This window comes from Micromonospora sp. WMMD1274, from assembly GCF_049179035.1.
In the GTDB taxonomy this organism is placed as follows: Bacteria; Actinomycetota; Actinomycetes; order Mycobacteriales; family Micromonosporaceae; genus Micromonospora; species Micromonospora tulbaghiae.
Genome location: NZ_JBMHMG010000001.1, coordinates 6259118 through 6481105 on the forward strand (window position 1 = coordinate 6259118; position 221988 = coordinate 6481105).

At 74.0% G+C, this 221988-nt stretch carries 218 protein-coding genes and 3 pseudogenes (2 of these 221 only partly in view); 126 read left to right on the forward strand and 95 right to left on the reverse strand.

Annotated elements, in window-relative coordinates; all coding sequences use genetic code 11:
* A protein-coding gene (locus tag ACN27D_RS29490) for a PucR family transcriptional regulator (protein ID WP_357895911.1) crosses the window boundary here: on the reverse strand, positions 1 to 945 show its 5' portion. It extends 279 nt beyond the left edge of the window; the window shows 945 of its 1224 coding nt (coding positions 1-945); the start codon lies at positions 943 to 945; its stop codon lies beyond the left edge, outside the window.
* A gap of 84 nt (positions 946 to 1029) precedes the next feature.
* Here ACN27D_RS29490 and ACN27D_RS29495 point away from each other — a divergent pair, with 84 nt between their 5' ends.
* From ACN27D_RS29495 to ACN27D_RS29520, 6 genes are all read left to right on the forward strand, one after another.
* The gene (locus ACN27D_RS29495) at positions 1030 to 2121 is read left to right on the forward strand and encodes a ferredoxin reductase (protein ID WP_184976718.1); all 1092 of its coding nucleotides are present in this window, start codon (positions 1030 to 1032) and stop codon (positions 2119 to 2121) included.
* Positions 2122 to 2135: 14 nt separating this feature from the next.
* Positions 2136 to 3275, forward strand: coding sequence for a fatty acid desaturase family protein (locus ACN27D_RS29500; protein WP_421500557.1), 1140 nt, complete (start codon positions 2136 to 2138; stop codon positions 3273 to 3275).
* A 192-nt stretch (positions 3276 to 3467) separates the two neighbouring features.
* Positions 3468 to 4817 (forward strand): glycosyltransferase family 4 protein, encoded by a 1350-nt coding sequence (locus ACN27D_RS29505; protein WP_421501213.1) that lies wholly within the window; start codon positions 3468 to 3470, stop codon positions 4815 to 4817.
* A 284-nt stretch (positions 4818 to 5101) separates the two neighbouring features.
* Positions 5102 to 6301: an alanine--tRNA ligase-related protein gene (locus tag ACN27D_RS29510; protein WP_421500558.1), complete on the forward strand. Its 1200-nt coding sequence runs from the start codon at positions 5102 to 5104 to the stop codon at positions 6299 to 6301.
* Between the two features lie 183 nt (positions 6302 to 6484).
* Positions 6485 to 7945, forward strand: coding sequence for an ATP-binding protein (locus ACN27D_RS29515; RefSeq protein WP_358173386.1), 1461 nt, complete (start codon positions 6485 to 6487; stop codon positions 7943 to 7945).
* Between the two features lie 16 nt (positions 7946 to 7961).
* Entirely contained in the window at positions 7962 to 9782 is a 1821-nt protein-coding gene (locus ACN27D_RS29520) for an acyl-CoA dehydrogenase (RefSeq protein ID WP_421500559.1), read from the forward strand.
* Between the two features lie 80 nt (positions 9783 to 9862).
* Here ACN27D_RS29520 and ACN27D_RS29525 read toward each other — a convergent pair whose 3' ends face one another.
* Both ACN27D_RS29525 and ACN27D_RS29530 read right to left on the reverse strand, forming a co-directional pair.
* Positions 9863 to 10066, reverse strand: coding sequence for a hypothetical protein (locus ACN27D_RS29525; protein WP_421500560.1), 204 nt, complete (start codon positions 10064 to 10066; stop codon positions 9863 to 9865).
* A gap of 73 nt (positions 10067 to 10139) precedes the next feature.
* Complete coding sequence (locus ACN27D_RS29530) at positions 10140 to 11198, reverse strand: aldo/keto reductase (protein WP_421500561.1); 1059 nt, start codon at positions 11196 to 11198, stop codon at positions 10140 to 10142.
* A gap of 88 nt (positions 11199 to 11286) precedes the next feature.
* On the opposite strand from ACN27D_RS29530, the gene ACN27D_RS29535 reads away from it, so the two are divergent.
* From ACN27D_RS29535 to ACN27D_RS29555, 5 genes are all read left to right on the forward strand, one after another.
* Entirely contained in the window at positions 11287 to 11892 is a 606-nt protein-coding gene (locus ACN27D_RS29535; protein WP_421500562.1) for a TetR/AcrR family transcriptional regulator, read from the forward strand.
* A gap of 76 nt (positions 11893 to 11968) precedes the next feature.
* Positions 11969 to 12595: a VOC family protein gene (locus tag ACN27D_RS29540; protein ID WP_421500563.1), complete on the forward strand. Its 627-nt coding sequence runs from the start codon at positions 11969 to 11971 to the stop codon at positions 12593 to 12595.
* 291 nt (positions 12596 to 12886) lie between these two features.
* Positions 12887 to 13471, forward strand: a complete 585-nt coding sequence (locus ACN27D_RS29545) for an RNA polymerase sigma factor (protein ID WP_421500564.1) — start codon at positions 12887 to 12889, stop codon at positions 13469 to 13471.
* A complete protein-coding gene (locus tag ACN27D_RS29550; protein ID WP_358173365.1) occupies positions 13468 to 14400 on the forward strand; it encodes a CU044_5270 family protein in 933 nt (310 codons plus the stop codon). The genes ACN27D_RS29545 and ACN27D_RS29550 overlap by 4 nt, the downstream gene beginning before the upstream one ends.
* Positions 14401 to 14568: 168 nt before the next feature.
* Positions 14569 to 15051: a GNAT family N-acetyltransferase gene (locus ACN27D_RS29555; protein ID WP_421500565.1), complete on the forward strand. Its 483-nt coding sequence runs from the start codon at positions 14569 to 14571 to the stop codon at positions 15049 to 15051.
* Between the two features lie 154 nt (positions 15052 to 15205).
* Here the strand turns inward: ACN27D_RS29555 and ACN27D_RS29560 are convergent.
* Positions 15206 to 15418 (reverse strand): annotated as a pseudogene (locus ACN27D_RS29560) (hypothetical protein); the annotation flags it as partial.
* 114 nt (positions 15419 to 15532) lie between these two features.
* On the opposite strand from ACN27D_RS29560, the gene ACN27D_RS29565 reads away from it, so the two are divergent.
* Positions 15533 to 16777, forward strand: coding sequence for an IS256 family transposase (locus tag ACN27D_RS29565; protein WP_421498797.1), 1245 nt, complete (start codon positions 15533 to 15535; stop codon positions 16775 to 16777).
* A gap of 56 nt (positions 16778 to 16833) precedes the next feature.
* Here the strand turns inward: ACN27D_RS29565 and ACN27D_RS29570 are convergent.
* Positions 16834 to 17055 (reverse strand): annotated as a pseudogene (locus tag ACN27D_RS29570) (HD domain-containing protein); the annotation flags it as partial.
* A gap of 54 nt (positions 17056 to 17109) precedes the next feature.
* Positions 17110 to 17856, reverse strand: coding sequence for a GntR family transcriptional regulator (locus tag ACN27D_RS29575; protein ID WP_421500566.1), 747 nt, complete (start codon positions 17854 to 17856; stop codon positions 17110 to 17112).
* Between the two features lie 177 nt (positions 17857 to 18033).
* Between ACN27D_RS29575 and ACN27D_RS29580 the strand changes: the two genes are divergently transcribed.
* The 6 genes from ACN27D_RS29580 to ACN27D_RS29605 all read left to right on the forward strand — a co-directional run bounded on the left by ACN27D_RS29580 (position 18034) and on the right by ACN27D_RS29605 (position 21594).
* The gene (locus ACN27D_RS29580; protein WP_421500567.1) at positions 18034 to 19224 is read left to right on the forward strand and encodes a helix-turn-helix domain-containing protein; all 1191 of its coding nucleotides are present in this window, start codon (positions 18034 to 18036) and stop codon (positions 19222 to 19224) included.
* A 248-nt stretch (positions 19225 to 19472) separates the two neighbouring features.
* Positions 19473 to 19892: a hypothetical protein gene (locus ACN27D_RS29585; protein WP_421501214.1), complete on the forward strand. Its 420-nt coding sequence runs from the start codon at positions 19473 to 19475 to the stop codon at positions 19890 to 19892.
* Positions 19889 to 20107: a hypothetical protein gene (locus ACN27D_RS29590; RefSeq protein ID WP_262014442.1), complete on the forward strand. Its 219-nt coding sequence runs from the start codon at positions 19889 to 19891 to the stop codon at positions 20105 to 20107. Before ACN27D_RS29585 ends, ACN27D_RS29590 begins: the two co-directional genes overlap by 4 nt.
* On the forward strand, positions 20104 to 20277 hold the full coding sequence (locus tag ACN27D_RS29595; RefSeq protein ID WP_421500568.1) for a hypothetical protein: 174 nt from the start codon (positions 20104 to 20106) through the stop codon (positions 20275 to 20277). Before ACN27D_RS29590 ends, ACN27D_RS29595 begins: the two co-directional genes overlap by 4 nt.
* Positions 20278 to 20303: 26 nt before the next feature.
* Positions 20304 to 20828 carry an orotate phosphoribosyltransferase gene (pyrE, locus tag ACN27D_RS29600; protein ID WP_421500569.1) on the forward strand — a complete coding sequence of 175 codons (525 nt, stop codon included), beginning with the start codon at positions 20304 to 20306 and terminating at the stop codon, positions 20826 to 20828.
* A 46-nt stretch (positions 20829 to 20874) separates the two neighbouring features.
* Positions 20875 to 21594 carry a hypothetical protein gene (locus ACN27D_RS29605; RefSeq protein WP_421500570.1) on the forward strand — a complete coding sequence of 240 codons (720 nt, stop codon included), beginning with the start codon at positions 20875 to 20877 and terminating at the stop codon, positions 21592 to 21594.
* Positions 21595 to 21653: 59 nt separating this feature from the next.
* Here ACN27D_RS29605 and ACN27D_RS29610 read toward each other — a convergent pair whose 3' ends face one another.
* Both ACN27D_RS29610 and ACN27D_RS29615 read right to left on the reverse strand, forming a co-directional pair.
* A complete protein-coding gene (locus ACN27D_RS29610; RefSeq protein ID WP_421500571.1) occupies positions 21654 to 22166 on the reverse strand; it encodes a hypothetical protein in 513 nt (170 codons plus the stop codon).
* A gap of 112 nt (positions 22167 to 22278) precedes the next feature.
* Positions 22279 to 22863, reverse strand: a complete 585-nt coding sequence (locus tag ACN27D_RS29615; protein ID WP_421501215.1) for a GIY-YIG nuclease family protein — start codon at positions 22861 to 22863, stop codon at positions 22279 to 22281.
* 92 nt (positions 22864 to 22955) lie between these two features.
* Between ACN27D_RS29615 and ACN27D_RS29620 the strand changes: the two genes are divergently transcribed.
* A complete protein-coding gene (locus tag ACN27D_RS29620) occupies positions 22956 to 23300 on the forward strand; it encodes a helix-turn-helix domain-containing protein (protein WP_205776056.1) in 345 nt (114 codons plus the stop codon).
* A gap of 160 nt (positions 23301 to 23460) precedes the next feature.
* The gene (locus tag ACN27D_RS29625; protein ID WP_421500572.1) at positions 23461 to 24390 is read left to right on the forward strand and encodes an AEC family transporter; all 930 of its coding nucleotides are present in this window, start codon (positions 23461 to 23463) and stop codon (positions 24388 to 24390) included.
* A 15-nt stretch (positions 24391 to 24405) separates the two neighbouring features.
* Here ACN27D_RS29625 and ACN27D_RS29630 read toward each other — a convergent pair whose 3' ends face one another.
* From ACN27D_RS29630 to ACN27D_RS29640, 3 genes are all read right to left on the reverse strand, one after another.
* Entirely contained in the window at positions 24406 to 25059 is a 654-nt protein-coding gene (locus tag ACN27D_RS29630; protein WP_357795589.1) for a Type 1 glutamine amidotransferase-like domain-containing protein, read from the reverse strand.
* A gap of 133 nt (positions 25060 to 25192) precedes the next feature.
* The gene (locus ACN27D_RS29635) at positions 25193 to 25555 is read right to left on the reverse strand and encodes a nuclear transport factor 2 family protein (RefSeq protein WP_358173342.1); all 363 of its coding nucleotides are present in this window, start codon (positions 25553 to 25555) and stop codon (positions 25193 to 25195) included.
* Between the two features lie 112 nt (positions 25556 to 25667).
* Positions 25668 to 26285, reverse strand: a complete 618-nt coding sequence (locus ACN27D_RS29640) for a CGNR zinc finger domain-containing protein (protein ID WP_358173339.1) — start codon at positions 26283 to 26285, stop codon at positions 25668 to 25670.
* 79 nt (positions 26286 to 26364) lie between these two features.
* On the opposite strand from ACN27D_RS29640, the gene ACN27D_RS29645 reads away from it, so the two are divergent.
* Positions 26365 to 27594, forward strand: a complete 1230-nt coding sequence (locus tag ACN27D_RS29645) for an MFS transporter (RefSeq protein ID WP_421500573.1) — start codon at positions 26365 to 26367, stop codon at positions 27592 to 27594.
* 88 nt (positions 27595 to 27682) lie between these two features.
* Positions 27683 to 28264 carry a dihydrofolate reductase family protein gene (locus tag ACN27D_RS29650; protein ID WP_120570261.1) on the forward strand — a complete coding sequence of 194 codons (582 nt, stop codon included), beginning with the start codon at positions 27683 to 27685 and terminating at the stop codon, positions 28262 to 28264.
* Positions 28265 to 28324: 60 nt separating this feature from the next.
* Here the strand turns inward: ACN27D_RS29650 and ACN27D_RS29655 are convergent, their stop codons facing one another.
* Entirely contained in the window at positions 28325 to 29305 is a 981-nt protein-coding gene (locus ACN27D_RS29655; protein WP_421500574.1) for a hypothetical protein, read from the reverse strand.
* A 73-nt stretch (positions 29306 to 29378) separates the two neighbouring features.
* Positions 29379 to 29867, reverse strand: coding sequence for a DinB family protein (locus tag ACN27D_RS29660; protein WP_421501216.1), 489 nt, complete (start codon positions 29865 to 29867; stop codon positions 29379 to 29381).
* A 352-nt stretch (positions 29868 to 30219) separates the two neighbouring features.
* On the opposite strand from ACN27D_RS29660, the gene ACN27D_RS29665 reads away from it, so the two are divergent.
* A complete protein-coding gene (locus ACN27D_RS29665) occupies positions 30220 to 30972 on the forward strand; it encodes a GNAT family N-acetyltransferase (RefSeq protein ID WP_421500575.1) in 753 nt (250 codons plus the stop codon).
* 139 nt (positions 30973 to 31111) lie between these two features.
* Here the strand turns inward: ACN27D_RS29665 and ACN27D_RS29670 are convergent, their stop codons facing one another.
* Complete coding sequence (locus tag ACN27D_RS29670) at positions 31112 to 31939, reverse strand: hypothetical protein (RefSeq protein WP_421500576.1); 828 nt, start codon at positions 31937 to 31939, stop codon at positions 31112 to 31114.
* A 219-nt stretch (positions 31940 to 32158) separates the two neighbouring features.
* Between ACN27D_RS29670 and ACN27D_RS29675 the strand changes: the two genes are divergently transcribed.
* From ACN27D_RS29675 to ACN27D_RS29685, 3 genes are all read left to right on the forward strand, one after another.
* The gene (locus tag ACN27D_RS29675) at positions 32159 to 32668 is read left to right on the forward strand and encodes a hypothetical protein (RefSeq protein ID WP_358173322.1); all 510 of its coding nucleotides are present in this window, start codon (positions 32159 to 32161) and stop codon (positions 32666 to 32668) included.
* A gap of 431 nt (positions 32669 to 33099) precedes the next feature.
* Positions 33100 to 33843, forward strand: a complete 744-nt coding sequence (locus tag ACN27D_RS29680; RefSeq protein WP_357895852.1) for an SDR family NAD(P)-dependent oxidoreductase — start codon at positions 33100 to 33102, stop codon at positions 33841 to 33843.
* A 126-nt stretch (positions 33844 to 33969) separates the two neighbouring features.
* Entirely contained in the window at positions 33970 to 34359 is a 390-nt protein-coding gene (locus tag ACN27D_RS29685; protein WP_421500577.1) for an MmcQ/YjbR family DNA-binding protein, read from the forward strand.
* A 39-nt stretch (positions 34360 to 34398) separates the two neighbouring features.
* Here the strand turns inward: ACN27D_RS29685 and ACN27D_RS29690 are convergent, their stop codons facing one another.
* Positions 34399 to 34896 (reverse strand): DinB family protein, encoded by a 498-nt coding sequence (locus tag ACN27D_RS29690; RefSeq protein WP_358173316.1) that lies wholly within the window; start codon positions 34894 to 34896, stop codon positions 34399 to 34401.
* Between the two features lie 96 nt (positions 34897 to 34992).
* Positions 34993 to 35397 (reverse strand): winged helix-turn-helix transcriptional regulator, encoded by a 405-nt coding sequence (locus ACN27D_RS29695; protein ID WP_252448876.1) that lies wholly within the window; start codon positions 35395 to 35397, stop codon positions 34993 to 34995.
* Between the two features lie 78 nt (positions 35398 to 35475).
* Here ACN27D_RS29695 and ACN27D_RS29700 point away from each other — a divergent pair, with 78 nt between their 5' ends.
* Positions 35476 to 36273 (forward strand): SDR family NAD(P)-dependent oxidoreductase, encoded by a 798-nt coding sequence (locus ACN27D_RS29700; protein WP_358173314.1) that lies wholly within the window; start codon positions 35476 to 35478, stop codon positions 36271 to 36273.
* 26 nt (positions 36274 to 36299) lie between these two features.
* Here the strand turns inward: ACN27D_RS29700 and ACN27D_RS29705 are convergent, their stop codons facing one another.
* Both ACN27D_RS29705 and ACN27D_RS29710 read right to left on the reverse strand, forming a co-directional pair.
* A complete protein-coding gene (locus ACN27D_RS29705; RefSeq protein ID WP_357895843.1) occupies positions 36300 to 36767 on the reverse strand; it encodes an SAM-dependent methyltransferase in 468 nt (155 codons plus the stop codon).
* A gap of 28 nt (positions 36768 to 36795) precedes the next feature.
* A complete protein-coding gene (locus ACN27D_RS29710; RefSeq protein ID WP_421500578.1) occupies positions 36796 to 37173 on the reverse strand; it encodes a DUF4267 domain-containing protein in 378 nt (125 codons plus the stop codon).
* 106 nt (positions 37174 to 37279) lie between these two features.
* On the opposite strand from ACN27D_RS29710, the gene ACN27D_RS29715 reads away from it, so the two are divergent.
* The 4 genes from ACN27D_RS29715 to ACN27D_RS29730 all read left to right on the forward strand — a co-directional run bounded on the left by ACN27D_RS29715 (position 37280) and on the right by ACN27D_RS29730 (position 39816).
* On the forward strand, positions 37280 to 37879 hold the full coding sequence (locus ACN27D_RS29715) for a TetR/AcrR family transcriptional regulator (protein WP_357895840.1): 600 nt from the start codon (positions 37280 to 37282) through the stop codon (positions 37877 to 37879).
* 2 nt (positions 37880 to 37881) lie between these two features.
* A complete protein-coding gene (locus tag ACN27D_RS29720) occupies positions 37882 to 38739 on the forward strand; it encodes a PhzF family phenazine biosynthesis protein (RefSeq protein WP_358173311.1) in 858 nt (285 codons plus the stop codon).
* A 158-nt stretch (positions 38740 to 38897) separates the two neighbouring features.
* On the forward strand, positions 38898 to 39266 hold the full coding sequence (locus ACN27D_RS29725; protein WP_091427285.1) for a YciI family protein: 369 nt from the start codon (positions 38898 to 38900) through the stop codon (positions 39264 to 39266).
* A gap of 82 nt (positions 39267 to 39348) precedes the next feature.
* The gene (locus ACN27D_RS29730; RefSeq protein ID WP_421500579.1) at positions 39349 to 39816 is read left to right on the forward strand and encodes a hypothetical protein; all 468 of its coding nucleotides are present in this window, start codon (positions 39349 to 39351) and stop codon (positions 39814 to 39816) included.
* A gap of 36 nt (positions 39817 to 39852) precedes the next feature.
* Here the strand turns inward: ACN27D_RS29730 and ACN27D_RS29735 are convergent, their stop codons facing one another.
* The gene (locus tag ACN27D_RS29735) at positions 39853 to 40257 is read right to left on the reverse strand and encodes a nuclear transport factor 2 family protein (RefSeq protein ID WP_121683985.1); all 405 of its coding nucleotides are present in this window, start codon (positions 40255 to 40257) and stop codon (positions 39853 to 39855) included.
* 65 nt (positions 40258 to 40322) lie between these two features.
* Between ACN27D_RS29735 and ACN27D_RS29740 the strand changes: the two genes are divergently transcribed.
* The 3 genes from ACN27D_RS29740 to ACN27D_RS29750 all read left to right on the forward strand — a co-directional run bounded on the left by ACN27D_RS29740 (position 40323) and on the right by ACN27D_RS29750 (position 42244).
* Complete coding sequence (locus ACN27D_RS29740) at positions 40323 to 40859, forward strand: TetR/AcrR family transcriptional regulator (RefSeq protein WP_233585596.1); 537 nt, start codon at positions 40323 to 40325, stop codon at positions 40857 to 40859.
* Positions 40860 to 41063: 204 nt separating this feature from the next.
* Entirely contained in the window at positions 41064 to 41795 is a 732-nt protein-coding gene (locus ACN27D_RS29745; protein ID WP_358173301.1) for an alpha/beta hydrolase, read from the forward strand.
* Between the two features lie 50 nt (positions 41796 to 41845).
* Entirely contained in the window at positions 41846 to 42244 is a 399-nt protein-coding gene (locus tag ACN27D_RS29750; RefSeq protein ID WP_120570246.1) for a VOC family protein, read from the forward strand.
* 22 nt (positions 42245 to 42266) lie between these two features.
* Here the strand turns inward: ACN27D_RS29750 and ACN27D_RS29755 are convergent, their stop codons facing one another.
* Together ACN27D_RS29755 and ACN27D_RS29760 are read right to left on the reverse strand one after the other, a co-directional pair.
* Complete coding sequence (locus tag ACN27D_RS29755; protein ID WP_421500580.1) at positions 42267 to 42647, reverse strand: VOC family protein; 381 nt, start codon at positions 42645 to 42647, stop codon at positions 42267 to 42269.
* A gap of 13 nt (positions 42648 to 42660) precedes the next feature.
* Positions 42661 to 42855 carry a DNA-binding protein gene (locus ACN27D_RS29760; protein WP_091427275.1) on the reverse strand — a complete coding sequence of 65 codons (195 nt, stop codon included), beginning with the start codon at positions 42853 to 42855 and terminating at the stop codon, positions 42661 to 42663.
* 202 nt (positions 42856 to 43057) lie between these two features.
* On the opposite strand from ACN27D_RS29760, the gene ACN27D_RS29765 reads away from it, so the two are divergent.
* Entirely contained in the window at positions 43058 to 44464 is a 1407-nt protein-coding gene (locus ACN27D_RS29765; protein WP_421500581.1) for an alpha/beta hydrolase, read from the forward strand.
* Between the two features lie 119 nt (positions 44465 to 44583).
* The gene (locus tag ACN27D_RS29770) at positions 44584 to 45555 is read left to right on the forward strand and encodes an IS481 family transposase (RefSeq protein WP_421500101.1); all 972 of its coding nucleotides are present in this window, start codon (positions 44584 to 44586) and stop codon (positions 45553 to 45555) included.
* Here ACN27D_RS29770 and ACN27D_RS29775 read toward each other — a convergent pair.
* Genes ACN27D_RS29775 through ACN27D_RS29785 form a run of 3 tightly spaced genes read right to left on the reverse strand, consistent with a single transcriptional unit; the run spans position 45552 to position 47513 of the window.
* Positions 45552 to 46619, reverse strand: coding sequence for a hypothetical protein (locus tag ACN27D_RS29775; RefSeq protein WP_421500582.1), 1068 nt, complete (start codon positions 46617 to 46619; stop codon positions 45552 to 45554). The two genes, ACN27D_RS29770 and ACN27D_RS29775, sit on opposite strands and share 4 nt — an antisense overlap.
* Before the next feature lie 34 nt (positions 46620 to 46653).
* Positions 46654 to 46974, reverse strand: a complete 321-nt coding sequence (locus ACN27D_RS29780; protein WP_120573821.1) for a PadR family transcriptional regulator — start codon at positions 46972 to 46974, stop codon at positions 46654 to 46656.
* A gap of 41 nt (positions 46975 to 47015) precedes the next feature.
* A complete protein-coding gene (locus ACN27D_RS29785) occupies positions 47016 to 47513 on the reverse strand; it encodes a YcxB family protein (protein ID WP_421501217.1) in 498 nt (165 codons plus the stop codon).
* A 191-nt stretch (positions 47514 to 47704) separates the two neighbouring features.
* Between ACN27D_RS29785 and ACN27D_RS29790 the strand changes: the two genes are divergently transcribed.
* From ACN27D_RS29790 to ACN27D_RS29800, 3 genes are all read left to right on the forward strand, one after another.
* Complete coding sequence (locus ACN27D_RS29790; protein ID WP_421500583.1) at positions 47705 to 48436, forward strand: DedA family protein; 732 nt, start codon at positions 47705 to 47707, stop codon at positions 48434 to 48436.
* A gap of 87 nt (positions 48437 to 48523) precedes the next feature.
* On the forward strand, positions 48524 to 49699 hold the full coding sequence (locus tag ACN27D_RS29795; protein WP_421500584.1) for a sensor histidine kinase: 1176 nt from the start codon (positions 48524 to 48526) through the stop codon (positions 49697 to 49699).
* A complete protein-coding gene (locus ACN27D_RS29800) occupies positions 49690 to 50334 on the forward strand; it encodes a response regulator (RefSeq protein WP_421500585.1) in 645 nt (214 codons plus the stop codon). The genes ACN27D_RS29795 and ACN27D_RS29800 overlap by 10 nt, the downstream gene beginning before the upstream one ends.
* Positions 50335 to 50365: 31 nt before the next feature.
* On the opposite strand, the gene ACN27D_RS29805 is transcribed toward ACN27D_RS29800, so the two are convergent.
* Complete coding sequence (locus tag ACN27D_RS29805; RefSeq protein WP_421500586.1) at positions 50366 to 51109, reverse strand: SAM-dependent methyltransferase; 744 nt, start codon at positions 51107 to 51109, stop codon at positions 50366 to 50368.
* 40 nt (positions 51110 to 51149) lie between these two features.
* A complete protein-coding gene (locus ACN27D_RS29810; RefSeq protein WP_421500587.1) occupies positions 51150 to 51926 on the reverse strand; it encodes a hypothetical protein in 777 nt (258 codons plus the stop codon).
* 112 nt (positions 51927 to 52038) lie between these two features.
* Here ACN27D_RS29810 and ACN27D_RS29815 point away from each other — a divergent pair, with 112 nt between their 5' ends.
* On the forward strand, positions 52039 to 52503 hold the full coding sequence (locus ACN27D_RS29815; protein WP_421500588.1) for a MarR family winged helix-turn-helix transcriptional regulator: 465 nt from the start codon (positions 52039 to 52041) through the stop codon (positions 52501 to 52503).
* 14 nt (positions 52504 to 52517) lie between these two features.
* Here the strand turns inward: ACN27D_RS29815 and ACN27D_RS29820 are convergent, their stop codons facing one another.
* A complete protein-coding gene (locus ACN27D_RS29820; RefSeq protein ID WP_421500589.1) occupies positions 52518 to 52742 on the reverse strand; it encodes a hypothetical protein in 225 nt (74 codons plus the stop codon).
* Positions 52743 to 52858: 116 nt separating this feature from the next.
* Here ACN27D_RS29820 and ACN27D_RS29825 point away from each other — a divergent pair, with 116 nt between their 5' ends.
* On the forward strand, positions 52859 to 53734 hold the full coding sequence (locus ACN27D_RS29825; protein ID WP_121683971.1) for an alpha/beta fold hydrolase: 876 nt from the start codon (positions 52859 to 52861) through the stop codon (positions 53732 to 53734).
* 41 nt (positions 53735 to 53775) lie between these two features.
* Here the strand turns inward: ACN27D_RS29825 and ACN27D_RS29830 are convergent, their stop codons facing one another.
* Positions 53776 to 54381, reverse strand: coding sequence for a YdeI/OmpD-associated family protein (locus tag ACN27D_RS29830; RefSeq protein WP_421500590.1), 606 nt, complete (start codon positions 54379 to 54381; stop codon positions 53776 to 53778).
* A 10-nt stretch (positions 54382 to 54391) separates the two neighbouring features.
* On the reverse strand, positions 54392 to 54781 hold the full coding sequence (locus ACN27D_RS29835) for a winged helix-turn-helix transcriptional regulator (RefSeq protein WP_421500591.1): 390 nt from the start codon (positions 54779 to 54781) through the stop codon (positions 54392 to 54394).
* A gap of 61 nt (positions 54782 to 54842) precedes the next feature.
* On the opposite strand from ACN27D_RS29835, the gene ACN27D_RS29840 reads away from it, so the two are divergent.
* On the forward strand, positions 54843 to 55496 hold the full coding sequence (locus tag ACN27D_RS29840; RefSeq protein WP_421500592.1) for an NAD(P)-dependent oxidoreductase: 654 nt from the start codon (positions 54843 to 54845) through the stop codon (positions 55494 to 55496).
* On the opposite strand, the gene ACN27D_RS29845 is transcribed toward ACN27D_RS29840, so the two are convergent.
* Positions 55497 to 56153, reverse strand: coding sequence for an HAD family hydrolase (locus ACN27D_RS29845; protein ID WP_421500593.1), 657 nt, complete (start codon positions 56151 to 56153; stop codon positions 55497 to 55499).
* Positions 56154 to 56215: 62 nt separating this feature from the next.
* Here ACN27D_RS29845 and ACN27D_RS29850 point away from each other — a divergent pair, with 62 nt between their 5' ends.
* From ACN27D_RS29850 to ACN27D_RS29860, 3 genes are all read left to right on the forward strand, one after another.
* On the forward strand, positions 56216 to 56797 hold the full coding sequence (locus ACN27D_RS29850; RefSeq protein WP_233585584.1) for a carboxymuconolactone decarboxylase family protein: 582 nt from the start codon (positions 56216 to 56218) through the stop codon (positions 56795 to 56797).
* Positions 56798 to 56880: 83 nt separating this feature from the next.
* Positions 56881 to 57855 (forward strand): DUF1152 domain-containing protein, encoded by a 975-nt coding sequence (locus tag ACN27D_RS29855; protein WP_421500594.1) that lies wholly within the window; start codon positions 56881 to 56883, stop codon positions 57853 to 57855.
* A 39-nt stretch (positions 57856 to 57894) separates the two neighbouring features.
* Positions 57895 to 58539, forward strand: a complete 645-nt coding sequence (locus ACN27D_RS29860) for an alpha/beta fold hydrolase (RefSeq protein WP_421500595.1) — start codon at positions 57895 to 57897, stop codon at positions 58537 to 58539.
* Positions 58540 to 58556: 17 nt separating this feature from the next.
* Here ACN27D_RS29860 and ACN27D_RS29865 read toward each other — a convergent pair whose 3' ends face one another.
* Positions 58557 to 59798 (reverse strand): MFS transporter, encoded by a 1242-nt coding sequence (locus ACN27D_RS29865; RefSeq protein WP_421500596.1) that lies wholly within the window; start codon positions 59796 to 59798, stop codon positions 58557 to 58559.
* Positions 59799 to 59912: 114 nt separating this feature from the next.
* Between ACN27D_RS29865 and ACN27D_RS29870 the strand changes: the two genes are divergently transcribed.
* Positions 59913 to 60839: a LysR family transcriptional regulator gene (locus ACN27D_RS29870; RefSeq protein ID WP_421500597.1), complete on the forward strand. Its 927-nt coding sequence runs from the start codon at positions 59913 to 59915 to the stop codon at positions 60837 to 60839.
* Here the strand turns inward: ACN27D_RS29870 and ACN27D_RS29875 are convergent, their stop codons facing one another.
* The 14 genes from ACN27D_RS29875 to trxA form a co-directional block, all read right to left on the reverse strand.
* Complete coding sequence (locus ACN27D_RS29875) at positions 60840 to 61607, reverse strand: class I SAM-dependent methyltransferase (RefSeq protein WP_421500598.1); 768 nt, start codon at positions 61605 to 61607, stop codon at positions 60840 to 60842.
* A 33-nt stretch (positions 61608 to 61640) separates the two neighbouring features.
* Entirely contained in the window at positions 61641 to 62411 is a 771-nt protein-coding gene (locus ACN27D_RS29880; protein WP_421500599.1) for a maleylpyruvate isomerase N-terminal domain-containing protein, read from the reverse strand.
* Positions 62408 to 62962 carry an AAA family ATPase gene (locus ACN27D_RS29885; protein WP_421500600.1) on the reverse strand — a complete coding sequence of 185 codons (555 nt, stop codon included), beginning with the start codon at positions 62960 to 62962 and terminating at the stop codon, positions 62408 to 62410. Before ACN27D_RS29885 ends, ACN27D_RS29880 begins: the two co-directional genes overlap by 4 nt.
* 40 nt (positions 62963 to 63002) lie before the next feature.
* Positions 63003 to 64094, reverse strand: a complete 1092-nt coding sequence (locus tag ACN27D_RS29890; protein WP_421500601.1) for a winged helix DNA-binding domain-containing protein — start codon at positions 64092 to 64094, stop codon at positions 63003 to 63005.
* A gap of 86 nt (positions 64095 to 64180) precedes the next feature.
* Positions 64181 to 64399 (reverse strand): hypothetical protein, encoded by a 219-nt coding sequence (locus ACN27D_RS29895; protein ID WP_013477083.1) that lies wholly within the window; start codon positions 64397 to 64399, stop codon positions 64181 to 64183.
* A 46-nt stretch (positions 64400 to 64445) separates the two neighbouring features.
* Positions 64446 to 66125, reverse strand: coding sequence for a long-chain-fatty-acid--CoA ligase (locus ACN27D_RS29900; protein WP_421500602.1), 1680 nt, complete (start codon positions 66123 to 66125; stop codon positions 64446 to 64448).
* Between the two features lie 101 nt (positions 66126 to 66226).
* Positions 66227 to 66406, reverse strand: coding sequence for a hypothetical protein (locus tag ACN27D_RS29905; RefSeq protein ID WP_252448914.1), 180 nt, complete (start codon positions 66404 to 66406; stop codon positions 66227 to 66229).
* A gap of 72 nt (positions 66407 to 66478) precedes the next feature.
* Positions 66479 to 67189: a spermidine synthase gene (locus ACN27D_RS29910; protein WP_091427232.1), complete on the reverse strand. Its 711-nt coding sequence runs from the start codon at positions 67187 to 67189 to the stop codon at positions 66479 to 66481.
* A gap of 81 nt (positions 67190 to 67270) precedes the next feature.
* A complete protein-coding gene (locus tag ACN27D_RS29915) occupies positions 67271 to 67879 on the reverse strand; it encodes a class I SAM-dependent methyltransferase (protein WP_358193223.1) in 609 nt (202 codons plus the stop codon).
* Positions 67818 to 68714, reverse strand: a complete 897-nt coding sequence (locus ACN27D_RS29920) for a sulfite exporter TauE/SafE family protein (protein WP_252448916.1) — start codon at positions 68712 to 68714, stop codon at positions 67818 to 67820. The genes ACN27D_RS29915 and ACN27D_RS29920 overlap by 62 nt, the downstream gene beginning before the upstream one ends.
* Entirely contained in the window at positions 68711 to 69295 is a 585-nt protein-coding gene (locus tag ACN27D_RS29925; protein WP_421500603.1) for a rhodanese-like domain-containing protein, read from the reverse strand. Before ACN27D_RS29925 ends, ACN27D_RS29920 begins: the two co-directional genes overlap by 4 nt.
* Positions 69296 to 69381: 86 nt before the next feature.
* Positions 69382 to 70782 carry a rhodanese-like domain-containing protein gene (locus ACN27D_RS29930; RefSeq protein ID WP_421500604.1) on the reverse strand — a complete coding sequence of 467 codons (1401 nt, stop codon included), beginning with the start codon at positions 70780 to 70782 and terminating at the stop codon, positions 69382 to 69384.
* A gap of 139 nt (positions 70783 to 70921) precedes the next feature.
* Positions 70922 to 71191, reverse strand: a complete 270-nt coding sequence (locus tag ACN27D_RS29935) for a metal-sensitive transcriptional regulator (protein WP_120570221.1) — start codon at positions 71189 to 71191, stop codon at positions 70922 to 70924.
* A 53-nt stretch (positions 71192 to 71244) separates the two neighbouring features.
* Positions 71245 to 71595 (reverse strand): thioredoxin, encoded by a 351-nt coding sequence (gene trxA, locus ACN27D_RS29940; RefSeq protein ID WP_421500605.1) that lies wholly within the window; start codon positions 71593 to 71595, stop codon positions 71245 to 71247.
* A 612-nt stretch (positions 71596 to 72207) separates the two neighbouring features.
* Between trxA and eccB the strand changes: the two genes are divergently transcribed.
* Positions 72208 to 73617 (forward strand): type VII secretion protein EccB, encoded by a 1410-nt coding sequence (gene eccB / locus ACN27D_RS29945; protein ID WP_421500606.1) that lies wholly within the window; start codon positions 72208 to 72210, stop codon positions 73615 to 73617.
* Positions 73618 to 73801: 184 nt separating this feature from the next.
* Here the strand turns inward: eccB and ACN27D_RS29950 are convergent, their stop codons facing one another.
* Genes ACN27D_RS29950 through ACN27D_RS29970 form a run of 5 tightly spaced genes read right to left on the reverse strand, consistent with a single transcriptional unit; the run spans position 73802 to position 78278 of the window.
* Positions 73802 to 74407 (reverse strand): class I SAM-dependent methyltransferase, encoded by a 606-nt coding sequence (locus ACN27D_RS29950; RefSeq protein WP_121683956.1) that lies wholly within the window; start codon positions 74405 to 74407, stop codon positions 73802 to 73804.
* Between the two features lie 32 nt (positions 74408 to 74439).
* Positions 74440 to 75042, reverse strand: a complete 603-nt coding sequence (locus ACN27D_RS29955; RefSeq protein WP_121683955.1) for a phosphatase PAP2 family protein — start codon at positions 75040 to 75042, stop codon at positions 74440 to 74442.
* Between the two features lie 22 nt (positions 75043 to 75064).
* A complete protein-coding gene (locus ACN27D_RS29960) occupies positions 75065 to 75931 on the reverse strand; it encodes a carbohydrate ABC transporter permease (RefSeq protein WP_013285935.1) in 867 nt (288 codons plus the stop codon).
* On the reverse strand, positions 75931 to 76890 hold the full coding sequence (locus ACN27D_RS29965) for a carbohydrate ABC transporter permease (protein WP_047891261.1): 960 nt from the start codon (positions 76888 to 76890) through the stop codon (positions 75931 to 75933). Before ACN27D_RS29965 ends, ACN27D_RS29960 begins: the two co-directional genes overlap by 1 nt.
* Positions 76887 to 78278, reverse strand: a complete 1392-nt coding sequence (locus ACN27D_RS29970) for an ABC transporter substrate-binding protein (RefSeq protein WP_421500607.1) — start codon at positions 78276 to 78278, stop codon at positions 76887 to 76889. The genes ACN27D_RS29965 and ACN27D_RS29970 overlap by 4 nt, the downstream gene beginning before the upstream one ends.
* 121 nt (positions 78279 to 78399) lie before the next feature.
* Here ACN27D_RS29970 and ACN27D_RS29975 point away from each other — a divergent pair, with 121 nt between their 5' ends.
* The 3 genes from ACN27D_RS29975 to ACN27D_RS29985 are packed head-to-tail and all read left to right on the forward strand — an operon-like array spanning position 78400 to position 81589.
* On the forward strand, positions 78400 to 79437 hold the full coding sequence (locus ACN27D_RS29975; protein ID WP_358173229.1) for a zinc-binding dehydrogenase: 1038 nt from the start codon (positions 78400 to 78402) through the stop codon (positions 79435 to 79437).
* Complete coding sequence (locus ACN27D_RS29980; RefSeq protein ID WP_421500608.1) at positions 79437 to 80255, forward strand: sugar phosphate isomerase/epimerase family protein; 819 nt, start codon at positions 79437 to 79439, stop codon at positions 80253 to 80255. Before ACN27D_RS29975 ends, ACN27D_RS29980 begins: the two co-directional genes overlap by 1 nt.
* Complete coding sequence (locus ACN27D_RS29985) at positions 80252 to 81589, forward strand: MGH1-like glycoside hydrolase domain-containing protein (protein ID WP_421500609.1); 1338 nt, start codon at positions 80252 to 80254, stop codon at positions 81587 to 81589. The genes ACN27D_RS29980 and ACN27D_RS29985 overlap by 4 nt, the downstream gene beginning before the upstream one ends.
* Positions 81590 to 81634: 45 nt before the next feature.
* Here ACN27D_RS29985 and ACN27D_RS29990 read toward each other — a convergent pair whose 3' ends face one another.
* Both ACN27D_RS29990 and ACN27D_RS29995 read right to left on the reverse strand, forming a co-directional pair.
* The gene (locus ACN27D_RS29990; RefSeq protein WP_421500610.1) at positions 81635 to 82339 is read right to left on the reverse strand and encodes a CBS domain-containing protein; all 705 of its coding nucleotides are present in this window, start codon (positions 82337 to 82339) and stop codon (positions 81635 to 81637) included.
* 95 nt (positions 82340 to 82434) lie between these two features.
* Positions 82435 to 84549 (reverse strand): molybdopterin-containing oxidoreductase family protein, encoded by a 2115-nt coding sequence (locus ACN27D_RS29995; protein WP_421500611.1) that lies wholly within the window; start codon positions 84547 to 84549, stop codon positions 82435 to 82437.
* 146 nt (positions 84550 to 84695) lie between these two features.
* Here ACN27D_RS29995 and ACN27D_RS30000 point away from each other — a divergent pair, with 146 nt between their 5' ends.
* From ACN27D_RS30000 to ACN27D_RS30050, 11 genes are all read left to right on the forward strand, one after another.
* Positions 84696 to 85088, forward strand: a complete 393-nt coding sequence (locus ACN27D_RS30000) for a DUF2267 domain-containing protein (protein WP_120570209.1) — start codon at positions 84696 to 84698, stop codon at positions 85086 to 85088.
* A gap of 328 nt (positions 85089 to 85416) precedes the next feature.
* Complete coding sequence (locus ACN27D_RS30005) at positions 85417 to 88878, forward strand: AMP-binding protein (protein WP_421500612.1); 3462 nt, start codon at positions 85417 to 85419, stop codon at positions 88876 to 88878.
* A complete protein-coding gene (locus ACN27D_RS30010) occupies positions 88875 to 91985 on the forward strand; it encodes a thioesterase domain-containing protein (protein WP_421500613.1) in 3111 nt (1036 codons plus the stop codon). The genes ACN27D_RS30005 and ACN27D_RS30010 overlap by 4 nt, the downstream gene beginning before the upstream one ends.
* Positions 91982 to 94288 (forward strand): lantibiotic dehydratase, encoded by a 2307-nt coding sequence (locus tag ACN27D_RS30015; protein WP_421500614.1) that lies wholly within the window; start codon positions 91982 to 91984, stop codon positions 94286 to 94288. Before ACN27D_RS30010 ends, ACN27D_RS30015 begins: the two co-directional genes overlap by 4 nt.
* Complete coding sequence (locus tag ACN27D_RS30020) at positions 94285 to 97788, forward strand: amino acid adenylation domain-containing protein (protein ID WP_421500615.1); 3504 nt, start codon at positions 94285 to 94287, stop codon at positions 97786 to 97788. Before ACN27D_RS30015 ends, ACN27D_RS30020 begins: the two co-directional genes overlap by 4 nt.
* 29 nt (positions 97789 to 97817) lie before the next feature.
* A complete protein-coding gene (locus ACN27D_RS30025; RefSeq protein ID WP_421500616.1) occupies positions 97818 to 103268 on the forward strand; it encodes an SDR family NAD(P)-dependent oxidoreductase in 5451 nt (1816 codons plus the stop codon).
* A 31-nt stretch (positions 103269 to 103299) separates the two neighbouring features.
* A complete protein-coding gene (locus ACN27D_RS30030) occupies positions 103300 to 104253 on the forward strand; it encodes a TauD/TfdA family dioxygenase (RefSeq protein WP_120570203.1) in 954 nt (317 codons plus the stop codon).
* A 1-nt stretch (position 104254) separates the two neighbouring features.
* Positions 104255 to 104443 carry an MbtH family protein gene (locus ACN27D_RS30035; protein WP_120570202.1) on the forward strand — a complete coding sequence of 63 codons (189 nt, stop codon included), beginning with the start codon at positions 104255 to 104257 and terminating at the stop codon, positions 104441 to 104443.
* A complete protein-coding gene (locus ACN27D_RS30040) occupies positions 104440 to 107565 on the forward strand; it encodes a non-ribosomal peptide synthetase (RefSeq protein WP_421500617.1) in 3126 nt (1041 codons plus the stop codon). Before ACN27D_RS30035 ends, ACN27D_RS30040 begins: the two co-directional genes overlap by 4 nt.
* A complete protein-coding gene (locus tag ACN27D_RS30045) occupies positions 107565 to 113051 on the forward strand; it encodes an amino acid adenylation domain-containing protein (RefSeq protein ID WP_421500618.1) in 5487 nt (1828 codons plus the stop codon). Before ACN27D_RS30040 ends, ACN27D_RS30045 begins: the two co-directional genes overlap by 1 nt.
* Positions 113052 to 113134: 83 nt before the next feature.
* A complete protein-coding gene (locus tag ACN27D_RS30050; protein WP_421500619.1) occupies positions 113135 to 114784 on the forward strand; it encodes a DUF885 domain-containing protein in 1650 nt (549 codons plus the stop codon).
* Here ACN27D_RS30050 and ACN27D_RS30055 read toward each other — a convergent pair.
* The 3 genes from ACN27D_RS30055 to ACN27D_RS30065 form a co-directional block, all read right to left on the reverse strand.
* Complete coding sequence (locus ACN27D_RS30055) at positions 114730 to 115938, reverse strand: hypothetical protein (RefSeq protein ID WP_421500620.1); 1209 nt, start codon at positions 115936 to 115938, stop codon at positions 114730 to 114732. The two genes, ACN27D_RS30050 and ACN27D_RS30055, sit on opposite strands and share 55 nt — an antisense overlap.
* Before the next feature lie 43 nt (positions 115939 to 115981).
* A complete protein-coding gene (locus tag ACN27D_RS30060; RefSeq protein WP_121683561.1) occupies positions 115982 to 116494 on the reverse strand; it encodes an NUDIX hydrolase in 513 nt (170 codons plus the stop codon).
* A 117-nt stretch (positions 116495 to 116611) separates the two neighbouring features.
* On the reverse strand, positions 116612 to 117208 hold the full coding sequence (locus tag ACN27D_RS30065; protein ID WP_120570196.1) for a DUF4291 domain-containing protein: 597 nt from the start codon (positions 117206 to 117208) through the stop codon (positions 116612 to 116614).
* Between the two features lie 79 nt (positions 117209 to 117287).
* On the opposite strand from ACN27D_RS30065, the gene ACN27D_RS30070 reads away from it, so the two are divergent.
* Positions 117288 to 117782, forward strand: a complete 495-nt coding sequence (locus ACN27D_RS30070; RefSeq protein WP_421500621.1) for a type II toxin-antitoxin system PemK/MazF family toxin — start codon at positions 117288 to 117290, stop codon at positions 117780 to 117782.
* A 130-nt stretch (positions 117783 to 117912) separates the two neighbouring features.
* On the opposite strand, the gene ACN27D_RS30075 is transcribed toward ACN27D_RS30070, so the two are convergent.
* On the reverse strand, positions 117913 to 118548 hold the full coding sequence (locus ACN27D_RS30075; protein WP_120570194.1) for a GGDEF domain-containing protein: 636 nt from the start codon (positions 118546 to 118548) through the stop codon (positions 117913 to 117915).
* Positions 118549 to 118773: 225 nt separating this feature from the next.
* On the opposite strand from ACN27D_RS30075, the gene ACN27D_RS30080 reads away from it, so the two are divergent.
* The 3 genes from ACN27D_RS30080 (at position 118774) to ACN27D_RS30090 (ending at position 121560) form a co-directional block, all read left to right on the forward strand.
* The gene (locus ACN27D_RS30080) at positions 118774 to 119031 is read left to right on the forward strand and encodes a DUF397 domain-containing protein (protein WP_120570193.1); all 258 of its coding nucleotides are present in this window, start codon (positions 118774 to 118776) and stop codon (positions 119029 to 119031) included.
* Between the two features lie 105 nt (positions 119032 to 119136).
* Positions 119137 to 120024 (forward strand): helix-turn-helix domain-containing protein, encoded by an 888-nt coding sequence (locus ACN27D_RS30085; protein ID WP_350815669.1) that lies wholly within the window; start codon positions 119137 to 119139, stop codon positions 120022 to 120024.
* Positions 120025 to 120117: 93 nt separating this feature from the next.
* Positions 120118 to 121560, forward strand: coding sequence for a protein kinase domain-containing protein (locus ACN27D_RS30090; RefSeq protein WP_421500622.1), 1443 nt, complete (start codon positions 120118 to 120120; stop codon positions 121558 to 121560).
* Between the two features lie 3 nt (positions 121561 to 121563).
* Here ACN27D_RS30090 and ACN27D_RS30095 read toward each other — a convergent pair whose 3' ends face one another.
* Complete coding sequence (locus tag ACN27D_RS30095; RefSeq protein WP_121685648.1) at positions 121564 to 122256, reverse strand: carbon-nitrogen hydrolase family protein; 693 nt, start codon at positions 122254 to 122256, stop codon at positions 121564 to 121566.
* A gap of 66 nt (positions 122257 to 122322) precedes the next feature.
* On the opposite strand from ACN27D_RS30095, the gene ACN27D_RS30100 reads away from it, so the two are divergent.
* Positions 122323 to 123102, forward strand: coding sequence for a DedA family protein (locus ACN27D_RS30100; protein ID WP_120570190.1), 780 nt, complete (start codon positions 122323 to 122325; stop codon positions 123100 to 123102).
* Between the two features lie 7 nt (positions 123103 to 123109).
* On the opposite strand, the gene ACN27D_RS30105 is transcribed toward ACN27D_RS30100, so the two are convergent.
* Entirely contained in the window at positions 123110 to 124468 is a 1359-nt protein-coding gene (locus ACN27D_RS30105) for an alpha/beta hydrolase family protein (protein ID WP_364808522.1), read from the reverse strand.
* A 151-nt stretch (positions 124469 to 124619) separates the two neighbouring features.
* Positions 124620 to 125951, reverse strand: a complete 1332-nt coding sequence (gdhA, locus tag ACN27D_RS30110) for an NADP-specific glutamate dehydrogenase (protein WP_121685649.1) — start codon at positions 125949 to 125951, stop codon at positions 124620 to 124622.
* A gap of 92 nt (positions 125952 to 126043) precedes the next feature.
* Between gdhA and ACN27D_RS30115 the strand changes: the two genes are divergently transcribed.
* The 4 genes from ACN27D_RS30115 to ACN27D_RS30130 are packed head-to-tail and all read left to right on the forward strand — an operon-like array spanning position 126044 to position 128952.
* A complete protein-coding gene (locus tag ACN27D_RS30115) occupies positions 126044 to 126385 on the forward strand; it encodes a MazG-like family protein (protein WP_120570187.1) in 342 nt (113 codons plus the stop codon).
* A gap of 30 nt (positions 126386 to 126415) precedes the next feature.
* Complete coding sequence (locus ACN27D_RS30120) at positions 126416 to 127252, forward strand: hypothetical protein (protein WP_121685645.1); 837 nt, start codon at positions 126416 to 126418, stop codon at positions 127250 to 127252.
* A 15-nt stretch (positions 127253 to 127267) separates the two neighbouring features.
* Positions 127268 to 128239 (forward strand): pirin family protein, encoded by a 972-nt coding sequence (locus ACN27D_RS30125; RefSeq protein ID WP_358173197.1) that lies wholly within the window; start codon positions 127268 to 127270, stop codon positions 128237 to 128239.
* A 44-nt stretch (positions 128240 to 128283) separates the two neighbouring features.
* A complete protein-coding gene (locus tag ACN27D_RS30130; RefSeq protein WP_421500623.1) occupies positions 128284 to 128952 on the forward strand; it encodes a hypothetical protein in 669 nt (222 codons plus the stop codon).
* A gap of 331 nt (positions 128953 to 129283) precedes the next feature.
* Here the strand turns inward: ACN27D_RS30130 and ACN27D_RS30135 are convergent, their stop codons facing one another.
* Positions 129284 to 129553, reverse strand: a complete 270-nt coding sequence (locus ACN27D_RS30135) for a DUF2795 domain-containing protein (protein WP_091427162.1) — start codon at positions 129551 to 129553, stop codon at positions 129284 to 129286.
* A gap of 178 nt (positions 129554 to 129731) precedes the next feature.
* Between ACN27D_RS30135 and ACN27D_RS30140 the strand changes: the two genes are divergently transcribed.
* On the forward strand, positions 129732 to 130139 hold the full coding sequence (locus tag ACN27D_RS30140) for a DUF2267 domain-containing protein (RefSeq protein ID WP_120570183.1): 408 nt from the start codon (positions 129732 to 129734) through the stop codon (positions 130137 to 130139).
* 16 nt (positions 130140 to 130155) lie between these two features.
* On the opposite strand, the gene ACN27D_RS30145 is transcribed toward ACN27D_RS30140, so the two are convergent.
* Positions 130156 to 131346, reverse strand: a complete 1191-nt coding sequence (locus ACN27D_RS30145) for a CaiB/BaiF CoA transferase family protein (RefSeq protein ID WP_421500624.1) — start codon at positions 131344 to 131346, stop codon at positions 130156 to 130158.
* Positions 131347 to 131588: 242 nt separating this feature from the next.
* Between ACN27D_RS30145 and ACN27D_RS30150 the strand changes: the two genes are divergently transcribed.
* From ACN27D_RS30150 to ACN27D_RS30165, 4 genes and pseudogenes are all read left to right on the forward strand, one after another.
* Positions 131589 to 132623, forward strand: coding sequence for a TerC/Alx family metal homeostasis membrane protein (locus ACN27D_RS30150; protein ID WP_355509301.1), 1035 nt, complete (start codon positions 131589 to 131591; stop codon positions 132621 to 132623).
* Positions 132624 to 132673: 50 nt separating this feature from the next.
* Complete coding sequence (locus ACN27D_RS30155; RefSeq protein ID WP_302907005.1) at positions 132674 to 133273, forward strand: sulfite oxidase-like oxidoreductase; 600 nt, start codon at positions 132674 to 132676, stop codon at positions 133271 to 133273.
* Position 133274: 1 nt separating this feature from the next.
* Complete coding sequence (locus tag ACN27D_RS30160) at positions 133275 to 134033, forward strand: ferredoxin reductase (RefSeq protein WP_121685640.1); 759 nt, start codon at positions 133275 to 133277, stop codon at positions 134031 to 134033.
* A gap of 47 nt (positions 134034 to 134080) precedes the next feature.
* Positions 134081 to 134251: pseudogene (locus ACN27D_RS30165) on the forward strand (DUF6510 family protein); the annotation flags it as partial.
* Here the strand turns inward: ACN27D_RS30165 and ACN27D_RS30170 are convergent.
* Together ACN27D_RS30170 and ACN27D_RS30175 are read right to left on the reverse strand one after the other, a co-directional pair.
* Positions 134177 to 136009 (reverse strand): glycosyltransferase, encoded by a 1833-nt coding sequence (locus ACN27D_RS30170; protein WP_421500625.1) that lies wholly within the window; start codon positions 136007 to 136009, stop codon positions 134177 to 134179. The pseudogene ACN27D_RS30165 and the gene ACN27D_RS30170 overlap by 75 nt on opposite strands.
* Positions 136010 to 136268: 259 nt before the next feature.
* Positions 136269 to 136925 (reverse strand): C39 family peptidase, encoded by a 657-nt coding sequence (locus ACN27D_RS30175; protein ID WP_421500626.1) that lies wholly within the window; start codon positions 136923 to 136925, stop codon positions 136269 to 136271.
* Between the two features lie 629 nt (positions 136926 to 137554).
* On the opposite strand from ACN27D_RS30175, the gene ACN27D_RS30180 reads away from it, so the two are divergent.
* On the forward strand, positions 137555 to 138100 hold the full coding sequence (locus ACN27D_RS30180) for a GNAT family N-acetyltransferase (RefSeq protein WP_358176210.1): 546 nt from the start codon (positions 137555 to 137557) through the stop codon (positions 138098 to 138100).
* 10 nt (positions 138101 to 138110) lie between these two features.
* Here the strand turns inward: ACN27D_RS30180 and ACN27D_RS30185 are convergent, their stop codons facing one another.
* Positions 138111 to 139556, reverse strand: coding sequence for a M20/M25/M40 family metallo-hydrolase (locus ACN27D_RS30185; RefSeq protein WP_252448973.1), 1446 nt, complete (start codon positions 139554 to 139556; stop codon positions 138111 to 138113).
* Positions 139557 to 139656: 100 nt separating this feature from the next.
* Here ACN27D_RS30185 and ACN27D_RS30190 point away from each other — a divergent pair, with 100 nt between their 5' ends.
* Positions 139657 to 140955: an NAD(P)/FAD-dependent oxidoreductase gene (locus tag ACN27D_RS30190; protein ID WP_121685533.1), complete on the forward strand. Its 1299-nt coding sequence runs from the start codon at positions 139657 to 139659 to the stop codon at positions 140953 to 140955.
* Positions 140956 to 140982: 27 nt separating this feature from the next.
* On the opposite strand, the gene ACN27D_RS30195 is transcribed toward ACN27D_RS30190, so the two are convergent.
* From ACN27D_RS30195 to ACN27D_RS30205, 3 genes are all read right to left on the reverse strand, one after another.
* Positions 140983 to 142074, reverse strand: a complete 1092-nt coding sequence (locus tag ACN27D_RS30195; protein WP_421500627.1) for an AI-2E family transporter — start codon at positions 142072 to 142074, stop codon at positions 140983 to 140985.
* Between the two features lie 36 nt (positions 142075 to 142110).
* Positions 142111 to 142899 (reverse strand): spermidine synthase, encoded by a 789-nt coding sequence (locus ACN27D_RS30200; protein WP_421500628.1) that lies wholly within the window; start codon positions 142897 to 142899, stop codon positions 142111 to 142113.
* A gap of 71 nt (positions 142900 to 142970) precedes the next feature.
* The gene (locus ACN27D_RS30205; RefSeq protein WP_121685530.1) at positions 142971 to 143942 is read right to left on the reverse strand and encodes a DUF2267 domain-containing protein; all 972 of its coding nucleotides are present in this window, start codon (positions 143940 to 143942) and stop codon (positions 142971 to 142973) included.
* A 182-nt stretch (positions 143943 to 144124) separates the two neighbouring features.
* Here ACN27D_RS30205 and ACN27D_RS30210 point away from each other — a divergent pair, with 182 nt between their 5' ends.
* Positions 144125 to 144439, forward strand: coding sequence for a hypothetical protein (locus ACN27D_RS30210; RefSeq protein WP_120570171.1), 315 nt, complete (start codon positions 144125 to 144127; stop codon positions 144437 to 144439).
* A 95-nt stretch (positions 144440 to 144534) separates the two neighbouring features.
* Here ACN27D_RS30210 and ACN27D_RS30215 read toward each other — a convergent pair whose 3' ends face one another.
* Both ACN27D_RS30215 and ACN27D_RS30220 read right to left on the reverse strand, forming a co-directional pair.
* Positions 144535 to 144882 (reverse strand): STAS domain-containing protein, encoded by a 348-nt coding sequence (locus ACN27D_RS30215; RefSeq protein WP_233586119.1) that lies wholly within the window; start codon positions 144880 to 144882, stop codon positions 144535 to 144537.
* A 43-nt stretch (positions 144883 to 144925) separates the two neighbouring features.
* Positions 144926 to 145270, reverse strand: a complete 345-nt coding sequence (locus ACN27D_RS30220) for an STAS domain-containing protein (RefSeq protein ID WP_358176195.1) — start codon at positions 145268 to 145270, stop codon at positions 144926 to 144928.
* Positions 145271 to 145524: 254 nt separating this feature from the next.
* Between ACN27D_RS30220 and ACN27D_RS30225 the strand changes: the two genes are divergently transcribed.
* The 5 genes from ACN27D_RS30225 (at position 145525) to ACN27D_RS30245 (ending at position 149873) form a co-directional block, all read left to right on the forward strand.
* Complete coding sequence (locus tag ACN27D_RS30225; protein ID WP_421500629.1) at positions 145525 to 147285, forward strand: PP2C family protein-serine/threonine phosphatase; 1761 nt, start codon at positions 145525 to 145527, stop codon at positions 147283 to 147285.
* A complete protein-coding gene (locus tag ACN27D_RS30230) occupies positions 147282 to 148328 on the forward strand; it encodes a cobalamin B12-binding domain-containing protein (RefSeq protein ID WP_121685526.1) in 1047 nt (348 codons plus the stop codon). The genes ACN27D_RS30225 and ACN27D_RS30230 overlap by 4 nt, the downstream gene beginning before the upstream one ends.
* 75 nt (positions 148329 to 148403) lie before the next feature.
* The gene (locus tag ACN27D_RS30235; protein ID WP_357895709.1) at positions 148404 to 148751 is read left to right on the forward strand and encodes an STAS domain-containing protein; all 348 of its coding nucleotides are present in this window, start codon (positions 148404 to 148406) and stop codon (positions 148749 to 148751) included.
* Positions 148752 to 148822: 71 nt separating this feature from the next.
* Positions 148823 to 149269: a response regulator gene (locus ACN27D_RS30240; RefSeq protein WP_120570165.1), complete on the forward strand. Its 447-nt coding sequence runs from the start codon at positions 148823 to 148825 to the stop codon at positions 149267 to 149269.
* A 118-nt stretch (positions 149270 to 149387) separates the two neighbouring features.
* Entirely contained in the window at positions 149388 to 149873 is a 486-nt protein-coding gene (locus ACN27D_RS30245) for an ATPase (RefSeq protein WP_252448995.1), read from the forward strand.
* Positions 149874 to 149883: 10 nt separating this feature from the next.
* On the opposite strand, the gene ACN27D_RS30250 is transcribed toward ACN27D_RS30245, so the two are convergent.
* Complete coding sequence (locus ACN27D_RS30250; protein ID WP_421500630.1) at positions 149884 to 150717, reverse strand: hypothetical protein; 834 nt, start codon at positions 150715 to 150717, stop codon at positions 149884 to 149886.
* Between the two features lie 363 nt (positions 150718 to 151080).
* Here ACN27D_RS30250 and ACN27D_RS30255 point away from each other — a divergent pair, with 363 nt between their 5' ends.
* Entirely contained in the window at positions 151081 to 152019 is a 939-nt protein-coding gene (locus ACN27D_RS30255) for an endonuclease/exonuclease/phosphatase family protein (RefSeq protein ID WP_421500631.1), read from the forward strand.
* A 4-nt stretch (positions 152020 to 152023) separates the two neighbouring features.
* Here ACN27D_RS30255 and ACN27D_RS30260 read toward each other — a convergent pair whose 3' ends face one another.
* Together ACN27D_RS30260 and ACN27D_RS30265 are read right to left on the reverse strand one after the other, a co-directional pair.
* A complete protein-coding gene (locus ACN27D_RS30260) occupies positions 152024 to 152452 on the reverse strand; it encodes an OsmC family protein (RefSeq protein WP_013285994.1) in 429 nt (142 codons plus the stop codon).
* An 80-nt stretch (positions 152453 to 152532) separates the two neighbouring features.
* On the reverse strand, positions 152533 to 153480 hold the full coding sequence (locus tag ACN27D_RS30265) for a serine/threonine-protein kinase (RefSeq protein WP_252448998.1): 948 nt from the start codon (positions 153478 to 153480) through the stop codon (positions 152533 to 152535).
* Positions 153481 to 153610: 130 nt separating this feature from the next.
* Here ACN27D_RS30265 and ACN27D_RS30270 point away from each other — a divergent pair, with 130 nt between their 5' ends.
* A complete protein-coding gene (locus tag ACN27D_RS30270; RefSeq protein WP_120570161.1) occupies positions 153611 to 153835 on the forward strand; it encodes a hypothetical protein in 225 nt (74 codons plus the stop codon).
* A gap of 27 nt (positions 153836 to 153862) precedes the next feature.
* Here the strand turns inward: ACN27D_RS30270 and ACN27D_RS30275 are convergent, their stop codons facing one another.
* On the reverse strand, positions 153863 to 154660 hold the full coding sequence (locus ACN27D_RS30275; RefSeq protein WP_120570160.1) for an alpha/beta fold hydrolase: 798 nt from the start codon (positions 154658 to 154660) through the stop codon (positions 153863 to 153865).
* Entirely contained in the window at positions 154657 to 155550 is an 894-nt protein-coding gene (locus ACN27D_RS30280) for an SDR family oxidoreductase (protein WP_358176171.1), read from the reverse strand. Before ACN27D_RS30280 ends, ACN27D_RS30275 begins: the two co-directional genes overlap by 4 nt.
* Positions 155551 to 155686: 136 nt before the next feature.
* On the opposite strand from ACN27D_RS30280, the gene ACN27D_RS30285 reads away from it, so the two are divergent.
* The 5 genes from ACN27D_RS30285 to ACN27D_RS30305 all read left to right on the forward strand — a co-directional run bounded on the left by ACN27D_RS30285 (position 155687) and on the right by ACN27D_RS30305 (position 162582).
* Complete coding sequence (locus tag ACN27D_RS30285) at positions 155687 to 156433, forward strand: response regulator transcription factor (RefSeq protein WP_420900729.1); 747 nt, start codon at positions 155687 to 155689, stop codon at positions 156431 to 156433.
* Complete coding sequence (locus tag ACN27D_RS30290; protein WP_421500632.1) at positions 156411 to 157943, forward strand: HAMP domain-containing sensor histidine kinase; 1533 nt, start codon at positions 156411 to 156413, stop codon at positions 157941 to 157943. Before ACN27D_RS30285 ends, ACN27D_RS30290 begins: the two co-directional genes overlap by 23 nt.
* A gap of 45 nt (positions 157944 to 157988) precedes the next feature.
* A complete protein-coding gene (locus ACN27D_RS30295) occupies positions 157989 to 160514 on the forward strand; it encodes an ArnT family glycosyltransferase (RefSeq protein ID WP_421500633.1) in 2526 nt (841 codons plus the stop codon).
* Between the two features lie 3 nt (positions 160515 to 160517).
* Positions 160518 to 161741, forward strand: coding sequence for a dolichyl-phosphate beta-glucosyltransferase (locus tag ACN27D_RS30300; RefSeq protein WP_120570156.1), 1224 nt, complete (start codon positions 160518 to 160520; stop codon positions 161739 to 161741).
* Positions 161742 to 161856: 115 nt separating this feature from the next.
* Positions 161857 to 162582, forward strand: a complete 726-nt coding sequence (locus ACN27D_RS30305) for a helix-turn-helix domain-containing protein (RefSeq protein ID WP_421500634.1) — start codon at positions 161857 to 161859, stop codon at positions 162580 to 162582.
* A gap of 34 nt (positions 162583 to 162616) precedes the next feature.
* On the opposite strand, the gene ACN27D_RS30310 is transcribed toward ACN27D_RS30305, so the two are convergent.
* Positions 162617 to 163018 (reverse strand): VOC family protein, encoded by a 402-nt coding sequence (locus tag ACN27D_RS30310; RefSeq protein WP_120573811.1) that lies wholly within the window; start codon positions 163016 to 163018, stop codon positions 162617 to 162619.
* Between the two features lie 182 nt (positions 163019 to 163200).
* Here ACN27D_RS30310 and ACN27D_RS30315 point away from each other — a divergent pair, with 182 nt between their 5' ends.
* The 4 genes from ACN27D_RS30315 (at position 163201) to ACN27D_RS30330 (ending at position 168269) form a co-directional block, all read left to right on the forward strand.
* Complete coding sequence (locus ACN27D_RS30315; RefSeq protein WP_018787270.1) at positions 163201 to 163359, forward strand: hypothetical protein; 159 nt, start codon at positions 163201 to 163203, stop codon at positions 163357 to 163359.
* Positions 163356 to 164771, forward strand: a complete 1416-nt coding sequence (locus tag ACN27D_RS30320; protein WP_421500635.1) for a methyltransferase domain-containing protein — start codon at positions 163356 to 163358, stop codon at positions 164769 to 164771. The genes ACN27D_RS30315 and ACN27D_RS30320 overlap by 4 nt, the downstream gene beginning before the upstream one ends.
* On the forward strand, positions 164764 to 166809 hold the full coding sequence (locus ACN27D_RS30325; protein ID WP_421500636.1) for a sulfatase-like hydrolase/transferase: 2046 nt from the start codon (positions 164764 to 164766) through the stop codon (positions 166807 to 166809). Before ACN27D_RS30320 ends, ACN27D_RS30325 begins: the two co-directional genes overlap by 8 nt.
* Before the next feature lie 176 nt (positions 166810 to 166985).
* Positions 166986 to 168269: a citrate synthase gene (locus ACN27D_RS30330; protein ID WP_120570152.1), complete on the forward strand. Its 1284-nt coding sequence runs from the start codon at positions 166986 to 166988 to the stop codon at positions 168267 to 168269.
* 190 nt (positions 168270 to 168459) lie between these two features.
* On the opposite strand, the gene ACN27D_RS30335 is transcribed toward ACN27D_RS30330, so the two are convergent.
* Positions 168460 to 169857, reverse strand: a complete 1398-nt coding sequence (locus ACN27D_RS30335; RefSeq protein ID WP_421500637.1) for a glycosyltransferase family 4 protein — start codon at positions 169855 to 169857, stop codon at positions 168460 to 168462.
* Between the two features lie 320 nt (positions 169858 to 170177).
* Between ACN27D_RS30335 and glgX the strand changes: the two genes are divergently transcribed.
* From glgX to ACN27D_RS30355, 4 genes are all read left to right on the forward strand, one after another.
* The gene (gene glgX / locus ACN27D_RS30340; RefSeq protein WP_421500638.1) at positions 170178 to 172298 is read left to right on the forward strand and encodes a glycogen debranching protein GlgX; all 2121 of its coding nucleotides are present in this window, start codon (positions 170178 to 170180) and stop codon (positions 172296 to 172298) included.
* Positions 172299 to 172301: 3 nt separating this feature from the next.
* Complete coding sequence (gene treY, locus ACN27D_RS30345; RefSeq protein ID WP_421500639.1) at positions 172302 to 174602, forward strand: malto-oligosyltrehalose synthase; 2301 nt, start codon at positions 172302 to 172304, stop codon at positions 174600 to 174602.
* Positions 174599 to 176332 (forward strand): malto-oligosyltrehalose trehalohydrolase, encoded by a 1734-nt coding sequence (gene treZ, locus ACN27D_RS30350; RefSeq protein ID WP_421500640.1) that lies wholly within the window; start codon positions 174599 to 174601, stop codon positions 176330 to 176332. The genes treY and treZ overlap by 4 nt, the downstream gene beginning before the upstream one ends.
* A 155-nt stretch (positions 176333 to 176487) precedes the next feature.
* Positions 176488 to 177135, forward strand: coding sequence for a maleylpyruvate isomerase family mycothiol-dependent enzyme (locus ACN27D_RS30355; protein WP_421500641.1), 648 nt, complete (start codon positions 176488 to 176490; stop codon positions 177133 to 177135).
* Positions 177136 to 177232: 97 nt separating this feature from the next.
* Here the strand turns inward: ACN27D_RS30355 and map are convergent, their stop codons facing one another.
* Positions 177233 to 178006, reverse strand: coding sequence for a type I methionyl aminopeptidase (map, locus tag ACN27D_RS30360; protein WP_358176137.1), 774 nt, complete (start codon positions 178004 to 178006; stop codon positions 177233 to 177235).
* A gap of 66 nt (positions 178007 to 178072) precedes the next feature.
* On the opposite strand from map, the gene ACN27D_RS30365 reads away from it, so the two are divergent.
* From ACN27D_RS30365 to bla, 3 genes are all read left to right on the forward strand, one after another.
* Positions 178073 to 178363, forward strand: coding sequence for a helix-turn-helix domain-containing protein (locus tag ACN27D_RS30365; protein WP_120570145.1), 291 nt, complete (start codon positions 178073 to 178075; stop codon positions 178361 to 178363).
* Between the two features lie 45 nt (positions 178364 to 178408).
* Entirely contained in the window at positions 178409 to 179017 is a 609-nt protein-coding gene (locus ACN27D_RS30370; RefSeq protein WP_393378711.1) for a DUF6518 family protein, read from the forward strand.
* 240 nt (positions 179018 to 179257) lie between these two features.
* On the forward strand, positions 179258 to 180166 hold the full coding sequence (gene bla, locus ACN27D_RS30375) for a class A beta-lactamase (RefSeq protein WP_393378836.1): 909 nt from the start codon (positions 179258 to 179260) through the stop codon (positions 180164 to 180166).
* 13 nt (positions 180167 to 180179) lie between these two features.
* Here the strand turns inward: bla and ACN27D_RS30380 are convergent, their stop codons facing one another.
* Positions 180180 to 181658, reverse strand: a complete 1479-nt coding sequence (locus tag ACN27D_RS30380; RefSeq protein WP_421500642.1) for a glutamate--cysteine ligase — start codon at positions 181656 to 181658, stop codon at positions 180180 to 180182.
* Positions 181659 to 181814: 156 nt separating this feature from the next.
* On the opposite strand from ACN27D_RS30380, the gene ACN27D_RS30385 reads away from it, so the two are divergent.
* The gene (locus ACN27D_RS30385; protein WP_121685700.1) at positions 181815 to 182186 is read left to right on the forward strand and encodes a DUF3817 domain-containing protein; all 372 of its coding nucleotides are present in this window, start codon (positions 181815 to 181817) and stop codon (positions 182184 to 182186) included.
* On the opposite strand, the gene ACN27D_RS30390 is transcribed toward ACN27D_RS30385, so the two are convergent.
* Positions 182167 to 183057, reverse strand: a complete 891-nt coding sequence (locus ACN27D_RS30390; RefSeq protein ID WP_120573808.1) for an alpha/beta fold hydrolase — start codon at positions 183055 to 183057, stop codon at positions 182167 to 182169. The genes ACN27D_RS30385 and ACN27D_RS30390 overlap by 20 nt on opposite strands.
* A 41-nt stretch (positions 183058 to 183098) precedes the next feature.
* Positions 183099 to 183647: a hypothetical protein gene (locus ACN27D_RS30395; protein ID WP_421500643.1), complete on the reverse strand. Its 549-nt coding sequence runs from the start codon at positions 183645 to 183647 to the stop codon at positions 183099 to 183101.
* A gap of 142 nt (positions 183648 to 183789) precedes the next feature.
* Here ACN27D_RS30395 and ACN27D_RS30400 point away from each other — a divergent pair, with 142 nt between their 5' ends.
* From ACN27D_RS30400 to ACN27D_RS30410, 3 genes are read left to right on the forward strand one after another with little or no spacing between them, the layout of a single operon-like run.
* Positions 183790 to 184914, forward strand: a complete 1125-nt coding sequence (locus tag ACN27D_RS30400) for a Vms1/Ankzf1 family peptidyl-tRNA hydrolase (protein ID WP_421500644.1) — start codon at positions 183790 to 183792, stop codon at positions 184912 to 184914.
* On the forward strand, positions 184907 to 186655 hold the full coding sequence (locus ACN27D_RS30405; RefSeq protein ID WP_421500645.1) for a thiamine pyrophosphate-binding protein: 1749 nt from the start codon (positions 184907 to 184909) through the stop codon (positions 186653 to 186655). Before ACN27D_RS30400 ends, ACN27D_RS30405 begins: the two co-directional genes overlap by 8 nt.
* Before the next feature lie 51 nt (positions 186656 to 186706).
* Positions 186707 to 187753 carry an iron-containing redox enzyme family protein gene (locus ACN27D_RS30410; protein ID WP_421500646.1) on the forward strand — a complete coding sequence of 349 codons (1047 nt, stop codon included), beginning with the start codon at positions 186707 to 186709 and terminating at the stop codon, positions 187751 to 187753.
* A gap of 108 nt (positions 187754 to 187861) precedes the next feature.
* On the opposite strand, the gene ACN27D_RS30415 is transcribed toward ACN27D_RS30410, so the two are convergent.
* Positions 187862 to 188086, reverse strand: coding sequence for a CDGSH iron-sulfur domain-containing protein (locus ACN27D_RS30415; protein ID WP_364809514.1), 225 nt, complete (start codon positions 188084 to 188086; stop codon positions 187862 to 187864).
* Positions 188087 to 188274: 188 nt separating this feature from the next.
* On the opposite strand from ACN27D_RS30415, the gene ACN27D_RS30420 reads away from it, so the two are divergent.
* Positions 188275 to 189690 (forward strand): hypothetical protein, encoded by a 1416-nt coding sequence (locus ACN27D_RS30420; RefSeq protein ID WP_421500647.1) that lies wholly within the window; start codon positions 188275 to 188277, stop codon positions 189688 to 189690.
* Between the two features lie 244 nt (positions 189691 to 189934).
* Complete coding sequence (locus ACN27D_RS30425) at positions 189935 to 191068, forward strand: SigB/SigF/SigG family RNA polymerase sigma factor (protein WP_013477003.1); 1134 nt, start codon at positions 189935 to 189937, stop codon at positions 191066 to 191068.
* A 100-nt stretch (positions 191069 to 191168) separates the two neighbouring features.
* On the opposite strand, the gene ctaD is transcribed toward ACN27D_RS30425, so the two are convergent.
* The 5 genes from ctaD to ACN27D_RS30450 all read right to left on the reverse strand — a co-directional run bounded on the left by ctaD (position 191169) and on the right by ACN27D_RS30450 (position 196851).
* Positions 191169 to 193172: a cytochrome c oxidase subunit I gene (ctaD, locus tag ACN27D_RS30430; RefSeq protein WP_013477002.1), complete on the reverse strand. Its 2004-nt coding sequence runs from the start codon at positions 193170 to 193172 to the stop codon at positions 191169 to 191171.
* Between the two features lie 87 nt (positions 193173 to 193259).
* On the reverse strand, positions 193260 to 193991 hold the full coding sequence (locus ACN27D_RS30435) for an ATP-binding protein (RefSeq protein WP_421500648.1): 732 nt from the start codon (positions 193989 to 193991) through the stop codon (positions 193260 to 193262).
* Positions 193992 to 194124: 133 nt separating this feature from the next.
* Positions 194125 to 194577: a DUF4383 domain-containing protein gene (locus ACN27D_RS30440; protein WP_151012745.1), complete on the reverse strand. Its 453-nt coding sequence runs from the start codon at positions 194575 to 194577 to the stop codon at positions 194125 to 194127.
* A gap of 107 nt (positions 194578 to 194684) precedes the next feature.
* Positions 194685 to 195839 (reverse strand): glycosyltransferase, encoded by a 1155-nt coding sequence (locus tag ACN27D_RS30445; protein ID WP_151012722.1) that lies wholly within the window; start codon positions 195837 to 195839, stop codon positions 194685 to 194687.
* A gap of 28 nt (positions 195840 to 195867) precedes the next feature.
* Complete coding sequence (locus tag ACN27D_RS30450) at positions 195868 to 196851, reverse strand: glucosyl-3-phosphoglycerate synthase (RefSeq protein ID WP_225319619.1); 984 nt, start codon at positions 196849 to 196851, stop codon at positions 195868 to 195870.
* A 248-nt stretch (positions 196852 to 197099) separates the two neighbouring features.
* Between ACN27D_RS30450 and ACN27D_RS30455 the strand changes: the two genes are divergently transcribed.
* The 6 genes from ACN27D_RS30455 to ACN27D_RS30480 all read left to right on the forward strand — a co-directional run bounded on the left by ACN27D_RS30455 (position 197100) and on the right by ACN27D_RS30480 (position 203966).
* Positions 197100 to 198122, forward strand: coding sequence for a Gfo/Idh/MocA family protein (locus ACN27D_RS30455; RefSeq protein WP_421500649.1), 1023 nt, complete (start codon positions 197100 to 197102; stop codon positions 198120 to 198122).
* The gene (locus ACN27D_RS30460) at positions 198115 to 199203 is read left to right on the forward strand and encodes a zinc-binding dehydrogenase (RefSeq protein WP_350816994.1); all 1089 of its coding nucleotides are present in this window, start codon (positions 198115 to 198117) and stop codon (positions 199201 to 199203) included. Before ACN27D_RS30455 ends, ACN27D_RS30460 begins: the two co-directional genes overlap by 8 nt.
* A 158-nt stretch (positions 199204 to 199361) precedes the next feature.
* Positions 199362 to 201656, forward strand: a complete 2295-nt coding sequence (gene secA2 / locus ACN27D_RS30465) for an accessory Sec system translocase SecA2 (protein WP_358176110.1) — start codon at positions 199362 to 199364, stop codon at positions 201654 to 201656.
* A 203-nt stretch (positions 201657 to 201859) separates the two neighbouring features.
* Positions 201860 to 202576: a GAF and ANTAR domain-containing protein gene (locus ACN27D_RS30470; RefSeq protein WP_350817200.1), complete on the forward strand. Its 717-nt coding sequence runs from the start codon at positions 201860 to 201862 to the stop codon at positions 202574 to 202576.
* Positions 202577 to 202652: 76 nt separating this feature from the next.
* The gene (locus ACN27D_RS30475) at positions 202653 to 203162 is read left to right on the forward strand and encodes a DUF2231 domain-containing protein (protein ID WP_421500650.1); all 510 of its coding nucleotides are present in this window, start codon (positions 202653 to 202655) and stop codon (positions 203160 to 203162) included.
* A gap of 51 nt (positions 203163 to 203213) precedes the next feature.
* Positions 203214 to 203966 carry a class I SAM-dependent methyltransferase gene (locus tag ACN27D_RS30480; protein WP_421500651.1) on the forward strand — a complete coding sequence of 251 codons (753 nt, stop codon included), beginning with the start codon at positions 203214 to 203216 and terminating at the stop codon, positions 203964 to 203966.
* Here ACN27D_RS30480 and ACN27D_RS30485 read toward each other — a convergent pair.
* Together ACN27D_RS30485 and ACN27D_RS30490 are read right to left on the reverse strand one after the other, a co-directional pair.
* Positions 203944 to 204951, reverse strand: coding sequence for a DUF3500 domain-containing protein (locus ACN27D_RS30485; RefSeq protein WP_421500652.1), 1008 nt, complete (start codon positions 204949 to 204951; stop codon positions 203944 to 203946). The two genes, ACN27D_RS30480 and ACN27D_RS30485, sit on opposite strands and share 23 nt — an antisense overlap.
* Entirely contained in the window at positions 204948 to 205340 is a 393-nt protein-coding gene (locus ACN27D_RS30490) for an ankyrin repeat domain-containing protein (protein WP_013476997.1), read from the reverse strand. Before ACN27D_RS30490 ends, ACN27D_RS30485 begins: the two co-directional genes overlap by 4 nt.
* A 70-nt stretch (positions 205341 to 205410) precedes the next feature.
* Between ACN27D_RS30490 and ACN27D_RS30495 the strand changes: the two genes are divergently transcribed.
* The 10 genes from ACN27D_RS30495 to ACN27D_RS30540 all read left to right on the forward strand — a co-directional run bounded on the left by ACN27D_RS30495 (position 205411) and on the right by ACN27D_RS30540 (position 211368).
* Positions 205411 to 205788, forward strand: coding sequence for a signal peptidase I (locus ACN27D_RS30495; RefSeq protein ID WP_120570125.1), 378 nt, complete (start codon positions 205411 to 205413; stop codon positions 205786 to 205788).
* A gap of 104 nt (positions 205789 to 205892) precedes the next feature.
* Positions 205893 to 206345 carry a cysteine dioxygenase gene (locus ACN27D_RS30500; RefSeq protein ID WP_091427994.1) on the forward strand — a complete coding sequence of 151 codons (453 nt, stop codon included), beginning with the start codon at positions 205893 to 205895 and terminating at the stop codon, positions 206343 to 206345.
* Positions 206346 to 206383: 38 nt separating this feature from the next.
* On the forward strand, positions 206384 to 206881 hold the full coding sequence (locus tag ACN27D_RS30505; protein ID WP_358176098.1) for a rhodanese-like domain-containing protein: 498 nt from the start codon (positions 206384 to 206386) through the stop codon (positions 206879 to 206881).
* Positions 206882 to 206933: 52 nt separating this feature from the next.
* Complete coding sequence (locus ACN27D_RS30510) at positions 206934 to 207527, forward strand: winged helix-turn-helix domain-containing protein (RefSeq protein WP_421500653.1); 594 nt, start codon at positions 206934 to 206936, stop codon at positions 207525 to 207527.
* A 291-nt stretch (positions 207528 to 207818) separates the two neighbouring features.
* Positions 207819 to 208430: a winged helix-turn-helix domain-containing protein gene (locus ACN27D_RS30515; protein WP_120570122.1), complete on the forward strand. Its 612-nt coding sequence runs from the start codon at positions 207819 to 207821 to the stop codon at positions 208428 to 208430.
* A gap of 98 nt (positions 208431 to 208528) precedes the next feature.
* On the forward strand, positions 208529 to 209158 hold the full coding sequence (locus ACN27D_RS30520; protein WP_421500654.1) for a uridine kinase: 630 nt from the start codon (positions 208529 to 208531) through the stop codon (positions 209156 to 209158).
* Between the two features lie 182 nt (positions 209159 to 209340).
* On the forward strand, positions 209341 to 209739 hold the full coding sequence (locus ACN27D_RS30525) for a TraR/DksA family transcriptional regulator (protein ID WP_013286049.1): 399 nt from the start codon (positions 209341 to 209343) through the stop codon (positions 209737 to 209739).
* A gap of 47 nt (positions 209740 to 209786) precedes the next feature.
* Complete coding sequence (locus ACN27D_RS30530) at positions 209787 to 210656, forward strand: DUF72 domain-containing protein (protein WP_120570120.1); 870 nt, start codon at positions 209787 to 209789, stop codon at positions 210654 to 210656.
* Positions 210657 to 210751: 95 nt separating this feature from the next.
* Entirely contained in the window at positions 210752 to 210934 is a 183-nt protein-coding gene (locus tag ACN27D_RS30535; RefSeq protein WP_013476990.1) for a hypothetical protein, read from the forward strand.
* Between the two features lie 5 nt (positions 210935 to 210939).
* Complete coding sequence (locus tag ACN27D_RS30540) at positions 210940 to 211368, forward strand: DUF2267 domain-containing protein (protein ID WP_120573804.1); 429 nt, start codon at positions 210940 to 210942, stop codon at positions 211366 to 211368.
* Here the strand turns inward: ACN27D_RS30540 and ACN27D_RS30545 are convergent.
* Both ACN27D_RS30545 and ACN27D_RS30550 read right to left on the reverse strand, forming a co-directional pair.
* Positions 211353 to 212162 (reverse strand): DUF72 domain-containing protein, encoded by an 810-nt coding sequence (locus ACN27D_RS30545; RefSeq protein WP_364809532.1) that lies wholly within the window; start codon positions 212160 to 212162, stop codon positions 211353 to 211355. The genes ACN27D_RS30540 and ACN27D_RS30545 overlap by 16 nt on opposite strands.
* A gap of 10 nt (positions 212163 to 212172) precedes the next feature.
* Positions 212173 to 212916, reverse strand: a complete 744-nt coding sequence (locus ACN27D_RS30550) for a PIG-L deacetylase family protein (protein ID WP_358176088.1) — start codon at positions 212914 to 212916, stop codon at positions 212173 to 212175.
* Positions 212917 to 213101: 185 nt separating this feature from the next.
* Between ACN27D_RS30550 and ACN27D_RS30555 the strand changes: the two genes are divergently transcribed.
* Together ACN27D_RS30555 and ACN27D_RS30560 are read left to right on the forward strand one after the other, a co-directional pair.
* Positions 213102 to 213404 carry a hypothetical protein gene (locus tag ACN27D_RS30555; RefSeq protein ID WP_120570117.1) on the forward strand — a complete coding sequence of 101 codons (303 nt, stop codon included), beginning with the start codon at positions 213102 to 213104 and terminating at the stop codon, positions 213402 to 213404.
* A 3-nt stretch (positions 213405 to 213407) separates the two neighbouring features.
* Complete coding sequence (locus tag ACN27D_RS30560; protein WP_421500655.1) at positions 213408 to 214685, forward strand: cupin domain-containing protein; 1278 nt, start codon at positions 213408 to 213410, stop codon at positions 214683 to 214685.
* A gap of 96 nt (positions 214686 to 214781) precedes the next feature.
* Here ACN27D_RS30560 and ACN27D_RS30565 read toward each other — a convergent pair whose 3' ends face one another.
* From ACN27D_RS30565 to ACN27D_RS30585, 5 genes are all read right to left on the reverse strand, one after another.
* Complete coding sequence (locus ACN27D_RS30565) at positions 214782 to 215453, reverse strand: hypothetical protein (protein ID WP_120570115.1); 672 nt, start codon at positions 215451 to 215453, stop codon at positions 214782 to 214784.
* Positions 215450 to 218122 (reverse strand): FtsK/SpoIIIE domain-containing protein, encoded by a 2673-nt coding sequence (locus tag ACN27D_RS30570; protein ID WP_421500656.1) that lies wholly within the window; start codon positions 218120 to 218122, stop codon positions 215450 to 215452. Before ACN27D_RS30570 ends, ACN27D_RS30565 begins: the two co-directional genes overlap by 4 nt.
* Positions 218115 to 218993, reverse strand: a complete 879-nt coding sequence (locus tag ACN27D_RS30575; protein ID WP_120570113.1) for a hypothetical protein — start codon at positions 218991 to 218993, stop codon at positions 218115 to 218117. The genes ACN27D_RS30570 and ACN27D_RS30575 overlap by 8 nt, the downstream gene beginning before the upstream one ends.
* Before the next feature lie 9 nt (positions 218994 to 219002).
* Positions 219003 to 219263, reverse strand: a complete 261-nt coding sequence (locus ACN27D_RS30580; protein ID WP_091428014.1) for a hypothetical protein — start codon at positions 219261 to 219263, stop codon at positions 219003 to 219005.
* A 187-nt stretch (positions 219264 to 219450) separates the two neighbouring features.
* Positions 219451 to 219828 (reverse strand): hypothetical protein, encoded by a 378-nt coding sequence (locus ACN27D_RS30585; RefSeq protein ID WP_120570112.1) that lies wholly within the window; start codon positions 219826 to 219828, stop codon positions 219451 to 219453.
* 111 nt (positions 219829 to 219939) lie between these two features.
* Between ACN27D_RS30585 and ACN27D_RS30590 the strand changes: the two genes are divergently transcribed.
* A protein-coding gene (locus ACN27D_RS30590; protein WP_121685068.1) for an ATP-dependent Clp protease ATP-binding subunit crosses the window boundary here: on the forward strand, positions 219940 to 221988 show its 5' portion. It continues 501 nt past the right edge of the window; the window shows 2049 of its 2550 coding nt (coding positions 1-2049); the start codon lies at positions 219940 to 219942; its stop codon lies beyond the right edge, outside the window.

A 221988-nucleotide genomic window follows, 5' to 3' on the forward strand; every position in this document is an offset into this window, starting at 1 on the left:
CATGCTGAGCAGCAGCGTGGCCAGGTGACGTTCGGTGTCGACCGGTCCGGCGTCCGGCTCGCCGAGGCCGAGCGCGAGCGCCCGGGTGGCCCGCTGGTACGACGCGGCGACCCGGTGCCAGGGCCGGGCCGGGCCGAGCACCGCCCGGTGCCCGTGCAGCAGCCGGGTGAGCTGGCGACGCCGGCCGCCGTGCATGTCCGGCACCAGCAGTACGGCCAGCTCCTCGACCGGGCTCATGCCGGGCAGGTCCTCGCCGCTCTCCAGCGTGTACGGGCTGAGCAGCGCCAGCACCGCGCGCAGGTGCCGGCGGGGCAGCAGCACCACTGTGAGCGTCTGCGGCGGCGGCCAGTCGGCGCGTTCGGCGCTGCGCCGCAGCGACTCCTCCGGCTCGCCGGCCAGCAACTGCTGGGTGAGCCGTTCCAGGCTGCGGCGGCGCATCCGGCCGGCGCTGGCCAGCTCGTCGGCGTGCCCGGCCACGCTCGCCGCGGACAGCTCGTCGATGTAGGCGAACATCAGCTCGGCGAACTCGGCCACCGTCTCCGCGGCCAGCCCGCTGCGGACCGTCGTGGTGGACACCTCGCGCCAGGCGACCCGGGCACCCACCCGGTACGCGGCCAGCAGCGCGTCCATGCTGCGCCCCGAGCGGGCCTCGCCGCTGCCCAGCGCGTACGCGGCCTCGAGCGCCGGGGCCAGGGGAGTGCTCGGGTCGAACGCCTGGGTACCCTCGATGAGCTGGAGGAACGTTCCCAGCGCGATGCGTACCGCGTTTTCGATCTTCGCCCGCATGGCGCCGGTGAGCGCGCCGGAGTAGTCCGGTACCTCGGCGGTGATCGCGGAGACCGTCCGCTCGGCCACCATCGGCAGCCGGGCGCGCAGCGTCTCCGCCACCCCGGCGTCGAGGTTGAGGTGCGCGGCGCGCTGCCCCGTGCCGGCCTCCGACGTCATGTTTGTTCCCTCCGAACAAAAACCCGCGACTGTTTCACCTTTGCCGGTCAAGATGTTATGCGATCGGGCGGTCACGCTGGTCATATGACCACAACTGCCTCCCGCCGCCCTCAGAAGGTCACCTTCCGGGACAGGCTGCTGCGGCTGGCCGGAGCGGTCACCACACCGGTGCTGCCCGACGACTACCTCGACCTGATCGCGCCGCTTCGCGCCGGCGCCCCGCTGCGCGGCCGGATCGTCGCCGTGCGGCCGCAGACCCGGGACGCCGCCACGCTGGTGATCCAGCCCGGTCGCGCCTGGCAGGGCCACACGCCCGGGCAGTACATCCGCCTCGGCGTGGACGTCGACGGGGTGCGCCAGTGGCGCGCGTACTCGCTCACCTCGCCGCCGGACGCCGCCGACGGCCTGATCTCCGTCACGGTGAAGGCGATCCCCGACGGCAAGGTCAGCAACCATCTCGTACGCCGGATCCGGCCCGGCACGATCGTGCACCTCGACCAGGCCCAGGGCGAGTTCGTGCTGCCCGCCGCGACGCCCGAGCGCGTCCTGTTCCTCACCGCGGGCAGCGGCATCACCCCGGTCATGGGGATGCTGCGCTCCGGGCTGGCCGACCGGGCCGACGTGGTGCTCGTGCACTCCGCGCCCACCCGCGACGACGTCATCTTCGGTACGGAGTTGCGTGCACTCGCCGAACGCGGCGCGCTGCGGCTGATCGAGCGGCACACCGACACCGACGGCCTGCTCGACGTCGCCGAACTGGCCGGGCTGGTGCCCGACCACCTCGACCGCGAGGCGTGGGCCTGCGGACCGATCGGCATGCTCGACGCGGTTGAGGGGTACTGGTCCACCAACGGCCTTCTCGACCGGTTGCACACCGAGCGGTTCCGCCCGACGGTGATCACGCCGGGTGAGGGAGGCACGGTGACCTTCACCGGGGCGGGGGTGACCGTCGAAGCCGACGGCGCCACCACCCTGCTCGACGCGGGGGAGAACGCCGGAGTGCTGATGCCTTCCGGGTGCCGGATGGGCATCTGCTTCGGCTGCGTCGTACCGCTGCGTCAGGGCGCCGTGCGCGACCTGCGCAACGGCGACGTCACCACGGCCGTACCGGGGGACGGCGTGCTGGTCCAGACGTGCGTGTCGGCCGCCGCCGGTACCTGCGACATCGATCTCTGACAGGAGCCACCCACGTGACCGTCATCCAGAAGAAGGCCGTCAACCCGATCGCCCACCTGAGCGCCGAGGACATCGAGATCATCGGCAAGGAACTGGACGCGATCCGGGACCGGGTCCTCGCCGACCGGGGGGAGCGGGACGCCCGCTACATCCGCAAGGTGGTCAAGACCCAGCGGACACTGGAGATGAGCAGCCGTGCGGTGCTGCTGTTCTCGCTGTTCCCGCCGGCCTGGGTCGTCGGCACGGCCGGCCTCACGGTCGCCAAGATCCTGGAGAACATGGAGATCGGGCACAACGTCCTGCACGGCCAGTGGGACTGGATGCGCGACCCGAAGATCCACTCCACCACCTGGGAGTGGGACCACGTCTCCCCGGCCGACCAGTGGAAGCAGTCCCACAACGAGCTGCACCACCGCTACACCAACGTCGTCGGCAAGGACAACGACCTCGGGTACGGCATCATGCGCGTCGACGAGGACCAGCCGTGGCACCCGATGCACCTCGGGCAGCCGCTGTGGAACCTGCTCAACGCGATGTTCTTCGAGTACGGCATCGCCGCGTACGACATGGAGCTGGGCGACCACCTCAAGCAGCGCAGGCTCAAGGACCCGAAGTTCCGGGCCAAGGCCAGGGCCGTCGGGCGCAAGATCCGCCGCCAGGTGCTCAAGGACTACGTGGTGCACCCGCTGCTGTCCGGCCCGTCGTTCCTGTCCACGCTCGCCGCCACGTTCACCGCCAACCTGCTGCGCAACGTGTGGAGCCACTCGGTGATCATGTGCGGGCACTTCCCGAACGGCGTCGAGACGTTCGAGAAGACCTCCATCGAGGGCGAGACCCGCGGCGAGTGGTACCTGCGCCAGATGCTCGGCTCGGCCAACATCAGCGGCAGCCGGCTGCTGCACATCATGACCGGCAACCTGTCGTACCAGATCGAGCACCACCTCTTCCCCGACCTGCCCAGCAACCGCTACCAGGAGATCGCCCCGCAGGTGCGGGCGCTGTTCGACAGGTACGGACTGCACTACACCACCGGCCCGCTGCCCAAGCAGGTCGCCTCCGCCTGGTGGAAGGTCATCCGCCTGTCGCTGCCCAACCGCAACGACAGCCGGCAGCCGGTCGCCCCGGCCGCGCTGGCCTCCTCCGGCACGGCCTGAACCGCCCGTTCGGTGCACGGCCGGTGAACGTCCACCGGCCGGCACCTGACCAACTGCTGCACGGTTAGCGTCTTCGCAGCTCAGCCCGTATTTCGTGGCCGCCGCGCCAGTCCCGTGCCCCCGTACACTCGCACCCGTCGGGGCGTACAGGTGAAGGGGTGTTCGACGATGCGGCTCGCCCGGCGGGTGGTCATGCTTGTCGACAACGCGGTCGACGGTGACTCGCGGGTGCAGAAGGCGGCCCGCTCGGCCGCCGACGCCGGCTGGGACGTCACGCTGATCGGCTGCGCCCACGTCGACGCCGAACGCCACTGGCGGCTCGGCGACGCCGAGGTACGCGTCCTGCCGCTCACGGATTCACCGGCCGTCGTCTCCAACCCGCCCGGCGTGCCCGGGCTGCGGGCGCGACTGGTGGCCCGGGGCGGACTGCCGTTGCGCGCGGCCCGGCTGGCCCGCCGGCCCGTGGAACACGCCCAGGTCCGCTACTGGCGGGCCCGGCTGCGCGACGGGGCCTGGCGGCGGCTGGAACCGGGGCTCTGGGACTACGAACGGGTCGCCGGCCCCGTCGTCGACGCGCTGCGCCCCGACCTGATCCACGCGCACGACTTCCGGATGCTCGGCGTCGCCGCCCGCGCCGTGGACCGTGCCCGCGCCGCCGGGCGTGACGTGAAGCTGGTCTGGGACGCGCACGAGTGGCTGCCCGGCGCGCGTCCGCGTCGCGACAACGCCCGCTGGTTGCCCGCGCACCTCGGCTACGTCCGCGAGTACGTCGGCCACGCCGACGCGGTGGTCACCGTCTCCGACACGCTCGCCGACCTGCTGGTACGCGACCACGCCCTGCCCGAGCGCCCGACCGTGGTGCTGAACGCCCCGGTCACCGCCACCCCCGACACGGAAGCCCCCGGCCTGCGGGAGCGCTGCGGTCTGCGTCCGGACACCCCGCTGCTCGTCTACAGCGGGGCGATGGCCGTCCAGCGCGGCCTGGACACGGTGGTCGAGGCGTTGCCGCTGCTGCCCGGCGTACACCTGGCGCTCGTCGTCGCCGACCCGGCCGCCGCCTACGTCCGCCGGGTCGTCGCCCGCGCAGCCCGGCACGGGGTGGGCGACCGGGTGCACGTGCTGCCGTACGTGCCGCACCGGCAGCTCGTCGCGTTCCTCGCCACCGCCGACATCGGGCTGATCCCGCTGCACCACTGGCCCAACCACGAGATCGCGCTGATCACCAAGTTCTTCGAGTACGCGCACGCGCGGCTGCCGATCGTGGTCAGCGACGTCCGCACCATGGCCGAGACGGTCCGCGCCACCGGCCAGGGCGAGGTGTTCCGCGCCCGCGATGCCGCCGACCTGGCCCGTGCCGTACGGGCGGTCCTCGCCGACCCGGCCCGTTACCGCGCCGCCTACGAGGGCGAGGACTCCCCGCTGCCCGGGTGGACGTGGGAGGCGCAGGCCGAACGTCTGGACGCCCTCTACCGCCGCCTGCTCACCTCCAGGGGCCATGGTCAACTCCATCTCGGCGAGGTGGCGGCATCCGAGTGCCCGTGACCCCGCCATTTCGGGGGAGTGGTGTTGATCTTGCTCGGGCACGGGCGGGCGGGAGGGCGGGGAAAAGGGCTGGGCGGGAGGGTGCGGACCGGGCTACCGTCGAGGCATGCAGAGCAGGCGCACCCTTACCGCCGCGGCCGCGCGAGCTTCCCGCTCGCCGGTTGCCGCCGCCTGACCTGCCCCACACCCACGCCGGCGACCGGAAACGGTCCGCCGGCGTCGTCGTGTCGACGCCAACGCGCGCGGCGGGCCGTCCGGTCACCCGTACCCGGAAGGCACCCGCCATGACGCCCGACGAGATCATCAGGACGTTCCTCGACCACTACCACCGGCACGGCCATCAGGACGCGCCGGAGAGTTCACTGGTGCCGCCACCCGGCGACCCGGTGCTGTTCACCACGTCCGGCATGCACCCGCTCACGCCGTACCTGCTGGGGCGCCCGCACCCGGGCGGACGGCGACTGGCGAACGTCCAGCGGTGCCTGCGCACGACGGACCTGGACGAGGTGGGCGACGACACCCACCTGACCGTGTTCCAGATGCTCGGCTCGTGGTCGCTCGGCGACTACGACATCGCGACCAGCCTGCGCTGGGGCTTCGACCTGCTCACCGGCGGGTTCGGCATCCCGGTGGAGAGGCTGCACGCCACCGTCTTCGGTGGCGGCAACGGTGAAGGGCCGGACGACACCGCGCGGGACACCTGGACCGGGCTCGGCGTGCCGGTGGAGGCGCTGGGCGAGGACAACTGGTGGTCCAACGGCCCGACCGGCCCCTGCGGACCGGACTCGGAGATCTTCGTGTGGACCGGCGACGGCCCGCCCACCAGCACACCCAGCATGGATGCGCGGTGGGTGGAGGTGTGGAACCACGTGCAGATGCGCTACCACCGGCACCCGGACGGCCGGCTCACGCCGCTGCCGGTGTCCAGCATCGACACGGGCATGGGCCTGGAGCGGCTGGAGATGGTGCTGCGCGGCGACCGGTCCGTGTTCACCGGCGACGGGCTGCGCCGGTGGGTGGACGAGGTGGGCACCTGGGACCTGCGCGGCACGGACCTGCGCGTGGTCTCCGACCACCTGCGGTCCGCGGTGGTCGTGCTCGGTGACGGGGTACGCCCCGGCAACACCGGGCGCGGGTACGTGCTGCGGCGGGTGCTGCGCCGCGCGCTCACAGTGCTGTGGCGCGACGACCCGGCGCGCACCGTGGACGACCTGCCGCCGGAGCTGTACGCGGACACGCTGCGCCGGTTCCGCCGGCCGGTCGATCCGGGAACACCGGGCGCGCAGCCGGTCGACGTCGGCTCGCTGCACGCGACGCTCGTGGACGAGGAACGTCGCTTCCGGGGGCTGCTGCGACGCGGACGGCCGCTCGTCGACCGGGTACGGTCGCGCGGGCCGCTGACCGAGCGCGACTACCACTGGCTGCACGACACCCACGGGCTGCCCCGCGACCTGGTCGACGGCCTGCTCGCCGAGGCGAGCTGAGCGGCGGCCGGGTGAGCGGCGGCCAGGACGGCCGGGTGAGCGGCGGCCAGGACGGCGGCCGGGCGAGCACGGGCCAGGTCAGCGGCGGCGGCTGAGCGGTGGCCGCCCGGCCGGGCCGGTGCCAGACTCGGAGGCGGACGCCACGCGAGGGAAGCGGACGCCGCCGCGAGGAGAGGGCTGCCGATGACCGAGGTTCGGCCGGACGAGGAGACGGTGCCGCTGCTCGGCGCCGAGGTGCGCATCGCCGACGCGGCCGGGCTGCTCGCCGCCGCCACCGACGGGCCGGTGGAGTTGCTGGTCGACGGCGACTTCCCGGCCCCGGTGCGGGAAGTGCGCTGCACCGTGCGCACCGACGTCGCAGGCGGGCAGCCGGTGCACCGCTTCGAGGCGTACCTGCGGGTGGAGAACTCACCGGCGGGCCTGCTCGCCCTCGGTCTGGCCGGGCCGGTCGGCGTGCTGCTCGCCGAACGGCTGGCCGCGCGCGGCGGCGACGGCCCGGCCGCCGCGGTGGGCCGGATGGCCGCGGAGGCCGGGCGGCGGATCTGGCCGCGACCGGTCGCCACACTCGCCGCGCCGCCCGGCGACGAGGCCGGCCGGGAGGTGCTGCGCACGGCCCGGGAAGCCGGGCTGCGGCCCCGCGTCGACCAGGACACCGGCACGGTACGCATCCGCGCCGACGTGCCCAGCGCCGAGGCGGGTCCGGCGCACCTGCGGGCGATGCTGGGCCTGCTGCTGCAGGCCGTACGCGAGTTGTCCGGCGACAGCGAGGAGCCGGCCGTGCTGCGCGGACGGACGTACCTCGTGGGTCGGCGACCGGTCGCGGCGGCCGGGCCGCGCAGCGCGGCGGTGACCCTCGACCAGGTCGGCGGCCTGTCCGACGTGGTCGCGCGGTTCCGCGAGGTGGCGGTGTCGTTCCGGCACCCGGCGGCGATGGCCCGCTGGGGCGCGCGCCGGCCGCAGGGCATCCTGATGTACGGCCCGCCGGGCACCGGCAAGACCATGCTGGCCCGGGCGCTGGCGAACGAGGTCGGCGCGGACTTCGTGGAGATCCGTACCCCGGAGATCCTGGACAAGTACCTCGGCGGCTCGGAACGCAACATCAAGCGCATCTTCCGGGAGGCACGCCGCTACCGGCGGCCCACGGTGATGCTGTTCGACGAGTTCGACTCGATCATCAGCTACGCCGGGGCGGGCGGCGACGCGGCCAGCCAGGCCGTCAACGCGGTCGCGGGCATCTTCAAGCAGGAGATGAACACGCTGTTCGAGGAGAACCCCGACGTCATCGTGGTCGCCACGACCAACTTCCCGCAGCGCGTGGACGCGTCGCTGATCCGCTCCGGCCGCTTCGACCTGAAGATCGCCATTCCGGCGCCGGACGAGACCGGACGCGCCGAGATCCTCACCAAGATGGTCCGCGAGCTGATCGAACGGCACGAGCGGCCGGGCTTCAAGATGTTCGCCGACGACGTCGACCCGGCCGCCCTGGCCGCCGACACGGCCGGGCTGACCGGCGCGGACCTCCGGGAGGCGCTGCGCCGGGTGCAACTCGCCAAGGCGCTCCGGGAGGCGGCGGAGGGTGCGCCACCGGCTCCGATCGGTCAGGATGACCTGCGGGAGGCCGTCGCCGGGTTGCGCCGCGGCTGACCGGAAGGAGTCCACGTTGTCCTCGTCCGATCTGCTGCTGTCCCGCCGTGACCTCGCGTTCCTGCTGCACGACTGGCTGGACGTGGCGCGGCTGACCGAGCGGCCCCGCTACGCCGAGCACACCCGCGAGACCGTCGACGAGGTGCTGGACCTCGCCGCCCGGGTCGCCGCCGAACGCTTCGCCCCGCACAACCGGGCCGCCGACACCGGCGAACCCACGTTCGACGGGCAGCGCGTGCGGACCATCCCGCAGGTCAAGGCCGCACTGGAGGCGTTCGCCGAGACCGGGCTGCTCGCCGCCACCATGGACGAGTCGGTGGGCGGGCTGCAACTGCCGCACACCGTGGCCGCCGCCGCGTTCGCCTGGTTCCAGGCCGCGAACGTGGGCACGTCGGCGTACCCGATGCTCACCCTCGGCAACGCCAACCTGCTGCTCGCCCACGGCAGCGCCGAGCAGATCGACACCTGGGTACGCCCCATGGTCGAGGGGCGGTTCTTCGGCACCATGTGCCTGTCCGAACCGCAGGCCGGCAGCTCATTGACCGACCTCACCACGCGCGCCGAGCCGCAGGACGACGGCACGTACCGGATCGTCGGCACCAAGATGTGGATCTCCGGCGGCGACCACGAGCTGGCCGAGAACATCGTCCACCTGGTGCTGGCCCGCATCCCCGGCGCGCCGGCCGGCGTGAAGGGCCTGTCGCTGTTCATCGTGCCGAAGGTGCTGCTCGACGACGACGGCAACCTCGGGCCGCGCAACGACGTGGTGCTGGTCGGGCTCAACCACAAGCTCGGTTACCGGGGCACCACCAACACGCTGCTGAACTTCGGCGAGGGCGTGCACCGGCCGTACGGGCGGGCCGGGGCGGTCGGCTACCTGGTGGGCCGACCGCACCAGGGGCTCGCGGTGATGTTCCACATGATGAACGAGGCGCGCATCGGCATCGGGGCGGGTGCCACAGCGCTCGGCTACACCGCGTACCTGAAGTCCGTCGCGTACGCCCGGCAGCGCCCGCAGGGACGGCCGGTCGCCGACAAGGACCCGACCACGCCGCAGGTGCCGATCGTGGCCCACCCCGACGTACGCCGGATGCTGCTGGCCCAGAAGAGCTACGTGGAGGGCGCGCTCGCGCTGGTGCTCTACTGCGGACGGCTGCTCGACGAGCAGAAGACCGCGCCCGCCGAGGCCGACCGCGAGCGGGCGCAGCTGCTGCTGGACCTGCTCACCCCGATCACCAAGAGCTGGCCGGCGCAGTGGTGCCTGGCCGCCAACGACCTGGCCATCCAGGTGCACGGCGGGTACGGCTACACCCGCGACTACGACGTCGAGCAGCACTGGCGCGACAACCGGCTCAACGCCATCCACGAGGGCACCCACGGCATCCAGGCGCTGGACCTGCTCGGCCGCAAGGTCACCATGCGCGACGGTGCCGCGCTGGAACTGCTGCTGGAGACCATCCGCGGCACCGTCACCCGGGCGTGGAAGGCGGAGGGGTTCGCCTCGGAGCTGGCCGGTCAGCTCGGCGCGGCGGTGGACCGGGTCGCCGTGGTGACGCGGCGGTTGTGGGCGCCCGGCGACCCGGAGCTGGCGCTGGCGAACGCCTCGGTGTACCTGGAGGCGGTCGGGCACGTGGTGATCGCGTGGATGTGGCTGGAACAGGTGCTGGTGGTGGAGGCGCTGGGGTCGCCGGACGGGGCCGAGGGGGAGTTCCTGGCGGGGAAGAGGCAGGCGGCGAGGTACTTCTACCGGTGGGAGTTGCCGAAGGTGGCGGCGCAGTTCGACCTGCTGGAAGGACTGGACCGGACCACGCTGGACATGCGCGAGAGCTGGTTCTGAACTGCTAGGGGTTGCGTGAGGCGGACGGGTGCCGTCACCACAGAGCCACTGCCACATACCTCAGCGAGCCGTGGATCTTGTTAACGACTCATCCAGTCTGCGTGCCGGGTCACGCGGGGGTGCCGGGTCACGCGATCGTCACCGCGGTCGACGCACAGTTCGCTGGTCCCGTGGTCGATCCAGTAGGTCTGTCCGGCGCCGATGAAGGTGGGCTGTCGCAGGTAGAACCAGTGCTGCACCACGTTGACGAGGATCAACCGGTCCGCAGTCACACGCTCGGCCATCGCCCATCTCCTCAAACGCCATCGCGCCGCATTCGTACGCCTGATGTCGTCCTACCGTAGTTGTTCCTGACGATCAGGCGGCGCCACGCTCGCTGACCGGCCGGCGGCGCAGGTTCGGGTTCAGCAGGGCCGGGGGCAGGTAGGCCTGGTCGAGCCGGGTGACATCGGTGCCGGGCGCGACGATCTCGTCGATCCGGTCGAGGATCTCGTCGGTGAGCGTGACGTCGACGCCGGCGAGCAGGTCGTCGAGGTGCTCCATCGTGCGCGGGCCCAGGATTGCGCTGGTCACGCCGGGGTGTGCGATGGCGAACGCCATGGCGAGGTGGGTCAACGGCATGCCTGCCTCGTCGGCGAGCGGGACGAGCTGTTCGACGACGTCGATCCGGCGCTCGTCGGTGAGGTGCTTGGAGAAGCGGGCGCGGCGCAGGTCGTTCTGCTCGCCCTTGCGGACCCGGCCGGTGAGCATTCCCTGCCCGAGCGGGCCCCACACCAGCGTGCCCATCCCGTAGCGCTGCGCGGCCGGCAGCACCTCGCTCTCGATGCTGCGGTTGAGGATCGAGTAGGGCGGCTGCTCGGTATGGAAGCGTTCCAGCCCGCGTCGTTCGGCGACCCACTGTGCCTCGATCATGTCGGATGCGGGCATCGTGGACGACCCGACCGCCCGGACCTTGCCACTGCGGATCAGGTCGGAGAGAGCGGAGAGCGTCTCCTCGATGTCGGTGTCGGGGTCCGGGCGCTGGATCTGGTAGAGGTCGATGTGGTCGGTCTGCAGGCGGCGCAGGGAGCTCTCGACCGCGGTCATGATCCAGCGGCGGGATGCGCCTCGCTGGTTGGGGTCGGTGGCCGCGGTTGCGCCCGGCGTCCGGGGCAGCGTGTTCAGCCTCGGAAGGCCCACCTTGGTCGCGAGGACGACGTTGTCCCGGCGCCCCTTGAGGGCCCGGCCCACGATCTCCTCCGAGTCGCCGTACGCATCGGCGGTGTCGACGACGTTGATGCCCGCGTCCAGCGCCTTGTGAATGACCTTGATCGAGTCGTCAGGATCGGGGTTCCCGATCACCGTGGCGAACATCAGCGTGCCGAGCGCGTACGGGCTGACCTTGATGCCCGTCCGCCCCAGGGTGCGGTACTGCATGAGCGTCTCCCTGCGGTATCGTCGTATGCGGAATGTCTTTCCGGAACTATACGGAAAGCCTTTCCGGAAAAGCAAGGGAGGCGTAGCTGTGCCCGACGACACACCAGACTTCGTTGTTCGCGAACGCGCCCCGCGTCGGAAGCGCACTGACGCACGCCGCAACATCGAGTCCCTGCTCGAAGCGGCGAAGACGGTCTTCAGCACCGTCGGCGTCGACGCCCCTGCCAAAGAGATCACCGATCTGGCCGGCGTCGGCGTCGGCACGCTCTACCGGCACTTCCCGCAGCGCTCCGACCTGATCAAGGCCGTCATCGAACGCGAGATCGACGCCTGCGCCGACGCGGCCCCGGCGCTGGCCGCCGCGCACGAGCCGGGGGTCGCCCTCGCGAAGTGGCTCGATCGGTTCACCGCGTTCGTCGCGACCAAACGCGGCTTCGCCGCGGCCCTGCACTCCGGCGATCCGGCGTTCGACGGCCTGCCCGGATATCTCATGCAGAAGCTGGGACCGGCCCTCGAGGCCTTGCTCGAAGCCGCGACAGCCAGCGGCGAGGTCCGAGCCAAGATCAGTGCCCAGGATCTGCTGTACGCGGTGGCGAAACTCTGTGCGCCCATGCCCAACGAGGATCCCGACTACGGCCGGCGCATGGTCGCGCTCCTCGCCGACGGACTACGGTCCGGCGAATCCCCGCACTGACGTATTCACCGTCGGCCGGCCATGCGTGAAGCGCCACGGTGCGCTCCGTCCCGCAGCCGATGCTAGGTTCGCCCGCATGGCGGTGCAGATCACGGCCGGGCAGTTCCACGCGGCCGACGGTGTCGAGGACTGGCGCTGTCTCTACCACGTGGTCTCGGCGTATTTCCGCACCGGCTCACTGGCCAAGGGCATAGCGTTCGTCAACGAGGTCGGCCGGCTCGCCGGTGGCGCGGAGCAGCAGTACGTCAACATCGACCTGCGTCACGCCGGCGTCACCGTGTCCCTGTTGTCGCGCGACGTTGCGCTGGCCCGGCGCATCTCGGCTGCCGCCAGGGACTTGGACATCCCCGCCGACCCGACCGCCGTAAAGCTCGTCAACGTCACCCTCGACGCCCTGGTCGGCGCGGACGTGCTGCCGTTCTGGCGGGCGCTGCTGGGTTACCGCCAGATCGATGACGACTATCTGGCCGACCCGGCGCGCCGGGGTCCGGGCTTCGGGGTGCAGACAATGGATGCTCGGCGTCCACAGCGCAACCGCATGCACCTCGATGTCGCCGTCCCACATGATCAGGCCGAGGCCCGCATCGCCGCCGCACTGGCTGCGGGTGGCCAGCTGGTCTCGGATGCGCACGCGCCGAAGTGGTGGATCTTGGCCGACGCCGAGGGCAACGAGGCGTGCGTCGCCACTTGGGTTGGCCGGTAATAGCGGCCCACGCGAAGGTTCACGGCCGCAGTCGACCGTATCGGCGTACGCTCGCCGACGTGGTCCGGCACTGGAAGACACACTGAGCCTTTCCCCGCCGGTCGTGCAGCTTTCGCTGACAAGGGCTACCAGGGCGCCCGGGGCGGGGTGCGCGCACCGTTCAAGCGCGCCATCGCCACGATCAAGCGTGCAGGCTGTCCTCGTCCTGCACCACGTCGAAGCGAACCGCTACGCATGATGAGAAACGTCCCCGATGGTGGAACTCGGGGGCGGCTGCGGACAGGTACAAGTGTGACAGCTGAGATGCGGGTCCGGATCCGGGCCGGAGACACCGATGCGTTCGGTGAGCTCTTCGATGAGCATGCCGACGCGGTTCACCGGCATGCGGTGTGGAGTGGGGTCGATTCGGTTCAGGCCGAGGATGTGGTGTCGCTGACCTTCCTTGAGGCGTGGCGGATTCGCGAATCCTTGCATCCGGATGGAGACAGCCTGCGGCCGTGGCTGCTCGGGATCGCCACCAACGTTCTGCGCAACCGGCGGCGGGCGGCGCACCGACACCGGGAGGCATTGCGGCGATTGCCCGTACGCGAGACCGTTCCGGATTTCGCTGACGAGGTGGTCGCCCGCATGCACGATGCCGACCAGGTGACTGCCGTCATGGCGGGACTGCGGGCGCTGCGCCGGGCGGACCGGGAGGTGTTCCTGCTCTGCGTGTGGTCGCAACTGGGCTACGCGGCGGCAGCCGAGGCCCTGGGCGTACCCGTCGGGACCGTGCGTTCGCGGCTGTCGCGGGCCCGCACCCGGCTGCGTGCGCTGGCACAGCAGGAGATGGCGCGTATCCGAATGACCCCCGTCGAGCAGGGAGAGTACCGATGAGCGAGCCCACCGCCCCCCAGGTACCGGCCATGCCGGCGCTGCGCCGGCAGGCACTGCGGCATCATTTGCTGAACGAGATCGAGCGGCCGGCTCGTCGGCCACGGCGCATGCTGGTGCTCGCGCCTGCGGCGGGCGTGCTGGCGGTCGTGGTTTCGGCCGGGGTGATCGCCCAACCGTGGACACCGGACAGCGCGCCGCTGATCGTGACGGTCGAACAGGGGGATCACAGTGGCGCGCCGTTGTTGCTGAACCGGATGGCCGCAGTGGCTGCCGACACGCCGGACCCATCATCCGGGCAGGGGGATTACGTCTACATCAGAAGCCGGGTTGCGTTCGCCGAAGTGGGTGACGGTCCAGCGCGGCTGCAGCCGGTGCACGAACGGGAGATCTGGATCCCGCGGAACGAGCGAGGTGACGGCTTGCTCCGCCAGCCGTTTCTGAACGTTCCGATCATCGGTGTGATCCCGGATCGGGAGACGCTCACGGATGTGACGCCGAACGCTGCGCTCGTCGATCTGCCCAGCAATCCGGACGCCCTGTTGGAGAAGCTTTACCGGGAGCGCGGCGGGCGTGGCGAAGGCAACAGCCGCGACGGCGCGGCGTTTACCGCGATCGGCGACATCCTGCGCGAGTCGCTGGTACCGCCACGGACGACTGCCGCGCTCTACCAGGCTGCGGCGAAGATTCCAGGGGTCGAGGTGGTCCGCGGGGTCACCGACGCCGCCGGGCGGCGAGGGGTAGCTGTCGCGTACACCGAGGGGAGCCGGCGCAAAGAGTGGATCTTCGATGAACAGACGTACGAGTACCTCGGTGAGCGCAGTTACCTCGTGGCGGACACCGCCGAAGGGCCGGCCGGGACCGTGCTGGGCACGACCGCGGTGCTGCAGCGAGCCCTGGTGTCGAACCTCGGACAGCGCCCAGAGAGCTAGCTGCCAACCGCCCGGCGGCCTCGATTCTGGTTGCGGTGCTGGCGGACGAGGAGAGGCGAGGTGGCTCAGGGCGCGGCTGGATGACCTCCCGGGCTCTCCACACCCGCTCTGAGTTGCAGATCAACTTGAAAGGAACTCGCTGGCTTGACCGTCGGCCACACTGACGGCATGACGACGATCGTGCCGATAGCCCTCGCCCATCCGGCGTTCGATCAGGTAGCTGCTCTGTTCGACGACTACCGGGTGCACTACGGCCAACCGTCAACCCCACAGATCACCCGCTCCTGGCTGCACGACCAGATCGCACAACAACGGATATCCGTCGCTGCCGCCGTCCGAGCTGACCGCGTCCGCGGCTTCATCACGGTCACGGTCACGCCGGCATCGCTCATGCTGGGCACCTCGTGGTCGATCCGCGACCTCTACGTGGCCCCGCACCATCGCCGTAGCGGTGTCGCGAACGCCCTGCTCCAGCACGTCATCCGCAACGCCCGTGCCGCCGGCGCGCATCGCGTCTCACTCCAGACCGAGGCCGACAACATCCCCGCCCTGACGCTCTACACCGAGATCGGCTTCCAGCCCGTCACCGGCCTGGAACTACTCAACCTCACCTTCGATCCCGCTCGCCAGGATCCAGGAGACGCGGCCTGACTGTTCCACCACCCGGCCTCGATCGAGGACTTACAGGGATGGGGTCGCAGACGCCTACCTCGGAGCCCTCCCATCGCGGTTTGCGACCCGACAGCATGCAACGCACGCTCATCGGCAGGTGTGAAAGCTGGCGAGGGCTGGCGGCGTCCGGCGTCTATGCCGGGGCGGGCGGGTTCAGCCACGCCATCGGTGCGCCGGTGAGGGCGGCGTCGGCGAGGCGGTGAGCGGACGCTGTCTTGAGCGCCGCCCGGGAGCTGTCGATCCAGCGCTGAACGTCCGCGACTCCCTGGTGCCGGTACTCGACCGCTTGGACAAGGCACTCCACCGCGATGTGCGGGATGTCGGTGATCCGGGTTTCCTGGGGGTCGCGTCCACGGGAGTGGTGTACGACTTGCCCGTGATGGGCGTGTTGCGTAGATGAGAGACGGCCATCGCGTCGATCCTTCAAGACGACCAAGTCAGAGAAGGAAGAGAGAACGCGATGGCCGCATCAGAAAGTGTGAACCCTGTTGACCTGCTGCGCGAGCAGATCGCGGGCGCGTCGCCGGACGTGTTGCAGGCGATGATCAAGACGTTCGCGCAGGCGGTGATGTCCGCCGAGGCGGACGCGATCTGCGGCGCCGGTTACGGGCAGCGCAGCGACGAGCGGGTCAACTCCCGCAACGGCTACCGGCAGCGAGAGTGGGACACCCGTGCCGGGACGATCGACCTGGCGATCCCGAAGTTGCGCCAGGGCAGCTACTTCCCGGACTGGCTGCTGACGCACCGCCGGCGGGCCGAGCAGGCACTCGTGTCGGTCGTGGCGACGTCGTACCTGCTCGGGGTGTCGACGCGGCGAGTGGAGAAGCTGGTCGAGCAGCTCGGGATCCGCCAGCTGTCGAAGTCGCAGGTCTCGGAGATGGCCGCGCACCTGGACGCCCAGGTCGAGGCGTTCCGCAACCGGCCGCTCGACTCAGCGCACTACACGTTCGTGTGGATGGACGCGTTGACGATGAAGGTCCGTGAGCACGGGCGGACGGTCAATGTCCACGCGCTGATCGCTGTCGGGGTCAACGCCGATGGTCAACGCGAAGTGTTGGGCGTGGACGTCGCCTCCGACGAGGACGGCGCTGGCTGGCTGGCGTTCCTGCGGTCGCTGACCGCCCGCGGCCTGTCCGGTGTTCGCCTGGTCATCTCCGACGCCCATCCGGGCCTGGTGCAGGCCATCGGTGCGGCGCTGCCAGGGGCGTCCTGGCAGCGGTGCCGGACCCATTACCTGCGCAATCTGCTGACGAAGGTCCCGAAGTCAGCGCAGCCGTGGATCGCCACCCTGGTCCGCACGATCTTCGACCAGCCCGACGCCGACGCCGTCCGCGCCCAGTTCCAGCGGGTCGTCACGACGATCGAGGCGAAGTTCCCGACCGCGGCCGAGCACCTCGACGCCGCCCGCGACGACCTGCTCGCCTTCACTGCCTTCCCCCGCGAGATCTGGCGTCAGATCTGGTCGAACAACCCGCAGGAACGCCTGAACAAGGAGATCCGCCGTCGCACCGACGTCGTCGGGATCTTCCCCAACCGCCCGGCAATCATCCGCCTCGTCGGCGCGGTCCTGGCCGAGCAGACCGACGAGTGGACCGAAGGCCGCCGCTACATGGGCCTCGAACTACTCGCCAAAGCCCGCCTCGTCACCGTTGACGCCGACCAACGTGACACCGACCAGACCGGCCCCGCCCCGATCGCCGCATAACATCAGACCGGATCCCGCGATGGCCGTCTCCTACACCACCAACGCGGACGTGACCTTTCCTGGGTGTCGTGCAGGACGCACAACATCGAGACCCGAGCCGGGTCTGCACCCTCCATGGCCGCGAGCATCATGCCGATGAGCGCCGTGCGGAACGAGTGTTCGGCGATCGACTCCGGGTGCTTCACGCCGGCGAACCACCACCCGGTGCGGGCTGCACGCTTGAGTACACCAGCCTCGAAGATGAAGCTCATGGCTCCCGCGTCAGGATTGTCGCTCATCGGAAGCGCCCTCTCATCAGGCGAGCTTGTCGACATCGCATCCCCTCGCACTTCTCACTCGATGGGGAGACGATAGACAAGGTCGTATCGGCCGCCTGGCAGCACGATGTCGGCCGTCTCCACCGGCGTGCCGCTCGCCGTATAGGTGCGCTCGATGGTGTGCACGAAAGTGCGGGCCGGCAGGTTGAGTGCCTCGACCTCGTCGGCGGTCGCCGAGCGAAGGCTGACACGCTCCACAACCTCGTCGACCCGTACGCCGATGGTGTCCATGCGTGCGACGACGCCCTTGATGTCGCTGTCCTCAGGCCACTCGACCGGCGTGCCCTGGGTGACCGCAAGCGGTTCGTACGACACGGAGAGCTGTATCGGTTCGCCGTCGGCGAGGAAGCGGTACGACGTCCGCATCACGGGCGCTCCCGGTTCGACGCCAAGCCGGGCGGCAATCCGTTCATCGGCCTGCTCGTGTCGGCTGTCGTGTTCCCACGTGCCCTGCTGCCCAGCGCCGGCCGCGTCACGGGCGAACGGGGACGTCGGGCGGTCGCCCGAGCGGACGTCGCGCCCTCGGGCGTGACGGACCAGCCAGGTGGTGTCTCGGACGTATACGCCGGATCCGGCGCGACCCTCCACGATGCCCTCGCCCTTGAGGACGGCGATCGCCCATTTGGCGACGGTCCGGCTCACGTCGTACTGGCGCATCAGGCCGGACTCGGACGGCAACTTGGCTCCAGCGGGGAGTTCTCCGGACAGGATCGCGGCGCGAAGGTCCGCAGCGATCGTCAGATAGGCAGGCAGCGTTGACATGTCGACAGCACCTCCGGTCGGCACAACCAGTCGACCACAGAGCATCGAGGAGCGGCAGGTAGGACCCGCCTCGACGTCAATGCCAGAGCAGCGATCCACGTACACTGGCGGGTGGGCATGGCGGGTTCAACAGCCGGTGCCGGAGTCCCAGCCCTCGTCCTGGGAGGCAGGCGAGACATGGCGAGCAAGGCCGACACTATCGGTGCCCGGATTCGCTACTGGCGGATGCGCCGTGGCGGGATGAGCCAGGCAGTCCTCGCTGGGCTCGCCGGGGTCAGCCAGTCCTACATCTCCCAGGTCGAGTCCGGCCGTAAGACGATCGACAGACGGTCCACCCTGGTCGCTGTCGCTGCCGCGTTGCAGATCACGGTCGCGGATCTGCTCGGTCAGGGCACCGAGACGGGCGACCCGGCACGCGAGCGCGCGGCGGAGTGCGTGCCGGCGATCTGGTCGGCGCTCATCGAGATCGAGGACGGCGAGCGGCGCCCGTCGACGCGTACGCCGGAAGAGTTGGCGGCGGGCATCGCGCGCAGTGAGCAGCTTCGCCATCGCTCGAACTTCCCGGCCATGGCCCAGATGCTGCCCGGCCTGCTGTTGGAGGCGGCTGCGGCGGGCGGACCGGCGCTCGCGCAGGTGGCGTACCAGGCGTCAGCCTGCCTGCGGCACCTCGGATACCGCCACCTGGCGTTGAACGCGGCGCGGGTGGCGGTGACGGCTGCGGAGGACGTGGAGGAGGCCGCGTGGCTGGGAGCGACCCGCTTCGCGTACGCGCAGAGCCTGCCGATCGAGTCGGCCCCACTGGCCGCGCGGGCGGCTGACCGGTCGCTCGCGGAGCTTCAGTCCGCCGCCTCCGATGAGCGGGTCCGGCAGATGCTCGGCCAGTTGCACCTGTCGGCGGCTCTGGCCTCGACAGTCAGTGGCCGCCTCGACGCCGCGCGTGACCATCTGACCGAGGCCGCGCGGGAAGCGGCGACTTTGGGCGACCCCGCGGACGGCAAGGGGTTCAACGGCTGCGGGTTCGGGCCGACGAACGTGACGCTGTGGGAGATGTCCATAGCGGCCGAGTCCGGTGAGCCGGGCCGGGTGATCGAGCTGTCCCGCACGGTACGGCCGCAGGTGCTGGCGGCGTCGATCCGGCAGATGTCGTACTGGCTCGACCTCGGGCGGGCGCTGGCCGATTCCGGTCGCCGGGACAACGAGGCGATCGCAGCGTTCGTGCGCGCGGAGCAGGCAGCGCCGGTGCCGTTCTCGCTCAACCCGCTCGCGCAGGACGCCGTCGTCGCGATGGCGCAGCGGGCCAAGCGGCGGGCCGTGCCGAACGAGCTGCGTCTGCTGGCGGGGCGTCTGGGCATCAGCCTGGCGGCATAACCAGCGGTAATTTCTCCATCACCGTGCGGCCATAGTGTCCGTTTTCGGGTGAGGAAACACCTCATCCTGCCGAGCGCGACGCCGCACTCCCTGGTGAAGTGATCCGTCGCGCCGGAGCGGACGGAGGTGGTGATGGGCGGTCGGAACCGTTGGCGCCCCACGGGCCTGGAGACGCAGAAAGCGGAATGGGAGGCGGCGAAGCGGAGGATTCTCGGGCTGGCCGAATCCGATCACACGCAGACGACACCATTCGACTCGACAGCGACGCGCGCGCACCGGGACGCGGACGTCGCCGCACCCTCCAGGTCGCGCAGGCGTCTGCCGTACGAGGGCTACCTCCTCGCCGTCGCGTCGACGCTCGTACGCCGGCATCGCCCGGCCTGGTCGTGGCGGAAGTGGCGGTGGGTGTGCCGGTGTGGTGCGGAGCTGCCGTGCCGCAACCGCCACCGCGTACCGATCAATCGCGGTCACTGGCCGTCGCAGGAGGACCAGTGAGAACTGCGGAACAGGCGATCCTGGCGGTGCACGTACGGGGTTTGGACGGGATGTGCGCGGGTTGCCGGCTGTGGTGGGCGCGGCTGACTCCGTACCCCTGCTGGCAGGTCGCGTGGGCGACCAGCCGGCAGGCGCGCGCGAGCGTCGCCCGCCTCCTGGGGGTGCGCGGGTGAGCACCCACGGGCCGGTGCTGCCGGTCTGGTCGTGCGGTGGGTGCGGTGCGCCGTGGCCGTGCGCGACGCGGCGGCGGGAGCTTCTTGCCGAGTACGAGGGTGCGCCGGTGTCGCTGGCGGTGTACCTGGGGGCCCAGTTGGTGCGGGCCACGGCGGACCTGAGCTGGGCGCCGGCCGGGACGTTGCACCGGCGGTTCCTGGGGTGGGTGCGGTGAGCGTGCTGCGGCCCGGCGACGAGAAGTTCCACTACAGCGACCGGTCGCACCGGTGGACGGCGCCGGATCCGGAGTACGACCAGGACGTGTGGGAGGAGCAGCTTCGCCAGCACAAGCTGGGTCACCTGCGTAACGAGCGCCCAAGGGTACGCATCCGGCGGATCGTTTGATTCCAGCCAGGTGCGAGACTGAGCGGGTGACTCACCCGCTCGCGCGCCGCGTCTACGACACCTGCCACCTCACCGGCCGGTTCGCTCTCCGCTCGGGGCAGGTCAGCGACGAGTACTTCGACAAGTACCTGTTCGAGGGCAAGCCGGAGTTGTTGCGCGAGGTCGCCGAGGTGATGGTGGCCCTGCTTCCGGAGTGCGACGTGTTGGCGGGGATGGAGATGGGCGGCATTCCGCTCGCCACGGTGATGTCGCAGCTGACGGGGCTGCCCACGGTCTTCGTGCGCAAGCAGGCCAAGGAGTACGGCATCGCGAAGGTGGCCGAGGGTGGGCCGGTGGACGGTCTGCGGGTCGTGGTGATCGAGGACGTCGTGACCACCGGAGGCGCGCTCCTGGCCTCGTGCGGACACCTGCGATCCGTCGGTGCACAGGTGGAGACCGTGGTCTGCGCCATCGACCGCGAGCAGGGCGGCCGGGAGAACCTGGCGGCCGAAGGGCTGCGACTCCGCGCCGCCCTCACCCGCCGGGACCTGGAAGCCGCACTGACGACGTGAGGCTCGAACACAGTCCATCGGGCCGCAGCGCTGCCAGGATGGCAAGGTGATCATCCCCGGATACCTGGACGGCTACGAACCGCCGATCCAGCGGTCGCCGCTGGTCGACGGATCCGACCTGATGTCGCACGCGATGTTCTGGCCCGCCTTCCTCGCCACCGTCGGCGGAGCCGCGTCGGCACCGGACGCCTTCGGTGTCGATCCAGCCGACCTGGAGCCGATCGTCGACGCCTTCCTCGCCCCGGACAGGTGGTCGGTGTTCTCGCTGCCACTCTCCGGGCACTGCCGCCTGCACGTCGTCATGCGTAACCACGAGGACGACGGTGGCGTCGACTACGTGCTCGATCCCGGCACCGGCGACGTGTCGATTCCTCTCGCCGCTATGGAGGGACATTTCCGAGGGCCGGCGTTCGCATGGCCGGAAGTCGTCGTCGCGGCGCGGCAGCCGGATCCGGACCACACATCGGCCGAGCGGTTGCTCCTGCTCGTTCCGGCCTGTGCCGACAGCAGCCGCCCGAACACAGCCGTCGACCTGATATCGGAAGCCCTGACCACTCTCGGCGCCCGGTCCGGTGTGCGTCAGCTCAGTAAAGAACTGCTCGCCAGCCCGAGGTACTGGGGGCCGTGCCGGTGGACACACGTTGACGACGTCCTCGTCGGCCTTGGACCGGCCACCTACCGTCGTCACGGAGGTGATCTGTCGCCGGAACAACTCCGCCTCGTCGCCGCCGCGCTCCAGGCTGGCGATATCGGCATTGATCGGTAGTCAGGGGAACCTGCTCGTCACCGACAGGGCCTCGTCCGCCGGCTTCGTGGCGGACGCCGTCAGTCGGACGTCAGGTTCCATCGTGCGGGCAGGGTGTTACCGCACAGGGCGCACGTGAAGTCGTCATCCCGCACGATGTTGCGCTCACCGCAGCTGGAGCAACGACGAAAGATCACCCGGTCGGTAAAGCGGCCAGGGTGGGGTACGCCGATTCGGTCCAGTGCCTCCGCTACGGCGGGCCAGCAGTCCGGATCGGGGCAGTAGCCGGTTGACTGATTCGTGACCTCGCTGGCGCGCCAGCCGCCGCCGGCCAGAGCAAACGCCATCTCACCTGCTGCCAGCACGTCGCGCCCACCGGCAAGGGCGATGTGTTCGCTTCGACGCGGCGCCAGCCTGAGCACGCCATCGAGATCAACGACGAAGGTGACCGGTTCGACGAGGTCTCCACGGTCGCGCCCCGCCAACCATTCGTCGAGCGAGGCGAGAGAGTCCACGGCAACAGCGTCCACCGCGACCACCCGGCCACGGAACTCGGCCGGTCCGACATAGGCGTACCGCCTCGTCTGTGCCACGGCGCGACGATATCCGACCTGGGACCGGATGCGGCTACCCCAATTCAGACCAGCGGATGCGCCGAGCAGCACGGGGCCGGCGGTAGATGTTCAGGTCGGGCCACGGCTTTCGCTAGGGCCGGGCCGGGCTGCTGCTGGCGTTGTACGAGTTCTTGGCGGCGACCACTGCGGCCTGGATGTGCTCGGGGTCGACGCCGTGGACGTTGAGCGGCGGGTGCAGACGCCGGACCAGTTCGGCCTCGATGTCCGACGGCTCGGGGTCCTCCGCCCAGGTCAGGCGTAGGTGCTCGTGCATCCACGCGGTCAGCCGTGCCTCGTCCTCGGGCACTAGGACGACCCGGTCGGTCCAGGTCGTCCGGTAGTCCTCGGACACGAGAAGCCCGGCCAACGTGCGGCGCAGGGTCGAGCTGCCCGAACGCCTCAGGTGGTTGCGTAGGATCCGGCCGCGCAGGCTGGTTGCTCGCCCGAGGTAGAGCATCCGCCGCGACGGATCGCTGTCGTTCGGCGGCCCGGGGAGGTCGGGGAGGACCGAGGGGTCAGCCCACCAGGCGTAGACGCCGCTGCCGCGGGCGAGCCGCTTGACGGCGACATCGAGTGCGACCGGCACGCCGGAGAGCAGCCGCAGGGCCTCGTCCAGCCGGGCTTCGTCGGTCGGGAGGTCGGCGGATCGCCGTTCGGGGAAGGTCACCGGGACCATCCTAGGCGCTTGGGGCATCGCGATCAGGTGGCAGGGCGACCAGGACGCGCAGCGCCGACGAACGACAGTGTCCATGTCGGTAGTCTGACCGGGTGAACCATGACGCCGCGTCGATCCTGCGTGGCCTCGTGGCGAACCGCCGTCTCACCCCACGAGCGATCAGCCGTGCCTCTGGCCGAGCTGAATCGACGATCCGGCAGCTTCTCAGCGGTGCCGTCCCGCCAGAAGCCGACGTCCTCCACGACATCGCGCCCGCATTGCAGATGCCGGTGGCGGACCTCTTGGTGATCGCTGGTTTGCCTGTCGCGGATGTCCCCGCGAGGGAAGGGGCCTACGCGGCGAGCCAGGAGATCGGCAGCCTGGTGGCTGTCGCCAGCCGGCTCTCACCGCAGCAGGTGCGGAAGCTGATCACGCACGCGGAGGACCAGGTTGAGTGATCTCTCGCGACGTCCTCGACAGGCGGAGCCGAGGTGACCGAGGCGCCCGCGCGATCCGCGGCGGATCAGCGCACCTGATCTCGGCCGGCGCGTTCCTCGACTTCTACGCTCCGGATGCACGCCGGTCCCTGACCTGGCGCCACGCTTCGGTGACGCCCGAATGAATCTGGTGTCGGCGTTCGTACCGATCTGGATCCTCACCGCGGTCGGCTACGCGGCCTGTCGCTGGGGCCTGCTGGGCGAGGCGGCGTCGGTGCTCGGCCGGTTCGTGTTCCACCTCGCGATGCCGGCCGCACTGTTCCTGGCCCTGGCGCGGATGCCGCTGTCCGGGTTCGCCGGCCGCTCGCTGCTCGCCTTCGGAGTGAGCACTCTCGCGGTGGTCGGGCTCGGGTGGGCCGGCGCGAGCCGGCTGTTCGGTCGCGAGCCCGGCGAACGGCCGATCTGGGGCATGGCCGCCGGGTACGTGAACTCGGCGAACCTCGGCATCCCGATCGCCACGCAGGTTCTCGGCGACGTGTCGTTCCTGGCGGCGGTGGTGCTGCTCCAGGTCCTGGTGGTGACGCCCGTGATCCTGGTCGCCCTGGACCGGCACAGCGACCCGGCCGGGCGGGTGCGGGTCCGCCGGATCGCCTCCCTGCCCGTACGCAATCCGGTGATCCTGGCGTCGCTGCTCGGTGTCGCGTGCTCGGCTGCCGGCCTGCGGCTGCCGTCGGCGGCCGCCGCGCCGCTCACCCTGCTGGCGGGTGCCGCGGTTCCGGCGGCCCTGGTCGCGCTCGGCGCGTCGCTGCACCGCACGGCGCCGTCGCGGCCAGAACCGGCCCAGATGGCCGGGCCGGTCGAGCTGGCCGCGATCAGCGCGCTGAAGCTCGTCGCGCAGCCGGTCATCGCGTACGCGGCCGGACTGGCCCTGGACCTGTCCGCGCCACAGTTGCTCGCCGTGGTGGTGTGCGCGGGCCTGCCGACGGCCCAGAACACGTTCATCTTCGCTCAGGAGTACGGCGTCGGTGAGGCGGTGGCCAACCGGGCGGTGGTGGTGACCACGACGCTGTCGCTGGCCACCCTGGCCGCGACGGCGACGCTGCTCGGGTAGGTCGGCCGATCACCGCTACGAGGGGAACCGCCTCCAGTGCCCCTCGGAGACGACCTCGACGGTGCCGTCGGTCACCGTGATGGCCGTCTGGTCGTCGATCGCGTACGCCGGACCCGCGATCTCGGCCGCCCATCTCTCGGCAGCGGCCATGGTGTTGTCCGGTTCGAGGCCCAGGTGCGGGAAGATCGAGAAGTCGACCAGCCCCAGCGTGCGGTCGTCGGGTGCGGACTGCCACTCGACGAATTCCGTGCCGATCCGGGGGGTGAGCACCATGCTGCCGGCACTCAGCCCCACCCAGACGGTGTCGGGCAGCGACGGCAGGAGGTCCGCCAGCCCGGACTGCCGCATCCAGTGGCACAGGTACGTCGCGTCGCCGCCGTGTACGAGCAGGACGTCGGCCTCGCGGACCCAGGGGACCCACCGCTCCTCGCCGATGCTCGGCAGCGCTGTCAGTTCGAGGACGCCCAGCGACTTCCAGCCCAGCCCGCTCATGGGTAGCGGCGTCTGACCGGTGATGAAGCGCCAGGCGGAGGCCGGTCCGCCCATCGGGTAGGCCGCCGTGGGGATGCAGAGGGCGCTGGATTCGGCGATCGGCTTGCCCAGCAGGCCGACCAGCGCATCGTTGATGCTCGGATTCTGGACGCCCGCGGATGTGAGAAGTAGCTTCACGCTTGCCTCCGGTACGTAGCGGTCATGACGCTCTCCCCGGGAGTCGGGAGATCGGGTGCGCGGGTATGCAGACCGGGAGCCGCAGCGAAACTCATCGCTGTCGCGACCCCTCATGCCCTCCGAGGACGTGGTGTCACTCGCGGATCTCCATCTCCGTCACCAAGCCGTCGTCGAGGCGGTGGACGTGCGTGACGGTGTGGTCGGCGAGCTTCGCTCCGGCCTTGTCGTGGACGACCTGATGAACGGTGACGGCGACGCGGCCGTCGGCCTCCGTGCTGAACGCGGCCGGCGTGACGACGGGCTCGAGCTGTTCCCACTGCCGGCGCCAGTAGGCGGCCACCTCGTCCCGGCCGTGGACGAAACCTCCCTCCCAGCCGTTGGGCCACGAGACGTCCGGCGTCAGGGCGGCCAGCAGCGTGGGGACGTCACGCCTGTTGAAGGCCGCGTAGAGGTTCGTGAGCAGGGCCTGGGAGGTGGGGCGCCTCGGCACATCCATCGAGCCAGCATGGCCGGTGGACGAGAGCGCATGAAGACCTCTTCGCGGTCAGCAGAACGCGGGCAGCGCCGGACGGTAGGGGGAGCGGTGTCGTCGACGTGGCCACGTGTGCTCACCGTTTTGTGCGGATGCGTCGTACCTCGACGTAGCGGCGGATCTTCGCTGCGGTTCCGCAGTCCTCCATGCTGCACCAACGACGGCTGCGGTTCTTGCTCTCGTCGATGAACAGGAAGCGGCAGCCTGCGCATCGCTTGATCCGGTCGAGCGCACCCGTGGTGAGAAGCTGGACCGCCGCGTGGACCACCGGCCGTAGGGGCCGGGCAGGCGTGTGGTCGTCCCGCCAGGACCAGGCGAATGTCTTCCCGCGCACGAGCTGTGCGTGGGTGAGCGCGTCGGCTTCGTCGTCGCGCAGCCGGGTCAGCGCCGCCACGCCCGGGTCCTCGCCGGCGGCCAGTGGCCGGAACACCTCGTCCAGGTAGTCACGGGTGCGCAGTGCCTGTGCGAAGGCGGTGCGGGTGCTGTCCGGACTGTCGCGGGACAGCCGGCGCAACGCCGCTGCTTGCGTCTCGGTGAGGGTGCCCGCGTACACGCTCCAGGAGATCAGCTCGGCGTAGCCGGTGAGCACGTCATCGTCCGGAGGCCCGTCGGGTGGGCCGGCGCGGGTGTTGAGGAAGTCCAGCGCGAGGTCGCCGCCCACCAGGCGCATCCGCGTCACCCCTGCTGTTTCCATCAAAGTCGACTTTACCAGTTGCCCCGGCGACGGGAACATCCTTAGAGTGTTTCCGTCATAGTCGGCTTAGGGGGTAACGATGGGCCAGGCGCTTGCACACCGGCGGGCAGTGGGAGCGCTGATCGGCCTCGCCGGCGGAACGTTCCTCTACACCGCAGCCGAGGCGCTGCCGATCGGGCTGCTGTTGCCGATGGGCGTGGACCTGGCCGTGCCACCGTCCCAAGTGGGCATGCTCGTCACCGTGTACGGCGCAGTGGTGATGGTCGCCTCGGTCCCGTTGACGGCGCTGGTGCGCAGAGTCCCTCGCCGACGGTTGCTGTCGGCGCTCCTGGCCGGCTTCGTCGTCAGCAACGCCATCACGGTGTTCACGAGTACGTTCACCATGCTGATGGCAGCCAGGATCGCCACTGCGGCCACTCATGCGTTGTTCTGGGCTGTCGTTGTGCCGACCGCGGCGGAGCTGTTCCGGCCCGGACTCCAGGGACGGGTCGTCGCGGTCGTGTTCGCCGGCGGCAACGTCGCTCTGGTCCTGGGCGTGCCCGCCGGCACCTGGCTGGGTGAACGTGCCGGCTGGCGGGCGTCGTTCCTGGCGGTGGCCGGGCTCGGTGTGCTCGTCTTCGCCGTGGTGGCCTGGTTGCTGCCGTCGACGGGGCCGGCGCAGGGGCACGCCGGCCGGGGCAGAACGCCCGACTCCCGCCGATTCTGGCTCCTGGTCGTCGTGGCCGTCCTGTCGACCGGCGGTGCCATCGCCGCCTACACCTACATCGCCCTGTTCGTCACCGAGGTCAGCGGACTGCCCGCCGCGTCGATCGCGACCATCCTGCTGGCGCGCGGCGTCGCCAGCGTCCTCGGCATCCTCGCTGCCGGACCGATCGTCGACCGCAGCCCGTGGTCCGCCCTGGTCGCGACCGTCGCACTGCAGGGCGTGGCGCTGCTCGGCCTGTACGCGTTCGGCCACCACCCGGCGGTTGCCGTCGTCCTGATCGCAATCGCCGGACTGGGGTTCGCCGCGTTCACCGCGGCGCTCGGCGGACTCGTCCTTCAGGTGGCGCCCGGCCGCTCCGATCTCGCCGCCGCGACGCTGTCCGCCGCCGTCAACGTCGGCATCACCGGCGGCGCCTTCGTCGGCGGCCTCATGCTGGAGAGCCACGGTGTCGCCAGCACGATGATGATCGGCGCCCTGCTCGGCGCTGTCGCCCTCGCGCTCGCCCTCGGCGAACGACTCATCCCGCCGCCGCGCGGCGAGGGCAGCGCGGCGACGCCCGCGCCCGTGGGCCGCCGCGCCTCCCGGCCCGCGTCCCTTCCATAGGTGCGGACGTCCACCGATCGCGGGCGTGAGTGTGTCGGCAGCTCACGGCACGCTAGCTTGGGGGTACCCGAGGCAGAGGAGAGCCGGTGTGGGCACTGTGGTCCTGTACAGCTCGGTGTCGGTGGACGGCTTTGTCGCGGACGAGAACGACCAGCCCGGACCGCTGTTCGACTGGTTGACGAGCGGTGACGTCCCGTTGGACGACAGCGGCGCGCTGACGGTGTCGCAGACGTCCTACGACTACGTCCGGCCGTACTGGGACCGGATCGCGGTGACGGTCGTCGGCCGGCACGTCTTCGACCTGACCGGCGGCTGGGACGGGACGCCGCCGAGCGGGATCGACCACGTGGTCGTCGTGACGCACCGGCCGGCACCCGAGGACTGGAACGCCGAGGCGCCGTTCCACTTCGTCGACGGCGTCGAGGCAGCCGTGGCCAAGGCGCAGGAACTGGCGGGGGACCGCATCGTCGAGGTCGCCGCAGGCGACGTCGGAGGCCAGGCGCTCGCCGCGGGCCTGGTCGACGAGGTGCGCATGGACGTCGTACCCGTGGTGTTCGGGTCCGGGAAGCGCTTCTTCGGGTCGGTCGACGCGCAGCACCTCCTGGAGGATCCGGACGTGGTGCTCCAAGGCGATCGGGTGCTGCACCTGCGCTACCGGGTGCGCCGCTGACCGGCCGGACGGTGCGCATCCGGTCCACCGCGATCGGTGATCCACCGATCGCACCGAGGGTCAGAGCAGTGCGAGTTGGCCCGGCATCGGCTCGTCCTCGAGGCGAGCACCGAGCTGCCACAGCCGTAGCCGATCGTCCTCATGATGGCGGGTGAGCCAACGGCCTGGCTGGTACGAGGGGTGGACGGCACCGGATCCCTGATGGTGCGGGTAGCGCACCTGGGACCGGCAACGGAGGCTGAGCGCCGACAGCAGCAGATGACCCTCGGCATCGTTCGGCGGGCCTTCCGTGTTCGGAGCGGCGAGGATCAGCTCCTCGCTCAGGAACACCGCACGGTCCACGTGCCGGCAGCTTGCGAGGGCCGGTGGCGCGCCCGGCAGATCTTCGAGGTGCCGTGCTGTGACCACGGCGTCGGAGGCGACGTCGCGGACGGACAGGAAGCCGTCGAGCGTCTGGGTCAGGTAGCGGCCGCCGGCCGGGCTGAAACCGGCGAGACCGCCACCGGCCAGCGGCCGTGACACGATGCGCTCGGCGTCCAGCCTGATCAGCACGGCGCGTGACCGGTCGGGATCGAGCAACGTCAAGCCGGTCCAGACGCCCCCGGGTGCGTGCAGGAACCACGCGGCCCCGGGACCGGGCAGCGGCGTGCGATGGATCTCCGCGCCGCTCACGCCGTTGACGGCGACAAGTTCCTCGGTGTCGCCGAGGCGGATCCAGAGGACGTGGTCGCCGTCGAGGTGGAAGTCGGCGTCGGCGCTGCCACCGAGCCGATCCCAGCTGCTGCGCCACCGCACCAAGCCGTCGTGGCCGAGCACGACGATCTGGTGCGCGTCACCCGCCGCGACGAGTCGACGGGTGGCGCTGACCTTCATCCGCGGGTCGTCGAGAGGCGCCGCGAGTCGCGCCACGCGACCCAGCTCGTGGTCGAACAGATGCACAGTGAAACGGTCCTGTTCGGTGACCACCCAGCCGAGGCCGGTTGCCTGCGCGACATGTCGGATGCCGGGAAGCCGCACCTGGTTGATCAAGCGGGGTTGCATCGCGGCAGCATAGAGCCACTTCGGCGAACCCGTCGGGCCGTCTGCGCTGCACACCGCACCCGTCGGACTCGCTTCAGCGTGGTCCGAGGCCGGTGCGCCCGTCGATCAGCTCGCGCACGGCGTCCAGGTGACCGGCGTGCCGAGCGGTCTCCTCGATGACGTGCAGAACGATCCGTCGCAGGTCGGTGGTCTGCGACGCCAGCGTCTCGTCGGGATGCCGGCCCGCGGGTGTCGCCGACAACGGGGCCGCGGCGATGATCGCGTCGGAGATGTCGCACTGGTCGCGGTAGAAGCCGAAGACCTGCCGCGGCGATCGAGTCGTGCGCAGTGGTGTGTTCTCGTCCGGCCAGGGCAACGGCTCCACGGAACCGCGGAAGACCTCCTGGAACCAGTGGCGTTCGGCATGACCGAGGTGCTCCACCAGCCCGAGCGGCGACCATCCGGAGGGCAGGACCGGCGTGCGCAGCGAGGGCTCGTCCAGATCCGCCAGGATGGCCCGGATGCTGACACGCTGATATTCGAGGAACTCACACAGCGCGGCCTTCTCCATCTCGACCTTCATCACGCCGGCAGGCTAGCGGCCGGCACCGACAGTTTCGCCGGGGTCGTTCAGTCGATCGACGAGCCGGGAAGCGTCGACGGGAACGTCGACCTCGAACCGATCGAGGAGAACCGCGAAGTCGGCCACGCGATTGACACGTCCGGGTCGGGACGGGCAAGGTTGCGGTCGGCCACGCGCACCGCGTGGGCACTCTGCATGAGGGAATGACGCCTGTGATCCGGGTAGGCCGAGCGGCCGCCTGAGTGTCGACCACGCGACGGATGACCGTCGCGTGCCTGCGGCACGGCGGGGCGGCCCGATGTTTCCTCCGCCCGTCGTAGCTTCTCTCATGCATCGAGGTCTCCCGTTGAGCATGGATGCCCGCATCCAACAGTCAGTCGTCGTCAACCTGTCGCGCCGGCCCGCGCCCGTCGAGGTGGGGCCGTTCGTGATCGGGCTGGACCCGACGACGACCAGTCCGTACGTCAACTACGCGACGCCGCGTCCCGGCGCCGCCGTCACCGCGGCCGACGTCGCCGCCCTGGTCGCGGCGTTTCACGCCGCCGACCGCAGACCCCGCCTGGAGTACGTCACCAGTTGCGTCCCCGATCTGGAGGCGCTGCTGAACGCCGCCGGCTTCACCGTGGAGGCCCGGCACACCTACCTGGTCTGCGTGCCGGACACGCTGGCGTCCCCACCCGTGCCGGACCACCTGAGCCTGTGCGAACCGGCTACCGATTCCCAGCGCGCGGCGCTGATCAGCGTGCAGAACGAGGCGTTCGGCGGCGATCCGGCCGTCTCCGGGGCCGACGTGGCTCGCCTGCGCCGCCAGCAGGACGCCGGCGGCGTGGTCGTCGCGGCCGTCACCGTGGACGGTGGCTGCGCGGGCGGCGGCGGTGCGGCAGCGCCCGTCGGCGCGGTCGGCGAGGTGGCCGGCATCGCCGTCCGCGCGCCCTTCCGTCGCCGGGGACTGGCGTCCGCGATCACCGCCGACGTCACCCGGCGGCTGTTCGACGCCGGTGCGGAGGTCGCCTGGCTGGAGGCCGGCGGCGAGGACTCGTGGCGGGTCTACGAGCGCGTCGGCTACCGGCCCGGCGGTCGACGGCTCTACACAGCGATGGACTGAGCCGCGCCGAGGCGCCCGGGCTGAGGTTCGACGACCGAGGCCCGGGCCACCGCGGCAGGCCGACCTTGCTGCGTCGTCCACCGCCGGCACGGGGCGGCGGCCGGTGCCCCGTGCCGCAGAAAGGTCCAGGCCGGGGCGATCAGGATGGGGAGGGCAGGCGATGCGGCGTCTCGGCCCACGGGTACGACCCCGGGCTGTCGAGCAGGTGGTCCCAGATCACGCCGAGAGCGAAGGCGTGCCGGCCCAGCACTCCCTCGTGGCGCAGCGTGAAGCCGTCCGGGCCGGAGATCAGCCGGACCGTGCTCGGCTCGCCGTCCGGCAGTGTGGCGAGCGGTTCAGGGAAGACCGGCCCGCCAGCGGTCGTCCACGTCCACCGCCGGGTCTCGTCGTCGACGTGCTCCAGCCGGATCGCCAGGTCGCCGGCCGGCAGCACCGTCGCGGGGACCTCGACGGGCGCGGGCCGGTGACGGACCACAGTCACCCGGTCCAGGCCCTCGTCGTCCTCGTCGTCCGCGACCAGGGACAGCAGGGCCCACTCGGCGGCCTTCGCCGGTTTCTGCTCCCAATCGCGGTCATCCGGACCGGCCAGTACGGTGCGCCGTCGCGTCTCCTCGGTCACCGCCCAGATGTGCAGTTCGTGCTGCTCGGGCGGGTCCTGGTCGGTGCGTACCGACTCGTGCAGCCGGTTGCGGGCATGAACCCGCACCCGGACCAGCCCGCGGGGGACGGCGAGGCCGGTGAGCGCGTCCGGGGGACCGCCCATGAGCCCGACGACCGACAACTCACCGAAGGGACTCCACAGGGTCGCCTCACTGATCGCGTCCCACCCGGCCTCGACCTCGATCGGCGGGCCGGGCAGGACACGCGCACGCACCTCGATCCCACCGGTGTGGAGGCCACAGAAGCCGGTGAACTGGTACGGCCCACCGACGTGCAGGAGCCCGTCACCGAGGGTGTAGAGGGGCATGCCCGTCTCTCCCGGCACTGCGGACACGTCGTACTGGCAGTAACTGACGGACACCCGAGTCCAACCGGACACCGGTTCCTCCCGTCGCTGCTCTGCGCGGTCCGCGTCGGCCATCGCCGAATCGTAGCGGCGTCCGGAGCGGACGGTGCCCCGCTCGCGCGGCCGGCTCGGAAGCCTTATCGGCTGGCCGCCGCCGCGCGATCCGGGTACACCTGGGCGGTGATCCTCATTCAGCGGGTCCGCGTCCGGTGGACCGCCGCCGCCCGCGGCGCGCCCGCGGCGAACGCCCGCCGCGGCCTCGTCCGGGCGATGCCGCCGCCCCGGCCGCTTCCGGACGCCGAGGTGGTCGTCCACGACGTGCTCGCCGACCAGGAGGCCGGCTACGAACACCGGGAAGGGGTACGCGCCGGAGGCGTCGCGCTGGCCCGCGAGATCGGACTGTGGCTCGGGCACGATCGGGCGTCGGTCGTCGTGGACCGGCTGCCCGGATCGGCGGCGTATCCGCGGGCGCCGGGGTCGGCGCGGCTGTTCACGCTCGCACCGGGGCAGGTCGGCCGCTACCGGGCCAACTTCCGCTTCACCGGATGCGCGTGCAGCCCGAGCTGGTACTACGAGGAATGGCTCGTGCACGTGGGTCACGGCACGGGGGCGCCTTTCGGGTACGGCGAGCCGGACCGCGACGTCGACCACCGTGTCCGGCTGTACGGGGGCGCGCCCGCGCGGCTGTGAGACCGAGCCTGACCGGACCTCGACCGGTAGCGCCTCGTGGCGCGCGTCTCGCCGTCGACGTGCGCGAGAACCGGAGCGAGACGGACTGGTACCAGCCGGAGTACTGGCAGGTGAGTCTGGACCTGGTGTTCCCGGACGCACCCGCACTCGCCGACCTCGACCGGCTCACGCGCAGGACACCGGCTTCGATTTCCGCCGGCCCGGCCCCGGACGGGACCGCGCGATCGGCGAAGCCGAATGGGAGCTGCGGCACTACCCGACACCGCGGGCGCTGTGGTCGAGCACTCCCGTGCGCAGCACCGTCACGCCGGACCGGACGGACTGAGCCACCGCACGCGGTCACCGGCCACTCGCGGCGTCCGTGCGGTGTCACGAACGCGGCGTCCGATCCCCGCCGGACAGCCGGCCCGTTGTCGACCAGGCTTTCCACCATGCACAACGCACTCGACGGCAAGGTAGCTCTGGTCACCGGTGGTGGCCGTGGCATCGGCGCGGCGGTGGCCCTGCGCCTGGCTGAGGACGGCGCCGATGTGGCGCTGACGTTCCAGCAGAACCAGCGTCGCGCCGACGACGTGGTGGAACAGATCAAGGCTGTGGGACGGCGGGCGATCGCCGTGCGGGCCGACAGCGCCGATCCGGCAGCGGTCATCGCGGCGGTGGACCGGACCGCCGGTGAGCTGGGCCGGTTGGACATCCTGGTCAACAACGCGGGCGCGTTCCTGCTCGGGCCGCTGGAGCAGTTGAGTCTCGACGAGTTCGAGCAGACAGTCGCGGTGAACGTCCGGGCGCCGTTCGTCGCCTCGCAGGCCGCGGTGCGCCACATGTCGGCGGGCGGGCGGATCGTCAACATCGGCAGCAACACGGCCGAGCGGGCGGTCTTCCCGGGCTTCTCGCTCTACGCGATGAGCAAGACCGCCCTGATCGGTCTGACCAAGGCGCTCGGGCGCGAACTCGGCGGTCGAGCGATCACGGTGAACCTGGTGAACCCCGGTGCCACGGACACCGAGCTGAACCCGGCCGACGGCCCGGACGCGGACACGATCAACGGGTTCACCGCGCTCGGCCACTACGCGCAGCCGGCCGACGTGGCCGCCGCCGTGGCGTTCCTGGCCGGCCCGGACGGGCGTTACGTCACGGGCGCGACGGTGAACGTCGACGGCGGCTTCACCATCTGATCGGCTCCCTTCCCGGCGTACTGGCCGCGGCCCGTCCCCACTCGCCTCACCGGGGACGGGCCGCACCTGTCGGAGGCGGCAGCTAGGCTGTTCCGGTGCGGAGGGCGGTGTACCGGGGTGGCCGTCGTGGCTGACGCGGACGACGTCCGCCGGGTGGCGCTGTCGCTGCCGCACGTGGTCGAGATCGACAGTGACGGCTTCGACTTCCGGGTCGCCGGCAAGGGGTTCGTCTGGTCGTATCCCGAGCGCACGCCCGGTCGGCCGCGACGTATCCGCACCGACATCGCCGTGCTGTACGTGGGCGACGAGGCGGAGAAGCAGGCGTTGCTCCTCGGCGAGCCCGACCTGTTCTTCACCACGCCCGCGTACGACGGGTCACCCCTGGTCATGCTGCGGCTGGCGCACATCGGCGTCGAGCGTCTGACGGAACTGGTCACCGACGCGTGGCGGATGCGTGCCCCCGACTCGTCGACCGCTGACCCCGACGCGGACCCGGATGCGGACGCCGGCGCGTGACGCCGGCCGTTTCGACGACGGGCCACCGCCGGCTGCCCGCTATCCGTCGAGGATCTGCTCCCGCAGGATGTCCGCGTGCCCGCAGTGCTGGGCGAGTTCGCGCAGGACGTGGAGGTACACCCAGCGCAGCGGAAGCGGGCCCCGCCGGTGCCCGGTGAGGAGGTCGTCCAGACCCCGCGCGGAGGTCGCCCGGCGTGACGCGTCGCGGGCGTCGCGGTATGCCCGCCGGACGCCGGCGATCGTGTCGCCGTCGTCGAGGAGGAACGAGTCCTCGGACCGCTCGGGGATGCCGATCTCGGCACGCGACCGGCCCGTGACGGCCTCGTCGAACCAGACCTTCTCGACGAAGGTCGCGTGCTTCACCAGACCCAGCAGCGTGGTGCGGGAGGCCACCAACGATTGACGTGCCTGCTCCTCGGTCAGCCCGTCCAGGCAGCGGTCGAGCGCGTTGCGGTGCTCGTCGAGGAACGCCTCGAACTGGGCCTGGATCGGCTGCGCGACGACCTCGGCGGAGAAGGTGAGCGGAAAGGACGGCATGGACCGAGCATTCCAGATCGACGCCCGCCGCTCGGCCGACGAACGCCGGACCGGTGTCGCGGGTGTCCTCGTGCGGGCGGATGAGCGCAGCGTTTCTCAGGCGGACCGCTGACGTGCCGCGACGATCTCGGCGTGGTGGGCGACCGCCCAGTCGGCCAGCGCGGAGAGCGGCTCCAGAAGGCTGACACCGAGTGGCGTCAGCCGGTACTCGACGCTCGGCGGCACCGTCGGGAAGACCTCACGTTCGACCAGGCCGTCGCTCTCCAGCGCGCGCAGTGTCCGGGTGAGCATGCGCGGGCTGATGCCCTCGACGGCCCGGTGCAACTCGTTGAACCGGTGCGGATGCCGGCCGAGCAGGGTGAGCAGCAGCAGCGTCCACTTGTCGCTGGTCCGCCGCAGCAGGTCGGTGACCGGGCAGCGGTCGTACTCGCCGGCCGGAACCGGCATCGGCAGCCGGTGATCGTGCAGCGAGGCGCTCACATCGGTGTCACCTGTGGACATGAAAGTGCCTTCTTCCGCCTCCGCCGACCTGCTGCCCAGGATGAGGCAGGCCGATGAGCAAGACGATAAGGGGGCGACGTGGGCGTCGTGGTGGTCAGTGGCGGCACGAACGGCATGGGACGTGCGTTCGCCCTGGGGCGGGCCGAACGTGGCGACCGCGTCCTGGTGCTCGGCCGCAACCGTGAACGTGGCGAGACGATGGCCGGCGGCCTGATCGCCTTCCTTCCCGTCGATCTGTCCAGCATGGCCGAGACGCGGCAGGCCGTCGAGCACATCCTCGGCGAGCACCGGGTCGTGGACGCGTTGGCGCTGTTCGCGAATGCGGTGGCGCCGCGTCGCGTCGTGACGGTGGAGGGACTGGAGCGCACGTTCGCGCTCTACTACGTCAGCCGCTACCTGCTCAGTTTCGGTCTCCGTCCGGCCCTGGACCGGGCGACCGCACCGGTGATCGTGAACGTCGCCGGTGCCGGGGTCACGAAAGGCGGGGTGAGATGGGCCGATCCGCAGATGGCGGCGGGCTACTCGGCCGTCGCCGCGCAGTTGCAGGCCGGCCGGGCCAACGACCTGCTCGGCGTGGGCTTCGCCCAGCGGTCCGGTAGCCGCGCCCGATACGTGCTCTACCATCCCGGGTTCACCAGGAGCGGTGACCGTAGCGTGCTCCCGTTCGTGGTACGAGGGCTGCTCGCGGTGGCGGCGGCGGTCGCCGCCCGGCCCGTCGCGGACGCGGTGGCGCCGATTCACCGGTTCCTGGACGCGCCGCCGACCGCGCCGGTGACCGCCGTCGACCGGGGGAAGCGGCTTCCGCCCGATTTCCCGACCCTCGACCCCCACGACGCCGAGCGGTTGATGGACCTCACCGAGAGGCTCCTGCGGTGAGCGCCTGTACGCGCGCCGCGCCGACGCTACGGCTGGAAGTACTCGGACATCATGTCGTCGACCCATTCCGGCTGGCGGACGTCGGCGGGGACGAACTCCTTCAGCACCGGCTTCAGGTCGACGACGGGCGTGCCCGACACCGCGTCGAGGCCCACCACCGTCAGCTCCCGGCCGTCGACGGACTCGATCCGGCAGCAGGTCACGCCGATGCGGTTCGGCCGGCGCGGGCCGCGACCGGCGAACACGCCCATCGGCGGCAGGTCGGCCCGGCCGCGGTAGGGGCGGGGTTCCCGGAAGTCGCCGCCGTCCGGGAACCGGTCGAAGACGAAGAAGACCTCCACGTGGGAGAACTCCGCCAGGCCCTGGAGGCACGCCTCACCGAAGCGCTCGTCGACGACGATCGTGCTGCGGACGGCACCCCAGTTGTCGCTGTGCTGGATGTCCGTCCGGTCGTTGCGGACCGTACCGATGGAAGTGATCTCGAAGTTGCGCATGATCGGATTCTCCGTTCCGTGTGGCCGGTCAGGCGGCGAGCAGCAGGGCGCTGATCACCAGCATCACCAGGGCGGTGGCGCCGTGAACGCCGTAGACGGCGGTCGCGGGGCCGTTGCTGCGGCGCACGATCAGCGCGTCTCCGACGGGTATGCCGGTGGCGGCGAGCATGAACCAGCCCAGCAGATGGGGTGTCGCGCCGGCTACCAGGATGAGGATGAAGACGCCCGAGGCGATGTCGCGTACGGCCTTGACGGTCAGCCAGGCCCGGAAGGTCGGGTCCTCGGTCGGCGTGTCGGGGATGCCGAAGCCGGCGGCGCCCTGCGGCGCCGGGAAGGCGAGCACTCCCATGAGGACGCAGCCCGCGCCGATCAGCCCGGCGAGCACTGTGGCGACTGTGGTGAGCATGGGTGGTGTCCCCCTCGGTGACGGCGGCGGGCGGCTAGCGGCGCTAGCGGTGAGAGCGACGATAGGTTGCTGACGACAGGATGTCTAGCGCTGCTAGGATCGGGTCATGTCCGCAATCAGCGAGCGCCGCGAACGTGAACGGGCGCAGCGTCATCGATTGATCGTCGCCACCGCGCGCGAGCTGGCCGAGGCCGAGGGCTGGGAGGCGGTCACCACCAGGCGGCTGGCGGACCGGGTCGAGTACAGCCAGCCCGTGCTCTACAGCCACTTCGACGGCAAGGACGCCATCGTCGCCGCGGTCGCCCTGGACGGGTTCACCGAACTCGCCACCCACCTGAGCCGCGCACGGCAGGCCGCGCCCGATCCCGGGCGGTCCCTGCGCGCCGTCTGCCGCGCCTACCTGGACTTCGCGGCCGAGCGGCCGGCCCTGTACGACGCCATGTTCGTCCTGCCCACCGAACTGCGGTTCGCCAGCGCGGAGACCCCGCCGCCGCTGCGAGCCTGCTTCGACGAGTTCGTCAGCTGCTTCGACCCCGCAGACGAGCGGCGGGAGCTGTCCGCGGAGGTCCTCTGGAGCGCGCTGCACGGCATCACGGTGCTGTCCCGCAGCGGCCGTGTCCCGGCGGGCGGGCAGGGGGAGCGACTCGACTTCCTCGTCGCCCGGTTCGGGACAGCCGGGGACGGGGCCGCTGGCCTAGGATCGTGATCATGGACGTTCTCCGATACGCGGCGTTCACCGCCGACCCCGCCGGTGGCAATCCGGCCGGTGTCGTCCTGGACGCGACCGGGGCGGGCGACGCGGAGATGCAGCAGGTGGCGGCCGAGGTCGGCTACTCCGAGACGGCGTACCTCGTACCCGCGGGCGGGGACGGGCGGTTCACGGTGCGCTACTTCAGCCCGAAGGCGGAGGTGCCGTTCTGCGGCCACGCGACGATCGCCTCGGCGGTCGCCTACGCGCAGCGGCACGGCCCCGGCGTGCTGCACCTGGACACCCGCGCCGGACTGGTCGAGGTCGCCACGACCGTGCAGGCCGACGGCACCACGACCGCCACGCTGACCAGCGTCGCGCCGCGCACCGTACCCCTGAGCGCCGGCGACCTGGCGGCGCTGCTCGCCGCGTTGCGCTGGTCGCCGGACGATCTCGACGCGACGCTGCCGCCGCGTGTCGCGTACGCCGGGGCCTGGCATCCGATCGTGGCCGCCGCGACCCGCAAGCGCCTGGCGGACCTGGACTACGACATGGCCGCGCTGAGCGCGCTGATGGCCGAGCGGGACTGGACGACGATCGACCTGGTGCACCGGGAGTCTCCGCTGGTGTTCCACGCGCGCAACCCGTTCCCGCCCGGCGGCGTGGTCGAGGACGCCGCGACCGGGGCGGCGGCCGCCGCGTTCGGCGGTTACCTGCGCGAGCTGGGCCTGGTGCAGCCGCCCGCGACGGTCACCGTGCGGCAGGGCGAGGACATGGGCCGACCGAGCCTGCTCACCGTCGGCATCCCCGCCGGACCGGGCGCCGGGATCGCGGTGACCGGCACCGCCGTGCCCATCCCGGAGGAGGCCGTGCGGTGACGGGCAGCGGGCCACGCTCACCTGCCGGCACCGGCCGTCGCGTGCCTTGACGACGGCGTGCACCGACGCGGGCTGCCGCCTGTCGGATCCGGGGCGGCTCGTTCGTAGTACGGGTGAGAGGCGGCCGCACCGGGCCGCCCGGACAAGGGAGTCATGGCATGCCGCGGTACCTGATCTCGTTCAACGACGGCGCGATGGACCACATCCCCGCCGAGGAGATCCCCCAGGTGGGCAAGGACGCGCACGCGGTCATCCAGGAGGCCGTGAACGCGGGCGTGTTCGTGTACGGCACCGGGCTCGAACGCCAGCAGGCGAGCATTGTGGGTACGGACGGGGTGGTCACCGACGGGCCGTTCCCGGAGACCAAGGAGGTCATCGGCGGGTTCGTGGTCCTCGACGTGTCCTCACGCGACGAGGCGCTGAAGTGGGCCGCCAAGATCGCCGTCTCGTGCCGCTGCGCCCAGGAGGTCCGGGAGATCATGCCCGACCCCGAGACGGAGGCGATGCTCCGCGCAGCGGGCCGGTGACGGGTCCAACGTCGACGCGATGACGGGGTGGGCGTGGCACCCGGACGGCAGCCACGCCCACCATGATCGCTAGCCTCGTGCGGTGAAACGTGAACTCGCCGCACTGTCCCTGCTGTTCGTCTCCGCGTGCGCACCAGCGGAGCCCGCTCCGTCGTCGTCCGCCGTTCCGTCGTCGTCGCCCTCCTCCGCCGCGGCGGCGTCGGCCGCTCCGCAGGCCGGCTCGACCGCGCCCGCGGACAAGGTCGCGACCGGGGCGTGCAACATGGTGGCCCGGGTGATCGAGCAGCAGGACGTCCGCTTCACGTCGAACTCGCCGATCGCCCTGCGCGCCCGTAGGGCGACCGACCCGGGCGTCCGGGAGGCCGGCGAGCGACTGGCGGTGGTGACGAAGGAATCCGGAGACATGTTCATCCGGAACGACCCGAACGAGGACACCGGTCCGGTCGACGCGCGCATGGCCGAGGCGCAGCGTGCGCTCCTCACGGCGTGTACGGCCCTGTTCGGTCCGCAGCCGTGGCCGTTCGCCCCGTCGCCGACAGCGAGCAGCTGAGCCGGGCGGTGCGCGGCGCTCCGTGGTGACGCAGGTTCAAGCCTGGCCGGCGGCCTGAGCGATGACGAGGGTGTGCTGGTATTCGCGCCAGTGGGCCAGCTTGCCGTCCCGCGTGCGCAACACCCCGATGAACGGCGCGGAGGCGGTCACGCCGGTCGTCGTGTGCGTGCCGACGAGTTCGTACTCGACCACGATCACCTCGGGATCGGCGGTCTCGTGGACGACCACGCCTCGGCAGTCGTCGAACCGCACCGGGAACAGCGCCCGGCCCGCTTGCGTGAACTGGAGAACGGTCTGCTTTCCCTCGGTGCGCGTCGGATGGCCGGGCGCGGCGAAGGGCGTCTCGATCACCACGTCGTCGGCCAGGGAATCCCCGTCGAAGGTGGGGAGGTTCGCCAGCCACCGGGCGCACATGCTGTCGAAGATCTCCTGCGGTGTCATGCCGGCCTCCAGAATAATGAGTGATGACTCGACTTGCGATCGAGAATAGTGAGTGGAGGCTCATTTTGATAGAGGGTCCGCCCCTGCGCGCCGACGCGCAGCGCAACCGGGCACGCATCCTGGACGCCGCCGAGGCGGTCTTCGCCGAGTCCGGCACACGCGCCTCCACCGAGGAGGTGGCCCGCCGGGCCGGCGTCGCCATCGGCACGGTCTTCCGTCATTTCCCCACCAAGGAAGACCTGCTCGTCGCGCTCATGAAGCGACTGCTCGTGCAGCTCGCCGAGGAGGCGGGAAGACACGACCTCTTCGGGTTCTTCCGGCACACGGTGGCGCAGGCCGCCGCGAAGAAGACCGCAGTCGACCTGCTCGCCGGATCCGGGGTGGACATCCGCCTCCCGGACGCGGTAGGCCACCTGGAGGAGGCGGTGGGCAGGCTGCTCGACCAGGCCCAGGCCGCCGGAGCCGTCGCCGGCTCGGTACGGCTACCCGAGGTGATGGCGCTGCTCACCGGCATGTGCCAGGGCGCCCTGCACGGTGGATGGGACGAGCACCTGCAAGCCCGCACGCTCGCGGTCGTCTTCGCCGGCTTCGAGCGCGGCTGACGGTCCGGCGTGGATCACGCAGCGGTGAACCGCGATAAACCGGTTGGCAGCTCCGGCGAGCGCTGTTAGCTTTCCGGTGGCCGTGCCGGAGGACGAGGGAGGTGGTACCCGTGACCGCAGTAACGACATGGGTGCTCCCCTCGGGGGTCACGGCCGGGCGATAGGTCGTCCGGGAGCGCCGTCGCACTCCCGAAAGGCACGACAATGCGATTCACCTCCGAACAGCGCCTCGCCGACGGCGTCCGCGAGCGCACGTTCATCCTCGGCGAGATCCCCGGCCTCCTGTGGACCCCCGCATCCGCGTCCGAGCCGGCCCCGCTGATCCTGCTCGGTCACCCCGGCGGACTGCGCCGGATGTATCCCCGCCTGGTGGCCCGTGCGGAGGGCTGCGTCGCGCAGGGCTTCGCCGCGGCCGCCATCGAGCTTCCCGGAAGCGGCGACCGCCCCGCGTCCGCCGCCGCCGAGCAGGCCCGCGCCGACCTGCGCCGCGCCCTGGCGGCCGGTGAGCCGGTCGCCGACGAGATCGTCGACCGGCTCGTCCTGCCGCTGGTCGAGAAGGCGGTCCCGGAGTGCCGGGCCGCGCTGGACGCCCTCCTCGCGCTGCCCGAGGTCGGAGGCCCGGTCGGGTACGCCGGCGGGGTGATCTCGATCGGCGTACGGCTGGCGCTGGTCGAACCGCGCATCGTGGCCGCGCTCCTGTTCGCCGGGAGCTTCGTGCCGCGCACCATCATCGAGGAAGCGCGGCGGGTCACCATTCCGCTGCACGTCCTGCTGCAGTGGGACGACGAGGGCAACGACCGGCAGATGGCACTGGACCTGTTCGACGCCTTCGGCTCCACCGAGAAGACGCTGCACGCCAACATGGGTGGGCACACGGGCGTTCCGCATTTCGAGGGGGACCCCGCGAGCCGGTTCTTCGCCCGGCACCTGCGGTAGCGGCGCGCAAGCACCGGACCCCGGCAGGACCCGCCGTTAGGGTGGGGCACATGGCGCCCGTGACCGGACTGGACCACGTCGTCATCGCCGTGTCCGACTGGCGGGTCGCCACCGACTTCTATCGCGACGTCGTCGGCGCCGAGGTGATCGGCGCCGGCGGCGACCGCGTCGCCTTCCGGGTCGGCCCTCAGCAGTTGAGCGTGCACGGGCCGGGGCTCGACCTCGGCGGCAACGTCGCCCGCCTCCCGGTCCGCCCGGGCAACAGCGACATCTGCTTCGTCTGGGCGGGGCGGATCGAGGAGGCGGTGGCGCACCTGCGACGGCACGGCGTCGAGGTGGAGACCGGACCGGTCCGGCGGGTCGGTGCCGGTGGCGCCGGGACCAGCGTCTACTTCCGCGACCCGGACGGAAGCCTGCTGGAGTTCATCTCCTACCAGGAGACGCCGTGACGGTGGCCGGTCAGAGCGGGATTCACCTGGGCCCGCCGACCGGCGACGCCCAGGTGGGGCGCCGGATCAGGCAGAACGGGTGGCCCGCGGGGTCGGCGTACACGTGGTCGCCCGGCAACCGCCGCGCGCCCAGCGCGAGCACCGCCGCACCCGCCGCGTCCTGGTCGTCGACCATCACGTCCAGGTGCATCTGCTGCGGCACCGCCGGATCCGGCCACGTCGGCGGCGTCAGCCCGGAGGCGCGCTGGAACGCCAGCCCGGACGTCGCCGTACTGGTCGACACGACGGCGAAGTCGTCGTCCGCGTACGTGATCGGGTCGCCGAGGACCGCGCTCCAGAACCGTGCCTCGGTCATCGGATCCGAGCAGTCGACGATCAGGTGGTGGAGCCTGCCGAGCGGCATCGCGATCACCTCGTCAGCTCAGCCGCAGGTCGTGCTCGTCGAGGGCGGCCTCGATGACGTCCAGCGCCTTCGGCCCCATGCCGTGCAGGCGGGCCAGCTCCGCTCGCGGCACGCCGGCGAGCCGGCGCAGCGTGGTGTAGCCGGCGGCGGTCAGCGCTCTCGTGGCCGGTGCGCTGATCTTCGGCAGGCGGTCCAGGGACGACGTCATCGCCCGATGCTAGACCGCTAGGACCAGACCCGAAGCCCCTCCGAGCGCCCGACTGCCCCGGACGCGAACTCGTCCCCTTCAGATAGCCCTCAGGGCGGAGTCGGGGAGAAGGCCCGAGGGGCATATCGGGGCGTTTCCGTATAGGACTCGGGTGGGGCGCCGCTGAAGAATCGACGAGCATCCACACACACTGGGAGGTACCGTGTTCCGACGTACCGTGGCAGTCGCTCTGGCCGCGCTCACCGTCCTGGCGGGACTGCACGGCGCGGCGCGGGCCGACGGTCCGCCGCAGCGGCTCGTCTGGGGCGAGTGCGCCGACGACCTGCCGAACGTCCCGCCGGACGAGCGCGTGCGATGCGCCCGGCTCCGCGTGCCGGTGGACTGGACCCGGCCGAACGGCCCGACGTTCGAACTCGCCGTGGCACGCCGGCTCGCGCGAACGCCGGAGCGGCGGGTGGGCACGCTGGTCTTCGGGCCGGGCGGCCCCGGCGACTCGGGGGTGGAGCGCATCCGCAAGGGCGACCGGTTCAGCGGCGAGTTGCTGGACCGGTTCGACCTGGTCAGCTTCGACCCGCGCACCGTGGCCCGCACCGCCGCGCCCGTCTGCACGCCGGATCCGGCGCTGCGCAAGCCGCCCGTCCCGCTGACCGGCCAGGCCGACTTCGACGCCGCAGTGGCCTACAACAGGGCCCTGTGGAGCAGGTGCCGCCCGACCAGCCCGGTGTTCGACCACGCCGACACGCTCAGCACCGTTCGCGACCTCGACGCGTTGCGGCGGACGCTGGGGGAGCGGCGGCTGTCCTTCCACGGCAGCTCGTACGGCACACTGCTGGGCCAGCAGTACGCCGAGCGGTACCCCGGCCATGTGCGGGCCGTCGTGCTGGAAGGCGTGTTCGACCACAGTCTCGACGTACGGTCCTTCGTGCGGACACAGGCCGCCGCGTTGCAGGACTCGTTCGACGAGTTCGTGTCCTGGTGCGACAGGTCGGCGGACTGTGTGCTCCACGAACGGGACGTGCGGTCGGTGTGGGCGCGGGTGCTGGCCCGCGCGGACCGTGGCGGGTACGCCCCCCGTACCGCCTTCGACGTCACCGCCGTGGCACTCGGCCTGCTCGCCGGGCCGCGCTGGCCGCAACTGGCCGCGACCGTGCGGGACATGGACGCCGGCACGCCGCCGCCGGAGGTGAACCTCCCGCTCTCGGTCGCGGCGTTCTGCGCGGACTGGCCGGCGCGGGTGCGCGACCACACCGACTACGCCGGCCTGGTCCGGGACGCCGTGGCAGTCGCCCCGGACGTCCGGTACGGCGCCGGTCTGCTGGCCGTGCAGACCTGCCTGGGCTGGCCGTCCCCGGTCCGCAACCCGCCGCGCGCGCTGAACGTGCACACCCGCACGCCGCTGCTGCTGCTCAACGCGCGGCACGATCCGCGCACCGGCTACGCCTGGGCGGAGAACGTCGCCCGGCAGTTGGGCCGGCACGGGCGCCTGGTCACCTACGAGGGCTGGGGCCACGGCACCTACCAGCGCACCGCCTGCACGGAGGCGGTGGTGGACAGGTACCTCGTCGACCTGACGGTGCCCACCCCCGGCACGCGATGCCCGGCGAGCTGACCCGGCGCGCCGCTAGATGTAATGCCCATGAGGGTTGTTGACGGCGTGGCGGCTTGAGACGAGGCGAGACCTCCGGCGAGGTGTGAGGTGCTGACGCCCACACGGAACCGGAGGTCTCCATGGCCCACCGTAATGCCCGGCTGACCATCCACGGCCGGCGGCTGCTCATCACGCGTGTCGTTGACCAGGGTCGGCCGGTGGCCCACGTCGTGAAGGAACTGGGCTGTTCTCGGGCCACCGGCTACAAGTGGCTACAGCGGTGGCGGGCCGAGGGCGACGCTGGTCTGCGGGATCGATCCAGCCGGGCTCACCACCAGCCGCACAAGACGCCCGCCCAGTTGGAGGCGCGGGTCTGCCAACTGCGCCAGGAACGCAAACTCGGGGCTCGCCGGCTCGGACCGTTGCTCGGGATGCCGGCCTCGACGGTGCACGCCGTTCTGACGCGGCACGGTCTACACCACCTGGCCTGGCTCGACCGGCCCACCGGTCAGCTCATCCGCCGCTACGAGCGCGACCGGCCCGGCGAGCTGATCCACGTCGACGTCAAGAAACTCGGCCGGGTTCGCGACGGCGGCGGCTGGCGCATCTTGGGCCGCGACAGCCTGGAACACCGCCGTGCCCGCACCGCCGGCCGTGTCGGCTTCGACTACGTGCACTGCGCCATCGACGACCACACCCGTCTCGCCTACGCCGAGATCCACCCCGACGAGAAGACCGACACCTGTGCCGGCTTCCTCCGCCGCGCCGCCGAGCACTTCGCCACCCACGGAATCACCCGCGTCGAACGCGTCATGACCGACAACGCATTGGCCTACCGCCGCGGCCGAGCCTGGCACCAGGCCCTGACCGACCTCGGTGCCACCGCCCGCTTCACCCGCCGCTACCGACCACAGACCAACGGCAAAGCCGAACGCTTCAACCGCACCCTGTGCGACGAATGGGCCTACGCCCAACCCTTCACCAACAACCAGCAACGCGCTGACGCTCTACCCGCCTGGCTGCACACCTACAACCACCACCGCAACCACACCTCGCTCGGCGGCAAACCACCCATCAGCCGCGTCAACAACGCTGCTGGGCATTACAGCTAGAGCGCCGGTCCCGGGTCCGACGCCCCGGCGAGCGTACGGGCCGCCGGGCGCCGGTGCGGCAGCGCCGCCAGGCCCAGCACGAGCAGCAGCAGGACCGTGCCGACCAGGAACGGCAGCGACAGGGCGGGCTGGCCGAGCCACTCCCACGGCACGTGCCAGCGCGGATGCGGCTCGTCCAGATGGTGCGTCAGCATCAGCGGCGCGCCGAGCAGGATCGGCGCGGCCCAGAACACCATCGCGACGCCGTACAGGACCTTCGCGGGCCCCTGCACCAGCGGGCGCCGTCCCTCGGCGCGCCGGCTGGCCCAGCCGAACAGCACCCAGCCGCCGGCCAGGCCCAGCACGAAGCCGAGCATCCCGGCGGGGTAGGCGGTGCCGGGGGTGGCACGACTGAGGGTGACATTCGTCGAGCCGTCGGCGGTGAGTTCCACGGCGAGGATGTGGTCGCCGCGTTCGGCGTACACGGTGATGTCGGAGGGGATGGACGCCGGGTCGCATCGCGGAGTGTCGGGGACGCAGTCGTAGGCGTCGGCGTAGAAGGGCTCGTGGCGCTTCCACCCGGCGGCGTCCAGGCGTTTCCGCAGGTCGGTGAGGCCGCCGGCCGGCGTCTGGTCGAACGACGCGGTCAGCTCCGCCAGCGCGTACTCGCCGCCGTCGCCGAGCAGCAGCTCGGACAGGAGATCCTCGCCGAGCGGGTGCCCGTAGACGAGGAACACGGCGGGCGGGTCGTCCTGGTCGAGGTGGCCGGCCTGCCGGTCCGGGTAGAGCTGTCCCACCACGGCGGCCAGGTCCCGGTGGTCGAGCGGACGGGAGCCGAGCCAGGCGAGCCAGGTGCCGAACGACGCGGCGAACAACCCGCAGACCACCGCGAAGACCGACGCCCAGGCCACGACGGTACGGCTCGCCGGCCGTCCCAGCCGGGCGCGCAGACCGTGGCGTACGAGATTCGCCGCCACCCGGGTACGCCGGTGGGCCGCGCCGACGTCTCGTACCGTCTCCAGGATCTCGGCCCCGCGCGCGCGGCGGTAGTCACGGGGGTAGGCCAGCAGCAGCCAGCGGTGCATGGGTGTCTCCCTACGGGGCCCGCGACGGTGGGGGTCAGGCGGTGCGGGGCCGCAGGGCGCGCAGCCGGGTCTCGGCGGCGGACGCGAGCTGCCGCAGCCGCTCGGTCTGGCGTGCCAGCTCGGCCTGCCCGTCGGCGCGCAGCCGGTAGTACCGGCGCAGCCTGCCGTCGACCACCTCTTCGTGGCTGAGTTCGACGAGGCCCTGCGCGACCAGCCGGTCCAGGGCGGCGTAGAGCGTGCCCGGCAGCAGGTTGACGCGACCGCCGGACAGGCCGGCGACCTCCTGGATGATCCCGTAGCCGTGGCGCGGCTCGTCGGCCAGCGCGGTCAGGATCAGGAACGTCGCCTCGCGCATCTCACTCACCGCGGCAACATATACAGTCAATCAATACATCGTCAACGGTCGTCGAGCAGATGCCGTCCGGCCATGAAGGCGCGCAGCGTCCCGGCGTCCTCGGCGGACATCAGCCACCGTGGGATCACGGTGGCCGGCATCCGTCCCACGTACACGATCCAGAAGTCCGGGGTCTCGGTGACCCGCGTGACGCCGTCCCAGGCGATGCCGCCGGACTCCGAGCCGCTGCGCATCATGATGTTGCGGTCGTCGATGTCGTAGCCGCCCTCGACGGCGTAGCCGCCGGAGCGGCGCCGGGCCCGCCACCGCACCCACGGCGCGTACAGCATCGACAGCACGCCGGCCACGATGAACGCGGTCCACAGCGACGCGAAGCGGTCACCCCGCTCCGATGCCTGCGAGCCGACCCAACCGATCACCCCGATCGCGGCGAGGGCCGCGCCGATGTAGCCGAACCGGCGCAGCCGCGCGGCGGCGAGCGCGGCGGCCACACGGGCCGGATAGGCGGGGTCGGCCGGTACGGCGAAACGGATCTGCATCGGCACCGAGGACCACCCACCGGACTCGTGTTCGGGACTGCTGGTGCGCTGCCCCGCGAAGACGTGCGGCTCCACGTTACCGGTGGCCGGGCGGGGTGCGGTTTTCCGCACCCCGGCGGCTGCGGCCGGCCCGCGCAGGTCGGCGGCCGACCTCATGGTCCGGAACATCGCGGCTGCATAGCGTCAACGGCATGATCCGTTTGTGGCACGTTGCCGAATGGCTGGCCGAGGAATCCGATCCGCCGCAGGGCGGTCTGTCCGGGCTGGTCACCGATCTGATGGAACGGCTCGGCGCGCCGGGCGCCGGCCTGGCGGTGGCGTTGGAGAACCTGTTCCCGCCCATCCCGAGCGAGGTGATCCTGCCGCTGGCGGGGTTCACCGCCAGTCAGGGCCGGATGAACCTGTTCGCCGCGATCATCTGGACCACCATTGGTTCGGTGGTGGGCGCGCTGGCGTTGTACCGCATCGGCGCCGCGCTCGGACGCGACCGCGTCCGCGCGATCGCGGTACGGCTGCCGTTGATCCAGGTGAGCGACATCGACCGGACGGAGACGTGGTTCGCCCGGCACGGGGTGAAGACGGTCTTCCTGGGCCGCATGATCCCGATCTTCCGCAGCCTCATCTCCGTCCCGGCGGGGGTGGAGCGCATGCCGGTCCCCACGTTCCTGCTCTACACCACGCTGGGCAGCCTCATCTGGAACACCGTGTTCGTGATGTCCGGCTATCTGCTCGGGGAGAACTGGCACGTCGTCGAGCCGTACGCCGGGACGTTCCAACGGGTCGTCATCGTGGTGTGCGCGCTCGCCGTCTCGTACTTCGTCGTGTCCCGGGTGATCAGGGCGCGCCGTCCGGGACCGGCGACCGAGCACGCCGTACGCGGCACGCTGTACGGAACCCCGCGCCGGCCGGACGACGGCCGGTGACCGGTGGCTAGGTTGGCAGGCGGCCGGACACGCGCCCGGCCGCCCGCCATCGACCCGGGACGACACGAGCCACGACGGGAGGCCCCGATGCCGGAGCACACGGTCCGCGGTCGGCGGTCGCGCCTTCTCGCCGTGGCCCGGCGAGGCCGGCCGGTGGCGGCCGTCGCCGTCGGGGTCCTGACCGCCGTGGCCGAGGCGCTGGTCCTGCTCCTCGCCGGGCTCGCCGTGGTCGCGGTCGCGCCGGTGCCGGCGGTCCGTCGCCGAGTCGGCGCCACCACCGCCCGGTACGCCCGGCGCGTCGCGGAGTGGGAGCGGCGACGCCTGGCGGTCGTCGCCTCGGAGGAAGCGCCGCCACCGGTGCGGGCGAGCGGAGCCCGGGTCGTCGGCTACCTGGCCGCCCGGCTCCTGCCGGCGGCGCTCGGCGCGCTCACCGCCGGGCTGCTCGTGGTCGGCGTGGTGCTCGCCGCCATCGTGGTGCGCTCCTTCGTGGCGGGCACCATGACCGTCGCCGGGTTCCTGCTCCAGGTGCTGATCGGGGCCGCCCTGCTCGCGGTGAACCTCCAGGCCATGGCCGGTGTGGCCACGCTGGACCGCCGGCTGGCCCACCGCCTGCTCGAATCCCACACGCGCGAGGCGTTGCAGCGGCGGATCAGCGAACTCGCGGTCAGCCGGGCCGGCGTCATCGCCGCTGTCGACGCCGAGCGTCAACGCATCGAGCGCGACCTGCACGACGGGCTGCAACAACACCTCGTCGCCCTCGGCATGCTGCTCGGGCGGGCGCGCCGCAGCCGCGACCCCGACAAGGCACGCGCCCTTCTCACGCAGGCGCACGAGGATGCCCAGCGTGCCGTCGACGAACTGCGGGAGGTGGCCTGGCGGGTCTACCCGTCCGCACTCGACCACACCACCCTCGACGAGGTGCTGACCATGGTGGCACAGCGGTCGGTGACACCCGTCAAGATCATCTACGATGTGCCGGTCCGGCCCGCACGGCCGGTCGAGACCGTGCTCTACTTCGTCGCCTGCGAGGCCCTCACCAACGCCACCAAACACGCCCGCGCCACGCTCGTCGCGATCGAGATCGAGGCGCGGGACACGACGATCGGGATGCGTGTGCACGACGACGGCATCGGCGGCGCCGACCCGCACGGCAGCGGCCTGCAGGGGCTCGCCCGCCGGGTCGTCGCGCTGGACGGCCGGTTCGACGTGCACAGCCCACCCGGTGGACCGACCACGATCCGAGCGGAGCTGCCGTGCGCATAGTCCTCGCCGAAGACTCCACCCTGCTCCGCGAAGGGCTGATCCGCCTCCTGGCCGACGAGGGACACCAGGTGGTTGCCGCCGCCGCGGACGCCGACCAGCTGGTCGCCGCCGTCGGCGAGCACCGCCCCGACGCCGTCGTCACCGACGTCCGGATGCCGCCCACCAACACCGACGACGGACTGCGGGCCGCGCTGGAGATCCGCCGCCGCTGGCCGCACGTCGCCGTGCTGGTCCTGTCCCAGTACGTCGAGAAGCGCTACGCCGCGAAGCTGCTCGCCGACCGGTCCGAAGGCGTCGGCTACGTCCTCAAGGACCGCGTCGCCCAGGTCGAGGAGTTCCTCGACGCGCTCGACCGCGTCGCCGCCGGCGCCACGGCGCTCGACCCCGAGGTCGTCCGGCAGCTCATGTCCGCCACGAGCCACAGCGACCCGCTGGGCCGCCTCACCCCCCGGGAACGCGACGTGTTGCACCACATGGCGCAGGGGCACACCAACGCCGCGATCGCCGGACGCCTGCACGTGTCGCAGAGCGCTGTCGAGAAGCACGTCAACACCATCTTCGACAAGCTCGACCTGTCCCACGTGACCGGCTACAGCCGCCGCGTCCTGGCGATCCTGCGCTACCTCGGCTCCTGATCCCGACCCGGCCCGTGAAGGGGACGGCCGGTCAGATCCGGCGCAGCACCAGCGTCACGAACCCCAGCACGCCGCGGTATCCGCGCAGCCACTGGTCGCGATGCTCCCGGGCGGCGGCCAGCGCGCCGGCGGCATCCGGGTGACCCGGGTTGTCCAGCGCCCACTCGGTCAGCGAACCGGTCCACGACCACTCGTAGTCGTCCCACTCGGCGGCGTCGCTGACGTGCGCGTACACCGGGGTCCAGCCGGCCTGCTCGCCGGCCGCGACCAGACCGGCGAGGTCGGTGTGGTCCTCGGGCTTCGCGCCCAGCGCCGCCAGTGCCTCCGGCGTCGGCGGCACCTGCCAGAATCCCTCACCGACCATCAGGATGCCGTCGGCGTTCACGTGCCGCCCGGCCAGTTCCAGCGTCCCGCCGAACCCGCCGAACGCGTGCGTCGACCCGACGCAGAGCACCAGGTCGTAGTCGCCGTCCGGCACGTACGACCGGGCGTCGCGCTCGTGCAGCGTGAGCCGGTCGGCGAGGCCGCGCACGGCGGCGGCCTCAGTGGCGCGTTCGAGCGCGTGCGGGTTGAGGTCCACGCCGTCGGCGTGCCCGTCCGGGTGGTGCGCGAGTGCCTGCAACGCCCAGGCGGCCTCGCCGCAGCCCAGGTCGAGGATCCGGGCCGCCGGCCGGCGACCGGCCCGGCGCAGCAGCCGGTTGACGTTGACGCCGGAGAGCGGGGCCGCGATCGGGTGGTGCGAGTGCGCGATGCTGCTGAGCCGTTGACGGTCCATCGCCGCAGTCAACACGAGCACAACCGGATTGTCGTGCCGGTCAGGTGCGGCAGACGATCGTCGCGTCGTCGGTGGCGACGCCCTCGCGTGCCTCCGCCTCGCGCACCCGGCGGACCACCTCGGCGGGGCCGTCGGTCTCCAGCAGGCGCAGCAGCCCCGGCCAGTCGGTCAGGCCGAACGTGTCCACGAGACGGCTCGCGCCGTTGCTGAGCAGCGCCGCCGTGCGTACGTCGTCGGCCGGGCACTCGCCGGTGACGGCCTCGTCCACCACCCGGGGGTCGTCCTTGGCGACCCAGAACCCGCCGGGGCTGTTCCGCCGGGCCCGCAACTCCATGAACAGCCGCCGGTACTCGTCGCCGCCCTCGGGCACGTCCCTCAGCCGCTCCTCGAAGGACCGGGCGATCACCACCTCCCGCGGATCGTGGGCGACGACGGGCTCGCCCACGGCCCGGCCGACCACCGCGACGGCGTCGCCGAGGACCAGGTGCTCGACGGTCCCGCCGGAGAACCGGAGCATCGCCACTGCCGCGAACGGGCTGATCGGGTGGGTGACGTCACAGGTGTCGCGGTGCTGGTCGGTGACCCGCTCGATGCCCTCGGCCAGCACGTCGCGCAGGCTCCGATCCTCGGCCAGCGCCCCGAGCAGCGCGCCCCCGAGCCGGGTCGCGTACCAGGCGATGCCGTGGTGGCAGACCTCGTCCGCGCCGGAGATGCCACCGGCGCCGTCGACCAGGACCATGCCGCAGGGGACGGCGCCGGCGAAATCCTCATTGGCACGGCCGGGATGCCCCGCGTCGGTCGCCATCGCTACCCGCATGCGCCCCATCATGCCTGCGTCGGCGGCCACACGGTGCCCCGCGAGGCTTGATCTCAAGCGCGGTTGAGGTCCTAGCGTCGTGCTCACCGACCACTGCCGGAGGTAGACCACCATGACGACGCCGCACCTGTCCGACGCCGAACTCGCGGGCCAGCCGGCCGCCTACTGGACGGGCGTGGCGTACGAGTCGCTGATCGCCTTCACCCGCGCCCGGCAGGCCGAGCACGGCCTCACTCAGCCCCAGTTCTGGCTCCTGCGCAACCTGTCCCCGAACGACCTGCTGCCCGGCGGCGGCGGGCTGACCGTCCCCGAGCTGCGGCAGGCGATGGCCTCGTATCTGCGGGCCGAGGACGACCTGGACGCCGAGGCGGAGGTGCTGCGGGAACGCGGCTGGCTCAGCCGCGACGCGGACGGCCGGCTGCGGATCACCGAGGCGGGGGAGGCCGCCCGGGACCGCCTCAAGCAGCACGCGCCGGCAATCCGCGCCCGGATCCACGAGGGCGTCGACGACGCGGACTACGTCACCACGCTCAAGGTGCTCCGGCAGATGGTCCGCAACACCGGCGGCACCGGGTAGCGAACCGGCCCGACTCAGGACGCCCGTAGCCGCCGGACGGCCAGGCGCACTCCCTGATGGAGCAGCACGCCGGCGCCGGTGTTGACGACGGCGAGCACTGCCGCGCCGAGCAGTCCGGCGCCGACGTCCATCACGTCGGTCGCGACCAGCACGGCCGGCCAGCCCAGCGCGGCGGCGGCGAGCGACGACCGCCACCAGCGCCCGAGGAGAACCCCGAACAGGATCAGCACCGGGATCATCGCGGACGACCTCCCACCGCCGGCTCGTTCGAGCGTACGCCCAGGCCACCCCCCGTCGGTCGTCGCGGCTGCCGGAATCGGCCGTACGGGCACGCCCGGGCCGCCAGGATGAGGTGATGCGCGCCAGTCAGAAGATCCGCCACCGGCACGCCGACGTCGACGGCCTGGAGGTGTTCCTCCGCGAGGCCGGACGCCCCGGCGACCCGGCGGTGCTGCTGCTGCACGGATTTCCCAGCTCGTCGCACACGTTCCGCGAGGTCATGCCCGCGCTCGCCGAGGTCGCGTACGTGCTCGCGCCCGACCTGCCCGGCTTCGGGATGTCCTCGTCGCCCACCGTCGACGAGTACGACTACACGTTCGAGAACCTGTCGTGGACGGTCGAGCGGCTCCTCGGCCGGCTCGACGTGGACCGCTTCTTCGTCTACCTGCACGACTTCGGCGCGCCGGTCGGATACCACCTGGCCACCCGCGCCCCGGAACGGATCCGCGGCCTCGTCGTGCAGAGCGGCAACGCGCACGCCGACGGGCTCGGCGCGCAGTGGGACACCGCGCGGGCGTACTGGGCGGACCCGGGCGAGGCCACCCGCGCCGCGCTGCCGGACTGGCTGACCTTCGCCGGCACCCGGGACCAGTACCTCGCCGGGCTGCCCGGCCACGTACGCCGGTTGCAGGCGCCCGAGGCGTGGCACCTGGACTGGGCGCGGATGACCCGGCCCGGCAACGTCGAGGCGCAGTTCGCGCTGTTCACCGACTACGCGAACCACGTCGCCCGGTTCGGCGAGATCGCCGCGTACCACAGCGCCCACCAGCCGCCGGCGCTCGTGCTGTGGGGCCGGCACGACGCGTACTTCGACGTGGACGAGGTGCTCGCGTACCACCGCGCGCTGGACCGGATGGACGCGCACATCTACGACGGCGGCCACCTGCTGCTGGAGACCCACGCGGCCGAGTGCGCCGCGCTCATGCGCGCGTTCGTGCGGGACAACTCGTGAGCCGGGAAGCCGCCGACCTGGAGCTGCCGCACGACCTGACGTCACGGCGCGGTCGGCGGCTTCGCCTTCTGCGGGTGGATCGTCTCGTGCCGGGCCAGCATGGCGACGAACTCCCCGATCTTGCGCTGCCGGGTCTCGGCGCGCTTGACCGCGTTGAGCCGGTGAATGAGCGAGAACCTGTTGGCGCTGGTCAGGACGTCGAACATGGCCTGGGCGGCAGGCTCGGCAGCGATGGCGGCGAGCAGGTCGGCGGGCACCTCGGCCTCCGACGGGGGCGCGTAGGCCGCCGCCCACCGGCCGTCCGCCTTCGCCGCCTCCACCGCGGCCCGGCCCGCGGGCGTCATCCGCCCCCCCGACTCCAGCCGGGCCACGTGCGCGACGTTGCGCTGCGACCAGGAGCTGCGCGCCCGGCGCGGGGTGTACCGGATCCAGGAGCTCTCGTGGTCGCGCTTGCGGCCCTGCCCGTCGATCCAGCCGAAGCACAGTGCCTCGTCGACCGCCTGCTGCCAGGTCAGCGTGGTGATCGTGCCGCCCTTGCGGCCCAGCGCCAGCCAGACACCCGGCGACGTGTCGTGGTTGGCGGACAGCCACTCGCGCAGCGCGTCCGCGTCGGGCACGATCAGCTCGTCCAACTCGGCGGTTCCCATGACCCGCAGGCTATGCCGGGGGTACGACATCCGCGCCAGCCTGCCGCTCGTGCGACCGGCGGGCGGCCAGCAACTCGTCCAGGTGCCGCTCGCTCCACGACCGGGCCGCCGCGACGAGCGTCAGCAGGCTGCGGCCCAGCGACGTCAGCGCGTACTCCACGCGCGGCGGGTTCTCGTCGTAGGCCGTGCGTGTGACCAGCCCGTCGCGTTCCATCGCCCGCAACGTCTCGGCCAGCACCTTCGGCGTGATCGTGCGCAGTGGCACCCGCAGCTCGGTGAACCGGCGCGGCCCGTGCTCCAGGCACAGCACCACCATCGCGGTCCACTTGTCGCCGATCTGCAACGGCATCGTCCGCGACGGACAGGCGGGATCGAACATGTCCGGATCGAGCGGCGTCACCGCCCGAGCGTAACGCCGGTACCGTTGCGGTAACCGGCACCCGGCGCTCTAGCGTCGCGCCATGACCAGCATCGCCGTCTTCGGCGCGGGCGGCCGGGCCGCCCGCGCCGTCACCGCCGAGGCCCACCGCCGCGGCCACCGCGTCACAGCCGTCGTCCGCGACCCCGCCCGCCATCCCGACCTCACCGCGGCGGTACGCGGCGACGTCACCGACCCGGAGGCGGTCGCCTCGATCGGGTACGGGCACGACGCCGTCGTCCACGCGGTCAGCCCGGCCTCCGGGCCGGAGGCGCTCGCCGCCGCCGGCCCCGATCCGGAGTTCTTCGTCCGGGCGGCCGACGCGCTCCTGCACGGCCTGGCCCGCTCAGGTGTGCCGCGGCTCGTGGCGATCGGCCTGTTCGCCACGCTCACCGACGCGCACGGCCGGCCTCTCTACGACGACCCGGTCGTCCTGCCCGCCGCGCTGCGGCCGTTCGCGCTCAGCCACGCCGCCGGCCTGGACCGGCTCCACGCGGCGGAGACCACAGTCGACTGGCTCGTGCTCACCCCGCCCGCCGCGCTGGACGTGGACGGCACTCGCACCGGCCGGTACCGGCTCGGCGGCGAGCAGGTCCCGGAGTCGGCGCACCTGTCGTACGCCGATCTGGCGGTCGCGGTGGTCGACGAGATTGAGTCGCCGCGCCACCACCGCACCCGGGTCTCCGTGTTCGGCTAGCTAGCCGCCCGCGCCGTTGTGCCGCGCGACCAGGTCCGGCAGCTCGTCCAGCGAGTCGATGCGGAACAGGCACCGGCCGGCCACGTCCGGCATGTCGAGGATGTGGCCCCACGGGCCGCGCCGGATCAGGCACGCCGCCATGCCGGCGGCCATCGCCGGGGCGGCGTCGTTGTCCGGCCGGTCACCGACGTACAGGATCGCCGACGCGTCGCCGCCGCCCTCGCGGACGACCCGGGCGAAGAACTCCGGCGCCGGTTTCGCCACGCCCCAGGCCGCCGACGTGCCGATCACGTCCACCGGCAGGTCCAGTGCCCGCAGCGTCGCCTCGGCGTGCTCCGGCTGGTTGCCGGCCAGGCCGACGCGCAGTCCCTGCTCCCGCAGGGCGGCCAGGCACGCCCGCGCGTCCGGGTAGAGATCGTCGGCGCCGAACGACTCCGGGTCGCCGGCCGCGACCCGGCGCGCGAGTTCGGCGGTGAGATCGAAGCCGGGCCGGAAGGCCCGGAACACCTCCTCGTAGTCCAGGCCACGGGCGATCACGGCGCCGAAGACGGCGGAGAACGTGTGCCGTGGAACGCCCAGCCAGTCCGCCCAGGTCGCGAACTCGCGCGTCTCGTCGAGGATCGTCCCGCCCACGTCGAAGAAGACCGCCCGGATCATCAGCGGATCGTACTGTCGTTGATCAGCCAGTGAGGGGCGCCCGGGTGGCGCAGACTGCCCGCATGAATCCCGCCTTCCTCCCCGAACCGCCGCAGAGCCCGGCGGCGAAAGCCGCGTACGAGGACGACCTCGCCGCCGACGGCTACGTCAACAACCTCACCCGCGTCTGGTGCTGGCGCCCGGACGTGCTGATGTCGTTCCAGAACACGCGCACCGAGTTGCTGTCCGAGTCCACGCTGTCCTCGCGGGAGGTCGCGGTGCTGGTCGCCGCCACGGCCGCCGCCCGGGGCGACTCGTACTGCGCGCTGGCCTGGGGCGCGCGGCTGGCCGGGATGAGCGACGAGACGACCGCCGCGGCGGTGCTGCGCGGCACCGAGGCGGACCTGTCCGAGCGGGAGACGGCGCTCGCCGACTGGTCCCGCCGGGTCGTGACGGACCCGAACGCCACCATCGAGGCCGACACGCAGCGCCTGCGCGACGCCGGCCTGAGCGACCGGGAGATCTTCGAGGCGACCACGCTCATCGCGTTCCGGCTGGCCTTCTCCACAGTGAACGACGCGCTCGGCGCGCGACCGGACGCGCAACTGGCGGAGAAGGCGCCACGGCTCGTCCGGGAGGCGGTCACCTTCGGCCGCCCGGTCTGAACGAGCGGATCCCGGCCCCGGGCCGCGCCTCGACCGGGCGGCCACGGGCAGCGGTCCGCCACGCGACCGGAGATCATCATCTGGTGACCGACACCGCCGCGTACACCTTGGCCGTTCCGCCGTTGTTCGCCGCCCTGGCCCCGGCGCGCGACGTCCTGATCGCCGGCGCCGGTGGCGGCTTCGACGTGTACGCCGGCCTGCCGCTGGCGCTGGCACTGTGGCAGGCCGGCAAGCGGGTGCACCTGGCCAGCCTCTCCTTCTCGGAGCTGGAACTGCTCGACCGGCAGGTGTGGGTGGACGAGCACGTCGCGGCGATCCGGCCGGACACCCTCAGCCCCGACTGGTACTTCCCGGAGGCGCACCTGGCTCGCTGGCTGGCGGGCCGGGACCTGCCGCCGACCGTGTACGCCTTCCCGCCGCTGGGCGTGCAGCCGCTGCGCGAGGCGTACCGGCACCTGGTCGACCGGCTCGACCTCGACGCGATCGTGCTCGTCGACGGCGGCACCGACATCCTGCTGCGCGGCGACGAGAGCGGCCTGGGCACCCCGGTGGAGGACATCACCAGCTTGGCCGCCGTGGCCGGGCTGGACGTGCCGATCCGGTTGGTGAGCAGCCTCGGGTTCGGCATCGACGCGCACGACGGCGTCAACCACGTCGAGGTGCTGGAGAACCTGGCCGCGCTCGACCGGGAGGGCGGCTACCTCGGTGCCTTGTCCATTCCGGGCTCCAGCCGGGAGGCGGTGCTCTACCGGGAGGCGGTCGCGCAGGCCCAGGCCGCCACCCCGCACCGGCCGAGCATCGTCCAGGGGCAGATCGCCGCCGCCACCGGCGGCGCGTGCGGAGACGTACGGTTCAGCCGGCGCACCGGCCACGGCGACCTGTTCGTGAACCCCCTCATGGCGATCTACTTCTCCGTCGACCTGCCCCGGCTCGCCGCCCGCTGCCTCTACCTCGACCGGATCGAGAACACGATCGGGCGGCGTCAGGTCGTCACCCGCATCGAGGCGTTCCGCGACAAGCTGCGGGCCACCCGGGTCCCGCGGGCGTATCCGCACTGACGGCCACGGCATGTCGTACCGGTGTGGGAGGGTCCGGGCATGACGACGTTCGTGCTCATCCACGGTGGCGGGGGCAGCGCGTGGGACTGGCATCTGCTGGTCCCCGAGCTGGCCGCCCGGGGTCACGACACGGTGGTGCCGGAGCTGCCGATCGGGGACCGTTCGGCGGGGTTCGCCGAGTTCCGCCGGACGGTGGTCGACGCCGCCGGCGACCGCGACGACCTCGTGGTGGTCGGGCACTCGTACGGCGCGTTCACCGCACCGCTGGTCGCCGACCGGCTGCCGGTGCGGCTGCTGGTCCTGCTCACCCCGATGATCCCGCGGCCCGGTGAGAAGCCGGGGGAGTGGTGGGGCAACACCGGCTACCGTGAGCCGGAAGGGGTCAGCGAGGAGCAGCAGTTCTACAACGGCGTGCCGGCCGGGATCGTCGCCGAGGCGCCGTCGCACGGCCGGGAGCAGGTCAGCGCGGAGTGGGACGAGCCGTGGCCGCTGGCCACCTGGCCGGCCGTGCCGACGAGGGTGCTCATCGGCCGCGACGACCAGTTCTTCCCCGCCGACTTCCAACGCCGGGTGGCCGCCGACCGGCTCGGCGTGGTTCCGGACGAGATCGACGGCGGCCATTCGGTGGCGCTCAGTCGCCCCGGCCCGCTCGCCGACCGGCTGATTGCCTACCTGTCGGCCTGACCGTCCGGCCGCCGGGTTCAGGAGGAGACCGCAGCGGCCGGGCGTGCGGGCTCCGGGTCGCGTGTGTGCCGGCGCGCCGGCAGCAGCAGCGGCGTGGCGAGCAGCAGCACCCCGGACACGGTGATCGCGGCGAGCGGGCCGACGACGGTGGCGAGGACGCCCCACACGGTCATCAACGCGGCCTGGGTGAGCCGGCCGGTGACGCTCCACGCGGTCAGGACCTGCGCGGTGTGCGCCTGCGGGGTCCGGCGCAGGCGCTCGGTCGCGTAGATCGGGTTGAACACGCCCATGCACGCGATGAGCACCGACTCGACGGCGATCACGGTCAGCAGTCCGGTGGTCCCCGGGTGGGTGAACGCGAGACCGAGCGGAACGATCGACCGCAGCCAGCCGGACACCGTCATCACCTGCTGCCGCCCGTACCGCCGCACGAGGCGCGGGCTCAGGCGTGCGCCGAGCACGCCGCCGAGCGCGGAGACGCCGAAGACCAGCCCGTACTGCCAGGCCGCCACCCGGTACTCACCCAGCAGGAGCACCGCCAGCAACGGCGCGGTCGCCATGATCAGGCCGCCGACCAGCACCGAGTTGAGGAACAGCCGCCACAGCACCGGGTCGCGGCGCACGAACCGCCAGCCCGCGCCCAGGCCGGCGGCCCGCGAGCCGCCCGCCGGGACGCGGGGCGCCGCCGTGTCGCCGGCCCGGATCCGCCGTACCGCGAGCGCCGACAGCAGGTGGCTCACGGCGTCGGCGGTGATGGTGACGACCGGGCCGAGCAGCCCGACGAGCGCGCCCCCGAGCGGCGGCGCGGCCGCCGTCGCGGCCCAGCTCGTCGCCTCGAACCGCCCGTTCGCCGCCAGCAGCCCGTCACCGTGGACCAGGCTCTTCAGGTACGCCCCGGACGCGGCGGTGAACGTGATGCCGGCCGTCCCGCAGACCACCGCGACGACGAGCAACTGGCCGTAGGACAACACCCCGAGCGCGTACGCGGCCGGCACGCTCGCCAGCGCCGCGAACCGGACCAGATCCGTCGCGACCATCACCGGCAGCTTGGACCGGTACGCCACCCACGGGCCCAGCGGGACCGCCAGCACCGCCGCCACGGCGAGCCCGGCCGCCTCCAGGAGCGACACCGCGAACGCCGACGAATCCAGCACCCGCACCGCGATCAGCGGAAACGCGCCGAACGCCAGCCAGGTGCCGTACGTGCTCACCGCGTAGGCCGACCACAGCCACCCGAAATCCGATCCCCGTCTCCGCACGCCCCGCCCCCGTCGCCGATGCCCCGCGCATCAGACCGGCCACGCGGGTGCCGCAGCAAACAACCGCCGCCCGGCGCGCCACAACCATCGGCTGGACCCGCCTACTGTGGGCCGGTGGACAGCGAGGCGGTGCGGTCGTTCGTGCGGGCGGCCGAACTCGGGCAGTTCCGGCACGCCGCCGACGAGCTGGGCGTCACCCAGCAGGCCGTGTCGAAGCGGATCGCCGCGCTGGAGCGGGAGCTGGGAGTGCGCCTGTTCACCCGTACACCCCGGGGGGTCGAGCTGACAGGCGACGGCCGGGCGTTCCTCCCGCACGCCCGGGGCGTCGTCGCGGGCGCGGACCGCGCGGTCGCCGCGGTCCGGCCCGGCGTGCGGGCGCCGCGCATCGACGTGCTCGGCCTGCGCAGCGCGCAGGCCGTCCTGCTGCACGACTACTGGCGCGCGCATCCGGGCGTCGACCTGGACGTGGTGACGCTGCGGGTCGACGACCCCCGGCAGGTCGCCGCCGCGGTCCGGGCCGGCGACGTGGACGCCGCGTTCCGCACCGTCACCGACCCGGCCGCGTTGCCGCCCGAGGTACGGATGGTCCGCGCCTTCGACTCGCCGCTGCAACTGCTCGCCGGGCCCCGGCATCCGCTCGCGTCCGCGCGCACGCTCACGCCCTCCCAGCTGCGCGGACACCGGCTCCGGGTGCCGGGCATCGTGCCGGGCAGCGAGTGGGGCGAGTTCTACGAGCAGCTCGCCGACGCCTTCGACCTGTGGGTGGACGCGACCGGGCCGAACTTCGGCACCGAGGTGCTCCTCGACACGCTCGCGGACGCGGCGGACGCGGCGACGCTCGTCGGCGCGCTGGACCGCTACCTCTGGCCCGGCGGCCACGACCTGCGCCGCATCCCGATCGCGGGTCCGGTGCTCGCGTACCCGATCAACCTCATGCTGCCCCGGACCGGCCCGCACCCGGGGCTGCGGCCGGTGATCCGCCACTTCGCGGGCCTCCCGGCGCTGACCGGGCCGGTCTGGCGGCCCTCGTGGGCCGGATGATCAGGGCTGCGACGTCCGCCGCGCCAGGTGGACCGTGACGTCGGCGGTGACCTCGACAATGCCGGGCAGGACGTCCCGGACGCGGCGGAACACCTGCTCGCGTACGTGCGGCGGCAGTTCGAGATAGGCCGAGACGGTCGACAGGAGACCGACGTAGTCGTCGGCGCTGATCGTGATCCGCCGCTCGATCTCCGACTGGCGCACGTCGGCGAACCACTCGGACGCGCGCAGCTCGGTGCCGGGCCACTGCATGCCGACCGCCGGCGGCGTGCCGTCCGGCGACGGGATCTCGTCGTCGGCGAGAAACTCGGCGCGGGCCGTGGCAACCGCGTCGCGCAGCGCCGGGTCGGCCAGCCGCAGCGGGCCGCCGAACGAGGCGAACACGCCACCGGGCGTGAGCAGCCCGGCGATCCGCTCCCACCGGCGGTCCGGGTCGGTCCAGTGCAGCGCCGCCGCCGCGTACACCAGGTCGTGCCGCTCGCCGGCGCGCAACTGCTCGAACGCGGCCTGCCGGACCCGGACGTCCGCAGGCACGTGCCGGCGCAGCTCGGCGAGCATCGCGGCGTCCGGGTCGGTGGCGGTGACCGCGATGCCGCGCCGGGCGAACAGCCGGGTGGCCTTGCCGGTCCCGGCGCCGATCTCCAGGGCGGTCCGGACGGGCCGGCCCGCGTACGCCAGCACCAGGTCGGCCAGTTCCTCGGGATAGCCGGGCCGGAACCGCTCGTACGCCTGAGCGGCCGCTCCGAAGCTCAACGCACGACCCGGCATGCCGGCCATCCTCCCACGATCAGCCCGTCGTCCCTACGCGTCCGGGTCCCACGCCGCGATCCGGTCGAGTACGCGCCGGTCGCCCTCGATGGTGAGCGCGCCCAGCGGTATCCGGCCGTAGAAGGCCAGGACCAGATCACCGGCGCTGGAACTGGCGACGGTGTCGGCCGGGCCCGCATCGGCTCCGGCGGGCAGGCGGGTGACCCGTACGCCGGCGGGGGAGAGCCGCACGCGCCACCATCCGCCCTCGGTGACGTGGTAGTCGAGGACGGCAGGCTCGTACGGCCACGGCACAGTGGTCGCGCAGCAGGTGGACAGGAAGTCCTCCACGCCGTCGAGGGCCACCTCGACCGGCACCGGCTGCGGCGCGCCCACGGTGAGCTGCGCGTCATAGGTGTGTACCGCGACCTCCTGGAGCTGATGCCGGGCGACGGCGCCGCAGTTCTGCGGCGACTGCGACGTGTCCCACCACGTCCAGCAACCCCGATCGGGTCCGGCGTCGCGCAGCGCGACCAGCAACCGCTCGGTGGACTCGGCCAGCCAGTCCCGCAGCGCCGTGCGCTCCCGGGGCGCGCCCGGCCCGTCCGGCGCTGCCCGTCCGGACGCCTCCGGTCCGGCCGCGACTGTGGCCGCCCACGAGCGGCGTCCCTCGCCGATGTGCCGGGCCAGGTCGAACAGCGTCCATTCGGGGCAGGTCGGCACCGGCGCGTCGAGGTCCGGCGCGGCGGCGACCGCGTCCCGGAACGCGGCCGCCCGGTCGTCGATCAGCCGCAGCCGATCGGTAAACGTCAGGGGTTCGGTCACCCCGGCTGTCTACCACCGTGCCCGGAGGCCCGACAGCGAGTTTCGGCGCGCACGTGCGCGGCGACGGCGTCGGCCACCTGCTCGGGCGGGGCGGAGGCGTCGATCAGACGGGCGTCGGTCACCGACGCGAACGTGGCGAGCGCCCGGGCGACGTGGTCGTGCCGCCAGGCGCGCGCGCCGACCTCCACCTGGTCGGCGTCGATGCGGGCCCGCAACCGGTCCTCGGGGAGCGTGAGCACGACTTCCCGGACGCCGACGCCTGCGGCGCGGATGCCGCCGAGGATCTCCGCGCGGTACGCCGGGTCGAGCAGGCTCATCGGCACGATCCAGACGCCCGCGTGGTGCCGGTCCAGCCCGGTGACCGTCTGCACGACGAGGTGACGCCACAGCGGCAGGTCCTGGAAGTCGCCGGTGGGGCAGGTGACGAACGCGGTGAGCATCGAGCCGAGGAACTCCGGGTCGAACAGCCGCGCGTCCGGCAGCGCGTTCGTGAGCAGCCGCGCGGTGGTCGTCTTACCGACACCGAACGCACCGTTGACCCAGACGATCACGCGATCATGATGCCATCGCCCGGCGGGTCCGACGTCCCCGTCAGGCGGCGAAGTCGACGCCGGCCAGCGGCACGCCCCGGTACGCGGCGAGGCGCTCGGCCTCCGCCACCACCGCGTCGCGTGCGCTGCCGGTGAGCTTGCGCCACTGCTGAACGGCGACGGTGAAGGTCCGGCCGGACCTGCGGGGCCGCCACGTGCCGGCCAGCTCCCCGTCGGCCAGCACCGCGCCGGGGCGGCCCAGCACCGGCCACAGCTCCTTGACGCGGGTCGCGTCCGGCACCAGCGTCGCCCGGTCCTTCGCCTGGAGGAACAGGTCGAACGGGCCGAGCAGGCGCGTCGTCGTGGTCTCGGCCGACGCCAGCGCGGCCTCGTCGGCGGCGAGCAGCCAGCGCGTCTCGCCGTCGACGCTCACCTCGACCGTGTCGTGCGGCCAGCGGGCCTTGACCTCCTTGACCGAGGCGTCGAGGTAGTCGGCCACGTGCTTCGGGGTGGCCGGGCCGAGCAGCCGCAGGTAGGCGCGGACGAGGTCGAACCGGTCGCCGGGAGCGGCGGCCGGACGGAATCGGGGGATGCGTTCCAGGACCGGCGGCGACGTGTCGAGCCGCAGCTCCAGGCCGGCGCGCACGGCGGCCAGCCGGAACGGCATCTCGTAGAGGTGGGTCGCGTCGCACGGCCGGCAGAACCGCAGGTAGGGCTCCGGCATCACCTCGGCGAGCCGCCCGGAGACCTCACCCTTGACCGTCGGCGTGCGGACGATCTCCCGCATCCGCGCGGCCACCTCGTCGAGCGCGGCGACGATGCCGATGCCGGCCGCCTTCAACGGCTTCGCCGCGTCGTAGATGCGCTTGCCCGCGTCGGCGTCGGAGAACGGCTCGACCGCGGCGGCCACCGCGCCCACGTCGGCACGGCGGTAGAGGTGCGGGGCGCCGCGTACGGTCCAGAGCAGGACCAGGTCGTCGCCGGTCAGCGGAGCCACGTCGACACCGCGCGCGGCGAGCGCCCACCGGCCGCCGTCGGGGCCGGTGTCCTGCACGCCGATGTCGAGCACGGCGGTGCCGGCCAGCGAGCCCTCGGCCCGGTCGAGCTGCTGGGCGCGCACGCGGAAGGCCATGACCTGACGTCTGTCGACCATCGCCACAGCGTAGGCGCCGGCACCGACACGTCCGGCGCACCGACACGTCCGGCGCAGCGCGCGGGCCGGCGTGGCGCCGGGTGCCGTCAGCGGGCGGCGCGCGGCGCGGAGTCCGTCCGCCGGTCCGGGCCGGAGCGCTTGAGCAGGAACACCCCGCCGCCGATGAGAATGAGGCTGAACACGATTCCGAACAGGTTGCCCTCGGCGAGCGTGCCGAAGATGCCGAGCAGGCCGAAGATGACGGCCACGCCCCCGACCAGACGCATGACGTAACGACCGACTGACTTGCCCCGTGAGTCCACCATGGATGCTCGTCTACCCCTGCCGCCATGGCGGCAAACGGGCGGCCCGTCAGCGGGCGGCGAGCAGCCGTTCGCGGACCTCGCGGCGCAGGATCTTCCCGATCTGGGAGTACGGCAGCTCGTCGACGATCACGACGCGGCGCGGCACCTTGTAGCCGGCCAGGTGGGTGCGGCACGAGGTCCGGATCGCCTCCGGCGTGCCGGCCACCGCCGGGTCGACCACCACCGCGGCGACGACCTCCTCACCGTCGTCGGTGGGCATCCCCACGGCGGCGGCCTCGCGTACGCCGGGGACGCGGCGCAGCGCCTCCTCCACCTCGGACGGGTAGACGTTGAAGCCGCCGGTGATGATCAGCTCCTTGATCCGGTCCACCACCGTCACGAAGCCGTCGGCGTCCATGGTGACGATGTCGCCGGTACGCATCCAGCCGCCCGGCAGCAGCACCTTGGCGGTCTCCTCGGGCCGGTGCCAGTAGCCGGAGAACACCTGCGGGCCGCGCACCAGCAGCTCGCCGGCCTCGCCGGGCGCGCGGTCGCGGCTCGGGTCCTCCGGGTCGACGATGCGCACGTCGGTGGAGGGGAACGGCACGCCCACGGTGCCGGGGCGGCGGGTCGGCGCGACCGGGTTGCCCACTGTGATCGGGGACGTCTCGGTCATCCCGTACCCCTCGACCAGCAGGCCGCCGGTCACCTGCTCCCACAGCTCCACAGTGGCCGGTGGCAGCGACATCGCGCCGGACAGCGCGTACCGGATGGAGGTGAGGTCGACGCCGCGTTCCCGGGCGACGGTGGCCAGCTTCGCGTAGACCGGCGGCACCGCCGGCAGGAACGTCGGCGGGCGGCGGCGGACCGCGTCGAGCACCTGGTCGGCGTCGAAGCGGGGGAACAGCACCAGCGTGGCCCCGATGCTCACGGCGAAGGTGAGGCAGAGCGTCAGCCCGTAGGCGTGGAACAGCGGCAGCACCGCGTACACCGTCTCCGCGCCGTCGCGCAGGCCCGGCACCCAGGCCCGGCCCTGCGCGGCGTTGGCGCGCAGGTTGCGATGGGTCATCACCGCGCCCTTGGGCTCGCCGGTGGTGCCACCGGTGTACTGGAGCAGCGCCACGTCCCCGGCCTCCGGCGCGGGATGGCCGGCGGGCAGCGGCCCGGCGGCGGCGACCAGGTCCGACCAGGCCAGGGCGCCGGGCGCGGGGGCGGTCATCGCGGCCCGGGCGGCGCGGACCTTCGGCAGCGGCACCCGCAGCGCCCACCGCTTGAGCCGCGGCAGCGCCGCGGTCAGGTCGACCGCCACCACGGTACGCACGGCGCCGCGTCCCGCCACCAGCGGCGCGACCTTGTCCCACGCGATCGCGACCGTCGCACCGTGGTCGGTGAGCTGCCGGTCCAGCTCGTCGGCGGTGTAGAGCGGGTTGTGCTCGACGACCACCGCGCCGAGGCGCAGCACGGCGTAGAACGCGACCACGTGCTGCGGGCAGTTCGGCAGCACCAGAGCCACCCGGTCACCCGGGCCGACGCCGAGCCGGCGCAGCGCCTCGGCGGCGCGGGCCACCTGGTCGGCCAGCTCGGTGAACGTGGTGGTGGCGCCGTAGAAGTCGAGCGCGACCCGGGGACCGAACCGCCCGGCCGCCTCGGTGAGCAGGTCGACGAGTGAGCCGTCCGGCTCGGCGATCTCGGCCGGTACGCCGGGTGCATAGCTGCGGGTCCAGGGTCGCTGGGCGGTCGCGTCCATCGCCGTTACTCCTCGTCGCGCGGATGACGCCCCCAGCCTAACTTGACCGCCCGGTAACCTACGCTTACGTAGGTTGCCGGGTGGGTCACACTCTCCGCAGGTCAGCGTCGGCGGGTCGAATGCTGTTGCACCACCCGTCGACCCTTCACGATCGCGAAGATGATCACCGCGGCGAGCGCGATCACGCCGATGATGACGAGCCAGCGGACCGCCTCCAGCAGCAGCCCGAGCAGGATGAGCACACCGGCGACCACGCCGACCACCCAGAGCAACGCGCGCATGTCCCAGCCTCCCGTCGTACGGTGGGCCGTGCGCTTTCCCGCTGCTCGTGCGGGCATGCGCCGCCGGGTGGATCAGTGCCGGGCCACGTACACGGTGTTCGCCGCCTCCCGGCCCTGCAACGGGTTCGGGAACCGGACGACGTGCGCCACCGAGGTCGGGAACACCTCGGTCAGCGTGCGCTGGAACGCCGTGTCGGGCGGGTCGTTCGACCACAGCGCGAAGACGCCCTCCGGGTGCAGCAGCGCGGCCAGCCGGCGCAGCCCGTCGACCGTGTAGAACGGGGCGTGGCTGGGGTGCAGCACCTGGCGGGGGGAGTGGTCCACGTCCAGCAGCACCGCGTGGAAGCGGCGCCCGGGCTCGTCGGGGTCGAGGCCGCCGCCGGCGACCGCGGCGAAGAAGTCCGCCCGGACGAACCGGGTACGCGGATCGGTGGCCAGACCGGCGGCGAACGGCAGCAGGTCCCGGCGGTGCCAGTCGATCACGTCCTCGATCGCCTCGACCACCACCAGCGACCGCACCCGCGGATCCTCCAGCGCGGTACGCGCGGTGTAGCCGAGGCCGAGCCCGCCGACCACCACGTCCAGCGCGTCCCCGGTCAGCGGGGCCAGCCCGAGCCGCGCCAGTTCGATCTCCGCGACCGGGAAGGCGCTGGACATGAGGTACTCGTCGTCGAGCTTCACCTCGTACACCTCGGCGTCCAGCGCCGGGTCACGGCGCCGCCGCAGGCTGATCTCGCCGATCGGCGTCTCACGCCAGGCCAGTTCCTCGAAACGCGCGCCCACCCGGTGTCCTCTCCGCCGATCCGTCCCCGGATGCTACCGGCCGGTCCCGGCCCGGCCCGGCGGAACGGCGGCGGACGGCGGTCAGTCGGCGGGGCGGGTGGCCACCACGACGGTGTCCAGCGCGTCGACGGTGCCGCCGTCGGTGGCCGGCACCGGCCGGCGGGCCGTCTCGGCCCGCTGCACACGCAGCCCGGCCAGCCCGTCGACCACCGACTCCGGCGTGAGCAGCACGTCCGGGTCCTGCGGGCCGCCGATGCCGCCGGAGAGGTTGGCCAGATCGTGGCCCACCACCACGAGCGTGCCGCCGGGGCGCAACGCGGACTTCGCCGCGGCGAGCACCCCGGCGAACTCCGGCGCGGTCAGGTGCAGGTAGCTGATCAGCACCAGGTCGTAGCTGTTCGGCACCGGCCGGTACGCGGTCACGTCCGCCACCCGCCAGTCGACCGTCACGCCCCGCGCGGCCGCCAACTCCCGCCCCCGGTCCACGGCCACCGCGGAGAAGTCCACCGCGTTCACCCGCCAGCCCTGACCGGCCAGCCAGACCGCGTTGCGGCCCTCGCCCGCGGCGATGTCCAACGCTGACCCGGGAGTCAGCCCCGCGACCGACTCGACCACGAAACGGTTGGGCTCAGCGCTCCACACCAGTCCGGGCGTGTCGGCGTACCGGCTGTCCCAGGCGCTGCTGTCCACTGTGTTCCCTCCTTCGGCGGCCCCACACCGCCAAGGTGACCGTACCGGCCACGGCAAGCGCTCCCACGGCGAGTCCCCAGACCGGCGGCAACTGCTGCGCGAGCACGAACACGCCCATCACCACGACGAACCAGCCGAACCCCCGGCGCAGCAGGTCGGCCGGGATCCGCCCGGCGAGCCGGCCACCGAGCAGGCTGCCGACGACGGCGGCGGCGGTGACCCCGGCGGCCAGCCCCCAGTGGATCTGCACGCTGGACAGGTAGCCGGCCAGACCGGCGAACGACTTCATCGCGATGACGACCAGCGAGGTGCCGACCGCGACCGGCATCGGCAGCCCGCCCAGCAGGGCCAGAGCGGGTACGACCAGGAAGCCGCCGCCCGCGCCGACCAGACCGGTGACCAGGCCGACCACCACACCGTCGACGATCACCCGCAGCACCGGCAGCTCGCACGGCGCCGGCCGGCCCTCGGCGGACCGGCGGCCCCGGAGCATCGCGACCGCGGTGGCGAGCATCATCAGAGCGAACCCGGTGAGCAGGACGCCCGCCGGGACGAACTCGGCCAGCCGCCCGCCCGCGTACGCGCCGGTCATGCCGGCCACGCCGAAGACGAGCCCGGTGCGCCAGCGGACCCGGTTCGCCCGGGCGTGCGGCAGCACGGCGACGGCGCTGGTCACGCCGACGACGAGCAGCGAGGTGGCGATCGCCTCCTTGGCGGGCAGGTCGGCCACGTAGACCAGCAGCGGCACGGCGAGGATCGACCCGCCGCCGCCGAGCAGGCCCAGCGTCACACCGATCAGCACCGCGCCGGCCAGCGTCAGCGCCAGCGTCGTCACCTGCGGCTCCCGTCGCGCAACTGCCCCACGATCGTGTCCAGGTCGCAGCTCGCGCCGCGGTTGTACGGCAGCTTGCTCAGCAGCATGCCCATGGCGCAGGTGTTGGTGAGCGCGGCGAACGTGAGGCCCGCGCCGATGAACGCGGCGACCCACTTCAGGCCGGGGACGGACACCGAACCGACGACGGCGGCGAGCACGATCGACCCGGCGACGAGGCGTACCTGGCGCTCCAGGTCCCAGCGGGCCCGGCCCTGGTTGACCGGGGCGTTCGTGGCCTGCCAGGCCAGCATGCCGCCGTCGAGCACCTTCACGTTGGGCAGCCCGACGGTGCCGAGCGCCTGACCGGCCTGGCTCGCCCGGACGCCGGAGCGGCAGATCAGCACCACGTCCTCGTCCAGGTGGCCGCGCAGCTCCGCGCGGTGCTCCCGGAGCAGGTCCAGCGGCACGTTGTACGCGCCGGGGATGTGCGCCGCCTCGAACTCACCGGGCGTGCGCACGTCGAGCATCCGGGGCGTACGGCCGGCGGCGATCAGCTCGCGCAGGGTCGCCGCGTCGATGGTGGTGGGGGTGGTCGTGGTCATGCTTCGGTCTCCTTCAGCGGGTGTTTTCGGGCAGGGTCCAGCGCCGGCCGGCGTGGGGACACGCCGGCCGGGCGCTCGGGGAGAGGTCAGGCGGTGGGCGCCATGCGTACGCCGGCCGCCTCGGCCCGGCCGTACGAGTCGTCGATCAGCACCACGTCACGGCCGGCGTTGGCGAGCAGGGACGCGGCGGCGGTGGCCCGGTAGCCGGAGCCGCAGTGCACCCAGATCGTCCCGGAGGGGATGTCGGCGAGCCGCTTCGGCACGTCCGGCAGCGGCACGTGCACCGCGCCGTCGATGTGCCCGGCCTTCCACTCGTTCGTCATCCGCACGTCGAGGACGACCTGCGGCTCGGGCAGCCCGGCCGGGGTGTTCCCGGCCTGCGCGGCGGCGAGCGCGTCGAAGTCGGCCACGGGCAGCTCACGCAGCTGCGACGGGTCGGCGGTCCACTGCTCGGGCTCGCCGGTGGCCTGGGCGGCCGGGCGGTCGATGCCGATGCGGACCAGTTCCCGCTGGGCGTCGGCGACCTGCTCCGGGGTCTGCGCCAGGAACGTGATCGGCACACCCCAGTCGATCAGCCAGCCGAGCCACGTCGACATCGGCCCGTCCAGGCCGAGGCTGACGGTGCCGGCCAGGTGCGAGGCCGCGTACGCCTTGCGGTGGCGCAGGTCGACCACCCACTCGCCGGCAGCGATACGGCGGCGCAGCTCGTCGGCGTCGGCGCGGGCCACCGGCGTGAGGTCGACCGGGGCGGGACCGGCGGCGTTGGCGACGCCCATGTGGGCGTAGTACGCCGGGTAGGCGTCCAGACCGGCCAGCGTCTCGCCGACGAACCGGTCGGCGGCCAGCCGCAGCACCGGGTTGGCCTCCTTCTCCCGGCCGATGGTCGACTCGGGCGCGTCGGCCTGGCTGGCCGAGCAGAAGCTGCCGAAGCCGTGCGTGGGCCACACCTGCGCGCCGTCGGGCAGCAGGTCGGCCAGCTTGCGCGCCGAGGCGTGCTGGTGGTGCGCCAGCTCGTGCGCGTACTGCTGGCCGAGCAGGTCGGTGCGGCCAGTGGTGCCGAACAGCAGCGAGCCGCCGGTGAACACACCGGCCGGCGTCCAGCCGCCGTCGGTGGCCTCGTCGAGCGCGTACGACAGGTGGTGGAACGTGTGACCCGGGGTGCCGATCACCCGCAGCCGCATCGTGTCCGACACCGGCACGGTGTCGCCGTCGGACACCGGGGTCCGGTCGAACTCGACCGTGTCGGCGGCGGCCACCAGGTACTGCGCGCCGGTGATCCGGGCCAGTTCCAGGCCGCCGGAGACGTAGTCGTTGTGGATGTGCGTCTCGACCACGTGGGTGATGCGTACGCCCTCGGCGCCGGCCAGGTAGAGGATGCGGTCGATGTCGCGCTGCGGGTCGACCACGATCGCCACCCGGCCGTCGGAGGCGAGGTAGCTGCGGTCGCCGAGCGAGGAGGTCGCGATGACGGACACGTCGAGGGTCATGCCGGTTCCTCTCGTTGGATATATACCCCGGGGGGTATGTGCGGGACAGTCTGCGGCCTGGGATCTCCAGGCAGGTGTTTACCCACCCGCGTCGCGGTCACGCGACCCGGGCGGGATTCAGCCGGTCAGGCGGGCGCCGTCAGGCCAGTGACAGGAAGAGCTTCTCCAGCTCCTCCTCGGTCATCTCCGGCTCCTCGCCGGCCTGGCGTGCGGCGTCGCAGTAGCGCATGCCGGAGGCGATGATCTTGAACCCGGCCCGGTCGATGGCCTTGGAGACCGCGGCGAGCTGGGTCAGCGCGGCGCGGCAGTCCTCGCCGTTCTCCATCATCTCGATGACGGCGTTGAGCTGCCCCCGGGCCCGCTTGAGCCGGGTCAGCGCGTCGCCGGTCATCTCAGGTCGAAGCTTCACGTCCCACCTCCTGCTCTCGAAGATACCCCAGGGGGTACCCGTGCCGCCACCTGTCAGGCGGTCCTGGCTCGGACCTCGTCCATGTCGAGGTCACGCACGGCCCGGATCAGCTCCTCCAGCCCGGCCGTCGGCAGGGCGCCCGGCTGGGCGAACACCAGCACGCCGTCCCGGAACGCCATCAGTGTCGGGATCGACCGGATCTGGGCTGCGGCCGCCAGGGCCGGCTCGGCCTCGGTGTCGACCTTGCCGAAGACGATGTCCGGGTGCTGCTCGCTGGACTTCTCGTAGACCGGCGCGAACGCCCGGCAGGGGCCGCACCAGCCGGCCCAGAAGTCGACCAGGACGATGCCGTCCCGGTTGACGGTCTCTGCGAAGTCGGTGGTGGTCAACGCCACGCTGGCCATCAGTACCTCCGTCGTTTCGGGTTCCGGCATGTGTAACACACCCCCGGGGGTATCCATTCCGCGTGGGTGCCCCTGGTCGGCGCGCCTCGATGCAACTCCACCCTTGATGGGTCCGGCCGCCTTGATCAACTCCACTTCGGGGAGGTGGCCGGGTTCGGGCCGGTGTGATGCGGCCACTTCGGGGAGGTGGCGTGGCGGGTGAGTGCTTCGGCGTGGCGAACGCCGCTGGGGTGCGGTGCCTGTGAGGGGCTATGCAGGGCTCGGGCGTTGGCTGATGGCTGGGCTGCCTGTGCCGTACCTTGATCGACTCCAGTTCGGGGAGGTGGTGTGGTCCGGGTGGGTGTGATGCAGCCACCTCGGCGTGCTTGCGCTGGGGTGTGGCGCGGGCGCCCCGTGTCGGTGTGCGGGCGAAGTGGGGCCGGATGTACACCTCGTGGCGTGATCGACTCCAGTTCGGGGAGGTGGTGGGGTCCGGGGCGGTGGGATGCGGCCACCTCGGCGTACTGGCGGAGCGGGGCGACGACGAAGGGTCGGTGAGGGACACGCAGGGTCGCCGGGGCATCGACGGAGCGCTTATCCTGTGCGCCGACCGTCCCGGCGGGAAGGGATCAGATGGCGTCGCGGCAGGACCAGCTGCACTCGTACCAGTTCACCGTCCAGCGGGCGGTCGCCGCGCTCGTCATGCGGGAGACGGACCCGCCGCAGTCGCCGTTCCGCCGGCTGGCCGGAGCGGGTCTGGCGAGCGTCCTGGTCGCGGCGATCGCGCTCGGCGGCGTCGCGCTCTACGGTCTGTTCACCGGCGGCGGTGACTCGTGGCGCGAGACCGGCGCGGTGATCGTGGAGAAGGAGTCGGGTGCGCGGTTCGTCTACCGCGACGACAGGCTGCACCCCGTCCTCAACTACGCCTCCGCCCTGCTGATCATCGGCGCGGAACGGCCGAAGACGGTGCTGGTCGGCCGCCGCGCCATCGACGGGGTGCCGCGCGGCCTGCCGCTCGGCATCGCCGACGCGCCGGACTCGCTGCCCGCGTCGAACCGGCTCGTCCGCGACGCCTGGACGCTCTGTTCCGTGGAGGGCGACGAGGCCGGGCGCGCGGAGACCGGTCGGCCGGCGGCGGGGCGCGGCGAGGCCCGCTCGGTGCTGCTGATCGGGCGGGAGGCCACCGGCGGCCGGGCGCTCGGCGATCAGGGCCTGCTCGCCCGGCATCCGGACGGCGGCCTGCACCTGCTCTGGCACGACCGGCGCTACCTGCTGCGCGATACCGACCGGGTGCTCGCCGCGCTCGCCGCCACCCGGGAACGGGCGGTGCCGGTGGCGGCGGCGCTGCTGAACACGCTCCCGGCCGGCGCCGACCTGGCCCCGCCGCCGGTGGCCGACCTCGGCGAGCCGTCCGAGCGGGTCACCGGCGCGAGCGTGGGCGACGTCTACCTGGTGCGCAACTCCGGTGGCGGACGGCAGTACGCGGTGGCCCAGCGCGGCGGGCTGGCGGCGATCACCGAGTTGCAGGCCGCGTTGCTGCTGGCCCGTACCGGTCAGCGGGATCCGGAACCGATCACGCTCGGCCGGTTCGCCGCGCTGCCGAAGCTGCCCGGTCTGGTGCCCGGCGGGCCGACCGCGCCGCCCGCCGTACCGCCCCGGCTGGCTGCCGCGGAGGGAGCGCTCTGCGCGCGGGCCGGCGACGACACCGGCGTCCGCGAGCTCCGCCTCGGCGTCACCGCGCCGGACCAGTCCGCCGCCGCACGCACACCGGGCGGCCGGGCCGGGCTCGCCGACGAGGTGGTGGTCGAGCCGGGACGCGGCGCGCTGGTGGAGGCGGTGCCCGCGCCGGGCGCGACCGGCGGCGCGATCTGCGTGATCACCGACCTGGGCCGGCGGTACGCGCTGACCGGCGCCGACGTGCCGGGCATGCTCGGGTACGCGGGCGTGCGCCCGGCGCGTCTGCCGGCGGGCCTGGTGGACCTGCTGCCGGCCGGCAGCCCGCTCGACCCGGAGGCCGCCCGCACTGTCGCCGCACCCGCCTGAGCGCCGGGCGGCCGGCTCGAACGCACCGGGCTCGAACGCACCGGGCTCGAACGCACCGGGCTCGAACGCACCGGGCTCGAACGCACCGGGCTCGAACGCACCGGGCTCGAACGCACCGGGCTCGAACGCACCGGGCGTGGGCCGCACCCGGGCGCGGGCCGCACCGGGCCGAGAAGGACGGCGGTCAGCCGGCGGGGCGGCGCAGCACCGTCACCGCGAAGTCGGCGTCGTCGCGCCACGGCCGCAGGTCCCAGGTGGCGAAGCGGTGCTCGGGGCGCAGCCCGGCGGCGATCGCGTCGGCGTCCAGGTCGGCCACCGGGTAGCCGCGGTCGGTGCCGAAGCCGACCACCACCAGCCCGTCCGGGCGTACGTGCGCGGCGACGCGGCCCAGCACGTCGCGTTCGGTGCCGGGCGCGACGAAGACCATCACGTTGCCGGCCAGCACCGCGGCGTCGAACGGCTCGGCCTCGCCCTGGGCGGCCAGGTCCAGCTCGGCCAGGTCGGCGACCAGGAAGCGGGGGCCGGGATGGTCGGCGCGGGCCGCCTCGACCAGCGTCGGGTCGGCGTCCACGCCCACGACGTCGTGCCCGCGTGCGGCGAGCGCGGCGGCGACCCGGCCGGTGCCGCAGCCGGCGTCCAGGACGCGCGCGCCGGGCGGTACGAGGGCGTCGAGCAGCCGCGCCTCACCGGCCAGGTCGGCGCCCTCGGCGGCGAGCTGACGGAAGCGGTCCACGTACCACTGCGAGTGGCCGGGCTTCGTGTCGGTCACCCAGCGGGTCGGCTTGCCCATGAGGCCACCGTAGCTGATCTTGCGTCAGCGGGTCAGGCGAGCGCCAGGAACGTGCCGGCGGCGAGCGGCCCGCCCAGCGCGACACCGGCGAGCACCTGCGGCCAGGTGTGGTCGCCCAGGCGTACCCGGGACCAGCCGACCGCCGCGACGAGCGCCCAGCCGACGTTCGCGGCCGGGCCGGCCAGCGGGACCAGCACGGCGACGGTGGCGGCGGCCACCGCGGCGTGGATGCTCAGCTTCCACCAGTGGTTCACCAGCGCGCAGGCCGCGCCGACCACGAAGACCACCACGATCACGGCGAACAGTTCGGCGGGTGCGCGTACCGCAGCCAGCAGCAGCAACCCGGCCGCCACCGAGGCCAGCCCGATCGACAGCGGCCGGGCCCGCTGGGTGCGGTCGCCGACGTGCCGGTCGGTGAGCCGTCCCCGGCGGACGCCGTGCACGAGCACGCCGATCGGGATGACGGCGCAGAACGTCAGCGCGATGCCGCCCCAGAGCAGGAACTGGCCGATCGAGTGGCTGACCCGTGCGGCGGCGATCAGCGGCAGCGCCGTGACCAGGACGGTCGGGGCGAGCGCCTCGGTGAGCAGCCGGGCCGCCCGCGCACCGGCCCGGTCCTCCCGTGATGCTCGCACCCGATCATCCTGGCACGGACGTTCACCCCTTCTCGGCTCCGCTGGTGAGTCCCTCGGTGAGCAGGCGCTCCCCGGCGAAGAACAGCACCACGATCGGCAGCGTGAGGATGACCGAGCCGGCCATCAGCACGGTCTTGGGCACCTCCACGCCGTCGGCGAGCAGGGACAGCCCCAGCGACACCGTCCACCGGTCCGGCCGGTCGACCAGGAACAGCAGCGCGAACAGGTACTCGTTCCAGGCGATCATGAAGTCGTACAGCGCGACAGCCATCACCGACGGCGCGGCCAGTGGCAGGCTGACCCGGCGGATGATGCCGAGGCGGCCGGCGCCGTCGATCGCCGCGGACTCCTCCAGGCTGACCGGGATGGTCTCGAAGTAGTTCTTCAGCATGTAGACCGACACCGGCAGCGTCTGCGAGATGTAGACGAGCACCAGCCCGGTCAGCGACCCGCGCAGCCCGGCCCGGGTGAAGACCACGAACAGCGGGATCGCGATGACGATCGACGGGAACAGGTAGACCGCCAGGAACAGCGCGCTGACCTGCCGGCGGCCGAAGAACCGCAGGCGGGACACCGCGTACGCGCCGGGAATGGCGATCACCAGGGTGAGCGCGGTGGCGGCCAGCGCCACCAGGCCGCTGTTGCGGATGAACGTGAGGAAGCCCTGGCCGCCGTCGGAGACGGACTTCAGCACCTCGGCGTACGTGGCGACGGTCAGCTCGCCGAACGGCACCCAGAGCGAGCCGGGTTCCAGCAGCAGGCGTTCGATCGGGCGTACCGACAGCACCAGCATGTACCAGAACGGCAGCAGCGTGACCACCAGGAACCCGGCGATCACCAGCCGGCGCAGCCAGCGCAGGCTGACCGTCTCGATCCGGTCCCGGTCCATCACGCCTCCCGTCGCGCGCCGAAGAAGCGCAGGTAGATCGCCACGAACACGAGCAGCACCACGGCCAGGACGACCGCCTGGGCGGCGGCCGCGCCGATGTCGGTACGGGCGGTGAGGAACTGGTAGACCCGCACGCTCACCACCTCGGTGCCGGCCGCGCCGCCGGTGAGCAGGTAGACGTCGTCGAACTTGTTGAACGTCATGATGAACCGCAGCACGCCGATCAGCGCGATCACCGGCATGAGCTGCGGCAGCAGGATGTGCCGGAACCGCTGCGTGGGTGTCGCCCCGTCGACCCGGGCGGCCTCCTCCAGCTCACCGGGCACCGCCTGGAGCCGGGCCAGCAGGAACAGGAACGCGAACGGGAAGTAGCGCCACGCCTCGAACGCGATCACCGTCCACAGCGCGGTGGACTCCTGGGACAGGAACGGCACCGGCTGATCCCAGCCGAGGAAGCGCCGCCCCCAGTCGTTGACGATGCCGAGCTGCGGATCGAGCATCACCTGCCAGACGAACGTCATGGCGACCACCGGCGCCACGTACGGCAGCAGCATCGACGCGCGGACCAGCGTGCGGCCCCGGAACGGCCCGCGTACCGCGAGCGCCGCCGCGAGGCCCACCACGATCGAGCCGGCGGTGCCGCCGACGCTGTAGAGCACAGTGGTCCAGAGCGTGTCGGCGAACCCGGGCGTGTGCAGCACCCGGTCGATGTTGTCCAGGGTCAGCTCGCCGAACAGGCCGGTCTTGCGCAGTGTCGCCAGGCGTACCCGCTGGAAGGCCAGCACCACCGTCCAGACGATGGGTATGCCGATCACCGCGACCACGACGAGCAGGGTCGGGGTGACCAGCGCGAGCCCGGCGCGGGACTCGCGGCGGCGCAGCGTCAGCGGGCGTCGGCCGGGTCGGCGGGGTCGCTCCGGTGCGGGGGAGCGGCCGGCCTCCGGCGCGGTGGTGGTCAATTGACGCCCTTGGCTATCGCCTCGACGTCCTTGCGGGCGCGTTCGGCGGCGGCGCGGGCGTCGGACCTGCCGCCGACGACGTCGGCGAGCGCCTTGGGTACGGGCAGCTCACCGAGGATGGCGCCGACGAGCTTGCCCTGGTTCTCGGTCAGGCCCCAGCGCTGGAACGTGTCGGGGCTGCGCCGCAGGGTGGCGAGCACGTCCTCGCCGTAGACCTCCGACAGCGGCTTCTTGGTGTCCACCCCGGCCGGGCTGGTGTTCCAGGCGGTCCGGAACTTCTGCTTGTCCTCCGGCGTGCCCGTGCGCACCGGGAAACGCCCCTCGGGGGACATGCCGAACCAGCGCGGGTAGCCGTCGGAGAGCATGTACTCCACGAACGACTTCGCCGGGTCGGCCGCGCCGTCGAGCACGGCCCAGGAGCTGACCTCGCCGTACTGGGCCGGTTCGGTGCCGTTCGGGCCTTTGATCGCGGTGACGAAGCCGCTGTTCTTGGCGAGCCAGGCCGGGTCGGACTGGCACTGCGGGCAGGTCGGCCGGGCGTCGACGCGCAGCCCGGCCAGCTCGTCGAGGATGAACGGCGACCAGATCAGCATGGCCGCCTTGCCGGCGAAGTAGGTGGCCCGGGTGGTGTCGACGTCCTGGGCGCCCTTGACCGAGTTGTTGCGCATCAGGTCGCCGTAGAAGCGGAACGCCTCGACGCACTCGGGGGAGTCGAGCGTGACCTTGCCGGAGTCGTCGGTGAGCCGGCAGTTGTTCGCCAGCGCCAGGTGCTCGAACGTCTGCTGGGTGAACACGTCGCCGGGGGAGGTGGCCGCGGTGATGCCGGCGACGCCGCCGGTGTTCAGCTTCGCCGCCGCGGCGGCGATCTTCTCGTACGTGTCGGGCGCCGGCAGGCCGGCGGCGGCGAACAGGTCCTTGCGGTAGACGAGCAGCTGGCCCCACCCGTCGCTCGGTACGGCGAGCTGCTTGCCGCCGTCGCCGGTGAGTTCCAGCGCGCGGGGTGTGAACGTGTCCCGGCCGAGCCGGTCGACGACGGCGGCGTTGGCGTCGGCGTCGACCAGTTCGTTGCTGGACAGCGTGCGCACCCCGGCCAGGGAGACCGAGCCGACCACGTCGGGCAGGTCGCCGGCGGCGGCGCTGGAGGCGATCAGGGACGGGAACTGGTCCTCGTTGACGGTGACCAGGTTGACCTTGACGCCGGTCTTGGCGGTGTAGTCGGCGATGATCGCCTTGGTGGCGGCGACGCGGTCCGCCACGTCTTCCAGGCTCCAGACGGTGATCTGGGAACTGTCGGATTTCTGCCCGTCGTCGCTGCATGCGGCCATGCCGGTCCCGGCCAGTGCCAGGATCAGGCTGATTGCGAGCCGCCGCGTGGAGGGTGATGACATCGGTGGCACTCCTCTCGAAAGAGCACGGCCTGCCGCTAATACCCATCGATTCATCAATCTAATCACATATGCCCATTTTTTAGGTTAGAATCGGGGTCGGCACTTCCCTCGGAGCGACGCCATGAGCAACTGGGTTGTCTCTCTGGCCGGGCCCCGGCACGTACGCCTGGAGCCCTGCCCCACGGACCGGCTCGGTCCGGGCCAGGTCCGCGTCCGCACCCGCTACTCGGGCATCTCCGCCGGCACCGAACTGACGCTCTACCGGGGCAGCAACCCGCGCCTGCGCAAGGACTGGGACGCCGGTGCCCGCATGTTCGTGCCCCGCCAGGCCACGCCCGCGTACCCGGTGGTGGGTTTCGGATACGAGGAGGTCGGCGAGATCGTCGAGGTCGCCCCAGACGTGGCCGGGCGGCGGCCCGGCCAGCTCGTCTGGGGCATCTGGGGGCACCGCGCCGAAGCGGTGCTCCCCGCGACCGCGGCGCATCCGCTGCCACCGGGCCTCGACCCGCTCGCCGCCGTGTTCGCCCGGCCCGGCGCCATCGCGCTGACCGCCGTGCTCGCCGGTGACCTGCACCTGGGCGACTGGGTGGGCGTCTTCGGGCAGGGCGTGATCGGGCTGCTCGGCACGCGCCTGGCCGCGCTCTCCGGCGCCCGCGTGGTCGCCGTCGACCGGATGCCGGGCCGGCTCGCGTACGCCACCCGGCTCGGCGCCCGCCGGGTGGTCGACGTCGCCGCCGAGTCGCCCGCCGCCGCGCTGCGGGCGGCCACCGACGGCCGGGGCGCCGACGTCTGCCTGGAGCTGTCCGGGTCGTACCCGGCGCTGCACGAGGCGATCCGCGCCACCGCGCACGCCGGCCGCGTCGTCGCCGCCGGCTTCTACCAGGGGTACGCCCACGGGCTGGAACTCGGCGAGGAGTTCCACCACAACCGGATCCAGCTCGTGGCCGCCCAGGTCTCCGGGCCGGACCCGGCACCCGGCACGGCCGGCCGGTGGTCCGGGACGCGGATCGCACACACCTTCATGGACCTGGTGGCCGAGGGCAGCGTCGACCCGCTGCCGCTGGTGAGCCACGTCGTCGACGCGGGCGCGGTGGCCGACGCCCTGGCGTTGCTCGACCGCGGTGACGGTGACGTCCTCCAAGTGGTGCTGAGGTTCTGATGGACATTCCGCTTGCCTGCCAGGAGCAACTGCTTCCCGGCACCGACCTGACCCGGAAGTACGCCCTCGCCGTCTCCCTCGGCTACCAGGGCATCGAGCTGCGCGGACGCGGTGATCTCGCGCTGGCCCGGCGGCTGCCGGAGCTGCGCCGCGCCCGCGCCGCCGGCGTGGTCATGCCGACCGTCTGCGTCGAGATGGACCACTTCGTCGGCGACTTCGACCCGGGCCGCTCCCGAGACGCGGTGCGCAACCTGCGCTCCCAGCTCTCGGTGATCGCCGAGCTGGGCGGCGTCGGCGCGATGACGCCCGCCGCCTGGGGCATGTTCTCCCGCCGGCTGCCCCCGTTCGAACCACCACGCTCGGCCGACGGCGACCGGCGGGTGCTCGTCGACGCCCTGGGCGAGCTGGCCGGGCACGCCCGCGCCGAGGGGGTCACCGTGTTCCTGGAGCCGCTCAACCGGTACGAGGACCACATGGTCAACCGGCTCGACCAGGCCGTCGAGCTGTGCCGCGCGGTCGGGTCACCGGCGCTGCGGGTGGCCGCCGACACGTACCACATGAACATCGAGGAGGACGACCCGCACGCCGCGCTGCGCGCCGCCGCGCCGTACCTCGGGCACGTGCAGGTCAGCGACTCCAACCGGCACCAGCCCGGCGCCGGGCACCTGGACTGGGGTGCGCTGCTGGCCACGCTCGACGCGATCGGCTACACCGGCTGGCTGGCGCTGGAGTGCCGGCTGCGCGGCGAGCCGGTCGCCGCGCTGCGCCAGGCCGCCACCGCGCTGGCCCAGGCCCGTCCCCGGCGGGCCGCCGCATGACGCTGACCACCGGGGTACGCGCCGACGCCGACCGGCACGCCCGGCTGCGCCGCCTCGCGCTGGCCACCCTGGACGCCAACTGGGAACACGACCACACCGTGCCGTCGCGCACGCTCTACCCGCACCAGTGGAGCTGGGACTCGGCGTTCATCGCGATCGGCCTGGCCCACGTCCGTCCCGACCGGGCCTGGCGGGAGCTGCGCACGCTGTTCGCCGCGCAGTGGGTCGACGGGCGGGTGCCGCACATCGTGTTCAACCCGGCCTCGCGCGTCGGGCCGTACTTCCCCGACCCGCAGTTCTGGGACTCGGCGCGCGCCGACGGGGCGCCGGCCCGGGCCACGTCCGGGATCGTCCAGCCGCCGGTGCACGCCCCGGCCGCCTGGCTGGTGCACCGCCGCGCGCCCGGTGAGGCGTCGGTGGCCGCGCTGCGGCGGCTCTACCCGAGGCTGGTCGCGCAGCAGCGCTACCTGACCGGGCGGCGCGACGCCGGTGGGGGCGGGCTGGCGTCGATCGTGCACCCGTGGGAGTCCGGGCTGGACAACAGCCCCGCCTGGGACGCGCCACTGGCCGGGGTGCCCGCCGACGAGTCGGTGATGCGCGCGTACCGCCGGCACGACACCGCGCACGCCGACGCCTCGCAGCGCCCCACCGACCTGGACTACGCGCGCTACGTCGCGCTGGTGGAGAGCTACCGGGCCGGCCGCTACCGGGACGAGGGACTGCTCGGGAGGCACCCGTTCCTGGTGGAGTGCCCCCTCGTGAACGCCGCGCTCGGCGTCTCCGAGTACGCGCTCGCGCGCATCGCCACAGTCATCGGCGCCGACCCGGGACCGCACCGCGACCGGGGCGCCCGCATCACCGAGGCGCTCGTCACCCGGCTCTGGGATCCGGTCACCGGCACGTTCCGCCCCCGCGACGTCCGCGCCGACCGGCTCGTGCCGGCCCGGACCGTGCTCGGGTTGATGCCGCTCGCGCTGCCCGAGCTGCCCGCCGCCCAGGTGACCGCGCTGCTGGCCGAGGCGTGCTCGCCGCGCTTCGGGCTGGCCGCCCGGATGGACCGGCCACTGCCCACGTACGACCGCACCGCGCCGGACTTCGAGCCGCTGCGCTACTGGCGCGGCCCGAGCTGGATCAACACGGGCTGGCTGCTCTGGCAGGGCCTGCGGACGCACCGCCGCGCCGACCTGGCCGCCGGGCTGCGCGAGTCGCTGCTCGACCTGGTCGACCGGGCCGGCTGCCACGAGTACTTCCACCCGGACACCGGCGCCGGTCTCGGCTCACCGGCGTTCAGCTGGACCGCCGCGCTGGTGCTGGACGCGCTCGCCCAGGAGTGACACCGGTGGCGCCGGCACGGGCCGACGCCACCGGTGCGTCCGGGCTCAGGCGATGCCGGCCGGGGTGCCGCCGCCGATGCGCAACGCCGCCATCGGCGCGTCGTCGATCGCGTAGCCGAGCGCGTCGACCACCTCGACCACGCCGCTGACCTGCCGGGTCAGCCGTACCGCGAGCTGCGCGGTGGACCGGCGTTCCACCTGGCCGGTGAGCGTCACCACGCCCCGGTCCACAGTTACGTCCACCACGTCGCCGGGGACGCCGAGGCTGCGCCACAGCACCTCCTCGACCACGTCGCGCCGGATGCCGGCGTCCGGGCGCAGGTGCACCTTGAGCAGGTCACCCCGGGTGACGATGCCGACCAGCCGGCCGAGGTCGTCGACCACCGGCAGCCGCTTCACGCCGCGCGCGTCCATCAGCCGGGCCGCCTCGACGATCGTCGCATCCGGCGCGACGGTGACCGGGGGAGCGGTCATCAGGTCGGCGGCGAGCGTTGCGCCGGCCTTCGTCCGCGCCTCGCGGCGGTGCCGGTCGGGCAGGATCCGCCGCTCCTGGGGCCGGCCCAGGAACTCCACCTTGTACATCAGGTCCGCCTCGGAGACCACGCCGAGCACCCGGCGGGTCTCGTCCACCACCGGCGCCGCCGTGACGTGCCGTCCGGTCAGCACGTCGACGATCTCCCGGTACGCCGTGCCCTCCCGTACCGACGCCACGTCCCTGGTCATCACGTCCTGCACCTGCCACGTACGCATGGCGAACCTCCCTGTTGTCCGCCTCCGACGCTAGGCGGCGGCGACGGGCCGGAGCAGGGGCGCAAAGACCAGGTGAGGGGGTCGGAGGTCCCGAATCACCCGGCCGCGACGGGCTCGGCGACCTCCTCGGCGGGCGGCTCGGCGGTCAGCAGCGCCGCCGGCACCGGCTCGACCTCCACCCGGCAGTCGTGGAACGTCGGCGCCTCGCCCAGGTCGGTGTCGCGGACGCCGGTGACCGCGTTGACGGTGGACCGGCCGGGACTGCGCCGCGCCCAGTACGCCTTGTACGTGAACGCCAGGCCCGGGCGGGCCGCCTCGTCGACGGCCACCGCGGCGAGGAACGCGCCCCGGTCGTTGTGCACGCGTACCGCGTCGCCGTCGGCGAGCCCGCGCGCCGCCGCGTCAGCCGGATGCAGGTGCACCCGGGGCGGGCCGGCGCGGCGGGTGTGCCACGGCAGCGAGGCGAACGTGGAGTTCATCAGGTAGCGGTTGGCCGGGGTGAGCAGCGTCAGCGGGAACCGGCGGGCCAGCTCCGGATCGGCCGCCTCGGCCGGCGGCGTGTACCCGGGCAGCGGGTCCACCCCGAGCGCGGCCAGCGCCGGGTCGTGCAGCCGGGCCCGCCCGTCCGCCGTGGGGAAACCGCCCTCGGCGTACGGCGCGGAACCCACCGGCACGCCGGTGAGCCGGGCGTACGTGCGCTCGCGCAGCTCCTCGTACGTGATCGGGGCGCCGGCCAGCAACTGCCGGGCCAGGTCCTCGTCGCTGTCCCGGAACGCCGGGTGGTCGATCCCGAGCGCGGCGGCGATCCGCCGGAAGATCTCGGTGTTCGGCAGCGCCTCGCCGGGCGCGCGGGTCACCGGCAGGTTCAGCGTCGTGTAGTGGTGCCCGTAGGACGTCTGCAGGTCCAGGTGCTCGGGCTGCATGGTCGCCGGGAGCACCACGTCGGCGTAGTCGCAGGTGTCGGTCCAGCGCTGCTCCAGCACGACGGTGAACAGGTCGGCGCGGCGCAGCCCGGCCAGCAGCCGGGCCTGGTCCGGTGCGGTCGCCACCGGGTTGGCGTCGAACACCACGAGCGAGGTGACCGGCGGGTCCGCCTCCCCGGTGAGCACGGCGGCCAGGCGGCTCATGTTCAGCGACCGGGCCGCCGGGGCGGGCATGTCGGCCGGCCGGATCACCGGGCCGTTGTCGACCGGGTGGTGGCCGCTGGTGGTCACCAGCGCCCCGCCGCCGGGGTACCGGAAGTCGCCGGTGACCAGCGGCAGCGCGCAGATGGCCCGGATCGCCTGCCCGGCGCCGTGGTGCCGTTGCAGGCCCAGCCCGACCCGGATCGCGGTGGGCCGGGTGGTGGCGATCCGCTCGCCGAGCCGTCGGATGGTCTCCGCGGGCAGGCCGCACTCGGCGGCGGCCCGCTCCACCGGCCAGTCGTCGAGCCGGGCGGCCAGCTCCGGCCAGCCGGTGGTGTGCGCGGCCAGCCACGCCTCGTCGGCCGCCCCGGCGTCGCGGACGTGGCGCATCAGCCCGAGCGCGAGCGCCGCGTCGGTGCCCGGCAGCGGCGCGACGTGCTCGTCGCTGCGGGCCGCCGTGTCGGTACGCAGCGGGTCGATCGTCACCACGTACGCGCCGCGCTCGCGGGCCTGCTGCACGAACGGCCACAGGTGCAGGTTGGTGACGAGCGGATTGGCGCCCCAGAGCACGATCAGTCCCGCCTCGACGATCGACTCCGGCTCGAAGCCGACCGAGGCGCCGTAGAGCGAGCGCAGCGCGGCCCGCGCCGCCGCCGTGCAGATGGTGGTGTCCAGCCGGGACGCGCCCAGGTGGGCGAAGAGCCGGGGCCCCATGGTCCAGCCCTGGACCAGGCCCATGGTGCCGGCGAAGTAGTAGGGCAGCACCGACTCCGGGCCGTGGAGTTCGATGCTCGCGCGCAGCCCGGTGGCCACCCGGTCGACGGCCTCGTCCCAGCTCGCCGGCCGGTACGCGACCCGGCCCGCGCCCTTCGGGCCGGTACGGACCCAGGGCGTGGTGAGCCGGTCCGGTCCGTTCACCGCGTCCAGGTAGCGGTTCACCTTGCCGCAGAGCGCGCCCCGGGTGAACGGGTGGTCGCGGTCGCCGCGCAACGCGACCGCCCGGCCGTCGTCGACGGTGAGCTGCCAGACGCAGGTGTCCGGGCAGTCCAGCGGGCAGGCGCCGGGGTGGGTGGTGACGGGTCCCATGCGCGGATGCTACCGACGCGACCGGCCGGCTGCCCTCCGGCTTTTCCGCCTCCCGGTGGGTGGGGCGTTTGGCCGGAGCGGGGGCGGGTACCCGCCGGGGCCGACCGCGTGGCGTGGTGCCCGCCGGCGGCGAGGGGAGGGGTGGGATGCGGTTCCCCCTGTTCGTCGAGGCGGTGGCGCGGCGGGCCGAGTTGCCCACCGACGAGGCCGCGACCGTCTCCCGTGCGGTGTTGCAGACCCTCGCCGACCGGATCACCGCGGACGAGGCGACGGACCTGGCCGCGCAGTTGCCGGACGACGTGGGCGGCTATCTGGAGCCCGGCGGCACGGCCACCACCGGCGGCGCGGTGGACTTCCTGTACCGCGTGGCCGAACGCGCGGCGGTGGACCCGGCGGTCGCCGAGGTGGGCGCCGTCGCGGTGCTCGCCACGTTGCGCGACACGGTGACGGTGGGGGAGTTCCACGACCTCGTCGCGCAGCTCCCGAAGGGCTTCGACGCCATGGTGGACCCCGTCCCACGGCCGCCGTACGATGTCTGAGCAGGCTCCCCGAGAGCGGGTTGAGCTGCGGCACCGAGGCCGTCTGCGGCGAAGATTCCACGGCCTGGAAGTATTTTCACCGTAAAATAACTTGTCGCCCGTCACGTACGCTGTAAATCGTCTACGCGCTAGAGGGATGATCGGACGAATTCCTCCGTCCGAGGTTCCAAGGTGCCGTCCCCTCTTCGGCTCAAGCCTCATCGCCGCTCTTCCGGCGCAGGAATCGAGCCATATTCTGCTTCCAATGTGAAGTCCTGGGGGGGATCAATGATCACATTCGTCGATTGCTGCCTGCCTGCCCTCTGTGGAGCGCAACCCGCATCCTGACATGGCAGAGACGATGATCATCAATCGTTTCGGCGCGATCTCGGCGGTACACGGCGGACGTCCGGCACTTCTCGGTGAGACCCACGAGGTCACCTACACCGAGCTGGCCGGGGCGGCCGGCGGGCACGCTGCCGTGTTCGCCGCCGCGGGCCTGCGCGCCGGAGACCGGATCGCGCTGCTCACCGCACACGGTGCACCGACCGTGGCGGCGCTTCTCGGCGCCCTCGCGACCGGATGCGCATACGTGCCGCTGGACCCGGGCTTCCCGGTCGCCCGGCTGCGCCACATGGTCGACGCCGCCGGCGTCACCGCCGTGGCCTGCGCCGCCGAGCACCGCGACCTGGCGTCCACACTGGCCGGCCAGCGCCCGGTCGTCGCGCTGGACGAGGTGCCGCCGGCCCCGCTGCACCCGGTCGCGGCCGACCCGGACGCGCTCGCGTACGTGCTGTTCACCTCCGGCTCCACCGGCGTGCCCAAGGCGGTCGGGCAGACCCACCGCAACCTCGCCCACGTCGTCGACAACCAGATCGCCGCGCTCGGCGCCGGCCCGGACGACCGGCTCAGCCTGCTCGCGTCGTTCAGCTTCGACGCCGCCATCCCCGACCTCTACCCGGCGCTGCTCACCGGCGCCGCCGTCGTCCCGGTCGACCTGCGCCGCCACGGGCTGGCGCACGCCGTCGACCAGCTCGACCGGCACCGCGCCACGGTGCTGCACTGCACGCCCACCGTCTACCGCTTCCTGCTCGACACGCTCGGCTCGCGCCGCCTGCCCACCGTGCGGGCGGTGCTGCTCGGCGGCGAGCAGGCCACCTGGACCGACGCGGCCCGCGGCCGGGACCGGTTCGCCCCCGACTGCGTGCTCGTCAACGGCTACGGCGCCACCGAGATGACGTTCGCCGCCCGGCACGTGCAGCCGCTGTCCGAGGTGGACCCGGACGCCCGCGGGCCGCTGCCGGTGGGCGTCGCGTTTCCCGGCTACCGGCTGGACCTCGCCCCGGACACCGGCGAGATCGTGGTCCGCAGCCGCCACCTCGCCCCCGGCTACCTCAACCAGGACAGCGACCGGTTCGGTGTCGACGCCGACGGGGTGCGGTCGTACCGCACCGGTGACCTGGGCCGGCTGCTGCCCGGCGGGGAACTGGTCTGCCTCGGCCGGCTCGACCGGCAGGTCAAGGTGCGCGGGCACCGGGTCGAGCTGACCGAGATCGAGGCGGTGCTGTCCGCCCAGCCCGGCGTCGCGGGCGTCCGCGCCGTCGTCCGCGACGGCGAACTGCTCGCGTACGCCCGGCCGGCCGAAACCCGCCCGGACCCGGCGGTGCTGCGCGCCGCGCTGACCGCCGCGCTGCCCGGCTACGCGGTGCCCCGCGCGGTGGTGGTGGTCGACGAGTTCCCGCTCACCGTCACCGGCAAGATCGACGAGCGGGCGCTGCCCGACCCGGTCACCGAGGTGCCCGCCGGCGAGGCCCCGGCCACCGACACCGAACGCGCCGTACACGACATCTGGTGCGCGGTGCTGGGCCGCGACGCGGTCGCCCGCACCGCCAGCTTCTTCGACGTGGGCGGGCAGTCGCTGCTGCTGGGCCAGGTGCAGCAGCGCCTCGCCGAGCGGTTCGGCGTACGCCTGCCGATGCTGCGCCTGTTCGACCACCCGAGCGTCGCCGCCCAGGCGGCGCTGCTGGACGCCCCGCCCGACGCGGTCCGCGCCCCGGTGCTGCCCGCGCCCGCCGCGCCGGTGCGCGCCGCCCGCGAGTACACCGGCGACGAGATCGCCGTGGTCGGCGTCGCCGGGCGGTTCCCCGGCGCGCCCGACGTGGCCACGTTCTGGTGGAACCTGTGCACCGGCGTCGACTCGGTGCACGACCACACCGACGAGGAACTGGCCGCGCTCGGTGTCGGCCCCGCCCTGCGCGCCGACCCCCGGCACGTCCGCGCCACCGGCCGCCTCGACGGGGTGGCCGACTTCGACGCCGAGTTCTTCGGCTTCGGCGCTGACGAGGCGGCCCGTACCGACCCGCAGCACCGGCTGTTCCTGGAGACCGCCTGGGAGGCGCTGGAGGACGCCGGTCACGACCCGGCGCGCTTCCCCGGACTCGTCGGCGTCTACGCCGCAACCTCGGCCAACCGTTACTTCCTGTTCCACCTCATGGACAACCCGGCGGTGGTCGGCGACGTCGACCCGGACGACTGGGAGGCCCGGCTCGTCGGCCGCCAGTTCACCGACCACCTGCCCGGGCAGGTGGCCTACCGGCTCGGCCTGACCGGCCCCGCGATGGCCGTGCAGAGCGCCTGCTCCAGCTCGCTCGTCGCCGTGTGCGTGGCCGCGCAGAGCCTCGCCGACTACCAGTGCGACCTGGCGCTGGCCGGCGGGTCCACGGTGATGTGGCCGCGGCACCGGTCGGGCGGGCTCGCCTCGCCCGACGGCCGGTGCCGCGCCTTCGACGAGGCCGCCGCCGGCTCCGGCTTCGGCTCCGGCGCGGGCGTGGTGGCGTTGCGCCGGCTCGCCGACGCGCAGGCCGACGGCGACCGCATCTACGCGATCCTGCCCGGCTGGGCGGTCACCAACGACGGCCCGGACCGGGCCGGCTTCGCCGTGCCCGGTCCGGCCGGGCAGGCCGCCGCCGTCGCGAACGCGCTCGCCACCGCCGAGGTCGCACCCGGCGAGGTCCGCTTCGTCGAGGGCCACGGCAGCGGCACGCCACTGGGCGACGCCATCGAGGTGGCAGCGCTGCACGAGGTGTACGGGGGCGCCGCGCCCGCCGAGTCCACGGCGCTCGGCTCGGTGAAGACCAACATCGGCCACCTCGACGCCGCCGCCGGCATCGCCGGGCTGATCAAGACGGTGCTGGCCGTCCGGCACGGGGTGATCCCGCCGAACCTGCACTTCACCCGCCCGCACCCGGAGATCGACCTGGCCGCCGGACCGTTCTACGTGCCCACCAAGGCGCGGGACTGGCCGGACGACGGGCGCCGGGTCGCCGGGGTGAGCGCGTTCGGCCTGGGCGGCACCAACGCGCACGTCGTGGTGGAACAGCCGCCGCCCGCCGAGCCGGCCGACCCGTCCGGCGAGGGACCGTGGCTGCTGCCCGTCTCCGCGCGTACCCCGGCGGCGTTGCGGGCCGCGCTGGCCCGCCTGCGCGGCCACCTCGCCGGGGCCGCCCCGGCACTGTCCGACGTGGCCGCCACGCTGGCGCTGGGCCGGCGGGCGTTCGCCCACCGGGCGGCGGTGGTCGCCGCCGACCTGCCGGCCGCGCTGTCCGCGCTGGACGTGCTGCTGGACACCGGCGCCCGCATCGCCGGTGACGGTGGCCCGCTGCGCGAGACGGCCGCCGAGTGGGTCGCCGGGCGCGACGTCGACTGGCACGCGCTGCACCCCGAGGGCACGGTCCGGCGCACCGGACTGCCCACCTACCCGTTCCAGCGCCGCCGGCACTGGATCGACCCCGTGCAGAAAGGTCCGCGGTGAACTGGTTCGTCTCCGCCGGAAGCCGACCCGAGGCGCCGGTGCGGTTGTTCTGCCTGCCCTACGCCGGAGCGGGCGCCAGCGCGTTCCGGCGGTGGGCGGCCGAGTTCGGTGCGGACGTCGACGTGGTGCCGGTGCAACTGCCCGGCCGGGAGAACCGGATCACCGAGGACCCCCGCTTCAGCGTCGCCGAGGTGGCCGACGCCATCGCCTCCCGCGCCGACCGCCCGTACGCGATCTACGGCCACTCGATGGGCGGACGGCTCGGCTTCGACGTGGTCCGCGAGCTGCGCCGCACCGGCCGCCCGCTGCCGCTGCGGCTCTACGTCGGCGGCGCCCGCGCCCCGCACGTCGCCACGCCCGGCCCGTTCGACGGCCTGTCCCGGGCCGGCGACGACGAGCTGCTGCGCCGCCTCGGCGAGGGCGGCGGCCTCCCCGCCGAACTGCTCGACCACCCCGAGCTGGTGGAACTGCTGCTGCCGCTGCTGCGCGCCGACTTCGGCCGGGTCGACGACTACCGCCACGTGCCGGGCGAGCCGCTGCCGGTGCCGATCGTCGTGTTCGCCGGCCGCACCGACCGGGCGGTCAGCCGCGAGCAGAGCGCCGCCTGGGCCGAGCACACCGCGGCCGGGTTCACCCTGCACGAGCTGGACGGCGGGCACTTCTTCCTGCACGACCGGCTGACCGAGCTGGCCGCGCTGATCCGGGCCGACCTGACCGCCGCGCCCATCGACACCCGCCCCGGCACGCCGGACGCGGGTCCGGACCCGGTGCGCGCCGCCGGTCGCGGGACCGCCGGCGCCGCGCACCGGGTTCCGCTCGGCGACACCGGCTGGTCGGTGTGGCGCGACGCGATGCTGCGGACCACCGGGTTCCCGGCCGACGGGCTGGACCTGTTCACCGCGCCCCGGGCCGCCGCGGCGGCCGACGAGCTGCTGGCCACCGGTGCCGGCGAGGACCGGTTCACCAAGGAGTTCGAGGAGGCGCTGCGCGCCGGCGCGCAGCGGTTCAGCGAGCTGGCCGCCGACCCGCTGTTGCGCGAGGCGGTCACCTGGCAGAACCGGGGCGCGCTCGTCGCGTTCGACGGGCTGGTCCGCGGCGGCGCCGACGCGGCCCGCAACGTACGCCGCCGGGACCGGGAACGGGCACTGCTCAAATACTGGCAGCGCTACTGCGGCAAGAACGAGACGGTCGGCTTCTTCGGCCCCAGCTGCTGGGTCACAGTCGATCCCGCGCAGCCGGAGGTTGCCCGAGTCAACCCCGGCGACAGCCTGACCCGGCGGCGCTGGGTGTGGTTCGAGTCGTGGGCGCTGTCCGCGTACGCCGAACGGATCGGCGCGGACCTGGCGGTGCGCCGGTGGTGGCCGCCCATGCTGCGGGCCCACCTGGCGGTCCGGGACCGGGACGTGCTGCGGCCCGGCCGCCCGCCGCTGACGCTGACCCCGGTGGAGGCCGCGCTGCTGCGCGCGGCCGACGGCCGGCGCGCCGCCGCCGACCTGGTCGCCGATCCGGCGATCGGGCTGCGCCGCCCGGAGGACGGCTACGCGCTGCTCGACCGGCTCGTCGAGCGGGAACTGATCACCTGGGACGCGGCCCTGCCGGTGAGCCCGGACGCCGAGCGGGTGTTGGCCGACCGGATCGACGCGATCGGCGACGAGCCCGCCCGCGCGGCCGCCCGCGCCGGGTTCGACCGGCTGCGCGCCGCCCGCGACGACGTCGCCGCCGCGGCCGGCGACGCGGACCGGCTGCGGACCGCCCTGGACGCCCTCGACGCCACGTTCACCGAGCTGACCGGCGTGCCAGCGGTGCGCCGGGCCGGACAGATGTACGCCGGCCGCACGGTCTGCTACGAGGACAGCGCCCGGGACCTGGACGTGGTGTTCGGCGCGCCGCTGCTGGCCGAACTGGCCGCCCCGCTGGACGTGCTGCTGCGCGCAGCCCGCTGGCTGGCCAACGCGCTCGCCCGCGCCTACCTGGACGTGCTGCGCGGCCTGTACGAGGAACTGCGCGCCGAGTCCGGCGCCCCGGTGCCCCTGGCCGACCTGTGGTTCCTCGCCCAGGGGATGTTCTGGGGCGACGGGGACCGGCCGGTCGACGCGGTCGCGGCGGACTTCGCCGCCCGCTGGGCCGGACTGTTCGGCCTGGACACGCTGCCCGCCGGCACCACCGACGTGCGGCTGCGCGCGGCCGACCTCGCCGGCCGGATCGACGCGGTGTTCCCCGGCGACGGTCCCGAGTGGTCCAACGCCGCCATGCACAGCCCCGACCTGCAGATCTGCGCCACCGACGCGGACGCGCTGCGGCGCGGCGAGTACACGGTGGTGCTCGGCGAACTGCACGCCGCCTGGTCGTCGTTCGACTGCGCGGTGTTCACCCCGTCGCACCCCGACGTGGAGCGGCTGCGCGACGCGCTCGCGGTGGACATGGGGCAGCGGCGGGTCCGGCTGCTGTTCCCGGCCGACTGGCCGCGGCGGACCAGCCGTACCGCCGAGTCGCTGACCGGCCCGGCCGACCGGCACCTGGCGTTCCTCGACGCGCCGGGCGCCGACCCGGCCCGCGTGCTGCCCACAGTCGACCTGGTCGTCGACGAGGTCGACGGCGAACTGGTCGCCACCGCCTCGGACGGGCAGCGCTGGCCGCTCGTCGAGATCTTCGCCGAGCCGCTGAGCGCGCACGCCGTGGACGGGTTCAAGCTGGTCGCCGCCGCGCCGTACACGCCCCGGATCACCGTGGACCGGCTGGTGCTGGCCCGGCAGACGTGGCGGACCACTGTCGGCGAGAGCGGCCTCGCGGTTCCGAACGGCGAGCGGGACCGGTTCCTCGCCGTCCGGGACTGGCGCCGCCGCCTCGGCCTGCCCGAGCAGGTGTACGTCAAGCTCGGCACCGAGACCAAGCCCTGCTTCGTGGACCTGTCCGCACCGGCGTTCGCCACCACGCTCTGCGCGATGGTGCGCGCCGCCCGGGTCGACGGCGGTGACGACGTCTCGTTCACGGTGAGCGAGATGCTGCCCGCACCGGATCAGGCGTGGGTGCCCGACGGGCAGGGCCGCCGCTACTTCAGCGAGCTGCGCCTGCACATCGCCGACGCCCGGCGGGAGGACCACCGGTGAGCCACCTGCTGCCCCTGGGCGAGACCGGCTGGTCGGTGTGGCGGGACGTGGTCCTGCGTACCGCCGGTTTCCCGGCCGCCGGGCTGGACCGGTTCGCCGCGCCGGACTGCGCCGCCGCCGCGGACGCGCTGCTCGCCGGCGACACCGGCCCCGAGGTGTTCGGCAAGGCGCTGGCCGAGGCGTTCGCCGATTCGTCGGCGGTGGCCGGCGAGCTGGCCGCCGACCCGCTGCTGCGCGAGGCGGTGACCTGGCAGAACCCGGACATGCTCATCGCGCTGGACGGGCTGCTGCGCACCGACCCGCAGGTCCGCAACGTCCGCCGCCGCAAGCGCGAGCTGAGCCTGCTGCGCTACTGGCAGCGCTACTGCGGCAAGGCCGAGACCATCGGCTTCTTCGGCCCGGTCTGCTGGGGCACGTTCGACACCTCCCAGCGCGGCGTGCACACCGTGCCCGGTGACGCGCTCGTGCACCGGCGCCGGGTGTACTTCGAGGCCTGGGCGCTCATCGCGTACGCCGACCGGCTCGCCGACGACCTCGCGGTGCGCCGCTGGTGGGCGCCCGCCCTGCAACCGCACCTGACCGTCGCCGGGCGGGAACTGCGCTGGCCGCTGCACCCGCCGATCGCGCTCACCCCGGTCGAGGCGCTGGTGCTCGGCGCCTGTGACGGGCGCACGCCCGCGGTGGAGCTGGCGCAGCGGCTGTGCGATGCCGGCGAGGTGCACGGCGCCGACGACGTCTATCTGCTGCTGGACCGCTGGGTCGAGCGCGGCCAGCTCAACTGGGGCGCCAACCTGCCGATCGCGCCGGACGCCGAGCACGTGCTCACCGCGCGGATCGCCGCGATCGGCGACGAGCCGGTGCGCGCCGCGACGGCGGCCGAGTTCGGCCGGCTGTGCGCCGCCCGCGACGAGGTGGCCGCCGCGGCCGGCGACCCGGACCGGCTCGGCGCCGCGCTCGCCGCGCTCAACGCACAGTTCACCGCCGTCACCGGCCGCCCGGCCACCCGGCACAGCGGGCAGATGTACGCCGCCCGCACCGTCTGCTACGAGGAGACCGCCCGCGACCTGGAGTTCCGGATCGGGTCGGCGGTGCTCGACGCGCTCGCCGAGCCGATGGCGGTGGTGCTGCGTACCGCCCGCTGGTTCACCACCGAGGTGGCCGCCCGCTGCGGCGACCTCTTCACCGAGCTGCACGAGGAACTCGCCGCCGACGGCGGGCCGGTGCGGCTGGCCGACCTGTGGCTGCTGGCCCAGGGCACGCTCGTCGCCCCGGACGGCCCGATCGGCCGGGCCGGCGCCACGCTCACCGCACGCTGGGCCGAGCTGTTCGGCCTGGCCGCCCTGCCCGAGGGGCAGGCGGAACTGCGGCTGCGCGCCGCGGACCTGACCGAGCGGGCCCGGGAGCTGTTCCCGGCCGAGCGACCGGGCTGGCCGTCGGCCCGGCTGCACAACCCGGACGTGCAGCTCAGCGCCGCCTCCCCGGAGGCCGTCGAGCGCGGCGACTTCCTGCTGGTGCTCGGCGAGCTGCACCCGGCCTCGGTCGCGTTCGACAGCGCGGTGCTCAGCCCGTTCCATCCGGACCCGGCCGCGCTGCGCGCCGACCTGGACGCCGACCTGGGCCCGGTCCGGCTGCGGGTGCTGTGGCCGGACAGCTTCCCCCGCCGCACCACCCGCACCACGTACGCGCTGACCGGCCCCGAGGACCGCCAGCTCGGCATCGACACCGCGCACGGCGCCGACGTGGACCGCCTGGTCCCGGCCACCGCCGTGGTGGTCGAGCGCACCGGCGACCAGCTCACCGCGGTCTTCCCCGACGGCGCCCGCTGGCCGCTGATGGAGGTGTTCGCCACGCTGCTCGGCTCGCTGCTGCTGGATGCGTTCAAGCTGCTCGGCGCCGCCGCGTACACGCCCCGCATCACCATCGACCGGCTGGTCGTGGCCCGGCGCACCTGGCGCACCACAGCCGGGGCGTGCGGGCTGGGCGGCCACCCCGACGAGACCGCCCGCTACCTGGCGGTACGCCGCTGGCGGGCCGAGACGGGCCTGCCCGAGCGGGTCTTCGTCAAGGTCGGCACCGAGGTCAAACCGTGCTACGTGGACCTGACCGGCCCGCTGTACGCGCAGTCGCTGTGCGCGATGGTCGACGCCGCGCTGCGGACCGGCCCGGACGTGCCGGTGGTGGTCTCCGAACTGCTGCCCGCACCCACCGAGGCGTGGGTGCCCGACGCCCGGGGCCGCGGTTACGTCAGCGAACTGCGTCTCCAGATCACCGACCCGGCCGAGCACCTTGGAGCACTCCGGTGACCGACACCCTGACCGTCAGCGCCGTCCACGGCACCGACCTGCCCTGGCCGGACGCCACCCTCGCCGACCTGATCACCGCGCAGGCGGCCCGCACCCCCGACGCGGTGGCGGTGCGCCAGTGGGACACCCGGCTCACCTACCGGCAGCTCGTCGACCGGGCCGCCGGGGTGGCCGCCGCGCTGCGCGGGCACGGCGTCGGCCGGGGCGACCGGGTCGGCGTGTGCGGCTCGCGTACCCCCGACCTGGTGGTCACGGTGGTCGGCGTGCTGCTCGCCGGCGCCGCGTACGTGCCGCTGGAGCCGGGCGGCCCCCGGGCCCGGCTGCGCGGGATCGCCCGCGACGCCGGTGTCCGGGTGGTGGTCGGTGACGCGGCGGTCGCCGAGTTCGGCGACGAGCCCGGCGTGACGGCGCTCGGCCTGCCCGGCCCGGCCCCGCTCGCGCCCTGCCCGGCCCGCCCCGGCGACCCGGCGTACGTGCTGTTCACCTCCGGTTCCACCGGCCGCCCGAAGGGCGTGCTGACCACCCACCGCAACGCCGCCGAGTTCGTCACCGGCGTGAGCGCGCTGACCGGCGCCGACGCGTCGGTCCGCAGCCTCGGCATCGCCTCGCTCGGCTTCGACGCGGCCACCATGGACCTGTTCGTGCCGCTCACGCTCGGCGGCGCGGTGCAGCTGCTGGGCGCCGACGACCGGGCCGACCCGGTGCGGCTGGCCCGGTTCGTCGCCGAGCACGAGGTGACCTGGGGCTTCATCACCCCGACCGTGCTGTCGCTGCTGGACCCGGCCGGGTTCCCGTCGTGGCGGGTGCTGCTCTGCGGCGGCGAGGCGGTCCCGGCCGAGCTGGTCGCCCGCTGGGCGCCGGGACGGCGGTTCCTCAACGGCTACGGCCCGACCGAGACCACCGTGCTGGCTGTCACCTGCGACCTCACCCCGGCCGACACCGACCCGATGCCGATCGGCCGGCCGCTGCCCAACCACCGGGCGTACGTGGTCGACGCCGACCTGCGTCCGGTGCCGGCGGGGGAGACCGGCGAACTGCTGATCGGCGGGCCCGGCCTGGCCGACGGCTACCTGAACCGGCCCGGCCTGACCGCCGAGCGGTTCGTGCCCGACCCGTTCGGCGACGTCCCCGGCGAGCGGCTCTACCGCACCGGTGACCTGGTCCGGCAGGGCCCGGACGGCCGGATCGTCTACCTCGGCCGCGCCGACCGCCAGGTGAAGGTCCGCGGCCAGCGCATCGAGCTGGGCGAGATCGAGGCCGTGCTGGCCGCCCACCCGGGCGTCGAGCGCGTCGCGGTGGAGGCGGTGCCCGGCCCGGCCGGCGGCGAGCTGGTCGCGTTCCTCACCCCGGCCGGCGCGCCGGACGACGACGAGCTGCGGGCGTACGCGGCGACGCGGCTGACCACCGCGATGCTGCCGGCCAGGACGGTGCGGCTGGACGCGCTGCCGGTCAGCGCCACCACCGGCAAGCTGGACCGGCCGGCTCTGCGCGAGCTGGCCGCGACCGCCCCGGCCGGGGTGGCCGACGCCCCCGCCGACGACGACCCGGTGACGGCCGCGGTCCGGCGCGTCTGGACCCGGCTGCTCGGCGCGGCGCCCGTCCCGGACAGCGACTTCCTCGCCGCCGGCGGCAACTCCGTCGCCGCGATGCGGCTGGTCGCCGCGCTGCGCGCCGAGCTGGGCCGGCAGGTCGACACCCGGGTGCTGTTCGCCGACCGCACGTTCGCCGCGCTCGTGGACCGGGTCCGCGCCGCCGACCCCGCCGGCGCCGACGGGCTCACCACGGGCAACCCGCCGACGCTGTCCCCGCCGCAGCGGCGGCTGTGGTTCATGGACCAGCTCGCCCCGTCCAGCGCGCCGTACAACATCGCCGTCGCGCACCGGCTGCGCGGGCCGCTGGACGTCACCGCGCTCGGCGCCGCGCTGCGGGCCGTCGCCGAACGGCACGACGTGCTGCGCTGGCGCATCCCGTGCAACGGCGGCGTGCCGTACGCGGTCCGCGAGGAACCCACCGACGTGGCGGTGCCGGTGGTCGACCTGACCGGCGCCGCCGACCCGGACGCCGAGCTGGCCGGCATGCTCGCGGCCGGCGCCGGGCACGCGTTCGACCTGGCCACCGGCCCGCCCTGGCAGGTGACCGTGTACCGGCTCGCCGCGCAGGAGCACGTGTTCGCGGTGACGGTGCACCACGCGGTCTTCGACGGCTGGTCCGAGGCGCTGCTCTACGACGAGCTGGCGCTCGCGTACGCCCGCGCGCTCGGCCGGTCCGTGCCGGGCCGCCCGCCGCTGCCCGCCACGTACGCCGACTACGCGGTGTGGCGCGCCGACCGGGACCGGCGCCGGGGCGAGACCGACCTGGCATGGTGGACCACGCACCTGGCGGGCGCGCCCACGGTGCTGGACCTGCCCCGCGACCGTCCCCGCCCGGCCGTGCAGACGTACGCCGGCGCGGAGGCCGCGGTACGGCTGGACGAGACCGCCGACCGGGCCGTACGCGACCTGGCCACCCGGCGCGGCACCACAGTCGCGGCGGTGCTGCTGGCCGCGTTCGGCGAGCTGCTGCGCCGGGTCACCGGCGGCGACGAGCACGTGCTCGGCGCGATCGTCGCCGACCGGCGGCTGGCCGCGTTCGACGAGGTGATCGGGTTCTTCATCGACACCGTGCCGGTGCGGGTCCGCTCCGGCGGCGCGAGCTTCGCCGAGCAGGTCGACCGGGCCGCCGCCGAGCTGCACGAGGTCACCGCCCACCCGGGCGCGCCTTTGGAACGCGTCGTCGAGGCGCTGGGCGTGGGCCGGGACACCTCCCGCGCCCCGCTGGTGCAGGTGCTGTTCAACGTGCTCAACTTCGTCGCGCCCCGGCTGACGCTCACCGGCCTGGCCGTCGAGCCGGTGCCGGTGCCCAAGCCCGGGTCGCCGTTCGACCTGACCGTCTACGTGGTGGAGCGCGACGGGCGGGCCGGCGTCGAGGTGGTGCACAACCCGGACCTGTTCACCGGCGAGCGGATCAGCGCGCTCCTGGCCGACCTGGCCGCCCTGGTCGGCGCGCTCGCCGCCGACCCGGACGCCCCGGCCGCCGAGGTCGCGCCCGAGCTGCCCCGCCCGGCGGTACGGGTCGCGGCGCTCGGCGCGATGAGCGTCGCGACGGCCGAACCGGCCCGCGCGCCGCTGCCCGCCGGCTCGGACGCGCTCACCGCGACCGAGGAGCTGATCGCCGGGATCTGGCGGGACGTGCTCGGCCGCGACCAGGTGGGCGTGAGCGACAACTTCTTCGACATCGGCGGCCACTCGATGGCCCTGGCCGCCGTGCACGCCCGGCTCACCGAGGCCACCGGCCGCTCGATCACCATGCTCGACCTGTTCCGCCACCCGACCGTGCGGGCGCTCGCCGCCAGCCTCGACGGGGCCGCCGACCGGCCGGAACTGGCCCGCGCCGCAATGCGCGCCGCCGCCCGGCGGGGCCGCGCCCGCCGTACCCCGCCACCCCGCCGACCTCACCCGTGACGCGATCCCTTGTGAATGAAGGAACCCCCATGCAGAACGACATTCCGGCCGACGACGGCGTCGAGCCCATCGCCATCGTCGGGCTCGCCGCCCGCCTGCCCGGCGCGGCCGACGTCGACGAGTTCTGGCGCAACCTGGTCGACGGCGTGGAGTCGACGACCGAGCTGACCCGCGAGGAGCAGCTCGCCCGCGGCGCCCAGCCGCAGGAGGTCGACGACCCGGGCTGGGTCAACCGTGCCCCGCTCGTGGACGGCTACGACGAGTTCGACGCCGGCCTGTTCGGGATGACCGCCCGCGAGGCCGAGATCACCGACCCGCAGCACCGGCTGTTCCTGGAGACCTGCTACACCGCGTTGCAGGACGCCGGCTACGACCCGGGCCGCTACGACGGCGCGGTGGGCGTGTACGCCGGCACCGGCGGCAACACGTACATGCACCGCAACGTGCTGCGCAACAAGCGGGTCGGCGGGAACCCGCACGGCGCGGTCTCGCTGGCCACCGGCAACTCGCCGAACTACGTGGCCACCAACGTGTCGTACCGGCTGGATCTGCGCGGGCCCAGCATGACCGTGCACACCGCCTGCTCCACCTCCCTGGTGGCGTTCCACCTGGCCTGCGAGGCGCTGCGCAACGGCGAGTGCGACATGGCCCTGGCCGGCGGCGTCAACATCGAGCTGCCGCACGTCGGCTACCTCGGCATGGACGGCTTCACCTCGCCGGACGGGCGGTGCCGGCCGTTCGACGCCGGAGCGAACGGCACGGTGTGGGGCAGCGGCGTGGGCGTGACGCTGCTCAAGCGGCTCTCCGACGCGATCGCCGACGGCGACACCATCCGCGCGGTCGTGCTCGGCAACGCGATCAACAACGACGGCGCCGGGAAGGTCGGCTTCACCGCCCCCAGCATCGACGGGCAGATGGAGGCCGTCGCCCAGGCCGTCGAGCTGGCCGGCGTCGACCCGCGCAGCATCAGCTACGTCGAGGCGCACGGCACCGGTACCGCGCTCGGCGACCCGATCGAGGTCGCCGCGCTGTCCGCCGTCTACACCAAGGACACCGACGAGCGCGGCTGGTGCGGCATCGGCTCGGTGAAGTCGAACATCGGCCACCTCAGCCAGCCCTCCGGCATCGTCAGCGTGATCAAGACGGTGCTGGCGATGGAGCACGGGCTGATCCCGCCGACCATCAACTACGAGACGCCGAACCCGGCCATCGACTTCGCCGACACCCCGTTCTACGTGGCGAACACGCTGACCAAGTGGGACACCGACGGCGGTCCGCGCCGGGCCGGCGTCAGCTCCTTCGGCATCGGCGGCACCAACGCGCACGTGGTGCTGGAGGAGGCCCCGGCCGCGGGCCGGGCCGAGCCCTCCGCCCGCCCGGCGCACCTGCTCCAGGTGTCGGCGAAGACCCCGACCGCGCTGGACACCGCCGTGCGGCGGCTCGCCGACCACCTGGAGAGCGGCAGCGACGTCGCGCTGGCCGACGTGGCGCACACGCTGCGCGTCGGCCGCCAGGTGTACGCCCACCGCGCCGCCGTGGTCGCGGGCGACCCGGCGTCCGCCGCCGCCGCGCTGCGCGAGCGGCGCAAGGGTCACCGGGGGGCCGCCGAGGGGCCGGCCCCCCGGGTGGCGTTCCTGTTCAGCGGCCAGGGCGCGCAGTACGCCGGGATGGGCGCCGAGCTGTATGCGCAGGACAGCGCGTACGCCGCCGCCGTCGACGAGTGCGCCGAGCTGCTCCGCCCCGAACTGGGCCTGGACATCCGCGACCTGATCCTGGACCGCGACCCGGAGGCGGCGGACAAGCTCACGCAGACCCGCTGGACCCAGCCCGCCCTGTTCACAGTCGAGTACGCGCTCGCCGCCGCCTGGCGGGCCGCCGGGGTGACCCCGGCCGCGATGATCGGCCACTCCATCGGCGAGTACGTGGCCGCGACGGTGGCCGGGGTGCTCGACCTCGCCGACGCGCTGCGCGTGGTGGCCGCCCGGGGCCGGCTCATGCACTCGCTGCCGGCCGGTTCGATGCTCGCGGTCACGCTGGACGAGTCGGAGGTGGCCGGCCGGCTGCCCGAGGGCCTGTCGGTGGCCACCGTCAACGGTCCCGGCACGTGTGTGGTCGCCGGTGAGACCGCGCTGGTGGAGGAGTTCGCGGCGAGCCTCGGCGGCAAGAACAAGTCGAAGGTGCTGCGCACCTCGCACGCGTTCCACTCGCCGATGATGGACCCGATCCTCGACGAGTTCACCGCGCTGATGGCGACGGTGCCGCTGCGCGCCCCGGCGGTGCCGTTCGTGTCGAACGTGACCGGCACCTGGATCACCGAGGCGCAGGCCACCGACCCGGCGTACTGGGCCGCGCACCTGCGCCGCCCGGTCCGCTTCGGCGCGTGCGTGGCCACGCTGCTCGCCGAGGGCACCTGGGCGCTCGTCGAGTGCGGCCCCGGCCGGCAGCTGGCCAACCTGGCCCGGATGCAGGTCGCCAAGGCCGGCGAGGCGCAGCGGGCGCTGACCCCGCTGGGCAGCCTGCCCGGCCCCGGCGAGCAGACCGGCGACGTGGCCGCGCTGCTCGGCACGGCCGGCGCGCTCTGGTGCGCCGGGGTGCCGGTGAGCCTCCCGGCCGACCCGCACGCGCGGCGGGTGCCGCTGCCCACGTACCCGTTCGAGCGGCGCCGCTACTGGATCGACCCGGACCCGGAGCAGGAGGTCGCCGCGGCGCCCGCCGAGACCGGCCCCCGCCCGCTGCCGGAGTGGTTCGCGGTGCCGGCGTGGCGGCAGGCCCCGCCGGTCCGCACGGCCGAGCCGCTGGGCCGCTGCCTGGTGCTGGCCGACGGCCCGCGCGGCGAGGCGCTCGTGGCCGCGTTGCGCGCCGCCGGTGACGACCCGGTCGAGGTACGCGCCGGCGAGGCGTTCACCGCCACCGCGAACGGCTTCCGGCTGCGTCCCGGCGTACGCGCCGACGCCGAGGAACTGGTCGCGGCGCTCGGCACCGACCTGCCCCGGCGGATCGTGCACGCGTTCGCGCTCGACGGCGACCCGGCCGGGACCGACCCGGCGGCCGCCTGGGCGGCGCAGGAGCGCGGCTTCTTCGGCGCGCTGCACCTGGTGCAGGCCCTGGCCGGCGCCGGTGTGACGGCCGACGAGGCGGGCGTACGCCTGGACCTGGTCACCGCCGGCATCGGTGACGTACGCGGCGACGACCTGGTCCGCCCGGAGCACGCCACGCTGGCCGGCCTGGCCCGGGTGCTCCCGGCCGAGCTGCCCGGCCTGACCGTGCGGCTGCTCGACACCGACCCGGCCGCGCGCGGGGTGGCCGCCCTGGTGGCCGAGCTGCGCAGCCCGGTCGACGGGGAGCACCCGGAGGTGGCGCTGCGCGGCGACCGCCGCTGGCTGGCCGGCTACGAGCAGGTCACAGTGGCCGCCGAGGACGAGCCGGGTGTGCTGCGCGAGGAGGGCCGCTACCTGATCACCGGCGGTCTCGGCGGCATCGGCGTCACCCTGGCCGAGGACTTCGCCCGCCGGGCCCGCGCCAAGCTGGTGCTGCTGGCCCGTTCCGGGCTGCCCGAGCGCGACGACTGGGACGCCCACCTGGCGGTGCACGGCGGCGCCGACCGGGCCGGACGCGCCATCGCGGCGATCCGCCGGATGGAGGCCGCGGGCGCCGAGGTGCTGGTGCTGGCCGCCGACGTCACCGACGCGGACGACCTGCGCCGGGTCCGCGACGAGGCGGAGCGCCGGTTCGGCGGGCTGGACGGCATCGTGCACGCCGCCGGTCTGCCCGGCGGCGGCATGGCCGAGGTGAAGGAGCGCGACGAGGCGCGGCGCGTGCTGGCCCCGAAGCTGGCCGGCACCCTGGCGCTGGCCCGGGTCTTCGGTGACCTGCCGCTGGACTTCGTCGTGCTCTGCTCCTCGATCACCGCGGTGATCGGCGGGTTCGGCCAGGTCGACTACTGCGCCGCGAACAACTTCCTGGACGCGTTCGCGCGCTCCGGCACCGGGTTCCGCGCGCCGGTGGTGTCGCAGAACTGGGGCGGCTGGGCCGAGGTCGGCATGGCGGTGGAGACCGCCGCGCCGGCCGCGTTCCGGGCCGCCGGGCGGGACACCGTGACCACCGCGGTCGACCACCCGGTGCTCGCCACGATGGTCGCCGGCCCGGACGGCACGGTGCTGCACGGCCTCGTCTCGGCGGACACGCACTGGCTGCTCGACGAGCACCGGATCGGCGGGGTGCCGGTGGTGCCGGGCACCGCCCACCTGGAGTCGGTGCGCGCCGCGGTGGTGGCCGCGCTGCCCGCGCCGGGGCCGGACGCCGCGGTGGAGCTGCGTGACGTGGTGTTCCTGGAGCCGTTCTCGGTGCCGGACGGCACCGTGGCCCAGTACCGGGTCGAGCTGACCCCGGCCGAGGACGGCACCGACTTCACCGTCGCCAGCCTCGCCGCCGGCCAGGCGCGCACCCATGTACGCGGCACCGCCGGGTGGACCACCGACGCGGCCCCGCCGGCCGCCGTCCCAGTGGTGGCCGGGCGGCGGGTCGACGACGACGCCTCGTTCGGCCGGGGACGCACCAGCATGCTCACGTTCGGGCCGCGCTGGGCGGCGCTGGCCGAGCACCACCTCGCCGACGGCGAGGAACTGGCCCGGGTGCAGGCACCCGCCGTCGCGCTCGGTGACCTGCCGTCCTGGGGCATGCACCCGGCGCTGCTGGACGTGGCGACCGCGTTCGGACGCGGGCAGGGCTCCGGCACCTACCTGCCGCTGTCGTACGGCCGGATCGTGGTGCGCGGCGCGCTCCCGGCGACGTTCCACAGTCACCTGCGGCACCGGCCCGCCGCCACCGACGAGGTGGTCGCCGCCGACCTGTCGCTGCGCGACCCGGACGGCCGGGAACTGGTCGCGATCAGCGACTTCGTGCTGCGCCGGGTCGACCAGGACGCGGTCGCCGGCAACCTCGCCGAGTCCCCGGCGGCGACCGGTGACGCCCCGGCGCCGGTCACCGAGGACATCCGCCCGGTCGACGGCGCGGAGGCGTTCCGCCGCAGCCTGGCCGCCGGTCTCGGCGCCCAGGTGGTGATCGCCACCCGCACCGTCGCCGACATCCGGCGCCGGGCCGCCCGGGTCACCACCGACAGCCTCGCCGAGGAGACCGACGCGCCGGCCGGTACGACGGCCGCCACCGGCGGCGGTTCGGCGGCGCCCGGCACCGAACTGGAGAAGACGATCGCCCAGGTGTGGCGCGACGGCCTCGGCGTCACCGACGTCGGCGTGGACGACGACTTCTTCGCCCTCGGCGGCAACTCGCTGGTCGCCGTGCAGCTCATCGCCGCCATGCGCAAGGCGACCGGCGTACGGCTGCCGATGCGCAGCCTCTTCGAGACCCCCACGGTGGCCGGACTGGCCGCCCGGATCGAGGAGCTGCGCGCCGAGGCGCCCGCCGACGCACCGGCCGCCCCGGCGGCGATCCCGGCCATCCCGCGGCTGCCCCGCGGCTGACATCCCGACGCACACAAGGAGACACCGCACCATGAGCGAGACAACCGCGACGCTGCCGGTGGTCGTCGAGAGCGACGGCCGGGCGCTGACCGACCTGATCACGGCCCGGCGAGCCGAGCTGCGGGACACCCTCGTCGCCAGCGGGGGGCTGCTGTTCCGCGGCTTCGACGTGGGCGGCGTGGACGGCTTCGACCAGGCCGTCCGCGCGCTCGCCGGCGAGCCGCTGACCTACACCGAGCGCTCCTCGCCCCGGCACTCCATCAAGGGCCGGGTCTACACCTCGACCGACTACCCGCCGGACGAGGAGATCTTCCTGCACAACGAGAACTCGTACCAGGCGCGCTGGCCGCTGACGCTGTTCTTCTACTGCGTCACGCCGCCGGACAGCCTGGGCGCCACGCCGCTGGCCGACGTGCGCCGGGTCTACGAGCTGATCGACCCGGCGGTCCGGGAGGAGTTCATCAGCCGCCGGTGGATGCTCGTGCGCAACTTCCACGGCGACTTCGGCACCCGCTGGCAGGAGGTGTTCAACACCGAGAGCCGCGCCGAGGTCGAGGCGTACGCGGCGGACAACGGGATCACCGTGGAGTGGGTCGGCAAGGACGGCCTGCGTACCCGCGCGGTCCGCGACGTGGTGCACCACCGGCCCGGGTCGGACACCCCGCGCTGGTTCAACCACGCCACGTTCTTCCACCTCAGCACCCTGCCGAAGGACTACCAGGAAGGGCTGCTGGCCATGTTCGGCGCCGACGGGCTGCCCTCGAACACCTACTACGGCGACGGCGCCGAGATCCCCGCCGACGTCATGGACCACCTGCGCGCCGCCTACCGGGCGGCCACCGTCCGCTTCGACTACCAGCGCGACGACGTGCTGGTGGTGGACAACATGACCGCCGCGCACGGCCGGGAACCGTTCACCGGTCCCCGCAAGATCGCCGTCGCGATGGCCGAGCCGCACACCCCCGAGAACGCAGGAGCGAACTGACATGGCCGAACCCCGATTCCTGGTCGTCCGCAACGACGAGGAGCAGTACTCGATCTGGTCGGCCGACCGGGACCTGCCCGCCGGCTGGCACGACACCGGCTTCGCCGGCAGCCGCGAGCAGTGCCTGGCCCACGTGGACGAGGTCTGGACCGACATGCGTCCCCGCTCCGTGCGCGAGGCACTCTCATGAGCACGAGCCAGGAGTGGACGTTCCCGGCCTCCTACGCCCAGGAGCGGGTGTGGATGGCCAACCAGCTCGACGCCGGCTCGCCGGTGTTCAACGTGTCCTTCCCGTGGCTGTTCCCGGCCGGCGTGGACGCCGGCACGGCCGGTGACGTGGTCAACCGGGTGATCGCCCGGCACGAGGCGCTGCGTACCCACCTGCGGACCGACGACGGCGCGCTGGTGCAGGTCGTACGCGCCCACGAGCCGGCGCCGCTGCCCGTCACCGACGTCACCCACCTGCCCGCCGGTGAGCAGCGGGCCGAGTTCGAGCGCATCCGCGGCGAGATGGCGCGCCTGCCGATCCCGCTGGACGCGGCGCCGCTGTGGCGGGCCCGGCTGATCCGCATGACCGAAGGGCTCGCGCTGGCGTTCGTGGTGCACCACGCCGTCTTCGACAGCCACTCGGCGGTGCTGTTCCACGCCGAGCTGCTCGCGTTCTGCGAGGCCGCGCGCACCGGCGCCGAGCCCGCCGTGCCCGAGCTGCCCATCCAGTACGCCGACTTCGCGGTCTGGCAGCGCCAGCAGCTCACCGGCGAGGAACTGGACCGTCAGCTCGCGTTCTGGACCGGTCACCTGGCCGGCGCGCCGCCGGTCACCGGCCTGCCGCTGGACCGGCCCCGCCCGGCCCAGCTCGGGTTCGCCGGTGACGAGGTGCGCTTCACGCTGCCCGACGGGCTGCTGGACCGCGTCGGCGCGCTGGCCACCGGCGCGCAGGCCACCCCGTACATGGTGCTGCTGGCCGGTTTCGCGGCGCTGCTGTCGCGGATCTCCGGCGACGCCGACGTGGTGGTCGGCGTCTCCACCGCGGGCCGGGACAACCCGGAGCTGACGCCGCTGATCGGCATGTTCGTCAACCCGGTGGCGCTGCGCTGCGACGTCTCCGGCGACCCGACGTTCGCGGCGCTGCTCGGCCGCGTCCGCAACGGTCTGATCGACGCCATGGAGCACGGGCAGACGCCGTTCCAGAAGATCGTCGAGGCGGTCGACCCGCAGCGTGACCCGTCGGTGCAGCCGATCTTCCAGACCGCGCTGAACTGGATCCCGGACTCCGGCCTCGACCCGGTGGAGCTGGGCACCACGAAGGACGATCTGGCCTTCGACATCACCACCGGCGACTGCCGCCTGGTCTACCGCACCGACCTGTTCGACCGGGCCACGGCCGAGACGGTGGTCAGCCGCTACGTACGGCTGCTCGCCGCCGCCGTCGCCGAGCCGGAGCGTACGGTCGGCGCGCTGCCGCTGCTCACCGACGCCGAGCGGGAACAGGTGCTCGACGCCTGGAACGACACCGCCCACGACGTGCCGGTGAGCACAGTGGTCGACGAGGTGCAGCGGCAGGCCGCCGCCACCCCGGACGCGGCGGCGCTGGTCTGCGACGGCGTGACGCTCGGCTACGGCGAGCTGAACACCGCCGCGAACCGGCTGGCCCGGCTGCTCGTGGCGCGCGGCGCCGGCCCGGAGACCAGGGTCGCGCTGGTGCTGCCCCGCTCCTGCGACCTCGTCGTGGCGATGCTCGCGGTGCTGAAGGCGGGCGCCGCGTACGTGCCGGTGGACACCGCGTACCCGGCCGGCCGGATCGCGTACCTCCTGGCCGACGCCGCACCGGCGCTGGTGGTGACCACGCCGGACACCGCCGCCCTGGTGCCCGGCGACGCGCTGGTGCTCGACGGCGAGGTCGGGTCGGACCAGGCCGGCGACGACCTCACCGACGCCGACCGGGTCGCGCCGCTGCGCCCGGAGCACCCGGCGTACGTGCTCTACACCTCCGGCTCCACCGGCCGCCCGAAGGGCGTGGTGGTCGAGCACCGGGCGGTGACCGCGTACCTGGCGTGGGCCCGCGCCACCTACCCGGGGCTTTCCGGGGTGGCGCTGCTGCACTCGCCGGTGTCGTTCGACCTCACCGTCACCGGCCTGCTCGGCACGCTGACGGCCGGCGGCACGGTCCGGCTCGCCGCGATCGACGAGCCCGCCGCCCGCGCCGGTGGCCGGCCGGCCTTCCTCAAGGTCACGCCGAGCCACCTGCCGCTGCTCGACGGCGAGCTGTCGCCGACGGCCGACCTGGTGATCGGCGGCGAGGCGCTGACCGGGGAGCAGCTCGTCGCCTGGCGGGCCGCGCACCCCGACGTGGCGGTGATCAACGAGTACGGCCCGACGGAGGCCACTGTGGGTTGCGTCGCGGCCCGGATCGCCCCCGGCGAACCGGTCCCGGCCGGTCCGGTGCCGATCGGCACGCCCACCTGGAACACCCGGGCGCTGCTGCTCGACGCCGCCCTGCGGCCGGTGCCCCCGGGCGTGGTGGGGGAGCTGTACGTCACCGGCACCCAGCTCGCCCGCGGCTACCACGACCGGCCCGGCCTGACCGCGGAGCGGTTCCTGCCCTGCCCGTACGGCCCGCCCGGCGCCCGGATGTACGCCACCGGCGACCTGGCCCGCTGGCGCGCCGACGGCACGCTGGACTACCTGGGCCGCCGCGACGACCAGGTCAAGGTGCGCGGCATGCGCATCGAGCTGGGCGAGGTCGAGGCGGCGCTGCTGGCCCACCCGGACGTGCGCGCCGCCGCCGCGGCGGTACGCACCGACGGCGGCGAGCCGGCGCTCGTCGGCTACCTGGTGGGCCCGGCCCACGAGGACTCGGTCCGCGCCGAACTGGCCCGCGAGCTGCCCGCGCACCTGGTGCCGGCCGCCCTGGTCCGGCTGGACGCGCTGCCGCTGACGCCGAACGGCAAGCTGGACCGTGCCGCGCTGCCCGCCCCGGCGGCGGCCGAGCAGGCCCAGGACAGCTACGTCGCGCCCCGCACCGAGGCCGAGGGCCTGGTCGCCGAGGTGTACGCCGAGATCCTCCAGGTGGAGAAGGTCGGCGCCCTGGACGACTTCTTCGCCCTCGGCGGCAACTCGCTGCGCGGCATGCGGGCGATGGCCCGGATCCGCGCCGAGGTGGACGTCGACCTGCCCATGCGGGCGCTGTTCAGCAGCCCCGTGGTGGCGGACCTGGCCGCCCAGATCGAACAGCGGATCGCCGCCGAGCTCGACGGGCTCTCCGACACCGAGGTCGCCGCGCTGCTCGCGGCGGAAGAGGGAACCAACTGATGACCGACCTGAAGGATCCGGCCCGCGAGGCGGCCCGGCAGGCGCTGATCGCCCGACGGCTACGCGCCCGCCAGACCGCTCCCGCGGCCCGGATCACCCCCCGCCCGTCCGGCGCGGAGGTGCCGCTGTCCTACGCCCAGGAGCGGGTCTGGTTCATGGACCAGCTCGCTCCGGGCGAGGCGGCGTACCACATCGCGGCGCCGCTGCGGGTGCGCGGACCACTGGACGTGGACGCGCTGCGTGCCGCCCTGACCGGGCTGGCCGAGCGGCACGAGTCGCAGCGCACCCGCTTCCCGGCCGACGCCGACGGCCGTCCCACAGTGGTCGTCGCGGACACCGCCGACGTGCCGCTGACGGTGGTGGACGCGCCCGACGAGGCCGCCGCGCAGGCGCTCGTGGACGCGGCGGCGGCCGAGCCGTTCGACCTGGCGAACGGTCCGCTGCTGCGGGCCCTGCTGATCCGGCTGACCGCCGAGGACCACGTGCTGTTCCTCGCCCAGCACCACATCGTCGGCGACGGCTGGTCGGTGGACGTGCTGCTGCGCGACCTGATCACGCTCTACCGGGGCGGCGAGCCGCCCGCGCTGCCGATCCAGTACGGCGACTTCGCCGTCTGGGAGGCCCAGGAGCTGGACGGTCCGCAGGCGCGGGCGCACGTCGACTACTGGAAGCAGCGGCTGGCCGGCATCACGCCGCTGGAACTGCCGCTGGACCGACCGCGCCCGGCCACCCAGACGTACCGGGGCGACTTCGTCGAGTTCCAGCTCGACCCGGCCGCCACCGAGGCGCTCAACACGCTCACCCGCGACAGCGGCGGCACGCTGTTCATGACGCTGCTCGCCGCGTACCAGGTGCTGCTGGCCCGGCACGCCGGTCAGGACGACTTCGCGATCGGCGCGTCGGTGGCCGGCCGGTCCGCACCGGAGCTGGAGAACCTCGTCGGCATGTTCATCAACATGCTGCCGCTGCGCGCCGACCTGGGCGACGATCCGACGTTCACCGAGCTGCTGGAACGCACCCGCCGCACCGTGCTGGACGGGTTCGAGCACGCCGAGGTGCCGTTCGCCAAGGTGGTCCACGAGCTGGGCCTGCCGCGCGACGTCAGCCGCTCCCCGGTGTTCCAGGCCATGTTCGTGCTGCAGAACTACGAGATGGGCCGGTTCACCGGCGTGTCCCGCACCGACGAGGTCACGTTCTCCTGGACCCCGATGGAGTTGCAGGCCACCCGGTTCGACTTCGAGCTGCACGCGGTGGAGACCGTCGACGGGCTCTGGGGCAAGCTGGTCTTCAACACCGACCTGTTCGACCGGGTGACCGTGGAGCGGATGGCGCAGCGGTGGACCGCGTTGCTGGACGCGGTCGTCGCCGCGCCGGACACCCCGGTGTCCCGGCTGCCGCTGCTGCCCGCCGCCGAGCGGGACCTGCTCGCCGCCTGGAACGACACCACTGCGGACTTCCCGCGCGAGCAGACGCTGCACGGCCCGATCGAGGAGCGCGCCGCGGCCACCCCGGACGCGGTGGCGGTCACCATCGACGGGCACAGCCGCACGTACGCCGAGCTGAACGCGCAGGCCAACCGCGTCGCGCACCGGCTGCGCGCGGCCGGCGTCGGCCCGGAGACGCTCGTCGGGGTGTGCGCGGAACGCTCGGTGGAACTGGTCGCCGGGCTGCTCGGCGTGCTCAAGGCCGGTGGCGCGTACCTGCCGCTGGACCCGGAGTACCCGGCCGACCGGCTCGCGTTCATGGTCGGCGACGCGGACGCGCCGGTGGTGCTGGTCCAGTCGCACCTGCGCGACGTGCTGCCCGACACCGGCGCCACGGTGCTCGAACTGGACGACGCCGCAGTCTGGGCCGACCAGCCCGGGACCGACCTCGGGCCGACGGCCGGGCCGGAGCACCTGGCGTACGTCATCTACACCTCCGGCTCCACCGGCCGCCCCAAGGGCGTGCCGAACACCCACCGGGGCATCGTCAACCGGCTCGACTGGATGCAGAAGACGTACGGCCTCGGCGCCGACGACGCGGTGCTCCAGAAGACGCCGGCGAGCTTCGACGTGTCGGTGTGGGAGTTCTTCTGGCCGCTGCGTACCGGTGCCCGCCTGGTGCTGGCGAAGCCCGGCGGCCACAAGGACGCCGGCTATTTGCGCGACCTGCTGGTGTCCGAGCGGATCACCACCGCCCACTTCGTCCCGTCGATGCTCACCGTCTTCCTCGCCGAGGACGGTGTGGAGGCGGCCACCGCGCTGCGCCGGGTGATCTGCTCCGGCGAGGAGCTGCCGCTGGCGTCGGCGGCCGACTTCACCGCCCGGCTGCCCTGGTGCGGCCTGCACAACCTGTACGGCCCGACCGAGGCGGCCATCGACGTGACCGCCTGGGCGTGCGAGCCGGACCGGCTGGCGCAGGTGACGAGCGTGCCGATCGGCGCGCCGATCGCCAACCTGCGGCTGCACGTGCTCGATCCGTCCGGCGCGCAGTGCCCGGTCGGGGTGGCCGGTGAGCTGCACATCGGCGGCGTCGGGCTGGCCCGCGGCTACCACCGCCGGCCGGCGCTGACGGCGGAGAAGTTCGTCCCCGACCCGTACTCGGAAGAGCCGGGCGCCCGCCTCTACCGCACCGGCGACCTGGCCCGCTGGGTCGTCGGCCCGGACGGCGCCGGGGTGATCGAGTTCCTGGGCCGGATCGACCACCAGGTCAAGCTGCGCGGCCTGCGCATCGAGCTGGGCGAGATCGAGAGCGCGCTGCGCGAGCAGCCGGGCGTCACCGAGGCCACGGTGATCGTCCGCGAGGACAGCCCGGGCGACAAGCGGCTCACCGCGTACCTGGTCGGTGCCGCGGAGCACGCCGCGCTGAAGGCGGCGCTGAAGGACACGCTGCCCGAATACATGGTGCCGGCCGCGTTCGTCACGCTCGACGCGCTGCCGCTGACCCCGAACGGCAAGCTGGACCGCAAGGCGCTGCCCGCGCCGGTGGTCACCCGCGAGGCGTCGGTGGCGCTGGTCGAGCCGCGCGACGACACCGAGCGGGCGCTCGCCGCGATCTGGTCCGAGGTGCTGGGCGTGGACACGCTCGGCATCGACGACGACTTCTTCGACCTGGGCGGGCACTCGATGCTCGCCACCCAGGTCGTCGCCAAGATCCGCAAGGCGGAGCTGGGCGGCCGGGCGGTCGGCGTGATGGACCTGTTCCAGCAGCGCACCATCCGCGACCTCGCCGCGTTCATCTCCGGCGACGCCGCGCAGGAGGGGCCGCGCCGGCTGCTCTACGAGCTGACCAAGCCGATCCCGGCGGGCAAGCGGGTGCTGACGTACGTCTGCGTCCCGTACGGCGGCGGCAGCGCCATCGTCTACCAGCCGCTGGCCGACGCGTTGCCGGCCGGGTACGGGCTGTGGTCGCTGGCGATCCCCGGCCACGACGTGGGTCTCAGCGAGGACGCGCTGCCGTTCGACGAGCTGACCAGCCGGGTCGCCGACGAGATCCTGGAGCGGGTCGAGGGGCCGATCGCGCTGTACGGCCACTGCGGCGTGGGCAGCGCCATCCTCGCCGACGTGGCCCGCAAGGTGGAGGCGGCCGGCCGGGAGCTGGAGGCCGTCTACATCGGCGCCATGTTCCCGTTCGCCCGCCCGAAGGGCGTGATCGCGGCGCTGCGCGACCGCCTCGAACGGCTCAGCAGCAACAGGCACTCCGCGAGCTGGCTCAAGTCGATGGGTGTGGACACCGACGAGCTGGACCCGGAGCAGGCCGACCGGATCATCAGCAACATGCGGGCCGACTCCCGCGCCTCGGAGGAGTACTTCACCCGGCTGCTGGACCAGCAGGCGCCGAAGCTCCGGGCGCCGATCATCTCGGTGGTCGGCTCCGAGGACCCGGTGACCGACTACTACCGCGAGCGGTACGCCGAGTGGCAGTTCCTCAGCGACACGCTCGGCCTCGTGGTGCTCGACCAGGCCGGGCACTTCTTCCTCAAGTACCGGGCCGAGGAACTGGCCGAGATCGTCACCCGGGTGCACCCGGCGGTCGTCGCCGGTGACGTCGGCGCGCTGACCGCGGAGGCCCGGGGCGAGGACGCCGGGTGGGTGGTGGCCGACACGCTGCGGGTGGGCGAGGACCGCAAGCCCACCACCACGGTCAAGCCGAGCATGGGCCGGTTCATGGCCATCACGACCGGTCAGCTCATCTCCAGCACCGGCTCCGCGCTGACCGCGTTCGCGCTGCCGATCTGGCTGTTCAACCGCACCGGCTCGGTGGCGAACCTCGGCCTGCTGTGGGCGCTCGCGCTGATCTGCGGCGTGCTCATGCTGCCGGTGGCCGGCGCGCTGGTCGACCGGGTCAGCCGGCGGCGGATCATGATGACGGCGAGCTGCTTCGCCGGTTCCGTCCAGCTCGTGCTGGCCACCCTGTTGTGGACCGACAACCTGGTGCTCTGGCACATCTACATGCTGGTGGCGCTCAGTTCGGTGGCCGGTTCGTTCCAGCGGATCGCGTTCCAGTCGGCGGTGCCGCAACTGGTGCCCAAGCGCTACCTCGGGCACGCCATGGGCATCACCCAGCTCTCCACCGGTGTGGCCACGCTGCTCATGCCGGCGTTCGCGGCCGGCCTGCTCGCCACCATCGAGCTGAAGGGCATCCTGCTGGTCGACGTGGCCAGCTACGTGTTCGCGGTGCTCACCCTCGCCGTGGTCCGCTTCCCGGACGCGCTGGGCTGGCGGCCCCGGGAACGGCTGCTGGTGGCCATCGCCAACGGCATGCGCTACTCCTGGCGGCACCGCGGGTTCCGGCTGATGCTCGGCTACTTCGCGCTGGGCAACATCTTCCTGGCGCCCGCGCTGGTGCTCATCACGCCGCTGGTGCTGTCGTTCGGCAGCCCGACCCAGGTGGCGCAGGTGGCGCTGGCCGAGGCGGTCGGCGCGGTGCTCGGCGGCGTGCTGATGTCGCTGTGGGGCGGTCCGCGCAAGCGCCGCATGATCGGCGTCCTGGTCGGCAACCTGGGCACCGCGATCGGTTGCGTGCTGATCGGCCTGGACGCGTCGGTGGCGATGATCTGTGTCGGCTTCTGCTGGCTGGCCATGTCGATGACCACCGCGCAGTCGATCTACGCGACGATCGTCCAGGTGAAGGTGCCGCAGCGCTTCCACGGCCGGGTGTTCAGCCTCAACCAGACCATCTCCTGGTCGACGCTGCCGATCGGGTTCGCGCTGCTCGCGCCGGGCGCCACCGCGCTGTTCGAGCCGATGCTCGCACCCGGTGGGGCGCTGGCCGGTTCGGTGGGCGCGGTGATCGGCACCGGACCGGGCCGGGGCATCGGCTTCGCGTACATCTGCTTCGGCGTGGCGCTGATCCTGATCACGCTCGGCGGGTTCGCGATCCGGCTGCTGCGCCGGTTCGACATCGAGGTGGAGGACTCCCTGCCGGACGACCTGATCGGCGCCCAGGAGCGGGAGAAGCGCCTGGCCGCCAAGGCCGAGAAGAAGGAACTCGTCTCGGTCTGACCGTGCTGGTCAAGGAGTTCGTGTCGGTTCCGGGCCTCCCGGCCGGCACGAACTCCTTGATCACCGGGGCTAGCATCGGTGCGATGAGCGAGGACGTCACCGACGCGCTGCTGCGGGAGATGGGGCGCCTCGACCCGTGTGCGGCCGTGGTCGAGGCCGGTGAGCTGGACGTCGACGGGCTCACCGACTACAGCCCGGACGGTCACCAGGCCCGCGCCGACCTCGCCGCGCACACCCTGCGCCGGATCGAGGCGCTGCCCGCGACCCCGCTGCACGCCCACCTCGCGGAGCGGCTGCGCGCCCGGATCGCCTTCCACGACGCCGGGGAGGACCTGCGGGAACTGCACGCCGCGGCCACCGGCCCGCTCCAGCTCATCCGACAGTGCGTCGAGTCGGCGGTGCCGGGCCGCGACGCCGAGGGCGCGGCCTCCGAGGACGGCTGGGCCCGCGTCGGCGCGCGCCAAGCCGCGATCCCGGCGGCACTCGACGGGTACGCCCGCAGCCTCCTGCTCGCCGCCGCCCGCGGTCACCTGCCGGCCCGGCGCCAGGTGGAGCTGGTGACGCAGCGCTGCCGCGCCTGGATCGACGACGACACGACCCTGGTGGACCGGTACGGCGACGGCCCGCAGCAGCGGTCGTTGCAGGCGGCGGCGCGCGATGCCCAGGCGGCCTACCGGAGGTTCGCCGCGACGCTCACCGCGGACCTCGCGCCGCTGGCGCACGACGACGAGGCCTTCGGCCCGGCGCGGTACGCGCTCTGGGTGCGGGCCTTCCTCGGCGCGGAACCGGACCTGCGCGAGCTGTACGAGTGGGGCTGGGACGAGTTCACCACGATCGAGGCGGAACTCGTCGCCGAGGCGAGGGCCCTGGGCGGCACCGTGCCCGAGGTGCGGGACCGGCTCGACCGCCCCGGCGCGCCGGGCGTCGTGCACGGCCGGGACGCGTTCGGCGCCTGGCTCCAGGAGTTGCTGGAGGCCACCACCGAGCGGCTGCACGGCGCCCACTTCGACATCCCCGCGCCGCTGCGGCGCATCGAGTCACGCATCACCGTGTCGGGCGGCACCGCCTACATCGGTCCGTCACGGGACCTGACGCGGCCGGGCCGGGTCTCGTGGCTGCTGCCCGAGGGCCGGGAGCACTTCCCCACATGGTGGGCGTACAGCACCGCGTACCACGAGGGCGTCCCCGGCCACCACCTGCACCTCGGCTCCGAGGCGTGCCGGGGCGGACCCGGGCAGCGGCTGAACCTGCTCGGCGGGCTCTCCGGCGCCCAGGAGGGCTGGGCCCTGTACGCCGAGCGGTTCATGGACGAGCTCGGGCTCTACGAGCAGCCGGGCGCCCGGCTGGGACACCTGTTCATGCAACTGCTGCGGGCGGCCCGGGTGGTGCTCGACATCGGCCTGCACCTACGGCTGCCGATGCCCTCCGGCGGCGGCGCGCCGTGGACGCCGGACGCCGCGCTGGACCTGCTGCGCGACCGCTGCCACCAGGGCCCGTACGCGCCTCTGGAACTGGCCCGCTACCTGGGCCGGCCCGGGCAGGCGCTCACCTACAAGGTGGGGGAGCGGGTGTGGCGCGACGGCCGCGCGGCGTTCCCCGGCGACCGGCGGGCGTTCCACAACCGGGCGCTGGAACTCGGCTCGCTGGGGCTGGACCAGCTCAGGAGCGCGCTCGCCGCCTATCCGGCCTCGTCGGCGGGCAGCTCCTCCGGGTCGGCCACCCAGGCGGAGTAGACCGGCAGCGCGTGCCACGGGCCGCCGTCCGGGTCGGTGGTCACCGCGACCACCGCGTACGGGTGACCGAACCGCAGCTCCGCGACGCGGGCGACCCCCTCCGGCGGCAGCGCTGTCGCCCGGCCGAACGCGGTCACCGCGGCCGCCTCGAAGCCGTAGCGGCCGAACCGCGCCACCGCCGACTGCGCGGCGTCGAACTCCGGCCCGGTCAGGCCCAGCAGCTCGCCGAGCGCCCGCGCCGCCGCGTCGAAGCCGAACCCGGGCGCGGTGAGGTCGTGCCGGCTCTGCGCCGACCAGCACGGCAGCACCGCCGTGGCGCGTTCCTCCCGGCCGTCGGCCGCGTACGTCCGGGTCGGCTCCTCCCGCAGCGCCCACACTGGCGTCTCGCCCAGCGGCAGGTCGAACAGCGACCGGTGACCCGGTACGGCGTCCGGGGCGAACGCGGCGGCGCTCGCCAGTTCCTGCGCGGCGGCCAGCACGTCGGCGGCCGGCACCTCGGGCGCGGCGGCCACCGACACCACCAGCATCCCGGCGCCGCCGTCGCCGGCCGGGACCGCGTGCACCGCCACGTCGCCGGCCCGGCCGGTGGCCGCCACCCAGCAGCGGTGCCCGGACGGCGGCGTGCGCAGCACCCACCGCAGGCGGCCCGACCAGGCGCTGCCGGCGCCCAGTTCCGCGCCTGGAGCCGTGTCGAACGGGTCGGCCCACGACACCCGGGTCGCGAGCGCGTTGGCCAGGACCAGCAGCGTGTCCGGGGTGACGTCGACCGGGAAGCGGTCGATCAGCCCGCCGGTACGCTCCCGCGCCCAGGCGTCGAGCGCCGCCTGGTCCGGCAGCGCACCGCGCTCGGTGTCCTCCGGCAGGGCGGCCCGCCAGGCGGCCAGCTCCGCAGACGGGGTGCGCTCCCACAGCGCGGTGGCGGCGGCGACCATCGGGTGCGGCGCGGCCAGCAGAGCCCGGGCCTCGGCCGCGGCGTCGTCCGGGTCGGCGCCGAGCGCCTCGGCCAGCGCCGCGCGGGCGTCGCCGGTGGCGGTCGGGCCGGTCAGCGCCAGCAGCAGCCAGGCGCCCAGCGGGGAGGCGACGTGGTGGGTGTCGCCGGCGGCGCGGTGCAGCCGCTCGGCGTAACGGGCCAGGGGTGCGCGCAGAGGGGTCACGGCTCCACTCTGCCCGGTGGCGCGCCCGGCGGCACGCCGCCGGTCAGGACCACAGCTCGAACGGCTCGTCGATCTCCTCGCCGGCCAGGAACGCGGGCAGCAGTTCGGGCAGCCGCCCGGGATAGCAGCGCGGCCGCTCGGCGAGCACCTCGGCCAGCGGCCACCAGCGGAACCCGAAGTAGTCCTCCACCTCGTAGTCCAGCCGCAGCGCCTCGTCCACGTCCGGTCCGGGGCCGGGCAGCCGTACCGCCACGATCACCTCGTCCTGGAGGTGGCGGCGCTGCCGGTGCCGGAAGCTGGCCCGCCGCCGCCACGTCGGCGCGCCGACCTCGTCCGGGCCGATGGCGATGCCTGTCTCCTCGCGCAGTTCGCGGACGGCCGCCTCCCGGTACGTCTCGCCCGGGTCCAGCCCGCCGCCGGGTAGCTCCCACCACACGCCGAGGTCCGGGTGGTCCGGGTCGCGGGTGTGGAACAGCAGCAGGCGGTCGGCGGCGTCGAGCACCACCAGCCGCACTGCGCTGCGCTCGAACAGCGGCAGATCGTCGGGTAGCTGCACGCCCCCAGCGTAAGGAAGGGCCCCTCTTAACGCCTCCGGTAGTAGAGGGGCCCCTTATTGACATCACGGCGCGGGCGCAACGCGACGACGGCGAGCCCGGTGCGGCACCGCACCCGCTCAGCCCGCGTCGACGATCCGGGCCACCTCGGCCGGCAGCGGGTACGGGCGCTCCACCGGCAGCAGCGCCGACGCCCCGGCCTCGTCGCCGTCGGTGAGGCGACCGTGCACCGACCGGGCCAGCCCGGTGACGTCGGTGAGCCCGAGGACCCACTCGTCGACGTATCGGCGTACCGCGTCGCCGGTCAGCCCGACCTGCAACGAGCGGTACGACAGTGGCGCCAGCCGCAGCGAGCGTTCCGGATCCCACTGGACCCGCACCGGGCTGACCCGCAGGTGGTGCCGCCACGCCTCCCGGTCCGGGTGCAGGCGCGGGTCGTAGCTGCTGAGGCAGGCGTGCCGCAGGGCCCACTCGAAGCCGGCCCGGCTGATGTCGACCGCCAGCACCCGTTCCTGGCCCGGCTTGAGGGCCCAGCCGCAGCGATACATCATCCAGCGGAACGACGGCTTGATCCAGGTCATCCGCTCCCGCTTGAACGGCGGCACGAACCGGCCCGCGCGCAGTGCCGGGTCGGCGATCTCCGGCGGGTACGCCTGGTAGACGGTGACCGACGTGTCGGTGAACGCGGCGCGGATCTGGTGGCGGGGCACTGTCACCGGGGCATGATGGCACCGCGTAGCCGGACCGGCGACCCGATTCCATCGACCGTGCACTCCGGCCGATAGGCTGCCCGCCGTGGCAGGTCTGTTGAAGAACGTGGCGTCGAAGCTCGGCCGGATCACCCGGGTCGTGCCCGCCCCCGTCCGCTCCGGCGGGCCGATCCCGGCCCAGGTCGCGCGCCGCCGCCAGGTCAACGCGTTGCAGCGCCGCGAGCTGTCGTACGCCCCGGAGCCGGACGGCCACGCCGACCCGGGCGAGATCGTCTGGACCTGGGTGCCGTACGAGGACGACCCGCGTCAGGGCAAGGACCGTCCGGTGCTGGTGGTGGGCCGGCACAGCCGGACGCTGTTCGGGCTGATGCTGTCCAGCCAGAGCGACCGGGACGGTCAGCGGCACTGGCTGGCGCTCGGCCCGGGGGAGTGGGACCGGGACAACCGGCCGAGCTGGGTACGCCTGGACCGGGTGCTCACCATGCGCGAGGACAGCATCCGCCGCGAGGGTGCGGTGCTGGACCGGCCGCGGTTCGACCGGGTCGGGCAGGCGTTGCGCGCCGGCTACGGCTGGCGCTGACCGGCCGGACCGAGCCCGGCCGGCACCGCGACGAGCCGCCGGACCGGGCTGAGCGCCGCGCGACGAACCGGGCTGAGCGCCGCGCGACGAACCGGGCTCAGCGCCGCTCGACGAGCCGGGCGGTGCCGGCTCAGCACTCCGCGACGAGCTGGCGGGCCGGGCGGGCGGGGCCGAGCGTCTTCGCCTCGTACATGGCCGCGTCGGCGCGGCAGAGCGCGTCGGCGAGCTGGGTGGGGCAGTGCACCGGCGCGAGCCCGACCGAGGCGGTGACCTGGATGCTGCGCGTGCCCAGCGGGATCGGCGCGGCGAGCGCCTCGCAGAGTCGCCGGGTGGCGTGCTCGATCCACCGGCGGTCGGCTGTGGGGCTGGCCAGCAGGCCGGCGAACTCGTCGCCGCCGAGCCGGGCGACCAGGTTGGGGCCGGCGAACGCGGCGAGCCGCTGCGCCACGCTGACCAGCACCTGGTCTCCGGCGGCGTGCCCGTAGCGGTCGTTGACCTGCTTGAAGTTGTCCAGGTCGAGCACGACCGCGACGAGTGGCTGACCGGCCGGGTCGGTGAGCAGTGCGGCGGCGAGCCGGAAGAACGCCCGGCGGTTGGGCAGCCCGGTGAGCGGGTCGTGGCTGGCGGCGTGCCGCTCGGCGGCCAGCTCGGCCTGCAGCAGCTCGATCTCGGCTTCGGCGCGCAGCGCGCGGCGGCGTAACTGCCAGGCGGAGACGATCGCGCCCGCCGCGGAGATGCCGGAGGCGATGGTCATCGGATCCGCCAACGCGTCCTCCTCACCGCAGTCCCGAAGCCGCGCGGAGCGGCGTCCCCGGGGCCGGGCTCGGGTCACCGTGCGTGAACGAACCGGCACACCGTATTTCCGCTATCATGCTCTCTGTCCATTGCAGATGCAATAGCAGATGCACGTGCATCTCACTCCTCAGTCGACAGACGTCGCCACCCACCGCTCCTCCCCGCGGCCTCGGCTGGCTCATCCCGAAGGACGCCCATGCAGCAACCCCCGAACGGCGTGCCCGCGACCGAGTTGCCGCCGATGCGCTGGCTGAAGAGCCGCCGCAGCAACCCCAGCGGCAACTGCGTCGAACTGGCCGAGTTGCCCGGCGGTGGCGGCATCGCGGTCCGCAACTCCCGGCACCCGGAGGGCCCGGCACTTATCTACACAGTGGACGAAATCGCCGCGTTCGTGCTCGGCGCCCGGGACGGCGACTTCGACCATCTGATCCCGCCGTCCCGTACACGGGACTGACTCCGTCCGTCCGGAGGAGTTCACCTCACTGTCGGTTCATGGCATGCTTACTCGTCGGTCCGGGAGGGTGCCCGGCCGGGGCGGTCGGGATGCGAGGGCGGTCAGGTGGCGACGGTGCCCGTCGAGGGTGGTCCGACAAGCGGTCCGACAGTGCTGCGCATGCTGCTCGGCGGGCAGCTGCGCCGGCTGCGGGAGAGCGCCGGGGTCAGCAGGGAGACCGCCGGCTGGGAGATCCGCTCGTCGGAGTCGAAGATCAGCCGGATGGAGCTGGGCCGGGTCGGCTTCAAGGAGCGCGACGTGGCCGATCTGCTCACGCTCTACGGCGTCACCGCGCCCGAGGACCGTGACGCGCTGCTCAAGCTGGCCCGCGACGCGAACAGCCCGGGCTGGTGGCACCGCTACGGCGACGTGCTGCCCGCCTGGTTCCAGTCGTACCTGGGCCTGGAGGCGGCCGCCGCGCTGATCCGCACGTACGAGGTGCAGTTCGTGCCCGGCCTGTTGCAGACCGCCGCGTACGCCCGGGAGGTCATCCTCCTCGGCCACCGCGGCGCGTCGGCGGCGGAGCTGGACCGGCGGGTGGAGCTGCGGATGCAGCGCAAGGAGCTGCTGCAGCGCGCGAACCCGCCGCAGCTGTGGGCGGTGCTCGACGAGGCGGTGCTGCGCCGCCCGATCGGCGGCGCCGCGGTGATGCGGGAGCAAATGGACGCGCTGATCGAGGCGACGTCCGGCCCGCACGTGCGGTTGCAGATCGTCCCGTTCGCCGCCGGCGGGCACGCCGCGGCCAGCGGCGCGTTCAGCATCCTGCGCTTCGGCGACGCCGACCTGCCCGACATCGTCTACATCGAGCAGCTCACCAGCGCGATCTACCTGGACAAACGCGACGACCTCGACTTCTACGCCGAGGCGATGGAACGGCTGTGCGTCGAGGCCGCGCCGCCGGAGCGGACCCCGGAGCTGCTGGCCCGCATGCGCGACGAGCTGTACCCGGCCTGACCGGGGCGGCGGCGGGCGCAAGAACGCCGGAACGGGACGAAACGGGGGCGCGGGTTGGTGCGGCCGGTGCCGCGCATGGCAGCCTGGTGAATTATGTCGCCGTTCACGCCCGCCCTGCGCCTGCACGACCGGTACGTCCTGCGCGAACGCATCGGCCTCGGCGGGATGTCCGAGGTGTGGCGCGCCGACGACGAGGTGCTGCACCGGCCCGTCGCGGTCAAGGCCCTCGCCGGGCAGCTCGCCGCCGACCCGCAACTGCGGGCGGTCATCCAGCGCGAGGCTCGCGCGGCGGCACGGCTCACCCACCCGCACGTGACCCAGGTGTACGACTACGGCGAGGCGACGCTGGACAGTGGCGTCGTGGTCCCGTACCTGGTGATGGAGCTGGTGGAGGGGCAGACGCTCGCCGACCGGCTGGCCGGCGGGCCGCTGGCCTGGCCGGACGCGGTCCGCACGGCCGGGCAGGTCGCCGGGGCGCTGGCCGCGGCGCACCGGATCGGCGTGGTGCACCGCGACGTCAAGCCGGCCAACGTGATGCTCACCGAGACCGGCGCGAAGGTGCTCGACTTCGGCATCGCCGCGCCCGCCGGCCCGCACCCGGTCACCGGGCAGACCGGCGCGCTGCTGATGGGCACCCCCGCCTACTTCGCCCCGGAACGCCTCGACCCCGGCCCGGCGAACCCGGCCGGCGACGTGTACGCGCTCGGCGTCCTGCTGTACCGCAGCCTCACCGGGCGGGCGCCGCTGCCGGTGCGCAGCTGGGACGACGTGCTGGACGTGCGGCGCAACCGTCCGGCGGTGCCGCCGCTGCGGGTGCCCGGCCTGCCGCCGGAGGTCGGCGACCTGGTCCTGGCCTGCCTCGCCGTGGACCCGCAGCGGCGGCCCACAGCGGCCCGGCTCGCCGAGCGGCTCGGCGCGGGCCGTCCGGTGGACCCGCCGACCGCGATCCTGCCCACCGTGGCGCCGGAGGCGCACCCGCCCACCCTGATCGAGCGGTCCCCGGCTGCCGCGTCCCGCCCGGTCCCGCCGGCACGTCCCGTCGCGCCGCCGCGCCCGGCGGTCTCGTCGAACCGGCTGCTCGGGCTGCTCGTCGTCGGCGCCGTGGTGCTGCTGCTAGCCGTGGTCGGCTCGCTGGTGTGGGGCGACGGCTCCGGCACCCCGCCGGTCGCCGCGCCCACCGCCGGCCCGTCGACCGGCGCCGCCGAACCGCCCGCCCCGAAGCCCACCAGCGCCGCGCCGCCGTCGACGGCATCCGAACCGGTGACGCTGCGTCAGCTCGGCGACCGGTTCGGTGAGCTGCTCGACCGGGCCGAGTCGATCGGCCTGATCGACCGCAAGACCGCCGACGACCTGCGGAAGAAGGCCGGCGAGCTGGACCGGGGCAAACCGAAGGACCGGGACAAGCGGGTCGAGGACCTGCGCGAGAAGATCGACGACGCGGCCGAGGACGACAAGATCGACCCGGTCACCGCCGCCGCGTTGCGGAAGCTGATCGACGGCTACGAGCGGCTGCGCGGCGGCGCCGACGAGGGCTGACGGTCACCGCAGATCGGCGGCCACCACCTCGCCGACGCCGGTGCCGGCACGGACCACCGGCTCACCCGCCGGTGACCAGATCCCGGAACCGCCCGCGGCGCGCGCGTACCCGCCCCCGGTCGAGCCGGCGAAACTCGCAGTCACCACCCACACGCCGTGCGCGGCGGCGACCCGGCGGGCGCGTTCGTCGGGCACCGCCGCGTCCTCGGCCGACTCCAGCACCCCCGCCAGGTAGGCGTCCGCGCCGAGCGCCACAGTCGCCGCCGCGTGTTCCGGCGTCCCCGTGTCCTTGCACACGGCCAGGCCCAGCCGCCAGCCGTCCACATCGAGCACCGCCGGCTCCCGGCCCGGTCGCATGTGCCGCGGCTCCGCGCCACCCAGGCACATCTTCCGGTACGCGACCCGCACGCCGTCGGCGTCGACCGCGAGGACCCCGATGTGCGGCCCGGGCACCGGCGCCCCGGCCAGCGCCAGCGTCCCGGTGTCGGCGCAGGCCGCCCGCAGCGGCGCGAGCCTCGGGTCGGCCGGGTCCAGCGGCGCGGCGGTCAGCTCGTACCCGGTCAGCGACATCTCCGGGAACACCACCACGCGGGCCCCGGCGGCGCGCACCGCGTCGGCGTGCCGGACGGCGTTGCCCTCGACGTCGTGGGAGCGGGTCAGCGGCTGGGCGACGGCGATCCGCAACGGCGTACGCATGCCGTACACGATAATGGTTTCCATGACGCGTGGTCGTCCGCGGCTTCGCCCCGTAACGTTGGTCCGATGATCGGAAACGCACAGCTGCTCACCGTCCCCCGGGTGAGCACCTCGCGGGCCGCGGAACCGACCGGCGACGGAGTAGCCGGCTGGGTCACCGGCCTGATGGAACGGCTCGGTGGTCCCGGCGCCGGCCTCGCGGTGGCCCTGGAGAACCTGTTCCCGCCCATTCCCAGCGAGGTGATCCTGCCGCTGGCCGGCTTCACCGCGAGCCAGGGCAGGATGAGCCTGGCCGGCGCCATCTTCTGGACCACGCTCGGGTCGATCGTGGGCGCGCTGGCGCTCTACTACATCGGCGCGGCCCTCGGGCGGGACCGGATGCGTGCGCTGGCCGCGCGGCTGCCGCTGATCAAGCTGGAGGACGTGGACCGCACCGAGGCGTGGTTCCTGCGCCACGGCGTCAAGGCGGTGTTCTTCGGCCGGATGATTCCGATCTTCCGCAGCCTCATCTCCATCCCGGCCGGGGTGGAACGGATGCCGGTGCCGGTCTTCCTGCTCTACACCGCGCTGGGCAGCCTGATCTGGAACACCACGTTCGTGCTCGCCGGCTACCTGCTCGGCGAGCAGTGGCACGTGGTCGAGGCGTACGCGGGCACGTTCCAGAAGGTCGTCATCGTGGCCGTGCTGGCCGGTGTCTGCTGGTTCGTGGTCAGCCGGGTCCGCCGCTCCCGCCGCACCGCCGGCGACGTGCCGCAGCAGCCGGAGCCGCAGCTCGAGCCGGAGCCGCAGGCGGCCCCGCAGGGCACCGTCTACCGGGGCGGCTGGTACGGCCGGGCGGAGGACTGAGGCCGGCTCAGCACGGCGGGTAGAGCGGGCGGGTGCCGGCGCCGGCGGCCCGGGCGGCGTGGTCGCTGAACCGGCAGCCGAAGTCCGGCGCCGCCACCGCGCGCCGGTCGGTGACCGCGTCACCGGCCGGGCGCTTGCCGGTGCGGACCCACCGGGCCAGGTCGTCCCAGGCGGCGCCGGCCTCGGCCGGGCTGAACTCGCAGTGCTGCGCGGTGCGCACCGCCCGCTGCACCAGCAGCCGGGACCGTCCGTGCCGGGCCACGTCCCGGGCGTACGCCTGCTCCATCCCGAACGGCACGAACAGGTCGCCGAGCCCGTGCAGGCTGAGCACCGGCGCGGTGGGCCGCCCGGCGATCCGGGGCACCTCGGTCAGGCCGGGCGAGAGCCGCTGGCGCAGGTTCTCCGGCGCGACCCGCTGCACCGTGGCGTCGAGGTTCACCGGCTGGTTCGGCGCGTACCGGGTGAACAGGTTCGTGGCGAGCTGACCGGGACGCCGGGCGGGGGAGCCGTCCGCCTCGCTGACGGCGATGCCGAACAGGAAGTCCTTCCACACCGCGAACGCGGCGTCGCCGCCCGGCCGCGGCCCGCCGGAGCGTTCCACTGTGACCGCGCGCAACTGCTTGCCCAGCTCGTTGGTGGTGTCCGGGCCGCCCGGGGTCAGCCCGGCCAGGCCGAGCGTGACCTGGATCCGGGGCACCGCCGAAGTCAGGTAGTCGGCCGGCGTCGGGTACGCGCGCACCCCGGCGAGGGCCTGCGCCACCAGGTTGTAGTCCAGGAAGAAGTCGAACAGTTCCTGGTCGCCGAGCACCCCGCACATCGGCAGCGCCCCGGCGTAGTAGCCCGGGTACTGCTCCAGCGACCGGCCGATGACGTGGCCGCCCATCGACACACCGGCCAGGAGCACCCGGTGCGGGCGCCGGACGGTACGGCTGAACAGGTCGGCCAGGGCGCGCGTGCCGCGTACGCCGGAGCGCACGTCGTAGCCGTTGCGGTCGTACGACGACGACGCCCACGCGTACCCCTGCGCCACCAGGCGCTGCCGAAGCTCGAAGGCGGGCGGCTCCGGCGACAGCTCGGTGCCCTGACCGCGGTAGCCGTGCGCCCACATGACCAGGTCGCCGTTCCAGCGCGCCGGGACCTCGATGATGTACCCGGCGTTCGCGTGCACGCCCTGCCGCACGGTGGTGGCGGCCCCACCGACGACGAGCGGCGGCAGCGGCGGGTTGACGACGGTGTAGCCGGGCAGCGGGCCGCTGCCGTCGTCACGGCCGGTGGCGGCGGCGGGCGCCGCGCCGGTCAGGCCGAGCGTCAGCGCGAGGGCCGCGCCGACGGCGAGCAGCCGGCGGCGGACGGGTGAGGGCTGCATCGCTGCTCCCCGGGGACGGGTGCCACCCCGGGACGGGGGTGACCACGCGGGACGGATGCCTACCGGCCGGTAGCGCCCTGAACCTAGGCCGGGCGTCGAGAGCTGTCAATCGCTGACCGACCGCTCCGTCAGCGTCCGTCCCGCGGACCGCTCACACCAGCCCGTGCGCCAGCATCGCCTCGGCCACCCGCCGGAACCCCTGGATGTTCGCCCCGGCCACGTAGTCGCCGGGCAGGCCGAACTCCTCGGCGGTCGCCCAGCACCTGTCGTGCACGTCCCGCATGATCTCGCGCAGCCGCTGCTCCGACTCGCCGAACGTCCACGTGTCGCGGCTGGCGTTCTGCTGCATCTCCAGCCCGCTCACCGCCACCCCGCCGGCGTTGGCGGCCTTGCCCGGGGCGAACCGCACCCCGGCCCGGCCGAGGATCCGCACCGCCTCCGGCGTGGTGGGCATGTTCGCCCCCTCCACCACCGCGACGCAGCCGCCGGCGACCAACGCGGCCGCCTCCGCGCCGCCGATCTCGTTCTGCGTGGCGCAGGGCAGGGCCAGGTCGCAGGGCACCTCCCACACGTTGCGGTCCGGGACCGCCACCGCGTTGCGCGCGTGCTCCGCGTACTCGGCCAGCCGGCCCCGGCGCTGCTCCTTCAGCTCGCGCAGCAACGCCAGGTCGATGCCCTTCTCGTCGACCACGTAGCCGCTCGAGTCGGAGCACGCCACCACGGTGCCGCCGAGCTGGTGCACCTTCTCGATCGCGTAGATGGCCACGTTGCCCGAGCCGGACACCACCACCCGCTTGCCCTCCAGGCTGTCACCGGCCTGCCGGAGCATCTCGTCGGCGAAGAACACCGCCCCGTACCCGGTCGCCTCCCGGCGCACCTGCGCGCCCCCGTACGCCAGGCCCTTGCCGGTGAGCACGCCCGCGTCGTACCGGTTGGTGATCCGCTTGTACTGCCCGAACAGGTAGCCGATCTCCCGGCCGCCCACCCCGATGTCACCGGCCGGCACGTCGGTCTGCGGGCCGATGTGCCGGTACAGCTCGGTCATGAAGCTCTGGCAGAACCGCATCACCTCGCGGTCGGAGCGGCCCTTCGGGTCGAAGTCGGCACCGCCCTTTCCGCCGCCGATGGACAGCCCGGTCAGCGCGTTCTTGAAGATCTGCTCGAAGCCGAGGAACTTCACGATGCCCAGGTAGACCGAGGGGTGGAAGCGCAGGCCGCCCTTGAACGGGCCGAGCGCGCTGTTGAACTCCACCCGGAAGCCGCGGTTCACCCGTACCCGGCCCTGGTCGTCCTCCCACGGCACGCGGAAGATGACCTGCCGCTCCGGCTCGCAGACGCGCTCGACCACCTCGGCGTACTCCGGATGCCGGGCCAGAGCCGGACCGATGCTCTCCAGCACCTCGCGGACCGCCTGGTGGAACTCGGGCTCTCCCGGGTTCCGGGCGACCACGCCGGCGAACACCGACTCGACGGTCTCCGGCATCACGGGCACCTCCTCTCGCCTGGAGCACAGGCCCCCTGGCCTGCGTCGCCCCAGGATACGAACGGTGCACGGGGTGGGGTTCACTGGTCCGCGTGGACGCCACCATCTGGACGACCGCGCGCGACGCGCGCGCCTGGCTCGACGCCGCGAACGGCCGCGGCGACACCGAACTGACCTGCCGCATCCTCAAGATCGGCGAAGAGGCCGGCGAGGTCGCCGCGGCCTGGATCGGCCTACTCGGGCAGAACCCGCGCAAGGGCGTGACGCACACCCGCGAGGAGGTCGCCGCCGAACTTGCCGACGTGGCGTTCACCGCCCTGGTCGCCATCGAGAGTCTCGGCCTGGACGCGCACGCCGTGCTGGCCGCGTGCGCCGACAAGGTGCGTTCGCGTACCGGAGTGGGAATGAACCGGGACGCCGACGCGGACGTATGACCCGGTGGGGACCGGCGAGAGGGGACGACCATGACCGCATCCGAGGACGACCCCGACCTGGCCCGGCCCCGCTGGTCCGGCGGAGCCCGGCTGCTGGCCGCCGCCGCGGTGCTGGTGGTGGTGCTCGGGGTCGTGGCGGTGGCGGTGACGCTGTCCAACCCGGCCCGCCTCGGCGTGGTCTTCTCCGGCGGCGCGCCGGCGTCACCGGTCACCGGGAACGGCGGCTCCGGCGCGGCGGGCGCCGCCGAGGTGGCCGGCGCCGAGACCGTCGCCGCACCCCGCGGCGACCGGCAGCGCGCCCAGTTCGAGCTGGTCGACGGGCTGACCCGGTTCACGCTGCGGGCCGCCGACCTCGGCGACGACCTCTACCGGATCGGCGCGCCGGACGGCTCGGGTGTGACGCCGCGCCCGCAGCTCGTGGGCGACCGGGTCCGGCTGCGGGTGGAGGAGAACGGCCGCCCCGGCCCGTCCGCCGTCGAGGTGGTGCTCAACTCCCGGGTCACCTGGCGGCTGCGGCTGATCGGCGGCGTCAGCGAGCAGCGCCTCGACCTGGGCGAGGCCCGGCTCGCCGGGGTCGACCTGGTCGGCGGCGCGTCGCGTACCCGGCTGCTGCTGCCGCGCATCGACGGTTCGCTCACCGTCCGGATGACCGGCGGGGTCAGCGAACTCACAGTCACCGTGCCCGGCGGGCCGCCGGCCCGGGTGCGGGTGGCCTCCGGCGCCGGCTCCCTGACCCTGTACGACGAGCGGCGCGGCGGGATCGCCGCCGGTGACCTGGTCAGCTCGCCGGGCTGGGACCGGGCCGCCGACCGGCTCTACCTCGACCTGGTCGGGGGCGCGAACGCGGTGAGCGTCACCGCGGAGTGAGCGTAGAGTCGGGCGGTGGACCGCACCGAATCCCTGCCCGCGCAGACGCTCCCACCGGGCGTCGGCCCGACCGACCCGGGCAGCGTGCTGCTGCCCGGCCACGACGTTCCGCTCGGCCGCTACACCACTGTGCGCCGGCTGCTGCCGCAGCGGCAGCGCCGGATGGTCGGCGCCTGGTGCTTCGTCGACCACTTCGGGCCCGACGACGTGGCCGACCGGCCCGGCATGGAGGTGCCGCCGCATCCGCACACCGGGCTCCAGACCGTCACCTGGCTGCTCGACGGGGAGATCCTGCACCGCGACAGCCTCGGCAACGTCCAGCCCATCCGCCCGGGCCAGCTCAACGTGATGACCTCCGGGCGGGGCATCGCCCACTCCGAGCGTTCCCCGCTGGTGCACCCGCCGCTGATGCACGGCGTGCAGCTGTGGGTGGCGCTGCCCGACCCGGCGCGGGCCGGTGACCCGGACTTCGCCCACCACGCCGACCTGCCCCGTTTCCGCGACGGCGACCTGGACGTCACGCTGCTCGTCGGCGACCTCGGCGGGGAACGCTCGCCCGCGGTCGTGCACACCCCGCTGGTCGGCGCGCAGATCGAGGTCCGCGGCCCGGCGCCGGCCACGCTGCCGCTGCGTCCGGACTTCGAGTACGGGCTGCTGGCCATGTCCGGCGCCGCCGATTGCGACGGCACGGCGCTGGCCCCCGGCGCGCTGCTCTACCTGGGCCTCGGGCGGAGCGCGCTGACCCTGCGCGCCGAGCCGGGCACGCGCCTGCTGCTGCTCGGCGGCACCCCGTTCGAGGAGCCGCTGGTGATGTGGTGGAACTTCGTCGGCCGCTCGCACGAGGAGGTGGTGGCCGCCCGGGAGGACTGGATGGCCGGCCGCCGCTTCGGTGTGGTCGCCGACGACGCGGCACCACCGCTGCCCGCGCCCGCGCTGCCCACCACCCGGCTCAAGGCCCGCGACCGCGGCGGCGACGTACGCGGCTGACCGCCGTACCCGAATGCCGCGCCGTCGCCGGGGTAGACGGCGGCATGCCGACAAAGACCGCCCCGCGCGACGTCGCGGACAAGAAGCGGCTCGCCCGCCGGCTCGCCGGAGACGGCCGCGGGTTCGCCGAGTGCTTCGGGTTCCGGGTGACCAACAACCCGGCCCAGCTGTTCCAGGTGCTGTACCTGGCCGTCCTGCTGGCCCGCCGGGGCGACTTCCACCGGGCCGTCGACGCGGCCACCGCGCTGCGCGACGCCGGCTGGGACACCGCGGCCCGGATGGCCCGCTCCCGGCACGAGGACCGGGTACGCGTGCTGCGCGCCGCCGGGCTGCGCGGTGACCTGGCCGGGATCGCCGACACCCTCGGCGACCTGGCCCGCACGGTCGTCGAGACGTACCGGGGCGACCTGCGCCGGCTGCGGACCGCCGCGCACCAGGACCCGGCCGGGGAACGGCGGCTGCTGACCGCGCTGCCCGGAGTGGACGACGAGGTGTGCGACCTGTTCCTGCGTGAGGCGCAGGCGCTGTGGCGCGAGGCGGCGCCGGTGGCCGACCGGCGGGCGCTCGCGGCGGCCCGGCGGCTCGGGCTGGGCCGCACCGCCCGCGACCTCGCCGGACTGACCGGCAGTGGCGAGTCGGAGCAACTGTCGTGGCTGGTCGGAGCGCTGGCGCGAGTGGACCTGGAGCGGCGGTACGCCGAGGTGACCGCCTGAGCGCACGCGTGCGCCCGGACACACTTCCGCGATTCTCACCCGTTCGGCTGATGCCGCGTCGTATGATGATCGTGGCAGCGATGCCCGCCCGGTTCGGGCGAACATCTCACCGCTGCGCGGTCGCGACCCGGTTCGGGCGTGAACCGCGCAGGACAGGTGCTGCGTGGCGCCCCAGGTCGCGGTTCGTGACCCGGGGCGCTCGCCTGTCCGGGCATGCCGACCGCCCACACGGGAGTGCGCACGACCGCCCACCCGCGACGATCGCACGCCGGGCTCGTCTCGGCACGCGCAGAGGCCGGCGGCCGTGTCGCCCGCCGGCCCGCGGCCGTGCTCAGATGCCGCGCAGGTGCTGCGACACGCGCGGGTGGTCGACCCGGGCCTGCGCCGCGCGCTGCGAAGGGCTCACCTCGGGAGCCGCGTCGATGCCGGCCGAGCGGGCCACCTCGGTGCCGTTGGCGTAGTCCACCGGGGGCAGCGCGCGCAGCGCCCGCAACACGTCCGGCGGCGCGCCCTCCCGTTCCGCCTCGCGGATGACGTCGTCCTTGCCGGCCGGGTAGTCCAGCGCGGACAGGTACTCAAGGACATCCGTGTAACTCGCCATGGGTCGGGCTCCTCGTGGCAGTAGTCGCGGTCGTGACCGGGCGGCGGTTACCCGTCGCGCCGCCGCTCACGCCCCCACGCGCGCAAATCCCGCCGCCGTGATCGCGCCGGTGGCCGGCGCCGTTTCCGGCGCGCCGTCGCGGGTAGCCGCGGTGGGCGCACCGAAGGGGGTACCACGGATGCACTACCTGACCTTCGTGAGCCGGGTCGCCCGGCTCACCGGCACCAGCGAGGACCGGGCCGCCACGCTCACCGGGGCCACGCTGGAGACGTTCGCCGAGCGGCTGACCGGCGGCGAGGTGCTGGACCTGGCCGCGCAGCTGCCGAAGCCACTACAGGGGCTGCTCAGTCCGTATCCGCGCGACGAGGCGGCGGAACGCTTCGGGGCGGCGGAGTTCGTCGCCCGGGTCGCCCGCCGGGCGGACTGCGACGAGAACACCGCCCGGGACGCGGTACGCGCGGTGTTCGTCACGATGCGCGAGGCGATCCGGGGCGGGGAGTTCCAGGAGGTCGTGGTCCAGTTCCCGCGCGACTACCGGGACATGGTCGAACCGGCACTCGCCCCGGCCGCGGCGAACCGCCGCTGAGCCGGTTCGCGGGCGGTCAGCCGATCACACCGGCGGCGCGCAGCGCGGCGATCCGGCCGGCGTCGATCCCGGCGTCGGCGAGCACCTCGTCGGTGTGCTCGCCCGGCGAGGGCGGGGGGCGCCGCACCGAGGTCGGGGTGGCCGAGAAGCGCGGCGCGGGAGCGGGCTGGGTGACGCCGTCCGGCGCCACGAACACCTCCCGCGCACGCAGGTGCGGGTGCTCCGGCGCCTCGGCCCAGTCGAGCACCGGCGCCACGCAGGCGTCGGTGCCGGCCAGCAGTTCCGTCCACTCGTCCCGGGTCCGGGTGCGGAACAGCCGCGCCCACGCGGCCCGCAGCGCCGGCCAGTTCGCCGGGTCGTCCCGGTCCAGCGCGTCGTACGCGGCGCTGCCGTCCGCCCCGGCGTCCTCGCCGCCCGGCGGGAAGCCGGTGAGCCGGACCAGTTCGGCGTAGAACTGCGGCTCCAGCGCGCCCACCGCGACGTACCGCCCGTCGGCGCACTCGTACGTGTCGTAGAACGGCGCGCCGCCGTCGAGCAGGTTCACCCCGCGCGGGTCCTGCCACAGGCCGATGCCGCGCAGCGCGTGGATCTGGGTGGCCAGCACCGACACGCCGTCCACGATGGCCGCGTCGACCACCTGGCCGGGCGCGCCGCCGCGCACCGCGTACAGCGCCGCGACCACGCCGAGCGCCAGCATCATGCCCCCGCCGCCGTAGTCGCCGAGCAGGTTCATCGGCGGCACCGGGCGTTCCCCGGCCCGGCCCACGCCGTGCAGCGCGCCGGTCAGCGCCAGGTAGTCGATGTCGTGCCCGGCGCTGTGTGCCAGCGGCCCGTCCTGTCCCCAGCCGGTCATCCGCCCGTACACCAGGCGGGGGTTGGCGGCGAGGCAGTCGTCCGGGCCGAGGCCGAGCCGTTCGGTCACCCCGGGCCGGAAGCCCTCGACCAGCGCGTCCGCGCCGGCGGCCAGGGCGAGCACCAGGTCACGCCCCTCGGGCTGCTTCAGGTCCACAGCGATCGAGCGGCGGTTGCGGTTCAGCAGGTCGCCGGGGAAGGCGCCGAACCCGCCGCCGCCGGGCCGGTCGACGCGTACCACGTCGGCGCCGAGGTCGGCCAGCATCATCGCCGCGAACGGACCGGGGCCGATGCCGGCCAGCTCGATCACCCGTACGCCGGTCAGTGGTCCCTGGTTGGTCACCCGCGTCACCATAGGGGCCGGGGTGAGCCGGCGCCATGCCCTCCGCCGCCGCACAGCGGTTGACCAGGGCAATCAACCGTGTCCCGACTTGGCGTCCGGTCCGGCGGTGACCTAGCCTTGTCCAGGCGAGGGGAGTACTTCCCACGAATCATTCCGGTCAGTACGGCAAGCCGCCGAGGCGAGCCCCGGGTGGTTGCCCACGAAAACGTGGGTGAAGGAGACCTCGAACATGACACGGTGTTCGAGGAGGCTCCATGCCCGAATTGTCGCCCCTGGCCGCGGCCGGGTTGTCGTCGGTCGGCACGCCCACGCTGTGGGCCGTGACGATCGTCGGCGTGCTCGTCCTGCTGGTGCTCGACTTCCTGGTGACCAGAAAGCCGCACGAGGTCTCGATCCGTGAGGCGCTGGGCTGGTCGGCCTTCTACATCGCCCTGCCGCTGGCCTTCGGCGCGTGGATCTGGTCCCGCTACGGCAGCCAGCAGGGCATCGAGTACCTCACCGGTTACCTGGTCGAGAAGTCCCTCTCGGTCGACAACCTGTTCGTCTTCATGCTGCTGCTGGCCGCGTTCGCGGTGCCCGCCGTGCTGGCCCAGCGGGTGCTGCTCTACGGCATCGCCGGCGCCCTGGTGCTGCGCGGTGTGTTCATCGCGCTCGGCGCCGCCGCGCTCCAGACGCTCGACTTCGCCTTCCTGCTGTTCGCGCTCATCCTGATCGCCACCGCGGTCAAGCTGCTGCGCGACGCCCTCTCCGGGCACGAGCAGGAGGTCGACATCAACAAGATGCGGTCGGTACGGCTGCTGCGCAAGTTCATGCCGGTGGTCGACGACTACCACGGCACCCGGATGACGATCCGGCAGGCCGGCCGGCGGGCGCTCACCCCGTTCGCGCTGGTCGTGGTCGCCGTGCTGGCCACGGACATCGTGTTCGCCGTCGACTCGGTGCCCGCCGTCTACGGCATCACCGAGGACCCGTACCTGGTCTTCGCCACCAACGCCTTCGCGCTGCTGGGCCTGCGGGCGCTCTACTTCGTGCTGCACGCCGCGCTGAGCCGGCTCGTGCACCTCAGCTACGGCCTGGCCGCCATCCTGGCGTTCATCGGCGTCAAGCTCGGCCTGCACTGGGCGCACGGCATCTGGAAGGGCGTACCGGAGATCCCGACGCTCGCCTCGCTCGGCGTGATCATCGGCGTCCTGGTGATCGTCACCATCACCAGCCTGCGGGCCACCCGCAACAGCGGCGACGGCAAGCGCACGGTCGTGCACGAGGTGCAGGGCGGAGGTTCCGCCTGACTCGGTGGGAACCCCTGCCCCGGCGCGACCGGCGGTGGTACGACTGACGGGTGGGAATCGTCTCGCCCGGCTTCCAGGGCCGGCCCCGTTCGTCCGCACCCGACCTGCCGCCGGGGCAGTACCTCACCGAGGACTTCCCGGTGCTCTCCGCCGGCCCGACGCCACGTGTCTCCCTCGACACCTGGGAGTTCGTGCTGACCAGCGAGACCGGCGCGGAGTACCGCTGGTCCTGGGACGAGCTGATGGGCCTGCCGCAGGACACCCCGACCGTTGACCTGCACTGCGTCACCCGCTGGTCCAAGCTCGGCACCACCTGGCAGGGCGTCTCCCTGGACACGCTGCTCGACGGCGTCGACACCGGCGCCCGGTACGCGCTGGCCCACTCGTACGGCGGCTACACCACGAACCTGCCGCTGGACGACCTGCGCGGCGGGCGGGCCTGGGTGGTGCACACGTACGACGGGGGTCCGCTGCCGGCCGAGCACGGCGGCCCGGCGCGGCTGCTCGTGCCGCACCTGTACCTGTGGAAGTCGGCGAAGTGGGTGCACGGCATCCGGCTGCTCGTCGACGACCGGCCCGGCTTCTGGGAGACCGCCGGCTACCACGACTACGGCGACCCGTGGCGCGAGCAGCGCTACCAGGGCGACTGAGGTGACGGCGCAGACCGAGGGCCGCCGCGTCGCGCCGCTGATGTGGCGGGTCGCCCGGCTGGTCGAGCGGCGGATCGAGACGCCCACCGCGCAGACGCTGGTGCTGGACGTGCCCGGCTGGCCCGGGCATCTGCCCGGGCAGCACGTCGACCTGCGCCTGACCGCCGAGGACGGCTACCAGGCCGCCCGGTCGTACTCGCTGGCCGGCCCCGCCGACGGCGAGCGGATCGAGGTGACGGTGCAGCGGGTGCCCGACGGCGAGGTGTCGCCGTACCTGACCGACACCTACGCCGAGGGCGACCCGCTGGAGGTCCGCGGCCCGGTCGGCGGCTGGTTCGTCTGGCGCACCGACGACACCGCGCCGGTCCTGCTGGTCGGTGGCGGATCCGGCGTGGTGCCGCTGATGGCGATGATCCGCGCACGGCGGGCCGCCGGGAGCAGGACGCCGTTCCGGCTCGTCTACTCGGTGCGCACCCCGGACGACGTCATCTACGCCGACGAGCTGCGCCGCCGCGCCCGCGACGACCAGGGCCTCGACGTCGCGTACGTCTACACCCGGTCCGCGCCCGAGGGCTGGCGCGGCGAGCCGCACCGGATCGGCCTGGCCGACGTGAACAGCCACGGCTGGCCGCCCGACCTGGAGCCGCTGTGCTACGTGTGCGGCCCCACCGGATTCGTGGAGACCGTGGCCGACCTGCTGGTGGGGCTGGGCCACCCGACCCGGCGCGTGCGGACCGAACGGTTCGGCCCGACCGGCTGACGACCCGAGGAGGGCGTATGACCGACCTGTCGTACCTGGACGGCAACATGCTCGACGGGCCGCTGCGCGAGCTGTTCGCCGTCGACCTGAGCGCCACCACCGGCCGCTGCGACACCTGCGGGACGACCGGCCCGATGGCCGGGCTACACGTCTACTCGCACGCCCCGGGCCTGGTCGGGCGCTGTCCTGCCTGCTCCGGGGTGATGGTGCGGCTGGTCCGCGCGCCGCAGCGGGCCTGGCTGGACCTGCGCGGCACCACGTACCTCCAGGTGCCCATGGCGGCCGAGCAGGGCTTCCGCGCCGCGCCCTGACGCCTGCACCCCGGCCGGGCCGCGCTCCGGCGTCTGCGCCGTGGCCGGGCTGCGCTCTGACGTCTGCGCCCCGGCCGGGCCGCGCCGCCCGCGCCGGCGCAGCCGCCCGACGAGCTGACCCACAGTCACCGGCACCACCGACAGCACGAGCTGGCCGTTGCGCGGGTCGACGGTCGCCGCCACCCCGTACAGCCGGGCGCCGCGCCGCAGCAGCCGGGGCCGCCCGGCGGCGAGCCGCGGCGCGCGCACCGCGGCCCCGCCGCGCCCGTGCCCGCCGTCCACCTCGGCGCGCACCGGGTGCCGCTGCCCGCTCGCGGAGCCGGCGGCCAGGAGCCGGTCCAGCGCGAAGTCCGTGCGCAGCGTGCGGCCGGCCGGATCGCCGGCGTCCATCCGGGTGGCGCCCACGACCGGACCGGCCAGCATCCGCACCGGCCCGGCCTCCGCGGCGAACCGGGGGTACGGGCTGCGCGTGGTCACCGTCAGCGTGTGGCCGTCGGCCCAGCTCACGTCGACGGCGTCCAGCCGCGCCAGCCAGTCGGCGCGCACGTCGGTGACGTCGGTCCACCGCGCCGGGGCGCCCGGATAGCCCGCGTGCCAGCGGTCACCGGCGAACACCGTCGCCGGTACGCCCCGGCCGCTGTCCTGCTCGATGACCGCCAGCAGGTCGTCGACCCCGCCCGCGGTCACCGCGCCCAGGCGCAGCCGCGCCTCGATGCCGAGCCGGTCCCGCAGGCCGTCGGTGACGTGCCGCCGCACCAGCCGCGCGACCGTCGCGTGCACCCGCTCCTGCGCGGCCCGGTCCAGGTGCCGGAAGTCGTCGCCGACCAGGTTCGCCAGTTCCAGCCCGACGTGGCGGCGCAGCACCGCGTCCCGGCGCGCTCCGGCGGGGATCAGGTCGGCCACGTACGCGAACAGCCGCTCCACGCTGACCAGGCGCTGCTCGGTCCGGCTGTGGTACGTGATGTTGCGGGCGTCCAGCCGGCGTACCGCGTGGTAGTAGTCGTAGTCGGCGAGCACCGAGATCCGCCGGGCGTGGTAGCAGGCGGCGAGCGTGAACGGCTGGTCGCTGAGCACCGGCATGTCCTCCGGGAACCGCAGCCCGAGCCGGTCCACGAGGTCGCGCCGGAACAGCTTCGTGTTCGCCAGCGACCAGGGCAGCGCCGAGTCGAACAGGCTCACGTCGACCGCGTTGCCGCCGGCGAACACGTCGGAGAAGACGTGCCGGCCGTTGACGCCGACCACCTTGCCGAGCACCACGTCCGAGCCGTACCGGTCGGCGGCGGCGACCAGACGTTCCAGGGCCTCCGGGCCGAGCCGGTCGTCCGAGCCGAGGAAGAAGACGTACCGGCCGGTGGCCAGGTCCAGTCCCCGGTTGCAGGGCGCCGCCGGGCCACCGGAGTTGGCCTGGTGGACCACCCGTACCGTGCCGGGATGCTTGGCGGCGTACCGGTCCAGCAGGCGGCCGCTGCCGTCGGTGGACCCGTCGTCCACCGCTACGATCTCCAGCCGGTCCGGCCCGATGGTCTGCCGCAGCGCCGAGTCGAGGCAGGACCGCAGGTAGCGCAGCGTGTTGTAGACCGGCACGACGACGCTCACGTCGGGGCGGCTCGTCGCGGGTGGGCGGTGGGTGGTCGGTGGGCGGTGCGTCGCCTCCTCGGCTGCCACTGCTGCTCCTTCGCGGTCGCCCGGACGATCCGGCGCGACCCAGCGTGCTGGAGCGAGCCGTCCGGGTGACGACACCGGCGTGACGGCGAGGTGACCGGCAGGCAGCCGTTGGACATGCGCGAAAGGGCCCGACCCCTGTGGTGGGGTCGGGCCCTTTCGCGTGTTGCTTCACGCCATCGTGCTCTGGTCCGCCATGTGTTGCGCTGGCCGCTGGCCTTGTTCTTGCTCTGCAGCCGTATGCGCGGCGGGGTGGTGTTGGTCAGCTGGTGCTGTAGCCGCGGGTGGCGATCCAGTCGGCGAGGTTGTCGATGCTCATCCGGTAGGTGGCGGTGTTGGGGTTGGCGCTGTCGGCGATGGTGACGGTGTGGCCGTCGTCGCGGTAGCCGATGACGCTGATGTAGTGGCCGCCTTCGAAGGAGTGGGTGGTGCCGTCGGTGTCGGTGGCGGTGCCGGCGATGTTGGCGACCACGGCCCGGCCGGCGTCGACGGTCTTGACCACGTCGGTGCGCAGGGTGTCGGTCTGCTTGTCGTCGGCCTTGGGGGTGCTGATCTCGACCGACTTGTAGGCGTTGCTGGCGCCGGTCTCCTTGTTCAGCACGGGGGTGATGTCGTTGATGGAGTTGGTGCCGGCCTCGGTGGTGCCCATCTCCTTGGCCATGGCGTGCACGTCGATGTTCTTGCCCTGCACGGACAGGGCGTTACGGGCGGCGGCGGGGCCGCAGAAGTAGAAGTTGGGCTGGGCCTCGTAGCGCACGTCCAGCTCCCGCTCACCGTGACCCTTACGGTCCGCGACGACGGCGGTGGTGTTGCCGGTGGGGGCGGCGTGGGCGGCGATCGCGGGTCCGGCGATGCCACCGGCGGTGGCGGCGATACCGGCAGCGGTCAGAACGGTCTTGCGCAGCAGAGTGGTAGCCATGATGGTTGCCTCCCTGAAGGGGGGATGACCGCGGCGGGGGTGCCGCGGAGGGGAAAAGTCTTGGGGGGTGCCCGCCAATAGGGGCTGGCGCGCGGGCGGCTGGGGGGCCTGCTCCGCGGCTCGGGGGTGTAACGACGGGCGGGCCGGGGCCATTCCCGGGGACGGCGGGATGCCCGTCGCTCGGGGATGTAACGACGACCGGGCCCGGCCGATTCCCCGACCTGCCACGAGGGGCTCCGGGCGGGCCGGTGTCCGGCGCTCGACCCTGGTGCCTGGGCGGTCAGCCATGTACAACGCCCCGCGCCAGCCACCGATTCCACCCTCACGATGGCCCCGACCACACCCACGCCCCGGAACCGAACCGCACACAAACCCCCAAACCCGTCACCCCGCCGCCCGGGCGGACTGCACCACCGCGCGATCTTGCACCTTGGTCCCCGCTGAACCCATGTAAAGCGGACATCTCGCGGGCATCAAGTGCAAGATCGCGTGAGAGTCGGATGCCCGGGAGAGATCTTGGTACGAAAGGGCCCTCATGGGGGCCGTTTCGTACCAAGATCTGCGAAGGTCCTTCGGGAGAGTGCACCCCCGGGTGGGGCGGGGTGGGGGCGGTGTCCGAGAGTGGGGCTGTGCGATATCTGCGCAGTGACGGACGCGTCGCCATCCGCCGTCCCCGTCCGGCCGACGAGGCGGAGTTCGTCGCCGCCGCCCGGCGCAGCCGCGACCTGCACCATCCGTGGCTGTCCGCGCCCGATGACGCGCAGCGGTACGCGGCGTACCTGCGCAAGATCCGGGCGCGGGACAGCTCCGGGTTCCTGTTCTGCGACCGGGCCACCGGGCAGATCGCCGGATACGCGAACATCAGCGGCATCGTGCTCGGCGCGCTGCGCGGCGGTTACCTCGGATACGCGGCGTTCCGCCCGTACGCGGGCACCGGGCACGCCTCGGCCGGGGTGCGGCTGGTGATCGAGTACGCGTTCGGACCGCTCGGTCTGCACCGGCTGGAGGCGAACATCCAGCCCGGCAACGAGCCGTCGAAGCGGCTGGCGCGCCGGCTCGGCTTCCGGCTGGAGGGGTTCTCGCCGGACTACCTGTTCATCGACGGCGCGTGGCGCGACCACGAGCGCTGGGCGATCACCGCCCCGGACGGGGTGGACCGGGCGCCGGGGCGGTGACCGGCCGGCCTCAGCTACCGGGCTTCGGGAAGGCGACCGGGCTGCGGTGCCCGTCCCGGTCCACCGCCCGCACGCCGAAGAACACGTTGTCCTTGGACAGGTCGATGGTCACCTCGGTGACGTCGCCGACCGGCAGCACCTTCTGCCACTGGTCGGCGGTGGTCTCCCGCCACACCACCTCGTACCCGGCGAGGTCCGGCTCGGGGCCGCGCTGCCACCGCAGCGTGGTGTCGTTGGTCAGGTTCGTGGTCACCACGGTGACGCCCTTGGGCGTACCCGGCGCCTGGGCCAGCGACCACAGCGTCGCGGCGTTCACCCGCGCCACCCGGGTGATGTAGCCGAAGTCGCAGAACTCGGGCAGGTCGCCGTACTGCACCCCGTCGACGACGCGCACGTCCTGGTGCTGGTGGGCGAAGTCCTCGTTGGGCTCGGTGAACCGGCCCGCCGGCCAGCCCTCGCGCAGGAACGAGATGTGGTCGCTGCCGCGCAGGTAGCGGTCCCGCCGGTAGATGACGCGCACGTCCATGCCGGTGGCGGAGTTCTCGGCCACGTCGGTGACGAACCGGGCGAGCTGCCGCGACGGCGAGTCGTTCTCGCCGCCGACGGACTGCCGGACGCTCGCCTCGGCCGGGGTCTCGGCGGTCGGCACGCCCTCGGCGAACAACCGCACGGTACGCGGGTCGCGGGTGCCGTCGTCGGCGGTGCTGGACCCGACGATGTCGTTGCTGAACATGGCCTGGACGTCCACGCCGGCCGCCTTCAGCTGCGACGCCAGGTACGCCGAGCCGTACAGTCCCTGCTCCTCGGCGGCGACGGCGGCGAGCACGATGGTCGCCTCGGTGCGGCGGGTCGACAGCACCCGGGCCAGCTCCATCACCACCGCCACGCCGGAGGCGTCGTCGTCGGCGCCGGGCGCGTCGCTGACCGCGTCCATCACGTCGGTCGCCCGGGAGTCGTAGTGGCCGGTGATGACGTACACCCGCTCGGGCGTGACGTCGCCGCGCAGGGTCGCCACCACGTTGGTGATGGTGGTCGGGACGGGGATGCGGGAGGCGGGCTGCTGCACGTACGACTGCAGTTCGACGCTCATCCGGCCGCCGGACGCGGCCGCGTACCCGGAGAGCTGGGCGTGGATCCAGTCGCGGGCGGCGCCGATGCCGCGTACCGGATCGGTCTGGCTGGACAGGGTGTGGCGGGTGCCGAACGCGGCGAGCCGGCGCACGACGGCCTCGATCCGGCGGCTGTCGATCTCGCGCAGCAGCGCGGTCAGCTCGCGGTCGGGCCGCTGCGGCCGGGCCGGACGGCCCGGGCCCGGGGGCGCGCCGGTCGCGGCGGCGGCCGGGGCGGCGGCGAGCGGGGTGGCGACGGCGGCGGCGGTGGCCGCGGCGGAGGCGGTGAGGAAGGTACGCCGGCTGGACCTCGTGGGCCGACCCTCGGCGGTCTCGTGGTTTCCCATCCCGGCATCCTCGCGCCGATCACGAGGAATGTCCATATAGCCGCCGATGGATGGATCATGGGTACGTTTGTCGCAGGTCTGCCCGGGAACGGCAGCAGGCATGACGAAACCACGTGTGGTGATCGTGGGGGCCGGGTTCGCCGGGTACCACGCGGCCAAGACGTTGCGCCGACTGGCCCGCGACCGGGCCGAGATCGTCCTGCTGAACACGACCGACTACTTTCTCTACCTGCCGCTGCTGCCCGAGGTGGCGGCCGGCGTGGTGGAGCCGACCCGGATCGCGGTGCCGCTCGCCGGCACGCTCGACGGCGTCCGTGTGGTGGTCGGCGAGGCCGACCGGGTCGACCTGCAGAACCGGTGGGTCGGCTACCGCTCGATCGAGGGCGAGCACGGACAGCTCGCGTACGACCGGCTGGTGCTCAGCGTCGGCAGCGTCAACAAGCTGCTGCCGATCCCCGGCGTGACCGAGTACGCCCACGGCTTCCGCGGCCTGCCCGAGGCGCTGTTCCTGCACGACCACGTGGTCCGGCAGGTCGAGCTGGCCGAGCTGACCGAGGACCCGGCCGAGCAGCGGGCCCGCTCCACGTTCGTGGTGGTCGGCGCCGGCTACACCGGTACGGAGGTGGCCGCGCACGGGCAGCTGTTCACCGACCGGCTGATGGCCCAGCGCCCGCACCTGAAGGTCCGGCCGCGCTGGATGCTGCTGGACGTGGCGCCCCGGGTGCTGCCCGAACTGGACCGGCGGATGTCCGTCACCGCCGACCGGGTGCTGCGCAAACGCGGCGTGGACGTGCGGATGGGCACCTCGGTCGCCGAGGCCACCCCGGACGGGGTGATGCTCACCGACGGCGAGTACGTCCCGACGTGCAGCCTGATCTGGTGCGTCGGCGTACGCCCCGACCCGTTCGTGGCCGAACTGGGGCTGCGCACCGAGAAGGGCCGGCTCGTGGTCGACGAGTTCCTCAACGTCCCCGGCTATCCGGAGGTGTTCGCCTGCGGCGACGCCGCCGCCGTGCCCGACCCGACCCGCCCCGGGCAGGTGTGCGCGATGACCGCGCAGCACGCCCAGCGGCAGGGCAAGCTGGCCGCGCACAACATCGCCGCCTCCTACGGGCAGGGCGTGCGCAAGTCGTACAAGCACCACGACCTGGGCTGGGTGGTGGACCTGGGCGGCAAGGACGCGGCGGCGAACCCGCTGAAGGTGCCGCTGGCCGGGCTGCCCGCCAAGGCCGTCACCCGCGGCTACCACCTGCTCGCCATGCCGGGTAACCGGCCCCGGGTGGCGGCGGACTGGGCACTGGACGCGACGCTGCCCCGCCCCGCCGTACAGCTCGGCCTGGTCCCGGCCAACGCGGTGCCGCTGGAGAGCGAGTCCCCGGAGCTGGCCCGCCGCCGCTGAGCGCCCTGCGCGCCCGCCGGCCGGCCCTCACCCACCGGCCGGCGGCCGTTGCGGCGCTCCCGCCGGTTCACCGTCGGCGGGCTGCGGCAGGGCCTGCCGTCCGGCCGGTGTGAACTCGCGCAGCAGCACCTGCACGATGCCGGCCGCCGGGATCGCCAGCAGCGCGCCCACCAGCCCGGCCAGCTCGACCGACAGCAGGACGCTGACCAGCACCGTCAACGGGTTCAGCCGGACCGCGCGGGCCATGATGACCGGTTGCAGCAGATGGTTCTCCACCTGCTGGTAGACCACGAAGAAGACCAGCACCACGATGCCGGCGGTGGGGGAGTGCAGGAACCCCGCGCCGGTCGCGGCGATCGCACCGAGCGTGGCGCCGACGAGCGGGATCAGGTCGAACACGGCGACCGTCAGCGCGATCACCGCGGCGAACGGCACCCCGAGCAGGAACAGCACGACGAACGTCAGACCACCGCAGATCACGCTGATCAGCAGGTTGCCGCTCAGGTAGCCGGTGACGATCCGGGACGAGTCGCGCCCGATGCGCCGCAGCCGCGCCGCCGGGCCGTCACCGGTGAGCCGCAGCGTGGCGGCCGCGATCTTCGGCGCCTCCAGGACCATCAGGTACGCCAGCACCACCACGGTGACCAGGGCGGCGACCGCCTGGACGACGCTGCGGACCACCCCGACCGTCGGGTCACCGAGCCGGGCGCCGAACCGGCGGAGCTGGCCGGGTTCGGCGTACCGGAGCAGGTGGAACCGCTCCAGCAGCCGCCCGAGCGGTCCCTGTCCGGCCTGCGCCTCGCGCACCAGCTCCGGCGCCCGGTCGGCGAACCGGCCCACCTCGTCCACCAGCGGCACCACGATCAGCGCGCCGACGGCGGCGAACAGCGCGAACGCGGCCAGGAACACCAGCAGCGTGGCGAGCGCGCGGCGGCGTACCCGACGTTCCAGCCGGTCCACAAGCGGTTTGAGGGCGACCGCGAAGAACACCGCCACCAGCCCCCACACCAGCACCCGCCGGGTGGCCCAGACCAGCGCCAGTCCGACCACGGTGGCGAGGACCAGACCGATCACGATCAGCGTCCGGCGCGCGGTGGACCGGTCCGAGGCGGCGCTCATCCGGCGCGGCTACCCGCGTCGCCGGTGCGGAAACGCTCAGCCCAGGTCGGCGTCGGTGACCGGGAGGGCGCCGGCGGCGAACGCGTCGAGCGTCGCGGCGTGCAGCACGATCCCGGGCACCGGGTCGGCGGCGACGCGGGTGGCGAGCCGAACCACCGGCAGCCGCCCGGCGGCGGGCGAGGCGGCCAGCACCACGTTGCCGTACCGGCGCCCGCGCAGCATCCGCCGGTCGGCGACCAGGCACACGTCGGCGAAGACCGCGCGCAGCGTGGCCACCTGCGCCCGGGTGTGCGCCAGCGGCGGCAGGTCGGTCAGGTTGATCAGATAGAGGCCGTCCGGGCGCAGCACCCGGGCGGCCTGGGCCGCGAACTCGAGCGCCGCCACGTGCGGCGGCATCCGGGCCGCCCGGTACACGTCGGCCACCACCACGTCGTACGCCCCGGACGGCTCGCCGGCCAGCGCCTCCCGGGCGTCGCCGAGCACCACCGCCACCTCCGGCGGCAGCGGTGGCAGCTTCCGCCGGACCAGCTCGACCACGGCCGGATCGCGCTCGACCACCCGCTGCGCCGAGCCGGGCCGGGTGCGCGCGAGCCAGCGGGGCAGCGTGAGCGCGCCGCCGCCGAGGTGCAGCGCGGTCAGCGGCGCGCCGCGTGGGGCGGCCACGTCGATCGCGGCGGCGATCCGCCGCACGTACTCGAAGTGCAGGTACCGGGCGTCGGCCACGTCCACGTACGACTGCTCGACCCCGTCGGCCAGCAGCGTGCGCCCGGACGGGCGGGCCGGGTCCACCACGATCTCCAGGGTCTCGGCGTCGTCGTGATCCACGGCGGGACACGGTACCGCGCGGCCACGGGTGGCCCCGGCCCGCGGGGGACCGGAGCCGTCCCGCCGCCGGCTCAGCCGGCCGCCATCCCGGCGCCGGCCTCGTCGACTGCCGCGTCCACCCGGTGCGCGAGGTCGACGTCCGCCGCCGTCACGCCGTCGACCTGCTGGGTCCGGACCGTCAGCACGGCGTTGTCCGGGTCCGGCCGCCCGATCTGCGGCGACCGTCCGACGTCGGACTTGAGCCGGTCCAGCCGGTCGAGCACCCGGTCCAGGTTGCCGCCGGGCAGCTCGATCGTCCGCACGAGCGACCGCCGGTCACTGGACCAGTAGGGCAGCGTCGCCAGCGCGTCGCGCAGCTCCGCCTCGGTCAGCGGCGCGGTGGCCGAGGACGCGCCCACCAGGCCGCCGCCGAAGTCGGTCGGCCCGAGCAGGTCACGCAACTCGTCGGGTACGCGCAGCGACTCGACCAGATCCGCGTCGGCCGCGGCGAGCGCGGCGAGCGTCGCCTCGGCCTGGTAGCGCGCCTGCTCCGGGGTGAGGCGGCTGTACCGGCCGACCTCGGCCAGGAAGCCGGGCAGGTCGCGGCGGCGTTCCAGGCCGTACACCGGCACCACGTCGTGCAGGGTCAGCGGCACCGCCTCCAGCAGCCGCTCCCGTTCCGCCTCGTCCAGCGCCCGGGCCAAGGCCAGCACGGTGCCCTCCGCCGCGACCTTGGCCGTGGTGAAGTCCACCCCGGCGCGCCGGCTCACGTCGTCGACGAGATCCCGGTAGGCCATCGAGACCCCGGGTGACGGCGTCGGGTCCGGCAGCGGGCGCTGCTGCTCCGCGACGGCGACCGGCGGCGGCGCGGGACCACCCCGGGTGGTGTCCGGCTTGTGCCGTCCGGCCGGCGGCGGGCCGGACCGGTCGTGCTGGTCCAGCGAGGTGACCTGCTTGGACGCGCTCAGGCTGGCGCCGGTCTGGCTCGGCCGCAGCCCTCGCTCGCGGGCCTCGCGGGCCAGGGTCCGGCGGCGCTGGTTGTCGCCCTCCATCTGCTTGCGCATCGTCGCACCTCGTTCCTGGTCGGTTGCGCTTGCGCCGACCGCGTTCCCGGCGCTGCCGGGAAGGTAACGGCGGACGGCCCGGCGGACGCTTCATTCGCTGCGGGTGAGGAGCGCTCACCCCGGCGGGCGGCAGGCTCGGACGGACCGGACAACTTCCGACGCACGCGGAAGGGCAGGTCGACATGAAACGGATCGTGGAGATCGTCCCCGCCCGTCCCGGCTGGTACGCCCGTTGGCGGATCGGCCCGGACGACACCCGCTCCTACCCGGTGACCCTCTGGGCCCTGCTGGAGCACCACGACGGCAGCGGACGCGAGGTGGTCGGCGTCGACTGTGTCGGGCAGTGGCCCGGGGCGGACGACGACGACATGAGCGGGGACTTCGTCCGTTATCTGTTCCAGACGCCCGATTCCGGCGCGCCGGAGGACGTCGAGTCTCCGCTCGCGGGACAGTCGCGCGACGAGGCGCCGCACCGGCAGGCCGCGCCCGCCGCCTGAGCCATCCTCCTCGGCCCCCGGCCCCTGGTCCCAGGGTCGGGGGCCACCCCTGTCCGCCGGACGCTCAGCCCGTGTGGCGGGCACCGCGGGGTCGGTCAGCCCACCTCGCGGGTCTCGCCGGTCAGGTCGCGCGGCGGGGCGGCCAGCAGTTCGGCCAGGCCGGTGCGGTCCAGCAGGTGCTTGATCTGCGGGTTCAGGTTCAGCAGGCGGATCGCCCCGGTGCCGGCCCGGTGGATCACCACGAGCGCGCTCAGGCCGGAGGAGTCGCAGAGGTCCACCCCGGCGAAGTCGAGTTCCAGCTCCTGGTGGCCGTCGCGGCGCAGGTCGGCGACGGCGTCGACGAGTTCCGGCGCGGTGTCGAAGTCCAGCTCCCCGGCCAGCCGCATGCGGGCGGAACCGGCGCCGAGCCGGTCCACCTCGATGGTCAACATCTGGGAGGGCACGCGTCCATGTTCCCAGCCGGGCGCGTCCGGGAAACCCCCGGGGTCACGCGGAAGCGGTCGAATCCGGCACCGGGTGGCCGGCGGCGTCGTCGACCGGCGAGCGGTCGAGCAGGCCGGTGACGCCGGTCAGGTCGAGGATCGTCTCCAGGAAGCGCGGAACCGCGCGCAGCTCGATGACGGTGCCGGCCTGCTGGCCCTCACGCCAGGCGTGCACGATCACGGACAGGCCGGTGCTGTCCATGAACTCCAGGCCGCCGAAGTCGAACACCAGCGTTGCCGGGCATCCGGCGAGCAGCTTGTCGATCTCAGCGCGCAGCGGGGCGGCCGTGGCGTACGCCAGGTCGCCGCCGACGACGACCACCGGGACGGCCGGGTCGGATCGATCCACGGAGATGCTCAGCGGGCTCGCCTCGGGCCTTCTCCGTTGAGGAACCACGTCACGCCTTTCCGCGGGGCTGCCGGCCGGGACCGGGTTGACAGGATCGTAACAACAGCGGCAGCACCTCGCTGGACGCGCGAGCGGGCCGGCAGCGCCGTGAGGTGGCGCTCCCGGCACACCGGCGTAGGGTGGGCGGTGAGACGTGACCACAGGCGCCGGGTCCGGCGCCCCCGGGTGTCGACGAGGAGAGTGGGGCTCAGCTGGTGACTGCTGCCGACGTCAGGGGTGCCGACCCGGGCGACGGACGGATCTCCACGCCGAGTGCCGCACGGGCCCGGGCATGGTCCGCCGCCGCGCCGGCGCCGTCCGCCCTGCCGCCGCTGGCAGCCGACCGCGACCGCACCGTCCCGAACTGGTCCGAGGTGGTCGAGCACTTCCGCGAGGGCCTGGTCGTCTGCGACGGCGACGGTGTCGTCCGGCACGTGAGCCCGGTCGCGGAGCGGCTGATCCCGGAGGCGACGCCCGGGGAGCTGCTGGCCGCCGCCGGGCCGGCCCCGCTGCGCGGCGACGGCCCGGCCGAGTTCACCCACCACGGGCGGCGGCTGCGGGTACGCCCGGTCGCGTTGTCCCACCGCCGGCGCTGCTGGTACGTCGACGACGTCACCGAGAGCGTCAGCCGGGCCGACGCGCTGCTGGCCGAGCGGGCCCGTTCGGCGTTCCTCGCCGTGGTCGGCGAGAAGCTCGGCAACCCGTTGCACCCGGACCGGGCCGCCGCCGCGGTGGTGCGTCTGGCGGTGCCCACGGCGGCCGACGTGGCGGTCCTGGTGCTCGCCCCGCGCTCCGGGCGCGCCCGCTGGTGGCGGGCGGTACGCGCGGACGACCGCTCGCCGGTCGTGGACGGCGGGGTGCTGCCCGCCCCGGCGCTCCCGGCGGCCATCGAGGCCGGCCTGTCCGGCGCCGAGCCGCACGAGCTGGACTGGCTGGTCGAGCAGGCCGCCGAGGCGGGCTGGCTGCCCGGACTGGACGCCTCCGGCGCCACCGCGCGGGTGGTGCCGCTGCCCGGCCGGGAGGCACCGGCGGGGGCGCTGCTGGTGGTCCGGCGGGCCGACCGCTGGTACGACGAGGCCGACGTGGACCTGGTCCGCGCGTTCGCGGCCCGGGCCGGCGCGGCGCTGACCACCGCCATGCTCTACCGCGACCAGGCAGAGGTCGCCGACACGTTGCAGGCGAGCCTGCTGCCGGTCGAGCCGGCCCCCGCGGCGGGGGTGCAGTGGGGCACCGCGTACCGGCCGGCGCAGGCCGGGCTGCGCATCGGCGGCGACTTCTACGGCTCGCACCGGCTCGCCGACGGCGGCTCGGTGTTCTTCCTCGGTGACGTGTCGGGCAAGGGCGTGGAGGCGGCCGTGTTCACCGGCCAGCTGCGTCAGTGCCTGCAGGCGCTGCACCGGGTCGAGACCCAGCCGGGGCGGCTGCTGAAGCTGCTCAACGACGCGCTGCTGGAGACCACGCAGGCGCACGGGCAGGGCCGGTTCGCCACCATGGTGCTCGGCGTGGCGCGACCGGACCGCGACGGCGGCCTGACGCTGACCCTGGCCGGCGGTGGGCACCTGCCGCCGCTGGTGCTGCGGGAGTCCGGCGAGGTCGAGGTGGTGCCGCTGCGCGGCATGCTGATCGGCGTGGTGCCCGATCCCCGCATCGGCGAGGTGACGGTGCAGCTGGCGCCGGGGGAGACCTGCCTGTTCTACAGCGACGGGGTGACCGAGGCGCGCGGCGGGCGGCGCGGCGACGAGCAGTTCGGCGCCGAGCGGCTGCTCAACGCGGTGACCGGCTGCCACCGGATGCCCGCGCCCGCGCTCGCCGAGCGGGTCGAGCAGGTGACCTGCGACTGGCTCGCGCACGGCGACCACGACGACATCGCGGTGCTCGCGTTGCGGGCCACCGGCCCGGCCGGGCGGGCGCCGCGGCACCTGCACGCCGTGCCGGACCTGGCCGGGACCGAACGAACGAGGGAGTTGCCCGCGTGACCGTGCCGACCGTCGGGGCCGACCCGGGCCACGCCTTCGCCAGCTATCTGGAGTGTCTGGCCGACGCCGACGAGTCCGCCGCCGTGGCGGTGGCGCGCGGGCTGCTGGAGGCGGGCGTGCCGGCCGAGCGGGTGCTGCTGGACCTGGTCGCCCCGGCCCAGGCCGAGGTGGGCGAACGCTGGGCCCGCAACGAGTGGAGCGTCGCCCAGGAGCACGCCGCCACCCACATCAGCGAGCGGGTGGTGGCCGCGGTGGCCGCGTACGCCGATCCTCGCCCGACCCGCGGGCGGATCGTGATGGCCTGCATGGACGGCGAGTGGCACGCGCTGCCGGCCCGGCTGGTGGCCGAGGTGCTTCGGCTGCGCGGCTGGCAGGTCGTCTTTCTCGGCGCCAGCGTCCCGGCCGCGCACCTGGTGTCCTACCTGCACCGCTACGACGCGGAGGCGGTGGCGCTCGCGTGCGCCCTGCCGATGCGCCTGCCGCACGCCCACCGGATGGTGGAGGCGTGCCGCCGCTCCGACGTGCCGGTGGTGGTCGGCGGCCGGGGCTTCGGCGACGACGGCCGCTGGGCCCGCGTGCTCGGTGTGCCGTGGGCGCCCGACGCGCCGGCCGCGGCGGACCTGGTGGCCGACGAGCGGGCGCTGCGCGAGGCGCCGCCCGCGCGGCTGGACCACCTGGCCGACGACGAGTACGCCAGCCTGGTCAAGCGGCGCGGCGAACTGATCGACAGCGCCCTGGCCGACCTGCGGGAGCGGGTGCCGTCGACGGCTGACTACACCCCCGCGCAGCTCGACTCCACGATCAGCGACCTCGGCTACATCGTGGACTTCCTGGCCGCCGCGCTCTACGTGGACGACGCGACGCTGTTCACCGCCTTCGTCGAGTGGCTGGTGGAGATCCTGGTCAGCCGCGGGGTGCCGGCGGGCGCGGTGGGGCTGACTCTGGAGCACTATGGACAGCAGCTGCGCGACTTCCCGCGCGCGGCCGCCTTCCTCGACCGGGGCCGCGCACTGGTGGGCGGGCTGTCGGCGGCGGGCCGCTGACGGGCGCCGGGGCGGCCGTCCCATATACTTGCACCACTGCAAGGGTTTTCCGTGGTGGGAGCGAGGGGGGCCACTGTGACGTTCACCGTCACGTACGCCCAGCGGGACGGGCGCGGCGTCTGCCTCCGGCTGGCCGGCGAGCTCGACCTCGCCACGGCCGGAGCGTTGAACTCGGCGATCGACCGGCTGGTCGCCGAGGGGCACCGCGAGCTGCTGCTCGATCTCACCGAACTGACGTTCTGCGACTCCACCGGCATCGCGGCCTTCGTCCGGGGCGACAATCTCGTCGCCGCCGACGGCGGCTGGCTGCGGCTCACCGGGGCGACCGGCCGGGTGGACCGGGTGCTCCAGGTGACCGGGCTGGCCGACGTGCTCCACCACGGCCGCGACACCGCCGACCCGACCGCGCCGGCCGCCTCCTGATCCGGTACATTTCCCCGCCAGCAGCCGGCCGTGCGGCCGGACGCCCTCCTCACCACGAAGCAGGTAAACCGATGGGTCAGACCAGTCCCAGCCCCGTTCGCATCCTGGTGGTGGACGACGACCCGGGCGACGTCCTGATGATCGAGGAGGCGCTCGCCGACTCGGACGTCGACAAGGTCATCGACGTGGTCGCCGACGGCCAGGAGGCGATGGAGTTCCTCCGCCGCGAGGGCCGGCACACCGAGGCGCAGCGCCCGGACGTGATCCTGCTCGATCTGAACATGCCCCGGATGGACGGGCGGCAGGTGCTCGGCGAGGTCAAGGGTGACGAGAGCCTGCGGACCATCCCGATCGTCGTGCTGACCACCTCCAACGCCGACACCGACGTGGTCAGCAGCTACACCTTGCAGGCCAACGCGTACGTGACGAAGCCGATCGACCTGGACGACTTCAACGACGTGGTGCGCCGGATCGACGAGTTCTTCGGACGGGTGGTCGTGCTCCCGAAGCACCAGTAGGGGCGGGAAGTCCGGGCCACCGCATCCTGAACATTTTGTGGGAACGGCCGCGCCCGGGAGCGCCCGGACCGCAGGATCGGCAGGTGGGGACGCACACCGGCTGCCTGGGGGGCGACGCATGAGGTTCTCGGTGGTGGAGACCGGCTACGACAGACGTCAGGTCGACGCCTGCCTGGACGAGCTGAGCCTGCGGCTGGGGCGGCTGGCGGCGCGTGCGGAGGGCGCCGCTGGGGCCGGCCGGGAGTGGGACCAGATCCGGTCGGACGCCCTGCACCTGTGCGACTTCCTGCATCGCCGTACCGCCCCGGTCGAGGGGGGCCCGTCCCGCCCGTCGGCCGCCGAACGGGAGGCCGCGGAGCTGCTGGCGCAGGCCCGCGCCGAGCTGGAGGCCGCGCGCGAGGAGGCCCGCAGGTTGCGGGAGGAGGCGTACGCCGAGGCGGTGCGGGCGCGCCGCGAGTTCGAGGCGGCCCTGCTGGCGCGCCGGCGCCGGGAGTCGCGGGTCGACGAGATCCTGGCCGGGGCACGGGGCGAGCGGGTCGCGGTGGACACGCCCACCGCCGCGGCGAGCGTGCGGCCCGGTGGTGCCGGGCGCAGCGCCGCCTGATCCGTGCCGGTCAGACCAGCGCCGCCACCACGGTTGTGGCGCGCTTCTCGTGCCGGGCGTACGCGTCGGGGTAGGCGGACACCTGCACCGCCTGGGCGGCGGCGGTGACGCTCATGTCCTCCCAGCCCGGCACCTCGCGCAGCGCGGCGTAGAAGGCGCGGGCCGCGTACGCCGGCCGCATGAGCTGGGCGACAGTGCCCCAGCCGCTGCTGGGGCGCTGCTGGAACAGCCCGACCGAGTCGTGGTCGGAGCCGCTGCCCTGGTGCGGGTGGTCGAAGGACTCCGGCAGCACGTCGCTGGCCAGGTTGTAGAGGTTGCTCTCCTGCATGGCGGTGGCCACTGCGACGACGAGGGCCCGGCGGGGCATCTTCATCTCCCGGCCCACGTCGACGATGGCCTTGGCGTTGTCCATCTGCCGCTGGTCCAGGCCGGCGACCGGCCGGGGGCGCTTGGGTGGTACGGGCTTGCGCGGCGGCTTCTTCGTCGCCGGGGTGGCGCTGGGTGTGGGAGCCGGCGGCGGCAGGGCCGCGGCGGCCGGTGGCGCGACCCGGGTGAAGTCGCGGGAGGCGCGCTGGTCGGCGGCGGCCCGGTCGGCGACCGCCTCGCGTACCTCCAGGTGCGCCGGGCCGGTCTCGCCGACGGCGGCCACGCCGATCAGGCCGAGGCAGCAGGTGACGCCGGTGGCCACCGCGATCCGGCCGGGTACGGACCGGGCCGGTCCGCGACGTGGCGGTTCCGGGGCGCGGTGACGTCCCACTCTCCGTTCGGCTGATGCCGGGTCAATCGTTCGGCGAACCGGGCGGTTGGCGGGCAGCGGCTGATGATCGGGGTGGTCGGGATGCACCCGCCGAGGCTAGAAAGCTTCCGGCCCTTTGCCATCGGGGTGATTGGTGGCATGCGCCACAATCTGCCGGATTCGCGGGCCGCATTAGGGGTGGCTGATCATCAAAACCGCTAACCTCGCGTAACCGGAACAATGCCTATGTCGGTTTCGACGGTGCGAAACGGACGTCCGGGAGAGCCGGCTGCGGCGGACGCCCGGCTCCTCCGTTCGGCCGAGGGTGCCCTGGTCGGGCGGCCCTCGCGCGGCGGCGGGTCCGCCGACGGCCGGGATCGACCGATCGCGATCCGGCGGCTCCGGTGCCGGGGCTGTGGATCATGGTGAGGTCGCCGCGCGACGACCGGGGCGCTCGATACGATTCCGACGGTGACGGAGCGGATGGTCGACGAGCGCCCGCCCGGCCCCCGCAGCCGGCGCGGCACGATCCTCGTCGTCTGCGCCGTGCTGCTCGCACTGCTGCTGGCCGGGCACCGGGCGGTGCCGAACGTCAACGGCCTGGGCAGCCTGGTGGACAGCGTCACCCCGCTGCTCGGGATCGCCGTACCGCTGCTCGCGCTCGCGGCGCTGCTGCGCCGCTCCCGGCCGGCGTTGCTGGCGGTGCTGCTGCCGGCCCTGGTCTGGGCCTGGCTCTACGGCCGCGCGTGGCTGCCCCCGGCCGCCGGCGCGGACGGCGCAGCCGTTCGCGTGGTCAGCCAGAACCTGCGCGTGGGCAACCCCGACCCGGCTGCCACCGTCGGCGCGCTCACCGGCGACGCCCCGGACCTGATCGGGCTCCAGGAGGTCGCCGACGGCGACCGGGTGGCGCCCGTGCTGGCCGAGCGCTACCCGCACCGGGCGGTGGTGTCGACTGTCGCGCTGTGGAGCCGGTGGCCGATCCGCGAGGCGCACGGCGTCGACACCGGGCTGGGCTGGGACCGCGCGCTGCGGGCCGTGGTCGCCGCGCCCCGGGGCGACCTGACCGTGTACGTGGTCCACCTCGGCTCCGCGCGGGCCGGGCACACCGCCACCCGGGACCAGACCGTCGCCGCGCTCGCCGACGCCGTGCGCGCCGATCCGGCCGACCGGCTGGTGGTTCTCGGCGACCTGAACACCGCCACCACCGACCGGGTCTTCGACCCGCTGACCCGGCTGCTCGGCGACGCCCAGGCCGAGGCCGGGCAGGGATTCGGGTTCACCTGGCCGGCGGAGCTGCCGGTCACCCGCCCCGACCACGTCCTCTACCGGGGACTGACGCCGACCACCGCCGGGGTGCTGCGCACCCCGGACAGTGACCACCGGGCGGTGACCGCCGGCTTCCGCTGGTGAACGCTCAGTGCCGGCCGTTCTCCGCCGGGGTCACCGTGAGCCGGTGCCGGCTCGGGTCGCCGCTGGAGAACGGCCAGAGCCGGTCGGCGTACGCGACCAGATCGGCCAACTGGTCCCGGGTCAGTCCCGCCGAGGAGATCTCGGCGTGCACGTCGGCCCGGTAGCGGCCGTCGTCGTCGCGGCCCAGCTTCGCCTCGGCGGTCACCTGCACGGTGTGCGCCTCGTCGGTGATCTCCCCGGCGGCCTCCACCGCCGCGTGGTGCAGGCAGGAGGCGAACGCCGCGGCCAGGAGCTGCTCCGGCGTCAGGCCGGTGCAGTGCGGCGCCAGCGGGGACGCCAGGGCGGAGGAGAGCCCGCCGTCGTCGGTGCGTACGTGACCGCCCGCCGCGGTCGCCGTGGCCGTCTCGGCCAGCCAGGAACTCGGATCCGGCATCGCGTTCCTCCCGTCACTCACCGGACCGCGTTCCCGGACCCCGAGCGGCGAAACCGCGCCCGGGCAGGCAGTAGGAGCGCTCAGCCGACCCGGCCGCTCGGCGCGGCGTCCACCGCCATCGCCTCGGTGGCCTCGGCGGCGGCCCGGCTGGTCCACGGCGACACCTGCGGCGCGCGCTGCCGGGGCAGCACCGCGGTCATCGGCACGTAGACCCGGGCGTCCACGGCCTCGGCCAGCAGCAACGCGGCCATCGGGCTGGTCGGCCGGGCGGACGGGTCGGCGTCGAGGCAGCTGCGGCACAGCTCGGCCACCTCGCCCGGCAGGCCGGGAACCTCGGGCAGCGGGCGGGGCGGCCGGCGGCGGCGCGACCCGAGCAACTGGGTGGTGCTGCCCGCCTCGTACGGCAGCTCGCCGGTGAGGCAGTAGTACAGGAGCACGCCGAGGGCGTACATGTCGGCGGCCGGGGTGGCGGGCTGCCGGTCGAGCTGTTCCGGCGCCAGGTACGCCGGGGTGCCCACCACGACGCCGTCCGGAGTGCGGTCCGGTGCGCCGGCCGGGGTGGCGATGCCGAAGTCGAGCACCTTCACCCCGCACGGGGTGAGGATCACGTTCGCGGGCTTCACGTCCCGGTGCACGATGCCGTGCGCGTGCGCGGCGGCGAGCGCGGCGCACACCTCGGCGCAGACCCGCACCGCGATCCGCCAGTCCAGCGGCCCGCTGCGCAGGTGCGCGGCGAGCGTCTCGCCCTCGGCCAGCTCCATCACGATGTACGGCACCGGCCGCCCGTCCGGCAGCGTCGCGGTGCCGAAGTCGTGCACGCTCGCCACGTTCGGGTGCACCAGCCGAGCCGCCGAACGCGCCTCGTCCCGGATGCGTTCGACCGAGCCGGCGTCGCCGTCCAGCGCGGGCGAGATGAGCTTCACCGCGACGGTCCGGTCCAGCACGCGGTCGTGCGCGCGCCACACCTCCGACATGCCACCCAGGCCGGCCCGCTGTTCGAGCTCGTACCGCCCGCCCAGCGTCCTCATCGCCCACTCCTCGCCTCGTCCGGTGCCCTCCGGTCCCGCTACCCGGCCCCGGAGCTGTGCAAACCGCCGAGGGTACGCACCCCGGCGGGGTAGCTTCGCGGCGAGGGTGTCGACGGACGGAGGACAAGCGGTGGCGGTGGTGCGCGTACGGTTCGTCGGCGGGCCGGCCGACGAGCTGACCCGGGAGCTGCCCGCCGGGCCGGACGGCGTGCCACCACCCCGGTGGGTGCTGCGTCATCCGGAGGAGCCGGCCGAGGGGGTGGCCGACCACCTCTACGAGCGCGACGACCACGCGTCACCCGGTGGCTGGACGATGCGGTACGTGCACACGTTCCCGTTCGGTGCGACCGAGTGAGACTCCGCAGCGGCCGCAGGCGAGGCGTCAGGCCGGCCGGACGCCGGTGGTGCCGAGGATGACCGAGGCGACCAGCTCGGGGTCGTCGTGCATCGGCACGTGCCCGCAGCCGGGCAGGTCCAGGTGCCGGGCGCCGGGCAGCCGGGTACGCGCCAGCGCCGCCTGGCGGTACGGCAGGATCCGGTCCCGCGTACCCCACGCGACTGTCACCGGCACCGTCGGTGCGCCCGCGTAGGCGTACCCCCGCCCGGCGCGGGCGACGGCGCGGAACGCCCGGGCCTGGCGCAGCGCGCGGGCGTCGGCGAGCGCGTCGTCGAGGGCCATCCGGTTGGGCCGGGCCAGGATCATGCCCATCGCCAGCATCCGCAGCGCGGGCGCGGCGAACAGGCGGCGCAGCACCGGTTCGGGCAGCCGGGCCGCGTTGCGGTGCAGGGAGAGCACGGTCAGCGCCCAGCGCAGCTCGCGCGCGGTGCAGAACCCGGCCGGCGACAGCGCGGTGGCCGAGGAGACGGCGCCGAGCGCGGCCAGTTCCAGCGCGATCGCGCCGCCGAGGCTGTTGCCCGCGACATGCGGGCGGTCCAGACCGAACGCGCCGAACAGCTCGACCATGGCCGCGGCCAGCCCGGGCATGTCGGCGGGCAGCCCGGCGGCGGGCACCGGGGAGCGGCCGAAGCCCGGCAGGTCGACGGCGATCACGTCGTGCTCCTCGGCGAGGCGGTCCATCACCGGCCGCCAGGCGGCCCAGTGGTGACCGATGCCGTGCAGCAGCACCAGCGTGGGCCCGGTGCCCCGCCGCTCGTAGACGACCTCCACCGGCGCGCTCACGGCCGCCCCTGCGGCGTGCTGGCGCCGAAGCCCCGGCCCAGCGCCCGGGACTGCTCCTCGATCAGCGGCACGGTGGCCCGGGCGGTGCGGCCCACCAGCCGGTCGGCCAGCGGGCTGACCAGCGCCGACCGCACCGCCTGGACGCCGGCCACGGCGCGTGGCACGTACACCCGGCGGCTGCGGCGCTCGATCGCCCGGACGAACGCCTCGGCGCACTCGGTCACCGTGGTGGTGCGCCGCAGCGGCCAGGGCAGCTTCGCCAGCGCGGTGGAGAAGGCCGGCAGGTCGGCGCGCGCCTCGCGGACCAGATCCGTGTCCACCCACGACGGATGGGCGGTGCCCACCGCCACGCCCCGGTGGGCCAGCTCCAGCCGGACCGCGTTGCCGAACTGCTCGACGCCGGCCTTGGAGGCGCAGTAGGCGGCCATGCCGGGCAGCGCGGCGAACGCCGCGGCCGAGGAGACGATCAGCAGGTAGCCACCCCGGTCGACGAGCGCGGGCACGGTCGCCGCCGCGGTGCGCATCACCCCGATCAGGTTGACCTCGACGGTACGCACCAGCGCCTCGACGTCGCCGACGGCGATCGTGCCGCGGTTGGCCACCCCGGCGTTCGCCACCACCGCGTCGATCCCGCCCAGCGTCGCCAGTGTCCCGTCCACCGCCGACGCGAGGGCGTTCTGGTCGGTGACGTCGGCGGCGAACCAGGCGTGCCCCGGGCCCAGCTCGGCGGCGAGCGTGGCGAGCCGGTCGGGTTCCAGCCCGACGAGGGACAACCGGGCGCCGCGGGCCGCGGCGAGGCGGGCGGTGTGCTCGCCGATGCCCCGGGCCGCGCCGGTCACCAGCACCACCTTGCCGGCCAACCGGCCGGAAACACGACCATCGATGGACATGCCGGGAAGTTACCACCGGGTAGCCCCGGTGCGGAAGACCCGGCCGCACCTGCCCGGATCGCCGCCGAACGGCGCGCACAGCTGGTACACAGGATCGGGACAGCCCGGCGACAGCGGGTCCGCCCACGATGGGGGCATGGTCATGAACGCGCAGTCCGCGCAGGGCCGCATCGAGCTGCGCCGACCGGACGGCGAACCGGTACGGGTGCTCGTGGTCGACGACGAGCCGACGCTCACCGACCTGCTCTCCATGGCCCTGCGGTACGAGGGCTGGCAGGTCGCGACCGCCGGCAACGGGATGGCGGCGATCAGCACCGCCCGCCAGTTCCGCCCGGACGCCGTGGTGCTCGACGTGATGCTGCCCGACCTGGACGGTTTCCAGGTGCTGCGCCGCCTGCGCGAGGAGTCGCCGAGCGTGCCGGTGCTGTTCCTGACCGCCCGCGACGCGGTGGAGGAGCGCGTCGCCGGGCTCACCGTCGGCGGCGACGACTACGTCACCAAGCCGTTCAGCCTGGAGGAGGTGATCGCCCGGCTGCGCGCGCTGCTGCGCCGTTCCGGGTTCGCGGTCGCCGCCCGCCAGGAGGCGGTGCTCACCGTCGGCGACCTCACCCTCGACGAGGACAGCCACGAGGTGCGCCGCGGCGACGACCTGATCACGCTCACCGCCACCGAGTTCGAGCTGCTGCGCTACCTCATGCGCAACCCGCGCCGGGTGCTCAGCAAGGCGCAGATCCTCGACCGGGTGTGGAACTACGACTTCGGCGGCCAGGCCAACGTGGTCGAGCTGTACATCTCGTACCTGCGCAAGAAGATCGACGCGGGCCGGGCACCCATGATCCACACCTTGCGCGGGGCGGGTTATGTCCTCAAACCCGCCGAGTGACGGGGGCGGCCGGCTGCGCCGCCGCCTGGCCGGCTGGTCGCTGCGCCGCCGGCTGGTGGTCTCCGTGGTGGCGCTGCTCGCGCTGGTCAGCCTCGGCATCGGCGGCCTGACCACAGTGGCGCTGCGGCACTTCCTGATCGACCAGATCGACAACCAGCTCACCTTCGGCGACCGGCGGCCCGACGACCTCGAACGCTGGGCCCGCCGCGGCATGGACCCACCGCGCCCGGACCAGCGGCCCACCCCGCCGGACACCGACGAGGTGGCGCCGGCTCCTCCGGGCGGGTTCCCGCCGGGCTCGATCGCGGTCCGGGTGCCCGTCACCGGAGAACCCGCCGGCCGGGTCCGGTCCGGCGACGGCGACAGCGAGGCGGTGCCCGGCGCCGACCTGGCCGCGCTGGCCCGCGTACCCGCCGGCGAACGCCCGCGCACCGTCGTCGTCGGTGACCGGGGCGAGTACCGGGCGATCGCGATGCGGTCGCCGCGCGGCGACGGGGACATCCTGGTCCTCGCGATCCCGCTGGCCCAGGTGGATGACACGGTCATGTGGATGCTCGTCGCGCAGGCCGGGGTGATCGGCGCCGGCCTGGTCATCGCCGGTGCCCTCGGCACGCTCGTCGTCCGCGTCACGCTGCGCCCGCTCAACCGCGTCGCCGCCACCGCCGCCCGGGTCACCGAACTGCCGCTGGACCGCGGCGAGGTCGCCCTGTCCGTGCGGGTACCGGCCGCCGACACCGATCCCCGCACCGAGGTCGGGCAGGTCGGCGGCGCGCTCAACCGGATGCTCGGCCACGTCGCCGCCGCGCTCGCCGCCCGGCAGGCCAGCGAGACCCGGGTACGCCAGTTCGTCGCCGACGCCAGCCACGAGCTGCGTACACCCCTCGCCGCCATCCGCGGGTACGCCGAGGTGGCCCGCCGGGGCCGCCAGGAGGTGCCGCCCGACGTGGCGCACGCGCTGCGCCGGGTCGAGTCGGAGAGCACCCGGATGACCAGCCTCGTCGACGACCTGCTGCTGCTGGCCCGGCTGGACTCCGGCCGCCCGCTGGCCGCCGAGCCGGTCGACCTGACCGCCATGGCCGTCAACGCGGTCAGCGACGCGCACGTCGCCGGGCCCGGCCACCGCTGGCAACTCGACCTGCCCGACGAACCGCTCACCGTCACCGGCGACGCCCACCGGCTGCACCAGGTGCTGGCGAACCTGCTCGCGAACGCGCGCGTGCACACCCCGGCCGGCACCACCGTCACCGTCCGGCTCGCGCCCGCGCCCGGCGGCGTCGAGCTGCGCGTCACCGACGACGGGCCGGGCATCCCGGAGCAGTTGCGGCCGGAGGTCTTCGAGCGGTTCGCGCGCGGCGACAGCTCCCGCTCCCGCGCGCAGGGCAGCACCGGCCTGGGCCTGGCCATCGTCGCCGCCGTGGTGGAGGCCCACCACGGGCGGGTCGACGTGGTCAGCCGGCCCGGCCACACCGCGTTCACGGTCTGGCTGCCGGGATCCACAGCCGACGCATAGGCCGCTCACGGGAGCGGGCCAGCGGACCCGCCGAGGCTTGCCGGCATGAACCGAACCGACAGCCTGCCGACCGTGCCCACGGCCGCGCCACCCGGCACCGAGCCGGCCCCCGCGCCCGTACCCCCGCAGACCCGCACCGACCGCGACCCGCGCTGGGCCCGGCCGGCCCTGGTCGGCCTGCTGGTCGTGACCGCGCTGCTCTACCTGTGGGGTCTGGGCGCCTCCGGCTGGGCCAACGCGTTCTACTCGGCCGCCGTGCAGGCCGGGTCGCAGAGCTGGACGGCGTTCTTCTACGGCTCGTCCGACGCGGCCAACTCGATCACCGTGGACAAGACCCCGGCATCGCTGTGGCTGATGGCGCTCTCCGTGCGGATCTTCGGCCTGAACGGCTGGTCGATCCTCGTACCGCAGGCGCTGCTCGGCGTCGCCTCGGTCGGCGTGCTGTACGCGACGGTCCGCCGCTGGTACGGCCCGGCCGCCGGACTGCTCGCCGGCGCGGTGCTCGCGCTCACCCCGGTGGCGACGCTGATGTTCCGGTTCAACAACCCGGACGCGCTGCTGGTGTTCCTGCTCGTCGCCGCCGCGTACGCCACGGTGCGCGCGGTCGAGACGGCCAGCACCCGGTGGATCGCGCTGACCGGCGTGCTCGTCGGCCTCGGCTTCCTCACCAAGATGCTCCAGGCGTTCCTGGTGATCCCGGTCTTCGCCGGGGTCTACCTGCTGGCCGCCCCGACCGGCCTCGGACGGCGGATCCGCCAGCTCCTGCTCGCCGGGCTGGCCGTGGTCGTCTCCGCCGGCTGGTGGGTGGCGATCGTCGAGCTGGTGCCGGCGAGCGCCCGCCCCTACATCGGCGGCTCGCAGAACAACAGCATCCTGGAGTTGACGCTCGGCTACAACGGGCTGGGCCGCATCACCGGCGACGAGGTGGGCAGCGTCGGCGGCGGTGGCGGCCGGCCCGGCGGGGGAGGCGGCGGGCCCGGCGGGGGAGGCGGCGGGCCCGGCGGGGGAGGCGGCGGGCCCGGCGGGGGAGGCGGCGGGCCGTTCTCCGGCCGGACCGGCCTGCTGCGGATGTTCGACACCGAGATCGGCGGGCAGATCTCCTGGCTGCTGCCCGCCGCGCTGATCCTGCTGGTCGCCGGCCTGTGGCTGGCCGGGCGGGCGCCGCGTACCGACCGCACCCGGGCCGGTCTGCTGCTGTGGGGCGGCTGGCTGCTGGTCACCGGCCTGATCTTCAGCTTCATGTCCGGGATCTTCCACGCGTACTACACGGTCGCCCTGGCCCCGGCGGTCGGCGCGCTGGTCGGCATCGGGACCACCCTGTTGTGGCGTGCCCGCTCCGCGCCGATCCGGTGGCGCCGGCCAGCCGCCACGCTGCTCCTGGCCGGCACGCTGGCGGTCACCGCCTGGTGGTCCTGGCACCTGCTCGGCCGCACCCCCGACTGGCACCCCTGGCTGCGCCCCACGGTGCTGGCCCTGGGCCTGACCACAGCCGCCCTCCTGGCCACCGCAGCGTTCCTCGCCCGCCCCCACCGGACGCCCTCCCCACCCTCTCCCGGCTCCCCACCCTCCCCGCCCGCCCCGCCCGCCCCGCCCGCCCCGGTGATCAAGGAGTTTGTGTCCGGAAGTGGCGTTCCGGGTGACGCGAACTCCTTGGTCAACTCCGAGGCGGGGGCGACGTCGGGGCACCGGGCCGGGTTTGCCGGGCGGGTTGCGCGGTGGGTCGTGCCGGTGGTGTCCGTCGCCGGGATCGCGGTGGCGCTGGCCGGGCCGGCCGCGTACGCGATGCAGACCGCAGCCACCCCGCACAGCGGCTCGATCCCGAGCGCCGGGCCGGCCGGAGCGGGCGGCCCCGGCGGCCCGGGCGGCCCGGGCGGGCGGATGCCGGGCGGTGGGAACGGGCAGTTCCCGGGCTTCCCGGGCGGTTCGAACGGCACCGGTTCGGACGGCACCGGTTCGAACGGCACGGGTTCCGACGGCTCCGGCCCGGGCGGCACCGGCCAGGACGGCGGGGCGAACGCCGGTGGGTTCCCCGGATTCCCTGGTGGTGGTTCGGCTCCGGGCGCGCCCGGCGGCACCGGTCAGGACGGCGGCACCGGCCAGGACGGCGGCACCCTGCCGGGCGGCGCGCCGGGTCAGGGCGGCTTCCCCGGCCAGGACGGCGGGACCAGGCAGGAAGGGCGGGGACAGCGCGGCGGGGGCATGGGCGGGCTGCTCGACGCCCGCGAGCCGAGCGCCGAGATGACCGCGCTGCTCACCGCCGACGCCGACGACTACACCTGGGTCGCCGCCACTGTCGGTTCGAACAACGCCTCCGGCTACCAGCTGGCGACCGGTCGCCCGGTCATGCCGATCGGCGGCTTCAACGGCAGCGACCCGTCGCCGACGCTCGCGCAGTTCCAGCGGTACGTCGCCGACGGGCGGATCCACTACTTCCTCGGCGGCGGCGGGTTCCGGGCCAACGGCGGCAGCAACGCCTCGGCCGAGATCGCCGCCTGGGTCGCCGAGAACTTCACCGCCACCACCGTCGACGGCGTGACCGTGTACGACCTGAGCAGCGGAAAGCAGGGCTGAGCCATGACCGGCACGTACGCTCCCCGGGCCGCCGTGCAGGCCCGGCCCGCCGCCGGCAGCGCGGTGCTCGACGTGGTGGTTCCGGTGTACAACGAGGAGGCCGATCTGGGCCCCTGCGTCCGGCGGCTGCACGCGCACCTGACCGCGCACTTCCCGTACCCGTTCCGGATCACGGTGGCCGACAACGCCAGCGTGGACGGCACGCCGGCGGTGGCGCGGGCGCTCGCCGACGAGCTGCCCGGGGTGGGGGTGCTGCGCCTGGACGAGAAGGGACGCGGGCGGGCGCTGCGCGCCGCGTGGTCGGCCTCGCCGGCGCCGGTGCTCGCGTACATGGACGTGGACCTGTCCACCGACCTGGCCGCGCTGCTGCCGCTGGTCGCGCCACTCATCTCCGGGCACTCCGACCTGGCCATCGGCACCCGGCTGGCGCGGACCAGCCGGGTGGTCCGGGGCGCCAAGCGGGAGGTCATCTCGCGGGGCTACAACCTGCTGCTGCGCGGCGCGCTCGCGGCGCGTTTCTCCGACGCCCAGTGCGGGTTCAAGGCGATCCGCGCCGACGTGGCCGCCGAGTTGCTGCCGCTGGTACGCGACACCGGCTGGTTCTTCGACACGGAGCTGCTGGTCCTGGCGCAGCGGGCCGGGCTGCGCATCCACGAGGTGCCGGTGGACTGGGTGGACGACCCGGACAGCCGCGTCGACATCGTCGCCACCGCGCTGGCCGACCTGCGCGGCATCGGCCGGCTGGGCCGGGCGCTGGTGACCGGGGCGCTGCCGCTGGCGCGGTTGCGCGCCCAGCTCGGGCGCGGACCGCTGCCGGCGCCCCCGGCGCAGGTGCCGGCCGGGTTGCCCCGGCAGCTCGCCCGGTTCGCCGCGGTGGGCGTGGCGAGCACGCTCGCGTACCTGCTGTTGTTCCTGCTGGCCCGCGGCCCGCTCGGTGCGCAACCGGCGAACCTGCTGGCGCTGCTGCTCACCGCGGTGGCCAACACGGCGGCCAACCGGCGGCTCACGTTCGGGGTGACCGGACGCCGGCACGCCGGCCGCCACCACCTCCAGGGGCTGCTGGCGTTCGCGCTCGGCCTGGCCCTGACCAGCGGCTCCCTGGCCGTGCTGCACGCCACGACGCCCCCGAGTCGGGGACGGGAGCTGACCGTCCTGGTGGCCGCCAACCTGGCCGCGACAGCCCTGCGCTTCCTCCTGCTCCGCCTGGCCATGCACCACCGCCCCTGACCCCCGCCCCCGGCCCCCCAGGAACATCCCGTCGATCATGAGGTTGGCGGCGCGACACGCCGGGCGCCGGTGCCGTCAACTTCATGATCGACGGGGTGGTGGCAGGGTTGGGGGTGTGTACCGGGAGTGGAGAGCGGCGGGGGTTCCGGGCGGGGTGCTGTGGAGCAGCGTCTCCGGTGGGGGCGAGACGCGCGTGCTGCCGGACGGGTGCCTGGACCTGCTCTGGTCCAGCCGGTCCGGGCTGCTCGTCGCCGGCCCGGACCGCACCGCGCACCTGTCGCGGTCCGCGCCGGGGGACCGGTGGATCGGGCTGCGCCTGCCGCCGGGGACCGGCCCGGCCGTGTTCGGGGTGCCGGCCGAGGAACTGCGGGACCGCCGCGTACCGCTGGCCGACCTGTGGGGCCGCGCCGCCGCCGAGGTGACCGAGCGGGTCGAGACAGCGCTGGCCGCGCCGGGCGACGAAGCTGCCGGGGTGCTCACCCGGGTCGCCAGCGACCGGCTGCGCGCGGCCGGCGGCCCCGACCCGGTCGGCGCGCGGGTCGCCGCCCGTCTGGCCGCCGGGGCCACCGTCGCCGCGACCGCCGCCGAGGTCGGCCTCGGCCCGCGCGCCCTGCACCGCCGCAGCCGGGCCCTCTTCGGGTACGGCCCGAAGACGCTGGCCCGCATCCTGCGGATGCGCCGCGCGCTGGACCTGGCCCGCGCCGGCGCGCCGCTCGCCGAGGTGGCGGTGCGCAGCGGGTACGCCGACCAGGCCCACCTGACCCGCGAGGTACGCGAGATGGCCGGGGTGCCGCCGACCCGGCTGCTCGCCCCGGCCCGGAGCCGCCCGCAGGCGAGCTGACCGGCCCGGAAGCGGCCCGCGAGCCGGCTCGCGTCTACTCGGCCGTGGGCAGCGGGGCGAACAGGTCCACGCCGTTGCCGTCCGGATCGTGCAGGACCGCGTACCGCTGGCCCCAGAACGCGTCCCACGGCGGCAGCTCACCGTGGTGCCCGGCGCCGGTCAGCTCGGCGTACCAGCGGTCCACCTCGGCCGGGTCGGCGCAGCGGAAGGCCAGGCTCATCCGGTTGTTGCCGCCGGACGGGTCGAAGTCGGGGTAGAAGCTGCGGATCGTCTCGACCGTGTCCCAGGCCAGCCGTACGCCGTTCGGCAGGGTGACCTCGACGTGCCCTTCGGTCTCGGCGCCGGCCGGGATCGGCAGCCCCAGCCGCCGGTAGAAGTCGAGCGTGCGGGCCATGTCGGTGACCACGGTCCCGACCAGATCGAACTGCGGTGTCATGCCGGCCACGGTAGGCGCGCCCGGCCCGGCCCGTCTTGAACGGATCGGACGGGGGACGAGTGGCCGGTGTGGCCGCGCGGCCGGTCGCCCAGACGTTACGGTGGGGGACAAGTCCGGCTCCGAGCAACAAAGCTCGCATTCCGGGCATGCTCCGATGACCGGCGAGGGAAGGAAAAGCAGCCGTGACGCATCTGGCCTACCTGGACGCGGGATCCGGCAGTCTCATCGTGCAGGCGGTGGTCGGCGGGGTGGCCGGGGTGGCAGTGGCCGCCAAGCTCTACTGGCGCCGCCTGGTGTCCCGGTTCCGGCGTCAGCCCACCGACCAGGGCCCGGCGGCGTGACGATTCCCGACACCGGCGTCCGCGTCGAACCCGGCTCCTTCCGCGACCCCGGCAACCGGGTGTTCCACCGCGGCGACGAGGTGCTGCGCGGGCTCGACGAGCGCTCGGCCCGCGACTGGCGGGCGCTGGCGGTCACCGACTTCTTCCGGCAGGCCACCACCAGCGGGCAGATCGTCGGCACCGAGGAACTAACCCCGACCCCGGTCGACGCGCCCTGGACCGCGGTGCTGCGGCACGAGCGGATCCCGTTCGTCTCGCACCCCTACGAGTGGTCGTACGCGATGCTGCGCGACGCCGCGCTGCTGCACCTGGACGTGCTGCGGGCCGCCCTGGAAGCCGGCTTCACCACCAAGGACGGCTCGGCCTACAACGTGCAGTGGCGCGGCGCCCGGCCCGTCTTCATCGACGTCGGCTCGTTCGAGGCGCTGCGCGACGGCGAACCCTGGGCCGGCTACCGGCAGTTCTGCCAGACGCTGCTCTACCCGCTGCTGATCCAGGCCCACCTCGGGCTGGACTTCCAGCCGTTCCTGCGCGCCCGCGTCGACGGCGTCGAGCCGGACCAGATGCGGCGGCTGTTCGGCGGTGCCCGGCGCTGGCGAGCCGGCGTGCCCACCCACGTGCACCTGCACGGCGCGATGCAGGCCCGCAACTCCGCCGCGAGCACCACCGACGTCCGCGCCCAGTTGCGCGCCGCCGGGTTCTCCCGGGAACTGGCGCTGGCCACGGTACGCGGGCTGACGAAACTGGTCCGCCGGATCGACCACCGGCCCGGCGACAGCCACTGGTCGGACTACCAGCGCACCTGCGCGTACTCGGTGCCGGACCGGCAGGCCAAGGAGGAGTTCGTCGACCGGGCGGTGGCCGCCGTCGGCGGAGGATCGGCGCTGGACCTGGGCGCCAACGACGGCCGGTACGCCCGCATCGCCGCCCGGCACGCCGCGCACGTCGTCGCCGTCGAGCAGGACCCGGCAGTGGTCGACACGCTCTACCGCGCGCTGCGCGACGAGGGCGAGACACGGATCCTGCCGCTGGTGATGGACCTGGCCGACCCGTCGCCGGGCGGCGGCTGGCGCGGCGTCGAGCGGGCCGCGTTCGCCGACCGGGCCCGCGCGGACACCGTCCTGGCCCTGGCCGTGGTGCACCACCTGGCGATCGGGCGCAACGTGCCGCTGCCCGAGGTGCTCGACCAGCTGACCGCGCTCACCGCCACCGGCGGCAGCCTGGTGGTGGAGTTCGTCCACCCGGACGACCCGATGGCCCGCCGGCTGCTGGCGAACAAGCCGGACGGCCTGTTCCCGGACTACCGGCGGGACGCCTTCGAGGCGCTGCTGGCCCGCCGGGGGCGGGTGGTCGCCCGGACCGAGTTGCCGTCCGGCACCCGCACGCTCTACCAGGTGGTGGTGGGTGGCTGAGGACACCCTCGCACCACCCCGGGAACGCGCGGCCGGACCGGACCGCCGGGAGCGCCGGCCCTGGTGGCGGGCCGAGGCCGCCCGGCTGGCCGAGGTCGCCGCGCTGATCGGGCTGGTGGTCACCCAGCCGCTGCTCGACGTGCTCGGCCGCAGCCCCGACTTCTTCCTGTTCCACCGCGCCTCCCGGGCCGACGTGCTGCTGCTGGTCGCCCTGATCGCGCTCGCGCCGACGATGGTGTTCGCGCTGCTCGGCGTGCTCGCGCTGCCCGCCGGACGCCTCACCCGGTCCGTCGCGCACACCGCGCTCGTGGGACTGCTGCTCGCCGCGCTGGCGGTCCAGGTCGGCCGGCACGTCACGCCCCTTCGAGGCGTACCCCTGCTTGTCGTCGCCGGTGCGGCCGGAGCCGCGGGCGCGGCCGCGCACCGGCGGTGGCGGGCGCCGCGGCGGGTGCTGCGGGTGGCCGCCGCCGGGCCACTGGTGTTCGTCGGGTTGTTCCTGTTCGCCTCGCCCGCGTCGGCGGTGGTGCTGCCGCGCGGTGAGGGCGGCGCGGCCGGTGTGGCCGGCGCGGGTGCGCACCCGCCGGTGGTCATGATCGTGCTGGACGAGTTGCCGCTGGTGTCCCTGCTCGGTCCGGACGGCCGGATCGACGCCGAGCGCTACCCGAACTTCGCGGCGCTGGCCGGCGGGTCGACCTGGTACCGCAACGCCACCGGCGTCAGCGGCTGGACGCCCTACGCGCTGCCCGCGATGCTCACCGGGCGCTACCCGGAGCGGGGGGCGGCGCCGCACTACTCGCAGTACCCGGACAACCTGTTCACCGCGCTCGGCGGCCTCTACCGGATCAAGGCCGAGGAGAGCATCACCCGGCTCTGCCCGCCGAGCCGCTGCGAGCAGGCCACCACGCCGGAACAGGGGCTCGGGGTGCTGGTGCGGGAGAGCGGCAAGCTGATGGGCCGGATCGCCGCGCCGGTGGACAGCCGGGTCGACCCGGAGGACTCCTACCGCGAGCGGACCGCGGCCGAGGCCGGACTGGACGCCGCCGAGCCGGTGCCGGACGACCCGAAGTTCCGCTGGGACACCCTCGACGACAACCAGCCGGCCCGGTTCACCTCGTTCCTGGCCGGGCTGCGCCCCGACACCCGGCCCACGCTGCACTTCCTGCACCTGCTGATGCCGCACTCGCCGTGGGCGTACCTGCCGTCCGGGGCGCACTACGCGGCGCCGGAGGACCTGCCCAACGACGGCGCCGGCTGGGTCGACCTGGCCCGCGCCCGGCACCTGGCCCAGCTCGGCTACACCGACCGGCTGATCGGCGAGACGCTGCGGACGCTGCGCGCCACCGGCCTCTACGACAAGGCGCTGGTGGTGGTCACCGCCGACCACGGGGTGAGCTTCCGCCGGGACTGGCAGGGCCGGGGGATGGACGCCATCGACCACGCCGCGAACGAGGTGGCCTGGGTGCCGATGTTCGTCAAGGAGCCCGGCCAGCGCGCCGGACGGGTGGACGACCGCAACTGGGAGCACGTCGACCTGCTGCCCACGATCGCCGACGAGACGCACATGCGGGTGCCCTGGCGGATGGACGGCCGGTCGGCGAAGGCGGCGCCGCGCGAGCGGGCCGACAAGCGCTTCTACGACCGCCCCGGCCAGCCGGTCACCGTCACCGGCGGCGTGCCCGCCCCGCTCCCGCCGCTCCCGGTCGACCCGCTCGTCGGCACCCGGGTCGGGGACGTGCCGGCAGGCGGGTCCGCGACGGTGGCGAACCGGGACGCGTTCGACGCGGTCGACCCGGCCGGCGGCGGGCTGCCCGCGCTGGTCTGGGGCACCGTGCCGGACGACGTGCCCGACGGCACCCGGCTCGCCGTGGCGGTGAACGGCACGGTCGGCGCGGTGGTACCCGTGGTGCCGCCGGACGCCGGTGGACGGCGCTTCGCGGCGCTGCTCGCCGACGACCGGCTGTTCGCCGCCGGAGCCAACCGGCTCGACCTCTACCGGGTCGGTGACGACGGGACGCTGCGGCGGCTCACGCTGTCGTGACGGACCTCCCGAACGTGCCCATGGCCGCGCTCCCATCCGGTTTCCGGACCGCCTGGCCGGGAAACAGGTGACGCACACCTCACCCTCAAACCATGACGAGCGGTGTTCTCCGCGCCGTGATTACGGTAGAAGCGAAGGCAATTCAACGAAGATCTTGCCGGCGAAGCGAGGAACAGATGACGGAAGTCAAGCTCGACCACCCCGGTGGGCAGCTGTCGATGCCGGTGCAGTCCGCGGTTGAGGGCCCCGCCGGGATCGGGGTGAGCAAGCTGCTCAAGGAAACCGGGATGACCACGTACGACCCCGGTTTCGTGAACACCGCGTCCTGCTCGTCCGCCATCACCTACATCGACGGTGATGCCGGCATCCTGCGGTACCGCGGCTACCCGATCGACCAGCTGGCCGAGAAGTCCTCCTTCCTGGAGGTCTCCTACCTGCTGATCTACGGCGAGCTGCCGTCCCAGACGCAGCTCACCGAGTTCAGCGAGCGGATCCGGCGGCACTCCCTGCTGCACGAGGAGATGCGCCGCTTCTTCGACGGGTTCCCCCGCGACGCGCACCCGATGGCCGTGCTCTCCTCGGCCGTCAGCGCCATCTCGACCTTCTACCAGGACAGCCTGGACCCGTTCGACTCCGAGCACGTGGAGATGTCCACGGTGCGGCTGATGGCGAAGGTCCCCACCATCGCCTCGTACGCGTACAAGAAGTCGATCGGGCAGCCGCTGCTGTACCCGGACAACTCGCTGGGCTACGTCGAGAACTTCCTGCGGATGACCTTCGGCGTGCCGGCCGAGCCGTACGAGGTCGACCCGGTGGTGGCCCGGGTGCTGGACATGCTGTTCATCCTGCACGCCGACCACGAGCAGAACTGCTCCACCTCGACCGTGCGGCTGGTCGGCTCCAGCAATGCCAACCTGTTCGCCTCGGTCTCGGCCGGCGTGAACGCGCTGTTCGGCCCGCTGCACGGCGGCGCCAACCAGGCCGTCCTGGAGATGCTCCAGAAGATCCAGGCCGACGGCGGCGACGTCCGCTCCTTCGTGCAGAAGGTGAAGGACAAGCAGGACGGCGTGAAGCTGATGGGCTTCGGGCACCGGGTCTACAAGAACTACGACCCGCGCGCCGCCATCGTGAAGAAGGCCGCCCAGGACGTGCTCGGCCGGATGGCCAAGCCGGACCCGCTGCTGGACCTCGCGGTGCAGCTGGAGGAGATCGCGCTCGCCGACGACTTCTTCGTTTCCCGGCGGCTCTACCCGAACGTGGACTTCTACACCGGCCTGATCTACAAGGCCATGGGCTTCCCGACCAAGATGTTCACGGTGCTCTTCGCGCTCGGCCGGCTGCCCGGCTGGATCGCGCAGTGGCGCGAGATGATCAACGACCCGGAGACCAAGATCGGTCGCCCGCGGCAGATCTACACCGGCGCCGCCGAGCGGGACTACGTCCCCGCAGAGCAGCGCTGACGCAACCCCGGCGAAAGGCCGCCGCCTCCATCCGGAGGCCGGCGGCCTTTCCCGTACGCGCCCCCGCCCCACCCCGCCCCCACTCCCGTTGATCTTGCACTCGGTGCCCCGGCATTGCGGGCATTGCGGCCCTCCTGGGGGCACCAAGTGCAAGATCGCGGGGGAGAGGGGGAGAGGGGCCGGGGGAGGGCTAGCGGAGGCCGGCGGCGGTGAGGAGGTTGCCCTCAGGGACTCGCGGGGTGGTGTGGCCGTGTGCCATGCGGTGCTGGGCGCGGGCGGCGGTGAACGCCGGGTCGCCGGCGATGGCGGCGGCGTACGCGGCGGCCGTGCGGGACGCGATGGCGGCCCAGCCGTACCTCTCGTGCACCATGGCGCGGGCCCGCCGGGCGAGCGCACGCGCCCGGTCCCGGTCGGACAGCAGCGTGTGCACCGCCTCGGCCAGCCCGTCCGGGTCGTGCGGGGCGAACGTCACGCCGGTGACGCCCGGCTCGACGATCTCGGCCAGCCCGCCGGTACGGGCCACCGCCAGCGGCGCGCCCGCGGCTGCCCCTTCCAGCGCCACCATGCCGAACGGCTCGTAGATGCTCGGCACCGCGAAGCAGTCCGAGGCGGCCATCACCGCGGGCAGGTCGGTGCCGCCGAGGAACCCGGGCATGCTCACAGTCGCGCCCAGTCCGAGGCGGTGCACCTCGGCCTCCAGGTCCGCCTTGTACGGCCCGTCGCCGACGATCACCGCGCGCAGCCCAGGGTGCCGGTCGCGCAGCCGGGGCAGCCCGGCCAGCAGGTGCTGCACGCCCTTCTCGTACACCAGGCGGCCGGCGAACGTGACCAGCGGGCCGTCGGCGGCGAACCGGGCCCGGGCGGCGGCGACCGCCGACGCGGGCACCCGCCAGCGGTGCGGCTCGACGCCGTTGGGCACCACGTCGACCCGGGCGGCGTCCACGCCGAAGAGCGCGCCCACCTCGTCGCGCATGTAACCGGAGCAGACGATCACCCGGCCGGACTCGCCGGCGAGCCAGTGTTCGACGCCGTGGATGGTGCGGTTCATCTCCTCGGGCAGCCAGCCCTGGTGCCGGCCCGCCTCGGTGGCGTGGATGGTGCTGACCAGCGGCACGTCCAGGTGCTCGCGCAGCGTCATCGCGGTGTGCGCGACGAGCCAGTCGTGGGCGTGGATGACGTCGTAGGAGCCGGTGGAGGCGGCGCGCAGCGCGGCCCGGGTCAGGGTGTGGTTGAACGCCATGGTCCAGGCCAGCAGTGATCCGGTGGCGAGGGGGAACGTGACCGGGTCCTCGGCGGCGCGGACGATGCGCACGCCGTCGGCGTACTCCTCCAGGGGAGCGCCCTCGGCGTGGCGGGTGACGACTGTGACCTCGTGCCCGGCGGCGGCCAGCGCCACGGAGAGCGCGTGGACGTGGCGGCCGAGGCCACCGACGAGCACCGGCGGGTACTCCCACGACAGCATCAGGATGCGCCGAGGCCGGGGCCCGGCCCCGGCCGGCGACGGGGGCGCCGGCCGGGAGGTGAGGGTGGGCCGGTGGAGCCGGTCCGTCGCGGTGGCGGGCTGAGCGCCGACCCGCAGAGTGGTCACGTCGATCTCCGTCCATGCATGGTGAGGCACGCCGGCATCGGTGGCGGCGACGAGCGGTGGTGGTGAGGGGTGGCCGAACGGCCGGGCGGGCCCGCGCGCGCGTGGGCCCGGATCCAGGAAAGTCCATCTGCCGCCGGTCCGCATCTTGAAAAGGGCGATCGTGACGGATGACACCCGAACGTCTGTCCGGACTCAGGAGGGCGGATTCGGTTACGGTCCGAACGGGTGGATTGACGGCGGGTACGACTGGGCATCACCGGCGTGCGCATCGGCGGTGCCCCCTGTCCGGTGCGCTCACGATCATGGGCCGAAGGAGCGACATGCAGGTCTGGCCGGGCGAGAGCTACCCCCTCGGCGCCACGTACGACGGGATGGGCACCAACTTCGCGATCTTCTCCGAGGTGGCGGAGAAGATCGAGCTGTGCCTGTTCGACGAGTGGGACATCGGCACCGAGCGCCGGGTGGAGCTGCGCGAGGTCGACGCGTACGTGTGGCACGCCTACATCCCCGGCATCGAGCCCGGCCAGCGCTACGGCTACCGGGTGCACGGGCCGTGGAACCCGGCCGAGGGGCTGCGCTGCAATCCGCACAAGCTGCTGCTCGACCCGTACGCGAAGGCGGTCGACGGGGAGGTCACCTGGGATCCGTCGGTCTACGACTACGAGGTCGGCGGCGACCCGGACCGGATGAACACCGCCGACTCGGCGCCGTACATGCCGAAGTCGGTGGTGGTGAACCCGTACTTCGACTGGGGCAACGACCGGCCGCCGCGCACCCCGTACCACCACTCGGTGATCTACGAGGCGCACGTGCGCGGCCTGACCATGCGCCACCCGGACATCCCGGAGGAGCTGCGCGGCACGTACGCGGCGATCGCCTCGCCGGTGATGATCGAGCACTTCAAGCGGCTCGGCGTGACGGCGGTGGAGCTGATGCCGGTGCACGAGTTCGTGCACGACCACCGCCTGGCGGACCTGGGGCTGCGCAACTACTGGGGCTACAACACCATCGGCTTCTTCGCCCCGCACCACGGCTACTCCGCGCTGGGCCGCCTGGGCCAGCAGGTGCAGGAGTTCCGGGGCATGGTCAAGGCGCTGCACGCCGCAGGCATCGAGGTCATCCTCGACGTGGTCTACAACCACACCGCCGAGGGCAACCACCTCGGGCCGTCGCTGAGCTTCAAGGGCATCGACACCCCGAGCTACTACCGCCTCTCGGAGGAGGACCGGCGCTACTTCGTCGACTACACCGGCACCGGCAACAGCCTCAACGTCCGCAGCCCGCACTCACTGCAACTGATCATGGATTCGTTGCGCTACTGGGTCACCGAGATGCACGTCGACGGCTTCCGGTTCGACCTGGCCGCCACGCTGGCCCGCGAGTTCTACGAGGTGGACCGCCTGTCCACCTTCTTCGAGGTGGTGCAGCAGGACCCGGTGGTCGGCCGGGTCAAGCTCATCGCCGAGCCGTGGGACGTCGGCCCCGGCGGCTACCAGGTCGGCAACTTTCCGCCACAGTGGACCGAGTGGAACGGCAAGTACCGCGACACCGTACGCGACTTCTGGCGCGGCGAGCCGGCCACGCTCGCCGAGTTCGCCTCCCGCATCTCCGGCTCCGCCGACCTCTACCAGGACGACGGCCGCCGCCCGTTCCACAGCATCAACTTCGTCACCTGCCACGACGGGTTCACGCTCACCGACCTGGTCTCCTACAACGACAAGCACAACGAGGCCAACGGCGAGGACAACCGGGACGGGGAGAGCCACAACCGGTCCTGGAACTGCGGCGTCGAGGGCGAGACCGACGACCCGGGCGTGCTGGCGCTGCGGGCCCGGCAGCGGCGCAACTTCCTGGCCACGCTGATCCTGTCCCAGGGCGTGCCGATGCTCGGCCACGGCGACGAACTGGGCCGCACCCAGCGCGGCAACAACAACGCCTACTGCCAGGACAGCGAGCTGGCCTGGGTGGACTGGGACCGGGCCGACACCGAGCTGCTGGACTTCGTCCGCCGGCTCACCGACTTCCGCAACCGGCACCAGGTGTTCCGCCGCCGCCGCTTCTTCACCGGCCTGCCGGTGGGTGGCCGAGCCGCCGGATCCGGGCTGCCGGACCTGGCCTGGTACACCCCGGACGGCCGGGAGATGACCGGCGAGGACTGGGGAAACGACTTCGGCCGCTCGGTCGCCCTGTTCGTCAACGGCGACGGCATCGGCGAACGCGGCCAGTACGGCCAGCGCCACCGCGACGACTCCTTCCTGCTGCTGTTCAACGCGCACGACGCGCCGCTGGACTTCACGCTGCCCGGCGAGGAGTTCGGCACCCGGTGGGAACTGGTGATCAGCACCGCGGAACCCGATCCGGAGAAGACGACGCTCGTCGAGGCGGGCGGCACGGTCTGCGTGCCTGACCGCTCGCTGCTGGTCCTGGAGAGGACGGCCTGAGCCATGCGCGACACCCCCCGCTCGACCTACCGGGTCCAGGTGCGGCCCGGCTTCGACCTGGACGCCACGGCCGAGCTGGCGGGATACCTCGCCGCGCTCGGCGTCACCCACCTCTACACCGCGCCCCTGCTCACCGCCACGCCCGGCTCCACGCACGGCTACGACGTGGTGGACCACCGCGCGGTCAACCCGCAGCTCGGCGGCGAGGCCGCCCGGGCGCGGCTGGTCCGGGCGCTGCGCGCGGCCGGGCTGGGCCTGGTCGTGGACATCGTGCCCAACCACGCCGGGGTGGCCCGGCCCGAGGCCAACCCGGCCTGGTGGGACGTGCTGCGGCGAGGACGCGACTCGGCGTACGCGCGCTGGTTCGACATCGACTGGGACCGCGGCCGGCTGCTGCTGCCGGTGCTCGCCGACACCGCCGACGCGCTCGACGACCTGAAGCTCGTCGACGGGGAGCTGCGCTACCACGAACACCGCTTCCCGATCGCCGACGGCACCGGCGACGGGACCCCCCGGCAGGTGCACGACCGGCAGCACTACGAGCTGGTGAACTGGCGGCGCGGCGACGCCGAGCTGACGTACCGCCGGTTCTTCGCCGTGTCCGACCTGGCCGGCCTGCGGGTGGAGGACCCGGAGGTCTTCGACGCCACCCACGCGGAGATCCTGCGCTGGGTCGACGCCGGGGAGGTCGACGGCATCCGCGTCGACCACCCGGACGGGCTGCGCGACCCGGCCGGCTACCTGGCCCGGTTGCGCGCCGCCGCGCCGCAGCGCTGGCTGGTGGTGGAGAAGATCCTGGAGTACGGCGAGGACCTGCCGGACTGGCCGGTCGACGGCACCACGGGCTACGACGCGCTGGCCGCCGTGTCCGGGCTGTTCGTCGACCCGGACGCCGAACCGGAGTTCACCACGCTCGACGGCCGGCTGACCGGGCGGCACACCTCCTGGGCCGACCTGACACACACCACCAAGCTGGAGGCCGCCACCCGGCTGCTCGCCGCCGAGCTGACCCGGCTGGCCGCGCTGGTGCCGGAGCTGCCGGGCGAGCAGGTCCGCGCCGCCCTGGCCGAGCTGGCCGCGTGCTTCCCGGTCTACCGCGGCTACCCGCCCTCCGGCGCCCGGCACCTGGCCGCCGCCCGCAGCGAGGCCGGTCGCCGCCGGCCCGACCTGACCGGCGTGCTGGACGCGGTCACCGCCCGGCTGCGCGACCCCGGCCACGAGCTGGCCGCCCGGTTCCCGCAGTTCACCGGCGCGGTGATGGCCAAGGGCGTGGAGGACACCGCGTACTACCGGTGGAGCCGGTTCGTCGCCCTCAACGAGGTCGGCGGCAGCCCGGCCCACTTCGGCGTACCGGCGGCCGAGTTGCACCGCTTCGCCGCCAGCCGGCACGTGCGCTGGCCGGCGAGCATGACCGCGCTCTCCACCCACGACACCAAGCGCGGCGAGGACGTCCGCGCCCGGCTCGCGGTGCTGTCCGAGCTGCCCGGCCGCTGGGCCGAGCGGGTCGCCGACTGGATGTCGCGCGCGCCGCTGGCCGACCCCGCGCTGGCCCACCTGCTCTGGCAGACCGCCGTCGGGGCGTGGCCGATCGAACGGGAACGACTGCACGGGTACGCCGAGAAGGCCGCCCGGGAGGCGTCGGTCACCACGAGCTGGGCCGACCCCGACGCGGCCTTCGAGCACGAGCTGCACGCCCTGGTCGACCGGATGTACGACGACCCGGAACTGCACGCCCAGATCACCGCGTTCGCCGCCGAGATCACCCCGCCCGGCTGGTCCAACGCGCTCGGACAGAAGCTGGTCCAGCTCGCCATGCCCGGCGTGCCCGACGTCTACCAGGGCACCGAACTGTGGGAGAACTCGCTCGTCGACCCGGACAACCGCCGGCCGGTCGACTTCGCCGTACGCCGGGACATGCTGGCCCGGCTCGACGCCGGCTGGCGGCCCGCGGTGGCCGGCGACGGCGCGGCCAAGCTGCTCGTGGTGTCCCGGACGCTGCGGCTGCGCCGCGACCGCCCGGACCTGTTCGGCGGCTACCGGCCGGTGCCGGCACGCGGCCCGGCCGCCGCGCACGCGGTGGCCTTCGACCGGGGCGGCGCGGTCGCGGTCGCGACCCGGCTGCCGCTGCGGCTGGCCCGCTCCGGCGGCTGGCGGGACACGACCGTGTCACTTCCCGTTCATCAGTGCACCGACTTGTTCACCGGGCGGGTCTACAGTGGTTCTGAGCTGCTCCTTCATGATCTGCTGAGCACCTATCCCGTCGCCCTCCTCGCACCCACCGACTCTGTGGAGGCCGCCGCATGACCGAGTTCACGGTGTGGGCGCCCGAGGCCGCCCGGGTGCGGCTGCGCCTGCCCGGCGTCGCCGACCACGCGATGCGTCAAGGGCTGGACGGCTGGTGGCGGGTCGAGGTGCCCGGCGCCGGGCCGGGCACCGACTACGCGTTCCTGCTCGACGACGACGACCAGGCCCTGCCCGATCCCCGCTCGGCCTGGCAGCCGGCCGGGGTGCACGGGCCGAGCCGGCTCTACGACCACGCGGCGTTCGGCTGGACCGACGCCGCCTGGACCGGCCGGCAGCTGCCCGGCAGCGTGCTGTACGAGCTGCACATCGGCACGTTCACCCCCGACGGCACGTTCGACGGGGCGATCGCGAAGCTCGACCACCTGGTCGACCTCGGCGTGGACATGGTCGAGCTGCTGCCGGTGAACGCGTTCAACGGCGAGTACAACTGGGGCTACGACGGCGTCTGCTGGTACGCCCCGCACGAGCCCTACGGCGGACCGGACGGCCTGAAACGGTTCGTCGACGCCGCGCACGCCAAGGGCCTGGGGGTGATCCTCGACGTCGTCTACAACCATTTCGGGCCCTCCGGGGCCTACGCGCCGCGGTTCGCGCCGTACCTCACCGAGCAGAGCAACACCTGGGGCCGCACGGTAAACCTGGACGGCCCGCACTCCGACGGGGTACGCCGCTACATCGCCGACAGCGTGCTGGGCTGGCTGCGCGACTACCACGTCGACGGGCTGCGGCTGGACGCCGTGCACGCCATGCCCGACGGCCGGGCCGTGAACTGGCTGGAGGAGGTCGCCGCCGAGGTGGAGGCGCTGTCCACGCACCTCGGACGCCCGCTGTCGCTGATCGCCGAGAGCGACCTCAACGACCCGCGCCTGATCACGCCCCGCGAGGCGGGCGGGTACGGCCTGCACGCCCAGTGGAACGACGACGCCCACCACGCGCTGCACACGCTGCTCACCGGCGAGCGGCAGGGCTACTACGGCGACTTCGGCTCCCTGGAATGCCTCACCGACGTGCTGACCGGCGGGTTCTTCCACGCCGGCACCTGGTCCAGCTTCCGCGGCCGCAGCCACGGCCGTCCGGTCGACCGGCAGCGCACGCCCGGCCACCGCTTCGTGGCGTACCTGCAGAACCACGACCAGATCGGCAACCGGGCCACCGGCGACCGGATCTCCGCCACACTGTCGCCCGGCCTGCTGCGCGTCGGGGCGACGCTGCTGATGACCGCGCCGTTCACGCCGATGCTGTTCATGGGGGAGGAGTGGGCGGCCTCCACGCCGTGGCAGTTCTTCACCAGCCACCCCGAGCCGGAACTGGCGACGGCGGTGGCCACCGGCCGCAGGCGCGAGTTCGCCGGCCACGGCTGGGCCACCGACGACGTCCCCGACCCGCAGGACCCGCAGACGTTCCTGCGGTCCCGGCTGGACTGGGCCGAGCTGGACAAGCCGGAGCACCGCGAGACGTACGACCTGTACCGGCGGCTGATCGCGCTGCGCCGCTCCCGGGCCGACCTGTCCGACCCCCGGCTGGACCGGGTCGACGTACGCCACGGCGACCGGTTCCTGGTGATGCGGCGCGGCGACACGCTCGTGGTGGCGAACCTGGCCGGCCGGGCGCAGCGGATCAACCTGCCCGGCGTGGTACGCCGGGTGCTGCTCGCCACGTCCGAGGGCGTCACGGTCATGCGCGACGGCATCGAACTGCCGCCGGAGTCGGCCGCGATCGTGGCGCTCTGACCGCTTGCCGGCGTCAATCTTGGACTTGTGGCGCCTCGAAGGTCCCACCTGTCCGGTTCGTGAACCACCACTACTCCAAGATCGGCGGAGCGGGGGGCGGTGAGTTCGCGGCGGGAGCGTGGTCCTACCTCCGATGGCCCGACCCTGGAGGTTCCATGTCCGACACGCTGACCCGCCGCGAGTTGTGGGCGCTCGCGCACGCCGAGCGCGCCGCCCTGGCCGACGATCTCACCGGGCTCGACGCGGCGCAGTGGGGGCGGCCCTCCCTGTGCAGCCGCTGGTCCGTGGAGGAGACGCTCGCGCACATGACCGCGGCGGCGAGCGTCGGCCGCGCCCGCTGGGTCGTCAGCGTGCTCGGCGCCCGGTTCGACTTCGACCTGCACAACGACCGCCGGCTGGCCGAGCACCGGGGCGCCGACCCGGGGGAGACGCTCGACCGGTTCCGCCGGATCGTCGGCAGCACCACGTCGACGTTCGGGCCGACCGAGGCGTGGCTCGGTGAGGTGGTCGTGCACGCCCAGGACATCCGGCGTCCGCTCGGCCTGACCCGCACGCCCTCGGTCGAGGCCGTCACGCCGGTGGCCCGCTTCTTCGCCGGCCGGGACTTCACGGTGGCCGGCCGCAGTGCGGTCGAGGGCCTGCGGGTGGAGGCGACCGACGGGCCGTTCAGCGCCGGGGCCGGCCCGCTGGTCAGTGGCACCACGCTCGCGCTGATGATGGCGATGGCCGGACGGGCCGCCTACTGCGACGACCTCACCGGGCCCGGCGTGCAGACGCTGCGGGAGCGCTGCACGCCCGCCTGACGACGCCCGGGGGCGGAACGGGAGCGCACGCCCGCTTGACGGCGCCCGGCGGCGGAACGCGGAGGGCCGTCGTGCCGGACGCCGGGCCCGGTGAGGGTCACGACCTCGGCAGCGTCAGGATCTCCGCGCCGTCGTCGGTGATGGCGATGGTGTGCTCGCTGTGCGCGGTACGGCAGCCCGTCGCGCTGCGCAGCGTCCACCCGTCGGCGTCGGTGACCAGCGTGGCGGTGTCCGCCATCACCCAGGGTTCCAGCGCCAGCAGCAGCCCGGGACGCAGCGTGTAGCCGCGCCCGGCCCGCCCGGTGTTCGACACGTGCGGGTCCTGGTGCATCGTCGACCCGACGCCGTGACCGCCGAACTCGGTGTTGACCGAGTATCCGGCCTCGGTGAGGACCGAGCCGATGGCGTGCGAGAGGTCTCCGACGCGGGCGCCGGGACCGGCGGCGGCGATCCCGGCGCGCAGCGCCCGTTCGGTGGCGTCGATGAGCGCGACGCTCTCCGCGGGCCGGGCGTCGCCGACGAGGAAGCTGATCGCGGAGTCGGCCACCACCCCGCCCAGCGAGACGGCCAGGTCGAGGCTCAGCAGGTCGCCGTCGGCGAGCGTGTAGTCGTGCGGCAGTCCGTGCAGCACCGCGTCGTTGACCGAGGTGCAGATGTAGTGGCCGAACGGCCCGCGTCCGAAGGACGGCGCGTAGTCGACGTAGCAGGACTGCGCCCCGGCCTCGGCGATCATGCGCTGGGCCTGCCTGTCGATGTCGAGCAGGTTGGTGCCGACGGTGGTGCTGCCGCGCAGCGTCTGCAGGATGTGGGCGACCAGGGCGCCGGTGTCCCGCGCCCGCCGGACGTCGGTGGGGCTCAGGATCTCGATCATGCAGGCGCCTTCCTCGCGGAACCAATAAGTATCCCGGCCATGTTATCCCGGTATTAGAATCCTGGCATGGTCAGGTTGCCCCTCACTCCCGCCGAGGTCGAGCGCGGGCAGCGCCTCGGCGCGCTCCTGCGGCGAGCGCGGGGTGAGCGTTCGATGCTGCTCACCGCGCTCGACGCGGGCGTCTCCCCGGAGACGCTCCGGAAGATCGAGTCCGGCCGGGTCGCCACGCCGGCGTTTCCCACCATCGCGGCCATCGCCGACGTCCTCGGCCTCTCCCTCGACGAGGTGTGGTCGGAGATCAACAGGTCCGACGGCGCGGTGCGTCTCACGCCGTCCGAGCGGCGGCTGGCCTCGTAGGGCCGCCTCGCCGAGCCGGTGAGCATACTGAGTATGCTCCCACGCATGCCACCCTCACGTCGCACCGTCGCCCTCGTCGTCCCCGTCGCCGGCTTCCTGCTCGGCTTCCTGGACTTCGTCTGGATCAAGTGGGTGCCGTTCCCGTTCGCCGAACTCGGCAACTCCACCGCCACCTGGGCGGTCGCCGCGTTCGCACTGGGCTGGTGGATCCGGTCGGGCGCGGTGCGCGCCGCCGTCGCGGCCAGCGTCCTGCTCATCGTCGCGGTGCCCAGCTACTACCTCGCGGCGACGCTGCTCCAGGGCGACGACCTCGCCGTGATCTGGTCGCCCACCTCGATCGTCTGGATGGCGTTCGGCGTGGTGGCGGGCGTGGTGTTCGGCGTCGCCGGCATCTGGGCGCGGACCGAGGGATGGCGCCGCGTCGTCGGGACCGCGCTGCCGGTGGCCGTGTTCGTCGAGGAGGCGCTGCGGTTCGCGCTGAAGTCGCGGTCCGGCTATCCCGGCGCGTGGTGGAACGTGGCGATCGACCTCGCGCTCGCCGCGCTGCTGGTGGTGCTGGTCGGCCGGTCCGCCCGGGTGCGGCTGCTCGCCGCCGCGGTGGCGCTGCCGCTGGCCGCGGCGGGCGCGGTCACGTTCGCCGCCGTAGCGGGCTGACCTGCCCCGTCGGCCGGACGAGCCGCCGCGCCGGCCGAGGCGGCGGGCCGGCCCAGGCAGCGAGCCACCGGGCCTGCCAAGGCGGCGAGCCACAGTGCCGGCCAACGGCGGCGGGCCACAGCGCCGACCGAGGCGGCGACCACCGGCCCGACCGGGATCGGCGACAATGGCCCGGGAACGGCGTGGTCCGGACGACGGGGGAGGAAACGGGTGATCCGACGGCAGGTGCTCGCGGCGGCGATGCTCACGGCGACGGCTCTGGTGGCCGGCTGCACGGAGGACCGGCCCGAAGCCGCGCCGCCCACCAGCGCCCCGGCCACATCCACGCCGAGCGCCACACCGAACGCCACACCGAGCGCCGAGCCTGTGCCCGCACCGGCCGAGCTGGCGGCGCTGGAGCGGCGCTCCGGCGCCCGGATCGGCGTCTTCGCCGTCGACACCGGCACCGGCCGCACCCTCGCGCACCGCGCCGACGAGCGGTTCGCGTACGCCTCGACGTGCAAGGCGCTCGCGGCCGGCGCGATGCTGGCCGCCACGTCCGACGCCGAGCGGGACCGGGTGGTCCGCTACCGGCGGGCGGACCTGGTGGCGCACTCCCCGGTGACCGAACGGCACGTGGAGACCGGGATGGCGCTGCGGGACGCCGCCGAGGCGGCGGTGCGGTACAGCGACAACACCGCCGGCAACCTGCTGTTCGACGCGCTCGGCGGCCCGGCCGGCTTCGCGCGGGCGCTACGGGAGGTGGGCGACCAGGTCACCAGGCCGGCCCGTACCGAACCGGAGCTCAACGCGGCCACGCCCGGCGACGAGCGCGACACCAGCACGCCCCGCGCGCTGGCCGGCTCGCTGCGGGCGTACGCGCTGGGTGAGGCCTTGCGGCCCGCGGACCGCGACCTGCTGCTCGGCTGGATGCGGGCCAGCACCACCGGGAGCGGGCTGGTCCGGGCCGGCGTGCCGGCCGGCTGGCAGGTGGCGGACAAGTCCGGCACCGGCGGGTACGGCACCCGCAACGACATCGCCGTGGTGTGGCCGCCGGACCGGGCGCCGATCGTGCTCGCGGTCATGACCAGCCGCGACAGCCGCGACGCGAAGCCCGACGACGCGCTGGTCGCACAGGCGGCGCGGGCGACGGTGACCGCGTTGCGCTGACGGGAGGCCCGGTTCAGGGGATCGGCCACTCGTGCACCGGCCGGTTGCTGTGCATCAGGTCGACGTAGTGGCGGACCACCTCGCGCAGCGCCGCCGGCCGGTCCATGTGGTCGGCCGACTCCAGCCGGTGCAGCGTCTCCACCTGCCACGTCGCGCCGTTGCGGCCGGTCAGGCAGCGCTGCTCGACGATGCCGAGCAGCCGGTCCCGTTCCGCCGGGTCCAGGCCCCACCGGTCCAGCCCGTGGTGGGCAATCGGCAGCAGCCGGCGCAGCACCAGCTCGGTCACCGGCAGGTAGCCCAGCCCGGGCCAGTACACCTGGGCGTCGATGCCGTGCCGGGCGCAGGCGTTGAAGTTCTCCTCGGCCGCGCTGAACGACATCTGCGACCACAGCGGACGGTCGGACTCGGCGAGCGCCCGGACCAGGCCGAAGTAGAACGCGCCGTTGGCGACCGTGTCCAGCACCGTCGGCCCGGCCGGCAGCACCCGGTTCTCCACCCGCAGGTGCGGCCGGCCCTTGAGCACGTCGTAGACCGGCCGGTTCCACCGGTAGATGGTGCCGTTGTGCAGGCGCAGTTCGGCCAGCTTCGGCACTCCGCCGCTGTGCAGCGTGGTGGCCGGGTCCTCCGCGTCGCAGACCGGCAGCAGCGCCGGGAAGTAGCGCACGTTCTCCTCGAACAGGTCGAACACCGAGGTGATCCAGCGTTCGCCGAACCACACCCGCGGGCGTACGCCCTGGGCCTTGATCTCCTCCGCCCGGGTGTCGGTGGCCTGCTGGAACAGCGGCACACGGGTCTCGCGCCACAACTCCCGGCCGAAGAACAGCGGGGAGTTCGCGCCGAGCGCCACCTGGACGCCGGCGATCGCCTGCGCGGCGTTCCAGTAGTCGGCGAACTGCGCCGGGCTGACCTGGAGGTGGAACTGGGTGCTGGTGCACGCCGCCTCCGGCGTGATCGTGTCGGCGGTGGTGGCCAGCCGCTCCACCCCGCTGATCGCGATCGGCAGATCCTCGCCGCGGGCGGCGAAGATCTGCTCGTTGAGCAGCGCGTACCGGGGATTGGCCGACAGCGTCTCGGCGGTCAGGTGCTCCGGACGCAGCGTCGGCAGGATGCCGACCATCACCATGTGCGCGCCGACCGCGCGGGCCTTGGACTCGGCGGCGTTCAGGCTGGCCCGCACGTGCTCCTCGAACGCGGCGGTGCCGGTGCCGGCGAGCCGCCGCGGCTCGACGTTGATCTCCACGTTGAACTGGCCCAGTTCGGTCTGGAACGCCGGGTCGGCGATCGCCTCCAGCACGTCGGCGTTGCGCATGGCCGGGTCGAAGCCGTCGTCGACCAGGTTCAGTTCGATCTCCAGGCCGGTCATCGGCCGCTCCACGTCGAACCGGGACTCGCGCAGCATCTCGGCGAACACGTCCAGGCACCGCCGGACCTTCTCGCGATAGCGGGCCCGGTCCTCCCGGCTGAAGGTACGCACGCCGACGTCCTCGCCCATGGTCACCACCCTGTCACCGTTGGTTCTTCCCAACCTCGCACGGAGTGGCGGGTCAGGAAAGGCCCGGAGGCCCTTTTCTGTACCCCGTGGCGGCCCCGGTGATCCCCGTCGCGGGGCAGCGGGTTCCGTCCGGGCGGCCCGGCCCGGGCGGCTAGCATGGCCGCCGACGGCGAAGGGGAGTGGCTGATGCGCGACGGGTGGATCCGGGCGTTCGTGGTGGCGGCGTTCGCCGAGGGATGCTCGTGGGCGGCGCTGCTGGCCGGCATGGCGGTCAAGTACGGCCCGCCCGGCAACGAGATCGGCGTGAAGATCTTCGGCCCCGTCCACGGTGCGCTGTTCGTGGTCTACGGCCTGCTGGCGCTCGTGGTGGCCCTGCGGCGCCGCTGGACGCTCGTGCAGACCGGGCTGGCCCTGGCCAGCGCGGTGCCCCCGTTCGCCACGGTGCTGTTCGAGCGCTGGGCGAGCCGCCGGGGCCTGCTCGACGCGCCGGCTCCGGTGGAGAAGCCGCTCACCCCGGCCGGTCGCTGACCGAGGCGAGGTCCTCCGCGAGGAAGCCGGCCAGCACGTCGGTCAGCTCCCGCGGCGCCTCCTCGGCCATGTGGTGCCCGGACGGGATCGACGCCGTCCGCACGTCGTCGGCCCAGTCGCGCCAGATCGCGGCCGGGTCGCCGTAGAGGTCGACCATGTCGTCGCGCTCGGACCAGGCGAACAGCACCGGGCAGCCGATCCGCCGCCCGGCAGCCCGGTCCGCGTCGTCCGCCGCCCGGTCCGGGCCGAGCCCGGCCCGGTAGTCCTCGCACATGGCGTGCACCGTGGCCGGATCGTGGATGGCGCGGCGGTAGTCGGCGTACGCCTGCTCGCCCATCTGCTCCGGTGATCCGCCGTACCACGCGTCCGGATCGGCGTTGATCACCCGCTCGGCCGGCTTGGCGAGCTGACCGAGGAAGAACCAGTGCCACCAGCGGGCGGCGAACCGGGCGTCGCAGCGGGCCAGCGCCTCACCGATCGGCACCCCGTCCAGCACGCCGAGGCGGCTCACCCGGTCCGGGTGGTCCAGGGCGGTCCGCATGGCCACGTACGCGCCGCGGTCGTGCCCGATCACCGCGGCCCGGCGGTGCCCGAGCGCGTCGAGCAGGCCCACCACGTCCGCGGCCATCGCCCGCTTGGAGTAGACCGTGTGCTCCGGGTCGCTCGGCGGCTTCGACGAGCCGCCGTAGCCGCGCAGGTCCGGGCAGATCACCGTGTGCCGGGCGGCCAGCCGCGGCGCCACCCGGTGCCAGGTCGCATGGGTACGCGGGTGCCCGTGCAGCAGCACCACCGGTGGCCCGGAGCCGCCGTGGCGTACGCGCAGGCGCACCGCGCCGACGTCGATCTCGGTGAGCGTGAATCCGGGGAACATGGCCGCACCGGTGCCCACCGGCGGCCGGACGGAAACCCGCGCTACGTCAGCGCCGAGCAGGCGGCCACGCCGAGCAGCAGCACGGCGCCGAGCATCGCCTGGAGGAGCAGCGCCGGTCCCAGGTGCGACCAGAGCGTCGCGGTACGCGGGGTGAGCAGCTGACCGGTGGTCAGGTTGACGATCCGCTCGATCCGCGGCGGCAGGTCCTCGTCGCGTTGCGCCCGCAGCGTGAGCTGGACGTGGTCGCCGGGGTGCAGCGCGCTCTGCGGCAGGTGGCCGTGCAGTTCGACCTCGACCAGCCGGCCGGTGGCGTCGCGCACCCGGACCGGGGTGACTAGGAACTCCGGCCCCTTCTTCAGCTCCTTGAAGCTGCGCCGGGCCCCGCCGCCGCCACTGCTGAGCAACGCGCGCACCACCTTCAGCAGCAGCCCCACCACTCCCGCGGCGGTCAGCACCGCGACCAGCGCGGGCTGCCCGACCCGGACCTCCCGCGCGTAACCCTCCATCAACCGGACCAGACGCCCGGTGACGACGCGTTCCGCCGGGTGGACGACGCGTCGGGTGTACAGCTCCGTATTCATGTTCACCACCGAGAGTCCCGTTCCGTGCACAGATGGTATCGGCCCTTCGGGTTGAACGACGTGAATGAACGGTGGTCACGCCCGGGCGGCCGGCAGGTGAACTCCGCCGGGGCGCGGGTATGCGTGCGGCCGAGCCGGAAAGGGGTCGAGCATGCAGCTGTCCTTCCTGCGCCCGCTCTACGACCGTCCCGGGCCGTGGTGCTCGGTGTACATGGACGCCTCCCGCGACACCCAGGACGCGCGAGCGCAGGTCGACCTGCGCTGGCGGGCCCTCAAGGGCGACCTGCTGGGGCAGGGCGCCGACCCGGTCACCGTCGAGGCGGTGGAGGAGGTCGTGCGCCGGCACCAGCCGATGCCCGGCGACTACGGCATCGCCGTGTTCGCCAGCCGGGGCCGCGTGGTGCTCACCGAGTACCTGTCCGCGCCGCCGCTGCGCGACCTGGCGAGCTGGTCGGCGCTGCCGCACACCATGCCGCTCGTGGCCCAGCGGGGCGAGCAGGTGGCCTGGGTGCGGGTGCTGGCCGACCGTACCGGCGCGGACGCGATGGCGGTCAGCGCCGGCGGGGTGCCCCGGCGGGCCCAGGTGCGGGGCGGGCAGAGCCGCCAGCTGCGCCGGGTGCAGCCGGGCGGCTGGTCGCAGTCCCGCTACCAGCGCGCCGCGATGGAGGCGTGGCACCAGAACGCCGGTGACGCCGCCGCGGCCACCGCCGACCTGGCCGAGCGCGTCGGCGCGGACGTCGTCGTGGTGGCCGGGGACGTCCGGGCCACCGGCATGATCGCCGCCCAGCTCCCCGCCCGCTGGCAGGACGTGCTGGTACGCACCGACGCGGGTGCCCGCGATGTGGGCGCCGACGACACGCTGATGGACGACATCACGGTGCAGACCGTCGCCGAGGTCGCCGACCGGCGGATCGCCGCCGCGCTGGACCGCTTCGGCGTCCAGGAGGACGTCGGCGCCGGACTCGACGCCGTGGTCTCCGCGCTGCAACGCAACCAGGTCGACACCATGCTCATCGTGGACGACCCGTCGGCCGACGGCGAGCTGTGGGTGGGCCCCGAGCCGACCGAGATCGCCACCGACCCGGCGCAGCTGGCCGGCATGTCGGTGGCCGACCCGCAGCGGGTTCGCGCCGACGCGGCGCTGCTGCGCGCGCTGATCGGCACCGACGCGGACCTGACGGTGCTCGCGCCCGAGGAGGCGCCGGAGCTGACCGACGGGGTCGGCGCGGTGCTGCGCTACGTCGACGCGAGCACGCCGGGGCGGGGCAATGGCTGAGCGCATCGTCGCCGACCTGGTGGTCGAACGCCTGCGGGCCTGGCGGGTACCGCGGGTCTTCGGCTGTCCGGGCGCGGCGATCGCCCCACTCGTGGGCGCGCTCGACGACGCGGGCGGGGACCCGGCTTTCGTCCCCGCCCGGCACGAGGAGACCGCCTCGTACATGGCCACCGGGCACGCGAAGTTCACCGGCGGCGTCGGGGTGTGCCTGGCGACCCAGGGCCCGAGCGCGGTGCACCTGCTCAACGGGCTCTACGACGCCAAGCTCGACAGCAAGCCGGTGGTCGCGATCATCGGCGAGGACGTCACCGGCCCGCTCGGCGGCGCGCACGAGGAGATCGGGCTGAGCCGGCTGTTCGGCGACGTGTGCAACCAGTTCGTCCGCTACGGCCGCAGCCCGGAACAGGTGCCGACGCTGCTGGACCAGGCGTTCCGTACCGCCGCGGCGACCCGCAGCCCGACCTGCGTGGTGCTGCCGCGCGCGTTGCAGGTCACCGCCGTACCGGACCTGCTGCCGCAGACCGCCGGGGTGGTCACCGCGACGCCCGGCGAGCCGCTGGCCCGGGTGCTGCCGCACGACGCCGACCTGGACGCCGCCGCGTCGCTGCTCGGCAACGGGCGGCGGGTGGCGATGCTCGTCGGCCAGGGCGCGCACGGCGCGGCCGAGGAGATCGTCGCGCTCGCCGACCGGCTCGGCGCGGGCGTCGCCACGTCGCTGCTGGGCAAGCCGGTCCTCGACGAGCGGCTGCCGTTCCACACCGGCGTGCTCGGCGAGGTCGGCACCACCGCCGCCGCGCAGCTCATGGGCTCCTGCGACACGCTGTTGATGATCGGCACCAACGACCCGTGGACCGACTGGTTCCCGATGCCGGGCCAGGTACGCACCATCCAGATCGACATCGACGGCCGGCGCATCGGCACCCGCTACCCGGTGGACGTGCCGCTCGTCGGCGACGCCGCCGAGACGCTGCGGGCGCTGCTGACCCGGGTGCCGGAGAATCCCCACCGCGAGTGGCGGTGCATGGTGGAGAAGATGGTGGACCGGTGGCGGGAGACCGCGGCCGAGCGCGCCGGCGCCCCGGCCGAGCCGGTCAACCCGCAGCTCGTGCTCCGCGAACTGTCCGCCCGGCTGCCCCGGCACGCCGGCGTCGCCGTCGACGTCGGCTCGGTCATCTACTGGTACGCCCGGCACCTGGAGCTGCCGCCCGGGGTGCGGGCGCAGTTGTGCGGCACGCTCGGCTCGACGGGCTGCGCCCTGCCGTACGCGGTCGCGGCCAAGCTGGCCCGCCCGGACGAGCCGGTGCTCGCGCTGCTCGGCGACGGCGCGATGCAGCTCAACGGCCTGGCCGAGCTGATCACTGTGACCCACCACTGGACGCGGTGGCGTGACCCCCGCCTGATCGTGCTGGTGCTGAACAACCGGGACCAGTCCGGCGTGGGCGGCGGGCGGACGCCCGGGGGGCGGCGCTCCGACGTGCCGTACGCCGGGTGGGCCCGCCTGCTCGGGCTGCACGGCGTCCGGGTGGACCGGCCGGACCTGGTCGGACCCGCCTGGGACGAGGTGCTCGCGGCCGACCGGCCGGCCGTCCTGGAGGCGGTGGTGGACCCGGCCGTGCCGCTGGACGCGCCCGAACCGGCGCTGGCCGACCTGCGCGGCCTGGTGTCCGACGGGGACGCCGCCCGCCGGGTGCGGGAGCGGGTGATCCAGACCGAGGCCATCGCGGCGGACGAGGTCGTTTAGCCGGATCACTCCGGGGCACTGCGACCAGGCACAACTGTCCCGGGAGGTTCCATGTCCGTTGTCGCCGACCGTCGTTACGGCCCCGCCCCGCTTCCCGCGGCGCGCGGGCCGGTCTCCGCGGCGCTGCTGGCCGCGCTGCGCGACACTCCCCGGGAACTGCCGGCCGGGCTGGGCGCCGCGTTCGACGCGGTGGCCGCGCCGCTGACCGACGAGGATCTCCAGCTCACCCTGTTCCTCTGCTACGAGCTGCACTACCGGGGCTGGTCCGGCGTCGACGAGGCGTGGGAGTGGGAGCCGTCGCTGCTGGCGCTGCGCGCCCGCGCCGAGCGGCCGTTCGAGGCGGCGCTGCGCGAGCTGGCCGGCCCGCCGCCGGCGGTGCTGCCGGCCGCCGTGCCGGGCGCGCTGGCCGATCTGGTGGCCGCCGGCGACGGCCCGCCGCTGGCCGCCACGCTGCAACGCCGCGCCGACCTCGACCGGTTCCGCGAGTTCGTCACCCACCGTTCGATCTACCACCTGCGCGAGGCCGACCCGCACAGCTGGGCGCTGCCCCGGCTCGGCGGCCCGGCGAAGGCGGCGCTCGTGGAGATCCAGACCGACGAGTACGGCAACGGCCGGCTGGACCGGATGCACGCCGAGCTGTTCCGTACCACGATGGACCGGCTCGGCCTGGACACCGGTTACGCCGCCCACCTGGACCGGGTGCCGGCGGTGACGCTGGCGACCAACAACCTGATGTCGCTGTTCGGCCTGCACCGGCGGCTGCGCGGGGCGCTGCTCGGGCACCTGGCGGCGTACGAGATGACCTCGTCGCTGCCGAACCGCCGCTACGGCAACGGGCTGCGCCGGCTCGGCTTCGACGCGGTCGCCACGCGCTTCTACGACGAGCACGTCGAGGCCGACGCCGTGCACGAGCAGATCGCCGCGTACGACATGTGCGGCGGGCTGGTCCGGGCCGAGCCGGCGCTCGCGTCCGACGTGCTGTTCGGCGCCGCCGCCGCGCTGGCCGTGGACGCCCTGTTCGCCGCGCACCTGCTCGACGCCTGGTCGGCCGGGGAGTCCTCCCTGCGCCCGCCCACCCAGATCCTCGCCGCAGCCTGACCCCCCGGCACCGTCCCCCGCGATCTTGCGGTTGCGGCCCTCGGGGTGCCCGGTTCGCGAGGTTTGCCGGGTATCCAAGTGCAAGATCGCGGGGAGGGGTCGCGGGGGTCAGGGCTCGCGGTCGCTGCCGGCGCGGAAGCCCGACACCTTGTGCGTGCCGTCGCAGAACGGCTTGATCGCGCTCTTGCCGCACCGGCACAGCGCCACGGTGCCCCGGCGCGTCTCGATCGGCGTGCCCTCGGGCGTGACGAGCGCGAAGTCGCCGCGCACCAGCAGGGGTCCGTCCCGGTACGGGGTGATGGTCGCGGCCGGGGTGCTCTCGTCGTCGGGCATGCGCGGTGCAGTGCCCGTCCCGGTCCGGCCCAAACCCGCACCCGCGCGCCGTTGCGCCCGCGACGGTGGGCACGCGGCGCGACGGCGTACCTGGGTGTCGCGGGCGGTGCCGTTACCGGGCGGGCCTTGGTCCTGACCCGTGGGGAGATGCCCCGTTTAGACCCCAGAGGGACGGGAAGCCGGGCCGCGTGTTGAGCGAACGAGTCGAACGGACGCCGGTCAGCGGCGCGGGGCTGCCCGTGGATCGGGTGGTGGCGGCCGGCAGCGCCGCCCGGGTCCTGGTCGCCGCGACCGCCCGGGCGCTGCGCGGCGACGACTGCGGCGACCTCGGTCACCCGGGAGGACTGTCCCGCCTCGGCGGCGCGCCCGAGCCGGTACGCCGCGCCGCCGCCGTCCGGGCCGCCGGGCGGTCGGCGCTCACCGCCGGCCAGATCGCCGCCGTGGACGCCGAGCGGGTGGCCGGGTGGTTCGCCGGGCAGTACCCGGACCGGCGCTGGCCCGGCGTGGTGCTCGGCTCCCCGCACGGCGCCGCCGCCCACCTCGCGACGGCGCTCGGGGTGCCCTGGCTCCCGGCCGGGTTCGAGGTCGCCGGGCAGTGGACCCGGGGGGCGGTGGACCGCCCGGACGCCGCGTTCGCGCACGGGGCCACGCTGGCCGCCCGGCTGCTCGACGCCAACCCGCGTGTGCACGTACGCCAGGTGCACTGCCCGGCCAGCCGGGGTGCGGCGGCCGGCGCGGCGGTGACGTTCGCGGTGCGCTGGCGCACCCTGCCGAAGGCGTACGCGCGCTTCCTCGCCGACCGGCTGGAACCGGCCGCGCCGGTGCTGCTGCTGCACGACGCCCGGACCTGGCCGGTACGCGACTGCGGCGACGGGCACAGCTTCCAGGCCGGCTCCCCGGCGGGCGGCCTGGACCCGGTCGACTTCCACCCGGACGCCCGCGCGCTGGGCCAGGTGCTGCGCGCGGCCGGCGGGGAGGAGACGCGCTGGGAGGCGCCGGAGGTCACGGTGGCGGGCGCGTTCGCCGAACACGGCGTGGAGTCCGGTTTCGAGCACGACGCCCGCTCCTGGAGCGACCGGCACGGGCATCCGCTGCACCGGGTGGTCGTGCCGCAGCCGGACGCGCTGAGTGCGGTGACCGCCGACCTGTACCGGCGCTGGCTGCGGCGGGCCGGCAAGACCGGGAACCGGCTGGTGGTGGAGTGCGGCCGGCTGCTCGACCCGGCGCAGGTGCTGCGGGCCGGCCTGGTGCCCTACTGGTGCGAGAACGCCACCGCGCGCCGGGTCGCCGGCGTCGAGTGGTGGCTGGCCGGCAGCGAGCCGTTCAGTTCGGTGGACGTGCTGCCGGAGCCGCCGGGCCTGCGCTCGCCCGCGTACGCGGGGCTGCCCCAGTGGCTGGCGGTGGCCGGCTTCGGGCGCCGCAGGCGGGCCCTGGACCGGGGTGCCGCGCGCGGCTACCCGGTCGCCTCGGTACCCACCCGACGTGCCACGGAGGTGTTGCGCAACCAGCCCTGCGACCTGCCCGCGCCGCCGCCGCTGCGGATGGCCGAGGCCCTCAGCGCGCTACGTGACGCGGGCGCGCACCAGGGCCTGCTGGTCTGCTGACCGACCGCCGGGAACGGCTGGCCGGCCAACCTGGCGAAACTTCCTCGCGATCCTGCGGTCCGTGATTGAGTACCTACGGAGCGGGAAGACCGCTCGCCGCGAAACGGCCCACGACGCCGTGCGGCGGGCAGCCACCGCTTTCGACGTATCCGTCACGTAACCCAACTTCCTCACCCGGTGCGTGGTCCGACCACGCGCACGACCGGTTCCGACCGGGCGGGGGCTCTTCGGCGAGGGGGCGCGGATGTTCGGACAGACCACCACACCCACACCACCGACCACCGACCGGGGTCTGGAGGACCTGGACGCGGCGGCGCTCGCGTACGCGGCCCGCATCGAGGGCCTGCCACCGGAGCGGCGGCAGGAGGCGCGGGACGACCTGGTCCGGTTCGCGCTGCCGTTCGCCGGCCGGCTCGCCCGCCGCTACCGCGGGCGCGGTGAGCCGCTGGAGGACCTGGAGCAGGTGGCCCGTCTCGGCCTGGTCAACGCCGTCGACAGGTACGACCCGGAACGCGGTTCGTTCACCGCGTACGCGGCCATCACCATCGTCGGCGAGATCAAACGGCACTTCCGCGACCGCACCTGGGGCGTGCACGTGCCGCGCCGGCTGCGGGACCTGATCCTCGAGGTGGGACAGGCCACGGCGACGCTGACCAGCGAGCTGTCCCGCGCTCCGACGGTGGCCGAGTTGTCCGCCCGGCTGGAGACGCCGGAGGAGGAGATCCTCGCCGCGCTGGAGTCGGCCGCCGGCTACAGCCCGGCCTCGCTCAACGCGCCGGTGGGCGGGGAGAGTTCGGCCGAGTTCGGCGACCTGGTCGGCGAGTCCGACCACGCGCTGGAGTCCGTCGACGACCGGGTCACGGTCAGCGGCCTGCTGCACCGGCTGCCGTGGCGGGAACGTCGCATCCTGGCGATGCGCTTCTACGGCAACCAGACCCAGGCGGAGATCGCCGCCCGGTTCGGCATCTCGCAGATGCACGTGTCCCGGCTGCTGTCGCGGGCGCTGACCTGGCTGCGTCAGGCGATGCTCGCCGACGCGCCGCCGCCCTGGCAGAACGGCGCGGCCGAGGCCGAGCCGGGCAAGGCGCGGATCTCAGTGAAGCAGAACGGCGACCGGGTGGTCGTCGAGGTCGGCGGCGAGGTGGACCGGGCCGGCGCGGACCAGTTGCGCCGGGCGATGCTCCAGGCGGTCACCGGGCAACCCCGTGAGGTGGTGGTCGACCTGGTCGGCGCCGGTGGCTTCGACGCCGGCGGGATCGCCGCGCTGATGGCCGGCCGGGAGGCCGCCGCGCGTACCGGGGTGCCGCTGCGGCTGACCCGGGTGCAGCCGGCGGTGCGCCGCTCGCTCACCGCGGCCGGACTGCCGGCCGCCGACTGACCTGCGCACGTACCGCGCCGGCTCCCCACCACGGGGAGCCGGCGCGCGGCGTACGACGAGAGGGCCGGCGCCCGGGCGGCGCCGGCCCTCGTCCGGTGTCTCAGTTCTCCGGGGTGTCCCCGTGCCCGCGCGGGTGCCGCCACCTGTCGTTCGGCTGCTCGTCGCGTTCGGCGTTGAGCGCGCTGCCCTCCGGCTCGTCGGTCTCCTCGAAGCTGGGCCGGCGCACCTCCTCCGGCGCCGGCACCTCCACCGGCCGCGCGCCGGACTGCGGCGCGGGCTGGTAGTCCACCGCCTCGGGGGCGCCGTACGCGCCGCCGGCCGACGGCGACTCCGGCACGTGCCGCTCGTGGTGCATCTCCTCGCGGAACGACTGCGGCGGCTTCGTGGTGCGCTGCGGCAGGTCCCGGCCCAGGTCGGAGACGAGCGGGCCGTACTTGAGGTCGAACGCCGGCCGCTCGGAGCGGATACGGGGCATCCGGTCGAAGTTGCGCAGCGGCGGCGGGCAGGTGGTGGCCCACTCCAGCGAGTTGCCGAAGCCCCACGGGTCGTCCACTGTGACCATCGCGCCGTACCGCCACGACTTCCAGATGTTCCAGATCACGAACAGGGTGGACGCGCCGAGCACGAACGATCCGATGCTGGAGATCGTGTTCAACGTGGTGAAGCCGTCGCCGGGCAGGTAGTCGGCGTACCGGCGCGGCATGCCCTCGTTGCCCAGCCAGTGCTGCACCAGGAACGTGGCGTGGAAGCCGATGAACATGGTCCAGAAGTGCATCTTGCCCAGCCGCTCGTCCAGCAGCCGCCCGGTCATCTTCGGGAACCAGAAGTAGAGCCCGCCGAACGCGGCGAATACGATGGTCCCGAAGAGCACGTAGTGGAAGTGCGCCACCACGAAGTACGTGTCGTGCACGTGGAAGTCCACCGGCGGGCTGGCCAGCAGCACCCCGGTCAGGCCGCCGAGCAGGAACGTCACCAGGAAGCCGATGGCGAACAGCATCGGCGTCTCGAACGTGAGCTGTCCCTTCCACATGGTGCCGATCCAGTTGAAGAACTTCACGCCGGTGGGCACCGCGATCAGGTAGCTCAGGATGCTGAAGAACGGCAGCAGCACCTGCCCGGTGGCGAACATGTGGTGCGCCCAGACCGTCATGGAGAGCACGGTGATGGCGATGGTGGCCAGCACCAGGCCGGTGTAGCCGAAGATGGGCTTGCGGGAGAACACCGGGATGATCTCGGTGATGATGCCGAAGAACGGCAGCGCGATGATGTACACCTCGGGGTGGCCGAAGAACCAGAACAGGTGTTGCCAGAGCATCGGCCCGCCGGTCGTGGGGTCGTACACGTGCGAGTGCAGGATCCGGTCCGAGGCGAGCGCCATCAGCGCGGCGGCGAGCAGCGGGAACACGAAAATCACCAGGACGCTGGTGAGCAGCGCGTTCCAGGTGAAGATCGGCATCCGGAACATCGTCATGCCGGGCGCGCGCAGCGTCACGATCGTGGTGATCAGGTTGACCGCGCCGAGGATCGTGCCCAGGCCGGACACGGCCAGGCCGACCACCCACAGGTTTCCGCCGACGCCGGGGGAGTGCTGCGCGGTGCTCAGCGGCGTGTACGCGGTCCAGCCGAAGTCCGCCGCGCCGGCCGGGGTGGCGAACCCGCCCATGACCATCAGCGCGCCGAGGAAGTAGAGCCAGTACGCGAACGCGTTGAGCCGGGGGAACGCCACGTCGGCGGCGCCGATCTGCAGCGGCACCAGATAGTTCGCGAACCCGAAGAACATCGGTGTGGCGAACAGCAGCAGCATGATCGTGCCGTGCATGGTGAACATCTGGTTGTACTGCTCGGGGGAGACGATCTGCATCCCCGGCCGGGCCAGCTCCGCCCGGATGATCAACGCGAGGACCCCGCCGACGATGAAGTACCCGAACGACGTGACCAGGTAGAGCAGGCCGATCTGCTTGGCGTCGGTGGTCCGCAGCAACCGCCACAGCGCGTTGCCCTTCACTGCTTCCCGTACGGGCCCGGGGTAGCCCCCGAACCGGGCCGGCGCGAGGATCGCGGGCCCCCGGTCTCGTGCCGGTTCCGTGACTACCCGCTTGGGCATGGCTTCTCACCCCGTGTGACGACAGACAGGACGGGCGGGCGTACCCGGCCCTCTGCCCATGTAACCAGGCGAGAGCGGAGAATTCGGTCAATTGGCCGGGAGCATGGCCCAGACGACCTTGCCGGCGCCGACCGGGGTGCTGCCCCAGCGCTGGGTCAGCTCGCGCACCAGCATCAGCCCGCGGCCGCCCTCGGCACGCGGATCGCGGCTGGCCGCGGCGCGGGCGTCGGCCGGGCTGCCGTCCATCACCGCGACCCGCAGGTACGGCCGGCGCAGCGTCAGCGTCACGTGCATCGGGGTGCCGGCGTGCCGCACCACGTTGCCGACCAGCTCGGTGAGCACCAGCGACGCCGGGCCGGCCAGCTCCGGCACGTTCCACCTGCCGCACGCCTCCGTGACCAGCTCCCGGGCCCGCCGGCAGGCGCCGGCGACCGGCTCCAGCCGGGCCCGCAGCCGGGGCGCCGCCTCCGCGCCGGCCAGCGCGGTCGCCTCGGCGCAGTCCCGGCGCACCGGCACCACCCGGCAGGCGGTGGTCTCGTTCAGCCAGGCCGCCGTCTCGGCGCAGGGAGCGGCGAGCACCATCGGCACCGCCGGCCAGTCGGCGGCGCGCCGCGCGGCGGCGGCGAAGACGGACAGGGCGAGCGGCTCGCCGACCTCAATCTCCTCCAGGTCGACCACAAGAGCGTCCGGCTGCGCGGCGAGGCAGTTGTCGAGCACCTCGTGCACCGCGCGCATCGTGCCCAGGTCGAGCGCTCCGGCCAGCCGTACGACAGTGACCGGCGACTCGTCGCGGACCTCGCACCTGATCCGGGTCACCATCGCCGCCTCGTTTCCTTCTCGTCGGGGAGGGCCGCCCGGCCGGGGCGATCGCCGCCTCCCGCAGCCGGAGGACTACGGACGTACCCGGGCCCCGGACCGGTGAAACCGGGCATCGGGGCCGCCGGGGCGCAGGTCAGCGGCGGTCCCCGCGCCGCGCCGCGACCAGCCCCAGCGCCAGCATGGCGGCGCCCAGCAGCACGTGCAGCCACGAGTCGGCGCGGTTGACCGCGAGCGCGTTCGCCGCGTCGCGTCTGTCGACCGCCAGACCGAAGAGCCACAGCGCCAGGTAGACCGCACCGGCGCCGACCAGGAACGTGCGGGCGCCCGCGACGGTGCGGGCCAGCGCCAGCCCGGCCAGGCCGAGTACCAGGTGCACCAGGTTGTGCACCGCCGAGACCTGGAACACACCGAACAGCCGGGCGCCGGAGCCCGGCCCGGCGAAGCGCAGATCCGCGTAGTCGCTGGTGATGCCCGGCACGAAGCCCAGCGCGCCGAGCAGCAGCAGGAGCACGGCGAACCCCGAGGCGATCCGGCGTACCGGCGCCCGCCCGTCGGCCGGGTTGCGCCGTGCCCGGGAGTGCGCCATCGAGTTCGTCACGCCGGCCTCCTCGCCACCGCGGGAAGCGCCGGTTTCCCGCGCCCGGCGGGGGCAAACGCCGGCCCGGCCGCGCGGGGCAGCCGGGCCGGTGCGGCTCAGGCCGGCTGCAGCGGCTTCGTCACGCCCGCCCGGACCCGGTCGTACAGCTCGACGTACTGCTGTGCCATCCGGGCCGGGGTGAACCGCCGGGCCGCCTCCCGCCGGCACTCGGCCGGCTCCAGCCCGGCGGCGGCGAGCACCAGGTCACCCAGCTCACGCTCGTCTTCGGTGAGCAGGCCGGTGCGGCCGTGCCCGATCAGCTCCGGCAGGCAGCCCCGGGCGGTGGCCACCACCGGCGTGCCGAGCGACAGCGACTCGACCACAGCCGTACCGCCCGGCTCCTCCCAGCGCAGCGGGAACAGCGACGCCCGCGCCGAGGCGACCAGGTCGTCGCGCTCCCGCCCGGCGACAGTGCCGACCCAGCGCACCCGGTCGCCGTCGACGTACGGCGCCACCTGGTCGTAGAAGAAACGCACGTCCGGGTTCTGCCGGGCCTCGTCGCCGGCCGCGGCCAGATCCTCCGGCCGGTGGTACGGGCCGACCGGCCCGGCCAGAACCAGCCGGAAGCCGGTCTCCTGCGCCAGCCGGGCGCCCAGGTCCTGCCCCTTGCCCGGGTTGATCCGGCCGAGGATCACCACGTGGTCGCCCTTGGCCACCGGCGCGTGCCGGTCCGCGTCGACCGCGAGCGGGGTGGACAGGTGCACGTGCCCCACCGAGTGCGCGCGCAGCGCCTCCGGAGCGCGCGCCAGCTGCGACGCGGACACGCCGTTGACCCGTACCCGGTCGCCGCCGTCGAGGTTGCCGTACAGCTCCGGATGCTTGGCCAGGTCCCAGTGCAGCGTGTGCAGCACCGGCGGGGCGTCCGGGCCCATCGCGGCGAGCGTGGCCAGCCCGACCGCCTCCACGTGGTCGTGCACCAGGTCGATGTCGTCGCGGGCGTGCAGCGCCCGCACCACCTCGGACAGGTGCGCCTGGGAGACGCCGCAGACCTGGTTGTACGGCCGCTGCAACGCGTGGAACTGGCCGTCCGGGAAGACCGCGATCCGCTCGTCGACCGGCAGCGTGCTGCTCTCCACCGAGGCGAGCACCACCCGTACGCCCAGGCGGCGCAGCTCCGGCACCAGCGTGGCGATCACGTTCTCGATGCCGCCGTAGCCCGGCGGAGGCACGGACAGCCACGGCCCGGCGTTCATCAGCACGGTGAGCGTCATGCGCTGTCCTCTCTCAGGGTTTCCCCACTCACGCGGCCGCCACCCGGCGGCGGGGAAGGCGGTGCCGCATCTGCGCCAGCGGCGGGCGTTCCTGCACCGACACGTCGTTGACCACGATCTCGCGGTCCAGGTTGGGCAGCGTCTCCGAGCCGCCCCGGCGGAACTGGGTCAGCAGCGCGGTCGGCGCCACCCCCGGCGCCGCCCACCCGCGTCGTTGCAGCCGCGACCAGGCGGTCAGCATGATCTGCGCGGACATCCGGCCCAGCGCGGCGGTGTCCTGGTGCCGGTGCTTGCGCTCACCCAGGTCGACCTGGGCCAGCGCGTCCAGCCCGACCATCTCCAGCAGGTCGATCAGCATGGCCGTCTCGACGCCGTACCCGGTGACGAACGGCACCCGCTCCAGCACCTCGCGGCGGCCGGCGTACTCGCCCGCGAGCGGTTGCACGAAACCGGCCAGCTCCGGCCAGAACAGGTTCAGCAGCGGCCGGGCCATCAGCTCCGTCACCCGCCCGCCGCCGTCGGGCTCCACACTCGTCGCACCGACCAGCGGCCGGTGGTAGAAGCCCTTCACGAACTCCACGCCCGGATCCGTCAGCAGCGGCCCGAGCAGCCCGGTCACGAAGTGCGGCCGGAACTCGCGCAGGTCGGCGTCGACGAACGCGACCACGTCCCCCTCAGCCGCGGCCAGCCCGGCCCAGAGCGCGTCGCCCTTGCCGGTCAGGCGGGGCAGCCCGCGCGTCATCGCGTCCTGGCTGACCACCTCGGCGCCGGCGGCGCGCGCCACCTGCGCGGTCCGGTCGGTGGACCGGGAGTCCACCACGATCAGCTCGTCGACGAGCGGCACGCGGTCCATCAGGTGTTCCCGGACGGTCGACACGATCGCGCCGACCGTCGCCTCCTCGTTGCGGGCCGGCAGCACCACGCTGACCCGGCTCGCGCCCTTGGCGCGTACCAGTCGCCGCGCCGGCCAGTCGTCGGCGGTGCTGGTGCGGTACGTGGCCCACGCCTCCACCACAGGTGAGACGGTCGAATCTGATTCCCGCACGGGCACCCCCCATTAGTGGTGGAATCGCGAATCATGGTTTTCCCAATCCCGCATCCGCGCTAACCGGATCTTGCCTAACAACCTGATCACCAGGTGCGTACCGGGCGGTTCCGGGCGGATGAACGTTGCGTTGCGCCCCCCGGCGGCGTTTCGCGCGCGGCCGCCGGGGGGAGTGGTGACCGCAGTCTTCCAGTCGTGGCGAGAGGGTTGGTCGGATGCGTACCTGCCGGGTGGGACTAGTCGGAGCCGGTGGGGTGGCACAACGCCACGCCCGGGTGCTCACGGGCTTCGAGGACGTGGAGCTGCTCGGTGTGACGGACGTCGCGCCGGACGCGGCGGGGGCGCTCGCCGGCACGTACGGCGGCCGGGTGTTCCGCGACGTGGACGAGCTGCTCGCGGCCGGGCCGGACGCGGTGTACGTCTGCGTGCCGCCGTTCGCGCACGGCCCGGTCGAGGAGGCGGTGGTCGCCGCCGGGGTGCCGATGTTCGTGGAGAAGCCGGTGGCGCTGGACCTGGAGACCGCCGAGCGGGTCGCCGCGCTGGTGCAGCGGCGAGGGCTGCTCACCGGCGTCGGGCACCACTGGCGCTACCTGCACGTGGTGGAGGAGGCCCGGCGGCTGCTCGCCGACCGCCCGGTGCGGATGGTCAACGGGGCCTGGCTGGACAAGGTGCCGCCGGTGGCCTGGTGGGCGCGGCGGGACCGCTCCGGCGGCCCGGTGGTCGAGCAGGCCGCGCACGTGCTGGACCTGGTCCGGCTGCTGGCCGGTGAGGCGGTCGAGGTGACCGCGTACGGCGACGGCAGCCCGCCGCCGGTCGAGGGCGCCGACATCGACTCGGTGACCGCCGCCACACTGCGCTTCGGTTCCGGCGCCGTCGGCACGCTCGCCGCGTCCTGCGTGCTCGGCTGGAAGCACCGGGCCGGAGTGGAGATCCTCGCCGACGGGCTGGCGCTGTGGCTGGCCGAGGACGGCCTGACGATCCGCGACGGCGACGGCGAGCGGCACCTGCCCGCCGACCCGGACGCCGCGCGGGTCGCCGTCGACCGGGCCTTCGTCGACGCGGTGTGCGGCCTCGGCGACGACGTCCGGGTGCCGTACGCCGAGGCGCTGCGCACCCACCGGCTGGCGCTCGCGGTGGCCGAGTCGGCGCGTACCGGACGGCCGGTGGCGCTGCCGACCGGGCCGGCGTCCCGGCTCACCGCGCCGGTAGCGGACGCGGCGGTGAGCGTCGATGCGTGACCGGGTGGTGGTGGTCGGCGGTCCCGGCCGGGTCGAGCTGGCCGAACTGGACGCGCCGGAGCTGCGCGAGGGCACGTTCCGGGTGGAGACGCTCTACAGCGGCGTGTCCGCCGGCACCGAACTGAGCTTCGTCAAGGGCACCAACCCCTACCTGCACGTCACCTGGGACGCCGCGCTGGGGCTGTTCCGGCCGGGGGAGGCGAGCACGCCGTACCCGGTGACCCGGCTCGGCTACATGCAGGTCGGGCGCGTCGTGGAGAGCCGCACACCGGCCGTCGCGGTGGGCGAGGTCGGCGCCATGACGTACGGCCACCGCAGCGGCTGGGTCGCCGACCCGCTGACCGAGCGGTTCGTGCCGCTGCCCGACGACCTCGATCCGCTGCTCGGCGTGTACGTCGCGCACATGGGCCCGATCTGCGCCAACGGGCTGCTGCACGCCGCCGCCGACCTGTGCGGCGCCGACGTGCGCACGCTCGGCGACGGCGTACGCGGCCGCCGGGTGGCGGTGGTCGGCAGCGGCGTGGTGGCGTTGCTGACCGCGCTGTTCGCCCGCCGCCACGGCGCCGCCTCGGTGGTCGTGGTCGACCCGACGCCGGCCCGGCGGCAGGTCGCCGAGGCGCTCGGCCTGGACACGCTCGACCCGGACGCGGACGACCCGGCCGTGGTGCTCAAGACGCGGTGGAACCACGCGGCCGGGGACCGGGGCGCCGACGTGGTCTTCCAGTGCCGTGGCCAGGACTGGGCGTTGCAGCTCGCGCTGCGCCTGCTGCGCCCGCAGGGCACGGTGATCGACCTGGCGTTCTACCAGGCCGGCGCGGACGCGGTCCGGCTCGGCGAGGAGTTCCACCACAACGGGCTGTCGCTGCGCTGCGCGCAGATCGGCCGGGTGCCGCGCGGGCTGGCCCCCACCTGGGACCGGGAGCGGCTGTCCGCGGAGACGGTGGAGCTGCTGCGCCAGTACGGGGACGTGATCCGCAAGCACCTGATCTCGGCCGTGGTCCCCCTGGACGAGGCCCCCACCCTGCTGACCGACCTGGCCGAACGCCGCCGCACCGAACTCCAGGTGGTCCTCACCCCCTGACCCCCGCCCCCGCCCCGTCGATCATGAGGTTGGCGGCGACAAAACGGACACGAACTGCCGTCAACCTCATGATCGACGGGAGCGGGCCGGAAGGGGTGGGCCCGGCGCGCGGCGGGCGGGGGTCACAATCGGCTCCGGTTCGCGTACCGTTGCCGCTCATGGGTGTGTCGCAACGGTTGAAGACCAGGTTCCGCCGGTTCCTCCAGCGCCCGGGGACGACAGTCGACCTGGCGCCGCTGGAGAAGCTGCTGCCGGCGATCGAGGCGCGCGAGGCGGACCTGGAACAGCTCTCCGACGCGGAGCTGACCGAGGCCGCCGGCCGGGCCACGGGGTACGAGGAGATCTGCGCGATCGGCCGCGAGGCGGCCCGGCGCGGGCTCGACCAGCGCCCCTACGACGTGCAGCTGCTCGGCGCGATGGCGCTGCTGTCCGGCAAGGTCGCCGAGATGGCCACCGGTGAGGGCAAGACGCTCACCGCCACGGTCGCCGCGTACGGGCACGTGCGGCTGGGCAACGGCCCGGTGCACGTGCTCACCGTCAACGACTACCTGGCCCGCCGCGACGCCGAGTGGATGACGCCCGTCTACGACCTGCTCGGGCTGACCGTGGGCTGGGTCAACGAGGCGTCCACGCCCGAGGAGCGGCGCGCCGCGTACGCCTGCGACGTCACCTACGTCTCGGTCAGCGAGGCCGGCTTCGACTTCCTGCGCGACCAGCTCGTCACCGACCTGGCCGACCGGGTGCAGCCGCCGCTGAAGACCGCGATCGTGGACGAGGCCGACTCGATCCTGATCGACGAGGCCCGGGTGCCGATGGTGCTCGCAGGCGCGGTCGGCGGCGAGCAGGACCCGGTGCACGCGGCCGCCGCGCTGGTGCGCGGGCTGCGCAAGGGCAAGCACTACACCGTCGCCGACGACGGCCGCAGCGTCGCCTTCACCTCGGTCGGCCTGGCCACCGTCGAGGCCAAGCTGGGCGGCATCGACCTGTACGACGAGGAGCACGTCGGGCAGCTCTCCGCGGTGAACGTGGCGCTGCACGCGCACGCCCTGCTGCACCGCGACGTGGACTACATCGTCCGGGACGACTCGGTCGAGCTGATCGACGAGATGCGCGGCCGGGTCGCCCAGCGCCGCCGCTGGCCGGACGGGCTCCAGGCCGCCGTCGAGGCGAAGGAGGGTCTGGACGCCACCGCCGAGGGCGAGGTGCTGGGCACGATCACCGTGCAGGCGTACATCGCGCTCTACCCGACGGTCTGCGGCATGACCGCGACCGCGGTGCTCGTCGGCGACCAGCTCCGCGAGTTCTTCGGCCTCGAGGTCGCGGTGATCCCGCCGAACACCCCCTGCGTCCGCGAGGACGAGCCGGACCGGATCTACGCCACCCGCGCCGAGAAGGAGGAGGCGCTGGTCGACGAGATCACGCGCTGCCACGAGGCGGGGCGGCCGGTGCTGGTCGGCACGCTCGACGTCAAGGAGTCCGAGGGGCTGGCCGCCGCGCTCAGCGCCGCCGGCGTGTCCTGCGTGGTGCTCAACGCCAAGAACGACGACGAGGAGGCCGGCATCATCGCGGAGGCCGGCGCGTACGGCGCGGTGACGGTCTCCACCCAGATGGCCGGCCGGGGCGTGGACATCCGGCTGGGCGGCAGCGACCAGGCCGACCGGGACCGGGTGGCGGAGCTGGGCGGCCTGTACGTGATCGGCAGCGGCCGGCACGACAGCCGCCGGGTCGACGACCAGCTCCGTGGCCGGGCCGGCCGGCAGGGCGACCCGGGCGGGTCGGTGTTCTTCGTCAGCCTGGAGGACGACCTGGTGGTCCGGCACGCCGGCGACACCGTGCCGGCCTCGCCCCGGATGAACGCCGACGGCCTGGTCACCGACCCGCAGGTCGACTACGCGGTCGAGCACGCCCAGCGGGTCGCCGAGGGCGTCAACCACGAGATCCACCGCAACACGTGGCGCTACAGCCAGGTGATCGAGCAGCAGCGCAAGGCGCTCGCCGAGCGCCGGGAGCGGCTGCTGACCAGCGACATCGCCGCGCTGATGCTGCTGGAGCGGGTGCCGGAGAAGGCCGGCGAGATGGACGAGGACCTGCTCGCCGACGTGGCCCGCAAGATCGCCCTCTATCACCTGGACCGGCTCTGGGCCGACCACCTGGCCGAGCTGTCCGAGGTACGCGAGGGCGTGCACCTGCGGGCCCTGGGCCGGCTCGACCCGCTCGACGAGTTCCACCGCAGCGCGGTGCCGGCGTTCAACGCGCTGGTGCCCGAGATCGAGACCCGGACTGTGGCCACGTTCGAGGAGACCGAGTTCGACGAGGGCTGGGAGCCGGACTCGTCGAAGCTGGTGCGGCCGAGCGCCACCTGGACGTACCTCGTGCACGACAACCCGTTCGGCTCGGAGCTGGACCGGCTGATCGCCTCGGTGGGCCGGCGGCTCATCTCCGGGTCGCGCTGACCCGCACCGAAGGCCCCTTCCGGTGCAACCGGGAGGGGCCTTTTTGCGCGGTTTCGCCCGCGGTCTGCGAGGGTAGTAGGCCGGGGCCCGGCCACAGGAGGGACGGACATGGGACAGGCAACGGTGCCGGACGGGGAGACCGCGTGGACGTACGCGGGGACGGTGGAGGCCCCGGCCCGGTGAACCTCGACACGCGCCAACCCATGATCGACAACCTCGGTGTGCTGGAGACGGCCGCGCTGCTGCGCGAGCTGACCGCCGGCCTGATCGGCGTGGCCGGGTTCGACGAGGCGCTCGACCGCCTGGTCCGGATCGCCCGCGACGCCGTACCGGGCGTGGACTGCTGCGGCTTCACCGTGCTGCGCGCCGGTGAGCCCGCCGGGGTGGCCGCCTCCGACCCGGACCGGGCCGAGCTGGACGACCTGCGGCACGGCCCGGACACGCCGGCGATGACGGCGATCCGCCGCCGGGAGATGATCATCGCGGGCGGGCTCGCCGACGAGACGCGCTGGCCGGCCTGGAGCGAGCGGGCCCGCGCGCTGGGCGTGCACGGGGTGATCTCCGCCCCGGTCGACGTGGACGAGCAGGTCATCGGCGCGATCAACCTGTACGCCGGGTCGCCCGAGGCGCTCACCCCCCGGCACCAGCTCACCGCGATGCTGCTCGCCGAGCACGCCGGGCTCCTGCTGGCCGCGGCGCGCGACCGCGAGCGGGCCGCCAGCCGGGCCGGTGAGATCGACGACTCGCTGCTGGCCGAGGGAGTGGTCGGGCAGGCCGTCGGCGTGATCATGACGCAGCGCGGCTGTCCCGCCCCGGAGGCGCTGCGGGTGCTGCGCAGCGCCGCCTCCGCACTGGACATCCCGCTGCGCGAGGTGGCCGAGCGGCTCGTGCTGACCGTCTCCCGTCCCCGGGACAACTGAGCGACAGTCGTTTCGCCTCGCGGCGCCTCGGGTAGCACTCTGGACTGGTGAGCTGCGCCGACCTGGGGAGGAAGCGATGCAGAGCCGACTGCGGGTGCAGGGGCATCCCATTCAACCGATGCTTGTCACGTTCCCGTTCGGCCTGTTCGTGTGCGCCGCGATCTTCGACCTGGCCGACGTGGCCGGCGGTCCGGCGTTTCTCGGTGAGGTGGGCTACTGGACCGCGGTGGCCGCGCTCGTCGCCGCCGGGCTCACCACCGTCGCCGGTCTGGTCGACCTGTGGGACGTCCGCGCCGGGCGCACCAGCCGGACGGTGCTGACGTTCAACCTCGTCAACGCCGTGATGGCGGCGCTGTTCCTGCTGTCCTGCCTGATCCGGGCCAGCGCGCCGCAGCGGGGCGCGACGGGTGTCCTGCTCGCCGCCGAACTCGTCGCGCTCGCGGTCGGCGCGGTCGGCGTGGCGCTGGGCGCGCGGCTGATGCAGCAGTTCGACCGGGTCCGGGCCACCGAGCCGACCGGCTTCGAGACGTTCGGTGACGTGCCCGCCGGGGCCACCGTCGAGGTCGCCCGTCCGCGCCGGTTCTGACCCCGCCGAAATCCGTTGCCGCGGCCGCCGCGGGGCGGCAGGCTCGCGGGCATGGTCGGGACGTTCGAGGAACTCGTCGCCGAAGCCGAGGCGGCGCCGGTCGAGGGCTGGGGCTTCGACTGGCTGCGCGGCCGCGCCACCGAGGAGCGTCCGCCCTGGGGGTACGCGCGCCTGGTCGGCGACCGGATGGCCGCCGTGAAGGCGGCGCTGGACATCGACACCGGCGGGGGAGAGGTGCTCGCCGAGGTGCCCGTGCCGCCGCCGCTGCTGGTCGCCACCGAGGCGTGGCCGCCGAACGTGCCGGTGGCCCGGCGCAACCTCCGCCCGCTCGGCGCGTCCGTGGTGCGGGTGGGCGACCGCCCGCCGCTGCCGTTCCGGGACGCCACGTTCGACCTGGTCGTGAGCCGCCACCCGGTGCACACCTGGTGGAACGAGGTGGCCCGGGTGCTGCGGCCCGGCGGCGCCTACCTGTCCCAGCAGATCGGCCCCGGCACGGTGCGGGAGCTCAGCGAGGCGATCCTCGGGCCGCTGCCGCCGCCGCAGCACCGCCACCCGGAGGTGGCGGTCGCCGACGCGCGGGCCGCCGGGCTGACAGTCGTCGACCTGCGCGAGGCCACGCTGCGTACCGTCTTCCACGACATCGGCGCGGTGGTCTGGTTCCTGCGCAAGGTGGTCTGGACGGTGCCCGGCTTCACGGTGGGCCGCTACCGGGACGAGCTGCGCCACCTGGACGCGCGGATCCGGGCCGAGGGACCGTTCGTCGCGTACGCCCGCCGTTTCCTCATCGAGGCGCGCCGGGGCTGACCGGGCCGGGCGGGTGCGCCGCGGCGTGGTGCGCGGCCAGCACGTCGGCGCCGAAGTCACCGGCGGGGCGGCGCAGCACGGTGTGCGCGTGGTTGCCGTCGTCGGTCGTGTTGTCGTACTCGATCAGCAGGTCCTCGCCCTGCACCCGGTAGTAGTGCCGCCGGCCCGGCTCGACCGGGCCGGCCCAGGCGAAGTGCAGCTCTCCGCCGTCGAGCCGGTCGGCCTCGCGGGCCGCCAGCTCCGGCGGCAGCCGGTCCAGGTAGAGCGCGACGAGCCGGTCGAGAAGCGCCCGGCCGGTCGGCCGCAGCCGCCCCCGGGGTACGCCGAGCGGGTCGAGCCGGTCCGGTGCGGCGGCCCGGGTGGCGCTGATGATGTCGGCGGGCGCCTCCTCGGCGATGATCGCGGCGGAGCGGCCGCCCGGTCCGAGCGCGTCGAGCAGTTCGCGGGCCAGGTCCTCCTCCGGGCCCAGGGGCCGGGAGACCGGGCGTCCGGCGTGCCGGACGGTGGCCGGGTTGGCGCCGAGGAAGACCGGCGCGGGGGAGACCCGGTCGTCGGCGACGGTCATGCTCACCGACAGGTGGTGTCCCTCGAACCGCCAGGCCCAGTCGTCGTCGCGGGCCGGGTCGCCGAAGACGGCCACCCAGTAGTCGCCGCTGTGCCGGCCGCGCCGCCAGTCCTCCGCCCGGTCCAGCACCTCCTCCAGGGCCATCACGGCCATGGCCTGCGCGTACGCGGCGGGGCTGAGCGCGGTGGCGAGCAGCCGGTGCGCGGCCTTGCGGGCGGTGACGTCCAGGCCGGCGAGCGTGACGCCGGGCCGGGGCCGCGGCCGGTACTCCAGCCACCGCCGGGCGGGCTCGTCGTCGAAGGCGTGCCGGGCGGCGGCGCGGGCCGGATCGTCCAGCGCCGACAGGAACGCCTCGGCCGCCGCACGCATCTGCTCGGGTACAGGATCCTCCACCGTCCCTGTATACCGCCCGCCGCTCATGCGCGGCCGAGCAGCGCCAGCATGTCGGGCAGCTCGAAGAACCGGGCGGTCTCGACCGCGGACGGGCCGCCGTGGTCCGGGTCGGCGCCGGCGTCGAGCAGCGCGCGGACCGCCGCCTCCTGGCGCCGGAACACGGCCGCGGCGAGCGCGGTCTGTCCCCTGTCGTTCACCCGGGCCGGGTCGGCGCCCCGGGCCAGCAGCGCGGCCACCGTGTCCGGGTGGGCGTGGTACGCGGCGAGGATCAGCAGCGTGTCGCCCTTGGCGTTGGTGAGGTTGACCGGCAGCCCCGCGTCCACGTTGGCCGCCAGCTCCTCGGTGGCGCCGGCCCGGGCCAGGTCGAACATCCGGTGGGCGAAGGCGATGGTCTCGTCGTCGAGTTCGTCGGGCATCCGCCCAGGCTATGGCGTCGCGGCCGGACGCGCCTGGTAGCTTGCGCAGCCGGGCACGGGAGGCGCACGCATGGACGATCGGGTGTACGTGGGCAACGCGGCGGTGGACGGCGCGACCGACGCGGGCTGGCTGCTGGGCCACTTCAAGCCGGCCGGGGACGTGCGGCACAGCACCGACGTGGAGGTGAAGTGGGGCGTGCACCCGGCGGGGGAGACCCGGTCCCGGTGGGCCACCGGTGAGCGGCGTACCGCCCTGCTGGTGCTGATCAGCGGCGCGTTCCGGATCGAGTTGCCGGACCGGACGGTGGTGCTGCGCGCGCCCGGTGACTACGTGGTGTGGGGCCGGGGCGTGGACCACTCCTGGTACGCCGAGCGGGAGTCCACGGTGCTCACCGTCCGCTGGCCGTCGGTGCCGGGTTACAAGGTGGAGCCGCCGGTGCGGCGGTGAGCGCGCCTCTCGTCCCAGCATTCGGTATTACCTACTAAACCGATAGGCTTTACCGTCTAAGCTGGGGGAGCACATCCGCTCCGCACCGTGAGGACGCCCCGCCGATGACCAGCACCGTTCCCGCCGACCTGCTCGCCGTCGCCGCCCGCTGGGCCGACCCGGACGGCTGGCCGGTGCCGCTGCGCTTCGAGGCGTCCGAGCGGTGGTACGCCCGGCTGGACGCCGGCGACGAGCACGAGGTGTGGGCGCTGAGCTGGCTGCCCGGACAGGGCACCGACCTGCACGACCACGGCGGCTCGGCCGGCGCGTTCCTGGTCGTGGCCGGCGTGCTCACCGAGGAGACGGTGAGCGGCGGGCGGCTGCGCCCGCACCGGCTCGCCGCCGGCGCCGGTCGGCGCTTCGGCGTACGGCACGTGCACCAGGTCACCAACCGTGGCGACGAGCCCGCCGTCAGCGTGCACGTGTACCGGCCGGCGCTGACCCGGATGACCCGCTACCACCTCGTCGCCGGCCGGCTCCGGGTCGCCGAGGTGGCCCGAGCCGGTGTGGCCTGGTGAGCCGCCCCCGCAACCCCGACGAACGGAAGGACGCCACGATGGCGCAGCAGATTCCGACCACCGCGACCGAGCGCTGTCCGGTCCCGCCGCCCGGCTCGCGGGGCATCGACGAGATCCTCGCCGCCGCCCGGGCCCGCCTGCGCCGCCTCGACCCGGAGCAGGCCCACCTGGCCTGCCGGGGCGGCGCGCTGCTGGTGGACATCCGCCCGGCCGCCCAGCGCACCGCGCAGGGCACCGTGCCCGGCTCGCTCGTGGTCGAGCGCAACGTGCTGGAGTGGCGCTTCGACCCGCGCTGCGCGGCACGGCTGCCGCAGGCGACCGGCTACGACGTCCCGGTGATCGTGCTCTGCCAGGAGGGCTACACCTCGTCGCTGGCCGCCGCCGCGCTCCAGGACATCGGCCTGCACCGGGCCACCGACGTCGTCGGCGGCTTCGCCGCCTGGCAGATCGCCGGCCTGCCCACCCTCGGTCCCACCCCGCCGACCCGACCCTCGTCCGCCGCGCCCCCGGTCACCGCCGGCGGGGCGCTCCGCTGACCGTCCCGCCGCACCCGGCGGGGCGGGGCGACCGCCCGCACAGGAGGCTCCCATGTCCGTCGTCGCCCTCACCACCCGTCCGGCCCGATCGGGCCGCCCCGACCGGGCCGTGCCGCCCCGGCCGCGTACCGCACCGACGCTCACCATCACGCTCGACCTGGGTGCCGGGCCGCTGACGCCGGGCCTCGCGCGCCTGGTCGACCTGCTCGACGAACTCGCCGCATCCGGGGAGGGGCTGGCCGTGTCCGGCGAAGGACCGGCCGGACCGGACGACCGCCCGGCCGCCCGTACCGTGCTCGGCCCTCGCCGCGGCGACGCGCCCGCCCCCGCGGCGCCCGCCCCCGGCGGCGTGCGCATCCTCACCGGCACCCGGCGCGTCCGCCACGGCGGCGCCGAGATCCCGCTGACCCGCATCGAGTACGACCTGCTGCTGTTCCTCACCGAACATCCCCGCCGGGTGTTCACCCGACTGCAACTTCTCGCGAACGTCTGGGGCTACGAGCACGCCGTGGCGCGCACCGTCGACGTCCACGTCCGCCGGCTGCGGGCCAAGTTCGGGCCGGACACGCCGCTGGTGACCACCGTGTACGGCGTGGGCTACCGCCTCGCCGACGACGCCGAGATCGTCGTGGACCGCGACGCCTGACCTCGGCCGACCGGCACGCGGCGCACCCGGACCCGGGGTGCGCCGCGTTCACGTCTGCCGCTGATCCGCCATTGTGAACCCCCGGGGAGACCCCCCGTACCACCGCGAAACGGTGCTCTGCTGTAATCAACGGGCCTCGCACGCAGAGCGAGCGCACGGCTGCGATGTGTTCGTCAAATGTCACATTCATGCAACGCGGCCGCCCCTTGACCCTCGCAGAGACGCCGGGAAGCATCGATGAAGCGGCGTCCCGGGCCGTGGGGAGATACCCGGACCAGCCCAAGGAGGACCATGTCGGTCAGCCCCGCCTCGTCGCGCGCCGGATGGCATACGTCCCAACCCGCGGTCCCCGGTCGTCCCCCCGGCGGCCAGCGCCGTCCCGCCAACACCGCCGCCGCGCCCATGCTCACCGTCACCCTCACCATCCCCCTGGCCTGCGAGGAGTCGCTCACCCCGGCCGCCCGCCGGCTGCTCGACGCCGCCCGCGAGATGCTCGAACGCGGCGACGCGGTGGTCAGCGCGGGCACGGTCCCGGCCGAACGCCGGCCCGACGCCGTCCCGGCCGGCCGCGCTCCGGCGCGCCCGCTCGCCCCGACCATCCCGACCCTGCACATCCTCGCGTCGTCCCGGTCGGTGCTGCGTGACGGCGAGCCGCTGCCGCTGACCCGCCTGGAGTTCGACCTGCTGCTGCACCTGGTCGCCCACCCGCGCCGGGTGTTCACCCGGCTGCAACTGCTCAACGCGGTCTGGGGGTACGAGCACGCCGGCGTCCGCACCGTCGACGTGCACGTACGCCGGCTGCGCGGCAAGGTCGGTGTGGACGTCCCGCTCGTCACCACCGTCTACGGCGTCGGCTACCGGCTCGCCGACGACGCCCGGGTCACCATCGACCGCACCGGCTGACCACCGGGACCACCACCCGCCGACCGCCGCCGGACGGAGCCCCGACCGCCCGGAGCGATCATGTGGTGACCCGCCCGCCCGCGCGGCAGGATGGTCCGATGCGCGTGCGCCCGATCAGCCCCGACCTGCTCGTCACCGAGCTGGCCAAGCGTCTCGCCCGCACCGGGACGCCCGGCCGGCTGCGGGTCGCCGTGGACGGCCCGCCCGCCGCCCGGCCGGACGCGCTCGCCGAAGCGCTCGTCGACCCGCTGCGCGCCGCCGGCCGGCCGGTGCTGCACGTGCGCGCCGACGACTTCCTCCGCCCCGCCTCGGTGCGCCTGGAGCACGGCCGCACCAACCCGGACGCGTACTACGAGAGCTGGCTCGACGAACCGGGACTGCGCCGCGAGGTGCTCGACCCGGCCGGTCCGGACGGCTCCGGCCGGCTGCTGCCGTCGCTGTGGGACGCCGCCGCCGACCGGGCCAGCCGCGCCGCGTACGTGGACCTGCCGCCCGGCGGGGTGGTGCTGGTCAGCGGCGCGCTGCTGCTCGGCGGCGCGCTGCCCTTCGACGTCACCGTCCACCTCGTGCTCTCCCCGGCGGCGCTCGCGCGGCGCACCGATCCCGCGCTGCGCTGGACCCTGCCCGCCTTCGCCCGCTACGCCGACGAGGTCGTCCCCGCGTCCTTCGCCGACGTGGTGGTCCGGGCCGACGACCCGCGCCGTCCGGCACTCGTCGAGGCCGCCTGACCAGGGGCTGCGGACTCACCGGAAACACTCAGGAAACAGCCGGTTTGGCCCGCCGTGGGCGGGGGTAATCGCCCGGCTCACAGAGCACGGGTGATCTCGTCGCCCGCGCTCGCACAGTCGGACCGGGTCCGGGGCGCTGGCCGCCCCGGTCCGGTATGAGGACGTAGGAAAGGCAGGCAGCGATGCTCGTCCACGACACGACAGCCACCGGCCGCTCCCAGGCGGAGGTCGACCAGATCCGGCAGTCCCTGCGGTCGCGGTACGACGAGCTGACCGCCGAGTACGAGCAGACCGTGGCGCAGAGCCAGGTGCTGCGGCTGGTCGAGGTCGGCGACACCGCCGGCGACGACCAGGCCGACAGCGGCACCAAGACCGCCGAGCGGGACACCGCGCAGTCGCTGCTGCGGACCATCCTGGACCGGCGCGCCCAGTTCGAGCACGCGCTCACCCGCCTGGACGAGGGCACCTACGGCTTCTGCGAGGGCTGCACCGCGCCCATCCCGGTGGAGCGGCTGGAGATCTTCCCGTCCGCCACCTCCTGCGTGGCCTGCAAGCAGACCCGGGAGCGGCGGGCGGCCTGAACGCCGTTCCGGTTGCCGGTCGGTCCCCGACGCGGTGAACTGCCCCCATGGGTGACATCAAGGTGGGCACCGCCTCGTGGACCGACCGGACGCTGCTCGACTCCGGCTGGTACCCGGCGAGCGCCGACACGCCGGAGAAACGGCTGTCCTACTACGCCCGGCAGTTCCCGCTGGTCGAGGTGGACGCCACCTACTACTCGCCGCCGGCCGAGCGGACCGCCCGGCTGTGGGCCGAGCGCACCCCGGCCGGGTTCACGTTCAACGTCAAGGCGTTCAGCCTGCTGACCGGCCACCCCACCCGCGTCTCCGCGCTCTACAAGGACCTCCGCCCGGACACGGACAAGCGCAACGTCTACCCGGACGACCTGCCCGCGCAGGCGTACGAGGAGGTCTGGACCCGGTTCCTGTCCGCCCTCGACCCGCTCGTCGAGGCCGGCAAGCTGGGCGCGCTGCTGTTCCAGTTCCCGCCCTGGTTCACCATCAAGCGGGCCAACAAGCAGTACCTGCTGGAGGTGGAGCGGCGGTGCGCGCCGCTGCGCCCGGTCTTCGAGTTCCGGCACGCGTCCTGGTTCGACGGCGACAACGCCGAGGAGACGCTCGGGTTCCTGCGCGAGCACGAACTGCCGTTCGTCTGTGTGGACATGCCGCAGGGACACAAGTCGTCCGTCCCGCCGGTGCTGGCGGCCACCGCGGACCTCGCGGTGGTCCGGTTCCATGGGCACAGCGACAAGTGGACCAGCAAGGACATCCACGAGAAGTTCGGCTACGACTACTCCAAGCGGGAACTGCGCGACTGGGCGCCGAAGCTGCGCGAGCTGGCCGGCCAGACCGGGCAGACGCACGTGCTGATGAACAACTGCTACCAGGACTACGCGCAGCGCAACGCCACCACACTCGCCGGCCTGCTGGACGCCTGAGCGTCTCACCCGGTACGGGTGAGGCCCGCTCACCCGCCCCCGCCGCAGCATGGACCGTGGGCGCCGGCTCGGGCGCCGCGACGAGGAGGTGGGTCATGACGGTACGGGTGGTGGCGGACCGACGCCGCGGTGGCGTACTGCACGTGGTCGGCAGCTCCGAGGCGGCACGGCGGGGCGAACGGCCCGGCCGGTTCAGCCCGACCCGGCTGTGGCGGGGCCCCAGCGGTCCGCCGCGCCGCGCCGACGACCGACGCTGGGAGACCGAAGCACGGGGGTGAGCCCGATGGCCGAACAGCTGTTGTCCGCGTTCGAGTCCTCGCTGGACAAGACGAACGTGATCCTCAAGGAGATCGAGTCCGCGTACGGCTGGCCGAAGGAACGGCGCAACCAGTCCTACGCCGCGCTGCGTACCGTGCTGCACCTGCTGCGGGACCGGCTGCCGGTGCAGGAGAGCACCGAGTTCGCCCAGCAGTTGCCGGTGCTGGTGCGCGGGATCTACTTCGACGGCTGGCAGCCGGAGAACGTGCCGATCAAGCTCAACCGCGACGACTTCCTGTACGAGGTGCGCCAGGGCTTCCCGTACGACGCCGAGGGTGGCGCGCAGCGGGTGGTGCAGGTCGTGCTGGACACGCTGCGCCGGCACGTGACCCAGGGCGAGTGGGAGGACGTGAAGGCCACCATGCCGGGTGACCTGCGTCAGATGATTCCCTGATCCGGCACCGGACCGGCCCGTCCCGCCCCCTCGGCGGGGCGGGCCGCGGGCGTCCGGGACACCGGCAGCCCGGCCCGCCGGGCCAGCCCGGCGAACGCGACCGCGTCGACGATCGCCGCGCCGCCCGGGTCGTTGTTGAAGTAGACGTACGCCGGCTCGCCGTCGCCGAACGCCCCGGCCAGCCGGCGCACCCAGCCGGCCAGCGCGGCGCGCCCGTAGCGCGGCCACTGCCGTGCCCGGCCCTCGTGCAGCCGCAGGTAACCGAAGTCGGTGGTGCGCCACAGCGGGGTGACCGGCCGGCTGAGCCGGTCGGCCCAGACCAGCGCCGCCCGGTGCCGCTCCAGCACCCGCCGGGTGTCGTCGGTCCACCACGACGGATGCCGCGGCTCCACCGCCACCCGCACGTCGGCGGGGAACCGGCGCAGCACGTCGGCCAGCGCGTCCGGGTCGGCGCGCAGCGTCGGCGGGAGCTGCACCAGCACCGGCCCCAGCCGGTCGCCCAGCCCGGACGCCCGGTCCAGGAACCGGGCCACCGGCTCGGCCGGGTCGCGCAGCCGCTTCACGTGGGTCAGGTAGCGGCTCATCTTCACCGCCACGCAGAAGTCGCCGGGCGTACGCTCCCGCCACGCGGTGAACGTGTCCCGCTCGGGCAGCCGGTAGAACGCGTTGTTCACCTCGACGGTGGCGAACCGCGAGGCGAAGTGCTCCAGCCAGCGCCGCTGCGGCAGCCCGGCCGGGTAGAACCGCTCCCGCCAGTCCCGGTACTGCCAGCCCGACGTGCCGACCAGGAACATCGCCGCAGCCCTACTGGAGGTTGATCGGGAAGACCTCGAACGTGGCGCCGAACCGCGCGCCGAGCCGGCGCCCGGCCGGCCGGGCCATGCCCTCCAGGAACTCCTCGGCGTCGAAGCTGCCGTCGCCGAGCCCGCTCAGGTACGCCCCGTGCGCCCGCAGCGACGCCACGCCCCGCTCGAACGTGTCGCTCACGTCCACCCCGTGCCGGGCTGCCGGCGACCCGGCCGCCCACACCTCGCGCACCCGCGACCACGGCTGGATGCCGTCGTTGAGCTGCTCCGGGAAGATCCACCGGTTGCCGGCGTCGCGGACCGCGTCCAGCGTGGCCCGGCCGCAGGCGATGTGGTCGGCCTGGTTCAGCGCGTACGCACCGTCCCAGGTCTCCCGGAAGTTGTTCGTCAGCACCACGTCCGGCCGGTGCCGGCGCACCACGGCGGCGATCGCCCGGCGCAGCGGCACGCCGTACTCCAGCAGCCCGTCGGGCAGGCCGAGGAACTCGACGGCCGACACCCCGACCACGGCGGCGGAGGCGCGCTGCTCCTCCTCGCGCACCACCCGGGCGCGCTCCGGCGACATCCCGTCGATGCCCGCCTCGCCGCTGGTGAGCAGGCAGTAGACGACCTCCTTGCCCTGCCCGGTCCAGCGGGCCACCGCGGCGGCGGCGCCGAACTCCAGGTCGTCGGGGTGTGCCACCACGGCGAGCGCCCGCTGCCAGTCCTCGGTCAGTGGGGTGAGCGGCTCCGGCTGCGTCACGTGCGTCTCCTCGCGTCGTCCTCCCGCCATCCTGGCATCCACCCGTCCCGGCCGCTTGCCCCGCGAACCGCCCGTACGGCGGCGTCCGGGCGTCTACGGTGTGGTTAGAGAAGATCGGGCGTGGGGTACCACCCGCTGCACACGGACCCCGGCACCACGCGGGGCGGCACACCGAGGGAGCACCCATGGCATTGAACGACGACGACATCCAGAGCAGCGGCGGCAGCGGCCTGGAGGGCCCGGCCGACGGCGGTGCGACCCCGGGTCAGCACGACGGTGGCGCGGACGGCAGCGCGGAGGGCCCCGCTGACGGCGGTGCGACCCCGGGTCAGCACGACGGTGGCGCGGACGGCAGCGCGGAGGGCCCCGCTGACGGCGGTGCGACCCCGGGTCAGCACGACGGTGGCGCGGACGGCAGCGCGGAGGGTCCGGCCGACGGCGGCGCGACCCCCGGCCAGCGCGACGGCGGCGCCGACGGCAGCGCCTGACACATGAGCACCACGCACGTCGACCCGCCGGGTGGCCACGGCCGCCCGGCGGTTCCGTTCTCCGCGACCGAGGCGCTGGCCCGGTGCGTGGCGGTGGAGCCGGCCAAGTTCGCCGCCGACCACTGGGGGCGCAGCCCGCTGCTGTCCCGCGCCGCCGAACTGCCCAACCCGGACGGCTTCACCGACCTGCTCAGCCCTGCCGACGCCGACGAGCTGCTCAGCCGCCGCGGCCTGCGTACCCCGTTCCTGCGGGTCGCCAAGGACGGCCAGCTCGTGCCGGTGGCGCGGTTCACCGGCGGCGGTGGCGCCGGCGCCGAGATCGGCGACCAGGTCCTCGACGAGAAGGTGCTGGCGCTGTACGCCGACGGTGCGACGCTGGTGTTGCAGGGCCTGCACCGCACCTGGCCGGCGCTCGTCGACTTCGCCCGTGACCTGGGCACCGCGCTGGCCCAGCCGTTGCAGGTGAACGCCTACCTGACCCCGGCCGGCAGTCAGGGCTTCGCCACCCACTACGACACGCACGACGTGTTCGTGCTCCAGGTGGACGGGCGCAAGCACTGGCGGATCCACCCGCCGGTGCTGGCCGACCCGCTGGAGCGCCAGCCCTGGGGCGGCCGGGCCGACGAGGTCTCCGCGACCGCCGACGGGCGCCCCGAGCTGGACGTCGTGCTCGAACCGGGTGACGCGCTCTACCTGCCGCGCGGCTGGCTGCACAGCGCCCAGGCGCAGGAGTCCAGCTCGCTGCACCTGACCGTGGGCATCCGGGCGCTGACCCGGTACGCCGTGGTCGAGGAACTGCTCGCGCTCGCCGCCGAGGACGCGCGGCTGCGCGCGAGCCTGCCGTTCGGGCTCGACCTGGCCGACGCGGACGCGATCGAGCCGGAGCTGACCGAGACCGTCGAGGCGTTGCGTGACTGGCTGCTGCGGGCCGACCCGGCGGCGGTGGCCGCCCGGCTGCGCGCCCGGGTCTGGCCGGCCGCCCGCCCGGCGCCGATCCGGCCACTGGCCCAGGCGCAGGCGCTGGCCCGGCTCACGGCGGACAGCGAGGTGGCGGTGCGCGGCGGCCTGCGCTGGCAGCTCACCCCGGCCGTCGGCGGACGGGTCACGCTGCGCGTGCCCGACCGCACGCTCACGCTGCCCGGCACCTGCGAGGCGGCGTTGCGCGCCCTGCTCACCGGCGAGGTGACGAGGGTCGGTGACCTGCCCGGCCTCGACGACGACGCCGACCGCCTGGTGCTGGCCCGCCGCCTCCTGAAGGAGGCCGTCCTGACCCCCGCCTGACGGGCGCGATCATGAGGTTGACCGGCGGCGCGACGGCGTGTCGCGCCGCCAACCTCATGATCGAGGGCCGGAGAGGGGGCGCGTGGGGAGGGGTGGTCAGCGGGTGTAGGTCACTGTCAGCAGGAGCAGGGTCGTGACCAGGCCGGAGGCGGCCACCAGGATCATCGGGCGCGGGGTCAGCACCGCGTGGCGGCGGTCGGCCAGCAGCCGGGCCGGCGCCAGCCCGATCACCGGGCCGAGCAGCGTCACCACCAGCGCCAGCACCGGCAGGCCCACCGCCAGGTCACCGCTGGAACCGGCGGCCAGCGCCCGCGCACCCACCCCCAGCGCATACGCCACCAGCGCCCCGCCGATCCCGCACGCGACCAGCAGCGGGTTCACCGAGCCGGGCAGCTCACCAGGCGCGCCGGTGCGGTCCAGCAGCTCCCGGACCGCCCGCAGCAGCGGCACCGGATCACCGGCGGCGCCGCGTACCGGGCCGGGCGGGTCACCGAGCCGCCGGGCGCCCATGCCCAGCCGCGCCCGCAACTGCGCCCACAGGTGAGTGACCTCGCCGTCGACGCGCTCCACCAGCCGGGACGCCTCGGCCACCTCCGCCTCGGCCTGCCGCACCTGCTCCTCCGCCTCGGCCACCGCCCGGCCGGCGGCGGCCACCTGCTGGGCGTACCAGGTGTGCGCCTCGGCCCGCTGGGCGGACACCCGGGCGGTCAGCTCGGCGAGCCGGCGGATCTGCGCGTTGTACGTCTCACTGGCAACCGGTTCGTTCATCGGGAGGGACCATAAGGGATGATCACCTGTCCGGTGCGGTGCACCGCCCGGTCGAAGTACAGACCGCGCCACGGCCGGGGATACCAGTCCGGCCCGCCGCTGCCCGGATACAGCGAGGAGCCCAGCTCACCGCCCTGCACGTCCAGCGCCACCCAGGCGCCGATCTGATCCGTGCGCGCGCCCGCGCCGCCCAGGTCGACCCGCATCCGGGCCACCCCACGCCACCACGCCAGCACGTGCGTACGCCGTTCCGGCCCGTCGTGCAGGATCCGGCGCAACTGCTCCAGCCCGGTGCGCGTACCGGCCTTGCCGGCCAGCGCCGCGGCCGCCGCGTCCACCGCGTACAGCAGCAGGAAGTGCGGGGTACGCGCCGCACCCGGCGCGCCCAGCCCGTCACCCACCTCGGCCATCAGCTCCGGCACCGTCTCCTCGTCGTACCAGGAGGCGTCGCCTTCCAGGTCCTCGTAGAGGGCGCGGGCGGCCGGGTCGGCGTCCGGGTCCAGGCAGGCGATCGAGAACCGGGCGGTGCCGGGCCGGTACTGCCGGGCCAGCGACCGGGCGGCGGCGTCGAGCACCGCGCACGCCTCGTCCACCCGGGTGCCCAGCACGGCGAGGTTGCGGCCCGGCGCGCGGGGCAGCCGCAGCGCCGCCGAGCGGGCCTGCACGTCGATGATCTCGCCGAGCAGCGCCACCGGGCTGCGCGGCACGCCCTGCTCCGGCGCGGTCAGCGCGCGGAAGTCCGGCGCGTCGGCCAGCTTCGGGATCGCGTCGCCGTCGAACAGCCGGGCCGGCGCGGCGTCCTGCGGGCGCATCCGCCACAGCCGGTGCTGAAGCTCGCTCCACGTCTCCCAGTCGCTGGCCGACGGGATCCGGGCCACCTCGTTCCCCTCGGCCAGGCCCGACTCGGCGTTGATCACCGCGTGGTGGCGGGGCAGCGACTGCGCCGCGTCGTTGCGCTCGGCCAGGATGCGCAGCGCCTTCGGCAGCGCGATCCGCAGCGTGAACTGGGCGACGAGCGCGGGCCGGCCCCACAGCGCCTCGATGCCGCGCACGTCCTGCGAGGCGAGCACCAGGTGGATGCCCTGCGACCGGCCCCGCCGGGCCAGGTCCTCCAGCAGGTCGGCGGCCTCCCGGGCGACCACGTCCCGGCCGGCGAGCAGCGCCTGGAACTCGTCGACCACAGCCACGATGCGCGGCCAGTGCCCCGCCGGGTCCACCGCGCGCAGCTCGGCCAGCTTGGTGACCTCGTGCTTCTTCGCCGCGTCGGCGCGGCGGCGCAGCTCCTCGGCGAGGAAGCGCAGCAGGCCCAGCCCGAACTCCCGGTCGGTGTTCACGTTGATGCCGACCAGCCGCATGTGCGGCAGCCAGCTCGGGTCGCGGCGGCCCTGCGCGAACCGGGCGAAGGACACACCCTCCTTGAAGTCCAGGAGATAGAACTCCAGCTCGGCGGGGGAGTAGCGGGCGGCGAGCGCGCCGATCCAGGCGAAGATCAGGTTCGTCTTGCCGGTGCCGGACGGGCCGCCGATCAACGCGTGCGGCGGGTAGTCGCCGAGCGTGAGCAGCACCTGCCGCCCGTGCGGGCCCTCGCCGACCGGCGCTCTGAGCCCGTGCGCCGAGTCCTCCCGCCAGTACTCGTCCGGCGGCGGGAGCAGGTCGGTGAACGGCGTCGGCGGCGGGCCGGCGGCCACCCGGGAGGCGACGGTGCGGCACGTCTCGGTGACCAGGGCGGGCGGCGGCGGCGCGTCGAGCACCACCGGCAGCCCGGCCACCCGGGCGTCGTCCCGCTCCACCGTGATCCGGGTGACGGTCGGGTCGTCCGGCAGCTCGATGCCGCGGACCACCAGGTGCACGCCGCAGGCCGCGCCGGTACGTACCACCCGGTCGAGCTGGCCGCGCTCGTGCCGGGACAGCTCGTCGCCGCCGAGCAGCACCGCCACCCGCCACGGCTCCGGGCGACGTCCGGTCGCGGCGGCCAGTTCGCGCAGCGAGCCGTACTCACCGGCGAGCACCGTGGCGTTGATCCGGCGGATCTGCTCCACCAGGTCGTCCAGCAGCCGGCCCAGCCCGCCCGGCCCGACGAACGTGAGCAGCCCGGCCGTGCCGAGCGGCGCGAACCCGGCCAGGCCGCCGCCCAGGTGTTCCGGGTCGTACCCGTAGAGCCGCACCGCGCCCGGGTCGGCCCGCCCGACCGAGCGCAGCAGCAGCGCGGGCACCACGGCGGCCAGCCCGTCCCGGTCGCCGCCGGCCAGGTGCGCGTGCCCGGCGTCCAGCAGCGGGACCAGCGCCGGCACCGGTTCGGCGCCGTCGAGGCGTACCGTGCCGACGCGCAACGCGCCGGGCGGCTCGGACCGGCCGGCGGGCGTGGCCTGCCAGCGGTCCCAGGGCGCGGACGCCGCGCCGGGCGCCTCCCGCTGTGCCGCGGCCGCGGCCCGGCGGGCCAGCTCGGCGAGGCGGGCGGTGTGCCGGGCGTCGATCTCGGCCAGGCGCCGGTCGCGGGCGGCGCCCACCCGGGCGGGCACCGCGGCGGCGGCCTTGCGGGTACGGGCCAGCCGGTCCCGCCCGGCGGCCAGCTCGGCCTCGGCGGCGGTGAGCCGGGTACGGGTGGCGCCCAGGGCCTCGGAGAGCATCCCCCGGACCCGCGTCACGAGTTGAGCGCGGACGTCAGCCACGGGACGGCTCCCGATCGTCGGTGTCCTTGGGCAGGTCCCGGCCGAGCCGGTCGAGCAGTACGCCGGCGAGCACGCCCGCGGTGACCGCCGGGTCGGCCGCGTGCGGCTGCTCCGCGTCGTCGTCGCGGCGCGGCGGGGGCATCCGGCACACCCGGGTCAGCAACGTGTCCAGCACCGGCCGCGGCAGCCCGGGCAGCAGGTCGCGGACCCGGGAGTCCAGCGCCCCGCGCAGCCGGGGCAGGTCGTCCGCGCGGGGCGGATGGCCGAGCAGCTCACCGGCCAGCTCGCGCAGCAGCGGCGGGGTGATCGCGGCCAGCCCCAGCCCCACGTCGGCGTGCGCCCGGCGCAACTCGCGGTGCAGCCGGTCCCGGTCGCCGGACCGGATCCCGGCCACCACCCGGCGCAGCAGCTCGTGGGAGTCCTCGACGCGCTCGTCCGGCTCGTCCGGGGCGCCCTCCCGGCCGCCGGTCAGCTCCGCCACCCGCACCGCCCACCAGCGCCGTACCGCCGGCTGCTCACCCGGCTCGGCGGCCGGGCCCGGCGCGGGCGGGTCCTCGCCGCGAGGCGTGTCGTGCCGGGGCGGCCGCTCGCCCGGCGGCGCCGGCCGCGCGCCGTCCGGCGCCAGCCCGATCGCGGCCAGGTACGCGGTGAGCTGCTCCTGCGCCACACGCAGCGCGTAGCCCGCGGTCTCGGCGTGCTCGGTGGCCGAGGACAGCTCCGGCACCCCCATCGGGTCGGACGACTCCTGGCGCACCCAGCGCAGCCGCTCCTGCGCCTGGCCGAGCTTCTCCAGCGCGGCGGCGAGCTGTGCCAGCGGCAGTTCCTCGGCGGCGGCGCGCACCTGCGCGCCGATGTCCTCGACGATGGACACAGGCCGGCCTCAGAGCGTCGCGACGTAGATCTGAGCCTGCTCCACCGCGACGAGTGTCGCGGCCAGACACTCCTCCAACTCCTGGCCGGCCTGTGTCAACGAGGCCTGGGCCGCCTCGACCGTCTCGTGGCCGCTGCCCTCCAGCGCGCCGGCCAGCGTCTGCTGCGCCTCGGCCAGCTTCTCGCCGGCCGCCTGCACCGCTGTCTGGCCGTCACCGATCTGCTGGAGAGCGACATCGATGGCGGCCTTCAGCTCGGCGACGCTCGCCACGGGGACCTCCTGGGGGCGGAAGAGATCTCCATTACAACCCATCCCGGCGGGTGGACGAACATCCACCCTCGCGGCGTTGCGGCCCCGGTGTCCGGTTCCGGCCCTGACGTGCGCGAAGAGTCCGGCACACGGGATCGGGCAGTCCCGCCGGCGGACTCCTCGGTCCTGCTGACGGGACCCGGGTGACCTAGCGGACCAGCCAGCGCGGGCCGCGTACCTCCGCGCCCAGCGCGGTCACCCGCTCGCGCAGCTCCCGGTCGGCGGTGACCACCACCCGCCGCCGATCCGGCGCGGCGGCGACCAGCTCGACCATCGTGTCGTCGCCGGAGCCGGGCGCGGAGACGACCTCCACGCCGGGCGCGGGCGCCACGTGCCGGGCCGCGCCCTCCACCACCAGCACCACCTGCACCGGCGGCGGCAGCTCCGGCGGCACCCCCGCCTCCCCGACGGGCGCCAGCGCGTCGCGCAGCCGGACCGCCGCGCCGGCCCGGTCCCGCCACCAGCCGTCCGGGCGCGAGCCCACCACGTTCGCGCCGTCCACGATCAGCAGCGGTCTGCTCTCCATGCCCCCAGCCTGCCATCCGGTCGCGTTTGTCGCGCCGACCGCCGGGTAGCCACCGCCGACCGTGCCGCGCGTGCCGGGTGCCGGTCGTGCCGACTGACTGCGGAGGACGAGATGATGGGACCGGGTGACTTCGGCAACGACCCCTGGGACGAGTTCCTGGCCCGATACTTCGGCCGGGGCGAGGGGGGACGCCGGCCGGCGCACCGGGTCGACATCACCCGCCTGATGACCGCCGACGCCCGGGAGATGCTCGCCGACGCGGCCCGCCGCGCCGCGCAGAAGCACAGCAACGACCTGGACACCGACCACCTGCTCTGGGCGGCGTTGCAGCGCGAGCCGCTGCGCGACCTGGTCCGGCGGGCCGGCGCCGACCCGGACGCGCTGCTGGGCGCGCTGGGCGGGCGCGGTGAGGGCGCGCCGCGCGGCGAGGTGCCGCCGAACCTGTCGCTGACCCCGGCCGCGAAGCGGGCGCTGCTCGACGCCCACCAGCTGTCCCGCGCGATGGGCGCCAACTACATCGGTCCCGAGCACATCCTGATGGCGTTGCCGCTGAACCCCGAGTCTCCGGCCGGCCGGATGCTCGCCGCCGGCCGGATCCAGCCCGAGTCGTTGCAGGCGGCCAGCGCCGAGCGCGGCGCGACGAACGCGCCGCGCCCGGACCGGGGCACCCCGACGCTCGACCAGTACGGCCAGGACCTCACCGAGCTGGCCCGGATGGACCAGATCGACCCGGTGGTCGGCCGGGCCGACGAGATCGAGCAGGCGGTGGAGATCCTGTCCCGGCGCACCAAGAACAACCCGGTGCTGATCGGCGAGGCCGGTGTCGGCAAGACCGCGATCGTGGAGGGCCTCGCGGAGCGGATCTGCGACGGCGACGTGCCGCAGACGCTGATCGGCAAGCGGGTGATCCAGCTCGACCTGTCCGGCCTGGTCGCCGGCACCCGCTACCGGGGCGACTTCGAGGAGCGGCTGAAGAAGGTGATCGACGAGATCCGCGCCCACCGCGAGGAGCTGATCATCTTCCTGGACGAGATCCACACGCTGGTCGGCGCGGGCGGCGCCGGCAGCGAGGGTGGGATGGACGCCTCGAACATGCTCAAGCCGGCCCTGGCGCGCGGCGAGCTGCGGGTGATCGGCGCGACCACGCTCGACGAGTACCGGCGCAGCATCGAGAAGGACGCCGCACTGGCCCGCCGGTTCCAGCCGGTGCTGGTGCCCGAGCCGACAGTCGACGACACCATCTCGATCCTGCGCGGCCTGCGCGACCGGTACGAGGCGCACCACCAGGTCCGGTTCACCGACGAGGCGCTGGTGGCCGCCGCGGAGCTGTCCGACCGGTACGTCACCGACCGGTTCCTGCCGGACAAGGCGATCGACCTGATCGACCAGGCCGGCGCCCGGGTGCGGCTGCGCACCCGTACCCCCGCCGAGGACGTGCGCGAGCTGGAGCAGCAGCTCGACGAGACGCGCCGGGACAAGGAGCAGGCGGTCTCCGACGAGCAGTACGAGCGGGCCTCCGCGCTGCGCGACCGGCTCGCCGAACTGGAGGACCAGGTCCGCCGCGCCCGTGGCGACGAGGGGCCGAGCCACGTGCCCGAGGTGGGGCCGACGGAGATCGCCGAGGTGGTCTCCCGGGCCACCGGCATCCCGGTCACCCAGCTCACCGAGGAGGAACGCGACCGGCTGCTGCGCCTGGAGGGGCACCTGCACGAGAAGGTGATCGGGCAGGACGACGCGGTCACCGCCGTCGCCGAGGCGGTACGCCGGTCCCGTACCGGCCTGGCCGACCCGGAGCGGCCGATGGGCAGTTTCCTGTTCCTCGGCCCGACCGGCGTGGGCAAGACCGAGCTGGCCCGGGCGCTGGCCGAGGCGCTGTTCGGCGAGGCGGACCGGATGGTCCGGGTGGACATGAGCGAGTTCCAGGAACGGCACACGGTCAGCCGGCTGGTCGGCGCCCCGCCCGGATACGTCGGCTACGAGGAGGCCGGCCAGCTCACCGAGGCGGTACGCCGCCGCCCGTACGCGGTGGTGCTGCTCGACGAGATCGAGAAGGCGCACCCGGACGTGTTCAACATCCTGCTCCAGGTGCTCGACGACGGCCGGCTCACCGACAGCCAGGGCCGTACCGTGAACTTCAAGAACACCGTCCTGATCATGACC

What these genes read in the sequence shown, in the direction of transcription:
- ACN27D_RS30005 (WP_421500612.1), top strand. Translation starts at nt 85,417, where the DNA reads ATGGCAGAGACGATGATCATCAATCGTTTCGGCGCGATCTCGGCGGTA.
- ACN27D_RS30365 (WP_120570145.1), top strand. Translation starts at nt 178,073, where the DNA reads ATGGTCAGGTTGCCCCTCACTCCCGCCGAGGTCGAGCGCGGGCAGCGC.
- ACN27D_RS29960 (WP_013285935.1), bottom strand. Translation starts at nt 75,931, where the DNA reads ATGGACCGGGACCGGATCGAGACGGTCAGCCTGCGCTGGCTGCGCCGG.
- ACN27D_RS29780 (WP_120573821.1), bottom strand. Translation starts at nt 46,974, where the DNA reads ATGCGCGAGGCGACGTTCCTGATCCTGACCGCGCTGGCCGACGAGCCG.
- ACN27D_RS29615 (WP_421501215.1), bottom strand. Translation starts at nt 22,863, where the DNA reads ATGGTCCCGGTGACCTTCCCCGAACGGCGATCCGCCGACCTCCCGACC.
- ACN27D_RS30150 (WP_355509301.1), top strand. Translation starts at nt 131,589, where the DNA reads ATGCCCGAATTGTCGCCCCTGGCCGCGGCCGGGTTGTCGTCGGTCGGC.
- ACN27D_RS30310 (WP_120573811.1), bottom strand. Translation starts at nt 163,018, where the DNA reads ATGACACCGCAGTTCGATCTGGTCGGGACCGTGGTCACCGACATGGCC.
- bla (WP_393378836.1), top strand. Translation starts at nt 179,258, where the DNA reads ATGCTCACGGCGACGGCTCTGGTGGCCGGCTGCACGGAGGACCGGCCC.
- ACN27D_RS29950 (WP_121683956.1), bottom strand. Translation starts at nt 74,407, where the DNA reads ATGGGCAAGCCGACCCGCTGGGTGACCGACACGAAGCCCGGCCACTCG.
- ACN27D_RS30245 (WP_252448995.1), top strand. Translation starts at nt 149,388, where the DNA reads ATGAGGTTCTCGGTGGTGGAGACCGGCTACGACAGACGTCAGGTCGAC.
- ACN27D_RS30105 (WP_364808522.1), bottom strand. Translation starts at nt 124,468, where the DNA reads ATGCAGCCCTCACCCGTCCGCCGCCGGCTGCTCGCCGTCGGCGCGGCC.
- ACN27D_RS30585 (WP_120570112.1), bottom strand. Translation starts at nt 219,828, where the DNA reads ATGGAGAGCAGACCGCTGCTGATCGTGGACGGCGCGAACGTGGTGGGC.
- ACN27D_RS29895 (WP_013477083.1), bottom strand. Translation starts at nt 64,399, where the DNA reads ATGGTGGACTCACGGGGCAAGTCAGTCGGTCGTTACGTCATGCGTCTG.
- ACN27D_RS29655 (WP_421500574.1), bottom strand. Translation starts at nt 29,305, where the DNA reads ATGCAACCCCGCTTGATCAACCAGGTGCGGCTTCCCGGCATCCGACAT.
- ACN27D_RS30425 (WP_013477003.1), top strand. Translation starts at nt 189,935, where the DNA reads ATGTTCGGACAGACCACCACACCCACACCACCGACCACCGACCGGGGT.
- ACN27D_RS29530 (WP_421500561.1), bottom strand. Translation starts at nt 11,198, where the DNA reads ATGCAGTACCGCACCCTGGGGCGGACGGGCATCAAGGTCAGCCCGTAC.
- ACN27D_RS29995 (WP_421500611.1), bottom strand. Translation starts at nt 84,549, where the DNA reads ATGGGACCCGTCACCACCCACCCCGGCGCCTGCCCGCTGGACTGCCCG.
- ACN27D_RS30455 (WP_421500649.1), top strand. Translation starts at nt 197,100, where the DNA reads ATGCGTACCTGCCGGGTGGGACTAGTCGGAGCCGGTGGGGTGGCACAA.
- ACN27D_RS29725 (WP_091427285.1), top strand. Translation starts at nt 38,898, where the DNA reads ATGCCGCGGTACCTGATCTCGTTCAACGACGGCGCGATGGACCACATC.
- ACN27D_RS30120 (WP_121685645.1), top strand. Translation starts at nt 126,416, where the DNA reads ATGACCGCATCCGAGGACGACCCCGACCTGGCCCGGCCCCGCTGGTCC.
- ACN27D_RS29820 (WP_421500589.1), bottom strand. Translation starts at nt 52,742, where the DNA reads ATGATCCCGGTGCTGATCCTGTTCGGGGTTCTCCTCGGGCGCTGGTGG.
- ACN27D_RS29930 (WP_421500604.1), bottom strand. Translation starts at nt 70,782, where the DNA reads ATGACCCTCGACGTGTCCGTCATCGCGACCTCCTCGCTCGGCGACCGC.
- ACN27D_RS30040 (WP_421500617.1), top strand. Translation starts at nt 104,440, where the DNA reads ATGAGCACGAGCCAGGAGTGGACGTTCCCGGCCTCCTACGCCCAGGAG.
- ACN27D_RS29625 (WP_421500572.1), top strand. Translation starts at nt 23,461, where the DNA reads ATGAATCTGGTGTCGGCGTTCGTACCGATCTGGATCCTCACCGCGGTC.
- ACN27D_RS29755 (WP_421500580.1), bottom strand. Translation starts at nt 42,647, where the DNA reads ATGCCGCTCGGCAGGCTCCACCACCTGATCGTCGACTGCTCGGATCCG.
- ACN27D_RS29875 (WP_421500598.1), bottom strand. Translation starts at nt 61,607, where the DNA reads ATGCCGGGTCGTGCGTTGAGCTTCGGAGCGGCCGCTCAGGCGTACGAG.
- ACN27D_RS29860 (WP_421500595.1), top strand. Translation starts at nt 57,895, where the DNA reads ATGACGACGTTCGTGCTCATCCACGGTGGCGGGGGCAGCGCGTGGGAC.
- ACN27D_RS29785 (WP_421501217.1), bottom strand. Translation starts at nt 47,513, where the DNA reads ATGCAGATCCGTTTCGCCGTACCGGCCGACCCCGCCTATCCGGCCCGT.
- ACN27D_RS29565 (WP_421498797.1), top strand. Translation starts at nt 15,533, where the DNA reads ATGGCCGCATCAGAAAGTGTGAACCCTGTTGACCTGCTGCGCGAGCAG.
- ACN27D_RS29810 (WP_421500587.1), bottom strand. Translation starts at nt 51,926, where the DNA reads ATGCGGGTAGCGATGGCGACCGACGCGGGGCATCCCGGCCGTGCCAAT.
- ACN27D_RS29815 (WP_421500588.1), top strand. Translation starts at nt 52,039, where the DNA reads ATGACGACGCCGCACCTGTCCGACGCCGAACTCGCGGGCCAGCCGGCC.
- ACN27D_RS30380 (WP_421500642.1), bottom strand. Translation starts at nt 181,658, where the DNA reads ATGGGCGAGGACGTCGGCGTGCGTACCTTCAGCCGGGAGGACCGGGCC.
- ACN27D_RS29525 (WP_421500560.1), bottom strand. Translation starts at nt 10,066, where the DNA reads ATGGCCGAGCGTGTGACTGCGGACCGGTTGATCCTCGTCAACGTGGTG.
- ACN27D_RS30520 (WP_421500654.1), top strand. Translation starts at nt 208,529, where the DNA reads ATGCGCGTGCGCCCGATCAGCCCCGACCTGCTCGTCACCGAGCTGGCC.
- ACN27D_RS29750 (WP_120570246.1), top strand. Translation starts at nt 41,846, where the DNA reads ATGGCGCCCGTGACCGGACTGGACCACGTCGTCATCGCCGTGTCCGAC.
- ACN27D_RS30435 (WP_421500648.1), bottom strand. Translation starts at nt 193,991, where the DNA reads ATGGTGACCCGGATCAGGTGCGAGGTCCGCGACGAGTCGCCGGTCACT.
- ACN27D_RS29680 (WP_357895852.1), top strand. Translation starts at nt 33,100, where the DNA reads ATGCACAACGCACTCGACGGCAAGGTAGCTCTGGTCACCGGTGGTGGC.
- ACN27D_RS29515 (WP_358173386.1), top strand. Translation starts at nt 6,485, where the DNA reads ATGACCGAGGTTCGGCCGGACGAGGAGACGGTGCCGCTGCTCGGCGCC.
- ACN27D_RS30370 (WP_393378711.1), top strand. Translation starts at nt 178,409, where the DNA reads ATGCCACCCTCACGTCGCACCGTCGCCCTCGTCGTCCCCGTCGCCGGC.
- ACN27D_RS30130 (WP_421500623.1), top strand. Translation starts at nt 128,284, where the DNA reads ATGCCGACAAAGACCGCCCCGCGCGACGTCGCGGACAAGAAGCGGCTC.
- ACN27D_RS29905 (WP_252448914.1), bottom strand. Translation starts at nt 66,406, where the DNA reads ATGCGCGCGTTGCTCTGGGTGGTCGGCGTGGTCGCCGGTGTGCTCATC.
- ACN27D_RS30330 (WP_120570152.1), top strand. Translation starts at nt 166,986, where the DNA reads ATGACGGAAGTCAAGCTCGACCACCCCGGTGGGCAGCTGTCGATGCCG.
- ACN27D_RS29715 (WP_357895840.1), top strand. Translation starts at nt 37,280, where the DNA reads ATGTCCGCAATCAGCGAGCGCCGCGAACGTGAACGGGCGCAGCGTCAT.
- ACN27D_RS30355 (WP_421500641.1), top strand. Translation starts at nt 176,488, where the DNA reads ATGTCCGACACGCTGACCCGCCGCGAGTTGTGGGCGCTCGCGCACGCC.
- ACN27D_RS30440 (WP_151012745.1), bottom strand. Translation starts at nt 194,577, where the DNA reads ATGGCGCACTCCCGGGCACGGCGCAACCCGGCCGACGGGCGGGCGCCG.
- ctaD (WP_013477002.1), bottom strand. Translation starts at nt 193,172, where the DNA reads ATGCCCAAGCGGGTAGTCACGGAACCGGCACGAGACCGGGGGCCCGCG.
- ACN27D_RS29985 (WP_421500609.1), top strand. Translation starts at nt 80,252, where the DNA reads ATGACGCTGACCACCGGGGTACGCGCCGACGCCGACCGGCACGCCCGG.
- ACN27D_RS29980 (WP_421500608.1), top strand. Translation starts at nt 79,437, where the DNA reads ATGGACATTCCGCTTGCCTGCCAGGAGCAACTGCTTCCCGGCACCGAC.
- ACN27D_RS30510 (WP_421500653.1), top strand. Translation starts at nt 206,934, where the DNA reads ATGTCCGTCGTCGCCCTCACCACCCGTCCGGCCCGATCGGGCCGCCCC.
- ACN27D_RS29900 (WP_421500602.1), bottom strand. Translation starts at nt 66,125, where the DNA reads ATGGACGCGACCGCCCAGCGACCCTGGACCCGCAGCTATGCACCCGGC.
- ACN27D_RS30000 (WP_120570209.1), top strand. Translation starts at nt 84,696, where the DNA reads ATGCGGTTCCCCCTGTTCGTCGAGGCGGTGGCGCGGCGGGCCGAGTTG.
- ACN27D_RS29660 (WP_421501216.1), bottom strand. Translation starts at nt 29,867, where the DNA reads ATGAAGGTCGAGATGGAGAAGGCCGCGCTGTGTGAGTTCCTCGAATAT.
- ACN27D_RS30560 (WP_421500655.1), top strand. Translation starts at nt 213,408, where the DNA reads ATGAGCACCACGCACGTCGACCCGCCGGGTGGCCACGGCCGCCCGGCG.
- ACN27D_RS29510 (WP_421500558.1), top strand. Translation starts at nt 5,102, where the DNA reads ATGACGCCCGACGAGATCATCAGGACGTTCCTCGACCACTACCACCGG.
- ACN27D_RS30135 (WP_091427162.1), bottom strand. Translation starts at nt 129,553, where the DNA reads ATGGCGAGTTACACGGATGTCCTTGAGTACCTGTCCGCGCTGGACTAC.
- ACN27D_RS29975 (WP_358173229.1), top strand. Translation starts at nt 78,400, where the DNA reads ATGAGCAACTGGGTTGTCTCTCTGGCCGGGCCCCGGCACGTACGCCTG.
- ACN27D_RS29705 (WP_357895843.1), bottom strand. Translation starts at nt 36,767, where the DNA reads ATGCGCAACTTCGAGATCACTTCCATCGGTACGGTCCGCAACGACCGG.
- secA2 (WP_358176110.1), top strand. Translation starts at nt 199,362, where the DNA reads ATGGGTGTGTCGCAACGGTTGAAGACCAGGTTCCGCCGGTTCCTCCAG.
- ACN27D_RS29970 (WP_421500607.1), bottom strand. Translation starts at nt 78,278, where the DNA reads ATGTCATCACCCTCCACGCGGCGGCTCGCAATCAGCCTGATCCTGGCA.
- ACN27D_RS29635 (WP_358173342.1), bottom strand. Translation starts at nt 25,555, where the DNA reads ATGGATGTGCCGAGGCGCCCCACCTCCCAGGCCCTGCTCACGAACCTC.
- ACN27D_RS29805 (WP_421500586.1), bottom strand. Translation starts at nt 51,109, where the DNA reads ATGGACCGTCAACGGCTCAGCAGCATCGCGCACTCGCACCACCCGATC.
- ACN27D_RS29825 (WP_121683971.1), top strand. Translation starts at nt 52,859, where the DNA reads ATGCGCGCCAGTCAGAAGATCCGCCACCGGCACGCCGACGTCGACGGC.
- ACN27D_RS30175 (WP_421500626.1), bottom strand. Translation starts at nt 136,925, where the DNA reads ATGGCTACCACTCTGCTGCGCAAGACCGTTCTGACCGCTGCCGGTATC.
- ACN27D_RS29665 (WP_421500575.1), top strand. Translation starts at nt 30,220, where the DNA reads ATGGATGCCCGCATCCAACAGTCAGTCGTCGTCAACCTGTCGCGCCGG.
- ACN27D_RS30390 (WP_120573808.1), bottom strand. Translation starts at nt 183,057, where the DNA reads ATGTTCCCCGGATTCACGCTCACCGAGATCGACGTCGGCGCGGTGCGC.
- ACN27D_RS29850 (WP_233585584.1), top strand. Translation starts at nt 56,216, where the DNA reads ATGAATCCCGCCTTCCTCCCCGAACCGCCGCAGAGCCCGGCGGCGAAA.
- ACN27D_RS29745 (WP_358173301.1), top strand. Translation starts at nt 41,064, where the DNA reads ATGCGATTCACCTCCGAACAGCGCCTCGCCGACGGCGTCCGCGAGCGC.
- trxA (WP_421500605.1), bottom strand. Translation starts at nt 71,595, where the DNA reads ATGGCCAGCGTGGCGTTGACCACCACCGACTTCGCAGAGACCGTCAAC.
- ACN27D_RS30025 (WP_421500616.1), top strand. Translation starts at nt 97,818, where the DNA reads ATGCAGAACGACATTCCGGCCGACGACGGCGTCGAGCCCATCGCCATC.
- ACN27D_RS29580 (WP_421500567.1), top strand. Translation starts at nt 18,034, where the DNA reads ATGGCGAGCAAGGCCGACACTATCGGTGCCCGGATTCGCTACTGGCGG.
- ACN27D_RS30505 (WP_358176098.1), top strand. Translation starts at nt 206,384, where the DNA reads ATGGCGCAGCAGATTCCGACCACCGCGACCGAGCGCTGTCCGGTCCCG.
- ACN27D_RS30265 (WP_252448998.1), bottom strand. Translation starts at nt 153,480, where the DNA reads ATGAGGACGCTGGGCGGGCGGTACGAGCTCGAACAGCGGGCCGGCCTG.
- ACN27D_RS30475 (WP_421500650.1), top strand. Translation starts at nt 202,653, where the DNA reads ATGCAGAGCCGACTGCGGGTGCAGGGGCATCCCATTCAACCGATGCTT.
- ACN27D_RS30485 (WP_421500652.1), bottom strand. Translation starts at nt 204,951, where the DNA reads ATGAGCGGCGGGCGGTATACAGGGACGGTGGAGGATCCTGTACCCGAG.
- treZ (WP_421500640.1), top strand. Translation starts at nt 174,599, where the DNA reads ATGACCGAGTTCACGGTGTGGGCGCCCGAGGCCGCCCGGGTGCGGCTG.
- ACN27D_RS30210 (WP_120570171.1), top strand. Translation starts at nt 144,125, where the DNA reads ATGAAACGGATCGTGGAGATCGTCCCCGCCCGTCCCGGCTGGTACGCC.
- ACN27D_RS30045 (WP_421500618.1), top strand. Translation starts at nt 107,565, where the DNA reads ATGACCGACCTGAAGGATCCGGCCCGCGAGGCGGCCCGGCAGGCGCTG.
- ACN27D_RS30095 (WP_121685648.1), bottom strand. Translation starts at nt 122,256, where the DNA reads ATGCGTACGCCGTTGCGGATCGCCGTCGCCCAGCCGCTGACCCGCTCC.
- ACN27D_RS30240 (WP_120570165.1), top strand. Translation starts at nt 148,823, where the DNA reads ATGGGTCAGACCAGTCCCAGCCCCGTTCGCATCCTGGTGGTGGACGAC.
- ACN27D_RS29645 (WP_421500573.1), top strand. Translation starts at nt 26,365, where the DNA reads ATGGGCCAGGCGCTTGCACACCGGCGGGCAGTGGGAGCGCTGATCGGC.
- ACN27D_RS29695 (WP_252448876.1), bottom strand. Translation starts at nt 35,397, where the DNA reads ATGTCCACAGGTGACACCGATGTGAGCGCCTCGCTGCACGATCACCGG.
- ACN27D_RS30480 (WP_421500651.1), top strand. Translation starts at nt 203,214, where the DNA reads ATGGTCGGGACGTTCGAGGAACTCGTCGCCGAAGCCGAGGCGGCGCCG.
- ACN27D_RS30100 (WP_120570190.1), top strand. Translation starts at nt 122,323, where the DNA reads ATGATCGGAAACGCACAGCTGCTCACCGTCCCCCGGGTGAGCACCTCG.
- ACN27D_RS29550 (WP_358173365.1), top strand. Translation starts at nt 13,468, where the DNA reads ATGAGCGAGCCCACCGCCCCCCAGGTACCGGCCATGCCGGCGCTGCGC.
- map (WP_358176137.1), bottom strand. Translation starts at nt 178,006, where the DNA reads ATGATCGAGATCCTGAGCCCCACCGACGTCCGGCGGGCGCGGGACACC.
- ACN27D_RS30470 (WP_350817200.1), top strand. Translation starts at nt 201,860, where the DNA reads ATGATCGACAACCTCGGTGTGCTGGAGACGGCCGCGCTGCTGCGCGAG.
- ACN27D_RS30500 (WP_091427994.1), top strand. Translation starts at nt 205,893, where the DNA reads ATGACCAGCACCGTTCCCGCCGACCTGCTCGCCGTCGCCGCCCGCTGG.
- ACN27D_RS30185 (WP_252448973.1), bottom strand. Translation starts at nt 139,556, where the DNA reads ATGGGAAACCACGAGACCGCCGAGGGTCGGCCCACGAGGTCCAGCCGG.
- ACN27D_RS29720 (WP_358173311.1), top strand. Translation starts at nt 37,882, where the DNA reads ATGGACGTTCTCCGATACGCGGCGTTCACCGCCGACCCCGCCGGTGGC.
- ACN27D_RS30530 (WP_120570120.1), top strand. Translation starts at nt 209,787, where the DNA reads ATGGGTGACATCAAGGTGGGCACCGCCTCGTGGACCGACCGGACGCTG.
- ACN27D_RS30050 (WP_421500619.1), top strand. Translation starts at nt 113,135, where the DNA reads ATGAGCGAGGACGTCACCGACGCGCTGCTGCGGGAGATGGGGCGCCTC.
- treY (WP_421500639.1), top strand. Translation starts at nt 172,302, where the DNA reads ATGCGCGACACCCCCCGCTCGACCTACCGGGTCCAGGTGCGGCCCGGC.
- ACN27D_RS29845 (WP_421500593.1), bottom strand. Translation starts at nt 56,153, where the DNA reads ATGATCCGGGCGGTCTTCTTCGACGTGGGCGGGACGATCCTCGACGAG.
- ACN27D_RS29890 (WP_421500601.1), bottom strand. Translation starts at nt 64,094, where the DNA reads ATGGTCGACAGACGTCAGGTCATGGCCTTCCGCGTGCGCGCCCAGCAG.
- ACN27D_RS29925 (WP_421500603.1), bottom strand. Translation starts at nt 69,295, where the DNA reads ATGACCACGACCACCCCCACCACCATCGACGCGGCGACCCTGCGCGAG.
- ACN27D_RS30035 (WP_120570202.1), top strand. Translation starts at nt 104,255, where the DNA reads ATGGCCGAACCCCGATTCCTGGTCGTCCGCAACGACGAGGAGCAGTAC.
- gdhA (WP_121685649.1), bottom strand. Translation starts at nt 125,951, where the DNA reads ATGCCGGAGACCGTCGAGTCGGTGTTCGCCGGCGTGGTCGCCCGGAAC.
- ACN27D_RS30260 (WP_013285994.1), bottom strand. Translation starts at nt 152,452, where the DNA reads ATGCCGGATCCGAGTTCCTGGCTGGCCGAGACGGCCACGGCGACCGCG.
- ACN27D_RS30405 (WP_421500645.1), top strand. Translation starts at nt 184,907, where the DNA reads ATGGCTGAGCGCATCGTCGCCGACCTGGTGGTCGAACGCCTGCGGGCC.
- glgX (WP_421500638.1), top strand. Translation starts at nt 170,178, where the DNA reads ATGCAGGTCTGGCCGGGCGAGAGCTACCCCCTCGGCGCCACGTACGAC.
- ACN27D_RS29640 (WP_358173339.1), bottom strand. Translation starts at nt 26,285, where the DNA reads ATGGAAACAGCAGGGGTGACGCGGATGCGCCTGGTGGGCGGCGACCTC.
- ACN27D_RS30535 (WP_013476990.1), top strand. Translation starts at nt 210,752, where the DNA reads ATGACGGTACGGGTGGTGGCGGACCGACGCCGCGGTGGCGTACTGCAC.
- ACN27D_RS30280 (WP_358176171.1), bottom strand. Translation starts at nt 155,550, where the DNA reads ATGTCCATCGATGGTCGTGTTTCCGGCCGGTTGGCCGGCAAGGTGGTG.
- ACN27D_RS30290 (WP_421500632.1), top strand. Translation starts at nt 156,411, where the DNA reads ATGTCCTCAAACCCGCCGAGTGACGGGGGCGGCCGGCTGCGCCGCCGC.
- ACN27D_RS30300 (WP_120570156.1), top strand. Translation starts at nt 160,518, where the DNA reads ATGACCGGCACGTACGCTCCCCGGGCCGCCGTGCAGGCCCGGCCCGCC.
- ACN27D_RS30080 (WP_120570193.1), top strand. Translation starts at nt 118,774, where the DNA reads ATGCAGCAACCCCCGAACGGCGTGCCCGCGACCGAGTTGCCGCCGATG.
- ACN27D_RS30385 (WP_121685700.1), top strand. Translation starts at nt 181,815, where the DNA reads ATGGCCGCCGACGGCGAAGGGGAGTGGCTGATGCGCGACGGGTGGATC.
- ACN27D_RS30190 (WP_121685533.1), top strand. Translation starts at nt 139,657, where the DNA reads ATGACGAAACCACGTGTGGTGATCGTGGGGGCCGGGTTCGCCGGGTAC.
- ACN27D_RS29830 (WP_421500590.1), bottom strand. Translation starts at nt 54,381, where the DNA reads ATGGGAACCGCCGAGTTGGACGAGCTGATCGTGCCCGACGCGGACGCG.
- ACN27D_RS30140 (WP_120570183.1), top strand. Translation starts at nt 129,732, where the DNA reads ATGCACTACCTGACCTTCGTGAGCCGGGTCGCCCGGCTCACCGGCACC.
- ACN27D_RS30410 (WP_421500646.1), top strand. Translation starts at nt 186,707, where the DNA reads ATGTCCGTTGTCGCCGACCGTCGTTACGGCCCCGCCCCGCTTCCCGCG.
- ACN27D_RS30400 (WP_421500644.1), top strand. Translation starts at nt 183,790, where the DNA reads ATGCAGCTGTCCTTCCTGCGCCCGCTCTACGACCGTCCCGGGCCGTGG.
- ACN27D_RS30515 (WP_120570122.1), top strand. Translation starts at nt 207,819, where the DNA reads ATGTCGGTCAGCCCCGCCTCGTCGCGCGCCGGATGGCATACGTCCCAA.
- ACN27D_RS29790 (WP_421500583.1), top strand. Translation starts at nt 47,705, where the DNA reads ATGATCCGTTTGTGGCACGTTGCCGAATGGCTGGCCGAGGAATCCGAT.
- ACN27D_RS29690 (WP_358173316.1), bottom strand. Translation starts at nt 34,896, where the DNA reads ATGCCGTCCTTTCCGCTCACCTTCTCCGCCGAGGTCGTCGCGCAGCCG.
- ACN27D_RS30525 (WP_013286049.1), top strand. Translation starts at nt 209,341, where the DNA reads ATGCTCGTCCACGACACGACAGCCACCGGCCGCTCCCAGGCGGAGGTC.
- ACN27D_RS29775 (WP_421500582.1), bottom strand. Translation starts at nt 46,619, where the DNA reads ATGCACCGCTGGCTGCTGCTGGCCTACCCCCGTGACTACCGCCGCGCG.
- ACN27D_RS30490 (WP_013476997.1), bottom strand. Translation starts at nt 205,340, where the DNA reads ATGCCCGACGAACTCGACGACGAGACCATCGCCTTCGCCCACCGGATG.
- ACN27D_RS29770 (WP_421500101.1), top strand. Translation starts at nt 44,584, where the DNA reads ATGGCCCACCGTAATGCCCGGCTGACCATCCACGGCCGGCGGCTGCTC.
- ACN27D_RS30445 (WP_151012722.1), bottom strand. Translation starts at nt 195,839, where the DNA reads ATGACGCTCACCGTGCTGATGAACGCCGGGCCGTGGCTGTCCGTGCCT.
- ACN27D_RS30460 (WP_350816994.1), top strand. Translation starts at nt 198,115, where the DNA reads ATGCGTGACCGGGTGGTGGTGGTCGGCGGTCCCGGCCGGGTCGAGCTG.
- ACN27D_RS30540 (WP_120573804.1), top strand. Translation starts at nt 210,940, where the DNA reads ATGGCCGAACAGCTGTTGTCCGCGTTCGAGTCCTCGCTGGACAAGACG.
- ACN27D_RS29495 (WP_184976718.1), top strand. Translation starts at nt 1,030, where the DNA reads ATGACCACAACTGCCTCCCGCCGCCCTCAGAAGGTCACCTTCCGGGAC.
- ACN27D_RS30195 (WP_421500627.1), bottom strand. Translation starts at nt 142,074, where the DNA reads ATGAGCGCCGCCTCGGACCGGTCCACCGCGCGCCGGACGCTGATCGTG.
- ACN27D_RS29840 (WP_421500592.1), top strand. Translation starts at nt 54,843, where the DNA reads ATGACCAGCATCGCCGTCTTCGGCGCGGGCGGCCGGGCCGCCCGCGCC.
- ACN27D_RS29710 (WP_421500578.1), bottom strand. Translation starts at nt 37,173, where the DNA reads ATGCTCACCACAGTCGCCACAGTGCTCGCCGGGCTGATCGGCGCGGGC.
- ACN27D_RS29540 (WP_421500563.1), top strand. Translation starts at nt 11,969, where the DNA reads ATGGCGGTGCAGATCACGGCCGGGCAGTTCCACGCGGCCGACGGTGTC.
- ACN27D_RS29760 (WP_091427275.1), bottom strand. Translation starts at nt 42,855, where the DNA reads ATGACGTCGTCCCTGGACCGCCTGCCGAAGATCAGCGCACCGGCCACG.
- ACN27D_RS30030 (WP_120570203.1), top strand. Translation starts at nt 103,300, where the DNA reads ATGAGCGAGACAACCGCGACGCTGCCGGTGGTCGTCGAGAGCGACGGC.
- ACN27D_RS29735 (WP_121683985.1), bottom strand. Translation starts at nt 40,257, where the DNA reads ATGACACCGCAGGAGATCTTCGACAGCATGTGCGCCCGGTGGCTGGCG.
- ACN27D_RS30555 (WP_120570117.1), top strand. Translation starts at nt 213,102, where the DNA reads ATGGCATTGAACGACGACGACATCCAGAGCAGCGGCGGCAGCGGCCTG.
- ACN27D_RS30415 (WP_364809514.1), bottom strand. Translation starts at nt 188,086, where the DNA reads ATGCCCGACGACGAGAGCACCCCGGCCGCGACCATCACCCCGTACCGG.
- ACN27D_RS29670 (WP_421500576.1), bottom strand. Translation starts at nt 31,939, where the DNA reads ATGCCCCTCTACACCCTCGGTGACGGGCTCCTGCACGTCGGTGGGCCG.
- ACN27D_RS29575 (WP_421500566.1), bottom strand. Translation starts at nt 17,856, where the DNA reads ATGTCAACGCTGCCTGCCTATCTGACGATCGCTGCGGACCTTCGCGCC.
- ACN27D_RS30090 (WP_421500622.1), top strand. Translation starts at nt 120,118, where the DNA reads ATGTCGCCGTTCACGCCCGCCCTGCGCCTGCACGACCGGTACGTCCTG.
- ACN27D_RS29555 (WP_421500565.1), top strand. Translation starts at nt 14,569, where the DNA reads ATGACGACGATCGTGCCGATAGCCCTCGCCCATCCGGCGTTCGATCAG.
- ACN27D_RS29795 (WP_421500584.1), top strand. Translation starts at nt 48,524, where the DNA reads ATGCCGGAGCACACGGTCCGCGGTCGGCGGTCGCGCCTTCTCGCCGTG.
- ACN27D_RS29990 (WP_421500610.1), bottom strand. Translation starts at nt 82,339, where the DNA reads ATGCGTACGTGGCAGGTGCAGGACGTGATGACCAGGGACGTGGCGTCG.
- ACN27D_RS30565 (WP_120570115.1), bottom strand. Translation starts at nt 215,453, where the DNA reads ATGAACGAACCGGTTGCCAGTGAGACGTACAACGCGCAGATCCGCCGG.
- ACN27D_RS30285 (WP_420900729.1), top strand. Translation starts at nt 155,687, where the DNA reads ATGGTCATGAACGCGCAGTCCGCGCAGGGCCGCATCGAGCTGCGCCGA.
- ACN27D_RS30295 (WP_421500633.1), top strand. Translation starts at nt 157,989, where the DNA reads ATGAACCGAACCGACAGCCTGCCGACCGTGCCCACGGCCGCGCCACCC.
- ACN27D_RS30545 (WP_364809532.1), bottom strand. Translation starts at nt 212,162, where the DNA reads ATGTTCCTGGTCGGCACGTCGGGCTGGCAGTACCGGGACTGGCGGGAG.
- ACN27D_RS30205 (WP_121685530.1), bottom strand. Translation starts at nt 143,942, where the DNA reads ATGCGCAAGCAGATGGAGGGCGACAACCAGCGCCGCCGGACCCTGGCC.
- eccB (WP_421500606.1), top strand. Translation starts at nt 72,208, where the DNA reads ATGGCGTCGCGGCAGGACCAGCTGCACTCGTACCAGTTCACCGTCCAG.
- ACN27D_RS29505 (WP_421501213.1), top strand. Translation starts at nt 3,468, where the DNA reads ATGCTTGTCGACAACGCGGTCGACGGTGACTCGCGGGTGCAGAAGGCG.
- ACN27D_RS30495 (WP_120570125.1), top strand. Translation starts at nt 205,411, where the DNA reads ATGGACGATCGGGTGTACGTGGGCAACGCGGCGGTGGACGGCGCGACC.
- ACN27D_RS30145 (WP_421500624.1), bottom strand. Translation starts at nt 131,346, where the DNA reads ATGGTGACGCGGGTGACCAACCAGGGACCACTGACCGGCGTACGGGTG.